This is a genomic window from Agrococcus sp. KRD186 (assembly GCF_017168255.1).
GTDB lineage: Bacteria > Actinomycetota > Actinomycetes > Actinomycetales > Microbacteriaceae > Agrococcus.
The window spans coordinates 2,598,449-2,797,755 of sequence record NZ_JABFAP010000001.1 but is presented as its reverse complement, the minus strand read 5'-3'; the positions used below and the strand labels follow the sequence as shown (position 1 = coordinate 2,797,755).

Annotated in this window: 144 protein-coding genes and 5 tRNA genes; 49 read left to right on the top strand and 100 right to left on the bottom strand. The window is 72.0% G+C overall.

Annotated features, from left to right (window positions below; genetic code table 11):
* The 7 genes from J1M46_RS13510 to J1M46_RS13480 all read right to left on the bottom strand — a co-directional run.
* Positions 1–501, bottom strand: a 501-nt coding sequence (locus J1M46_RS13510) for a hypothetical protein (RefSeq protein WP_206448270.1), incomplete at its 3' end; no start/stop codon positions are given.
* Positions 501–1,328 carry a PP2C family protein-serine/threonine phosphatase gene (locus J1M46_RS13505; RefSeq protein ID WP_206448269.1) on the bottom strand — a complete coding sequence of 276 codons (828 nt, stop codon included), beginning with the start codon at positions 1,326–1,328 and terminating at the stop codon, positions 501–503. The genes J1M46_RS13510 and J1M46_RS13505, both read right to left, overlap by 1 nt.
* Complete coding sequence (locus J1M46_RS13500) at positions 1,318–2,568, bottom strand: RDD family protein (protein WP_206448268.1); 1,251 nt, start codon at positions 2,566–2,568, stop codon at positions 1,318–1,320. Before J1M46_RS13500 ends, J1M46_RS13505 begins: the two co-directional genes overlap by 11 nt.
* The gene (locus tag J1M46_RS13495) at positions 2,565–4,859 is read right to left on the bottom strand and encodes a transglutaminase-like domain-containing protein (RefSeq protein ID WP_206448267.1); all 2,295 of its coding nucleotides are present in this window, start codon (positions 4,857–4,859) and stop codon (positions 2,565–2,567) included. Before J1M46_RS13495 ends, J1M46_RS13500 begins: the two co-directional genes overlap by 4 nt.
* Positions 4,856–6,211: a DUF58 domain-containing protein gene (locus J1M46_RS13490; protein WP_206448266.1), complete on the bottom strand. Its 1,356-nt coding sequence runs from the start codon at positions 6,209–6,211 to the stop codon at positions 4,856–4,858. The genes J1M46_RS13495 and J1M46_RS13490 overlap by 4 nt, the downstream gene beginning before the upstream one ends.
* Positions 6,208–7,182, bottom strand: coding sequence for an AAA family ATPase (locus J1M46_RS13485; protein ID WP_206448265.1), 975 nt, complete (start codon positions 7,180–7,182; stop codon positions 6,208–6,210). The genes J1M46_RS13490 and J1M46_RS13485 overlap by 4 nt, the downstream gene beginning before the upstream one ends.
* A 14-nt stretch (positions 7,183–7,196) precedes the next feature.
* On the bottom strand, positions 7,197–13,292 hold the full coding sequence (locus J1M46_RS13480) for an Ig-like domain-containing protein (RefSeq protein ID WP_206448264.1): 6,096 nt from the start codon (positions 13,290–13,292) through the stop codon (positions 7,197–7,199).
* A 151-nt stretch (positions 13,293–13,443) separates the two neighbouring features.
* Between J1M46_RS13480 and J1M46_RS13475 the strand changes: the two genes are divergently transcribed.
* Complete coding sequence (locus J1M46_RS13475) at positions 13,444–14,070, top strand: hypothetical protein (RefSeq protein WP_206448263.1); 627 nt, start codon at positions 13,444–13,446, stop codon at positions 14,068–14,070.
* A gap of 56 nt (positions 14,071–14,126) precedes the next feature.
* Positions 14,127–14,846, top strand: coding sequence for a hypothetical protein (locus J1M46_RS13470; protein WP_206448262.1), 720 nt, complete (start codon positions 14,127–14,129; stop codon positions 14,844–14,846).
* A 56-nt stretch (positions 14,847–14,902) separates the two neighbouring features.
* Here J1M46_RS13470 and J1M46_RS13465 read toward each other — a convergent pair whose 3' ends face one another.
* The 9 genes from J1M46_RS13465 to J1M46_RS13415 form a co-directional block, all read right to left on the bottom strand.
* On the bottom strand, positions 14,903–15,232 hold the full coding sequence (locus J1M46_RS13465; protein WP_206448261.1) for a hypothetical protein: 330 nt from the start codon (positions 15,230–15,232) through the stop codon (positions 14,903–14,905).
* A 43-nt stretch (positions 15,233–15,275) separates the two neighbouring features.
* Positions 15,276–15,956 (bottom strand): hypothetical protein, encoded by a 681-nt coding sequence (locus J1M46_RS13460; protein WP_206448260.1) that lies wholly within the window; start codon positions 15,954–15,956, stop codon positions 15,276–15,278.
* 17 nt (positions 15,957–15,973) lie between these two features.
* The gene (locus tag J1M46_RS15525; protein ID WP_241249127.1) at positions 15,974–20,635 is read right to left on the bottom strand and encodes a DNA/RNA non-specific endonuclease; all 4,662 of its coding nucleotides are present in this window, start codon (positions 20,633–20,635) and stop codon (positions 15,974–15,976) included.
* 13 nt (positions 20,636–20,648) lie between these two features.
* Complete coding sequence (locus tag J1M46_RS13440) at positions 20,649–20,957, bottom strand: hypothetical protein (RefSeq protein WP_206448259.1); 309 nt, start codon at positions 20,955–20,957, stop codon at positions 20,649–20,651.
* Positions 20,950–21,693 carry a WXG100 family type VII secretion target gene (locus J1M46_RS13435; protein WP_206448258.1) on the bottom strand — a complete coding sequence of 248 codons (744 nt, stop codon included), beginning with the start codon at positions 21,691–21,693 and terminating at the stop codon, positions 20,950–20,952. The genes J1M46_RS13440 and J1M46_RS13435 overlap by 8 nt, the downstream gene beginning before the upstream one ends.
* A gap of 79 nt (positions 21,694–21,772) precedes the next feature.
* Positions 21,773–22,066 carry a WXG100 family type VII secretion target gene (locus J1M46_RS13430; protein ID WP_206448257.1) on the bottom strand — a complete coding sequence of 98 codons (294 nt, stop codon included), beginning with the start codon at positions 22,064–22,066 and terminating at the stop codon, positions 21,773–21,775.
* A 157-nt stretch (positions 22,067–22,223) separates the two neighbouring features.
* A complete protein-coding gene (locus J1M46_RS13425) occupies positions 22,224–22,814 on the bottom strand; it encodes an FHA domain-containing protein (protein ID WP_206448256.1) in 591 nt (196 codons plus the stop codon).
* Between the two features lie 58 nt (positions 22,815–22,872).
* Positions 22,873–27,198, bottom strand: coding sequence for an FtsK/SpoIIIE domain-containing protein (locus tag J1M46_RS13420; protein WP_206448255.1), 4,326 nt, complete (start codon positions 27,196–27,198; stop codon positions 22,873–22,875).
* Between the two features lie 16 nt (positions 27,199–27,214).
* Positions 27,215–28,297 (bottom strand): Ig-like domain-containing protein, encoded by a 1,083-nt coding sequence (locus J1M46_RS13415; RefSeq protein ID WP_206448254.1) that lies wholly within the window; start codon positions 28,295–28,297, stop codon positions 27,215–27,217.
* A 107-nt stretch (positions 28,298–28,404) separates the two neighbouring features.
* Between J1M46_RS13415 and J1M46_RS13410 the strand changes: the two genes are divergently transcribed.
* Both J1M46_RS13410 and J1M46_RS13405 read left to right on the top strand, forming a co-directional pair.
* Complete coding sequence (locus tag J1M46_RS13410; protein WP_206448253.1) at positions 28,405–29,037, top strand: hypothetical protein; 633 nt, start codon at positions 28,405–28,407, stop codon at positions 29,035–29,037.
* The gene (locus J1M46_RS13405; RefSeq protein WP_206448252.1) at positions 29,013–29,768 is read left to right on the top strand and encodes a hypothetical protein; all 756 of its coding nucleotides are present in this window, start codon (positions 29,013–29,015) and stop codon (positions 29,766–29,768) included. The genes J1M46_RS13410 and J1M46_RS13405 overlap by 25 nt, the downstream gene beginning before the upstream one ends.
* A 57-nt stretch (positions 29,769–29,825) precedes the next feature.
* Here the strand turns inward: J1M46_RS13405 and J1M46_RS13400 are convergent, their stop codons facing one another.
* From J1M46_RS13400 to rpoB, 3 genes are all read right to left on the bottom strand, one after another.
* A complete protein-coding gene (locus tag J1M46_RS13400) occupies positions 29,826–31,307 on the bottom strand; it encodes a DMT family transporter (protein ID WP_206448251.1) in 1,482 nt (493 codons plus the stop codon).
* 156 nt (positions 31,308–31,463) lie between these two features.
* On the bottom strand, positions 31,464–35,348 hold the full coding sequence (rpoC, locus tag J1M46_RS13395) for a DNA-directed RNA polymerase subunit beta' (protein ID WP_206448250.1): 3,885 nt from the start codon (positions 35,346–35,348) through the stop codon (positions 31,464–31,466).
* A gap of 38 nt (positions 35,349–35,386) precedes the next feature.
* Positions 35,387–38,857 (bottom strand): DNA-directed RNA polymerase subunit beta, encoded by a 3,471-nt coding sequence (rpoB, locus tag J1M46_RS13390; protein WP_206448249.1) that lies wholly within the window; start codon positions 38,855–38,857, stop codon positions 35,387–35,389.
* Positions 38,858–39,155: 298 nt separating this feature from the next.
* Between rpoB and J1M46_RS13385 the strand changes: the two genes are divergently transcribed.
* The 3 genes from J1M46_RS13385 (at position 39,156) to J1M46_RS13375 (ending at position 41,138) form a co-directional block, all read left to right on the top strand.
* Positions 39,156–39,941 (top strand): spermidine synthase, encoded by a 786-nt coding sequence (locus J1M46_RS13385; protein WP_206448741.1) that lies wholly within the window; start codon positions 39,156–39,158, stop codon positions 39,939–39,941.
* 61 nt (positions 39,942–40,002) lie between these two features.
* A complete protein-coding gene (locus J1M46_RS13380; protein ID WP_206448248.1) occupies positions 40,003–40,575 on the top strand; it encodes a hypothetical protein in 573 nt (190 codons plus the stop codon).
* Positions 40,576–40,679: 104 nt separating this feature from the next.
* Complete coding sequence (locus tag J1M46_RS13375) at positions 40,680–41,138, top strand: SprT-like domain-containing protein (RefSeq protein WP_206448247.1); 459 nt, start codon at positions 40,680–40,682, stop codon at positions 41,136–41,138.
* 236 nt (positions 41,139–41,374) lie between these two features.
* Here the strand turns inward: J1M46_RS13375 and mgrA are convergent, their stop codons facing one another.
* From mgrA to J1M46_RS13350, 5 genes are read right to left on the bottom strand one after another with little or no spacing between them, the layout of a single operon-like run.
* Positions 41,375–42,412 carry an L-glyceraldehyde 3-phosphate reductase gene (mgrA, locus tag J1M46_RS13370; RefSeq protein WP_206448246.1) on the bottom strand — a complete coding sequence of 346 codons (1,038 nt, stop codon included), beginning with the start codon at positions 42,410–42,412 and terminating at the stop codon, positions 41,375–41,377.
* Positions 42,409–42,930, bottom strand: a complete 522-nt coding sequence (locus J1M46_RS13365; protein ID WP_206448245.1) for a hypothetical protein — start codon at positions 42,928–42,930, stop codon at positions 42,409–42,411. The genes mgrA and J1M46_RS13365 overlap by 4 nt, the downstream gene beginning before the upstream one ends.
* A gap of 35 nt (positions 42,931–42,965) precedes the next feature.
* Positions 42,966–43,550 (bottom strand): DUF7010 family protein, encoded by a 585-nt coding sequence (locus J1M46_RS13360; protein ID WP_206448244.1) that lies wholly within the window; start codon positions 43,548–43,550, stop codon positions 42,966–42,968.
* A gap of 4 nt (positions 43,551–43,554) precedes the next feature.
* The gene (locus J1M46_RS13355; protein ID WP_206448243.1) at positions 43,555–44,094 is read right to left on the bottom strand and encodes an NUDIX hydrolase family protein; all 540 of its coding nucleotides are present in this window, start codon (positions 44,092–44,094) and stop codon (positions 43,555–43,557) included.
* Between the two features lie 35 nt (positions 44,095–44,129).
* Positions 44,130–45,374 carry a hypothetical protein gene (locus J1M46_RS13350; protein WP_206448242.1) on the bottom strand — a complete coding sequence of 415 codons (1,245 nt, stop codon included), beginning with the start codon at positions 45,372–45,374 and terminating at the stop codon, positions 44,130–44,132.
* Between the two features lie 66 nt (positions 45,375–45,440).
* Here J1M46_RS13350 and J1M46_RS13345 point away from each other — a divergent pair, with 66 nt between their 5' ends.
* Both J1M46_RS13345 and J1M46_RS13340 read left to right on the top strand, forming a co-directional pair.
* Complete coding sequence (locus J1M46_RS13345) at positions 45,441–46,064, top strand: alpha/beta hydrolase (RefSeq protein ID WP_206448241.1); 624 nt, start codon at positions 45,441–45,443, stop codon at positions 46,062–46,064.
* Positions 46,065–46,092: 28 nt separating this feature from the next.
* Entirely contained in the window at positions 46,093–46,797 is a 705-nt protein-coding gene (locus J1M46_RS13340; protein ID WP_206448240.1) for a LysR family transcriptional regulator substrate-binding protein, read from the top strand.
* A gap of 37 nt (positions 46,798–46,834) precedes the next feature.
* On the opposite strand, the gene J1M46_RS13335 is transcribed toward J1M46_RS13340, so the two are convergent.
* The 5 genes from J1M46_RS13335 to J1M46_RS13315 form a co-directional block, all read right to left on the bottom strand.
* The gene (locus J1M46_RS13335; RefSeq protein WP_206448239.1) at positions 46,835–83,512 is read right to left on the bottom strand and encodes a hypothetical protein; all 36,678 of its coding nucleotides are present in this window, start codon (positions 83,510–83,512) and stop codon (positions 46,835–46,837) included.
* Positions 83,513–83,779: 267 nt separating this feature from the next.
* Positions 83,780–85,108, bottom strand: coding sequence for a right-handed parallel beta-helix repeat-containing protein (locus tag J1M46_RS13330; protein ID WP_206448238.1), 1,329 nt, complete (start codon positions 85,106–85,108; stop codon positions 83,780–83,782).
* 157 nt (positions 85,109–85,265) lie between these two features.
* A tRNA-Ser gene (locus J1M46_RS13325) sits at positions 85,266–85,356 on the bottom strand.
* 11 nt (positions 85,357–85,367) lie between these two features.
* Positions 85,368–85,907 (bottom strand): GNAT family N-acetyltransferase, encoded by a 540-nt coding sequence (locus tag J1M46_RS13320; RefSeq protein ID WP_206448237.1) that lies wholly within the window; start codon positions 85,905–85,907, stop codon positions 85,368–85,370.
* Positions 85,904–86,272 carry a VOC family protein gene (locus tag J1M46_RS13315; protein WP_206448236.1) on the bottom strand — a complete coding sequence of 123 codons (369 nt, stop codon included), beginning with the start codon at positions 86,270–86,272 and terminating at the stop codon, positions 85,904–85,906. The genes J1M46_RS13320 and J1M46_RS13315 overlap by 4 nt, the downstream gene beginning before the upstream one ends.
* Positions 86,273–86,390: 118 nt before the next feature.
* On the opposite strand from J1M46_RS13315, the gene radA reads away from it, so the two are divergent.
* Positions 86,391–87,752, top strand: coding sequence for a DNA repair protein RadA (gene radA, locus J1M46_RS13310; protein WP_206448235.1), 1,362 nt, complete (start codon positions 86,391–86,393; stop codon positions 87,750–87,752).
* Here the strand turns inward: radA and J1M46_RS13305 are convergent, their stop codons facing one another.
* The 4 genes from J1M46_RS13305 to J1M46_RS13290 all read right to left on the bottom strand — a co-directional run bounded on the left by J1M46_RS13305 (position 87,753) and on the right by J1M46_RS13290 (position 93,978).
* Positions 87,753–88,421 carry a hypothetical protein gene (locus tag J1M46_RS13305; protein WP_206448234.1) on the bottom strand — a complete coding sequence of 223 codons (669 nt, stop codon included), beginning with the start codon at positions 88,419–88,421 and terminating at the stop codon, positions 87,753–87,755.
* A 25-nt stretch (positions 88,422–88,446) separates the two neighbouring features.
* Positions 88,447–89,004, bottom strand: a complete 558-nt coding sequence (locus tag J1M46_RS13300) for an amino-acid N-acetyltransferase (protein WP_206448233.1) — start codon at positions 89,002–89,004, stop codon at positions 88,447–88,449.
* A gap of 54 nt (positions 89,005–89,058) precedes the next feature.
* Positions 89,059–91,236: a 5'-nucleotidase C-terminal domain-containing protein gene (locus J1M46_RS15865; RefSeq protein WP_206448232.1), complete on the bottom strand. Its 2,178-nt coding sequence runs from the start codon at positions 91,234–91,236 to the stop codon at positions 89,059–89,061.
* A gap of 261 nt (positions 91,237–91,497) precedes the next feature.
* A complete protein-coding gene (locus tag J1M46_RS13290) occupies positions 91,498–93,978 on the bottom strand; it encodes an ATP-dependent Clp protease ATP-binding subunit (protein ID WP_206448231.1) in 2,481 nt (826 codons plus the stop codon).
* A gap of 246 nt (positions 93,979–94,224) precedes the next feature.
* On the opposite strand from J1M46_RS13290, the gene J1M46_RS13285 reads away from it, so the two are divergent.
* From J1M46_RS13285 to J1M46_RS15860, 3 genes are read left to right on the top strand one after another with little or no spacing between them, the layout of a single operon-like run.
* The gene (locus J1M46_RS13285) at positions 94,225–94,968 is read left to right on the top strand and encodes a hypothetical protein (RefSeq protein ID WP_206448230.1); all 744 of its coding nucleotides are present in this window, start codon (positions 94,225–94,227) and stop codon (positions 94,966–94,968) included.
* On the top strand, positions 94,968–95,216 hold the full coding sequence (locus tag J1M46_RS13280; RefSeq protein WP_206448229.1) for a helix-turn-helix domain-containing protein: 249 nt from the start codon (positions 94,968–94,970) through the stop codon (positions 95,214–95,216). Before J1M46_RS13285 ends, J1M46_RS13280 begins: the two co-directional genes overlap by 1 nt.
* Positions 95,217–95,243: 27 nt before the next feature.
* Entirely contained in the window at positions 95,244–96,608 is a 1,365-nt protein-coding gene (locus J1M46_RS15860) for a CPBP family glutamic-type intramembrane protease (RefSeq protein WP_206448228.1), read from the top strand.
* Here the strand turns inward: J1M46_RS15860 and J1M46_RS13270 are convergent.
* Genes J1M46_RS13270 through J1M46_RS13250 form a run of 5 tightly spaced genes read right to left on the bottom strand, consistent with a single transcriptional unit; the run spans position 96,602 to position 101,415 of the window.
* The gene (locus tag J1M46_RS13270) at positions 96,602–96,856 is read right to left on the bottom strand and encodes a hypothetical protein (RefSeq protein WP_206448768.1); all 255 of its coding nucleotides are present in this window, start codon (positions 96,854–96,856) and stop codon (positions 96,602–96,604) included. The two genes, J1M46_RS15860 and J1M46_RS13270, sit on opposite strands and share 7 nt — an antisense overlap.
* A gap of 53 nt (positions 96,857–96,909) precedes the next feature.
* Complete coding sequence (locus J1M46_RS13265; RefSeq protein WP_206448227.1) at positions 96,910–98,652, bottom strand: lysine--tRNA ligase; 1,743 nt, start codon at positions 98,650–98,652, stop codon at positions 96,910–96,912.
* A gap of 9 nt (positions 98,653–98,661) precedes the next feature.
* Positions 98,662–99,207, bottom strand: a complete 546-nt coding sequence (locus J1M46_RS13260; protein ID WP_206448226.1) for a hypothetical protein — start codon at positions 99,205–99,207, stop codon at positions 98,662–98,664.
* A gap of 26 nt (positions 99,208–99,233) precedes the next feature.
* A complete protein-coding gene (locus J1M46_RS13255; RefSeq protein ID WP_206448225.1) occupies positions 99,234–99,935 on the bottom strand; it encodes an ATP-binding cassette domain-containing protein in 702 nt (233 codons plus the stop codon).
* Positions 99,936–99,975: 40 nt separating this feature from the next.
* Entirely contained in the window at positions 99,976–101,415 is a 1,440-nt protein-coding gene (locus J1M46_RS13250; RefSeq protein ID WP_206448224.1) for a hypothetical protein, read from the bottom strand.
* Between the two features lie 481 nt (positions 101,416–101,896).
* On the opposite strand from J1M46_RS13250, the gene J1M46_RS13245 reads away from it, so the two are divergent.
* Positions 101,897–103,117 (top strand): integrase catalytic domain-containing protein, encoded by a 1,221-nt coding sequence (locus J1M46_RS13245; protein WP_342384382.1) that lies wholly within the window; start codon positions 101,897–101,899, stop codon positions 103,115–103,117.
* 84 nt (positions 103,118–103,201) lie between these two features.
* Here J1M46_RS13245 and panC read toward each other — a convergent pair whose 3' ends face one another.
* Complete coding sequence (gene panC, locus J1M46_RS13240) at positions 103,202–104,056, bottom strand: pantoate--beta-alanine ligase (protein WP_206448223.1); 855 nt, start codon at positions 104,054–104,056, stop codon at positions 103,202–103,204.
* Between the two features lie 55 nt (positions 104,057–104,111).
* On the opposite strand from panC, the gene J1M46_RS13235 reads away from it, so the two are divergent.
* Both J1M46_RS13235 and J1M46_RS13230 read left to right on the top strand, forming a co-directional pair.
* Complete coding sequence (locus J1M46_RS13235; RefSeq protein ID WP_206448222.1) at positions 104,112–104,591, top strand: MogA/MoaB family molybdenum cofactor biosynthesis protein; 480 nt, start codon at positions 104,112–104,114, stop codon at positions 104,589–104,591.
* Positions 104,588–105,058, top strand: a complete 471-nt coding sequence (locus J1M46_RS13230; RefSeq protein WP_241249126.1) for a molybdenum cofactor biosynthesis protein MoaE — start codon at positions 104,588–104,590, stop codon at positions 105,056–105,058. Before J1M46_RS13235 ends, J1M46_RS13230 begins: the two co-directional genes overlap by 4 nt.
* A gap of 34 nt (positions 105,059–105,092) precedes the next feature.
* Here J1M46_RS13230 and J1M46_RS13225 read toward each other — a convergent pair whose 3' ends face one another.
* The 6 genes from J1M46_RS13225 to J1M46_RS13200 are packed head-to-tail and all read right to left on the bottom strand — an operon-like array spanning position 105,093 to position 109,076.
* Positions 105,093–105,326 (bottom strand): MoaD/ThiS family protein, encoded by a 234-nt coding sequence (locus tag J1M46_RS13225; protein WP_092915984.1) that lies wholly within the window; start codon positions 105,324–105,326, stop codon positions 105,093–105,095.
* On the bottom strand, positions 105,323–105,622 hold the full coding sequence (locus J1M46_RS13220; RefSeq protein WP_206448221.1) for a DUF6457 domain-containing protein: 300 nt from the start codon (positions 105,620–105,622) through the stop codon (positions 105,323–105,325). The genes J1M46_RS13225 and J1M46_RS13220 overlap by 4 nt, the downstream gene beginning before the upstream one ends.
* Positions 105,619–106,284, bottom strand: coding sequence for a molybdenum cofactor guanylyltransferase (mobA, locus tag J1M46_RS13215; RefSeq protein ID WP_206448220.1), 666 nt, complete (start codon positions 106,282–106,284; stop codon positions 105,619–105,621). The genes J1M46_RS13220 and mobA overlap by 4 nt, the downstream gene beginning before the upstream one ends.
* Positions 106,285–106,291: 7 nt before the next feature.
* Positions 106,292–106,768: a cyclic pyranopterin monophosphate synthase MoaC gene (gene moaC / locus J1M46_RS13210; protein ID WP_206448219.1), complete on the bottom strand. Its 477-nt coding sequence runs from the start codon at positions 106,766–106,768 to the stop codon at positions 106,292–106,294.
* A complete protein-coding gene (locus J1M46_RS13205; protein WP_206448218.1) occupies positions 106,765–107,994 on the bottom strand; it encodes a molybdopterin-binding protein in 1,230 nt (409 codons plus the stop codon). Before J1M46_RS13205 ends, moaC begins: the two co-directional genes overlap by 4 nt.
* Positions 107,991–109,076: a ThiF family adenylyltransferase gene (locus tag J1M46_RS13200; RefSeq protein WP_206448217.1), complete on the bottom strand. Its 1,086-nt coding sequence runs from the start codon at positions 109,074–109,076 to the stop codon at positions 107,991–107,993. Before J1M46_RS13200 ends, J1M46_RS13205 begins: the two co-directional genes overlap by 4 nt.
* Positions 109,077–109,185: 109 nt before the next feature.
* Here J1M46_RS13200 and J1M46_RS13195 point away from each other — a divergent pair, with 109 nt between their 5' ends.
* Genes J1M46_RS13195 through J1M46_RS13175 form a run of 5 tightly spaced genes read left to right on the top strand, consistent with a single transcriptional unit; the run spans position 109,186 to position 113,479 of the window.
* Positions 109,186–109,578 (top strand): TOBE domain-containing protein, encoded by a 393-nt coding sequence (locus tag J1M46_RS13195; RefSeq protein WP_206448216.1) that lies wholly within the window; start codon positions 109,186–109,188, stop codon positions 109,576–109,578.
* Positions 109,575–110,336: a molybdate ABC transporter substrate-binding protein gene (gene modA, locus J1M46_RS13190; RefSeq protein WP_342384381.1), complete on the top strand. Its 762-nt coding sequence runs from the start codon at positions 109,575–109,577 to the stop codon at positions 110,334–110,336. Before J1M46_RS13195 ends, modA begins: the two co-directional genes overlap by 4 nt.
* Positions 110,333–111,154, top strand: a complete 822-nt coding sequence (gene modB, locus J1M46_RS13185; RefSeq protein ID WP_342384380.1) for a molybdate ABC transporter permease subunit — start codon at positions 110,333–110,335, stop codon at positions 111,152–111,154. The genes modA and modB overlap by 4 nt, the downstream gene beginning before the upstream one ends.
* A gap of 46 nt (positions 111,155–111,200) precedes the next feature.
* A complete protein-coding gene (locus J1M46_RS13180) occupies positions 111,201–112,397 on the top strand; it encodes an ABC transporter ATP-binding protein (RefSeq protein WP_318255311.1) in 1,197 nt (398 codons plus the stop codon).
* Positions 112,394–113,479, top strand: coding sequence for a cytochrome P450 (locus J1M46_RS13175; protein WP_206448215.1), 1,086 nt, complete (start codon positions 112,394–112,396; stop codon positions 113,477–113,479). The genes J1M46_RS13180 and J1M46_RS13175 overlap by 4 nt, the downstream gene beginning before the upstream one ends.
* Before the next feature lie 51 nt (positions 113,480–113,530).
* Here J1M46_RS13175 and narI read toward each other — a convergent pair whose 3' ends face one another.
* The 4 genes from narI to J1M46_RS13155 are packed head-to-tail and all read right to left on the bottom strand — an operon-like array spanning position 113,531 to position 120,434.
* The gene (gene narI, locus J1M46_RS13170) at positions 113,531–114,289 is read right to left on the bottom strand and encodes a respiratory nitrate reductase subunit gamma (protein ID WP_206448214.1); all 759 of its coding nucleotides are present in this window, start codon (positions 114,287–114,289) and stop codon (positions 113,531–113,533) included.
* A 3-nt stretch (positions 114,290–114,292) separates the two neighbouring features.
* Complete coding sequence (gene narJ, locus J1M46_RS13165; RefSeq protein WP_342384379.1) at positions 114,293–114,988, bottom strand: nitrate reductase molybdenum cofactor assembly chaperone; 696 nt, start codon at positions 114,986–114,988, stop codon at positions 114,293–114,295.
* Entirely contained in the window at positions 114,985–116,685 is a 1,701-nt protein-coding gene (gene narH, locus J1M46_RS13160; RefSeq protein ID WP_206448213.1) for a nitrate reductase subunit beta, read from the bottom strand. Before narH ends, narJ begins: the two co-directional genes overlap by 4 nt.
* On the bottom strand, positions 116,685–120,434 hold the full coding sequence (locus J1M46_RS13155; RefSeq protein WP_206448212.1) for a nitrate reductase subunit alpha: 3,750 nt from the start codon (positions 120,432–120,434) through the stop codon (positions 116,685–116,687). Before J1M46_RS13155 ends, narH begins: the two co-directional genes overlap by 1 nt.
* 305 nt (positions 120,435–120,739) lie before the next feature.
* Between J1M46_RS13155 and moaA the strand changes: the two genes are divergently transcribed.
* Positions 120,740–121,834 (top strand): GTP 3',8-cyclase MoaA, encoded by a 1,095-nt coding sequence (gene moaA / locus J1M46_RS13150; RefSeq protein WP_206448211.1) that lies wholly within the window; start codon positions 120,740–120,742, stop codon positions 121,832–121,834.
* Positions 121,835–121,844: 10 nt separating this feature from the next.
* Here the strand turns inward: moaA and J1M46_RS13145 are convergent, their stop codons facing one another.
* From J1M46_RS13145 to J1M46_RS13135, 3 genes are read right to left on the bottom strand one after another with little or no spacing between them, the layout of a single operon-like run.
* A complete protein-coding gene (locus tag J1M46_RS13145; RefSeq protein WP_206448767.1) occupies positions 121,845–122,540 on the bottom strand; it encodes a DUF2520 domain-containing protein in 696 nt (231 codons plus the stop codon).
* The gene (locus J1M46_RS13140; RefSeq protein ID WP_206448210.1) at positions 122,537–124,465 is read right to left on the bottom strand and encodes a PH domain-containing protein; all 1,929 of its coding nucleotides are present in this window, start codon (positions 124,463–124,465) and stop codon (positions 122,537–122,539) included. The genes J1M46_RS13145 and J1M46_RS13140 overlap by 4 nt, the downstream gene beginning before the upstream one ends.
* The gene (locus J1M46_RS13135; RefSeq protein WP_206448209.1) at positions 124,462–124,956 is read right to left on the bottom strand and encodes a PH domain-containing protein; all 495 of its coding nucleotides are present in this window, start codon (positions 124,954–124,956) and stop codon (positions 124,462–124,464) included. Before J1M46_RS13135 ends, J1M46_RS13140 begins: the two co-directional genes overlap by 4 nt.
* Before the next feature lie 136 nt (positions 124,957–125,092).
* Between J1M46_RS13135 and J1M46_RS13130 the strand changes: the two genes are divergently transcribed.
* A complete protein-coding gene (locus J1M46_RS13130) occupies positions 125,093–126,082 on the top strand; it encodes an LCP family glycopolymer transferase (protein WP_206448208.1) in 990 nt (329 codons plus the stop codon).
* A 33-nt stretch (positions 126,083–126,115) separates the two neighbouring features.
* On the opposite strand, the gene J1M46_RS13125 is transcribed toward J1M46_RS13130, so the two are convergent.
* The 9 genes from J1M46_RS13125 to tilS all read right to left on the bottom strand — a co-directional run bounded on the left by J1M46_RS13125 (position 126,116) and on the right by tilS (position 134,255).
* Positions 126,116–126,583, bottom strand: a complete 468-nt coding sequence (locus J1M46_RS13125) for a DUF3180 family protein (protein WP_206448207.1) — start codon at positions 126,581–126,583, stop codon at positions 126,116–126,118.
* Complete coding sequence (gene folK / locus J1M46_RS13120) at positions 126,580–127,080, bottom strand: 2-amino-4-hydroxy-6-hydroxymethyldihydropteridine diphosphokinase (RefSeq protein WP_206448206.1); 501 nt, start codon at positions 127,078–127,080, stop codon at positions 126,580–126,582. The genes J1M46_RS13125 and folK overlap by 4 nt, the downstream gene beginning before the upstream one ends.
* A complete protein-coding gene (gene folP / locus J1M46_RS13115) occupies positions 127,077–128,324 on the bottom strand; it encodes a dihydropteroate synthase (protein WP_342384378.1) in 1,248 nt (415 codons plus the stop codon). The genes folK and folP overlap by 4 nt, the downstream gene beginning before the upstream one ends.
* 2 nt (positions 128,325–128,326) lie before the next feature.
* On the bottom strand, positions 128,327–128,893 hold the full coding sequence (folE, locus tag J1M46_RS13110) for a GTP cyclohydrolase I FolE (protein ID WP_206448205.1): 567 nt from the start codon (positions 128,891–128,893) through the stop codon (positions 128,327–128,329).
* Positions 128,893–130,848 (bottom strand): ATP-dependent zinc metalloprotease FtsH, encoded by a 1,956-nt coding sequence (gene ftsH, locus J1M46_RS13105; RefSeq protein WP_206448204.1) that lies wholly within the window; start codon positions 130,846–130,848, stop codon positions 128,893–128,895. The genes folE and ftsH overlap by 1 nt, the downstream gene beginning before the upstream one ends.
* A 94-nt stretch (positions 130,849–130,942) precedes the next feature.
* Complete coding sequence (locus J1M46_RS13100; protein WP_206448203.1) at positions 130,943–131,665, bottom strand: hypothetical protein; 723 nt, start codon at positions 131,663–131,665, stop codon at positions 130,943–130,945.
* Between the two features lie 83 nt (positions 131,666–131,748).
* Positions 131,749–132,300: a hypoxanthine phosphoribosyltransferase gene (gene hpt, locus J1M46_RS13095; RefSeq protein WP_206448202.1), complete on the bottom strand. Its 552-nt coding sequence runs from the start codon at positions 132,298–132,300 to the stop codon at positions 131,749–131,751.
* Between the two features lie 99 nt (positions 132,301–132,399).
* A complete protein-coding gene (locus J1M46_RS13090) occupies positions 132,400–133,146 on the bottom strand; it encodes a hypothetical protein (RefSeq protein ID WP_206448201.1) in 747 nt (248 codons plus the stop codon).
* Positions 133,147–133,262: 116 nt separating this feature from the next.
* Entirely contained in the window at positions 133,263–134,255 is a 993-nt protein-coding gene (tilS, locus tag J1M46_RS13085; RefSeq protein ID WP_206448200.1) for a tRNA lysidine(34) synthetase TilS, read from the bottom strand.
* Positions 134,256–134,302: 47 nt separating this feature from the next.
* On the opposite strand from tilS, the gene J1M46_RS13080 reads away from it, so the two are divergent.
* Positions 134,303–134,848 carry an inorganic diphosphatase gene (locus J1M46_RS13080; protein ID WP_274607056.1) on the top strand — a complete coding sequence of 182 codons (546 nt, stop codon included), beginning with the start codon at positions 134,303–134,305 and terminating at the stop codon, positions 134,846–134,848.
* A gap of 99 nt (positions 134,849–134,947) precedes the next feature.
* On the opposite strand, the gene J1M46_RS13075 is transcribed toward J1M46_RS13080, so the two are convergent.
* Positions 134,948–136,348: a M23 family metallopeptidase gene (locus J1M46_RS13075; RefSeq protein ID WP_206448198.1), complete on the bottom strand. Its 1,401-nt coding sequence runs from the start codon at positions 136,346–136,348 to the stop codon at positions 134,948–134,950.
* Between the two features lie 226 nt (positions 136,349–136,574).
* Between J1M46_RS13075 and J1M46_RS13070 the strand changes: the two genes are divergently transcribed.
* The 3 genes from J1M46_RS13070 to J1M46_RS13060 all read left to right on the top strand — a co-directional run bounded on the left by J1M46_RS13070 (position 136,575) and on the right by J1M46_RS13060 (position 136,912).
* A tRNA-Glu gene (locus J1M46_RS13070) sits at positions 136,575–136,647 on the top strand.
* 42 nt (positions 136,648–136,689) lie between these two features.
* Positions 136,690–136,767: transfer RNA gene (locus tag J1M46_RS13065), tRNA-Asp, on the top strand.
* A gap of 72 nt (positions 136,768–136,839) precedes the next feature.
* Positions 136,840–136,912: transfer RNA gene (locus J1M46_RS13060), tRNA-Phe, on the top strand.
* A 100-nt stretch (positions 136,913–137,012) separates the two neighbouring features.
* On the opposite strand, the gene J1M46_RS13055 is transcribed toward J1M46_RS13060, so the two are convergent.
* The 8 genes from J1M46_RS13055 to J1M46_RS13020 form a co-directional block, all read right to left on the bottom strand.
* Entirely contained in the window at positions 137,013–137,693 is a 681-nt protein-coding gene (locus tag J1M46_RS13055; protein ID WP_206448197.1) for an NADPH-dependent F420 reductase, read from the bottom strand.
* A gap of 98 nt (positions 137,694–137,791) precedes the next feature.
* A complete protein-coding gene (locus tag J1M46_RS13050) occupies positions 137,792–138,250 on the bottom strand; it encodes a pyridoxamine 5'-phosphate oxidase family protein (RefSeq protein ID WP_206448196.1) in 459 nt (152 codons plus the stop codon).
* 113 nt (positions 138,251–138,363) lie between these two features.
* Positions 138,364–138,984 (bottom strand): 1-acyl-sn-glycerol-3-phosphate acyltransferase, encoded by a 621-nt coding sequence (locus J1M46_RS13045; RefSeq protein ID WP_206448195.1) that lies wholly within the window; start codon positions 138,982–138,984, stop codon positions 138,364–138,366.
* Positions 138,985–139,019: 35 nt separating this feature from the next.
* Positions 139,020–140,123 (bottom strand): fatty acid desaturase family protein, encoded by a 1,104-nt coding sequence (locus J1M46_RS13040; protein WP_206448194.1) that lies wholly within the window; start codon positions 140,121–140,123, stop codon positions 139,020–139,022.
* 186 nt (positions 140,124–140,309) lie between these two features.
* Positions 140,310–142,499 (bottom strand): acyl-CoA dehydrogenase family protein, encoded by a 2,190-nt coding sequence (locus tag J1M46_RS13035; RefSeq protein WP_206448193.1) that lies wholly within the window; start codon positions 142,497–142,499, stop codon positions 140,310–140,312.
* Positions 142,500–142,736: 237 nt separating this feature from the next.
* The gene (locus tag J1M46_RS13030; protein ID WP_206448192.1) at positions 142,737–144,227 is read right to left on the bottom strand and encodes an amidohydrolase; all 1,491 of its coding nucleotides are present in this window, start codon (positions 144,225–144,227) and stop codon (positions 142,737–142,739) included.
* 27 nt (positions 144,228–144,254) lie between these two features.
* Positions 144,255–144,443, bottom strand: a complete 189-nt coding sequence (locus tag J1M46_RS13025) for a hypothetical protein (protein WP_206448191.1) — start codon at positions 144,441–144,443, stop codon at positions 144,255–144,257.
* Between the two features lie 101 nt (positions 144,444–144,544).
* Entirely contained in the window at positions 144,545–144,823 is a 279-nt protein-coding gene (locus tag J1M46_RS13020) for a hypothetical protein (RefSeq protein ID WP_206448190.1), read from the bottom strand.
* A gap of 117 nt (positions 144,824–144,940) precedes the next feature.
* On the opposite strand from J1M46_RS13020, the gene J1M46_RS13015 reads away from it, so the two are divergent.
* Positions 144,941–145,927: a helix-turn-helix domain-containing protein gene (locus J1M46_RS13015; RefSeq protein ID WP_206448189.1), complete on the top strand. Its 987-nt coding sequence runs from the start codon at positions 144,941–144,943 to the stop codon at positions 145,925–145,927.
* Between the two features lie 33 nt (positions 145,928–145,960).
* Here the strand turns inward: J1M46_RS13015 and J1M46_RS13010 are convergent, their stop codons facing one another.
* Both J1M46_RS13010 and J1M46_RS13005 read right to left on the bottom strand, forming a co-directional pair.
* Positions 145,961–147,700, bottom strand: a complete 1,740-nt coding sequence (locus J1M46_RS13010; RefSeq protein WP_206448188.1) for a DUF222 domain-containing protein — start codon at positions 147,698–147,700, stop codon at positions 145,961–145,963.
* Positions 147,701–147,874: 174 nt separating this feature from the next.
* Positions 147,875–148,894, bottom strand: coding sequence for a hypothetical protein (locus tag J1M46_RS13005; protein ID WP_206448187.1), 1,020 nt, complete (start codon positions 148,892–148,894; stop codon positions 147,875–147,877).
* 106 nt (positions 148,895–149,000) lie between these two features.
* On the opposite strand from J1M46_RS13005, the gene J1M46_RS13000 reads away from it, so the two are divergent.
* Positions 149,001–149,378, top strand: a complete 378-nt coding sequence (locus J1M46_RS13000) for a DUF2568 domain-containing protein (RefSeq protein WP_206448186.1) — start codon at positions 149,001–149,003, stop codon at positions 149,376–149,378.
* 44 nt (positions 149,379–149,422) lie between these two features.
* Positions 149,423–150,811, top strand: coding sequence for a PQQ-binding-like beta-propeller repeat protein (locus tag J1M46_RS12995; protein ID WP_206448185.1), 1,389 nt, complete (start codon positions 149,423–149,425; stop codon positions 150,809–150,811).
* Positions 150,812–150,863: 52 nt separating this feature from the next.
* On the opposite strand, the gene treZ is transcribed toward J1M46_RS12995, so the two are convergent.
* The 7 genes from treZ to J1M46_RS12960 all read right to left on the bottom strand — a co-directional run bounded on the left by treZ (position 150,864) and on the right by J1M46_RS12960 (position 160,759).
* Positions 150,864–152,627 (bottom strand): malto-oligosyltrehalose trehalohydrolase, encoded by a 1,764-nt coding sequence (treZ, locus tag J1M46_RS12990; RefSeq protein WP_206448184.1) that lies wholly within the window; start codon positions 152,625–152,627, stop codon positions 150,864–150,866.
* Between the two features lie 72 nt (positions 152,628–152,699).
* On the bottom strand, positions 152,700–153,149 hold the full coding sequence (locus J1M46_RS12985; protein WP_206448183.1) for a hypothetical protein: 450 nt from the start codon (positions 153,147–153,149) through the stop codon (positions 152,700–152,702).
* An 84-nt stretch (positions 153,150–153,233) separates the two neighbouring features.
* The gene (treY, locus tag J1M46_RS12980) at positions 153,234–155,588 is read right to left on the bottom strand and encodes a malto-oligosyltrehalose synthase (RefSeq protein WP_206448182.1); all 2,355 of its coding nucleotides are present in this window, start codon (positions 155,586–155,588) and stop codon (positions 153,234–153,236) included.
* A gap of 8 nt (positions 155,589–155,596) precedes the next feature.
* The gene (gene glgX, locus J1M46_RS12975) at positions 155,597–157,861 is read right to left on the bottom strand and encodes a glycogen debranching protein GlgX (RefSeq protein ID WP_206448734.1); all 2,265 of its coding nucleotides are present in this window, start codon (positions 157,859–157,861) and stop codon (positions 155,597–155,599) included.
* A 194-nt stretch (positions 157,862–158,055) separates the two neighbouring features.
* Positions 158,056–158,529: a YbaK/EbsC family protein gene (locus tag J1M46_RS12970; RefSeq protein WP_206448181.1), complete on the bottom strand. Its 474-nt coding sequence runs from the start codon at positions 158,527–158,529 to the stop codon at positions 158,056–158,058.
* A 149-nt stretch (positions 158,530–158,678) separates the two neighbouring features.
* Positions 158,679–159,782: an ABC transporter permease gene (locus tag J1M46_RS12965; RefSeq protein WP_206448180.1), complete on the bottom strand. Its 1,104-nt coding sequence runs from the start codon at positions 159,780–159,782 to the stop codon at positions 158,679–158,681.
* Positions 159,779–160,759, bottom strand: a complete 981-nt coding sequence (locus tag J1M46_RS12960; RefSeq protein ID WP_206448179.1) for an ABC transporter ATP-binding protein — start codon at positions 160,757–160,759, stop codon at positions 159,779–159,781. The genes J1M46_RS12965 and J1M46_RS12960 overlap by 4 nt, the downstream gene beginning before the upstream one ends.
* 131 nt (positions 160,760–160,890) lie before the next feature.
* On the opposite strand from J1M46_RS12960, the gene J1M46_RS12955 reads away from it, so the two are divergent.
* The 3 genes from J1M46_RS12955 (at position 160,891) to J1M46_RS12945 (ending at position 163,595) form a co-directional block, all read left to right on the top strand.
* A complete protein-coding gene (locus J1M46_RS12955) occupies positions 160,891–161,802 on the top strand; it encodes an EamA family transporter (protein ID WP_206448178.1) in 912 nt (303 codons plus the stop codon).
* 258 nt (positions 161,803–162,060) lie between these two features.
* Complete coding sequence (locus J1M46_RS12950) at positions 162,061–162,993, top strand: GNAT family N-acetyltransferase (RefSeq protein ID WP_206448177.1); 933 nt, start codon at positions 162,061–162,063, stop codon at positions 162,991–162,993.
* 80 nt (positions 162,994–163,073) lie between these two features.
* Positions 163,074–163,595, top strand: a complete 522-nt coding sequence (locus tag J1M46_RS12945) for a hypothetical protein (RefSeq protein ID WP_206448176.1) — start codon at positions 163,074–163,076, stop codon at positions 163,593–163,595.
* A gap of 72 nt (positions 163,596–163,667) precedes the next feature.
* On the opposite strand, the gene J1M46_RS12940 is transcribed toward J1M46_RS12945, so the two are convergent.
* Complete coding sequence (locus J1M46_RS12940) at positions 163,668–164,435, bottom strand: LmeA family phospholipid-binding protein (protein WP_206448175.1); 768 nt, start codon at positions 164,433–164,435, stop codon at positions 163,668–163,670.
* A 9-nt stretch (positions 164,436–164,444) separates the two neighbouring features.
* Positions 164,445–164,567 carry a hypothetical protein gene (locus tag J1M46_RS15690; protein WP_274606938.1) on the bottom strand — a complete coding sequence of 41 codons (123 nt, stop codon included), beginning with the start codon at positions 164,565–164,567 and terminating at the stop codon, positions 164,445–164,447.
* A 78-nt stretch (positions 164,568–164,645) separates the two neighbouring features.
* On the opposite strand from J1M46_RS15690, the gene J1M46_RS12935 reads away from it, so the two are divergent.
* The 3 genes from J1M46_RS12935 to J1M46_RS12925 all read left to right on the top strand — a co-directional run bounded on the left by J1M46_RS12935 (position 164,646) and on the right by J1M46_RS12925 (position 167,026).
* Positions 164,646–164,999, top strand: coding sequence for a VOC family protein (locus J1M46_RS12935; RefSeq protein ID WP_206448174.1), 354 nt, complete (start codon positions 164,646–164,648; stop codon positions 164,997–164,999).
* Between the two features lie 321 nt (positions 165,000–165,320).
* Entirely contained in the window at positions 165,321–166,763 is a 1,443-nt protein-coding gene (locus tag J1M46_RS12930) for a tyrosine-type recombinase/integrase (RefSeq protein ID WP_206448173.1), read from the top strand.
* Positions 166,760–167,026 carry a hypothetical protein gene (locus J1M46_RS12925; protein WP_206448172.1) on the top strand — a complete coding sequence of 89 codons (267 nt, stop codon included), beginning with the start codon at positions 166,760–166,762 and terminating at the stop codon, positions 167,024–167,026. The genes J1M46_RS12930 and J1M46_RS12925 overlap by 4 nt, the downstream gene beginning before the upstream one ends.
* A 647-nt stretch (positions 167,027–167,673) precedes the next feature.
* Here J1M46_RS12925 and J1M46_RS12920 read toward each other — a convergent pair.
* From J1M46_RS12920 to J1M46_RS12865, 12 genes are all read right to left on the bottom strand, one after another.
* Positions 167,674–169,182, bottom strand: coding sequence for a hypothetical protein (locus tag J1M46_RS12920; protein ID WP_206448171.1), 1,509 nt, complete (start codon positions 169,180–169,182; stop codon positions 167,674–167,676).
* A complete protein-coding gene (locus tag J1M46_RS12915; RefSeq protein ID WP_206448170.1) occupies positions 169,179–169,931 on the bottom strand; it encodes a bifunctional DNA primase/polymerase in 753 nt (250 codons plus the stop codon). The genes J1M46_RS12920 and J1M46_RS12915 overlap by 4 nt, the downstream gene beginning before the upstream one ends.
* Complete coding sequence (locus tag J1M46_RS12910; RefSeq protein ID WP_206448169.1) at positions 169,915–170,181, bottom strand: hypothetical protein; 267 nt, start codon at positions 170,179–170,181, stop codon at positions 169,915–169,917. The genes J1M46_RS12915 and J1M46_RS12910 overlap by 17 nt, the downstream gene beginning before the upstream one ends.
* Positions 170,178–170,417 (bottom strand): hypothetical protein, encoded by a 240-nt coding sequence (locus tag J1M46_RS12905; RefSeq protein ID WP_206448168.1) that lies wholly within the window; start codon positions 170,415–170,417, stop codon positions 170,178–170,180. The genes J1M46_RS12910 and J1M46_RS12905 overlap by 4 nt, the downstream gene beginning before the upstream one ends.
* Positions 170,414–170,626 (bottom strand): helix-turn-helix domain-containing protein, encoded by a 213-nt coding sequence (locus tag J1M46_RS12900; protein ID WP_206448167.1) that lies wholly within the window; start codon positions 170,624–170,626, stop codon positions 170,414–170,416. The genes J1M46_RS12905 and J1M46_RS12900 overlap by 4 nt, the downstream gene beginning before the upstream one ends.
* A 373-nt stretch (positions 170,627–170,999) precedes the next feature.
* On the bottom strand, positions 171,000–171,398 hold the full coding sequence (locus J1M46_RS12895; RefSeq protein WP_206448166.1) for a hypothetical protein: 399 nt from the start codon (positions 171,396–171,398) through the stop codon (positions 171,000–171,002).
* Between the two features lie 122 nt (positions 171,399–171,520).
* Positions 171,521–172,921 (bottom strand): tyrosine-type recombinase/integrase, encoded by a 1,401-nt coding sequence (locus J1M46_RS12890; protein ID WP_206448165.1) that lies wholly within the window; start codon positions 172,919–172,921, stop codon positions 171,521–171,523.
* A gap of 119 nt (positions 172,922–173,040) precedes the next feature.
* A tRNA-Gly gene (locus J1M46_RS12885) sits at positions 173,041–173,111 on the bottom strand.
* A gap of 59 nt (positions 173,112–173,170) precedes the next feature.
* Positions 173,171–173,488, bottom strand: a complete 318-nt coding sequence (locus J1M46_RS12880; RefSeq protein ID WP_206448164.1) for a GNAT family N-acetyltransferase — start codon at positions 173,486–173,488, stop codon at positions 173,171–173,173.
* A 44-nt stretch (positions 173,489–173,532) separates the two neighbouring features.
* Positions 173,533–174,432 (bottom strand): TerC family protein, encoded by a 900-nt coding sequence (locus J1M46_RS12875; RefSeq protein WP_206448163.1) that lies wholly within the window; start codon positions 174,430–174,432, stop codon positions 173,533–173,535.
* Positions 174,433–174,503: 71 nt separating this feature from the next.
* Positions 174,504–175,553 carry a lipoate--protein ligase family protein gene (locus J1M46_RS12870; RefSeq protein WP_206448162.1) on the bottom strand — a complete coding sequence of 350 codons (1,050 nt, stop codon included), beginning with the start codon at positions 175,551–175,553 and terminating at the stop codon, positions 174,504–174,506.
* 245 nt (positions 175,554–175,798) lie between these two features.
* Positions 175,799–176,242: a hypothetical protein gene (locus tag J1M46_RS12865; RefSeq protein ID WP_206448161.1), complete on the bottom strand. Its 444-nt coding sequence runs from the start codon at positions 176,240–176,242 to the stop codon at positions 175,799–175,801.
* Between the two features lie 141 nt (positions 176,243–176,383).
* On the opposite strand from J1M46_RS12865, the gene J1M46_RS12860 reads away from it, so the two are divergent.
* Positions 176,384–177,166 (top strand): helix-turn-helix transcriptional regulator, encoded by a 783-nt coding sequence (locus J1M46_RS12860; RefSeq protein WP_241249122.1) that lies wholly within the window; start codon positions 176,384–176,386, stop codon positions 177,164–177,166.
* A gap of 117 nt (positions 177,167–177,283) precedes the next feature.
* On the opposite strand, the gene J1M46_RS12855 is transcribed toward J1M46_RS12860, so the two are convergent.
* Both J1M46_RS12855 and J1M46_RS12850 read right to left on the bottom strand, forming a co-directional pair.
* Positions 177,284–178,174 carry an alpha/beta hydrolase gene (locus J1M46_RS12855; RefSeq protein ID WP_206448160.1) on the bottom strand — a complete coding sequence of 297 codons (891 nt, stop codon included), beginning with the start codon at positions 178,172–178,174 and terminating at the stop codon, positions 177,284–177,286.
* A 69-nt stretch (positions 178,175–178,243) separates the two neighbouring features.
* Positions 178,244–180,502, bottom strand: a complete 2,259-nt coding sequence (locus tag J1M46_RS12850; RefSeq protein WP_342384377.1) for an excinuclease ABC subunit UvrA — start codon at positions 180,500–180,502, stop codon at positions 178,244–178,246.
* A 273-nt stretch (positions 180,503–180,775) separates the two neighbouring features.
* Here J1M46_RS12850 and J1M46_RS12845 point away from each other — a divergent pair, with 273 nt between their 5' ends.
* The 8 genes from J1M46_RS12845 (at position 180,776) to J1M46_RS12810 (ending at position 190,556) form a co-directional block, all read left to right on the top strand.
* Entirely contained in the window at positions 180,776–182,467 is a 1,692-nt protein-coding gene (locus J1M46_RS12845) for a thiamine pyrophosphate-dependent enzyme (RefSeq protein ID WP_241249120.1), read from the top strand.
* 70 nt (positions 182,468–182,537) lie between these two features.
* Positions 182,538–183,845 carry a uracil-xanthine permease family protein gene (locus J1M46_RS12840; RefSeq protein ID WP_206448731.1) on the top strand — a complete coding sequence of 436 codons (1,308 nt, stop codon included), beginning with the start codon at positions 182,538–182,540 and terminating at the stop codon, positions 183,843–183,845.
* A gap of 84 nt (positions 183,846–183,929) precedes the next feature.
* On the top strand, positions 183,930–185,648 hold the full coding sequence (poxB, locus tag J1M46_RS12835) for a ubiquinone-dependent pyruvate dehydrogenase (protein WP_206448158.1): 1,719 nt from the start codon (positions 183,930–183,932) through the stop codon (positions 185,646–185,648).
* Positions 185,649–185,673: 25 nt separating this feature from the next.
* The gene (locus J1M46_RS12830; protein ID WP_206448157.1) at positions 185,674–186,951 is read left to right on the top strand and encodes an MFS transporter; all 1,278 of its coding nucleotides are present in this window, start codon (positions 185,674–185,676) and stop codon (positions 186,949–186,951) included.
* Between the two features lie 164 nt (positions 186,952–187,115).
* Positions 187,116–188,294: an LLM class flavin-dependent oxidoreductase gene (locus tag J1M46_RS12825; RefSeq protein WP_206448730.1), complete on the top strand. Its 1,179-nt coding sequence runs from the start codon at positions 187,116–187,118 to the stop codon at positions 188,292–188,294.
* Entirely contained in the window at positions 188,291–188,908 is a 618-nt protein-coding gene (locus J1M46_RS12820) for a CE1759 family FMN reductase (protein WP_206448156.1), read from the top strand. The genes J1M46_RS12825 and J1M46_RS12820 overlap by 4 nt, the downstream gene beginning before the upstream one ends.
* Complete coding sequence (locus J1M46_RS12815) at positions 188,905–189,393, top strand: MarR family transcriptional regulator (protein ID WP_206448155.1); 489 nt, start codon at positions 188,905–188,907, stop codon at positions 189,391–189,393. The genes J1M46_RS12820 and J1M46_RS12815 overlap by 4 nt, the downstream gene beginning before the upstream one ends.
* A gap of 41 nt (positions 189,394–189,434) precedes the next feature.
* Positions 189,435–190,556, top strand: coding sequence for a phosphotransferase (locus J1M46_RS12810; RefSeq protein ID WP_206448154.1), 1,122 nt, complete (start codon positions 189,435–189,437; stop codon positions 190,554–190,556).
* Positions 190,557–190,569: 13 nt separating this feature from the next.
* Here the strand turns inward: J1M46_RS12810 and J1M46_RS12805 are convergent, their stop codons facing one another.
* Positions 190,570–191,232 carry a response regulator transcription factor gene (locus J1M46_RS12805; protein WP_206448153.1) on the bottom strand — a complete coding sequence of 221 codons (663 nt, stop codon included), beginning with the start codon at positions 191,230–191,232 and terminating at the stop codon, positions 190,570–190,572.
* The gene (locus tag J1M46_RS12800) at positions 191,217–192,845 is read right to left on the bottom strand and encodes a sensor histidine kinase (protein WP_206448152.1); all 1,629 of its coding nucleotides are present in this window, start codon (positions 192,843–192,845) and stop codon (positions 191,217–191,219) included. Before J1M46_RS12800 ends, J1M46_RS12805 begins: the two co-directional genes overlap by 16 nt.
* A gap of 95 nt (positions 192,846–192,940) precedes the next feature.
* Here J1M46_RS12800 and J1M46_RS12795 point away from each other — a divergent pair, with 95 nt between their 5' ends.
* The 4 genes from J1M46_RS12795 (at position 192,941) to J1M46_RS12780 (ending at position 196,561) form a co-directional block, all read left to right on the top strand.
* Positions 192,941–194,176: a phosphotransferase gene (locus J1M46_RS12795; protein ID WP_206448151.1), complete on the top strand. Its 1,236-nt coding sequence runs from the start codon at positions 192,941–192,943 to the stop codon at positions 194,174–194,176.
* Positions 194,177–194,286: 110 nt separating this feature from the next.
* Entirely contained in the window at positions 194,287–194,682 is a 396-nt protein-coding gene (locus J1M46_RS12790) for a hypothetical protein (RefSeq protein WP_206448150.1), read from the top strand.
* A 197-nt stretch (positions 194,683–194,879) separates the two neighbouring features.
* Positions 194,880–195,299, top strand: coding sequence for a MarR family winged helix-turn-helix transcriptional regulator (locus J1M46_RS12785; protein ID WP_206448149.1), 420 nt, complete (start codon positions 194,880–194,882; stop codon positions 195,297–195,299).
* Positions 195,299–196,561 (top strand): MFS transporter, encoded by a 1,263-nt coding sequence (locus tag J1M46_RS12780; protein WP_206448148.1) that lies wholly within the window; start codon positions 195,299–195,301, stop codon positions 196,559–196,561. Before J1M46_RS12785 ends, J1M46_RS12780 begins: the two co-directional genes overlap by 1 nt.
* Before the next feature lie 281 nt (positions 196,562–196,842).
* Here J1M46_RS12780 and J1M46_RS12775 read toward each other — a convergent pair whose 3' ends face one another.
* The 3 genes from J1M46_RS12775 to J1M46_RS12765 all read right to left on the bottom strand — a co-directional run.
* On the bottom strand, positions 196,843–197,463 hold the full coding sequence (locus J1M46_RS12775) for a hypothetical protein (RefSeq protein ID WP_206448147.1): 621 nt from the start codon (positions 197,461–197,463) through the stop codon (positions 196,843–196,845).
* A 52-nt stretch (positions 197,464–197,515) separates the two neighbouring features.
* On the bottom strand, positions 197,516–198,298 hold the full coding sequence (locus J1M46_RS12770) for a sulfite exporter TauE/SafE family protein (protein ID WP_206448729.1): 783 nt from the start codon (positions 198,296–198,298) through the stop codon (positions 197,516–197,518).
* Positions 198,299–198,404: 106 nt separating this feature from the next.
* On the bottom strand, positions 198,405–199,307 hold a 903-nt coding region (locus tag J1M46_RS12765), incomplete at its 5' end, for a cytochrome b/b6 domain-containing protein (protein ID WP_241249118.1).

Sequence of the window (199,307 nt, the reverse complement as noted above, 5' to 3'; positions counted from 1 at the left end):
GGGGGCGGGAGCGGGAGCGGATGGGGGTGCCTCCAGCACCTCGTCCCGCGGATCCCGCTCCACGATCGTCTGGGAGCTCTGGGCGAGGTCGGCGACGGGATCGCCCTGCGCGAACGCCGCGAGATCGACCCTGATGACGATGGTGCGGACGACGCCGTGGCCGATGGGCAGCAGCGCCTCGTCGGTCGCGCCGCCGGCCTCGAGCACGCCCTCGTCGGGCAACCGGTCGCTCTCCCAGAAGGGGCTGATGCGATCGGGCAGGCGCATCGCGTCGATGACGGCCGGCGCGCCCCACCGCCGATCGAGCCGCCAGCCCTCCTCATCCCGCACGAGCACGAGCAGGCCGAGCGGGTGGTCGCGCACTGCGGCGCCGCCGTCGCTCGCGAGCGCCTCGAGCAGCAGCTCGGCCTCGCCTGCGGTCAAGCCGTTCTCGAGGACGCCGATCGCGTGCTCGTTCACCAGCATCCAGGCGTTGCCCGGTCCGTAGTGGGTGGCGCGCATCAGGGTCTCCTCGGCACGGTGTCGGCATCGATGACGCTCGCGGTGTCGTGCAGGCCCGTGTCGCTGTGCCGCACCTCGTCGACGTCGACGACCACCACCGAGACGTTGTCGCGAGCGCCGCGCTCGAGCGCGGCATCGACGAGCGCATCCGCCGCCGCCGCCGGTGAGGCGTGGAGCGAGAGGATCCACGCGATCTGCTCGTCGCGCAGCTCGTCGGGCAGCCCGTCGGAGCAGACGAGCAGCCGGTGGCCCCGCTCGGCGGGCAGCGCCCACAGGTCAGGATCCGAATCCTGCCCGCCGCCGAGCGCACGGGTGATGACGTGCCGTTCGGCGTGCCGCTCGCGGCCACGCGGGCTGAGCAGCCCCGAATCGATGAGCTCCTGCACCAGCGAGTGGTCGACGCTCAGCTGCCGCAGCGTGCCGTTCTCGACCAGGTAGACGCGGGAATCGCCCACATTCACCACCAGCCAGTGCGCGATGCCGTCCATCTCGACCAGTACGGCACCCGCGAGGGTCGTCCCGGCGCCCTCCTCGGCGACGGCTCCGACCGCGGCGAACGCGTCGTCCACGGCGCGCTCGACCCGTGCCGGGCTCGGCAGCTCCCTGCCCTTCATCGCCTGGAACGGCCGGATGGCGGCGGAACTCGCCACATCGCCGGCGTCATGCCCGCCCATGCCGTCGGCGACGATGAACGCGGGGAACGCCGCGACGACCGAATCCTCGTTGACGCGCCGACGCATCCCCTCGTGCGTGGTCGCGGACCATCGCACGGCGACGGCGGCATGCGCGAAGCGGAACTCCTGCGCTGCGGTGCGCTCAACCTGCATGCTCGACCACCTCCAGCCGGTGGTCGCCGAGCTCGATGACGTCGCCGGTGATCGCCAGCACCGCACGGTGCGGCTCGAGCTCGCTGCGGAGCCCCGCATGCAGCAGCGCCGAGCCGTTCGTCGAGCCGAGGTCGATGACGACCAGCCCGTCGCGCGTGGGCTGCAGCGAGAGGTGCGTCTTCGAGACGGTGCGCGAGTCGGCGCCGAGCGGCACGAGGTGGGCGACCGTCTCCCCCTCGGACGCGGCCGGATTGCGACCCAGCAGCGCAAGCCCGGCGATGCGGAAGGCATCGCCGTCGTCGATGCGCACCGTGGCCGACGGCCCTCGTCGCACGACATGGGTGCGCTCGAGGTCGTCATCCAGCTCGGCACCGACCGCCGGCGCGCGGCGCACGGTGGCCTCATCGAGCTCGTCGGCGAGCGCGGGGCCGGCCGTCGGCGCGCCCTGCGCGTGCTCGGGAGCGGCCAGCGGATGCGCGGGTGCGGCAGCGGGGGGCGGTTCCGGTGCCGATCGTGGCGGCTGCCATCGGGCGGCATCGGCCGGCGCGGCGTGCTCGGCCCGGAGCGGAGCTGGGGCGGATGCCGACGCGGGCGCGGACGGCGCTCGCCCGCCGAGCATGGGCGCTCCCCCGCCGGGCACCGCGTCGATCATCGGCTGCGGCGCGCCCGGCACGGCCGCGGCGAGCTGACCCGGCCGGTACGGCTCATCCGCGCCGACCGATGGCGCCATCGTGTGCGGGCGCGGGGCGGAGGCCGAGCGCTGCGCGTCGTGCGCGGGACGCCGACCGCGCGCATCGACCGCGAACGCTCCGGCTGCGAGGTCGTGCCACCCTCGGCCACGTCGCTGCGGGTCCATCAGGATCGACGCGAGCATGAGCGCAGTGCCGAGCACCGGCACGATGCCGGCAGCGCCCAGCACCAGCCAGCGCAGCAGCGTGCGGCCGATGCCGAGCGGCGCGCCCGTGCCGTCACGGCGCACACCGAGGCCGAGCATCCGGCTGCCGATGCTGCCGCCGCGGGCGGTCAGCAGCAGCTGCACGATCGCGAGGGCCAGCAGCAGCAGCGCGCCGACGCCCGCTCCGGCCAGCCCCGCAGCGCCCAGCGGATCGCCGACAGCGATGCCGATGAACGTCGGCAGCGACGCGACCGCGGCGAGAGCGCCGTCGATGATCGCCGCGACCGCACGACGTCCGTAGGGCGCCTGCGGCAGTGCCGCCCCTGTCTGCGCTGTCGTCATCATCGCCGTCTCCTCTCTCCGCGTCGCCGACGGAACGATCGCAGCGACAGCCGCGACCGGATCCGCTCGCCTCGGGTCGCTGTCGACCGCATCGCTCCGACGCCGGCGTCGACATCGTCCCAGAAGGCGTCGACGTCGCTGCGCTCGGGATCACCGGGGCCGAAGACCCCGGCGTCGACGAACGCGCCGATCGCCTGCGCCCTCGAGGCAGAGTAGCGGTCGCCGACGGTGGCAGCGACCTCCTGCCGCGTCACGCCCTTCGGCACCTCGAGCCCGAGGTCGACCGCGGCGTCGACCATCTCGTCCCAGCCGCCCGAGAGGCGATCCGCCTCACGCTCGGCGGCGAGCCGCTGCTTGCGGCGGCGCGCCTTCATCAGGCCGATGACCAGGAACGGCAGCGACAGCAGCAGGATGACCACCAGCGGCGGCACGACGAACCAGAGCACCCACGACCAGTCGGCGGCAGGTGGCTCCTCGTCCTCCTGCTCGCCCTCGTCGGGCTGCGTGTCAGGGGTCAGCTCGGCGGGCTCGTCGGGCGGCTGCGGCGGCTGCAGCACCTGAGGCTTGGGGTCTGGCTGCGGCTGCGGCTCGGGCTCCACCTGGGTCTGGTCCTCGGGCGGCGTCGGGTCGAACGCGACCCAGCCCTGACCCTCGAACGGCACCTCGACCCATGCGTGCAGCTCGGCACCGGTGATCTGCACGGGCTCGTCGCCGCCCGGGAAGCCCTCGTCCGGGTAGAAGCCCATCACGACGCGCGAGGGGATGCCGAGCTGCCGCAGCGCGAGCGCGAAGGCCGTGGCGTACTGCTCGTCGTCGCCGAGCAGCGTGCGGGCGCTCACGAATGCTTCGAGCCTGCTGGCGCTGTGCCCCGAGAGCGAGGTGGCCGCGTCGCCGAGGCCGTCGCTGTAGGCGCCCTGGTTCATCACGCCGATGAGCTGCTGGATGCGCGCGGAGGCCGTGCGCGCATCGCCGCCGCGCGCGCCCACCCACGACTCCAGCGCATCCGGCACGTTCGTGGCTTCCGGCACCGCGACCGAGGACACCGATGCGCCGTCGAGCGCCTCCGGCTCGGGGGCGACGGGCACGATCGCATCGATCCGGATGCTGTCGCCGGCAGCGAGCCCATCGAGCGCGATGGCCGTGCCGGTCTGCGCGTTGTAGCTCAGCGAGCCCTGCAGCTCGTCCTCGCGCGCGCCGCCGAAGTCGATCGCCTGCGCGTAGCCGACCGTCGGCACCCACACGCCGGTGTACGCGCCCATCTCGATCGTGATCGATGCGGGGTCGCCCTGCTGCTGCACCTGGATCTCATCGCCCACGCGGGTGAAGGCACCCGAGCCGGTCGCCTGCTCGCTGCCGGCGACGGCGAACACCGTGCCGTCGTAGGCGTCGAGGGCGGCGATGCGGATGCGCGAGCCCTCGGGCATGCCGCTGACGGTGAAGAGGTCGGCGTCCTCGTAGTTCTTGTGCCAGCCGCGGAACCCGGCGAGCGGGCTCGGGAAGTCGCGCAGCTCGACGGGCGGCTCGACCGTGTCGCGGAGCACGCGGCGATCGGTGGGCTGGATGGGCAGGCTCGCCGCACCGCCGACGAGCAGCGCCGTGCCGAGCATCGCCGCGGCGCCGAGCCAGCGGCTGCGACGTGCGGCCGCGCGGTGCTGCGTGTCGCGCGTCACCTCGACCTCCACGGCACGTCCGTGCCGCTCGGCCGAGGCGCGCCAGGCGCTCCAGCCGACGGCGACGCCCGCGAGCACGAGCCCGAGCAGCGCCGGCCACGTGGCGATCTTCGTGCCGAACATGATCGCGGTCGCGAGCGCGAGCGCCGGGGGCAGCATCGCGAACGCCGCGCCGCGGCGCAGCCGCAGCGCGAGCACGGTCGACAGCGCGGAGGAGACGAGCAGCACCAGGAACGGCACGACCAGCAGGCTGGGGAAGCCCTCGGCGGGCGGCTCGGCCGTCAGCAGGCCCTTCCACGAGTGGATGACGCCCAGCAGCAGCTCGCGGTACGCGTCGAGCGTGGGCAGCACGCCGCCGATCGTCGCCCGCGGCACCGCGAGCGCGGGGCCGACGGCGAGGAACGCGAGCACGATGCCGGCGAGCGTCAGCAGCCAGCCGCGCAGCGGCCGCAGCGAGGTGAGGACGCCGACGACGATGCCGGCGGCGAGCGCGCCCAGGCCGGTGACCAGGTACTGCGTGCCGCCGAACACGGGCCCGAAGGCGAGCACCGCGGGCAGGTGCGCGAGCGCGACCGCGGTCACGTCGATCGCGGCGAGCCCGGCGCGTCGCTCGAGCAGCCTCATGCGAAGGTCACCGCCCGCAGCGCTCGCGGCAGGTCGTGCACGGAGGAGACCTCGAGATGCGTCGCGTCACCGATCTGGCGCACCGCCGGGCGCCCCTCGCCCTTCGCCGTCACCAGCACGAAGCGCGCGTGCACCGGCAGCAGCGTGCGCAGGCGGCGCACCTGGTGCGCGTCGATCATCGAGCCGGTGTGGAGGATGACGATGGAGGCATCGGCGTGCTCGCGCCCGATGGTGCGCGCGAGCTCGGTGGTGTCGCGGTCGCGCACGCTGCCGAGCACGCCGGAGAGCGCGTCGAGCATGCGCTTGCCGCTCGTGACGGGCAGCTGGGCGCGCGAGGAGCGCACCACGAGATCCATCTCGTCGCGGATCGCCTGCAGCCCGAGCGAGCCGAGCACCGAGATCGCGGTCTCGAACTCCTCCGGGCTGGCGTAGTCCTCCGGGAACGTCGACAGCCCCAGCGCCAGCATCGATCGCCGGGTCTGCTCGAACTGCCGCACCATCAGCGTGCCGGTGCGGGCCGACGACTTCCAGTGGATGTACCTGCGGTCGTCGCCGGGCACGTAGTCGCGCAGCGCGTGGAAGGAGATGTCGGAGTCGGTGAGGTCGCGCGTCTCGATGCCCTCGAGGTCACGGATGATGCCGGGCGCCGTGTCTGCCAGCTGCACCGTGCGCGGGTGGACGAACAGCTCGACGGGGTCGGTCCAGCGCACCTGTCGCCGCAGCAGCCCGAGCGCATCGCCGCGCACCGAGCGCACCGGCCCGACCTGCAGCACGGCCCGCTTGCTCGTGGGGATCGCGAAGACGTCCTCGTGCACGTCGCCGGGCCGCATGCGCGGCAGGTGGAACGAGGCGACGGCGGCACCGACCGGCACCTCGATCGTGGCCGGCAGCAGCGGCCGCTGGGAGGCGGAGTGGATGCCGATGCGGCCGAGGGCGCGCTCGCCGACCACGACGCGAGTGAAGTTGAGGTCGAGCTCGATGCGGTAGCGATTGCGGCCGATGATGAACCCGATGGCGGCCAGCAGCAGCACCGCGAGCACGATCGCCAGCACCAGGGCCTCCTTCCACTGCAGCACCGCGCCTGCCCACAGCGTCACCAGGAGCGCCGCGATGACGGCCCACCCGAGCCCGGTGATGGGTGCGAGCGCGGCGCCGATGCGATCGCGGACGCTCCGTGCGGAGTCGAGCGCGCGGCCGAGCTTGGGGTCGCGCTCCCAGCGCTCGCGCACCGCGGCGAGCCGGGCGGATGCGTCGGCGCGCGTGCGCGCGACGGCGCTGCGCCGCGCAGCACGACGCATCCGCCGTTCGCTGCGCGGGCGCTCCCGCTCCCGCTCCGGTGCCGCCGTGCTCATGCCGCGACGGTGCGATCCTGCGGTGCCGAGATCTGCGCGAGCGCCTGCTCCACGACGGTCTCGCCGGTGACGCCCGAGAACTCCGACTCGGGATCCAGCACGATGCGGTGCGCCCACACCGGCACGAGGAGCGCCTTCACGTCGTCGGGCAGCACGTAGTTGCGGCCCTTCGAGGCAGCTCGCGCCTTGGCGGCGCGCGTCAGCGCCATCGCGCCGCGCACCGAGACGCCGATGCGGGTGTCGCGCGAGTCGCGCGTGTGGGCGGCGAGGTCGGCGATGAAGCGCAGCACGGCCTCATCGACGTGCACGGTGCCGACGAGGTCGATCATCTCTGTCAGCGCGCCGGTGGTGATGACCGGCTGCACGTCGGCCGAGGCGTTCCTGCGCGAGGCGCCCGCCAGGATCCGCACCGTCTCGTCCCTGCCCGGGTAGCCGATCGAGGTCTTCATCAGGAAGCGGTCGAGCTGCGCCTCCGGCAGCTTGTAGGTGCCCGCCTGCTCGATGGGGTTCTGCGTGGCGATGACCATGAACGGCCTGCCCACGTCGTGCGGCGTGCCGTCGACCGTGACCCGGCCCTCCTCCATCACCTCGAGCAGCGCCGACTGCGTCTTCGGGCTCGCGCGGTTGATCTCGTCCGCCAGCACGACCGAGGCGAAGATCGGTCCCTTGTGGAACTCGAAGGTCTGCGTCTTCTGGTCGTAGACCGTGACGCCGGTGACATCGGAGGGCAGCAGGTCGGGGGTGAACTGGATGCGGTGATTCGTGCCCTGCAGGGTCGCCGCCATCGACTTGGCGAGCTGCGTCTTCCCCGTGCCGGGAGCATCCTCGAGCAGCAGGTGCCCCTCGGCCAGCATCGTCGTGAAGGCGAGCCCGATCACGTCAGCCTTGCCGAGCACGACCGCGCCGACGTTGTCGACCATCCGCTGGAAGGTGCCGGCGAACCAGGTCGCCTGCTCTCGGGTCATCGTCATGGTGTGCTCCTTCATCAGTTCCACTTCACTCGGGTGGTCTCGTACCGCTCGCCGCCGCCGATGAGGACGAACCATGCGGTGGTGTCATAGCCCGACATGCAGAACGTGTACTGGTTGCGCGACGACGTGCCGCTCTCACGAGGCGGCGTCCAGGTGCCGGAGCGGAACATGCCGTCCGCCTGCGAGTGGCACTCATAGGTGTACGAGCGCACGGGCAGGTAGTCCCAGCTGACGACGAAGTTCGTGCCGTTCTGACCGTTGGGCGCCGTGACGTTGCCGCCCTCGCTGAGCGAGATGGACGGCGGCGGCGGGGGCGGCGGCTCCACGTTGCCACTGGCGCTGGCGGTCTCGGTCTGCGAGCCGTTGTCATCAGCGGGCGCGCCCGTGGTCGAGCGCACGCTGATCGTGATCTGCGCGTTGGAGGGGCCGGTCTCGGTGCGCGAGCCCTGGTTGTTGACGTTCTCCCATGGGCCGTTGTCGATGCGGATCTGCGTCGAGACCGGGCGGCCGTTGGGCGACGGGGCGTTCCAGGTGAACGTGACGCTGCCGACCGCCGTCTTGGCCGACACGATCGGCACCCCGATCGGCCCGTACGGGCGCACCGTCACGCCGTTCGAGGCCGGGCTCTGGTACGTGACGCCGTCGACGGTCGAGACAGCCTGCACCGTGATCGTGCCGGCGCTGCCGTTCGCGACCGGAACCTCGGCGCGTCCCAAGGGCACGGCACCGATGCGGGTGCCGTTCACGAAGGCGATGTACTGCACCTCGTCGGCCCTGGCGCCGTTGGTGGCGCCCGCCGTGACGGTGACGATCCCGATGCCGCGACCATCCGCATCCGCCGGGTTCGGCCCCGACCACGGGGCGACCGACGGCGCGCCCGGCGCGTTGACGCCGCGCACCGGTGCGCTCTCGTTCGGCGCACCGGGGCCGACGGTGTTCACCGGCGTGACGCGGAAGGAATAGGGGGTCGTGCTCGTCGGCAGCGAGCCCTCGAACACGAGGCTGCGGTCGGCACCGCCCGCGTTCAGGGTCGCGACCACACTGCCGCCCTGGATCGCGTCGACCCGGAAGGTGGTGATGGCGTCGCCGTTCGGGTCGGCCTCGCCCCAGCTGACCCGCATCTGCGCCGCGGTGCCGGTGCCCTCGAGCCGCTGCGCGGTGACCGAGGCGACCGCCCCGGGCGGCCCCGCAGGGATGGCTGGCGTCGACAGCGCCGAGAAGTCGCTCGGCTCGTCGGCGCGGTTCACCGCCTGCACCGAGAACTGGTAGGCCGTGCCGTTGGCCAGCCCCTCCCAGCGGTGGTTGAGGCCCTGCACCTCGACCTGCACCGCGCCGTTCGGCGCCGGCGGCGAGATGCGCAGCAGGTAGTGCGTGATCGCCGAGCCCTCATTGACCGGCTCGGTCCATGACACGTCGAGCGCGGTATCGCCGCGCACCGCGCTCGGCGGCGCGGGCTGCTCGGGCCGCACATCGGGTCGCACCTCGATCGTGGGCGGCGAGGGGTCGGATGCGCCGACGCCGTTCACCGCGGTGACCTGGAACCGGTAGATCGAGTCGTTCTGCAGCCCCTCGATCGTGCAGGAGGTCGACGTGCACTCCTGCGAGACGCGACCGTCGGTCGAGGTGACGACGTAGTGCGTGATGCGGTCGCCGCGATCGGCGGGCGCCGCCCACGACAGCCGCGCCTGACGATTGCCGACCTCTTCGACGTTGGCGCGCAGCGGCGCATCCGGTCGGCCCTTCACCGTCACGGTCAGCGTGCCGCTCACCTGGCGCGCGACGGTGCGGGTGCCGTCCTCGATGAGGTACTGCACCGTGAGGATTCCCGCGAAGTCGTCGTTCGGATCGACGGACACGCTCGTGCCGTCGGTGCTCACGGAGGCGCCCGGCGACGACGTCGCGGAGACGATGCGCAGCGGCACGTTGTCGCGCTCGAAGGGGTTGTGGTCGTTCGTGAGCACGTCGAACTGCTGTGTCTCGAGCTGCGTCATCTCCCCCGAGTCCGGCCGTGCCTGCGCGAACTCGCGCGTCGACGGCACGACCGTCACGATCACCGTGCCGGGGATGGAGTTGCCCGCCGGGTCGGTGATCGTGATCTGGAACGAGCCGGAGGTGCCGGGCGCGGCATCGCGGGCCGCCGAGGCGACGAAGGTGTTCTCGTCGACGATGCGCGGCTGCACGCCCGGGACGCTGCCGCCCGCGATCGTGTAGGTCGCAGCGTTGACGTCCTCTGGCCCATCCAGGTCGTCGGTCGAGAGCCGCAGGTCGTACGACGTCTCCGCACCGCCCGCTTCGACCGAGATCTGCACGCCCGAGAAGGTCGGCGGCACGGCCGAGGAATCGGTCACCTCGATGGGGATCTGCAGGTTCGCGACGTTGCCGCTCTCGGCGTCGGGGCCGTCGGTCACCTGCAGGCTGAGCACCGCCGGACCCCGATAGCCGAGGTCGGAGGTGTACTGCAGCGTCGACTCGTCGATGACCAGCTGGTCGCCGTTCGCGTTGGTGGCGCTGACGGTGTCGGCGCTGGTGATGCGCGGAGCGTTGGTGGTGGAGACCCAGACGTGGTCGGCGAGCTCGAACTCCGTGCGCACGCCCGAGGGCACGAGCACCGGTTCGGTCGAGATCAGGCGCGGCGCGGGGTCGACGACCGCCGGCACGAACACGAACGCCTCGGACGACAGCCCGTCCTGGTCGGTGACCCGGTAGGTGACGACCTGGAAGGTCTCTCCCGGGACGATCTGCACGGCGCCCTCGACGGCGACGCCGGGACCGGTGACCACCTCGACGCTCAGCTCGCTCGGATCGCCATCCTCGTCGACGTCGTTCTCGAGCACCGGCACGTCCAGCACCTCGTCGAGCACCGCATCGGCAGCCTCGACCGTGTCGTCCTTCGCGCGGGGGGCGACGAGCGCGGCCTCGGCGGAGACCTCGATCAGCAGCGTGCCGCGGGAGGGCAGGCCTCGCGCATCGCGCACGGTGTAGACGATGGAGTAGGTGCCGGGCTCGGCCGGTGAGCGGAAGTCGACGGTGTTCTGCTCGCCGACGGCGGCCTCATCGATGCCCTCGCCGAGCTCCAGCCCGTCGCTCACGAGCGTCAGCGCATCGCCGTCTGGGTCGGAGTCGTTGTCGAGCACCGGCACCGCCAGCAGGCGGTCGGGCCGGACGGTGATCTCGTCGGACTCGGCGAACGGCGGGTTGTTGATCTCGCCCGGCTGGGCGATGCCGATGATGACCGTCGAGAGCGCCTCCGCGCCCCAGCGGTCGCGCACGCGATAGCGGAAGCTCACGGTGCCCTGCGATGCGGGATCGGCTTCGAAGACGAATGCGTCCGGCAGCGTCTCGGTGATGCGGCCGGTCGACGGAGCGGTCTCCCAGCGCACGAGCTGCACGCCGTCGCCGTCCCGGTCGATGCCCTGCAGCGGGATGGGGATGCGCACCCGCTCGCCGGCGAGGACGCGTGCATGCACGACCTCCGGTGCCGGAGGCGAGTTCACCTCGGGGTCGCGCGGCACGATGGTGACGGCGAGCGTCGCCGTGGCCGCCTGGCCCGTCTCGTCGACGATCTCGTAGACGGCGGTCACGGTGCTGGGCCCGCCCTCGACCACGTGCACGCGGACGGTATCGCCCGAGACGAACACGACGCCCTCCTCGGGCCCGGCGAGGCTCGACTCGACGATGCGGGTGACCTCGAACGGCGTGTTGTCGCGGCTGAAGTCGTTCTCGGTGACGGCGACCGACGTGAAGTCGCCCTCGCGGAGGGTCGCCTGATCGTCGACGGCGCTCGGCGGCGCTGGGCTCTCGGGCGGCTCGACCAGCGTGACCACCACCGTGCCGGTGTCGACCTGCTCGCCGTTCGACACCTGGTAGGAGAGCGTCACCGATCCCTCGAGCCCGCGGTTGTCGACGATGCGCAGCAGCCGCCGCTCGAGCAGCTGCACGGTCACGCGTGCGTCGCTCTCGACCTGCACGCTCCGCACCACCAGCAGCCCGCCCGCAGGATCGACGTCGTTCTCGACGAGGTCGACGAGCGTCTCGCCGCCACGTGGCAGCAGCGCGATGTCCCGCACAGCCACGGGACGCGCATCCGCCACCGGCTCACGGATGTCGACGCGCACCAGGCCGAAGGCCGAGCCGGCGCCGGCCACGAGCGTGTACTGCACGTAGTGCGAGCCGACCGGACCGTCGACGACGCGGATCGTGCCGGTCGCGGTGTCGGTCTCGATCACGAGCGAAGAGCTGAGCGAGGTCGCCTGTGCGAGTGAGAGGGTCGCGCCGGAGGGGGCGTAGTCGTTCAGCAGCGGCTCGACCACCGCTTCCTGCCCGACCATCGTCGCGACGAAGTCGGCATTGGCGATCGGGCTGCCCTTGCCGCGCTCGACCACCGTCACCGCGACCTCTCCGGTCGCGGTCGCGGTCCCGTCGCCGACTTCGAGCCCGAGGCTCGTCTCGCCCGCCTCGCCGGTGGCGGTGTAGACGATGCGCCCGGAGGGCGAGACCTCCACGGTGTCACCGGATGCGGAGACCGCGCTCTGCAGCACGAGGTCGTCGCCGTCGGGATCGAACCAGTCCTGCAGGAGGTTGATCTCGAAGTCGGCGCGCTGCTCGACGGTGAACGACTGCGAGCGCAGCTGCTCGGGCGGCGCGTTCTCGCCATCGGCCCGCACGTCCACGCGCACCGTCGCGTCATCGTTGCCGCCACGGCCGTCGTGGACGCGGTACTCGATCGTGACCTCGGACGCCGAGAAGTCCGGTGGCAGCTGCAGCTGCAGCTGCGAGTCGTTGGCGATCGGCGCGACCACCACACCGTCGTCGTGCTCGCTGAGCACCTCGATCGTGAGGACGTCGCCATCCTGGTCGTAGTCGTTCCAGAGCACCGGCAGGATCGTCGAACGGCCCGTGCGGGCACCGAAGTCGTTGTCGTCGGTGGCGACCGGGTCGGTGTTCTCCTCGGTGAGCTGCGGCGGCTGATGCTGCCACTCGTCCTCGGACGACTCATCCTCCTCGTCGGTCTCCTCCTGCGACTCCGGGGGCACGAGGTCCTCCCAGTTGTCGATCAGGACGAGCTCGTCGGTCAGCAGCCAGGCCGTGCCCTCCTGCACCTGGTTGAGCACGACGATGCCGCGGTTCTCGCGGAACGCGAGCTGGCTGCCGTCGCTGCCCTCCACCACGGTCGTCAGGTCTCGGGCGTCGTCGTCGCAGTCGCGCACGAGCGTGCGCGTCGACGCCCAGGCCGCGTACTCGCATCCGCCGACCGCCACCGGGCGCACGGCCTCACCACCCTCGCCGTGGTCGGAGATGGTCGCCTCGCTCGCGTTCAGCGGCTGCCGGATCAGCTGCTCCGGCGTCGCGACGAGCACGCGGTCGGAGTCGTCGCCGGGCTGCTGCAGCACCGCCCCCTCCGGCACCTGCGTGACTCCGCCGGGCAGGTAGAGCGTGCCGCGCGCCGCGTCCAGCGCGACGACGTCCTCACCGACCGCCGTCAGCACCAGGCCGCTCGCATCGCGCAGCTCGCCGCGAGCATCCTGTGCCTCGAGGGCGAAGCCCTCCTCGCTGGAGCGCCACTGCTGCAGCTCGCCGAGCTCGATCGATGCGGCGTGCAGCGTGCCCTGACGATCGACCGTGATGGCGGCGCCCGTGCCGAGCTCCGCGACCGGATCCATGGACTCGGGGTTGAAATGCCCGAGATCCTGCGTCCGCATGACCCAGAGCAGGCCGTCGGCGCTGAGGATGCCGGCGGTGCCCGCATGCGCCGCCACGGTCGCGCCCGCTGGCAGCGTGATGGGCGCCTGCGAGACCATCCCCGCCACGTCGACGAGTGCCGCCGTGGACGCGCCACGGTCGACGACCACGACCTCGGTGTCGTCCTGCAGCAGATCGACGTCGGCGGTCGATGAGTAGAAGGCGCCGTCGAGCTCCTGGGCCTGCGCGTTGAGGTGTCCGACCTGCAGCTCGCTGCCGCGCGTCACCCAGACACCGCCGTCGTGCAGGTCGACGTCGGTGGTGCGGAAGCCGTCGTAGGTGAAGGCCATCACGCCGAGCGCGACCGCAGCGGCCGTCACGATGCCCGCAGCGGCGCTCGTGCGGCGACGCTGCTTGATCCAACGGAGCACGCGGTGACCTTCGGTTGCAGGGACGATGTGCGCGCAACTTTCACTCCGCGCAGTTCTGCGCATTATCGCATCCCTCAGTGAACGCCGTCTGAGGATACGCACGAAGGGATTCTGTAGCGTTGACGTCAGACCACGAGAGGACGAGCAGCCTATGGCGCAGCAGGATCTGGTGCTGGAGGCATCCGGCGCGTTCGAGCGACACCGAGACGGCAAGCGCCTGTGGGGCTGGCTGGCGGTCGCCGCCGCGCTCTTCATCGTCAGCGCGCTCGCCGTCGTGAACTTCGACGCGATCGTCGCCGACAGCACCGACTATGAGGGCCGTCGCGCTGGGCTGCGCGGCCTCGTCGGGCCGGCGGCGGTCGGCATCCCGCTGCTGCTGGGCCTCTCCTCGATCGCCACCGCGTTCCAGTCGTCGGCGCGCTGGCGCGACCGCAGCACCGGCGAGGTGCTGCAGCTGCGACTCCACGGCCCGATCTTCAAGGTCGCCGCCGAAGCGGGCGAGGTGCACCAGCGATTCTCCACCGGTGACCCGCGCGTCTATCTACCGATCGAGTTCGGCAAGCACGGCGAGGTCGGCTTCGCGCTGCATGTCACGCCCGGGGCCCGGCGAGCGTTCGTGAGCATCACCGCGGGCACCGGCAAGCGGTCGCGTCCGCTGCCCCTCATCGTGCTCGACGGCGGCGCCTTCGCCGCGATCGAGGGGCTGCAGAGCGAGGCTTGGCAGCGGGGCCCGAGCCCGCAGACCATCTCGTCGTTCCTCGATCCGCTGCTGCGCTGACCGCGCCGCCTGCAGAGCCCTTCCCTCATGTCCACGCACACGAACCGGCGGAGCCGATGACCACGACCCCTGTCACCTTCCCCATCGACCAGGCCCGCGTCGCCGATGCCGGTCGCGCGCACCGCGCCCTGCTTGCGTGGCAGATCGCGCTCGCGCTGGCGGCTGCGGTCGGTATCGTGCTGGCGCAGGTGTGGCAGCTGCACCTGCTCACGACGATCCTCGCGGGACTGCTGCTCGTGCTCGCCGTGGTGAGCGTCGTCCTGTCGGTGCGCCGCTGGCGCGCCGTCCAGTCGCTCGTGGGCGACGGGCGTGGCATCGCGCTCGCGATCGATGACCACGGGATCGTCCTGGCGGGCGTGCCCTCGGTGCCCTGGAGCGAGATCCTCGCGGTCGCGACGGTCGACGACCGGGCGCGGACGCAACGCGTGTCGCGCATCCCCCTCACCGGCATCTTCGTCCGCATGGCCGTGCGCGCTGGCAGCTCGGTGCTCGGCGCATGCGTCGTGGTGCGAGACGGCGAGGCGATGCGCGCGGCCTGCTCGAGCGATGCGGAGCGCGCACGCATCGAGGTGTGGAAGCCGCATCCGAGCGACGGGAAGCCGCACGGCGCGATCATCCTGCTACTGGATGCGGTGATGAGCGAGGGCGCCGCGCTCGAGGCAGGGCGCGCCCTCGTCGCCGCGGCCCGCGCGCGCGGCATCGACGCCGAGCCGTTCGTGAAGCAGCTCGAGTTCATGGAGTTCTACGGGTCGCGGGTCGACCCGAAGTGGCACTGAGCCCGCTCGACGGCCGAGGCGGCCGACTCAGTCGCGGAAACGCTGGAGCGCTTTGCTCACCAGCCGGCGTTGCCGCTGCACGCGATGCCGAGCCGGTTGAAGCCGACCTCAGGGTCGCGGAAGAGACGGAACGACTCGGCGGCGTCTCCTCTGGCTGCGGCGTCCTCCATCGCCTGAAGGGTGTCACCCGCGACGGGCACCCACGCGAGATACGGCGGGGAGTCGATGGCCGAGAGATCGTCCTCGATGATCGCGCGCACGGCGCGGATCTGCTCGACGAGCTTCGACAGGTCCTTCGGCTCCACGGTCGCGGTCATGCCGACGCCGAGGAGGTCGGTGACGGGTTGGCGCAGCCGCGCGCAGCGCTCGGCGATGGTGTCAGCCATGGGGAATCCTCTCCGCGCCGCAGCGCCGGGGGTCTCGGGGAGGTTACTCGCCTGCGGGCTGCCAGCGCTCGCCGGCACGGAAGCGCTCAAGGCCCTGCTCGACGCTCTCTGCCGACGGCGAGAACATCAGCGAGCGGTCGGGCGCGATGAACAGCTTGCCGCCGCCGCGCGACTGCCGTGCCATCAGGATGCCGAGGCCGTCCGGCAACATGCTGGTCTCCGTCGGCGCCGCATCGCCGGGCATCCGTGCGAAGAGCTCGTTGCCGACATCTTCGAGGTCAGGAATGATCGCCCACAGCTCGGGCGGGGTGTCCGCCTCGGAGACGCGCTGGCGCAGCCAGGCCGGGATGTGCTCATCATCGCGCGGGAACTGCTCGAGGTCGGCCGCGAACTGCGCAGGGTGCACCTCGATCTGCGGCTCCTCGTCGTACTCGAAGTGCGTCTGCACTGAGCCGTCGGCTGCCGTCACGTCGATCTTCGCGCTGTAGAACGTGCCCTTGCCAGGCTCGTACATTGCCGTGCGCAGCTGCCGCATGTACACCATCGTGTCGCGCTCGTGGATGCCCTTGCGGCCCTCCGGCAGGTCGACCCACAGCCGCGACCGCTGCTCACCGCGCACCATGTGCGCCGTGTAGTGCAGCGCGGTCCAGCCCTCGGGTGCAACCTCGACGAGGGATCGGGCCGCCTCGGTCACAAGACGCGCCTGCTCCTGCATATCGATCATTCTCGTCCTGCTCCTGCTCAGATGTTTTCGAAGTACTGCGAATCCGGTGTGCCGTCGATCGTCCACTCAACAAGGTAGCCGTGCGGCACGGTGTCGCGTGCGTAGTCGAGGTTGATCTGGAACGAGACCTGCTGGGGCGGAGTGCCACCGGCTGCTGCGGCGAGCGTGCGCTCGACACGGTAGAACGACGCACCGTAGTTCTGATTGACGGTCCGCAGCTGCGCAATCATGTTGATGCGCTCAGCACCGCCGCCGAACTCGTTGCCGATCAGGTGGCCACCGTCGTACTCCGGCACCTCGATGTCGTGCCTTGCGAGGAATGCGTCGGCGAACTCCGGCCCCGTGCCTCCGACCGTGCGCTGAATCGATGGCGAACGCGGAGCGTCACCCGCAACCAGGTTCTCGACGCGCACCTCGGACACGCGGCCGGCGTGGTCGGTGACGAACGTGTGCCGGAAGTCCAGGCCATCCGCTGTGTTCTGCGCGTTCGGTGTCACGACATAGGTGACGTTCGGCTGCGGGCTGTTCAGGTCGGGGTTCAGGTTGCCCTTCGTCCCGTACTGGGCCTCGACCTGCACGACCGACCCTGAGGCATCCGTCGTGAAGACGCCACGACCTTCCACCTCGTAGCGGGCGTTCGGCGTGAGGTCGGTGCGGCCGGCGAACGGGGTGCGCGCGCCGCCAGCATCCTCTGCGCTGACCTCGATCGTCGTCGTGCCGCCGGTGCGCATCGAGAGATTGCGACCGTCGACCTGGGGGGACGTCGCGTCGGGCGACGAGCTCTCCGGCGTCGTGCCAGCGGACGACGTGCCGTCAGGCGTGGCACCGTCAGGCGTGGCACCGTCAGGCGTGGCACCGTCAGGCGTGGCACCGTCAGGCGACGAGCCCTCCGGCGTCGTGCCAGCGGACGACGTGCCGTCAGGCGTGGCACCGTCAGGCGACGAGCCCTCCGGCGTCGTACCAGCGGACGACGTGCCGTCAGGCGTGGCACCGTCAGGCGTGGCACCGTCAGGCGACGCGCCGTCAGGCGTGGCACCGTCAGGCGACGCGCCAGCAGGCGTCGCACCTGCGGGCGTGTTCCCGTCGGGGGACGTAGCAGCCGGCGTCGGGCCTGCAGGCGACGTACCAGCAGCAGTCGTACCAGCGGGAGTCGTACCGTCGGGCGAGGTCGCATCCGGCGTGGTGGCGGTGCTGGTCGCGACGTTCCCGGGAGCGATCGACACGTCCCAGTGCACAGCCCCCATGTCCGGCGGCCACGGAGAGCGCGTGCCGGTCTGGGCATCGAGCGCCCAGACGTCGGTGCCATCGAAGAACGCGTTGAACCAGTGGCCGTCGCCGGAAGCGCGGTCGATGCCGACCACGACGTGCGACCCGGCGCCCATGTCACGCAGCGAATCGGCGATCTGGGTCGGTGTCAGTGCCGTCTGCGGCAATCCGGTGCGCGCTTCCATCTCGGGGATGGAGAGCGTTCCCGTGCCGGCCTCCGCCACCGGCTTGCCGTTGAGCGCGTCGAACAGGTTGGACGACGTGTTGCCGCAGTTGACCCCATAGGGCGACAGCGGGTCGTTCATGTCGTACTTCGGATTGATCTTCGCGAGCGCGTCGTCGATCTCGGCCAGCGTCAGCTCGGACTTCGGCGCACTGGTCGAGTCGTCGTCCTTCGTGCTGTTGTCCTGGCCGTCCTGGTTCTCGGGCTGCTGCGCGTCAGGCTGCTGGCCGTCGGGCTGCTGAGCGTCAGGCTGCTGAGCGTCAGGCTGCTGAGGCTGGGGCGACTGGCCATCGGCCGTCGACGCCTGGGCCGCGGAACCCGGTGTGCTGGGTGTCGCCACAGGCAGCGTCGGACGGATGAGCAGGCCTGCGGCAGCAGCGGTGCCGACAGCGGCGGCGGCGGCCTCGTCGGCCTCGATCCCCTCGTTGTCGCTGCTCTCGGACCCTTCGGCTTCTGCGGTCAGCTCGTTGTCAGCCTTGGCCGATTGCTCGGCCTCAGGCTTCTGCGGGTCGGCGTCACTCTCGGCCTCATTCGTCTTCGCTTCGCTTGCCTCAGCTTCGACGTCGGCCAGGGTGGCCTGCGCGTCGGCGTCCGGCGAGGCCTTCGTGCCTGCGGGGCCGCCCTCGGTCTTCGCACCGGCGGAAGCGCCAGCGGCTGCAGTAGGCGTGCCCTCGGTCTTGGCCTCCGGCGTCGAAGACTCGGCGGTCGATGCGTCGGGAGTACTGGCGTCGGGCGAGCCTGCGTCAGGAGTACCCGCATCCGGCGTGCCAGCATCGGGCGTGCCAGCATCCGGCGTGCCAGCATCCGGCGTGCCAGCATCCGGCGTGCCAGCATCCGGCGTGCCAGCATCCGGCGTGCCAGCGTCAGGCGTACCAACGTCAGGAGTACCCGCATCCGGCGTGCCAGCGTCGGGCGTGCCAGCGTCAGGAGTACCCGCATCCGGCGTGCCAGCGTCAGGCGTACCAACGTCAGGAGTACCCGCATCCGGCGTCCCAGCGTCGGGCGTGCCAGCGTCAGGAGTACCCGCATCCGGCGTGCCAGCGTCAGGAGTGCCAGCGTCAGGAGTACCCGCATCCGGCGTCCCAGCGTCGGGCGTGCCAGCGTCAGGAGTGCCAGCGTCGGGCGTCCCAGCGTCAGGCGTACCTGCATCCGGCGTACCTGCATCCGGCGTGCCAGCGTCGGGCGTCCCAGCGTCAGGCGTACCCGCATCCGGCGTGCCCGCATCCGGCGTACCCGCATCCGGCGTGCCCGCATCCGGCGTGCCCGCGTCGGGAGTGCCCGCGTCGGGCGTACCCGCATCCGGCGTACCCATGGCGGGAGTCCCGGCGTCGGAAGTGCCAGCGTCACCCGGAATGTCAACACTCGACCCGTCACCGGCACCACCAGCGCCGGCATCACCAGCACCCGGCTGCGGCGCACCATCACCCGGAATGTCAACACTCGACCCGTCACCGGCACCACCAGCGCCGGCATCACCAGCACCCGGCTGCGGCGCACCATCACCCGGAATGTCCACACCCGAACCGTCACCGGCACCACCAGCGCCGGCATCACCAGCACCCGGCTGCGGCGCACCATCACCCGGAATGTCCACACCCGAAGCGTCACCGGCGCCACCAGTGCCGGCGTCGCCAGCGCCCGGCTGCGGGGCGTTGTCGCCTGGCACGTCGGCGCCCTGGCCGTTGCCCGCGCCGGCTGCGGTGCCTGCACCGCCTGCACCGCCCACGCCGCCCGCGCCGGGAATGTCGGGGCTCGAAGGCCCGGAGCCCGGCGTCGGGGTGCGGCTCGGCATCGTCGGCTGCGTGCCGCCGCCTGCCACGCCGGGTGCTTCAGGTCGAGACGTCCCGGAGCCTGGCGTCGGCCGCCGGCTCGGCATCACGGCATTGATGCCGCGCCCGCCGGCAGCCATGCCGCCACCCATGATCGAGCCGAGCAGTGTGGAAGAGATGGGGTTGAAGTCCTGGCCGGTCATCTGCGACTCGACCAGACCGCTCGTGAAGCCGTCCGCAGCGCCAGCCGCGGTCTCCCCGGTGATCTGCCGCGCGGCCGACGGTCCGGTGGCGCTGCCCGTCTTGTTGCCGCCGACCGTGACCTTCGACACGGGTGCCGCGACCGCACCACCAGCGAATGCCGAGACGAACGCCGTGCCGACGTTCTGCTGCTGGTAGCGCGAGTCGTCACCCTCCGCGTGATTCATGACGGTCGTGGCGAAGGCGCTGGCGAGACCCGCCTGCAGGCCCTCCTTGGCAGCCCGCAGACCGGTGCGCGCCGCTGCGCCCTTGATGCCGCGGAGGCCCTTGAGCAGGTCGCGCAGCTTGTCGATGAGCGTCGCGATCTTGCGAGCCCACCGCATGATCGTGAGGCCGACCTTGCCGGCCATGAGCGCGGTGCCGATTCCGGCGGTGAGCGGGCCCAGGATGATCGCGAGGCCGATCTCGGCCGCGACCTCGATGGCCATCTGCTTGAGGAAGTTGCCGAGCTCGTAGCGCATCTGCTCGAGGTTGTCGGCGAAGTCGGTGAGCCACTGCTGCATCCCGGTGGCGGATGTCGCCAGCGTCGAGATGCTCGTCGCCAGACCCGTGCGGCACGCGAGCACGCTGTTCTTCTGCGGGAACGTGAGCGAGAGCACGTCGCTGCCGGCCGAGCTCGTCGTCGACGAGGCGGTGGTGAGGGTCGAGCCGAGCGTGCCCCAGGCGGTGGCCGCGTTGCGCAGCTGGCCGACATCGCCGGTCGGGATGACGACGCCGATCGTCGCGAGTGCGCCCTCGATGAGCTCCTGGAACTCGCCGAGCGGACCGGGCCAGCCCGGACCGAGGGCAGACGGCAGGCTCGCCTTCGACTGGTCGAGCGTCGCCGTCGCCTCGGCCGGCTGCGCGGACGCGGCGCTGAGGCCGGCACCGGGCTTCTCCGCGGCGTCGTACGCGCGGCCGGTGTTCGACAGGGCGGCGTCGAGGATGCGGAGGCCATTCGCGATGGAGGTGACCGCATCGAGCGTCGGGGCTGCGACCGCGTCGTAGCCCTCGGCGCCCTGGCAGAAGTCCTCGGCGGCGTTGTCATCGCCTGCCATGCCGCCGAGGCCGGAGAGCGTGCCGCTCGCCGACGACACAGCACCCTCGATGGTCTGCGCGACCGAGTAGAACTCCGCGCCGGCGGTCACAAGGCGTGCGGGATCGAGCTTGACGTCAGTCATCGTGCGTCCTTGATCAGGAGAGGTTCGTCTGGAGCGTGCTCCAGGATTCGTTCAGCTGGTTGATGGTCTGGTCGTACGCGTCGTGGGACGTCTTGGCCTGACCCTTGAGTGCCTCCGCAGCCATGCGCATGCCCTGCGCACCTGCGGCCCACGTCTCGAACTGCCCGAGGAAGGCATTCATCGCCGGCCCCTGCCACTCGTTGGGGAGCATGTAGGCGAAGCCACCGGCGCCCTGCTTGAGCGCGTCGCAGTAGCTGATCATCTGCTCCATCGTCTGGATAAGCGAGTTGAGCTCACTGACGGTGGCCTGCTGCTCAGCCATGTGCGACTCCCTGTCCCTGGTCGACGATCTGGATTGCCGGCGTCGCGACGTCGTCGGATGCGATGGGCACCCATTCGCCGCCGACCTGCTCGAGGCCGTACTCCTCGGCATCGGCGCGGGCATCGCCGATCGTGGCGCCGTCGGCGCCGGTCGTGGCCGCCCCGGCGTCGCCCGCGAGCGCTGCCCGGCTCTCGGCCGAGAGGAAGACGCCGGTGCCGATCGAGTCGTCGTCACCATCGCCGTCGGTGTCACCTGAGCCGCCGCCGGTGTACTGGCCGGTCGCGCGTCGGCCGAGCATGCCGCCGCCGAACTCCTCGACCTCACCGTCGCCCGCGTAGTCGCGGCCGAAGAACTCCGCCATGTCCTCCGCCCGATCCTCACCCCGTGCGACACGGGCACCGAGCGAGCCGCTGTTGCCCCTGATCGCGATGACGCTGTCCTGCCTGCCCGTGAAGCCCGAGCGGATGCCCGTCTCGGTCTGGGTATAGGAGCCGTCGGCTGCGATGAGGCCGGTCTGGAGCGCGGCGAGCGACGTGCGCACCTGCCCAGCCATGGCGACGAACGATGTCCAGTTCTCGCTGAACTTCGTGGCATCCTCACCCTGCCAGGTCGCGTTGGCGACGCTGTTGACGGTGCTGTTGACCGACGAGAGGTTGCTGTCGAAGGTGGCGATGACGCCGCCGATGAGCGCAGCGACCTCGCTGAGCGAGTCGGCGCGGACCTTGAAGTAGACCATGGCTGCTCCGTGGAAGGGCGATCGGGTGGATGCGGGGCTGAGGGCTGCCGACCGTGAGGCCGGCAGCCCTCAGGCGGGATCAGCCGTTGAAGGTGCCCGCGATCGCGTTCTCGCTGTCCTCGTAGGACAGCGCAGCCTGGTTCAGCAGATCGCTGATGCCCTGGAGCGACTCCTTGAGCTGGAGACCGGCCTGGTCCCACTGCGAGTAGAGCTCGTTGAACGACATCGATGCCGAGCCCTGCCAGTCACCCGAGATGAGGCCCTCGACGAGCGACTTCAGGTTCGAGAGCTGCGACTCGATCGACTGCGAGCCGGACGAGAGCTGGCCGGCGACGCCGGCGAGGGAATCGGATGTGACCTTGATCTCTGCCATGGTTTCCTCCTGATGCGAGGCGAGAATGTTGCGGATGCATCAGCAGGCAGGAGCACGAGGCCGCAAGACCGGCTGACCATTCAACGCTAGCGGCCCGCGCGGCTCCTGCACCTGGGAATTGTGCGCCAGCCATGGGGAGAAGTCCCCATGGCGTCGACTACGCGACCTGGATCCGCACGTCTCCGAGCACGAGCACGTCACCCGGCTGCGCCTCCTGCTGGGCGCCTCCGGGCTGCAGCGGGTGCAACCGTCCCTCGTGCTCGATCGAGGAGCCGTTGCTCGACCCCGTGTCGGCCACCATGATCCGTCCATCGACCAGCTCGACAGCCAGATGCACGCGCGAGACCGAACGCCCCGCATCCGTCACCTCGATCGCCTGCGCGCCGATCGCGAGCGCCTCCTGCCCCGGCTTGCGCCCGATCAGGGCTCGTCCGGTGAGCACCGCGCGATGCCCGTCCGGCAGCACGAGCTCGACGCGCTCGACAGCGACCGTGCGCGCGACGGCGGCGCTCGGCCGCGGCAGCCTCGGCGCCTGCCACGGCAGTGCGCCCGGCAGCGGCACATCCTCACCGCCGTCGCGCCTCGCCTCGGGGGCGGGGGCGGATGCCTTGGCGCGCGTCGGGCGCACCGGCGCGGGCGCCGCGGGTGCCGGCGGTGCGACGGAGGCCACCAGCTGCCCGCAGCTCGCGCAGTACATGCTGTTCGGCTGCAGGGTGGCATCGCAGTATGCGCAGCGCGCCGAGACCATGGCTTCCTCCTTGCGATCGACCGGACGATCCTATGCCGCGAGCGATCGCGGCGGCCCGCTACTGGCGCATGTCGGGCACGCGCACCGGCAGCCACCCGCCCGACGCCATGAAGACGCCGCCGCCCACCGACCTGCGGCCGAGCATCGGCTTCGGGATGGGCGAGCCGATGGCCTGCGTGCCGAGCATCGAGGCCTCCGGTGACAGCACGATCGCGCGCCGCGATCGTCGCGCCTCGGCGAACGGGCCGCCGAACAGCGTCGACATCGAGTCGGAGTCAGCGGCGGCGGCGAAGGTGGCGCGGTGCTTGATGCCGCCGAGCGCGTGCTCGATGGGGGCGTTCTTGTACTGCTCGGCGTCGTCCACCAGGATCGAGACCCGACCGTCGAACGCCGCGAGCGCCTGCTCGAGCTCGGCCGGGCTCGTGTCGGCGGCGCTGATCACCGCGATGCCCCGCGCCTCGGCCGCCTCGGTCAGGATCGAGGGCCGCGGCGCGACGACGAGCAGCGGCTCGCCGCGATGCGCGAGCTGGTGCAGCATCGCCGCGAGCACGCTCGAGCGGCCCGAACGGCGCGGGCCGGCGACTGCGAAGCCACCGTCCTCCGGCCAGTCGAGCGTGAAGCGCGAGAGCCTGTCGCCGCCGACCGCGACGACGATGCCGTCCGGGTCGGTGGTGTCGCCGGCAGGCAGCTCGTACGCCTGCGTGAGCGACATGTAGTTCGGCAGCGGATCGACGCGGAACGGCTGCGGCAGCTGCTCGAGCTCCGGGAAGCCGTCGTAGTGGTCGCGCACGTGCTCGACCACGCGGCGCAGCGCCGTCGTCTGCGCCTCGCCACTGGTGTCGCGCAGCAGCACCGCCAGCTGCGCCTCAACACCCTGCGCCCCGAACAGCACGCGCCCCGGGGGCAGGTTGAGCGGGATGTCCCGCGCCATGATGCCGGCGGTGCGGTAGTCGTTGATGTCGCGCATGGGCAGCACATACTGCGTGTCGATGAAGGCGGCGATCTTGTCGCCCGAGATGCCGCGATCGCCCGACATCACGACGCGCACACCCACGGCCGGGCCCTCGCGCAGCACCCGCATGACCTGATCACGGAACGCGATCAGCGCATCCGGGTTCATGGTCGAGAGCATGCGGTCCCACCCGTCGACGGCGAAGATCGCGAACGGCAGGCGATCCTCCGGCCGCGCCTGCTGGCGCTGCTCGCGGATGTGGCCGACGCCGGCGCTCGAGAGCACCCCCTGCCTGCGGCCGAGCTCTTCGAGCAGCCGCTGCATGAGCCGCGGCAGTCGGTCGCTGTCGAGCTGCGTCACCACGGCGCCCGCGTGCGGTGCATCGGCCAGCGGCATGAGCGCGCCGTTGCCGAAGTCGGCGATGTACAGGTGCAGGTCGGCGGGCGTCATGCGCTGCACTGCCTGCGCGAGCACCGTGCGCAGCGCCGTGGTGCGGCCCGACATCGAGCCGCCCATGAAGAGCAGGTGCGAGCCCCGCTCGAGATCCCAGGTGAGCACGCGCTGCGACTGCTCGGCCGGCACGTCTTCGAGGCCGAGCGCGATCTCGCTGGGCGCCAGCTCGTGCTCGGCGAGCCGCTCGAGCGGCAGCACCGCGGGCAGCGGCAGCAGCCACGGCGAGGGGTTCTTCTCGATGCCGAGCTCGGCGGTCGCGCGAGACACCATCTCGACGAGGGCCCGCAGATCGGTGTCGTCGAGGTCGCGGTTCTCGTCGTGGGTCGCCATCGAGCGCGGGTAGCGCGCGGGGAAGCCGAGGTCGTCCCACAGCAGCTCCGCCTTCGGCGGCAGCGCCTTCGCCGTGCGCTTGGCGCCCGGGCGCAGGCCGGCCACGCGCGCCGTCTGGAAGCCCTGCGGCGCCGACGAGGGGCCGAGCCTGACGTAGCCGCGGCCAGGCGTCGAGGGTGAGATGAGGGATGCCTCTGCCGAGCCGATGATGTCGGAGGAGTCCGCGCGGTCGGTGACGCGCAGCGCGACGCGCAGGTTGATGTTCGACTGCATCTCGGGCGTCACGATGCCGGAGGGCCGCTGCGTGGCGAGCACGAGGTTGACGCCCAGGGAGCGGCCGACGCGCGCGATGCGCACGAGACCGTCGATGAACTCCGGCAGCTCGGTCTTGAGCTCGGCGAACTCGTCGATCACGATCATGAGCCGCGCCAGGCCGCGGCTGGCGGCCGTCTCCGCGTCGCGCGCCCAGGCGTTGTCGATGTCCTTCGCGCCCATGTCGCGCAGCACGCGCTCACGGCGCTTGAGCTCTGCGTCGAGCGAGGCGAGCGCGCGCTCGGTCTCCCGCGCGTCGAGGTTCGTGACCATGCCGACGGTGTGCGGCAGCCGCTCGCAGTCGGCGAAGGCCGAGCCGCCCTTGTAGTCGACCAGCACGAAGTTGAGGGCGTCGGGCCGGTTCGCCATCGCGAGCCCGATCACGAGCGCCTGGAGGAACTCCGACTTGCCGGAGCCGGTGGTGCCGGCGACGAGCGCGTGCGGCCCGTCTCGCGAGATGTCCAGCGCGAACTCGCCGTCGGCGTTGGCGCCGACGACCACGTAGGTGTTGCGCGGCCGCTGCTCCCAGCGGTGCACGAGCGCCGAGTGGTCGTCGAGGTCGATGCCGAGCAGGTCGACCATCCGCACGCTCGTCGGCAGCATCGCCTCGTCGCCGACCCCGGAGACGTGCTGCAGCGAGCACAGCGAGCGGCCCAGCTGCTCGACGTGCGCGAGCGACATGCCGTCCAGCAGCACCACCGGGTAGTACGCCGCATCGGTCTCGAGCCGCCCGAGCGAGGCGTCGGCCGCGTCGACCACCAGCACGCTCTTCGCCTCCTCGGGCAGCCGCGCCCGATCGGTCTCGAGGGCGATGACGTGGATGCCGTGCTCGGCGCCGTGCTCGAGCAGCGGCACCATGCCCGGCAGCATGCGGAAGCGGCGCGCCCCGTCGACGAGCACGATGATGTCGGTGCCCGGGTCGAACCCGCGCTGGCCGGCCATGCGCATCCGCACGTCGAGCGCGACCGTCAGCTCGCGCAGCCGCTCGCGGCGCGAGTCGTCGGTGTTGCCGATCTGCGCCGGCACGTTGTCGACCAGCTGGATGTGCGGGAGCCACTTCGTCCATGCCCAGTCATCGGATGCGTCGTCGCCGCAGATGACGATGAGCTCGGTCTCGCGCGGCGAGCGGAGCGTCGCGATGGAGGCGAGCATCGACCGGGCGACGCTGCGCACGGCCTCGGTCTCCCCCGCGATGCCGGCGACGCCCGCGCGCAGGTCGATCGCCACCGGCGCCGGCGCGACGCCGACGCGCCGCTCGCCCGCGCGATCCCTGCCGCCGCCCTCGAAGCCCACGTCGAGCGCGACCTCGGTGACGCCGACGCGCACCTGCAGCGCGTCGTCGTCGCGCCGACGGCGCTCCCACAGCCGCGACAGCGGGCGCATCGCGATGTCGCGCAGCACCACCGGGTCCGGCAGCCGATACCAGGCGTCGAGCCGCTGGAGGCGCACCAGGTCGGTGATGCGGCGGCCGGCCGCGGCGACCTCGTCGCGCCACTGCAGCTCGGTCTTGACGCCCTTCTTCTTCGCCAGCTTGCGGTTCGTGAGGAAGGAGCCGATGACCATGATCGGGCTGGCCGCCGCCATCATCAGCATGATGGGGCGGTTGAAGACGACCGCCATGGTGACGCCCAGCACCACGGGGATGATCGCCGACAGCCACGGCATCGGCGACTGGTCGGGATCCTCGGGCTTGTCGCCGGGCAGGGGGACGACCGGCCGGGCCTTCTGCGGCGCGATGCGGGAGGGCCGGTTGAAGCCGCGCGCGCCCAGCACGGGCGTCAGGTCGGCGTCGGTGGCCGGCGCGATGCCGAGCCGGAGCATCGATGCGCCGAGCTGCAGCAGGTCGGAGGGCACGATCTCGGTCTCGCCCTCGAGCGGCTCGCCGTTGACGTAGGCGCGGGCGCCCTCGGCGGGCACGACTGTCGCCAGCAGGGGTGCGGGACGGCCGTCCTCGCGGGGCTCGCGACGGACCCGGATGGTCGCGTGCACGGGCTGGAGCGCGGGGTCGTTGACGCGCAGGTCGGCCGAGCCCGAGCCGACCGTGATGCTGCCCTCGGTGCCCACCGGGAAGGTCTGCCCCGCGAACGGGCCGCCGACCACCTCGAGGCGCAGCGTGCCCGCGGGCAGCAGCGACGAGGCCCGCGCCGGCACCACCGCGCCCGACAGCAGCTGCGACTGCACCAGCGGGGTGCCGGCCGGTCCATCCGCCAGCAGCTCGGGGTGCACGCCCAGGGACTCCGCGACCTCGGCGACCGTGGTCGCGTCGTCGACCTTCAGCATCCAGTCCGAAGTATCGCCCTCGGCACCGGATTCGCTCAGCGACAGCCGCACCGTCATCGTGCTCCTCCTGGGGTCATGCGTCCACGCGGGCGAAGAGCCCGAGCAGCGGGTCGAAGATGCCCGTCGAGCCGCCCGTCTCCTCGACGGGCGGCGGCGGGATGAACGAGGTCGCGACGCTGTGGTCGTCGTCGTCGGGGTCGGGATCGGCGGGGGCCGCGAGCGCGATCGGCCCCGAGGTCGGCAGCCCGCTCGAGGCGGTCGCGAGCGTCACCGAGCCGCTCGCCTGCTCGCCGCTCGGCGTCGCCACGTGGTAGCTGAACTGGTCGACAGCCGCGTCGTCCGCGGGGGCGTAGAGCACGTTGCCGTCCGGGCTGCACACCACGATGCCGTGCGCGGCGCTCCCGCAGCCGACCAGCACCGCGGCGTCGGCGCCGGCGCCCTGCACGAGCTCGCGGATGCTGAGCGGCGAGGAGCTGCCCGGCGTGCGCTCGTGCCAGACCGACATCGCCTGCAGCGTGCCGTCGCTGTCGGTGTAGACGTGCACTGGCAGCTGCACCGGCTGCGACCAGGAGCCGAAGCGGTCGCCGAAGCGCACCGCGATCTCGGCCGTGCCGGAGAACGAGGCGGAGGCCGTGAACCGCACGTGCATGGGCAGCGCCGAGGCGGTGCCCGCCTCCGCCGGCTCGACGGCGCCGACGTCGACGAAGCCGCCGTCGGTGCACACCGAGCACTCGATGCCGAGGTCGGTGAGCGGCACGAGCACGGTCGTGCCTGCGGCGATCGGATGCGCCGCGGCCGCTGGGCGCACGGCCGGCGCCTCGGGCGGCGCGAGGGTGACGCGGTAGTCGAACCCGATCGTGGTGCGGCCGTTCGTGAGCGGCACCGGCACGATCACCGTGCCGAGCGACGCATCCCAGGCATCGGTCGCGAACCGCAGCTCCTCCGCCGAGCACTCGACCAGCAGATCGGTGGCCGCGAGCGGCGCCGCGCAGTCGGCGACGGTCCAGCCGGGCGCCGGCTTCACGACGATCTCCCCCAGGTACGGGATCGCCACCGCATTGGGCCCGCTGTAGCCGGTGGCGGCGGCCGGGGTGGTGCCGAGCGAGGCGAGCGTCGCGGCAGTCAGTACGGCGAGCGCGAGCATTGCCCGTGGCATCCGCGCCCCTCCCGTCGCCAGAACCGTCCAGGGAAGCCAGCGAGCTTCCGCCTACGATGGAGCATCGTACCGAGCCGCCGGTGGCCCAACCTGAGCGAGGAGCATGCGTGACCGATCAGCAGCGTCGTCGAGACCTGCGCGGCGCCCCCGCGCTCGCTGAGCAGACGCAGACCGCGGAGGACACCTCGCGCGGCCTGCCCGCTGACGACGCGGTCGCGCCGGGCACCGGCATGGGCTGGGAGCGCGGCCAGGTGTCGCTGCGCGTCGCCGCCGAGCGGCCGCCGCTGAGCAGCTCCGGCGACGTGCTGCCCGAGCTCGAGGAGCTGCGCACCCCTCCCCGCCGCTGGTACAAGCATCCGGCCTTCATCGTCTCGCTGATCCTCACCGTGCTCGCGATCGGCGCCGGCGTCGCCTGGTTCGTCGTCTCGGTCGTGCTCGCGCCGGATGTGCGGGTCACCAACCTGCAGCTGACGATCGACGCGGGCAACGCGCACCTCGACTGGGACGGTCCCGATGCGCCGTACAGCGTGATAGCCGTCGACGGATCCGGTGCGCAGGTCGACCTCTCGCAGCTCGTGCGCGGCACCGAGAGCTGGATCTACTCGGCGGGCGGCTTCTACGGCGCCGACACCTGCTTCGTCGTGCGCCCGGCGAGCGCGACGGGAGAGGTGCGCATGGACGCCGCCGCTCTCGAGGCGGAGGGAGGCGCGAGCGCGTGCGTCGCAGACGCTCAGCAGTAGCGCTGCTCGCACTGGTCGCGCTGACGGGATGCTCCGCCGCCGCCGAGCCCGTGCCGGTGCCCGAGCACGTCGACCTGTCGACGCTCGACCCGCAGGGGCAGCCGGGCAACGGGCTGTGGCTGCTCTCGGGCGACGCGGCCGTCGCCGAGATCTCGCAGGCGATCCGGGCAGCCGGCGGCGTGCGCTACGAGGGCTCCTTCGTCGAGACGATCGAGAGCGAGGATCCGGAGGTGCCGCCCACCACCGGCCGCTCGCTCGATGTCGCGTTCCAGGGAGCGTCCGACCGCTTCAGCGCCACCGTCGACGCCGGCACGAGCCATGTCGAGATCGTCGTCGCCGACGGCCTGACGTACCTGCGGGGCAACCGCGCCTACGCCGATCGCACAGGGATCGCCGAGTTCGCCGAAGGCTTCGTGTGCACGGCGAGCGCGGAGGCGCTGCTCGCCGAGTGGCGACCGCTGCTCGACCCCGCGGCGCTCGTCGAGGAGCTCGCGCTCGGCGCCGACCCGCTCGCCGTGGAGCCGCGGATCGGCGACAGCGAGACGCTCACCGTCGTGCTCGGCTCGGGTGACGCCCCGGTGGGTCGGCTGCTGGTGGAGGCTGAGGGCGCGCCGCTGCCCCGGCTGCTCGAGGCCGCCGACACCTCGGGCGACGGCTCCTTCACATTCACCGGATGGGGCGAGCCGGTCGCCGTGGAGGCGCCGGGCGAGCTCGCCCGGCCGTGTCGCTGAGTCTGCGAACGAGGAACGGCCCGGGCGCGAGCCCGGGCCGTTCCTCGTCGTGCTGCGTCAGCCGCGAGCTCGCTCGTAGGCTGCGAGCCGCTCGGCGTTCTCGGCGTTGAACTCGTCCATCGACTGCCGGTTCCACTCGCGCGCCTTGCGGCCGCGGCGAGCGACGATGCCGCCGACCCAGACCGGCACCTCGCGGGCGATCACGAACGCCAGCACCGACAGCGGCGCGAGCAGCAGCTGGCCCAGCGCCTGCGGGTCGATGCCGGGCAGCGCCGTGTAGGCGGTCCATCCACCCTGCTCCTCCATGAAGGCGCCGCCGATGTGCGACGCGTAGACGAGCAGCGCGACGATGAAGGCGCCCAGCACGTGCGCCCACCAGCCGGCGCGGTTCACGATGAGCGTCACGATCCAGTAGGCGAGGAAGAAGACCACCACCGGCAGCAGGAACGAGGGTCGCAGCCACACCGACTCGAGCGTCTCCATCGCGTTGAACTCGCGGTCGAAGAGGTAGCCGACGGCGAAGTAGGCAGCGGCGAAGACGATCGCGAAGATGAGCGTCGCGAGCAGCGTGACCGCGAAGCCCACGCCCCGCGCGCCCTTGCGGCGCGGCGGCATCGGCTCCTCGACGAGCACGATGGGCGTGCCTCCACCGGCGGCGGCACGGGCGGTCTCGTCGTCGACCGGGATCGACGAGGCGGGCACCTCATCGCGGATGATGCCGAACCGCTCCGTGCGCTCGGGCTCCGGCTGCGCGTCGAGCACCCGCGTTGCGGCACCGGTGTCGGCCTGCTGGGCGTCCATCGCCTGTGTCGGCTGGTCGCCGGCGCGCTGGGTCTCCATCGCCTGCGTCGGAGCCGGCTCCGAGAACTCCGGGGCGCCTGCATCGCGGTCGCCGGAGCGCGACGCAGCGACCGCGCCACCGGCAGCCAGGCCGCCGGCGGCGACGCCCGCTGCCGTGCCGTCCGCGCCGTCGCCGCCGGCCGGTTCGCCGTCTGCGCGGCGGCGCAGGCCGAACGAGGGGCGGCGGGGCTCGACGAGCGCCGGCGGCTCGGCACCGTCGGCTGCGTTCGCGCCTGCCGCGTCGGCTTCAGGGTGCTGCTCGAGCGAACTCTCCGCGGCCTCGCCGTGCGCCGCGTCGGCGGAGCCGCGGGCGTCGTCCGGATGCGCGGCGGAGTGCGAGGGCCCCCGCAGCGTCGACGGAGCGATCACCGTCGGCTCGATGGAGGCGTCGTCGCTGGATCCGCTGTCGGAGGCGTTGCGGCCCTCCCGCTCTGCGGGTGCGCTCTCGTCGGCGTCGACCGGATCCCGGCCGGCCTGCGCGTCGTGCTCGACCAGCGGTTGGTGCTCGTCGTGATCCTGGACCGAGACCGCCGCGACCTCGGCCTCGTCGGGCGCGAGCTCCGCTGAGTCGTACGTGACCTCCGGCTCGGCCTCGGCCTGCTCATCCGTCGCAGAATCGGCACTGTCGGCTGCCGGCGTCTCGGCGGGCGTGCTGCCGAAGAACCGATCGCGCCACGAGGTGGGCTGCTCGTCGCTCATCGTCAAACCTCCTGAAGCGGCACGGTGCCGCGTCGTCGGCTGATTCTAGGCACGCAGCGGTGTGCGTCGGCTGCGGCGCACCGCTCGAGGTCCAATCACGGGGAACGGCGCAGGGGCCGCACCCGAATCGGATGCGGCCCCTGCACGTGCGATCGATCAGACGATCTGACCGGGCTCCTCCGTGAACTCGCCGCCGGTGAAGGCGTCGAAGTCGAGGTAGGAGAGGTCGGACTCGTCCACGCCGCCGGCATCGGCGAACAGGCGGTTCGGGTAGCGCTCCGCCTTCGCCTCCTCCGTGGCCTCGACCGAGACGTCGCGGTAGCGCGACAGGCCGGTGCCCGCGGGGATGAGCTTGCCGATGATGACGTTCTCCTTGAGGCCCAGCAGCGGGTCCCGCTTGCCGGCGAGCGCCGCCTCCGTGAGCACCTTGGTGGTCTCCTGGAACGACGCGGCCGACAGCCACGACTCCGTCGCGAGCGACGCCTTCGTGATGCCCATGACCTCCTGGCGGGCCGAGGCGGTCTTCTTGCCATCGGTCAGCGCGGCACGGTTGAGGTCGTTGTACCGCGAGCGGTCGACGAGCTCGCCGGGCAGCAGGCCCGTCTCACCGTGATCGACGACCGTGACCTTGCGGAGCATCTGCCGGACGATCACCTCGATGTGCTTGTCGTGGATCGGCACACCCTGCGAGCGGTACACGTCCTGCACACCCGAGACCAGGTGCTTCTGCACCTCGCGGACACCGCGCACGCGCAGCACCTCCTTCGGGTCGACCGCACCGATCTGGAGCTGCTGCCCCTGCTCGACGTGGTCGCCGTCGCCGACCAGGAGGGTCGCGCGGCGGAGCACCGGGTAGGCGAACTCCTCATCGCCGTTGTCGGGCGTGATGACGATGCGCTTGGACTTGTCGTCCTCCTCGATGCGCACCCGCCCGGCAGCCTCCGCGATGGGCGAGGCGTTCTTCGGGGTGCGAGCCTCGAAGAGCTCCGTCACACGGGGCAGACCCTGCGTGATGTCGCTCGCGCCGACCGAGCCACCGGTGTGGAACGTGCGCATGGTGAGCTGCGTGCCGGGCTCGCCGATCGACTGGGCGGCGATGATGCCGACCGCCTCGCCGATGTCGACGAGCAGACCGGTGGCCAGCGAGCGGCCGTAGCAGCGGGCGCAGACGCCGACCGCCGACTCGCACGTGAGCACCGAGCGCACCTTGACCGTCTCGATGCCCGCCGCGATGAACGCGCGGATCTCGCGGTCGCCGATGTCCTGACCGCCCGTCGCGAGGACCGTGCCGTCCGCAGCCACGACATCCGTCGCCAGGTTGCGGGCGTACACCGCCGACTCGACGTTCTCGTGCAGCACGAGGTTGCCGTCGATCGTCTCGGCGATCGGCACGTCCAGGCCGCGCTCGGTGCCGCAGTCGTCCTCACGGATGATGACGTCCTGCGACACGTCGACGAGACGACGCGTCAGGTAGCCCGAGTCGGCCGTGCGGAGCGCGGTGTCGGCCGAGCCCTTGCGCGCACCGTGCGTGGCGATGAAGTACTCCGCCACCGTCAGGCCCTCGCGGTACGAGGAGATGATCGGACGAGGGATGACCTCACCCTTCGGGTTGGTCACCAGACCGCGCATGCCGGTGATGTTTCGCACCTGGATCCAGTTGCCGTTGGCGCCTGCGGTGACCATGCGGTAGATCGAGTTGTCCTTGTCGAAGGCCTCCTGCGTGTCCTTCTGGACATCGTTGGTGGCCTTGGTCCAGAGCTCGGTCAGGTCGCTGCGACGCTCGGCGTCGGTGATGAGACCCTTCTCGAACTTCGACTGGATCTTGGCGGCCGCCTCTTCCGCGGCAGCGACGATCTCCTCCTTGTGCTCCGGCGTGATGACGTCGGAGAGCGCGACCGAGATGCCGGAGCGCGTTGCCCAGTAGAAGCCGGCGTCCTTGATCTTGTCGAGCGTCTGCGCGACGACCACCTTCGGGTAGCGCTCTGCGAGGGCGTTCACGATGAGCGAGATGACCGGCTTGGTCGCCGCCTCTGCCACGAACGGGAAGTCCGCCGGCAGCAGCTCGTTGAAGAGCGCGCGGCCGAGGGTCGTCTCGTGCAGGAAGGTCTCGCCGTCGACGAAGCCCTCAGGGCGGTCCTGGTCGCGGAAGACCAGGCCGTCCAGGCGCAGGCGCACGGTCGAGCCGATGTTCAGCGAGCCCTGGTCCATGGCCATGATCGCCTCGGCGACCGAGGAGAACGCACGGCCGGTGCCGATGCCGTCCTCCTTGACCGTGGTCAGGTGGTGCAGACCCGAGACCATCTCGTGCGAGGGCAGCGTCACCGGGCGGCCGTCGGACGGCTTCAGGATGTTGCTGGATGCGAGCATCAGCACGCGGGCCTCGGCCTGCGCCTCGACCGAGAGCGGCAGGTGCACAGCCATCTGGTCACCGTCGAAGTCGGCGTTGAACGCCGCGCAGACGAGCGGGTGCAGCTGGATGGCCTTGCCCTCGACGAGCAGCGGCTCGAAGGCCTGGATGCCCAGTCGGTGCAGCGTGGGCGCACGGTTCAGCAGCACGGGGCGCTCGCGGATGATCTCCTCGAGCACATCCCACACCTGCGGCTTCGAACGCTCCACCATGCGCTTGGCGTGCTTGATGTTCTGCGAGTGGCCCAGGTCGATCAGGCGCTTGATGACGAACGGCTTGAACAGCTCGAGCGCCATCTGCTTCGGCAGACCGCACTGGTGCAGCTGCAGCTGCGGGCCGACCACGATGACCGAGCGGCCGGAGTAGTCGACGCGCTTGCCGAGCAGGTTCTGGCGGAAGCGCCCCTGCTTGCCCTTGAGCATGTCGGAGAGCGACTTCAGCGCGCGGTTGCCGGTGCCCGTGACGGGACGGCCACGACGGCCGTTGTCGAACAGGGCGTCGACAGCCTCCTGCAGCATGCGCTTCTCGTTGTTCACGATGATCTCGGGAGCACCGAGGTCGAGCAGGCGACGCAGGCGGTTGTTGCGGTTGATGACGCGGCGGTAGAGGTCGTTCAGGTCGCTGGTGGCGAAGCGGCCACCGTCGAGCTGCACCATCGGGCGCAGCTCCGGCGGGATGACCGGGACGACGTCGAGCACCATCGCAGCCGGGCTGTTGCCCGTCTGCAGGAAGGAGTTGACGACCTTCAGGCGCTTGATCGCGCGGATCTTGCGCTGGCCCTTGCCCTCGGCGATCTGCTGGTGCAGGTCCTCGCCCTCGGCGACCAGGTCGAACGAGAGCAGGCGGAGCTTGATCGCCTCGGCGCCCATGTGGCCCTCGAAGAACTCGCCGTACAGGTCGACGAGGTCGTGGTACGTCGCGTCCTCGGCCTTCAGGTCGCCGACCTTGAGCGTGCGGAAGTCGTCGAAGACCTTCTCCATCTGTGCGATCTCGTCGTCGGCGAACTTGCGCAGCTGCGCCATCTCGCGCTCGCCGGCGTCCTTGACCTTGCGCTTCTGGTCGGCCTTCGCGCCCTCCTCCTCGAGCTGGGCGACATCGGTCTCCAGCTGCGACAGACGAGCGGCGATGTCCGCGTCGCGGCGCTTCTCGATCTCGCCGACCTTCAGGCGCAGCTCCTGCTCGAGCTGCGGCAGGCGCTCGTGACGAGCCTCCTGGTCGACAGAGATGATCATGTACGCGGCGAAGTAGATGACCTTCTCGAGGTCCTTCGGCGCCATGTCGAGCAGGTAGCCGAGACGACTGGGCACGCCCTTGAAGTACCAGATGTGCGTGACCGGGGCGGCGAGCTCGATGTGGCCCATGCGCTCACGGCGCACCGACGACTTCGTGACCTCGACACCGCAGCGCTCGCAGACGATGCCCTTGAAGCGCACGCGCTTGTACTTGCCGCAGGCGCACTCCCAGTCGCGGCTCGGGCCGAAGATCTGCTCGCCGAACAGGCCGTCCTTCTCCGGCTTCAGCGTGCGGTAGTTGATGGTCTCGGGCTTCTTCACTTCGCCGTGAGACCAGCCCCGGATGTCGTCGGCCGTAGCCAGGCCGATCCGCAGCTCATCGAACGTTGTTGCGTCGATCAATGCAATTCCCTCTTGTCGAATTCTGTTCAGCTGCCGGATCAGATGTCGTCGATCGACGACAGCTCAGGGCGGGAGATGTTGATGCCGAGCTCCTCGGCCGTGCGGAGCGCCTCGTCCTCGTCGTCGCGGAGGGTGACGACGTCACCGGCCGCGTTGAGCACCTCGACGTTCAGGCACAGCGACTGCATCTCCTTCATGAGCACCTTGAAGGACTCGGGGATGCCGGGCTCCTGGATGTTCTCGCCCTTGACGATGGCCTCGTACACCTTCACGCGGCCGACGATGTCGTCGGACTTGATGGTGAGCAGCTCCTGCAGGGTGTAGGCGGCGCCGTACGCCTCCAGCGCCCAGACCTCCATCTCGCCGAACCGCTGGCCGCCGAACTGCGCCTTGCCGCCCAGGGGCTGCTGCGTGATCATCGAGTACGGCCCGGTCGAGCGCGCGTGGATCTTGTCGTCGACCAGGTGGTGCAGCTTGAGGATGTACATGTAGCCGACCGAGACCGGGAACGGGTACGGCTCACCGGAGCGGCCGTCGAACAGGTTCGCCTTGCCCGAGCCGTCGACCAGTCGCACGCCGTCGCGGGTGGGGAGCGTGGCATCGAGCAGGCCGATGATCGCCTCCTCGGTGGCGCCGTCGAAGACCGGCGTCGCGACCTTCGTGTTCGCGGGCGCCTCGAGCGCAGCCGGGTCGAGACCCTTCGACCACTCGGGCTTGCCGTCGACCTTCCAGCCCGTCTTCGCGATCCAGCCGAGGTGCGTCTCGAGCACCTGGCCGAAGTTCATGCGCTTCGGGATGCCGAGCGGGTTCAGGACGATGTCGACCGGCGTGCCGTCCTCGAGGAAGGGCATGTCCTCCTCGGGGAGGATCTTCGCGATGACGCCCTTGTTGCCGTGACGGCCGGCGAGCTTGTCGCCCTCGGTGATCTTGCGCTTCTGCGCGATGTAGACCACGACCTTCTCGTGCACGCCCGAGCCCAGCTCGTCGTCGCCGTCCTCAGCGCGGAACTGCTTGACGGCGATGACGGTGCCCTGCTCGCCGTGGGGCACCTTGAGCGACGTGTCGCGCACCTCGCGGCTCTTCTCGTTGAAGATCGCGCGGAGCAGGCGCTCCTCGGCGCTCAGCTCGGTCTCGCCCTTCGGCGTGACCTTGCCGACCAGGATGTCGCCGGGGACGACCTCGGCGCCGATGCGGATGATGCCGCGCTCGTCGAGGTCGGCCAGCAGGTCGGGCCCGACGTTGGGGAGGTCACGCGTGACCTCCTCCTTGCCGAGCTTCGTGTCGCGGGCGTCGACCTCGTACTCCTCGATGTGGATCGACGAGAGCACGTCGTCCTTCACGAGGTTCTGGCTGAGGATGATGGCGTCCTCGTAGTTGTGGCCCTCCCACGGCATGAACGCCACGAGCAGGTTCTTGCCGAGCGCGAGCTCGCCGTTCTCGGTCGCGGGACCGTCAGCGATGACCTCGCCGGCCTCGATGCGGTCGCCCGCCGAGACGATCACGCGGTGGTTGTACGACGTGCCCTGGTTCGAGCGGGAGAACTTGCGCAGGAAGTACTGCTGCGTGCCGCCCTCGTCGAGCTGCACCGTGACCAGGTCGGCCGAGACCTCTGCGACGACACCCGACGCATCCGCCGTGATGACATCGCCGGAGTCGATGGCCGCGAAGCCCTCCATGCCGGTGCCGACCAGCGGCGAGTCCGAGCGCACGAGCGGCACGGCCTGGCGCTGCATGTTCGCACCCATGAGGGCGCGGTTGGCGTCGTCGTGCTCGAGGAACGGGATGAGGCTGGTGGCGACCGACGCCATCTGGCGCGGCGAGACGTCCATGTAGTTGACCGTCTTCGGGTCGACGAGCTCGACCTCCTCGCCCTTCTTCCTGGCGATGACGCGCTCCTCGACGAACCGGCTCTGCTTGTCGAGCGGGTTGTTCGCGTGGGCGACGATGAACTCGTCCTCCTCGGAGGCGGTCAGGTAGTCGATCTGCTCGCCGACGACGCCGTTCTCGACCCGGCGGTAGGGGGTCTCGATGAAGCCGAAGGAGTTGATGCGGCCGAAGGTCGCGAGGCGCCCGATCAGGCCGATATTCGGGCCTTCCGGCGTCTCGATCGGGCACATGCGGCCGTAGTGCGAGGGGTGCACGTCGCGCACCTCGACACCGGCGCGCTCGCGCGAGAGGCCGCCAGGGCCCAGCGCCGAGAGCGTGCGCTTGTGGGTCAGGCCCGCGAGCGGGTTGTTCTGATCCATGAACTGCGACAGCTGCGAGGTGCCGAAGAACTCCTTGATCGCGGCGCTCACGGGGCGCACGTTGATCAGGGTCTGCGGGGTGATCGCCTCGATGTCCTGCGTGGACATGCGCTCACGCACGACGCGCTCCATGCGAGCCAGGCCCGTGCGGACCTGGTTCTGGATGAGCTCGCCGACGGCGCGGATGCGGCGGTTGCCGAAGTGGTCGATGTCGTCGACGTCGAGACGGATGTCGACGGGCTCGCCCTTGCGGACGCCCTTGATCGTCGTCTCCTCGGCGTGCAGCGCGACGAGGTACTTGATGGTCGCGACGATGTCCTCGACCGACAGCACCGAGTCGCTCATGGGCACGTCGATGCCGAGCTTGCGGTTGATCTTGTAGCGACCCACCTTGGCGAGGTCGTAGCGCTTCGGGTTGAAGTAGAAGTTGTCCAGCAGCGCGCGGGCGGCCTCGGCGGCGACCTGCTCGCCCGGACGCAGCTTGCGGTAGATGTCGCGGAGGGCGTCCTCCTTCGACATCGGCACGTCCTTCTCGAGCGTCGCCATGATCGACTCGTAGCCGGCGAACTCGCGGGCGATGTCCTCGCTCGTGAGGCCGAGTGCCTTCAGGAAGACGGTGACCGACTGCTTGCGCTTGCGGTCGATGCGCACGCCGACGGCGTCGCGCTTGTCGATCTCGAACTCGAGCCACGCACCGCGGCTGGGGATGACGCGCGCCGAGTAGACGTCCTTGTCGGACATCTTCTCGGGGGTGCGGTCGAAGTAGACGCCGGGGCTGCGGACGAGCTGCGAGACGACGACGCGCTCGGTGCCGTTCACGATGAACGTGCCCTTCTCCGTCATCAGCGGGAAGTCGCCCATGAAGACCGTCTGCGACTTGATCTCGCCGGTCTCGTGGTTCATGAACTCGGCCGCGACGTACAGCGGGGCGGCGTAGGTCTTGCCGCGCTCCTTGCACTCGTCGATCGTGTACTTGGGCACGTCGAGGACGGGCTCGGAGAAGGAGAGCTGCATCTTCTCGCCGAGGTCCTCGATGGGCGAGATCTCCTCGAAGATCTCCTCGAGGCCGGAGTTCTCGTGGACTCCTTCACGGCCGGCGGTGCTCGGGTCGCCGGCACGCACCTTCCATGCCTCGTCGCCGATGAGCCATTCGAAGCTCTCGGTCTGGAGTGCGAGCAGGTCGGGGACAGTCAGTGTGTCCGTGATCCGCGCGAAGCTCAGGCGGCTCGCGTTTCGACCGGTCTTGGGGCTCAGTTCAGCCAAGGCAGATACCTCCGGGCCGGGAAGGGTTGCGGGTCTTCCCGGGATCGTGTCGTCGGTGAGAGACTCGTCAACACCCTGAAGCGCCCGAGATGGGCGCGTGCCGACCGCAATATGAAGGCAGAGGGGATGTCAGTGAGCGCAACCGGCAACGTTACGCCGCTGATCGGCGAAAGTCCAGTCGCTCCGGCGTGTCGGCTGGCGGCCCCGCGACGCCCGATGCTAACGGCGCCGGCGGGCGCGGGACAATGGTGGCGTGAGCACCCCCACCCGTCGCCTCTCGAGCGGCCTGCACGCCGAGATGCGCTTCTCCGGAGCGGGCGGCTGGCAGCTCGTCGTCGACGGCACGCCGCAGTCGCACGTCGACCCGGAGCGGCCGGAGCTGCTGGTCTACGAGTACGTGCAGCAGATGGGTCACGCGATCGACGCACTGCCGCCGGGGCCGATCACCGCCGTGCACCTGGGCGCCGGTGCGTTCACGCTCCCCCGCTACATCGATGCGACCCGGCGCGGCTCGCGGCAGCAGGTGATCGAGCTCGAGCCGCTGCTGGTCGAGCTGGTGCGCGAGGTCGCGCCGCTCCCCCGCGGCGCGAGCGTCCGGGTGCGCTACGGCGACGCGCGCGAGCAGCTCGGCCGGCTGCCGGCCGGGCTGCGCGGCGCCGTCGACCTGGTGGTGGTGGATGTGTTCTCGGGCTCGCAGACACCGGCGCACGTGACGACGGTGGAGTTCCATGCGCTCGCGCGCGAGCTGCTCGCGCCGGGCGGCATGGTGGTCGTGAACATCGCTGACGACCGCACGCTGGCGTTCGCGAAGCGGCAGCTCGCGGCGCTGCTCGAGGTGCACGCCGAAGTGGCCGCGCTCGCCGACCCCGGCATGCTCAAGGGTCGGCGGTTCGGCAACGTGGTGGCGATCGCCGGTGCCACGCTGCCGGATCTCGACGAGATCGGGCGCGGCCTGCGCCGCGACCCGCTGCCCGGCAAGGTCGTCGCGGGCGCCGAGCTGCGCCGCTTCCTCGGCGGTGCGCTGCCGGCCCGCGACGCCGACGCGACGCCGAGCCCGGCCCCGGATCGCGGCATCTTCGGCTGACCGCCGCCGAATGCGGCGCGTGCTCCCCGCGAATCGGCGCACGTGCGGGACGATTGCGGGCATGAGCGAGTCGATCGGCTACGACCAGACGGCGCTGCGCAACGCGGTCGACGTGGGCGCGGTCGCGCGCCGGCTGCGACAGCTCGGCAGGGAGCGATCGCTCGCCGCCGTCTCCGAACGCGCCTGGCTGCTCGAGTCGATCGGCCGCCTCGACGACGCGCTCACCGCCGCGAGCGAAGCGGTGACGCTCGCCCGGGCGTCGGGATCTCGCGACCGGGTGGCGGAGGCGCGACTGCTGCGCGCATCCGTCATCCAGACACGCGGTGATCTGCGCACCGCGCTGGGCGAATGCACCGCCATCATCGCCGAGTCGCGCTCGAACGACTGGGTCGAGCTGTGGGCGCACGCGCTGCAGCAGCGCGGCACCGTGCACTTCGCGCTGGGCCAGTGGCACGAGGCCTGCGTCGACTTCACCGTCGCGGTGGAGCTCTGCCGCGAGGCTGAGCTGCCGGCCGAGCAGCTCGAGGCCGCAGAGCTGGCGCTCATGGTCGCGACCGACCGCGACCAGACGGAGGCGCTGCGGGCCGAGCAGGATGTGCCGCGCGCGACCCATCCGATCTGGGGCGGGCGCTGAGCCGCAGCATCCCGTGCGCGGCGATCGTCATCCACAGGCGGATGCGTCCGGTTCGCGTCGCCTGCCCGACTGCTGGCATGCTCGCAGCCGTCGAAGGGTGAACGATGGCTGATCTCGAACGCGTGCGGGTGTGGGCGGAAGCGCTCATCCGGCTGCACCTCGACGACTCATGGGCGTTCGGCTTCGACCGGGCCGCGAAGCGCGCCGGGCTGACGAACTTCACGACGCGGCGCATCACCGTCTCGAAGCATCTCGCCGCGCTCTGGGACGACGACGAAGTGCACCAGACGCTGCTGCACGAGGTGGCGCACGCAATGGTCGGCCCGCGCGTCGGCCACGGACCGTTGTGGCGGCGCACCGCGCGCGAGATCGGCTATGTCGGCGGCCGCACGCACCAGGGCGAGATCGCTGCCGAGCGCGCGGGCTGGGTGGGCTCGTGCCCCGGTGGGCACGAGCACGTGCGCTTCCGGGCACCGCGCGGCCGCTACGCGTGCAAGCCCTGCACGCGCTCGGCTCGCAGCCTGGTCGAGGTGCGGTGGAGCAGGCGGCAGCAGGCCGCCTGAGCGTGCCGCGCGGGCTCGCGCGGCAGCAGGCCGCCTGAGCGCGCGGCGCGGGCTCGCGCAGCAGCAGGCCGCCTGAGCGCGCGGCGCGGGCTCGCTGCCGCACCCGGGCGTGCTCACTGCCCATGCACGCCAGGTGCGGGTCACCGCCTCGCCTCACAGGTATACGGCGGTTTGCCCTCTGTGGCGAGCCGAGAGAGCAAACCGCCCTATACCTGCGGAGGGACGGGGGATGAGGGCTACGCGCGGGAGTCGCGCGCGCCGGCCCAGAGGTCGACGCCGGGCTCGTCGCGCGCGAGCTCGTCGATCGCGGCGAGCTCGTCGGCGGTGAGCGGCGGTGCGCTCAGGGCGCCGAGGTTCTGCTCGAGCTGCTCGACGCGCGAGGCGCCGATCGTCAGCGAGGTCATGCGCTCGTCGCGCAGCGCCCACGCCAGCGCCAGCTGCGCCAGCGACTGCCCGCGCTGCTCGGCGATGTCGGCCAGGCCGCGGATGCGTCGGGTCGCCTCCGCAGACACCTCCGGGTCGATCGACGTGCCGCCGCGCCCCGCGCGCGAGTCGGCCGGCACGCCGTCGAGGTACTTGCCGGTCAGCAGGCCCTGCGCCAGCGCCGTGAACCCGATGACGCCGATGCCGAGCTCGCCCGCGGTCTCGAGCAGGCCATCCGTCTCGATCCACCGGTTGAGCATCGAGTAGGACGGCTGGTGGATGGTCAGCGGCGTGCCGAGCGACGCCAGGATCTCGTGCGCTCTGCGAGTGTCGGCCGCCGAGTAGCTCGAGACGCCCACGTAGAGGGCGCGGCCGGTGCGCACGATGTGGTCGAGCGCCGCCATGGTCTCCTCGAGCGGCGTCTCGGGGTCTGGCCGGTGGTGGTAGAAGATGTCGACGTGGTCGAGGCCCATGCGCGCGAGCGAGCGGTCGAGGCTCGCGATCAGGTACTTGCGGCTGCCGCCGGAGCCGTACGGCCCGGGCCACATGTCCCAGCCGGCCTTGGTGGTGACGAGGATCTCGTCGCGGTGCGCGGCGAGGTCGCTCGCCATGATGCGGCCGAAGTTGGCCTCGGCGGCGCCGTAGGGCGGGCCGTAGTTGTTGGCGAGGTCGAAGTGGGTGATGCCGCGATCGAACGCGGTCGTCACGATGCCGCGCTGCCGCTCGAGCGGCACGTCGTCGCCGAAGTTGTGCCACAGGCCGAGCGTGAGCGCTGGCAGCTGCAGCCCGGATCCGCCGGCGCGGCGGTACTGCATCGTGTCGTAGCGGGCGGGGTCGGCGGTCCAGGTCATCGGGCTGCTCCTGTTCGGGTGGCGGATGCGGTGCTCGGCTCTGGTGCGGAGGCTGCGGCGGCGGCCGGGTGGGCCGTGGCGTCGGCGGCGGCGACCGCCTCGGCGGCGACAAGGGTCCTGGTGGCGCCGCGGAGCGCGACGGCTGCCGCGCACGCCGCGGCGCAGGCGGGGCTGTGGAAGTCGATGCCGAGCGTCGCCAGCTCGTCGACGACGCGACCGGCGACCAGCAGGTCGGTCGCGGTGGGGCGCAGCGAGCCGTCCGCCCAGCGCTCTCCCGCCGCGACGATCGCGATCGAGACGCGGTCGCCGCGCCGCTCCTGCTCGTCGAGCGCGGCGCGGGCCACGGAAGCGGCGCCCTCGAGCGCCGCCTCCAGCACGAGTGCGGAGCCGGGCACGAGCGAGCGCAGCTCGGCCGTCTCGGCCCCACCGTCGGCATCCGCGATGACGATCACGTCGGCTGCCGCGGACCGCATGCCGGCCGCTCCCCACTCGAGGGTGACCTGGTAGTGCGCACTCATGCCGCCAGCCTACGGAGCGCGACGGAGCGCATCCGTCATCTGTCGTCGGCGGGTGCCGCCATGCGCATGCACGCGCGCCGGATGATGAAGCCGAAGACGATGAGCACCCCGGCACCCGCCCAGGCAGCGACGGGCCCGGGGTTCGGCACCGCGAGGGCGATGAGCACGCCGCCGGCGCAGAGGACTGCCGCGAGCGCCGCGTAGACGCGCATGCCGTAGAGGAACACGAACGGCAGGTAGTGGGCACCGACGATCACCATGGCGGCAGAGGTGAAGATGTGGGGCGACTGCGGCAGCAGCCAGAGCGCGACGATCAGCCCGATCGGCACCGTGATCGCGGTGAGCGCCGCGAGCGCGATCATCGGGTGCCCCTTCGGCAGGCCCGCGGGGCCTCCGAGCAGCGTGAGGGCGAGGGTCGTGAGCGGGAAGATCAGGATGCCGCCGAGGAACAGCGCCGCAGCACCGGCGACCTCGGAGCCCCAGGTCGTGACGGCTGCGGCGATCAGCCAGATCGCGCTCGAGACCCACGGGCCGACCGCCCCGCCCTGATAGATGCGGCGGACGTCGGCCTGCGCCTCGGCGATGGACATGGCGGCGGTGCTCGCCGCGGTGCTGGTCACCGGTTCAGCGTAGTGCGCCGAGCCTGGCGAGCGCCGCCCGCACGAGCGCGCCGCGGCCGCCCTCCATCTCGCTCGTGACGAGCTCTGAGGCGGCGGCCTCCGGCGAGAGCCAGGTGAGCTCGAGGGCGTCCTGCCGCGGATCGCACGAGCCGGTGACGGGCACGATGTAGCAGAGCGAGACGGCGTGCTGGCGGTCGTCGGCGTAGATGCCGTCGCCCGGCAGCGGGAAGTACTCGGCGATGTGGAACGGGGTCGGGTCGGCCGGCAGCTGCGGGAAGGCCATCGGCCCGAGATCCTTCTCGAGGTGGCGGTAGAGGGCGTCGCGCACGCGCTCGCCGCGCATCACGCGGCCGGAGACGACCGTGCGGGTGATCTCGCTCTGCGCATTCATGCGCAGCAGCAGCCCGATCTCCGTCACCTGGCCGAGCCCGTCGAGCCGCACGGGGATGGCCTCGACGTAGAGGATGGGCATGCGCTCGCGCGCCTGCTGCAGCTCGTCGTCGCTCAGCCAGCCTGGATTGGGGTCGGGGGTGCGCACAGCCATGGCCCCATGGTGCCAGGCGGATGCGTCGGCATGGCTCAGGGACGCAGGCGGCGGCCCGTGCGGTCGGCCCAGAGCGCGAGCGTCAGCCACAGCGCCACCACCACCAGCCCGAGCGCGATCGACGGGATGTCGCCCAGCCCGGCGAACCACGCGACCGGGCTCGGCGACACGGTCTCGAGCAGCGTGCGGGCGGCGAGCGTGGTGCCGACGGCCAGCAGGCTGATGCGGCCGACGGCGGCGAAGGGCTGGGCGAACATGCCCAGCGCCGAGGTGCCGCCGCGCAGGTCGGTGTCGATCGACGGATGCATCGCGGTCGCGAGCAGGCTGGCCAGCGTCGCGACGGCGAGGGTGAGCGGCGGCGTCCAGAGCGCGGTCGCCGGCTGCAGCGGCTGCTGCCCCCAGACGGTGGGCGTGAAGTAGGCGAGCACGCTGAGCACGGCGGTCAGCAGCGCCGCCAGCAGCCCGTAGCCGATCACGCGGCCGCGCTGGCCGCCGGTGACGCTGCGGGCGCGCAGCAGCGCGTGCACGAGGGCGGCGCCGGCGGCCGCCGGCAGCGCCAGGCCGAGCCCGGCGACGACCGTGGTGACCCCCGCCGTGATGAGCGGGTCTGCGGTGGCGCCCGCGGCATCCGCCACCCCGGTGACGATGAGGGTCGCAGGGCTGCAGCGGTCGCTGAGCTCGCCGCACAGGCCGGTGCTGAGCCAGAGCGTGCCCGCGCCGATCGCGGTGGAGACGGCGACGGCGAGCGACCAGCCCGACCAGCTGCGCGCGAGCATGCCGAGGAAGCCGAGAACCGCGACCGCGACGCCCAGCTGCACCAGCGGCCCCGCGATGCGCGTGCGCTCCAGGCCACCGAGCGTGCCGGCCTCGGCGTCGAAGGGGATGCCGGCCGCCGCGCCGGCGACGAGCGCGGCAGCGGCGGCGAGCACCAGGCCGAGCAGCAGCAGGATGAGGGTGCGGCGGATCATGCGGCCGCCGCTCATCCAGCTGCGGTGCTGCGCCATCGCGAACGAGCAGCCGAGCACCACGGCGAAGGCGGGCAGCGCGATCGCGTCGAGGCCGATCGCGCCCCACGGCTCGGAGGCCGGGAACGGGCGGCGCGGCGCGGCGAGCCAGAAGACGGTCGCGAGCACGAGCAGGCCGCGCGCGGCGTCGAGCGAGACGACCCGGCCGATGCGGCGGCTGCGGGGGGCGCGGTGGCTGCCGCCGCCCCGCCCGGAGCCGCCCGAGCGGGCCCCGACGGTGCCCAGCACCCGCGTGGTCGCCGAGGTGTTCGTCATGCTTCGAGGCTACGGTGTTCTGCAGGGCGCTCGCCGTTGTGGCGGCACCCGCGAAGGAGGCACGACATGCTGCAGATCGACGCGGACGTCGTCCGCTGGCGCGAGGGCGAGCCCGACGGCGAGCTGCTGCTCGTCATGCACGGCATCGGCTCGCACGAGGGCGACCTGTTCGGCCTCGCCCCGCACCTGCCGGCGCACCTCACGGTCGCCTCGCTGCGCGGCCCGATCCCCTACGGCGGCGGCTTCGCCTGGTTCGAGTTCTCGCCCGTCGACAGCGACGACCACGCGGTTATCGACGAGGCCGCGCAGGCGGTGCTCGCCTGGCTCGACGGCCTCGAGGGGCGCTTCTCGCGCGTGCACCTGCTGGGCTTCTCGCAGGGCGGCGCGATGGCCGTGCAGCTCGCGCGCCTCGCGCCCGATCGCTTCGCCTCCATCGCTCACCTGGCCTCGTTCGTGCACGCCGGTGAGCTGCCGGGCGATGCGGAGCTGGCGGCGATGCAGCCGCGCATCCCGCTGCTGACGACCATCGGCGACCTCGACGAGGTGATCAACCGCGACAAGATCGAGCGCTCGGCGCCGTGGCTCGATGCGCACTTCGACGTCGATCGGCGCACCTACCACCGCGCGCACTCGATCGTCGCCGAGGAGCTCGCCGACGTGGTCGCCTTCCTGCTGCGCGCTGGAGCTTGAGGCGCCGCGCGCACGGCAGACTGAGCGCATGGAGCGGTTCAGGCTGGGCGGTGTGCCGGGGGTGACCCCGGCCAAGTGGCTGCGCGTATGGCGCGAGCGCGTACCCGATGTGCGCGCCGAGCTGGTCGAGGTGGACGAGGCGGATGCGGTGGCCGCGCTCGTCGAGGGACGTGCCGATGCGGTGCTGGCCCGGCTCCCCATCGCTGAGGAGGGCATGCACATCGTGCGGCTCTACGACGAGCTGCCGGTGGTGGTGGCGGCGAAGGGCCACCCGATCGTCGCGTTCGAGACCGTCACGAGCGCCGACCTCGCCGGTGAGCCGATGCTCGACCGGGGCGGGATGAGCCTCGCGCAGCTGCTCGAGACCGTCGCCACGGGAGCCGGGCTCGCGATCGTGCCGATGTCGGTCGCGCGCGCGCTCGGCGGCACCGAGACCCGCCACCGCGTGGTGACCGACCTGCCGCCGACGACGATCGCGCTCGCCTGGCTCGAGGCGGCGGACTCGCCCCTGCACCAGGAGCTCATCGGCATCGCGCGCGGGCGCAAGGCTGGCTCCTCGCGCGGTGACGGCAAGCATCGTGACGACCGAGCGCACCGCGTCGAGCCGGGCAACGCGGCCACCGGCGCGAAGCCCCGCCCCTCGAAGCCGAAGCCCAAGCCCGGCTCCAACCGGCCGCGTCGACCGGGTGGCCCCGGCCGTTCGGGACGGCCGGGGCCGGGTCGGCGCCGCTAGCAGCGAGCCGCACCCGGCGAGCACGAGGCGAGCGGCGCTAGCGATTCTTGCGCTTGCCCGGCGGCACCCAGGGCTCGGGCTCCGGCTCCACGACCGGCGCGGGCTCGACCACGGGCTCAGGCTCGATGACCGGCTCGGGCACCGGCGCGGGCACCGGCGCGGGCACCGGCGCGGGTTCAGGCGCGGGCACAGGCGCGGGTTCCGGCGCGGGCGCAGGCTCCGGCGCCGGTTCGGGCTCGGGCGCGGGGGCGGGCGGAGGAGCCGCGAGCAGCGGCGTCGCCGGGTCGGTGCCGTCGGTGCGCACTCGCAGGGTGTCGAAGCTCGCACTGCCCGCAGTGACGAGCAGGCCGAACCGGCCGTCGGCGAGTGCCGCGTTGTAGGCGCGCGAGGCGACGAAGAAGCCGTTCAGCACGACGGAGACGGAGGCGCCCTTGAGCGTCACGAGGATCGTGTAGGCCGCTCCGGCGCTCAGCACCCGGCTCACGCGCTGGTCGATGACCAGCTGGCCGCCGCGCATGTGCCCGAACACCACCGCCTGCCCGACCAGGTCGAGCAGGATGAACTTGAAGGTGCCGGCGTCGTAGAGGTCGTAGACCACGCCGGCGATCGCGCCGGGGAGCAGCGTGAGCGTCGCGGTCAGCTCGAGGAATGCGTTGGGGTTGATCGCGCTGCCGACATCCGCAGTGGCGATAGCGGGGCCTGCGCCCGCTGCCTCGCCGCGCAGCGTTCCGGACTCCGTCGTCCAGGCGCCGCCTGACCCTCCGACGATGCCGGCCCCGGCATCGAACTCCTCGCTCACGTCGAGGGTGATGGTCGGCGGCAGCACGCGCACCGAGATGTTGTCGAACTGCCCGCGCGAGCGGTTCGAGCCCACGCCCACCATGCCCTTGTTCAAGCCATGGTCGACGCCGTCGATGACGCGGGGCGCGAAGGTGTGGATGAAGGCGAACCTGCCGTCGAGCTGCACGGTGACGGTCGTGCCGTTGACGGCGACGAGCATGTCGTACCACGTGCTGTGCCGCACGCTCCCCTGCACCTGGGTCTGCACATCCACCACCCATCCGGCGGCGGTGCGGCGGCCCATCACGAGCTTGTTGGTCGACTGGTCGACGCCGGCGAACTTGAAGTCGTCGGGGCCGAAGTAGTCGAAGATCACGTAGGCGTTCGCGCCCCAGCCGCCGGTCGGCTTCTCGAAGCGCAGGTTCGCCTGGATCTCGTAGTAGATCGGCAGGTAGGCGTCGACGTAGTAGACCGCGACCGCATCGCCAGCGAGCGATGCTGCCGAGACGGAGAGCTCGCCGTTCACGACCGAGAACACACCGGAGTCGGCGAAGAATGCGTCGGCGCTGCCGTTGCTGAACGACGCGGAGCGCAGCACGTCGCGCTTGCCGCCGGGCACGTTGCCCGGCTGCGGGTCGCGCGGACCGCCGGTCTGGTCCTGCCAGTAGTCGTCCTTCTGGGTGACCAGGCCGACCTCGCCGAACGGCTCGCCGTTGCGGTCGGCGTACATCGCGCCCGAGAGCTGGGCGATGGTGAAGTCAGCGCCCTGTGCGGCCGAGAGCTGGTACAGGAACTCGTACAGGCGCGGCGGCACCTGCCGGCTGACGGTGCCGAGGCCGAAGGGTGCGAAGGGCACCAGGTAGCTGTTGAACTCGCCGACCCAGTCGATCAGGCGGTCGCCGCCGGTGTTGGCGATGAGCACGTCGAGCCCGGCACCGCCCACCGCGCGATCCTCGTAGGAGGCGTGCGTGTCGGGCGCATCGTTCTCGCCACCATTCGTGGTGAGCACGTCGTCGGCGTTCATGAGGTCGTTGCCCCAGCCGCCCCAGAGCGTGTCGCGCCCGGTGCCGCCGACCAGCCAGTCGTTGCCGTGGTCCCCGAAGAGCACGTCGTCGCCGTCGCTGCGGATCGCACCCTCGACGAGCCTGCCCTCGGAGTGGTCGAAGTTCAGGAACCAGTCGCCGCCGCCGACCGTGATGCGGCGCATCGGCGCGTACTCGTCGTACAGCTCGAACATGCCGGTCACGGGGTCGAAGCCCAGCAGCGTGCCGTCGTTGAACGGCCGCGTGAAGTCGCTGCGCACGCCGCCGACGCCGTAGCCGACCACGAGCGCCTCGGCACCCGAGATGGCATCCTCGCCGGCACCGCCGTGGATGAAGTCGCCATCCCAGCCGCCGAAGAGCACGTCGCTCGCCCACTGCGCGGCGTAGAGGGTGTCGAACGGGTCGCCGTTGACAGCGAAGGGCGTCAGGTCGACGCGCTTGGTGAGCTGCCCGGTCGGGAACAGCAGCGCGATCTGCACGCGCCCGGGCGTGGTGATCTCGACCTGCACGTCGGGGGTGCGGATGCCGTTGAGCAGCTCGGTCTGCCCGTTGCGGCTGGTGAAGATGCGGCCGTCGTCGCCCAGGATGCCGTCGATGCCGGTGCCGCCGGAGATCCAGTCGTGGCCCCAGCCGCCGATGAGGTCGTCATCGCCCGCGTCGCCGAAGACCACGTCGTTGCCGGCACCCGCGTAGACGGTGTCGTCGCCGCTCTCGCCGTGGATCTCGTCGGCGCCGTAGATGTCGCCGCTGAGCGCGCCGGGATCGAAGTCGGGCCCGCCCGGGGTGTAGTCGAGCAGCTCGACCGCGCGCGGCACGAGGCGCGACGCGGGGGCGTTCTCGGTGTCGTAGGTGAAGCGCAGGTAGGCGCCGCCGGTGCCGCCACCGGTGCCGACGAGGCGGAAGATGCTGCCGTTGTCGCCGACGATCGTGTCGGCGTCGCGGCCGTGCCCGGCGGTGTCATCGTTGCGGTCGATGCGGGTGCCGGCGCCGCCGAAGAGCAGGTCGGCGCCGTCGGGCCGCTGCTGCGGGCTGGTGAGGGAGAACAGGTTGGAGCTGCCGCCGATGATGTCGTCGCGCCCGAGGCCGCCGAAGACCACATCGCTGCCGCCGCCGCCCTCGATGTAGTCGTCGCCGTCGTCGGCGCGCTCGGCCGAGGGGCGCACCACCAGGTTGCCCGCGGCATCGCGGAACGCGCTGGCGAGGCCCGTCGCGCCGTCGATCGAGCCGTCGCCCTGGATGGTGTCGTCGCCCAGCTGGCCGAAGATCGTGTCGTCGTGCGCGCCGCCGGCGATGACGTCGTCGCCGATGAGGCCCGCGGCGGTCGTCGCGGTGTGGTCGAGCAGCGTGATGCGGAAGTCGCTCCAGGCGGTCGGCCCGACGGGGTCGAGCTGCCAGGCTCGCGTCACGAGCGCCTGGCCGGCGCTCAGCAGCTCGACGCTGTAGATCTGCCCTCCGATGAGCACCTGGAACCGCGGGTTGCGGTGGTCGCCGAGCGAGGAGCGGCGGTCGAGCTGCACGCTGTCGCCGAAGAGCAGGTCGCGCTGCGCGCCGCCGTCGATGCGGTCGTCGCCGCGGCCGCCGATGAGCACGTCGTCGCCGCCGAGGCCGCGCACGATGTCGTCGCCGCCGACCTGCGTATCGACGCTGGTGACCAGGCGCGTCGGTCGCACGACGCCGTCGGTGAAGTCGTCGACGCCGCCGTTGCCGGCCTGGGCGACGACGGTGCCCGCCGCATCGAGCCACTGCACCAGGCCGCGGTCGCCGAAGATGACATCCGCCCCCGATCCGCCGTTCAGCTCGTCGTCGCCGATGCCGCCGAAGATGAGCAGCGGCAGCGTCGACGCCTCGCCGTGCACGGTGTCGTCGTCGCTGAAGCCGGCCGGCAGAATCGCGTCGTAGACCGGCACCGTGAAGCTGCGGGTGGCGGTGCGGGTGACCTCGACCAGCACGTGCGCGGCCGAGCCGTCGCGCTGCGCGGGAGCGTCGAAGGTGAGCAGCGAGCCGGTGCGCGTGATGTCGCTCGCGCCGAGCAGGCGGCCGTTCACCCACACGCGGTAGCCGACCAGGTCGCTGGTCGAGCCCAGGTCGAAGGCACCGCCGGACTGCACGCTCCAGTCGCTCAGCTCCATGGTCACGGTGATCATGTCGCCCACCCGCAGCGAGTCGAACAGGCTGACGATGTCGAGCGCGGTCGAGGCGGTCCACCGCACGGCCGGCAGGGTGAAGCTCGTGCCGCCGCGGGTGACGACGATGCTGACGACCGCGTCGGCGCGCACGGGCTCGTCGCCGTCATCCAGGTCGGCGCCGAGGCCCAGCACGTGATCGGCGGGGCCCTGCGTGTTGAGCACGAAGTGGCCGTCCTGGCCGGCGGTGAGCGCGACGGTCACGTCGTCGTCGCCGAGCCCGGTGTTCAGCCAGGTGGTGGTGCGCACCCCGGCGCGCTCATGCGTGCCGTCGATCATGATCGTGTCGGCGAAGGCGCTGGTCCAGATGCGGATGCCGTCGGCGAAGGTGCCGTCGGCGGCCGCACGCCACGAGATGCCGGCGGGCGCCAGGCCCAGCACGAAGATCTCGCCGTTCGCCGCCAGCGCCGCGTCGCGCGCCTGCGCCGCGCTCCTGACGTCGGTGATGAGCGCATCCGCATCACCCGCATCCGCCCCCTCGTCGCTGAGCAGCAGCGTGTGCCGGCCGCTGCCGAGATCGAGGTTGAGGGTGCCCTCGATCGCGTCGAGGTCGCCGGCCAGGAACTCGGGCTCACCGTCGACCGGCACGTCGGCGAGCGAGGCGATGGAGACGCGGTCGTCGCCGTCGCCGAAGGAGACGTTCGTGACCGGCAGCGTGCCGCGCACGTTGAGCACGTCGTCGCCGGAGCCGAGCGCCAGGTTGAGCGTCTCGAGGCCCTGGTAGCGGATGCCGGAGGTCGTCAGCGCATCGGTGGCCGGGGCGCCGACGGCCGCGCCGAGCGCCGCGAGCTGGATGGCGACGGGGTTGACGGGATCGGCGTTGACCTCGCCGCGGAAGCCGATCAGGTAGGTGCCGCCGACCTGCCAGACGTACACGCTGTCAGCGCAGCGGGTGCGGTCCTCGACGCCGCAGGTCATCGAGAAGCCCGCGTCGGCACCCGCAGAGGTCGCGAACAGCAGCTCCTGCAGCGCCAGGCGCACGGTCTCGGCAGAGGCCCCTGCGGCGAAGGTGATCGCGCCGATGCCGGTGGCGACGCCGCCCTGCAGCTGCGACAGCATGAGCGTGAAGGTCGCACCGCGGGGTGTGACCGAGAAGAGCCGGTCGAGCGGTCGGCCGAGCTCGTCGAGGCCGGTGCGCGGCAGCATGTCGAGACCGGTGAGGGTGTCTTGGGTGAGCACGCCGCGGTTGTCGTTCAGGTCGCCGAAGTCGTGCAGGTTCGCGGTGTCGTCGCCGATGCCGCCCTCGAGCACCAGCAGCGCGGCGAGGAGGTCGAGCAGGCCGGATGCGGTGCCGACGTGGAAGACGTCGTCGTCGGTGCGCCCATACAGGGCTGCGCTGCTGCTGGTCGGGCCACCGATGAGGCGCGTGTGGCCGTCGATCGTGCGGATGGTGAGGGTGTCGTCGCCGGGGCCGGCGTGCACGGTGGTGGTGCCGGCGTGGGTGCTCTCGACCGTGACCGTGTTGTCGCCGTAGCCCAGCAGCAGCGTGAGGTCCTCGAAGTCGGCGTAGCGGATGCCGCCGAGCACCGGGCGGCCCGCGATGGCGGTGTCGCCGGCCATGCCGAAGCCGGTGATGCGGTCGCGCGTCACGACGCCGCTGCTGTTGGCCGGGCTGTCCTCGTCGTGCACGACCAGCACGTCGACCTGCGCCGACTCGATCGCCTGCGCGGTGCTGGCGGTGACGGGCAGCGGGTGGCCGGAGGATTCGCCCGGCAGCACGATCGGCAGGAAGTCGTCGATCTCGAGGGCGACCGGCGGGTTGGGGTCGTCGCCGCCGGAGACGAACAGCGGGCCCTGGATCAGGTGCAGGCGGCGGGCGGCGTCGGCGAACTCCTGCACGTCGCCACCGTCGATGCGGCTGTCGTCGATGGCGCGCACGCGGATGGTGCGCGGGGTCATCCAGTTGGCAGCGGTGAACGCGAGCGTGAGCTGCTGCACCCAGGCGCTGCCGTTCCAGAGCTCGACCTGCGCCTCGTGGCAGCCGTTCGGCAGGCCGCAGTCGGGGCCGTTCATGTCGAGGGTGAAGGAGCGGATGGCGTCGATGCGCACCGTCACCGTCTCACCGGCCCCGGGTGCCATGGTCAGGCGCACCGTGTAGCTGCCCTCGGCGCCGAACTGGCCGTCGACCGCACCCTCGACCAGCCGGAAGTCGCCGCCGACCGGCGTGATGACGACGCCGGGGGTGTCGCCGTCGTGCACGAGCACGCTGACTCGCTCGACGACGATCCCGGGGATCTCGGCGACGTAGAGCTGCGTGACGCCGACGGTGATCGCGTCGGAGCCCCAGGCCTCGACGACGGTGATGGTGAAGGCGGTGTTCGAGGCGATCGTGCGGTATGCGGCGGTGCCGCGCGCGTCGACCACCCGCAGGAGCGCTCCGGCCAGCTGGTCGACGAGCATCGGTGCGATGCCGCTGAGCGTGACGGTGCGGCGGTCGGCGGAGATCGCGCTCACGATGCCGACGATCGCGTCCGCGACCGCGGGGGCCGCGTAGCCGCTGATGATGAAGGCATCGCCGGCCGCGGGCGCGACGTCCCAGTCGCCCTCGATCTCGATCTCCTCGCCGACGTTGTTCCAGATGCGGAACAGCTGACCGGCGCCGGCACCGCTGGTGATGCGGATCATCCGGCCCTTCAGGACGCCCGCGGGTGCGGCGAGGCCGGCGACGAGGAAGGAGTTCGCCAGGCCGCCGGCGCCGGTGATGACGCCGGCGAAGGCGTCGCTGGTGACGACGACCGCGGTGAGCAGCTGCACGTGCTGGCCCTCGACGACGCTGTCGTCGATCGCGCGCACCCGCACCAGCTTCGCGCCGACGGCGGTGAAGGTGAGCAGCAGCTCGGTCAGCCACGGGCCGGCGTCGGTCGAGATCTGCAGGCCGGACGGGGCGGTCACGAGCACCGTCACGGGTCCGGACGGCGCCGCCGCGATGCGCACCTCGTAGGTGGCGATCGTGCCGCCCGTGCCGCCCGCGGGCTCGATGACCTCGACGCCGCCGTCGGGCACGACCACCGGCAGCTCAGGTGCCTCGTCGTCGAGCACGCGCACGAAGGTGGTGGCGACGCGCGCACCCGCGTACTCGTCGGCAATGGCGTCTTCGGGGTCGCCCTGCGCGACGATGGCGTCGATGGGCGCGAACCAGGCGCCCTCGGCGGCGATGTCGTCGACGGCGCGCACGCGCACCTGCTGCTGGTCGGTGCTGCCGGCGGCGAAGACGAGGGTCACCGAGGTCTTCCAGAGCCCCGTCACCGCGTCGAAGAACTCGATCATGCGGGAGCGGCTGCCGGAGGTGGGGTCGACTGCGGGGCCGACGAGCGTGACGAGCACCTGCGTCGTGGGCGCGAGCGTGAGCCGCACCGTGACGGCACCCTCGTCGCCCTCGGTGAGCACGAGCGAGCCGCCCACCGGCGCGACCACGACGGTCGGCTCGTCGTTGTCCAAGATCTCGGTGGCGATGCCATCGACCGGCAGGAGCGCCCACGCGCTGTTGCCGATCGTGCTCTCGACCGAGTGCCGCACGAGGCCGGTGTGGCCGAGCAGGTCGTCGGCCTGCACCGCTGGCGCTGCGCTGCCGACCTCGACCCGGTCGGAGCCGAGACCGCCGTAGATCGACAGCTCGATCGCCGGGTTCGTCGAGAGCACGTGGAAGACATCGTCGCCGGCCATGCCGTAGATCGCGACCTGCTCGACGTTCGTGTAGCGGATGACGCGGCCGGCCCCGTAGACGCCGTTCGCGGTGATCACGAAGACGTCGCGCAGCTCGGTGCCGATGATCACGACCAGGTCGTAGCCTGAGCCGCCGTCGATGTTGACCGGGGCGTTCGACGCGTACTCGATGAAGTTGCGGCCCTCGCCCGCGTCGACGGCGGTGACCTCGGACTGGCCGACAAAGGAGCGGATCACGAAGGTGTCGTCGCCGGAGTCGCCGTAGAGGTTGAGGGTCGCGAAGTTGCGGAACACCTCGAACACGTCGTCGCCAGAGCCGCCGTAGACGTGCGCGGTCTCGGAGACGCCCTTGGTCAGCTGACCTCGGGAGGAGTTGAAGAAGTCGGCGGCGGGGAACTCGTCGTCAGCGTCGTAGGCGGTGTAGAGCTGACCGAAGCGGAAGTGATCGTTGCCGGAGCCTCCGGTCACGGTCAGCACCGAGGCGGTGTCGTCGAACGCGAACATGTCGTCGCCCGCGCCGCCGTTGACGACCACGCCGCCGGTCATCTCCTGGCCGTAGGTGACCTGCTCGACCGCGGCGAACTGCCCCTCGACGGCGCCCGCCTGCGAGAGCAGCGCGATCAGGGCGCGGCTCGGGTTGCTGCGGAAGAGGAAGGTGTCGTCGAGCGCCGAGCCGTTCACGACCAGCACGTTGGTGCCGCCGTCAGCCGTGTCGACGGTGTTGATGCGGCTGCTACCGGCGCCGAAGAGCTCGATCATGAAGGTGTCAGAGTCGGCGCCGCCGTCGAGCGTGAGCAACTGGCCGTCCATCGCGTTGACGCCCACCTGGCCCGGCACGGGGTTGACGAGCAGCCAGTCGTCGCCCGCCTCCCCCTCGACGGCGGTGGTGCCCGCGAGCGACTCGATCTGCACCCGGTCGTCACCGTCGGCGGCGTGCACCGTCGTCGTGCCGGTGTGGGTGCTGTCGATGTTCAGCACGTCGGAGCCGGAACCGAGCGTCAGGTCGAGCGCCTCGAACAGCAGGTAGTCGACGAGCCCGTTGGTCATCCGCAGCACCCCGACGGCGAGGCCAGCGCCGACGAGCGGGAAGGCTGCGACGCTGCTGACGGCGATGGTGTGCGAGGCGCCGAGGGCGCCTGCCAGCGCGCCCGCCCAGGCGATGGTCCAGCGGCCGCCCGCCTTTGTCACCACGACGTTGCCGATACCGACGAGCGCCTCGAGGGCTGCCTGCACGCGCGCCGCGGAGGCGTCGAAGGCGAGCTGCCCGGTGGCGCCGAAGCCTGCGACCGTCAGCACGAAGCGGCCGTCGACCGCGCCATGCACCGTGACGACCTGGACGAGGCTCGGCCGAGGGGAGCCTGCGGTCATGCCGAGGCCCGCGATCGTGGTGCCGGTGACGACGCCGATGCGGTCCAGCAGGGTCGCGGCGTCGTCGAGGAAGAGCCGGTCGACACCGCTGCCGCCGGTGAGCGTGAGGGGCGCGCGGATGCCCGTGAGCACGCCGCCGACGCCCGTGACGGTCGACGAGATCCGCACCGTGTCATCCTGCGCGCCGGTGTCGACGCGGGTGGCGCCGTCGATCGTGCGGATGATGACGAGGTCGGTGCCGTCGTTGGCCGTCAGTGCGGTCGTGCCCGAGTGGGTCGAGTGCACCGTGAAGGTGTCACCGCCGAAGCCGAGGTCGATCGTCAGCCGCTCGAAGGTCGTGTAGCGGATGCCGCCACCGACCATGTCGAGGCCGGTGATCGTCGTCACGGTCAGCTCGCCGGTGTTCGCGTCGGCGTCGCCGGTGTCGTCGACGGCGAGCAGGTCGTTGCCCGTGATGGCGCCCGGCCCGTTGCCGCCGTCGAGCACGAGCAGCGCCTGGATCGCGTCGACGGTGCCGCCGGTGTTCGTCCAGTCGGACTGCGAGGTGTCTGCCCCGGCGGCCTGCGAGCCCACCGCGATGCGGTCGGTGTGCTCGCCGGTGAGGATGCGGTGCTCGACGGCAATCGCGCGCACGGCGACCCGGTCGGCGCCGGTCAGCGTGCGGATCGTGACCAGTTCGGTGCCGTCGTGCGTGATCGTGCCCAGCAGTGCCATGGTGGCGCCGGTGAAGGCGACACGGCGGATGCGGTTGGCGTGGGTCGAGCTGTCGTCGTCGGTGAGGCGGTCCACGATCAGGTCGTCGGGGGCGGTCGTGCCCCACACCTCGAGCCGGTCGCTGCCGGCGGAGCCGCGCAGGTGCACCGCGAGGCCGGTGGAGCGGGTCAGCTCGATGCGCACGAGGTCGTCGCCGGCACCGGTGTCGAGGTGCGCGGTGCCCGTCCAGGGGTCCGCGTCCCAGCTGCTGCCCTCGAGCGTCGCCGTGCCGGCGATCGACACGCGGCCGTCGGCATCGCCCACCAGGATGGTGGTCGAGCCGGTGCCGGTCGAGGTGAGGTGCGCGATCGCGAACATGCCCTTGAGGTCCTCGGGCACGGAGCCGATGGCCCAGTCGGTCCCGATCGCCACGCCGACCACAAACAGGTTGCCGTAGAGGCCGAAGTCGCCGGTCTCGAACGACTCGATGAGCGTGTTGGTGCCGCCGTCGTCGTACCAGGTGTCGCGGCCGAGGCCGCCGGTGGCGGTGTCGTCGCCGGCGCCCAGGTCGAGCACGTCATCGAAGCGCGAGCCTGTGAGCCGGTCGTTCCCATCGCCGCCGACCAGCGTCAGAGTCAGTTGGTCGAGGGTGACGCCCGAGGCGTCGATCGTGTCGCCACCAGCCTCACCCGCGATCCTGAGCGCGTCGCCTTGGCCCCGCACGCCGCCGCGTATCCACACTGAGTAGGCGGCGCCCGAGCTGCGCGTCACCCGGGTGCGATCCGCGTCGGTGACGACCTGGAACGCATCCGCGCCGCTCGCACCGATGACGCCCACGCGATCGGCGCTGCCGGTGCCGAGCTCGATCTCGACCTGCGTCAGGCCCGAGGCCGCGCCGGTGATGTCGCTGAGGGTGAGCGTGTCGGCACCTGCCCCGGCGTCGATGATGAGGTGCTCGATGCTCGCGCTGGTCGCCAGGTCGCCGCCGAGCCGGTACTCGAGGATGCCGGTCGACGGGTTCGTCACCGCGAGGACGTCGTCGCCGCCGGTGAGCGCGATCGACAGCGTGTCGGTGCCGGTGCCGCCGTCGACGACGATGGCCTCCGTCGACGAGAACATCGAGATCGCGATGATGGTGTCGTCGTGCGCGCCGCCGTCGTACTTCGCGGCGATCCCCGAGAGCAGGTCGTCGCCGTCGTCGCCGAAGAGCCGGTCGCCGACGTGGCTGCCGAAGAGCTGATCGTTGTCGTCGCCGCCGTGCATGCTCAGCGCGCCGGTGCCGGTGTGGCGGAGGACGTCGTCGCCGGTGCCGCCGTGCACGGTGCCGGTCGCGGAGCCCGTGACGGTGATCGTGTCGCGCTCGCTGCCGCCGTCGAGCACGATGCCGGTGCCCGAGCCGTGCATCTCGATGGTGTCGTCGCCGGCCTCGCCGTAGATCTCGACCGGGATCTGCACGCTCGGGTCGATGACGATGCGGTCGGCGCCGCCGTCGAAGTAGGCCCGCAGCTTCTCGACGTGCGCGTAGGTGCGCGTGTGCCCGAAGCCGCTGATGCGGAGGGTCGCCCGGCCGTCATCGTCGAGCGCGCCGATCTGCTCGACGAAGATCGTCTCGTCGGTGGTCGACGTGCTGACGCCCCGTGCGGTGCGGTGCGCCGCGTCGCCGACGTTCAGCGTGAGCTCGGTGTTCTCGGGTCGCCACTCGCGCAGGCTGCGGCCCGGGTCGGGCAGCGTCACGTTGTTGCCGGCGAGGTACGGCACCTCGGGGAACGAGACGCTGCCGATGCGGAAGCTGCCGGAGATCGACTCCCACGAGCCGAAGATCTTGAAGCGCACGGTGATGCGGAAGATCAGCGGGGTCGAACCGTCGACCTGGTTGCGGGAGTCGGCGGAGACCGACATCTCGAGGCCCACGCCGAAACTGATCTCGAACAGCCCGAAGTCGAAGAACACCTCGACGCGGGCGGAGCCGCCGATGAACAGCGTGTAGTAGATGATGCCGTTGTCGTCGTGCGTCAGGAACGACACCTCGAGGCTGAAGCTGCCGCGCACCCCGATCGGTCCGGCCCGGAACTCCATGCCGCCCTTCAGCAGCAGCTGGAAGTTGCCGTCGGAGTTCAGGAAGATCGAGCCCGAGAGGTCGAAGCCGAAGAACGACAGATCGGCGTTGGCCTTGAGGTACCAGGCGCCGTCCTTGGGATCGTCGATCGTCGTGTTCGGGTTGCCGTCGTCGGGGTTCGCCCTGCCGAACTCGATGGTGAGACCGGCATCGAAGCTGAAGATGCCCAGCAGCGTGACCGTGCCCTCGATCTGCAGCTTGAAGCCGGTCTCGATGCCGTTCCTGACCTGGCCGGTGGTGTTGATGCGCAACAGGCCGCTCGCGCTCAGGCTGAAGATGAAGGCGTCGGCCGAGACGCTGACGGAGACCTCCATCGCGAAGCCGTCGCTGTAGACGCCCGCCCGCCCGGCGGCGCGGAACTTCAGGCCCGCGATATCGAAGTCGACGCCGAACGCCATCTCGAACCCGGCGGCCCCGATGCGGATCTCGGCGAAGCCGCTCCCGCTGATGAAGCCGAGGAAGTTGATCGTGCCCTCGAGCCGCAGCAGGAAGCCGGGCTGCACCGCGGTGCTGCCGAGCGTCTTCACGGTGCCGGTGGTGTTGAGCTCGAGCAGGGCGGAGACCGAGAAGCCGATGCCGATGTCGCCGCCGAAGCCGGCGTCGAGCTGCACGTCGAGCCTGGCCACCATGCCGGCGCTGGTGATCGAGAAGCCCGAGTCGACGATCCTGATGGAGCCGAACAGCGCGAGCTCCGCCGTGCCGTTGACGAGCAGCGTCAATTCGCTGGCACTGACCGTCAGGACGAGGTGTCCGTCGATGAGCAGCACGTCCATCACCTCGAGTGTGCCGTTCATCTCGAGCCGGAAGCCGGCGACGACGCCGAGCGTCTCCTCACCGACCAGTAGGTCGCCGCCGGCATCACGGGCGAAGCCGGCGAAGACCTGGCGCCCGTTGACCTGCTCCTTGGTGGTGACGAAGGTGCTGATCGAGCGGGTGGTGCTGAAGGTATTGATCTCGAGCAGGAAGCCGCCCTCGAGCCGCAGCCCAGGGATGCCCTGCACGCCCAGCTCGAGCTGCACGCGGCCCAGGATGCCGGTCTCGGCACCGGCGAGGATCGTCAGGTTGATCGCGCCGTACAGCGAGCCGAGGCCCTTGATGGTGGTGCTGACGAAGCCGTCGAGCTTGAAGAAGGCGATGTCGTCGGTGCCAACGCCCGCGGTGATGGCGATGAAGCCCGAGAGCGTGAAGACTCCGCCGATCGTCAATTGCGCGTCGATGCTCGCGACCACGTAGACCGCGGGCACGGCGCCCGGGATCGGCTGGCCGTTGAACGCTGGAGCGCCCGCCGGCACCACGAACTCCGCCGACTGACCCTCGAGCAGCAGCGGCAGGAAGGCGTTCGGGGCGACGAACCTCTGCTCGGCGAGCGTGGTGTTGAAGATCACGTTGACGGTGCCGCTGATCTGCAGCAGGTCGCCGACGTCGGGCAGGCCGAGATCGACGCCGCCCGAGACGCGGATCATGCCGGCGACGCCGGGGATCTCGCCGGTCTCATCGTCTCGGACGGTCGAGATCATCAGCAGGCCGGTGACCGAGGCGAACTCGAGCCGTGTGTCGCCCGAGCCGAACGAGAGGCGCCCGGTGAGGAAGATGTCCATCGACGGGTTCGGCGGGTTCATCGAGATGTTGAGATACAGGCCGCCCTGCACGCGCATGATCTCGGTGCCCGCGGGCGCGATGATCGCCTGGCCGACGATCTGGAAGCCGAGGCTGAACGGCTGCAGCTCGAAGGTCTCGGTGAGGTCGGTGCCCCCCGGGCCCACGCCCGGGAGCGTGATCATCTCGTGCTTGACCTCGTTGGTGAGGTTGATGCGCAACTGTGCGGAGCCGCTCAAGAAGATGCCGAACTCCTCGAGCTTCTCGAAGTTCATCTCGATCGACGCGACACCCCAGAACTGCGGCACCGGGTACATCGGGTTCGTCGCAGCATCGCCCACCTGCAGCACGAAGCGGCCGGCGGTGGCGCCGATCGTGCCGAGGCCGATCACCGAGAGCTGGCCGACGAACGTGAGAGTGAAGAGCTTGCGGGCGGCGTCGATCTCGAGCACCACCGAGGCACGTGCGTGCAGCAGCGGCTCCTCCGTGAAGCCCGCGGCCTGCAGCAGGATGCCGCCCGAGAGCTCGATGAAGAACGACGTGCCCAGCACGATGGTGCGGAAGGTCTGGCTGCCGCCGGCGGCGGTCGTGCCGGTCGAGTCGCTCCACGCGCCCTCGACGAAGGTGAGGGTGACCGTGCCGGCCTGCAGTGCGCCGCTGAGGGTGATCCCGTAGAACGCGACCCCACCGGCGTCCTCTGCCCTGAAGCCGACGCGGCCCTCCACCGTCCAGGTGACGCCGCCGCCGCTGAGCGTCACGTCGTCACCGCCGAGGGAGTCCGTGGCGACCGTCGCGTTCGCAGTCGGCGTCAGGCGCACCATGACCCAGGTGCGCTTGCCGATCGTTCCCCAGGAGCGGTCGGTCTCGGCGTCGGCCGCGGCAGGCGCCGACGCTGCGGTCCATGCCACGCCCGCCTCGTTCTGCCAGCTGCCGTCGGCGAACGCGATGCTGAGGCTGCCCGCGAGGTGCCCGGTGAAGAAGTAGCGGTAGGTGTCGCCGCCGATCCAGAGCCCGGCGACCACGACGAGCTCGACGCCGTCCGCAGTGATCGCGATCTCCGCATCCGCGTCGACGATCGAGGCCCGGTCGACGTCCTGGCCGCCGAACCCGCTGAAGGTGATGTCGACCCAGCCGCGCCCGTCGAGCGTGGGCACCTCGAGCACCGAGCCGGGCGTCGGGTCTGCGACGGATGCGCTGGGCGCGGTGAGCCTGAGGGTCTCGGTCTCGGTCGAGCTGAGTCGGCCGCCCAGGTCGGCGAAGCGGCCGGCGAGGATCGTGACCGTGTAGATGCCTGCGGTGAGCGCTGCGCTGAAGGAGTAGCGGTAGATGTCGCTCGTGCCGACTCGCACGGGGGCGCCGAGGGCGATGCGGTTGCCGGCTGCGTCACGCAGCTCGAGCTCGTCGCCGTCGATGGTGCTGTGGTCGATGCCGAAGCCGTCGGAGCCGCGGAAGCGGATCTCGAGGTAGCGCGGGCCGTTCACGACCTCGCGGCCGATGGTGGTGCCGCCGATCGTGGTGACGGTGCCGTCGCCCGCCGTGTGCACGACGTCGGCGTTCGCGCCCACGACCTGGAAGGACTGGATGAGCGTCGCGCCGGTCGGAGGTCCGCGCGCATCGCCGGAGTTGAGCACATCGAGCTTGAGCACGACGTCGACGCGGCCCGGTTGGAAGGTGCCGTCGAGCAGCAGGCGCCAGGTGAGGGCGCCGACCTTGGTGGCTCCGATGACCAGGACGCCCGCGGCGCCCGGGCCGGAGAGCGAGAACAGCGCTCGCACGGCCTCGTCGGAGAGGCCGCTGAGGTCGAGGCCCGACTGCGACAGGATCGTGACGTCGAGGGTCGACATCGTCCGGTCGGCCGGCGCGGACGGGAAGGCGACGTCGACGGGAGTGCCCGGCTGCGTGCCGGCGTCAGGCTGCGCACCGCTGTGGCCTGCGTAGTTCCAGCCGCCGGCTGCCGTCACCTCGACCACGTCGCCGACCAGGATCGGGGCGCTGAGCGTGAACCGCAGCCAGACGGTGTCGCCCTCCACCCGCAGCACCGCGGCGCCGTCGACCGTGATCGAGACCGTCTGCCCCCCGCGCGTGATCTCGAGCGTGATGACGCCGCTCGTGAAGGAGGAGGGGACGAACGAGAGCCCGGTCGGGGCGGTGAAGGCGAGGTCGAGGAAGGTGCGCGCCGGGGCGGTGAAGGCGTTGCCCCCGTCTGCGACCAGGCGGTCGACGCCCGCGACCTCGAGTAGCGGCATGAGGGCGCTCGCGAGCGTGATGGTGGCGGCGGTCGGCGTCGTCGCGAGGGCCTCCCGCAGGATGATGATCGGCACAACCCAGTCCCGGGCCGTAGCGCCCTGCGTGATCGCGCGGCTCGTGTCGACGAGCACGCGCCAGCCGGCGGCGCTGGCCGTGAACGTGAGGGACGCCAGGAACTCGGCCGATCGCATCCGCTCGACATCGATCGTGAAGCCCGTGGGCGCGGCCGGGAGTAGCATCGCGAAGGTCGCCGAGCGGAGGGTGTCGGTGACCCCGGAGATCGAGGCGGTCAGCGCCCCCGTCGCCTGCAGGGCGCGCCAGCTGCCCGCGATCGGGGTGAGCGTGACGTTGTAGCCGGCCTCGTACTGGCCGCTCAGCCAGTACCGGAAGCGCAGCTTGTCGGCGGGTGCACCCGAGAGTTGCAGCGGGGCGCGCGTGGCGTCGAGCACGATGCTGCCGATGCCGAGCCCCGAGAGCTCGAACTCGGCGGCGAGGTCGAGGATCGAGGCGAGGTCGAGCGTGACGCCTGCCGTGGTCGGGATGGTGAAGTCGACGTCGATGTACGCGGTGGGTGTCACGGTGAGTGTCTCGCCGGCCTGCGTGCCCCCGGTGACGGCGCCGCGGTAGCCGACCACGGTGCTGGCGAGGGTCGCGGTGAGTGGGTCGCTGCCGATCGTCGTGACGAGCACCGGGATGCGGAACTCGCCTGGGGTGCCGGTCGCCGAGACGCTCGCGGTCGCGTCGATCGCGATCACCCAGCCGGCGCCGCCGAACGTGAGGCCCGCGAGTCCGCCGAGGACCGAGGCGGGGTCGATCTCGAAGCCGGCCGGGATGGCGCCGCTGCCGCCGGAGGGGAGCTGGATGGCCACGTCGCCCAGGCCGGTCTGCTCGGGCGCGTCGGTGACGGTCACTGGACCGTTCAGGACGAACGCGTACGACCAGCTGCCCGGGATGAAGGAGAGCGTGACGTCGCTTGCGGGCGCGAAGCGCCCGGTCAGCCAGTAGCGGAAGGTGCTCGTGGTCGTGGTGCTGCCTACCTGCACCGGCGCGCGCGTGCCGTCGAGCTGCACGCTGCCGAGGCCCGGGCCGGCGAGCTGGAACTCGGGCGCCAGGTCGGTGATCGACGGCGCGTGGAGGGTGAAGCGCGTGGGCTTCGTGTAGATGACGTCGATCCAGCCGCGGCCGTTGATGACGTTGACGTCGACGGATGCGCCGGGGGTCGGATCGACGATGACCGCGGTGCTGCCGACCACGGTGAAGGAGAGGGTCGTCTGTGCGCTGTCCGCACCGGGCGTGGTGCCGGAGGCGGTCACCAGGTCGGCGTTGCGGATGGCGCCGGCGGCGAAGGTGACATCCCAGCGGCCCATGCCGAGGACGGCCGTGCCGATGTCGTAGCGGAAGCGCGTCACTCCCGCGATCCGGATCGCGGTCTCCCGCAGGTCGGCGCCGTCGGGCAGGTCGACGACCTTGACCACGTCGACACGCGTCGCTCCGACCATGTAGTACGCGCCCACGCCGTCGAACTCGAGCGCGTAGAAGTCGATGCCGATGGCACTCGTCACGCTCACCAGCGCGACCGCCGCACCGACGGTGCGGGTGCCGCCCCCGACCCGGACGACCGTCGGGCGCGTCGTGCCGTCGAGGATGGGGGCCAGGGCGAGGCTCGCGCCCGGCGCCGCGGTGAAGATCACGTCGACGTACTTGGTCGAGCCGACCGCGCCGTTCACGACCGCGACGTCGATCGTGCCGCCGTTCGAGCTCGGCCCGCCCAGCGCGATCGTGGGTGCGGTGCCCGTACCGACGGGGTTGAGGCCCTCCGGCACGTCGAACGCGACCTCCTGGCCGGTCGAGTTGCGGAAGCCCATCTTGAGCTTGCCGTAGATGGTGAGCAGCCTCACCTGGTCGGGGATGTCGGCGAGGAAGAGCACGACGACGTCACCGGTCGCGACCCTCGACAGGTCAGCGTAGAGGCGGCCGCTGATGGAGATGTTGTCGGCGGCGAAGTTGAGCTTGCCGGAGATGAGGATCTTGCCGTCGGTGGAGATCTTGATGATCACCTGGCCGTTGAAGACGGCCTGCGAGGTGTAGATCGAGTAGATCTTCGCCGAGCCGGTGATCACCATGGGCGCGGTGAAGGCGGCCTCGAAGCCGCTCATGCCGGGGTTCGCGGCGATCGCCGCGGCCTGCGCCGCCACCTGCTGCTGCAGCTGGGTGAGCCACTGGTCGGCGGGCAGCACGGTGGGCAGCTGGAAGGCGGAGCTGCGGAGCGCGAAGGGATCCTCGATCGAGGGCAGCGTCTTGAAGAACTCCACGCCGCCGACGAAGTCGTTGATGGTGAGGCCCGAGAAGGGCTCGAGCAGGATGCCGCCCGGCACGTTGACGCCCAGGGTGACCTGCAGCGGGCCGAGCTCGGAGAGTCCGAGCCTGATGCTGAAGCCCGCGAGGCCCGCGATCGAGATCTCACCGTAGAGCCCGGCGTAGAAGATGCGCTGGGCGACGGGCGTCGTGGTGTCGAAGGTGCCGATGATGGCGTTGGCGGCGTTCAGCTTCAGGATGCCGCCGACCAGGCCCGCGGCGACGGTGCCGCCGAACATCTGGCCGCGCACCGTGACGCCGATCGAGTCGATGGCGATGATGGGGAACTTGCCCTCGAGCAGCAGCGAGGGCTGGATGCGGATGCCCTGCACTGCGCCGCTGATCTCCAGGCCCGCGAGCCCCTTGATGCCAGTGACGCTCGCCGAGAGGATGAGCACGAAGTCCTCGGGGTGCTGCTCGATGTCGTCCCACTGGATGCCGATGGCGTCGATCCGCACGGGCAGGTACGAGGGCCACTTGAACGAGTCGCCGGTCGCGGAGCCGATCGAGAGGAAGACGCCGAAGCCGTCGAGCGCGTCGAACGATCCGTCGCCGAGGATCGCGAAGTTGCGCGCCTCGCCGGCGAGCACGAGCGAGCCGATCGTGACCTTCGCGCCGACGGCCTGGAACTGCACCATGGTTTGGGTGCCGGTCGCACCCGTGTCGAGCCGGAAGTCGCGCGCGGTGATGGTGACGAAGCTGCCGAGCCTGATCTCGAGGGTGTCCACGGTGAGCTGCAACGCCTTGACCCTGCCGAGGTCGAAGACGAGCGTGACGCGGAAGGCCTCGGTGTCGATCGTGCCGTCGGGCCGTCGGTCGTCGGCGGTGGTGCGGTCGCTGAGGGTCGCGCCGTAGGGCCTGCCGGGGAACAGCTTGGCCCCGCCGGTGGCGACGTAGATGGAGCCGGTGAAGGCGGCTTTCGCTGCTGCTCCCTCAGGGAAGCGCACCTCGAGCCCGGACACCCCGACGCGGATGTCGTCGAGCTCGAGGATGCCGCCGAAGGTGATCTTCTTGTCGGCCGCGGTCGCGGTGAGCGCGTTCGGGTCGGTCGGGGCCAGCCCGTAGGCCAACTCGGCGGTGCCGAGCCGGAAGCCGTCGCCGAAGATCGTCAAGCCCGGGATGACACCCGTCATCGGATCGTCGTTGTTCGCGGCGATGTTCGAGCCGAGCGAGGGGTTGTACGGCTGCAGCGAGCCGGTGATGCCGAAGCGGGGGAACTCGATCTTCGCGGAGTTGATCCGCATGAGTTCCTGGTCGGGCGTCGCAGCGGGGTCGACGGTGACGCGGATGCCGGTGGCGGTCAGGCGGACGACGTCGGGGATCTCCGCCACAAGCGACGCGATCTGGAGGCTCCACTTGCCGGTGAGGCGGATGTCGACGTCGCCGCCGAGGAGGCCGAACACGTCGACCGCGAGCTCGAAGGAGCCCTGGACGCCGATCAGGTCGACCGTGATGCCCGAGCTGGACTGCGACGCCGATGGGGTGCCGGCGGCCGTGCTGCCGAAGTCGAGCGAGGCCCGCTGCACGCCCACGATCACCGAGACGAGCACCTTGCCGTCCTTGAACCCGAAGCCGCCGAGGCCGACGTTGGGGCCCTGGAGCGTCAGCGGGCCGATCGACATCGGGCCGCCGCTGGTGCTCTCGCCGATCGTCCCGGCGGTGAGAGTGAGGGTGAGGGTCTGCGCCTCCATGGCCGCGTCCGGACCGCTGCGGACAGCGCCGTCCACCATGGCGATCGAGACGGTGCCGGGGCTGCTGAAGAGGCCGAGCGCGTTGGCCGGGTTCTTGTCCTTTAGGAAGAACCGGTACGTCGCGACGGTTCCGCCCGGGGCGCCCGAGATGCGCAACGGCGTGCCGCGCAGGCGCGGCGTGCTGCCGGAGGCCATCAGCACGTCGGCGATCGGCCCGCTGAGCGTGAAGGGAGCGACCTCGGCGGCCTCGAGGGCGGCGGTGTCGAGCGGCGCGATGACGCCGTCGAGGTTCGGCACCGAGGTGAAGGTGATGTCGATGTAGCCCTGCGCATTGAGCTGCGCCTGGCTCAGGCTCGGCGTCGTGAGCGACGCGACCGGGCCCGGCTGCACGTGCGTCGGCTGACCGATGACGGCCTTGAAGTAGTAGAACCGCTCCGTGTCGCCGAGCAGCAGCACGGTGCCGTCCAGCGTCCTGACCCCACCGGCGGTGAACTGGATCGAGACGATCGAGGTCGCCGTCAGGGTCCCCGTGAGCAGATACCGCCAGGTGTTGAGCTCGCCCGCGACGCGGGTCGGCGGGGAGGCCGCGAGCGCCAGGGTGCCGCCGCCCTGCACGGTGATCGTGAACTCGGCGCCTGGGTCGATGATCGAGGCGGTGTCGATCGCGCCGCCCGTCGAGCTGTAGACGACGTCGATCCACTGCGGCGACACGGTGACCGTCGCTCCGCGCAACGGCGAGGCGAGGTCTGCGGTGAGGATGGGCTCCGGCGCCGTGCCGCCCACGGCCACGGGAGCGTCCTCCGGTGCGAGCTGGAAGCCGGTGACCTTGAAGGTGCCGAGTTGGAAGCCGGTGGCCGGGGCGATCGAGAACGTCGCGAAGCCCGACAGACTGGCGATGTTGGTGTCGCCGCTGCGCACGAGCACCGTCGCGTTCCAGAGCGAGAGGTCGAGCACCCCGCCGGCGCTCTTGGAGACGCGCAGTGAGCCGGTCAGCCGCACGACCTCGCCCGCATCGATCACCACGTCGGTCGCGGTGAAGGAGAACTCCCCCGGTGCAGGGTCGATCCAGGGGGTCGTCTCGCCCGGCAGCTCCGGCAGGTTGAACGTGGTCGTCTCGGAGGTGTTGACCTGGAACGCGACATTGCCCGAGATGCCGAGCCCGTCGAGGCCCAGCAGTCCGATCGTGCCCTTGACGCGCATCGCCCAGCCGGTCGAGCCGGCCGGGGCGCTCATGAACTCGATGGATGCGTTGCGGATCAGCAGGCCCATGGCGTCGGGGTTGATCGCGCCGTTCAGCATCGACGGCCCGGAGCCGATGAAGATCTCGAGGCCACTGCCCGAGAAGCTGCCGTCGCTGCCGATCGTGAAGCTGCCCGCCCTGATCTCGAGCACGTCGCCGAAGCTGAAGTCGAGGTTCTGCACGACGACCGAGAACGACGCCGCGGTGAGGTCGAGCACGACGTCGTCACGGCCCTCGCCGACCTCGACCACCTGGTGCACGGCGACGCCGGTCGTGTTGAAGGCGAAGCCGACGCTCGCGCCGAGCTCGAAGCTGCCTGCTTCCGCATCGACGGTGCCGGTGAGCATGCCGGCGACGCCGCCCAGGGCCGTCGTCGTGGTGATCGTCGCCGAGGAATCGGTGTCCGCGCCCGCGGAGAAGATCACGAACACGCCGGATGCGTCGACGATGCCGGGGCTCCCGCTGCCGCCTTCGCCGACGGCCACCGACGCGCCGTCCACCACGATGCGGGTGATCTCCGCACCGAGCGGGCCGACGCGCTCGAAGACGATCGCCTCGACCACGATCTCGGTACTGCCAATGGTCAGCGTGACATCGGTCGCGGAGAACCGCAGGTAGGGGCCCTTCGGCAGCTGCAGGAGGCGCACGTTCGGCTGGATCGCCGCCCGGTTGCCGACGGTCGCCCATTCGACCACGAACGCACCGGCGCCACCCGTGACCGCCACGGCGCCGTCGCCCAGGATCCCGTTGAGGGCGTCTGCCACGTCGTCTGCCGTCGCGGTGGCGGCCAGCACCGCGCTGATCTCGCTCGCCTGCAGGATCCCGTCGAGGTTCGCGTCGATCGCGAGGCTGAATGCCGCGTCGGTGTCGCTGCGGGTGATGACCTGCTGCTCGGTGACGGTGGCCGTGCCCTGGCGCTGCGTCGTGACCGAGACGCCCGAGAACCGGAAGATCTCGGTGACCGCGACGCCCTGCCCGGCGACCTTCATGGTGTTGAGCTGCAGCGAGAGGGTGGCGGTGAACGTGAACGGTAGGCCGACCGGGCTGACCGTGCCCGTCACCGCGCCCGCGAAGCCCGTCGGCGAGATGATGAACGCACCGGAGCCGCCCACGAGCCGCAAACCGACGTCGTCGATGTGGGGGGCGCCGTGGGCCTCGACCACGTCGTTCGCCCCGTCGTCGCCGAGGAACATGCCGACATCGGCGAGCGCGATCCTGATGACCGATGCGCCGGTCGCCGTGCGCTGCTGCTCGATCAGCACGACGCCGCTGATGCGCTGCCCGACCAGGGTGAGCGTGGCCGGCACTCCCAGGCTGCCGAGCTGCACGCGCAGGGTCTGCTTCGGCACCGCGACCAGGGTGGGGATGCCGGCGAGCGTGACCGTGCGACTCACGTCGGTGGTCGTGGTGTTGAGCTCCAGGGTGATGGTGGCGTCGGTGAGCGAGAGCTTGTCGGCCGGAATGACGGCTTCGTTCAGCTCCAGGGTCACAGTCAGCTGCGCCACCAGCCCATCGCGCTGCACGATGATGTCGCCGGTGCCGACAGTGAGCCGCACGTACCACTGCGTGCCGTCGCCGAGCTCGAGCGTCACGTCGCGCAGCGAGATGGTGATGTCGCCGGTGGTCGCGTTCTTGGCGAAGCCGATGCTGCCCGTGAGCCGCTGGCCCATCACCTCGATGGTGACGTCGATGCCTGCCACGGCGAAGCCGGGCTCGATCGAGACGCCGTCGACCTCCCGTGCGGTTGGCATCGTGTTGAAGCGCACCTCGAGCGTGCCGGAGAGCGTCACGCCCGGCACCAGCAGCTCGACCGTGGCCGAGATGCGCCCGACGATGCCGCCGGGGCTGGCAGGGGTGGCGCCGACGGCCGGCACGGCAGCGACGATCTCGAAGGTGCCGGAGCCGTCGCTCACCACGACGACGTCGCGGTCAGGGGAGCCGATGCGCAGCGAGAGGTTGTCGAAGCGGATGCGCTGGGTGACGGAGTCGTCGCCGGTGCCGCGGGTCTGCACCCCTGCGGTCGTGATCCGCTCGTAGGAGAGGTCGGTGCTGAGCCGCTGCCCGCCGATCTCGATCGCGAAGTCGGTGACCGCGACGCGCAGGTATGGGCCGGCCGGCAGCGTGAGCGTGACCGTCTCGCCGCCGATGCGGAACTGCTCCGCGACGGCGACCGCGGTCAGGGCGCCCTCGGTGCCGCGGCGCAGGTCGCTGATCTCGACGGTCACGGTCGCCGAGGGGTTCGTGTCGAAGCCCAGCTTGATGGTGGCGGTGGCCGAGATCCGTGCAGCCATACCCTCGGCGGTGAGCACGATGAGCGCCGTGCCGTCCGTGATCGACAGGCCGATGTCGTCGGCGTCGGTCAGCGGATCGCCGGCCTCGCCGACGAACACTGTGACCCCGGTCGCGGCGATCTTGAGCACCCGCACGTCGTCGGTGGTGCCCATCCGCCCGTCTGCGCCGGCGGAGGTGGCCTGCTCGAACATGAAGGTGCCCGAGATCGACTGGCCCATCACCGTGGCACCGGCCGTCAGCTCCATCCTCACGAAGCTGCCCTCGGGCAGGTCGAGCACGAACGTGCCGGCACCGACCGTGAAGGTCTGCTCCGCCTTGGTCGGCATGGTGTTGATCTGCAGCGCGACGGTGAGGTCGTCGAAGACGATGATGTCCTCCGGCAAGCCTTCGAGCCTGATGGTGCCCTCGACGCTCACGGCCATGCCGGACGCGGTGAGCAGCAGCGCGCCGGAGCCTCCGGTCAGGCGCAGACCCACGTCGTCGCTGTCGCCCGCTCCCTTCGGGTCGCCGAGGAAGAGGCTGACGCCGGTCGCGGCGACCGTGACGACGCGCGCCGCGCCGATGCCCGACTGCTGGAAGACGAAGTTGCCGCTCAGCCGCTGCCCGGCGATGTCGAGCACGAGGTCGTCCGCGTCGATGGCGAGCAGCGATGCGGCGGTGTCGATCCGGATGCGCATGGTCGCCGAGGCGGTGACGCCCGGCACCGTCAGCGCGACCGTGCCGGAGAGGTCGCCCACCAGTCCTGCGTCGCCGATCTCGAGCGAGCCGGCGCCACCGGTGAGCGTGAGGATGTCGGTGCCGCCGCTGCCGATGCGCAGGCCGACGTTCGCCAGCACGATGGTGGTGGCCGTCGCCGACGACTCGATGGCGATGTCGCCTGTGAGCGACTGGCCGGCGATCGCGAGCGTGATCCCGGTGCCGCCGACGCGCACGTAGGTGCCGGCCTTCAGGTCGAGCGCGACCGTCGCACCGCCGACGGTGACCGACTCGAGCACGCGGCCGCCGGTCTGGTTCACCTGCAGCGAGAAGGAGCCGGCGAGGGTGACGCCGGTGGGCAGCAGCGAGGCCAGGTCGACGGTGCCCGCGAGCGACATGGCCATGCCGCCGGGCAGCAGCACGATCATGCCCTCGACGCCCTTGAGCAGCGCCGAGCCGTCGAGCGAGACCGTGCCGCCGGCGATGGCGATCACGGTGCGCGCGGCCCCGTCTGCGTTCGTGGCCTGCGTGAACGACACCGATGCGGTGAGGCCGAAGCCGCCGATGGCGAACTCCACGCCCTCGCCGGCGAGCCGCAGGTACGGGCCTGCCTCGAGGCGCGTGCCGTCGATGAGCTCGACGGCCTGGTCGGTGCGGTTGATCTCGAAGCGCAGCTCGGAGGCGCCGATCGTGACACCGCCGAAGCTGACGGAGCCGCCGAGGCCGAGCGAGCCGGCGAGGCCACTCGCGCCGATCTGCAGCGAGCCGCTGAGCGTGATCGGCCCGATCGGGGCGCCGAGGTCGAGGGTGGCGCCGACCGCGATGTCGACGATGCGCACGGTGCCGTCGACGTGCTGCCGGAGCTCGACGTGGCCGGCGGTGAGGAGGAGCCCGCCGATGTCGATGGTGATGCCGTCGCCGACGACGGCGATCGAGGGGCTGGCGACCGAGGTGTCGAAGTCCACCGTGAAGTCGCCGGTGATCGTGACGCCCGGCAGCGTGACGGCCACCCGGCCGCTGACCGCGCCCGTGATGCCGGCGGTGCCGAGCGTCAGGGAGCCGGTACCGCCGGTGAGCGCCACGTAGTCAGTGGTGCCGTCGCCGAACGCGGCCCGCGCGTTCGCGACCGTGATGGTCGTGACGTCGCCGGCCTGCGTGAAGGTGAAGTCGCCCGAGAGCCGCTGGCCCGCGATCTCGATCGCGACGGCGGTGCCCTCGACCTGCACGTAGCTGCCTGCCTCGAGCTGCAGCACCACCGTGGTGCCGTCGACCTCGATCGCGCGGTCGACGGCTGCGCCCGAGTTCATCGCCAGCGAGAAGGTGCCGCTGAAGCGCGCCTTATCGCCGGGTACGCGGATCTCGACGGTACCGCCGATGCGGCCGGCGATGCCGGTGTCGCTCAGCACCAGCACGGCACTGCCGTCGCGCAGGCGCACGCCGGCGGTCTCGCTGCCGAGCGTGAGGCTGAGCGCGCTGACGACGACGATCGCGGTGCTCGGCGCGACCGTGTCGGGCGGGGAGCCCGCGGGCAGCGCGGCCGCGACCTGCGCGAACACCACGACGCCGCTCAGCTGCTGGCCGTGCACCGTGAGCACGGCGGGCGCCGCGAGCGTGCCGACCTGCACCCGCACCGAGCTCGCGGGGATCGTGACGCCCTGCACGGTGCGCGTGGTGGTCGCGGAGTTCAGCTGCAGCTGGATGACGGCGGCGACGCCGCCGGGGCCGCCGATGCTGATGTCGGCGCCGGCGTTCAGCACGATGCTCGCGTCGAGCACCGCCGCGAGTCCCGTGGGCGTGAGCTGCAGCTCGCCGGAGGCGATCGTGGCGACCGCGACGCCGCCGCCGAGGCTGAGGGTGAGGGGTCTGCCCCCGTCGCGCGCCGCGCCGCCGAACCGCAGCACGAAGCCGCCGCTCACGACGGTCTCGAATGCCACGGTGCCGGTGAGCGACTGCCCGGCGACTCCGAGCGTGACATCGCCGATGACCAGGATGAACGGTGCGTCAGCAGTGCCCTCGGCGACCGTGACCGCGGCATCGCCCGAGCCGAGGGTGTGCTCGAGCAGCGACTCGTTGTAGAGGAAGGAGACGGCACCGCTGAGCGTCACGCCCGGGATGCCGACCAGCTCGACGCTGCCCGAGATCGCGATGACGCGGTCATGGTCGCCGAGGGAGCCCGAGATGCGGCCCGCGACGTCCGTCAGGTACAGGCCGACGGCGAAGGGGTTGCGCGCGCCTCCCGCGAGGAAGCCGGGGCCGCGGCCGACGAACACGGTCAGGTCGGCGACGGCGATGTCGCTGCCGGTGAAGGTGATGGAGCCGCTGGCCTCGACGAAGTCGCCGAACGTGAACGCACCGGCCGCCGTGACGGCGATGAACGCATCCGCCCCGACCCTCACCTCGGTGTCTGCGAACGTCAGCGGCACGTCGACCCCGCCGACCGTGATGGTCTCCGCGAGCGCGCCTGCCGTGCCGTTGTAGCGCACCGAGACGACCGCATCGGCGGTGAAGCCACCGCCGGGCGCGAAGGCGATCGAGCCCGAGAAGGCGCCGGCGATGCCGTCGGCGGTGACCAGGAAGGCGCCGACGCCGTCGGCGATGCCGATCGGGCTCGCCTCCCCCTGACGGGTGAGCGAGACGGAGACGCCGCTGAACGCGATCGTGGTGACCGAGTCGGTGGCGCCCTCGGGCGTCGTGCTGCTGAAGCGGAAGCTGCCGCTGAACGTCGGGCCGCCGGTGACGGCGAGCGTGCCGCCGGTGACGGTGACCTGCAGGTAGGGCCCGGCGGGCACGTCGATGCCCAGGTCGGTGCGGCGGACGGCTGCCCGCCCGGTGTTGACGGCGAGCTCGACGGTGCCGCCGACGATGATCCCGGGGACGGTGAAGACGCCGGCGGTGGAGCCGCGGAACGAGCCCGCGACGCCGGCTGCGGTGATGACGAGCGCGCCGCTCCAGGCGTGCTCGGTCGTGACCCGCACGAAGGTGCCGAGCTGCACGGTGAGGGCGGTGACGGCCAGCGCCACCTCGCCGTCGGGCGTGCTGGTGATGGCGAGCGAGCTCGCGCCCAGCGACTGACTGGAGATGGTGAGCGTCGCGTTCGCGACCGTGACCCGCATGCCGGGCTGCACGGTGACAGCCGGCGAGCCGACGGCGACCGTGGCTGCACCGGAGTTGACCTGCACGGTGACGTCGCCGCCGATCGCGATGCCGGGGACGGCGACCGCGAGCGACGCGGCGAGCGAGGCGGCGGCCCCCGCATCGGTGATGCGCAGCGCGCCGCTGACACCGGTGGCACGCACGAGCGGGGCGGTCGGCGACCCGAGCGCGAGCACGCCGTTCGCGATGGTCACGGTGAGCGCGGCCGCCTCGCGCACGACGGCGATGTCGGCCTGCAGGATCTGCCCGGCGACGGTCAGCCGCACGCCGGTGCCCGCGATGCGCAGGTAGCCGCCGACGCCGCCTGCCGGCAGGTCGATCTCGACGGTCTGGTCGCCGACGCGCAGCGCCTCCTGCACGTGCGCCGTCGTGGTGTTCAGCTCGACCTGCAGCGCGCCGGCGAGGCTGGCCCCCGGCACGCCGGTCAGGGCGACGGTGCCGCTGATGCGCCCGGCGAGGCCGGCCGCGGTGAGCACGAGCAGCGCCTCGCCGCCGGTGAGCGCGAGCCGCGCGCCGCGCGCGGTGAGGACGACGGATGCGTTCGCGAGCGCGATGCGGGTGACGGTCGTGTCGTCGATGCCCCCGGCGACGCCGTCCGCGCCGTAGGAGGTCGTGCGGTCGACGGCGACGTCGGCGCGCAGCTGCTGGCCGAGCACCGTGAGGGTGACTGCCGTGCCCGCGAGGCGCACGAACTGCCCCGCGGGCAGGTCGATGGCGACGGTGCCCCCGCCGAGCTGCAGCGACTGGGCGACCGCGGCGCCCGTGCTGTTGACCTCGAGCCGCAGGTCGCCGGTGAGCGCGAAGGGGGCGCCGCCTGCGACGGTGAAGCCGACGGCGAGCGTGCCGGCGACGCCGCCGGGGGTGAGGACGAGCAGCCCGGTGCCGCCGGTGGCGGTGAGCGGTCCGAGCTCCAGCGATGCGTCGGCGATGCCGATGCGGACGAGCGCGCCGGTGGGCGTCGGCACCCGCTCGAACGCGAGGTCTGCCTGGATCGACTGGCCGAGCACCGCGATGCTGAGGCCCTCGCCGCCGATGCGCAGCGCGCCCGGCGCCAGCGCGTCGCTCCAGCCGGTGACGACGACGGCGGCTGCCGTGGTGTTGACGCCGATCGAGAGTGCGCCGGTGACGGCGATGCCCGCGACCCCGAACGCGGCTGCGACCGCAATGGAGCCGGAGAGGCCGGTCGTGCCGACATTCAGGGTCGACACGGCACTGGCGCCCTCGACGGGCTGGGTGAAGGTGACGAGCGGGCCGGCGCCGCCGAGCGCGAGGCGGGCGTTGCGGAGCCTGATTGAGAGGCTGCCGGCGGTGTCGACCAGCTCGAGGTCGGTGGTGAGCGCCTGCCCGGCGATCGTGAGGGTGACGGCGGTGCCGGTGAGACGGAAGTACCCGTCGGCGCCGCCTGCCGGCAGCGCGAGCGCGATGGTCTCGCCGCCGGCGCGGAACGTGGTGTCGACGGTGCCGACCGCGGTCGAGAGCTCGACGACCAGGGTGCCCGCGAGGCTCGCGCCCGGCACGTCGAGCGCGACCGTGCCGGTGATGCGGCCGGCGACGGCGCTCGTCGTGCCGCTGGAGTCGAGCAGCAGCAGCGCCGTGCCGTCGGTGAGCGTCGCGCGCCCGCCCGCGAGGCTCAGGCGCACGTCGGTGGCGGCGATGCGCAGCAGCGTCTTCGTCGCGTCGACGGCGCCGGCAGCGGTCAGTGCGGTCACGCGCTCGATCGCGAGGTCGGCGCGCAGCGTCTGCCCGAGCACCTCGACGGTCGCATCGGCGGCGTCGAAGCGCAGGCGGGGACCTGCCTGCACGTCAAGCAGGTGCGTGACGGTGCCGACCAGCACGGAGGCCTGCACCCGTGCCGTCGTCGTGTTGATCGCGAGGCTGAGGTCGCCGGTGACCTCCACGTCGCCCAGCTGTGCGGAGATCGTGCCACTGATGCGACCGGCGACACCGCTGGCGGTGAGCACGAGGATGCCGGCGCCGCCGGTCAGCCGGACGCCGAGATCATCAGTGAGGTCGGCAGCGGTGCCCTGGTCGTCGCCGAGGAAGAGTGCCGCGCCGGCGATGCCGATCACCGTGGTGGCGACGCCCGCGGCGGTGGTGCGCTCGACGATGACGTCGGCGCCGAAGCTCTGGCCGAGCACAGTGACCGTCGCGCCGGAGATGGCGACCCGCAGGAACGGTCCGGCGGGCAGCGACACGGCGGCGACGGCGGAGGCCGACGAGTTGAGCTGCAGCGACGCGACTGCGCCCGTGATGCCGAGCGCGGCGACGGTGACGATGGCCGTGAGCTGCCCGGCGACGCCCTGGTCGCCCAGCACGAGCGTGCCGGCGACCGCCGTCACCTGCACGCCGGCGCCCAGGTCGACCGCGCCGTCGGCGACGGCGACCGCGAGGCCGGTGCTGCTGCGCGAGAAGGTCAGGTCGCCGTCGAGCGAGCGGCCGGCGAGCCCCAGCGTCGCGTCGCTGACGGCGATTTCCTTCACGGTGGCGGCATCAGCGAAGGAGACGAGCACGCCGGGCGCCGTGCTGCCCTCGATGGTGATCGTCTTCGTCAGCGCCATGCCGGTGGTGTTGACGCGCGCGCTCGCCGTGCCCTGCAGCGTCACGCCCGCGACGCCGATGATGCTGACGGTGCCGGTAGCGACGAGCGCGTGGCCGGTGCCGACGGCGATCAGGCCGATGGTGGCGTCGGTGAGCAGCACGCCCATGGCGAGCGGATTGCGCGCGCCGGATTCGAGGAAGGCCGGGCCGCGGCCGAGGAAGATCGTGAGGCCCGTGCCCGCGACCGAGCGCGCGGGAACGCCGCCGACGACGGTGTCGGTGAAGGCAAGATCGCCCTCAATCGTCAGGAAGTCGCCGATCGTGACGCTGAGCCCCGAGACGGAGAGCGCCAGCACCGGGCTCGCGGCCAGCAGTAGCGGGATGGTCGTACCGCCCAGGCTGACGCTCGTGTCGATCGCGACGCCGGTGGTGTTGACCTGCAGCAGCACGGTGCCCGAGGCGCTCGCGCCGCTGCCGTCCACCGTCGCCGACCCGCTGAAGACGCCCGCGAGGCCGCCGGCGCGCAGCAGCAGCACCCCCGTGCCGTCGTTGAGGTCGGCGTCGCCCGAGGCGGCGTCGAGCCTGCCCTCGACCCCGGTCATCGCGACCACGGTCTCGCTGCCCCAGCGCGAGATGGAGGCCGCGCCGCTGATGCTGCCGCCACCGGCGGCGATCTCGAGCGCAGCGACCTCGACCCGCAGGTACGGGCCGGCGGGCAGCACGGTGCCCGTGCCGAGGTCGAAGGCGGATGCGGTGGTGTTCACGGCCACGTCGGCGGTCGTCGTGAGTGAGATGCTGGGCACCGCGATGCTCGCCGAGATGCTGCCGGCGACCCCGGTCGGCGCGATGGCGAGCGAGCCGGTGATGCCGGTGACGGTCGCGACCCCGCCGAGCGCCAGGCTGGCGCCGGTGATGGCGATCCGGTGGCTCGCGACCCCGCCGACGACGGTGCGCGTCAGCCACACGCCGCCGGTGATCTCGACCCCGGCGACGGCCAGCGTCAGGCTGTCGGAGCCGACCCGCACGGTGCCGGGCTGGATGCCCGACTGCAGGGACGCATCCGTGTTGAGCTGCACCGAGACGGTGCCGCTCACGAGCGCGACGCCCGGCAGCGAGAGCGCGAGCGCGCCGACGGCGCTGCCCCAGATGCCGGTCGCGCCCGCGGTGAGCGTGAGGCTGAGGCCGGTGAGGCTCGCGATGCCGCCACCGAAGGCGAGCGCGCCGCCGGTGACGGCGACCATGACGACGGATCCGCTCTGCGTGAACCGCACGGAACCCGTGATCCGCTGGCCCGCGACCGTGAGCTGCACGTCGGTGCCCACGAGGCGCAGCACGGCGCTCGCGCTCAGCACGAGCGGCACGTCGACGCCGCCGACGCGGATGGTCGTGTCGACGGGGGCGCCGATGGTGTTGGCCTCGACCGCGAGCGTGCCGGTGAGGCTGACGCCCGGCAGGCCGATCGCGACCGTGCCGCTCAGCGAGGCGGCGACGCCTGTGGCGGTCACCAGCATGACGCCGGTCGCGCCGGTGACGGCGATCACCGGGGTGGTGCCGGCCAGCATCGTGAGGCTGCCGTTCGTGATGGCGGCCCGCAGGACGGTGGCGCCCGCCGCGTCGACGCCGCGCTCGAAGGCGGCGTCGAAGGCGACCGACCGACCGCCGATCGTGAGGGTGGCGCCGACCGCCTGGACGCGCAGGACAGGGCCGGCGGGCACGTCGCCGACGGCGGCGGCGCCGGTGTTGACGAGCAGGGTCGCCGAACTGATCGCGAGCCCGGGCAGCGCGGTCGAGACGGTGGCGGTGAGCCTGCCCGCGAGCCCGCCCGCGGTGAGCGTCAGCGTGCCGGCCAGGGCGCTCAGCGCGATCAGCTCGGTGGTGCCGCTCGTGATCGCGAGCGCGCCGCCGGTCACCGCGACGCTCGTGCGGGTCACGCCGTCGGCGGTGCTGCGCGCGAGGCTCAGCGTCGCGAACGCGATCGTCTGGCCGGCGAGCGACAGGTCGACGGCGGTGCCCTCGAACCGCAGGTGCTCGGCGGCGGATGCGGTGCTCAGCTCGAGCGAGAGGGTCTCGTCGAGTGCGAGGCCGGGCACCGCGATCACGAGCCTGCCGGTGATGCTCGCCGACAGCGCGCCGGTCGTGGCGTCGAGGTCGAAGGTGCCGGTGGCGGCCGTGAAGCGGGCGAGCGGCGCGGCCCCGCCCAGCGCGAGCACGAGGTTCGTGGCCGCGAGGTCGTAGCCGGCGGCGCCACGTGTGAGCACCAGGTCGGCGGTGAGCTGCTGGCCGAGCGCCGTCAGCGTCACGCCCAGGCCGGCGACCTCGAGGAACGCGCCGTCGGCGACGGCCACCTCGTCGGCGGCGAAGGCGATCGATGCCTGGCCCGAGCCGTCGGCGAGCGCCACCGACTCCGACAGCGGCCCCTCGAAGCCGTTGACGCGGGCGTGCACGATGCCGCCGAGGCTGACTCCGTGCCATCCCGCCAGGGTGACCGTGCCGGTCGCGTCGAGCGCGGCGCGGGTGCCGTGCTCGACGCTCGACTCGATGACGAGGGCGAGCACGGCATCCGTCACCCCGATCCCGTCGGCGAGCTCGAGGTCGAGGTCGCGGGCGGCGAGCGCGACGCGCACGGTGCCGGTAGCGGTGTCGAGCGCGAGCGTCCCGCCGAGGGTCGCGTCGACCAGCCCGGTGGCGACGACCGTCGCGGCGATCGTGCCGCTGATGCCGGCGGGGTCGATCACGAGCGAGCCGGCGCCCTCGGAGACCACGACCGTCTGGCCATCGCCGGAGAGCGTGGCGCGCAGCCCGGTGATCGCGATCGAGGTGACGCCGGCGGTGCGCGTGATCCTGGCGGTCGCGGTCACCTGCTGCCCGGCGACCGTGACGGCGAGGGTGCCGTGGAGCACGAGGCCGGTGGTGCCGTCGTAGGCGAGGCGCGCATCCGTCAGCGTCACGCCGCCGATGCCGGCGCTGAAAGCGGGCGTGGCGCCCGTGAGCGAGAGGTCGACGTCGCCGGTGTCGGCGCGCGAGGTGAGGGCGAGCGTGCCGCCGCCGAGGGTGATCTCGGAGCCGTCTGCGAGCACCGGGCCGATCATGGCGTTGACGCCGGTCGCCCGCAGCGTCACGTCGGCGCCGGCCTGCGTCAGGATCGCGGACGCGAAGCTGAGCGTGGCGACGCTGGTGCCGCCGATGGCGATCGCGACGGTGATGGGGGTGGCGGGCGCGACCCCTTCGAGGCTGATCGTGAGGGTGCCGCCGTCGAGGCCCGCGGCGCTCGAGAGCGTGTACTCGGCGGAGAGCCGCGCGCTCGCCGTGATCGAGAGGCTGCCGACGGTGAGCGCGATCGCGAGCGTGCCGGTGAGCGTCGCGGTGCCCGTGTAGGGCGCGGCGGCCGACAGCGAGCCGATCGTGAGCTGCAGGCCGGTGAGCCGCAACGCCTCGCCCAGGCTGTGGTCGCCGAGCGCCTGCGTGTACGAGAGGCCCTCGACGTAGGCCTGCAGCTGGGCGACGATCAGGCCGACGAGCCCGTCAAGCGGCGAGCCGGCGACGTACTCCGAGAAGTGCGGCAGCTGCGCCGTGAGTGCACCGCTCGCGTCGACCGCGGTGGCCATCGCCTGCAGCGAGCCGTCGGGTGCGACGTACCAGATGCGGTCGCCGCCGACGGTGCCCCGCACGGCGAGGGTGAGCTGCGGGTCGATCAGGAAGGTCGTGATCTCCTCGCCCGTGCGGGCGTCGAAGGCGCGCAGGTCGTAGACGGCCGAGCGGGTCGCGAGGCCTCGCACGACGGCGTCGCGGGCGGTGATGACGACCCAGGCATCGGCGGGCAGCGCGCCGGGCGCGAAGGCGAGGCTGGCGCCGCGGAGGGCGACGGCGCCACCGGCGGCTGCGACGATGAGCGCTGCGCCTGCAGGCGGCGTGATCGCCGGCGTCTGCGGGGGGCTCGTGATGGTCGTCGTGGCGGTGGGGTCGAGCAGGGTGATCGGTGCGGTCTGACGGACGAGGGCGGATGCGGATCCATCGCCGGCCGGAGGGCCTCTGCCCGCCTGGATGGTGACGTCGTCACCGGCGAAGACGGGGCTGTTGACCTCGACGACCGAGCTGTGGCCGCCGACCGTGATGCGCGTCGACTGGTCGGGGGCGAGGTCGACGCCGCCGGATCCGGTGGTGCTCGACCCGCTGGAGACGGCCGTCAGGTCGAGGATGCCGTCGACGCCCAGCCGGCCGGCGGCGACCGCGATCGACGCGGTGGCGGCGGCGAGCACGACGGCGGCGGCGACCGCGCGCATCGGCGCGACGCCGGCGAGCGCGACCTGGACGACGGCGGAGGGACCGGCGACGCCGCCGAGCGCGGCGAGCAGGGCGGTGGATGCCGCCGCGAGCACCGGAAGCGCGACCGCGACCGGTGCCACGGTCGAGGAGGAGACGGAGCGCGAGTCGGCGCGGATGGCTGCGGCGCCCGCGACGGTCGCCGCCCGCGCGATCGAGGCGGTCGCCTCGTGCGTGCCGAGCACCAGTGCCGCGCCGGTGCCGGTGGCGTGCGCCTCGGCGTCCTGCTCTGCGGTGATCTCGAGCCCGCCCGCGAGCTCGAGCGGCGCGCCCGGCTCGGCGGCGGCCGCGGTGGCGGCGGTCGACGACAGCAGCGCCCAGCCAGCCGCGCCGTCGGCCGTCGCCCGGTGCAGGGTCGTCGCGCGCAGCGTCAGGTCCGTCGCGCCGGCGAGGCCTGCGCCCGTCGCCAGGGTGCTCGCGGTGCTGTCGCGCACGATCAGCGCGGACACGCCGCGCTCCGCGCCCGTGGCGCTCGCGCCGGCGTCGAGCTCGGAGGAGGCCAGCACCGACACGGCTGCGTCGGCGACCGTGACGCGGGCGTCGCGCGCGATGCCCGCCAGTGTGTCGAGGTGCGCGCGGGCCACGGCGACCGAGGCGGCTGCCGGGTCGGTGCGCTGCGCCAGCCCGGCGAGTCCGCCGGTGGTCGCGACGGCCCCGGTGGCACCGGCTGCGATCGCTCGCAGCACGGTGCTGCCGTCGGCGACCAGCACGAGGCCGTCGGCGTCGATCGTCTGCTCGCCCTCGATGGTCGCGTGCGTCAGGCGGGCGAGATCGGCCTCGGCGACAGCAGCGCCGCGTGCCTCGGCGTTCGCGATGTTGTGCGCCTCGATGCTCACCGTGCCGGTGCTCCGGATCGTCGAGGTGCCGCCGACCAGCGAGACGGCGGTCGAGGAGCCGCGCACGACAGCGGTGGCCGCGTCGGCGCGCAGGGCGGCGGTCGAGCTGCTGCGGAGCGTCACATCGCCCGAGGCGACCATGATGGCGTCGACCACGACGACCGACGCCGACGACGTGCCCTGCGCGCTCGCAGTGCGCGACGCATCCGCCGTCAATGCGATCTCGGCGCCGGCGAGCGTCGCGCCCGAGACCGACACCGAGGCGACGGCGTCGCGGGCGGTCTGGTCGTCGCGGGCGGCGAGCACGATCGCCCCATCGCCGGTCTCGCCGCGGGTATCGACGACCGTGCCCTCGGCGACGGTGATGCGGTTCGCGAGCACCGCGAGCGAGGCACCGGGCAGCGCGAACGAGCCGTCGAGCGCGATATCGCCGGTCGACTCGATGAGCGCCGAGATGCGCGGGGCGAGGAACGACAGGCTGGCGAAGCTCCACACCAGGCGCAAGCGGTCGGACGTGCCGACGAGCTGTGCCGAGTCGGCGATGCCGGTCACGTGCAGCGTGCCGGCAGCACCCTCGATGTCGATCGCGACACCGCCGACGCCGGCGAGGTCGACGGTGAGGGATGCGGCTCCGACGGTGCCGCGGAGCACGACGGCGGAGATGCTCTCGACGGTGGTGGCCAGCTCGCCGCCGTCGGACGTCGTGAACACGATGCGGCCGCCCAGCAGCCGGAGGGTGCCGGTGGCCGCGTCAGCCGGGGTGAGCGTGAGGGTGGCGGTGGCGCCGTCGGTCGACCAGCCGCTCGCGCCGGGCTCGGCCGGGGCCACCAGCGCGGCAGCCGACTCGGCAGGCGCCCCGGTAGCAGGCTCGTCGGCCGCAGGCGCCGCGACGGCGACGTCGGCTGCGGGCGCCGCCGCCGCGAGCTCGTCCGCTGCAGGTTCCTCAGCCGGCGGCAGCTCGGCCGCGGGCTGCTCGGCGGCGGGCTCGACCGCGGGCGCCGGCAGCACGCCGGCGTCCACGCTCCAGGCCTGGCCGGCGGCGAGCGTCTCGCCCATCACGCCCGCGCCGTGCACGGCGCCGAGCGCATGGCCGACCTCGTGGCGCACGGCGGTGGCGAGATCCATGCGCGACCAGCCCCAGCCCGCGGCGTCGTCGTCGATGGCGATGCTGCGACCGCTGGCGCTGCCGAGGGTGGGGCCGTCGAACGCGGCGATCGACGCGGTGATACCGGCGACATCCGCACCGGCGGCGGCCCATTCGCCGAGCACCTGCGCGAGCACCGCCTGGAGCATGCCGTGCTCGAGCAGCGCGTCGACGGGGTCGGCGGGCAGGCTGGCCGCGGTCAGCAGCTCGTCGTCGTCCAGGTCATCCGGGACGACCACGTCGACGCCGTCGCCGGACACCTCCGCGCCCTCGCCCATGGGGCATGACACCGAGGCCGGCTGCCCGTTCTGGCCGCCGACGGTCGTGCACTGACTGGTCGAGAGCGCTTCGGCAAGCGCCCTGAGCGCCGCCTGCAGCTGTGCGTCCGCGTCCTCCTGCGCCTGCTGGGCCTGCTGCTGCGCCTGCCGCACCTCGACCGCGCGCTGCTGCTGGACGACCTGCTGGGACTGCGCCCGCTGCACGATTGCCTGCTGCTCGACGGCCGCCTGCGCCTGCTGCTGCTGGGCCGCGAAGAGCGCGTCGAGCTGCGCACGCGCCTCGTCACGCGGGAGCGTCTCGACGACGACCGTCTCTGCGTCCCGCAGCCGGATGGCGTCCGGCACCGACGGTTCCGGCGCGGCCTGCGCGGCGGCGAACTGCTTCGGTGCGGCCAGCTCGGGTGCGGCCTGCGCGGGTGCGGTGACCAGCGAAACGATCAGCGTCGTCGTCACCAGCAGCGATGTCGCACCGAGACGACGCATCCGGCCGACCCTGCGCCCGCCGCGACTCGACCCGAGACGCGCTGCGTCTGCAAGGGAGGAGTCCGAATACGACATGTCGCATCGCCTTCGAGTTGGATCGTCCGCGGCTGGGGACCCGGCTGCGGTCACAACGAGATGAAGCATCCCACCGAAGTGTCAAGCACCCCAACGGCGTGTCGCGCCACTCTTGCTCAACGTTGGCTCAGGTTCTGCTCAGAGCGCCGCACGTTCGTGTATCTAGACCCGGTCAGCAAAATGACGGGGCGGTCACTCTCCGCCGCGGGCGATCGCACACTCGTTCGCTCCCAGGGTAGGCGCAGCGGTGTCGGCGATCACGATCCCGTATGGCACGTCCGGGCAGTTCGTACCCTCGATCCGACCGCCGGACTCGCCCCCGAAGATGACCGCCGCCGAGCTCGTCCCGGTAATGGTCATACCGTCGATGACCGGCATGGCGGATGCGTCCAGCTGCAGTCCGACGGCGCCTCCCGACACGCTGCTCCCGAGCCATGTCGGTGTCGCGGAACCGGTCGCCGCGATGCCCACGCCGTTGTCGATGAAGGTGCTCGAGCGGACCGAGCCGGAGCTCTGGTCGAGAAAGAGCATGCCGGCGTCGCCGTTGCCGACGAACGCGGTCGAGACGATGCTGACGCGATGGCCGCCGGAGACCGCGATGCCTGCCCACCCGTTGCCCTCGAGCAGCGAATCCGTCACCTCGAGCGTCGTGCCGCCACCCGATGCCTCGTCGCCCGGCGCAGAGAGCAGGAGGCCGGCGCCGCCCTCGCCCGCCTCGCCCACGACCGCGCCCGCGAGACGCACCTCGGTGAGCGCGATCGAGGCGTTCGGGCCGCCGACGACGGCAGAGGCGGGCTGGTCGCCGACCACCTCGACCGTGAGCGACTCGATCCGCACGAGCGACGCGGTGGCGGCGACGACAGCCGCCTCGCCAGCACTCGAGCGCAGGGTCGTCGCGTCGCGGCCGGCGCCTCGCAGCAGCACCCCGTCGAGCAGCACGAGCGTCTCGTCGAGCTCCCAGGTGCCGGCCGGCAGCACGATCGTCGTGCCCTCGACGGCACGCGCGACGGCGTCGTGCAGGTCGGCGCCGGCGGCCAGCATCCACTCGCCCGGCTCGGTGCGGCCGGTGCCCAGGATCGAGGCCGTCACGCGCCGCTGCACCGCGGCCGCCAGCGGGCCGTCTGCTTCGATCTCGTCAAGCCCGGCGGCGATGTCGCTGCGGAAGACGCTGGGGTTGCAGCCCAGCAGATCGCGCTCCGCGATGGCGGTCTCGACGGCCTCGCCGAGCGGGTCGCCGTCGGGTTCCGCGGGCGTCGCACCCGCCGCCTCGACCGCCTCCGGCGCGTAGGCCGCGACCACCTCGCCGGCCGCCTGCACGACTGTCTCCGCTGCTGCCGCGCAGGCCTCCGGGAGTGAGTTCGAGGCCGACGGCGCGGGCTCCGTCGGCGATGCCGAGCACCCCGCGAGCACGACCACCGTCGCGAGGGCCGCAGCAGTCCGAATCGCCAGCACGCGCGAGCGCAGCGCCGAGGCGCAGAGCAGGGGGAGGGCGAGGGCAGGCGTGCTCGCGGTGCCGGCCATGGCTGCCCCTCCCCGGCGAGCGATGGCCCGCGTCAGGATCAACCTACGCACGCTCCCGCCGCAGCGGAAGAGCGTCGAGCAGGGCGGCTGCAGATAGGCAGGCATGACCGCGCACAACGAAAACCGCGCCCTTGCTGGCGAGAGCAAGGACGCGGTTTGGCGGTGACGGTGGGATTTGAACCCACGGTAGGGGGTTGCCCTACACGACTTTTCGAGAGTCGCACCTTCGGCCGCTCGGACACGTCACCAAGGGAATATCTTACACGAGCGCAGAACCCTGCGCCAACGCGCGGCCCAGCACCCGCACGTGCCGCAGCTCGCGCATGCCCTCCTCGACCTTCTCGCCGCCGTCGGCGCGCCAGCCGTGCGCCTCGTAGAAGTGGTCGGCGCGATCGTTGCCGACCAGCCGCCACAGATAGGCGTTCGCGTGCCCATCGGCGATCAGCCGCCGCTCGAGCTCCAGCAGCAGCGCGTTGCCGACGCCGCGCGACCACCGCGAGGCGTGCGCGTAGATCGCGTACACCTCGCCGGTCGCGGGCGCGTCCTCGTCGCGCGCCGGCCCGCACATGGCCCAGCCGACCACCTCGCCGTCGGCCACCGCCACCAGGTCGTGGCAGCGCGCATCCGCATGCATGTCATCCCAGTGCTCCATGCGGCGGGCGGTCTCGCGCTCGATGTCCATGCGGTCGAGGATCTCCTGGGGCACCAGGCCGTCGTAGGCCGCCCGCCAGGTCTCGACCCGCACCTTCGCGATGCCTGCGACGTCGTCGATGCGCGCGTCGCGGATGTTGGCGGTCATGCCGCCTCGCCCGGGGCGGCGTCGACCACGCAGAACCGGTTGCCCTCGGGATCCTCCATGATCACGTAGTCGGCACCCTCCGGGCGCTTCGGCCAGTGCACGCGCAGCGCCCCGAGCGACTCGAGCCGGTCGAGCTCAGCAGCCTGGTCGTCGGCGTACAGGTCGAGGTGGATGCGCGGGGGCAGGATGCGCTCGCTGGGCACGGCGTCGAGGGAGACGTTCGGCCCCTCGCCCGAGCGCGGGCGCAGCAGCGCGAACCCCTCGTCGAGCGGCACACGGGGCTCATAGTCGAGCGCGGCCGACCAGAACAGCAGCTGGCGATCGAGGTCGCTGCAGCGGATCACGATCGAGCCGACACTGAGCATGAGGACAAGGTACTGGGTCGCTCGCCGATGCCGCTCACAGCCCGCGCGCAGGGACACCGCTGACAGGTGCGCGCGGTGCCGGCCCGGGGAGTCAGCGGTCGCCGGTAGCCTCGCAGGCATGGCCAAGGCTCCCGCGTTCCGCTGCTCCGAGTGCGGTTGGGCGACCCTCAAGTGGGTCGGCCGCTGCGGCGAGTGCCAGCAGTGGGGCACCGTCGAGGAGGTCGGCGCATCGGTGACGCGCATCCGCCCCGCCACCGTGCCCGCCGGCCGCGGCGCACGGCCGATCACCGAGCTGCAGACGACGGATGCGCCCCGGTGGCCGACCGGGATCGGCGAGTTCGATCGCGTGCTCGGCGGCGGCATCGTGCCGGGCGCGGTGGTGCTGTGCTCGGGCGAGCCGGGGGTGGGCAAGTCGACGCTGCTGCTCGCGGTCGCCGCGAAGGCCGCCGCCGCCGGGAAGCGGGTGCTCTACGTCTCCGGCGAGGAGTCGCTCGCGCAGGTGCGGCTGCGCGCCGAGCGCACCGGCGCGCTCGAGCCGCAGCTCTACCTCGCGAGCGAGACCGACCTGGCGACCATCCTCGGCCAGCTGGTCGAGACGCAGCCCGAGCTCGTGATCGTCGACTCGGCGCAATCGGTCGCGAACGCCGACAACGACGGCCTCGCCGGCGGCCCCAGCCAGGTGCGCGACGTCGCGTCCGCCCTCACCCGAGCGGCGAAGGAGGCGGATGTGCCGCTGCTGCTGGTCGGGCACGTCACCAAGGACGGCTCGGTCGCCGGGCCGCGGCTGCTCGAGCACCTCGTCGATGTCGTCGCGCACTTCGACGGCGACCGGCAGACGGCGCTGCGCTTCGTGCGCACCTCGAAGAACCGCTTCGGCCCGACCGACGAGGTGGGCTGCTTCGAGATGACCGGCGACGGCATCCTCGAGGTGCCGGACCCCTCCGGCCTGTTCCTCTCGCGGTCTGCGACGCCGCTCGCGGGCACCTGCGTGACCGTGGCCCTCGAGGGGCGGCGGGCGATCCCCGTGGAGGTGCAGGCGCTCGTGGTCGCGGCGTCGACGCCGCAGCCGCGGCGGGTCGTGAACGGCGTCGACGCGTCGCGCGTCGCGATGGTGCTCGCGGTGCTCGAGCGGCACGCCGGCCTGCACCTGGGCGGCAGGGACGTCTACGTCTCGACCGTCGGCGGCATCAAGCTCACCGAGCCGGGCGCCGACCTGGCGATCGCGCTCGCCATCGCGAGCGCCGAGCACAACGTCGCGCTGCCGCGCCGGCTCGCGGCTGTCGGGGAGATCTCGCTGGCCGGCGAGATCCGGGCAGCCTCGGCGGCCGGCCGCCGCGTGCAGGAGGCCAGGCGGCTCGGCTACACGCGCGTCCTGGACGACGCCGTCGGCCTGGTGCGCAACGCCGTCCCAGAGGCGATCAGGCAGGGTCGCAACGAGTCCGCCCCGGTGCAGCGGCCGATCGCCGTGCCCGAGTTCTGATCACTCGAGGATGAACTGCCGGCTCTCCAGGCTGGCGAAGTCACCGACCTGCACGCTGAGGTTGTAGGCGGCGCCGCCCGCGGTGACCTGCGGCCGCTCCGAGGTGCAGGTGTCCGCAGACGACCGGCTGCGGTCCCACTCGATCGGCACGGTCGTCTGCGGTGCGCCCGGCTCGAGCGTCGCGACGCTGTCCTGCACGTCGGCCGCGCAGTCCGACCAGCGGTAGACGAGCTCGTCGCCGGTGCGGATCTCGTACTCCTGCACACTCGTACCGACGTTCAGCGAGCAGGCCGCCTCGCCGGTGTTCTCGAGGGTGAACGAGAGCTGCACGGGCTCGTCGGCGGCGTAGGTGGTGTGATCGGTCTGCGGGGTGACGCGCACCTGCTCGGGCGCGCAGGGCTCACCGGCATCCGCCGTCGGGTTGCCGCCGATCGGCGTGAACGGCTCCGTCTCGGTCGGCTGGGGCGTCTCGCTCGGCTCGGTCTCGCCCGCCTCGGGCGACGTCGGCGTGCTCTCGCTCGGCACCGGCGGCGGCGTCGGCTCGCCGGCCTCCCACGGGCGCCAGACGAACAGCGCGACGGCCGCCACGACCACCAGCACGAGCAGCGTCAGCAGCGTGCGGCGTCTGCGCACGGCCGCGCGGCGCTTCGCTGAAGATCCCTTGCTCACTGATCCAGGGTAGGCGAGAGCCGGCTCAGAGACGCTTGAGCATGCGCGTGTTGCCCAGCGTGTTGGGCTTGACGTGCGCGAGATCGAGGAACTCGGCGACGCCACCGTCGGCCGAGCGGAGCAGCTCGGCGAAGACCTCGGGCGGCACCACCTGCTCGTCGACCTCCTCGTAGCCGTGCCGGCCGAAGAAGTCGGTCTCGAAGGTCAGGCAGAACAGGCGGGTCAGGCCGAGCTCTCGCGCGCGGTGCTCGAGCGCATCGAGCATGGCGTGGCCGACACCCTTGCCGACCGCGCCCTGGGCTGCGGCGATGGTGCGCACCTCGCCCAGGTCCTCCCACAGCACGTGCAGTGCGCCGCAGCCGACCAGCTCGCCCTCGCGCTCGGCGACCACGAACTCCTGCACAGCCTCGAAGAGCGTGACGAGCTCCTTGCCGAGCAGGATGCGGCGCTGCACGTAGGGCTCGATGATGCGCTGCATCGCCCGCACGTCGCTCGTGCGGGCGGGGCGCACGGTGATGGCGGATGCGTCGGTGGTCACGGTCACCGAGCCTACGCGGGTGTGCCCCCGTCCTGCTCCACCCATCGGGCACGCCAGGGCGGGAGGCGGCGCTGCGCCTCCCGCCCCGTCAACTATGGATCAGTAGAAGAGGATCGCGTCGTGTCGGTGCTGCCCCTTGTCGTGGCCGTTGCCGTTGCCGTTGCCGTGCGAGCTGTGCCCCTGGCCATTGGCGTGGCCGTACGCGTTGCCGTTGCCGTTGCCGTTGCCCGGACCCTCCGCTTCCGCCTCTGCGGTCACCTCGAGTTGGAACGGGATCTCGGTTCCGTTCGAGGTCACGATGCGGTAGTCCTCGGCGGCCGTGGAGCCGTCCTCACGGTCGGTGGCGGCGGTGAAGGTCACCGTCGCCACGGTTCTCAGCGGTGCGCCGGCACCGTCGTTCTCGACCACGACCGCAGCGGTGCCGAGCACGGTCCCGTCGGCGGCACGCACCTCGAGCCACTCGCTCGCGCTCGCGCCTGTGGAACGGATGCGGTCGATCTGGCTCACGTCGATCGTGACCTCGGTGCCGTCCGTCACAGCCGCTGCGGGCAGCCCGGTCAGGTCGACGTGGCGCACCGAGTAGTCGGGCGCGAGGCCCGGGTTGTCGCCCAGGTAGCCCAGCAGCGCGTCCTGGTCGACCAGACCCGAGTCGCGCTCGTCGGTGCCACCGGCGAAAGCCCAGAAGTTGTCGCCCGGCGTGCCGCCGTTCACGCCCATCAGGAACGACGCGCTGGCGATGCGCACCTGCTGGTCCGGAGCGACGAACGCACCGTCGATCTGGATGTCGCTGACGCGATCGTCCAGCGGCCGCGATGGGTCGGAGACGTACGTGACGTTGTCGCTGAGGCCCAGCTGCAGATAGGTGCGCCCGGAAGTGAAGGGCACGCCCTCCGCGCTCCGCTGCCACTGCTCCTCGAGCAGTTGGTCGAGCTGTGCGCCCGTCAGCGTGATCGACCAGAGGTTGTTGATGAACGGCAGCATCGTGTTCGCCTCGGCGAGGCGCACGATGCCGGGTGCCGTCTCGGGCGCGGTGGGCTCGTACAGGAAGCTGTCGCGCACGCCGCCGGGGTTGACGATGCCGATCTCGGCACCGCCGCGGGTGTCGCTTGCGAGCTGGTCTCGGTACATGTTGGCGACCATCTGCGCTGCGGTCGACTCCTCGCCGCGGTTGCCGTTGGACTCCGCCGGCACGGTGATCGGACCGGTGATCGTGCCGACCTCCTGGTTGCCGACGATAGCCGCCTGCTCCTCAGCCGCCTCGACGATCGTCGAGACCGCTGCGACGCGCGGGTAGGTCTCCTCGAGGCCGGTCTGGAACGCCTCCGGGTCCTCGCCGGCGGGCACCGTGAGTCGCTGGTGGTTGGTCAGCACCTCCGCAGTCGCCTCACCGCTGGCACGGTCGACGGCCAGCACCACCTGGCCGACCACGTTCGAGTACTCGTTGGACTGCACCACCGGCCGCGTCGCGCCGGGAACACCGGGAACCGGCGCCATCCAGCTGTACGCGCGTTGGGTGTGACCGTTGAAGATCACGTCGACCTCGGCCGAGAGGTTGTTGACCATGTTGCCGAACACGCCGCCCGCGGCCGCGTCGGGCCCGAGCAGCGCCTGCTGCTCCGCCTGCGGGGCGTTCAGCGGAACGTTGACCTGCGAGCCCTCGTGGATCTCTGCGACGATGACCTCCGCCTCGCCGTTGGCGGCGTTGCCGTCGGTGAGTTCGGCCGCGATGCCGTTGATCGCGGTCACGGGGTCGGCGAACTCGACCCCCAGGAGGCCGCTGCCGTCGACAAGGCTCGGAGTCTGCTCTGTGACCGCACCGATCACGGCAACGGTGACGCCGTCGACCTCGAAGGTCTCGTAGGCGGGCCCGATGGGCGCCCCGTCGAGCGTCACGTTCGCGGAGAGGTACGGGAAGTCCGCCAGCAGGTCGACGCGGCCGCCGGCGACGATGTCGTCGACGCCCTTGTCGAACTCGTGGTTGCCGACCGCCGAGGCCGACACATCCAGCGCGTTCAGCACGTCGATCGCCGGCTCATCGTCCTGCGAGGCGGAGGTGAAGTTGGAGGCGCCGATGGAGTCGCCGCCCGAGAGCAGCAGTGTGTTCGACGCGTAGTCGGCGCGCAGCTGCTCGATGGTGCCGGCGAACAGCGTGGTCGTGCTGGGGATGAACGTTCCCTCATCGACCGAGCTGCCGACGATGCGGCCGTGGAAGTCGTTGAAGTGGAGGAGGTTCACGACGGCGGTCGTCGCTGGGTCGACCTCGATCGGCGCTGCCACAGCGGCCTGCGGGCGACCATCAGCCCGAGTCCGAGTGCGCAGGCGGCGCCAACCGCGGTATTGCGCTTGAAGTGCTTCATCACAGTGTCTCCGTTGCCATGGATGCGGAAGGCGCACAGGGCGCGCCAAGATCCACCCTAGGAAGTTCCGAGGGTGAGCGCGAGGCCCAAAAGTTGCCGGCAGGTGAACATCCGCGGTCTTCCATCGGAACCAGCGAGAAGGGGACCCCTCTCGGGATCCCCTTCTCGTGCAGGCAGCCGATCAGGCGCCAGCGGCCTCGAGCTCCGGCTCGTGCGGCTCCGGGCTCGTGTGCGAGAACACGAATGCGTTGTCGGCGAAGTCCACCGTCACGTGCTCGCCGGCACCCAGCTCGCCATGCAGGATCTTCTCGCTCAGCACGTCCTCGATCTCATGCTGCACCGCGCGACGGAGCGGCCGCGCGCCCAGTGCGGGGTCGTGGCCGATCGTGACGAGGTGCCGCTTGGCCGCCACGGTCAGCTCGATCGTCATATCGCGGTCGAGCAGTCGCTCGGAGAGCCGGCCGATGAACAGGTCGACGATCTGCAGCAGCTCCTCGGGGTCCAGCTGCGGGAAGACGATCATCTCGTCGACGCGGTTGAGGAACTCGGGCTTGAAGTTCTTCTTGAGCTCCTCGCGGACCTTGCCGCGCATCCGGTCGTAGTCGTTCTCCGAGTCGCCCTCCAGCACGAAGCCGACCGGGCCGCCCGAGATGTCCTTGGTGCCGAGGTTGGTCGTCATGATGATGACGGTGTTCTTGAAGTCGACCACGCGGCCCTGGCCGTCGGTGAGACGACCCTCCTCGAGGATCTGCAGCAGCGAGTTGAAGATGTCGACGTGCGCCTTCTCGATCTCGTCGAAGAGCACCACCGAGAACGGCTTGCGGCGCACCTTCTCGGTGAGCTGGCCGCCCTCCTCGAAGCCGACGAACCCGGGAGGAGCGCCGAAGAGCCGCGAGACGGTGTGCTTCTCGCTGTACTCCGACATGTCGAGCGCGATCAGGGCGTCCTCGTCGTCGAAGAGGAACTCCGCGAGCGCCTTGGCGAGCTCGGTCTTGCCGACGCCCGTGGGGCCGGCGAAGATGAACGAGCCAGAGGGGCGGCGGGGATCCTTGAGGCCGGCGCGCTGACGGCGGATGGTCTTCGCCAGCACGCTGACGGCCTCCTCCTGGCCGATGACGCGCTGGTGCAGCGCCTTCTCCATGAAGACCAGGCGTGCCGACTCCTCCTCGGTGAGCTTGAACACCGGGATGCCGGTCGCGTTCGCCAGCACCTCGGCGATCACGCCCTCGTCGAGCACGCCGGTGGGACCGCCGTCGCCCGAGCGCCACTTCTTCTCGAGGCGCAGGCGCTCGCCGAGCAGCTCCTTCTCCTCGTCGCGCAGGCGGGCCGCAGCCTCGAAGTCCTGGCCCTCGATGGCGCCCTCCTTGCGGCTGCGAACGTCGGCGATCTTCTCGTCGAACTCGCGCAGCTCCGGCGGCGCCGACAGGATCGACAGCCGCAGGCGGGCGCCGCCCTCATCGATCAGGTCGATCGCCTTGTCGGGCAGGAAGCGGTCCTGCACGTAGCGGTCGGCGAGGTTCGCCGCGGCGACCAGCGCGCCGTCGGTGATCGTCACCTTGTGGTGCGACTCGTAGCGGTCGCGGAGCCCCTTGAGGATGTTGATCGTGTGGGCGACCGACGGCTCGTTCACCTGGATGGGCTGGAAGCGGCGCTCGAGCGCGGCATCCTTCTCGAAGTGCTTGCGGTACTCGTCGAGGGTGGTCGCGCCGATCGTCTGCAGCTCGCCACGGGCGAGCAGCGGCTTCAGGATGTTCGCGGCATCGATCGCGCCCTCTGCGGCACCGGCGCCGACGAGCGTGTGGATCTCGTCGATGAAGGTGATGATGTCGCCGCGCGTGCGGATCTCCTTCGTCACCTTCTTCAGGCGCTCCTCGAAGTCACCGCGGTAGCGGCTGCCCGCGATCAGCGAGCCGAGGTCGAGCGTGTAGACCTGCTTGTCCTTCAGCGTCTCGGGCACCTCGCCCTTGATGATCGCCTGCGCGAGCCCTTCGACGACGGCGGTCTTGCCGACGCCCGGCTCGCCGATGAGCACCGGGTTGTTCTTGGAGCGGCGGGAGAGGATCTGCATGACCCGCTCGATCTCCTTCTCGCGCCCGATCACCGGGTCGAGCTTGCCGTCGCGCGCGGCCTGGGTGAGGTTGCGCCCGAACTGGTCGAGGATCTGCGAGCCCTTGGCGTCCGCCTGCACGGTCTGGTCGCCGCCGACCGTGGTCGACTCCTTGCCCTGGTACCCGGCGAGCAGCTGGTTGACGGTCTGCCGCACGCGGTTGAGGTCGGCGCCCAGCTTGACGAGCACCTGGGCCGCGACGCCCTCGCCCTCGCGGATGAGGCCGAGCAGCACGTGCTCGGTGCCGATGTAGTTGTGGCCGAGCTGCAGCGCCTCGCGCAGGCTCAGCTCGAGCACCTTCTTGGCGCGCGGCGTGAACGGGATGTGTCCCGATGTCTGCTGGCTGCCGGAGCCGATCATGTCCTGCACCTGCGAGCGCACCGCATCGAGGGAGATGCCCAGCTGCTCGAGCGCCTTCGCGGCGACGCCGTCGCCCTCGTGGATGAGGCCGAGCAGGATGTGCTCCGTGCCGATGTAGTTGTGGTTCAGCAGCTTCGCCTCTTCTTGGGCGAGCACCACGACGCGGCGAGCGCGATCGGTGAATCTCTCGAACATCGCTGCCTCCCTTCCTTGGTTCCCGAGCGTAGCCGCGGGTCGGGGGACGGCGTGCGGCTGTTCGCTGTGGGCGCGACACAGACCGACACGGACCGAGACAGACGGATGCGTCGTGGCCGCCGTGCGCGCATCCGCCCTTGCGCTCGTCACGGCCCGCCGTTACCGCATCGACAATCGATAACAACGATAATCGATAAGGTTCAGACGAGCATCGACAGGCACCTGTCGATGCGGATGGGAGTCGCGATGAGCACAATCGCCGGGATGACGGGGCTCGTCATGGCCACGCTGCTGCTGGGCGCCATCGCGCTGCTGGTGGTCGGCGTGCGCGCGCGGCGCGACGGCGGCTCGGGCGCCGTCGTCACCACGGCGCTCGTCGTCGCCGCAGGTGCCGCAGCGCTGTCGGCGATCGGTGCGATCATCGCGCTGCTCGCCGCCCTGCTGCAGAACCCCGTCGGCATCACCGTGCCGGTGCAGGAGTTCTGGCCGCAGCTTCCCGCAGGCGCCGAGGTCGAGGGGACGACCGCGAACCGCGTGGGCGGCGGCTTCACCTCGGCCGACCTGCTCGTCGCCGACCTGAGCTTCGTCGCGCGCCTGTGCTGGGCGATCGCGCTGGCGCTCGGCTGGCTCGTGCCGGGCACCGTCGCGGCGCTGATCGCCGTCGGCTGCCTGCGCCTGCGCGCCGGTCGGCCGTTCGCACCGCTGCTCGAGCGACTGACGATGGTCACCGCTGTGGTGGTGCTGGCCGGTGGCCTCCTCGCGGAGGTGCTCGGCGATGTCGCAGGCAGCATGGCTGCGCAGGAGGCGCTCGCCTGGACGGGCGCGGAGTGGACGGGCGAGCTGGCAGACCCGTCGGTGCTGCTGCCGCGGGCCGGCTTCCGCATCGACCTTCCGCTGTGGCCGATCGGCGCCGGGCTCGGGCTCGCCGCCCTGGCGACCCTCTTCCGGCACGGCCACCAGCTGCAGCGCGACACCGAGGGCCTCGTCTAGTGCCGGCCGATGAGGACCTCTCGCGCCTGCACTGCCGGCTCGACGAGCTGCTCGTCGAGCGCGGCATGACCCTGACGGCGCTCGCCGAGGACGTGGGCGTCAGCCTGGTCAACCTGTCGGTGCTGAAGAACGACCGGGCCAAGGCCATCCGCTTCTCCACCCTCATCGCGCTCTGCGATGCGCTCGGCTGCCAGCCCGGCGAGCTGTTCACGGTCGACGCTCACGGAACGCAAGGCTCCGCTCGATAGCCTCGACGCGACGACGCGAGGAGCACGGTGACCGATCAGCCCCAGCCCCAGCCCCAGCCGCGGGACCAGCCGCAGGGACAGCAGCCCCCGTACGGGCAGCAGCCGCAGTACGGGCAGTACTACGGGCAGCCCGCCTACGAGCAGCAGCCGCAGTACGGGCAGCCCGCCTACGAGCAGCAGCCGCAGTACGGGCAGCCCGCCTATGGCACCGCGCCCTACGGTCAGCCCGGCTACGCCGTGCAGCCGCCTGCCCCGAAGCGCCCGGCGCTGCTGCCTGCCGCGCTGCCGATGTCTGGCCTCTCATACACTCAGGCGTTCCGGCCGTTCGAGCGCCGCGTCGGCCGCTGGTTCATCGCCTGGGCGATCGCCATCGGCTTCTTCATGGCGGGCCAGATCATCTCGCTCACCTTGATGCTGCCCGGCCTGGTCGGCTTCTTCGCGACCCTCGACCCGACGAGCATGCCGACCGACGAGACGCAGATCGGCATGGACGTCATCGAATCCGTGGTCGCGACTCCCCTCGGCATGGTCGCCGTGAACATGGCATGGGCGACGATGATCCCCGGTGCGATCGTGGCGATGGCCGCGTTCGGCAAGGGCGCCGCCGGCTTCGCGATCAGCGTCGTCGGCCGCTGGCGCTGGAGCGCCGTGGCCCGCTCGGCGCTGGTGATCGTGCCGATCTTCGCCGTCTACATCGGCATCTCGCTCTGGATGGACCCGACGGTCGAATGGCAGTGGAACCCCAACTGGGGCCTCGTCATCGCCGTGCTGCTGACCACCCCGCTGCAGTCGACCGGCGAGGAGTTCACCTTCCGTGGGCTCCTGCCGCAGCTGATGGGCGGCTGGCGCGTGCACCGGTACGTGCCGGCGCTCGTGATGCTACTGCCGGTGCTGCTCGTGATGGTCCTGCAGCCGGCCACCTGGTGGCTGTCGCTGCTCGCCCTCGCAGCCGCGGCCATCGGACCCTGGGTGCTCACCGGTCGGCTCGGCAACGCCCTCTGGACCGGTGCCGCGACCGGACTGCTCTTCGGTGCCCTGCACACGCATCCGTCGATCGCGGCGACGCTGCAGCTGGCCCTGGTGGGCTTCACCTGCTCGATGCTCACCTACCGCACGGGCGGCCTCGAGGCCGCCTCCGTGCTGCACACCGCGAACAACGTGTTCATCATGGTGCCGCTCGCGCTCACCGGCACCTCAGCCTTCTCGGGCCAGCCGGTCGCGGGCGAGGACTGGCTCTCGACCGCCATCACCGCGGCGGCGCTCGGGCTCGCCTACCTCGCAGTGCACGTCACGATGGCGAAGACGCAGCGCTTCACCACCGGCAGCGCCGCGGCCGACCTGCTCGAGCCGCGACCGCCGATCGCACCACCCGCGGCAGCGGCCGCCTACTGAGGTTCGGGCGGGCCGGCCTTCGAGGTCGGCTCGACCGACGCATCCGTCGTCGTGGTGACCTCGACCGGCGCAGCAGCCTTGGGCGGCAGGCCCAGCTTGGCGCGCTCCTCGGCCTCGATGCGGTCGTACTCGCGGCGCGCGGTGCGGTCGCCGCGGATGATCATGCGCATGACCATCCAGAAGATGAGCCCGAGCACGATCGTCGGGACGAGCGAGAAGATCGCGTTCCCCCACCAGCTTTCAGGCATGGGCCCAGTCTACCCGCACCGCGCGGAGCGCCGGTCACCCGCAGCGGCTGCGCTCAGGTGAGCAGCTCGCGCACGCGCTCGCGTCCGATCGCGAGCAGCAGCGTCGGGATGCGGGGCCCGGCCTCGCGGCCGACGAGCAGCCGGTAGAGCAGCGCGAAGAAGGCACGCTGGGCGGCCGAGAGCTCCTTGTCGCCCTTCACCATGGCGCCGGGCTCGAGGCCGCGCTGCACCTTCGCGACACCGTAGACCTGGTGCGTCAGCCCATCCAGGGTCCACGCCTCTTCGATCGCCGGCAGTCCCTGGCCGCCGTCGAGCAGCAGCCGCACGCCGTCGCGCTCGGTCTCGGTGAGCGCGTCGAGCGCCTCCCGGTAGGGCGCGTCCCGCACGGCCGTGTGCTCCTCGTCGGGCATGTGGGTGGCGACCCACGCCTCGACCCTGTCGAGCCGCGGCCGCAGCGGGTCGAGCGAGGTGATCGGGTCTTCGGCGTCGAGCCCGCCCAGGATCCGCAGCACCTGCGCCTCGTCGCCGAAGGTGAGGTCCACGACGGATGCGAGGGTGCGGTAGGCGACGCGGCGCGGCGTCTGCGGCAGGGTCTCGTGGGCGGTCGAGGTGGCACGCTCGAGCGCGGCGAGCTCCGCCTCGCCCGCCGTGCCGGCCTCGGCCTTGCGCAGCAGCGCGTCCCACTCGTCGTAGGTGCGCTGCAGCTCCGAGCCGAAGGCGACGTCGAAGGACTGGTTCATGCGGCGGCGGGCGTAGAGCCAGCGCAGCACAGGCGCCTCCATCACCGCGAGCGCGTCGGCGGGCACCGGGGCGCCGCCGCGCGAGGACGACATCTTGGCGACGCCGGCGAAGCCGACGAAGGCGTACATGGGGCCCAGCGGCCGCTGCCAGCCGAACACCGGTGCCAGTTCGAGCCCCACCTGGAAGGACGAGCCGGGGCTCTGATGGTCGACACCGGAGGGCTCGAACACGACGCGCTCGTAGGCCCAGCGCATCGGCCAGTCGACCTTCCAGACCAGCTTGCCCGAGCGGAACTCGCGCAGCAGCACCGTCTCGCGGTGCCCGCACTGACAGGAGTAGGTCATCTCGGTCGACTCGTCGTCGTAGGCCTCGATGGTCGTGAGGTCCTTGCCGCAGCTCGTGCAGTACGGCTTGTAGGGGTAGTACTCGGCGCCGCCGGAGCCGTCATCCTCGGTCGCGGCGCCCGACGACGCGTCGAGGGCCGCCTGCAGCGCCTCGTCCTCATCCTTCGCCGCCGGCAGCGTGCGGTACTGCGCGAGGATCGCGTCGATCTCGCGGCGGTGCCGCATCGCGTGCAGGATCTGCTCGGTGTAGGCGCCGGCCGCGTACTGCTCGGTCTGGCTGATGCCGCGGTAGCGGATGCCCGCCTCCGCGAACGAGGCCTCCGCCTGCACGCGGAAGTGCGCCGCCCAGGACGACTCTGCGCTGCCGGGAGGGGCGGGCACGCTCGTGAGCGGCTTGCCGATGTGCTCGGCCCACGCCTCGTCGACGCCCTCGATGCCGGCGGGCACCTTGCGGAAGCGGTCGTAGTCATCCCAGCTGAAGATGTGCTCGGCCTCGAGGCCGCGGCGCTGGATCTCGTCGACCACCAGGTGCGGGCTCATCACCTCGCGGAAGTTGCCCAGGTGCACGGGGCCGGAGGGAGAGATGCCGGATGCGGCGACGGGCTTGGTCCCGCGGCGCTCGGCCTCGGCGATCACCTCGTCGGCCAGGCGCGAGACCCAGTCGGCGCGCTCGTGCGCGGTGGTGGGAGTGGTCTGCTCTGCGTCTGTCACGCATCCATTCTACGAACGCGGTCGGGGCCGTCTTCCGATGTCTGCGACGGCCGCGAACACGCAGGCGCACACAAAGACAAGCACGAGTGTCACGACGATCGGCCCCTCAGCGACCGTCGTGATCGGCAGCGCCCAAACTTGCGCACTGCCGTCAGGGCGATCGCCGAGCAGCAACGAGATCGCGATCCATGCGACGAGGAGGCCCGTCAGCGCTGGTGGCACACCGCGACTTCCCAGGACGAGCGCGGCCGCGCCGAGAGCAAGACTCGGCACCAGGGCATGCGCTGCGCTCGGGATACCGGCCGCGGCGAGCGCCGCCGCGCCAAGCGGCAGCGCTGCCACGAGCGCGGCGTCGAGCAGCGCGGGGGCGGCTCTCACCGGCCCCATCAGGCGTTCCGTCTCCAACTGCCGGCGATGCCAGACCGAGACGACGAGCGGCAGGATGACGGTGGACGCCCCGAGATCGAGCCACTGCATGCCAGCCCGAATGGTCGGGTACGGCACGACCAGCGGCAGCGCGGCGACGATGATCCACGCAGCGCTGGCCGCGGCCATCGACAGACGAGCCCGAAGGAGCCATCTCACTGCGGACTGCGCACTCGCTCGGTCACTGCGAGATACGCCGCCTCCGCCACCTGGTGCAGTGCCGTCCCGTCTGGCGCACGCGCGAAGAACTCGGCGGCGTTGCCCTCGAACACGATGCGCCCGCCGTCGATGATCGCGACGGCGTGGTCGCCGCCGGGGATGCTGACCAGCTCGTGCGTGGCTGAGATGACCGCTGTGCGCTCGGAGAGCCGCTCGACCGCTGCGCGCACCGCGATCCGCTGCGCGGCGTCGAGGCCTGCATCGATCTCGTCGAGCAGGAGCAGACGAGGGCTGTGAACGACCGCTTGGGCGAGAGCGAGGCGTCGAAGCTCGCCGCCCGAGAGCTGGCTCGAGGCACGGCTCGCGAGCGCAGCGAGTGCCGCCACGTCGATCGCCGTCTCGCTCGCCTGCCATGCGTCGGTGCGGGACATGCCCTTGAGCCAGCCTGCGTACGCGATGACCTCTCGCACTGTCAGGCCGCGAAGACCCCGGAAGTGCTGCGGCGCGAGGCCCACGTGCCGGGCCCACGCACGGGATTGCACGTCGAGGCCGCCGGCGACGTCGGTCGTGACCACGCCGCGACTCGGCAGCAGCGTGCCACCCAGCACGGCCAACAGCGTTGACTTGCCAGCGCCGTTGGGCCCTAGCAAGGTGAGGGGAAGGCGATCGACCTTCCAGTCGAGTGCGTCGAAGACCATGCGACGACGAATCCCGCGACGGATCGTAAGGCCTGCGATTTCAAGTTGCATTCGCGACTCCACAGTGTTCTTGGATGGTGTCCACCCAGTCAGCGAACGCAAACAAAGCGCTCTCCGGGTCGGCAGCTCCGAGATGCTGGAGCGGATCGGTGCCCGCTGCCGGTGTCCAACCTAGAGCGCTTGCGGCGTACCCCGGGTCACCGCCGAGCGCAGCCGAGAGTAAGCCGCTGGCGCGCAACATCGCCTCGGACTCTTCCTCAGACTGAGGTCCCACGGACGAGATCGGCATCGAACCAGTCGAGTCGAGGCATCCGATCGACCACGTGTATGACTCGCCGAACTGCACTGCTATCCAGTCCGCCGGGTCAGTCACGCGCGTCGACAGGAACAGATCGGCGGCGCCTTCTGGATGCGGCGTCACAGTGCTCGGAGTTGGCAAGGCCGCGCGCTCGAGGACCGCATTGAATGCAGCGATGTGAGTCGTGAGCTCATCTCGGTCGCGTTCGACCTCAGGCCATAGGCAGAGTTCCACGTCGACTCCGACGCAGTGCAGCGCAGATGCCGATCGCGCGACTGTGCCGGGTGCCCGCACGTCCATCAATGGCGAAGCCAACATGCCTCCCACGACTGCCACGACTCCGAGCAGTGCGGCGCCGCGTGCCAATATCCGCCGCCGGTCAGCGACGCGCAGCATCGCCGCCAAGGCGAGGAACGCGAGGGGCGGACCGATGAGTAGCGCGGGGCTGATCGACGCATCGAGCGACTGCGTGGCATGGGGAAGCCAGGTGCCGCCGAGCACGCCAAGCGAGATCAACGCGGGATCGACCAGCCCGAAGGCGGAGATTGCGTAGCCAACGATCAGCGTCAATGGGCCGGCGACGACGGCGGTCACACTGCAACCGACCATCGCGCCCGCGATCACCGGGATTGACACCGCGCTGGCGACAGCGACAACCACAGCCACGAGCTGGTCCCCGCCGGTGTCAGGCGAGGTCGCGGTCGCGACCGACACCAGGCAGATGCCGAAGCCGACGATCAGGGCGAGCCACGCGGGCCAGATGCGTTGCAACACCTGTTGCCACACCGGCCTCGTCGGTCGAGTGCCGGAGCCCGCACGCCATTGCCGTGCCGTTGCGACCGCGACTGCCGAGCCTGCAGCGGCAACCGGCCCGGCCAACGCGAACCCCATGCCCGAGGTTGCGACGACGCTTTCCCACGTCGGCAGGGGCGCGACGAAGCCTGGCACGTCGATCGCCACCGCCAACACCATGACCGGCACAGCGCCGCTCCCGGCCCAGAACGACGCGTTGGAGAAGACCGGAGCCGCGAGCCGCACGCGGCTCAGCGAGATCGCCGCTACCAACCGATGAAGACGGCCCCTGCGTTCAGCCGCCAGTCCGTGCCCGTGCCGAACCACTGACCGCTCGACGTCCACCCGCTCAGGCGGAATCGATACGTGCCCGATCCGGGGTTGGCCCATGTATGCAGGATGCCAGGGGCCGACGTCCGGCTGCCGCGGCCGACCCAACCGACGCCCCACTGGTCGTACTGCAACTCCAGCTGCACCGAGGACGGCGTCGCGGACAAGGGTGTGTAGGGGAGGTAGACGTTCACGCTCGACAGTCGCACGCGCGTCGACACGTTCGTCGCGTTGGAGTCAGCCCAAGAGGAACTCGCAGAGCCAGGCCTCCACCCGGACATGGAGGTGTTGCGGTCTGCTTGCGCCGCGACCGCCGTAGAGGCAACCATCAGCCCTGCAAGGAGCATCCCAAGCATTCCGATCTTGACTCGCTTCATTGCGGTCTCCCTGCGGATGGAGCCGCCGACCGGCTCGCGTGACTTGGACGCTACCCCCCCCTGGACGCGACATGCAAGGGCTCGCGTTGACTCATCAGAAACCTCCGCGTAGATCGATACGTTGCCTCATGTAGGAATCTCCGTTTCGCGCTACGCCTGTCTCTGTGGAGCTGACGATGGTGGAACGCAAGGCTGTGACGAAGAAGTTGGCGGCCTCGTATCGAGCGGGTGACCGGGCGCGGAAGTCGCGACTGCTGGATGAGCTGATCGAACTCACGGGCTGGCATCGCGATTACGCGCGGGCGGCGCTGCGGGCCGCGGCGGCACCCGTGCGCCCGGTCAGGGCGCGGGCGCCGCGGACGCCGACCTACGGGCCGGAGCTGCAGCCGGCGCTGGTGCGCTGCTGGGCGGTGCTGCGGGCACCCGCCGGCAAGCTGCTCGCACCGATGCTGCCGGTGCTGGTGCCGATGCTGCGCCGCGAGGGCGAACTGGAGCTGACCGACGCGCAAGCGGCCCTGCTGACCCGGATGAGCGCGGCCACGATCGACCGGAAGCTCGCGTCCGAGCGGGCGAAGATGTTGCCGCGCGGCCGCTCGCATACGAAGCCCGGCAGCCTCCTCAAGTCCCAGATCCCGATCCGCACCTGGGCGGAATGGGACGACGCGGTCCCGGGCTTCGTGGAGATCGATCTGGTCGCCCACGACGGCGGCAACGCGTCGGGCGAGTTCTGCTTCACGCTCACCGTGACCGACATCGCCACCGGTTGGACCGTGAACCGGTCCGTGCCGAACAAAGCAGCCAAGTGGGTGTTCGAAGCGCTCCAGCAGGTCACCGCCGTGTTCCCGTTCCCGATCATCGGCATCGACTCCGACAACGGGACCGAGTTCATCAATCACAACCTGTTCCGCTACTGCGAGCTGCACCAGATCACGTTCACCAGGTCGCGATCGGGCAACAAGAACGACGGCGCCCACGTCGAGCAGAAGAACTGGTCCCGCGTGCGCGAGCTCGTCGGCTACCTCCGCTACGACACCACTGCCGAGCTTGAGCTGCTGAACCAGATCTGGGACCTCGACCGCGTCTTCACCAACCACCTGCTGCCGCAGCAGAAGCTGCTCTCCAAGACCCGTCAGGGCGCAAAAGTGATCAAGAAGCACGACGCCGGAGCGACCCCGCACCAGCGCGCCCTCCGGCACCCCACGACCCGGCCCATGGCCGTCCGACGAATCAACGCCGAGTTCAAACGCATCCGCGTCGGCGCGCTCTCACGCGCCATCCTCAACCTCACCGGACGACTCGAAACTCTCGCGATCGCGAAGCGGCCAGCGCCCCTCAAACCACCCATCAACCACGCCTGGAACGACTACGGCATGCGGAGATCCTGACGTGAGGCAACGACTGCACCCAGGCGGAGGTATTGACATGAGGCAACAGGGGGATGCGAACTTGCTTCTTGCAAAACTATACGCTCACGGGATGCTGAAGATCGCGTTGTCGATGAGGCGGACAGAGCCGACGCGGGCTGCGACGAGCACCTGCACGGGGCCGTGGTGCTGCTCGCCGGCGAACGCGAAGGTGCACGGGTCGACGATCGCGAGGTAGTCGAGCTGCACGCCGGTGTCGGACTGGAAGACCGACTGGGCTGCCGCGAGCATCGACTCGACGCCGCGGTCGGCCGCGGAGCCGGCGGCCTCGAGGGCGCGCGAGAGGGCGAGGGCGTCGCGCCGCTCCCCCGCCGAGAGCATCGCGTTGCGGCTCGAGAGGGCGAGGCCGTCGGGCTCCCGCACGGTCGGCACGCCGATGATCTCGACCGGCAGGTTGAGGTCGCGCACCAGGCGGCGCACGAGGAAGAGCTGCTGGGCGTCCTTCTCGCCGAAGACGGCGACGTCGGGCTGCACGATCGAGAACAGCTTCGCGACCACCGTCAGCACCCCGTCGTAGTGGCCAGGGCGGCTGCGGCCCTCGAGCACCGTGCCCAGGTGCCCGGCGGTGACGAGCGTGGCGCTGCGGCCGCCGTCGGGGTACATGTCTTCCACCGAGGGCATGAACACCGCCTCGACGCCGAGCACGATGAGCTGCTCGGTGTCGGCCTCCGGCATGCGCGGGTACCTGGCGAGATCCTCGTGCGGCCCGAACTGCAGCGGGTTGACGAACACCGACGCGATCACGACGTCGGCGTGCTCGCGTGCGACGCGCACGAGCTCGAGATGGCCGGCGTGCAGCGCGCCCATGGTCGGCACGAGCGCGACGCGCTTGCCCTCGGCTCGGGCGCTCGCGACGAACGCGCGGGCGTCGTCGATGGTGGTCAGGGTCTGGATGGGCATGCGCTCTCCACGGTGCGGGGCCTCGTAGAAGCCTAGAGGTGCCTAGGCTGGGCTCATGCCGCACCGCGCAGTCGTCATCACGGTCTCCGACCGCGCCGCCGCGGGCACGAGGGCGGATGCGTCGGGTCCCGTCGCGGTCGAGGCGCTGCGGCGGGCGGGATTCGCGTGCGACGACGCGGTCGTCGTGCCCGACGGCGCGGACTCGGTCGAGGCGGCGCTGCGCGATGCCCTCGCGGCACGGCCGCTGCTCGTGCTCACCAGCGGAGGCACCGGCATCGCGCCGAGCGACCAGACGCCGGAGGGCACCGACCGCGTGCTCGAGCGCCCGGTGCCGGGCATCGCCGAGGAGCTGCGCCGCATCGGTGCGGCCGCGGCCCCCGGCGGCCTCCTCTCCCGCGGTCTCGCGGGCATCGCGGGCGGCGCGCTGATCGTGAACCTCCCCGGCTCCCCCGGCGGGGTCGCCGACGGGGTCGAGGCGGTGCTGCGGGTCGCCGACCACGTCGCGAGCCAGCTGGGCGGCGGTGATCACCGATGAGCGAGGCGATGCACGCCGGCGCCGCTGCCGGCCCCGGGGCCGGTGCCGTGCGCCTCGCGCGCGTCGAGACCGTGCCGCTCGACCTGGCGGCGCACCTGGCCGCGGTGGAGGACGACACCGCCGGCGCGATCTCCACCTTCATCGGCCGCGTGCGCGATCACGACCCGCACGCGAGCGCGCCGGTCGTCGCGCTCGAGTACTCGGCGCACCCGGATGCGTCGGCGGCGCTGCGCGGCATCGCCGAGCGCGCCGCCGCGGGCACGCGGGCGGTGGTGGCGGTGAGCCACCGCGTCGGCACGCTGCAGGTGGGCGATCTGGCGGTCGTGATCGCGGTCGCCGCGCCGCACCGCGATGAGGCCTTCACCGTCTGCCGCGCCGTGATCGAGACGATCAAGCTGGAGCTGCCGGTGTGGAAGCGGCAGCACGCCGCCGACGGGTCCGCGCAGTGGCAGGGGCTCGGCGGCTGACCGCTCGCCCGGGTGGAGCCTTGGCGGCCGCGGCTCAGCCACCCGCGAACGGCGGCAGCACGTCGACGAGCTCGGCGTCGGCGAGCGAGGCGGCGTCGTCGACGCGAGAGCCGTCGACGAGCACCGCGCACTGCGACAGGATGCCGGCGAGCCCCGGATGGTCGGCGACCAGGCCGGCGCGCAGCGCGCCGACGGTCTGCTCGCCGCGCCGCTCCTCGTCGAGGCCGGTGGCCTCGAGCGCGGCCGCGAAGTAGCGCACGCGGGTCACGCCGAGCCCTCCACGCTGTCGGTGGCGGCGCGGGTCTGCCACCGGTCGGCGAGCTTCGTGATGGCGGCGACGGCGGCCTCGATCTGCTCCGGATCGCCGCCGCGGGAGCCCGCGACCAGGCCGGCGACGAACGCGCTCAGCGGTGCCGCCGGGCGGGCGACGCCGACCGCGACGTCGCGCGCGAGATCGAGCACGAGCGCGATCGGCACCGCATCGGCGGGCAGGTCGAAGTGCGTGCGCAGGGCTGCCGACCACTCGTCGAGCGCCTCCGGCGGCAGGGTGTGTGCGGTGCTCATAGCGCCTCCTCCTGGCTGTCCTCGGTCGCTCGCGCCGCGTCGGCCCGAGCACGTGCCTGCTCCAGATCGTCCCAGGTGTCGACGTCCGCCGCCAGCGCTGCTGGCGCGTCGGCGAGCTCGAGCGCGAGCCGCGCCAGCAGCATCCGCATCGAGGCGCCAGCGCCCGACTCCGGCAGCGCTGCCGCCGCAGAGCGCAGCGCGCTCGTGCGGTAGAGCCCGCACAGCCACTGCGCGCGTCCGCCGACCGCGAGGCAGCGGCCGTCGAGCCCCGCCGGCAGCGCCTCGATGCCGTCGCGCAGCCGCAGCGCGGCGGCGGGTGCCGCCGGCTGATCGCACGCGAGCACGAGGGTCCACGCGGGCTCAGGCGCCGACGCCGGCTCCGCGAGCGCCGCCACGATGCCGGCTGCCGGCCCGCCGAGCGGCGGCTGCTCCCGCACCCAGCGCACGTGCGCGCCCACCGCATCCGCCACCGGGCCCGCGACGGTCACCGGACTGCAGCCGAGCGCCTCGGCGGCGTCGATCGCGAGCTGCAGCAGGCTGCGCCCGCCGACCTCGAGCAGCGGCTTGTGCACGCCGCCCATGCGCGAGCCGCGCCCGCCCGCGAGCAGCACCGCCGCGCAGCCGCCCGCCGGGGCTGCGGCATCGGTCGCCGGCTCGCTCATCGGTCGCTCAGTCCGCCTGCGGCCGCACCCAGGTGCCGGAGCGGCCGCCCTCCTTCGCCACGATGCGCACGTGCTCGATCGAGGCGAGCCGATCCATGCCCTTCACCATGTCGATCACCGCGAGCGCGGCGACCGAGACGGCGGTGATCGCCTCCATCTCGACCCCCGTGCGGTCGGCGGTGCGCACGGTGGCCTCGATCTCGACGCCGTCGTCGACGACGGCCAGGTCGACGGCGGCCCCGTGGACGCCGATCACGTGCGCGAGCGGCAGCAGCTCTGCGGTGCGCTTGGCCGCCTGGATGCCGGCGATGCGGGCGAGCGCGAGCACGTCGCCCTTGGGCACGGTGCCGTCGCGCAGCGCGGCGATCACCTCGGCGCTGCAGCGCACCGAGCCGCGCGCGGTCGCGGCGCGGACGGTGGGCGTCTTGCCGGTGACATCGACCATGCGGGCGTGCCCGGCGGCATCCAGATGCGTGAAGCTCATGCGACCACCATGACATCGACGAGGTCGCCCTCGGTCACCTGCTCGGTCTGCGCCGGCACCACCGCGTACGCCTCGGCGTGCGCGAGCCCGCCCGCGAGGTGCGATCCGGAGCCGCCGGCCGTCGCTGGGGCGACGCGCCAGCGCGCCGGGTCGGATCGGTCGATCGCGGCGGGCAGATACTGCCGCCGCCCGGGCGGGCATCGCCAGCCGACCGCGGCCGGCAGCCGCAGCGCCGGTCGCGCGAGCTCGCCCGCACCCTGCATCGCCTGCAGCGCCGGGCGCACGAAGACCTCGAACGAGACGGCCGCGCTCACCGGGTTGCCGGGCAGGCCGAACAGCAGCATGCCGCCGGCGGTCTCGCCGAAGCCCTGCGGCTTGCCCGGCTGCATCGCGACCTTCGTGAAGGTCATCGTGCCGCTGAGCGCCGCGCGCACCGGCTCGTAGGCGCCGGCGCTCACGCCACCGCTGCTCACCAGGGCGTCGGCGCCGGCGGCCTCGGCCTCGGCGACCGCCGCGACCAGGTCGTCGCCGCCGTCGCCCACCGTGCGCACCAGCACGACCTCGGCCCCCGCGTCGGCCGCGAGCGCCGCGAGCAGCACGCTGTTCGACTCGGGGATCTGGCCGCGCCGCAGCGCAGCGCCCGCGGTCACGAGCTCGGCGCCCGTGGAGACCACCGCCACGCGCGGCCGGCGCGACACGATCGCCTGCGGCACCCCTGCCGCGGCGATCGCCTGCAGCGCGAGCGGGCTGAGCCGCACGCCGGGTGCCAGCAGGGGGTCGCCGGCGCGCAGATCCTCGCCGCGGCGGCGCACGTGGCGGCCGCGCGCGGCCGGTGCGCGCAGCACCTCGACGACGCCGAGCGAGTCGGCGAGGCCGCCCGCGGTGTCCTCGAACGGCACGACCGTGTCGGCGGCCGTCGGCATCGGTGCGCCGGTCATGATGCGCGCGGCCTGCCCCGCCTCGAGCGCGGGGTCGAGGCCCGAGCCGGCCGGCACATCGGCGACCACCGCGAGCCGCGCCGGCAGCGCGGCGAGGTCGTCGAAGCACACCGCGAAGCCGTCCATCGCCGAGTTGTCGAACACCGGGATGTCGACCAGGGCGCGCACCGGCTCGCGCAGCACGCGGCCGAGCGCGAGCGCGACCGGCAGCGTCTCCGTCGGCAGCGCGCGCACGCGTGCGAGCACGGTCGCGAGCTGCGCCTCGACCTCGATCGGCGCGCCGGTCACGCCCGGGCGCCCTGCCGCCGGGCGTCCCACGCGAGCATCCCGCCCGCGAGCACCGCGGCGTCGACGCCCACCGCCTGCAGCGCCGCGGCGGCGGCGTGCGCGCGCGGGCCCGTGCGGCACACGACGACCGTCTGCTCGCCGTCGCCGGCGGCCGCGCGCGGGTCGGCGAGCAGCGCGGCGAGCGGCAGGTGCTGCGCGCCGGGGATCATGCCCGCTGCCACCTCGTCATGCTCGCGCACGTCGAGCACGCGCGCCCCGGCCAGGGCGGCTTCCCCCACCTCGCGCACGCGCGGCGCGGCGCCCGGCAGTGCGGCGGCCCGTGCGGGGCGCACGCGCAGCTCGCGCTGCGTCGCGCGCAGCCCATCGATGACGAGCACCCGACCGAGCAGGCTCTCCCCCACGCCGGTGATGAGCTTGATCGCCTCGAGCGCCATCAGCGAGCCCACCTGCAGGCACAGCGCGCCCATCACCCCGACCTGCGCGCATGAGGGCAGCTCGCCGACCGACTCCGGCGGATGCAGGTCGGCGAGCACCACCGGGGCGACGCCCACGGGCGGCGCGCTCCAGAAGACGGTCACCTGCGCGTCGAAGGCCTGGATCGTCCCCCACACGAGCGGCACGCCGAGCTGCTCGCAGGCGCTCGCGACCATCGCCCGAGTGTCGAAGCTGTCGGAACCGTCGATCACCAGGTGCGCGCCGCGCAGGGCGTCGGCGGTGTTCGCCGGCGTGAGCCGCAGCTCGAGCGGCACCACTCGCGTCTCGGAGAGCTCCGGCGCCACGCGGGCGGCGGAGTCGACCTTGGGCGAGCCGACATCGCTGAGCCGATGGATGACCTGCCGGTGCAGGTTCGAGATCTCGACCACGTCGTCGTCGATCACGGTGAGGGTGCCGACGCCCGCGGAGGCGAGGGCGAGCACGAGCGGCGAGCCGAGCCCGCCGGCGCCGATGATCGCGACGTGCGCGGCTGCCAGCCGGCGCTGGCCGAGCTCGCCCAGCTGGGGCAGGCGCGCGTGGCGCGCGGTGCGCAGGCGCTCGCGCTCCGACAGCGCGGCGATCGGCTCGACCAGCGGGGCCATTCCCATGCCGCCAGGCTACGCGGAACGCTGCCGTACGGCTACGATCGGGCCACGCAGTCGCAGATCACCCGAAATCAGGCTGGATTCTCCGCATCTGCGGCGATACGGTCGGCGCATGCAGTCGTTCAAGGTGGCGCAGGCGGCGCAGCTGCTCGGGGTCAGCGACGACACCGTGCGCCGATGGATCGAGCAGGGCGAGCTGCCGGTGGGCGAGGGCCGGCCGATCGAGGTGCCCGGCGACGCGCTCGCCGCCAAGGCGCTCGAGCTGGCCGCGGCGCCCGCCGACCCCGACGGCACGCGCTCGAGCGCCCGCAACCGTTTCGTGGGGCTGGTCGTGCGCGTGCAGCGCGACGGCGTCATGGCGCAGGTCGACATCCAGGCGGGCCCGCACCGGGTCGTCTCGCTGCTCTCGGCCGAGGCGGTCGACGAGCTGGGGCTCGAGATCGGCTCGCTGGCGGCGGCGGTCGTGAAGGCGACCCACGTCGTGGTCGAGACGCCGAGGGCATGATGCGGCGCCGGGTGGCGGCGGCGGTCGCGGCGGCGCTGCTGCTCGCGGGGTGCAGCCCCGCGGACGGCGGCGGCCCGGCAGCTCCCGGCGACGAGCCGACCGCCGCCCTCACGATCGCCTCGGCCGCATCGCTCGCCGAGGCGATGGCCACGATCGCCGAGGCCTTCGAGCGCACCCGCCCGGGCATCGACGTGCGGCCGATCGTGAGCGACGGCTCCGCCACCCTCGCCACCCAGATCCGCGCCGGCGCGCCCTACGACGTCTTCGTCTCGGCCGACGAGCCCAGCATGGCGGGCGTGGCCGAGCTGGTCGGCGAGCCGGTGCCGCTGGCGACCAACCGGCTCGTGATCGTCGTGCCGTCGGGCAACCCGGGTGGCGTGCGCGGGCTCGCCGACCTGGCCGACGTCTCCACCGTGCTCTGCGCCCCCGAGGTGCCGTGCGGCGCCGCCTCCGCGCGCCTGCTGGCGCTGCACGGGCTCGACGTGCGGCCGGTGAGCCTCGAGCAGAGCGTGCGCGGGGTGCTCGCGAAGGTCGAGGCGGACGCGGTCGACGCCGGACTCGTCTACTCGACCGACGCAGCCGCATCCGCTTCGGTCGAGACCATCGCGGTCGCCGGCGCCGAGCAGGTCGTCAACCGCGCGATGGCCGCCGTGGTGCTCGACTCGCCCGAGCCGCAGCTGGCGGCCGAGCTCGTGCGCTTCATCGCCGGCGATGAGGGCCGCGCCGTGCTCGACGGCCTCGGGTTCGGGGCGCCGTGACCGGGCGAACGGATGCGTCGTGGCCGTGGCCGCCGGTGCTCGCAGTGCCGATCGTGGTCGGGCTGCTGCTGCTGGTGGTGCCGATGGCCGCGCTGGTGGGGCAGGTCGAATGGGCGAGCCTGGGCGCCGACATCGCCTCGCCGGAGGCGCTCAGCGCGCTCGGCCTCTCGCTCGGCACCGCGCTGCTGGCCACCGCGATCTGCCTGCTGCTCGGGGCGCCGCTGGCGATCGCGATCGCCAGGGCGGGCGACCGCACTGCCGCGTGGCTGCGCGCGATCGTGACGATTCCGCTGGTGCTGCCGCCGCTGGTCGACGGGGTGGCGCTGCTGGCGCTGCTGGGGCGCGACGGCCCGCTCGGCCGCGTGCTGGCGGTCTGGGGCGTGGAGGTGCCGTTCACGACCTCCGCGGTGGTGCTCGCGCAGACCTTCGTGTCGCTGCCGTTCCTGGTGCTGGCGATCGAGGGCACGGTGCGCGCCCGCGGCATCGCGCTCGAGCGCACGGCGGCGTCGCTCGGTGCGCCCCCGTGGACGGTGCTGCTGCGCGTCACCCTGCCGCTGGCGGCACCCGGGCTGCTGGCCGGCACCACGCTGTGCTTCGCGCGCGCCCTGGGCGAGTTCGGCGCCACCGCGATCTTCGCCGGCAACGCGCCGGGGGTGACCCGCACGATGCCGCTGGCGATCTACACCGCCTTCCACGGCACCGGCGCCACCCAGGCGACGGCGATCGCCCTGTCGCTGCTGCTGCTCGTGAGTGCCATCGCGGTGCTGCTGCTCGCGCGCGCCTGGCGGCCTGGTGCGATGACGGGGAGCGTGCGATGAGCGGGAGCGTGCGATGCCGGGAGCGTGCGATGCCGGGGAGCGTGCGGTGAGCGGCGCGGCGCTCGACGCCCGCATCGTCGTCCACCGCGCGCACGGCATGACCGTGCGCGCGCACGTGCGCGCCGCCGCGGGCGAGGCGGTGGCACTCATCGGGCCGAGCGGGGCGGGCAAGTCGACGATCCTGCAGGCGATCGCGGGCGAGGCGCCGCTGGCCGACGGAGAGGTCGTGATCGGCGAGCGGTCGGTCGCCACGGCCCGGCGGAGCCTGCCCGCGCACCGCAGGGGCGTCGTGCTGCTCGACCAGCACCCGCGGCTGTTCCCGCACCTGACGGCGGGCGAGAACGTCGCCTTCGGGCTGCGGGCGAGCGGCGTCGCGAAGGCGGCAGCGGCCGAGCGGGCAGACGCGTGGCTCGACCGGGTCGGGCTGCGCGGGCTCGGCGATCGCGCGCCCGAGCGGCTCTCGGGCGGCCAGCAGCAGCGCGTCGCCCTCGCCCGCGCGCTCGCGGTGGAGCCGGCGCTCGTGCTGCTCGACGAGCCCTTCACCTCGCTCGACGTCGAGACCGCGGCCGACGTGCGCGCCCTCGTGCACGAGCAGCTCGCCTCGAGCGGAGCGACCGCGCTCGTGGTCACGCATGCGGCAGCGGATGCGGCGGCGCTCGCCGCTCGGATCGTCGTCATCGAGCACGGCCGGGTCGCGCAGCATGGTGCGCTGCGCGCGGTGCTGGAGCGGCCCGCGACCCGCTTCGCTGCCGCCTTCGCCGACGTGAACCGCATCGAGGGCGTCGTGCGGGACGGCGTGTGGACAGCCGGCGGCGGCCTCCGGCTCGACGCGCGGGCGCAGGCCTCGGCGAGCACGGACGGCGCGACTGCGGCCGACGGCGACGCGGCCGCAGTCGTGCGACCAGCGGACGTGCGCCTGACAGCCGCAGGCGCCGCGGCCGCCCGTGGCACGGAGCTCGGCACCCACGCAGATGCCGGGCGCGCCGGTGGCGCGGAGTTCGGCGGCGAGGCCACGGTGCTGCGCGTGCTGCGGCTGCCGGCCGGCCTGCGGGTGGTGGTGGCCCTCGACGGCGCTGCACCGGACGCGCCGGGGATCGCGGCCGACCTCGACGAGCGCACCGCGGCCGAGCCGGCACTGCGCCCGGGCGCGCGCGTGCGCGTGTCGATCGATCCGCAGCGGCTGCGGCTGGTGCCACACCAGGGCTCGCCGAACGCGGCGCCCGCGCCTACCGTGGAGGCATGACCGCTCACGAGCCCCGCCCGTCGCGCACTGTCAGCCGCCGCTTCGGCGACCACGCGGCGGTGGTCGCGGTCGCGACCGACCCCGAGACCTTCTCGAGCGCCGTCTCCCGCCACCTGCAGGTGCCGAACGGGCTGGACGGCGAGGCGCACCGGCGGGCGCGCGCCATGCTCGACCCGTTCCTCGACGCGCAGCGCGTCGCCGCGTACACGCCCGCGTTCGTGCGAGTCGCGCAGCAGCTACTCGAGCAGCTGGCCGGCAGGGCCGCGTTCGATGCGGTCAGCGAGCTCGGCGCGCGGTACGCGGTGCGGGCGCAGTCAGCCTGGCTGGGCTGGCCGGCGTCGATCGAGGACGATCTGCTGCAGTGGGTCGCCGACAACCGGGCTGCCACGCGATCGGGCGACCGCACCCGCCTGGCCGGTGTCGCCGTGCGGTTCGACGCGATCGTGCGCGCCCGGGTGGAGGAGCGCATGGGTGCCGACGCGCCCGACGACCTCACCACCGAGCTCGTGCGCACGCGCGACGCCGAGGGCATGCCGCTGTCGCAGGAGGTGCTGGTGTCGGTGCTGCGGAACTGGACCGGCGGCGACCTCGCCTCCCTGGCGCTCTGCGTCGGGGTGGTGGTGGCCTGGCTCACCGAGCACCCCGAGCACGCCGAGCGGCTGGCCGCGGCGGACGACGCCGAGCTGGATGCGGTGCTGGACGAGATCCTGCGCCTCGACGACCCCTTCCTCGCCAACCGGCGCATCGCCACCCGCGCGACCGAGGTCGCGGGCTGTCCGGTCGCGCACGAGGAGGTCGTCGCCCTCGACTGGCGCGAGGCGAACGTCGACCCGGCCCGCTTCGCGCAGCCGCGTGCCTTCGACCCGCACGGCAACGCATCCGCCAACCTCGTCTGGGGGATCGGCCCGCACGTGTGCCCGGGGCGGCCGCTCGCGACGCTGCAGCTGCGCGTGATCACGCGCGAGCTGCTGCGCACCGGCAGCGTGCGCGCCGCCGAGGAGCACGGTGGCATCGAGCGGGAGACGCCGCCCGCCGGCGGCTACCGCCGCTTCATGGCGGCGCTCGAGCGGCACGATGCGTGACGGATGCGCGCGGCGCGCGGGCGTGACGGATGCGCGATGCGCGTGGGCGCGTCAGGGCCGCCGGAGGCGCTGCGGGTCGGGCGTGCTGATCGGATCCCAGCCGCGCTTGGGCGCCCGGGTGCCCTGCACGTCGTCGCGCGATCGGTAGACGACGTAGGGCCGGAACAGGTAGCCGACCGGTGCCGAGAACACGTGCACGAGTCGCGTGAACGGCCAGAGCGCGAAGAGCGCGAGCGCCGAGAGCACGTGCAGCTCGAACAGGATCGGCACGTTCGCCATCAGCTCCGGCTGCGGCTGGAAGCCGAAGATCGAGCGCAGCCAGGGCGAGATCGTCTCGCGGTACTGGAACCCGGAGCCGAAGACCTGGTGCACGACCGTCGCGAGGGTGCCGAAGCCGAGCGTGAGGGCGAGGAAGACGTACATCACCTTGTCCATCACGGTGGTCGCCAGGAAGACGGGGCCGACGGTGCGGCGGCGGTAGATGAGGATGGCGAGGCCCGCGAGCGTCAGCACGGCGGCGAAGCTCCCCATCACGGTCGCGCCCCAGTGGTACATCTCCTCGGTGATGCCGATCGCGTAGAGCCACTCGCGCGGGATGAACAGGCCGACGACGTGGCCGGCGAGCACCATCAGGATGCCGAGGTGGAACATCGGCGAGCCCCAGCGCAGCAGCGTGTTCTCGTAGGTCTGGCTCGAGCGGGTCGTCCACCCGAACTTGTCGTAGCGGTATCGCCAGATGTGACCGGCGATGAAGGCGATGATGCTCACGTACGGCACCGCCACCCACAGGACGATCTCGATCGCGCTCATCCGTCAGTCTCCGTTCTGGGAGTTCGCGACGAAGGGCTCCAGCCCGATGCTGAGCCCGACGGTCTCGGTCGGCGGCCCGTCGCTGACCAGCTGCCGGAAGCGCTCGCGCGTGCGCTCGTCCACCGGCGGCAGCGAGAGTGTGACGGTGCGGATGACCTGCGCCCAGGGGCTGTCCATGTCCTCGAGCGCCGCGCGCAGCAGCTCGATGCCCTCGCGGTGGGAGGTGATGACCGCGGCGGCGACGTCGGAGCCGCTGAGCGCCGAGAACTCGAGCACAGCCGGCAGGTAGTCGGGCAGCTCCTGCGCGTCGAACTGCCAGCCGGCGGCGCGGTAGGCCTCGAGGAAGGTGAGCAGCGCCATCCCGCGCCGGCGGGTGTCGCCGGTGGCGAAGTAGCTCAGATAGAGGCTGCACTTGCGCTTGAGGTCGAAGGTGAGCACGTACTGCTCCTCCCACGGCGCCTGCCCGGCCAGCTCGGCGGCATCCATGAAGCCATCGAGCGGCTCGGCGATCGGCGCCGGCAGGCCCTCGAGGTGCACGCGCAGCGACGGGAGCCGGTCGAACCACGCCGCATCCGGGTAGTCGAGCAGCAGCGAGGCCAGCATGTGCGTGCGCGCACGCTGGTCGGCCTTCAGTCGCAGCGGCGGCAGCTCACCCGGCAGTCGCGGCCGCCGGGTGGGCATCGGGAGGATGGTCCTCACACGTCCTTCCCCTTGTTCCGCTTGCCGGTGCTCTGCACGGGGCCCATGTCGCCCTGCGGCACGTCCTTGTCCTTCGGCGGGAAGAGCCCGCGCGGGGTGCCGTTGCCATCCCAGTTGAGCAGGTTGACCCGTCCGGGGCTCGATGGCCGGTCGGCGGTCTGCCGCGCCTCGAGCGACTGGAAGTTCTCGACCGCGACCGGCACGCTCTGACCGCTGGACGACCCGAACGGCCCGGCCCCGCCCATCCCCGGTCCGTCCTCGAAGTCGAGCGAGCAGCCCATCTCCTCGAGGTCGTGCGCCTGCTCGGCGTGCGCGCTCGGGATGACGTAGCGCTCCTCGTACTTCGCGATGGCGAGCAGCCGGTACATCTCCTGCAGGTCCTCCCCGGGCATGCCGACCGCGCGTGCGATGCGCTCGTCGCCCTCCCCGTCGAGGTTGACCCCGCGCATGTACGAGCGCATCGCCGCCATGCGGCGCAGCGCCAGGTCGACGGGATCGGGGTCACCGGCCGAGAACATCTCCGCCAGGTAGGCGATCGGGATGCGCAGCTTCTCGATCGCCGCGAACAGCGTGCGGGCGTCCTCGCCGTCGGCGCCGGAGCCGGAGATCACGTCGACGACCGGCGAGAGCGGCGGGATGTACCAGACCATCGGCATGGTGCGGTACTCGGGGTGCAGCGGCAGCGCCACCTCGTACTGCTGGATGAGCTTCCAGATCGGGCTGCGCTGGGCGGCGTCGATCCAGTCCTCCTGGATGCCGTCCTTGCGCGCCTGCTCGATCACGGCCGGGTCGTTCGGGTCGAGCAGGATGCTGCGCTGCGCGGCCAGCAGGGCGTGCTCGTCCTCGACGCTGGCGGCCTCGGCGACCAGGTCGGCATCGTAGAGCACCAGCCCGATGTAGCGCAGCCGCCCGACGCAGGTCTCGGCGCACACGGTCGGCAGCCCCACCTCGATGCGCGGGTAGCACATCGTGCACTTCTCGGCCTTGCCGGTGCGGTGATTGAAGTAGACCTTCTTGTACGGGCAGCCGGAGACGCACATGCGCCAGCCGCGGCACTGGTCCTGGTCGACCAGCACGATGCCGTCCTCGGCCCGCTTGTACATCGCGCCAGAGGGGCATGACGCGACGCACGAGGGGTTGAGGCAGTGCTCGCAGATGCGCGGCAGGTAGAACATGAACGCCTTCGAGAACTCCGCCTCGACGCTCTCGCTCATCTTCTGCAGGATCGGGTCGTCCTGCATCGTCTCGAGGGAGCCGCCCAGGTTGTCGTCCCAGTTCGCCGACCAGGAGATCTTGGTGTCCTCGCCGGTGAGCAGGCTGCGCGGCTTCGCCACCGGGATCTGGTCGCCGGCGGGCGCGTTGAGCAGCATGTCGTAGTCGTAGGTCCACGGCTCGTAGTAGTCGTGGATCTCGGGCAGCTTCGGGTTCGAGAAGATGTGCGCGAGCTTCCAGAGCCGGCCGCCGTCCTTGAGCTTCAGGTTGCCGCGCTTGGTGCGCTTCCAGCCGCCGCGCCACTTCTCCTGATCCTCGTAGGTGCGGGGATAGCCGACGCCGGGCCGCGTCTCGACGTTGTTGAACCAGACGTACTCGACACCGGTGCGGTTCGTCCATGCCTGCTTGCACGTGACGGAGCAGGTGTGGCATCCGATGCACTTGTCGAGGTTCATCACCATCGATATCTGTGCCATGACCTTCATCAGTACTCGACCTCCTGGCTTCGGCGTCGGATCGTCGTGACCTCATCGCGCTGGTTCCCGGTGGGTCCCAGGTAGTTGAACGCCCACGCGAGCTGCGCGTAGCCGCCGATGAGGTGGCTGGGCTTGAGCAGGATGCGGGTGAGCGAATTGTGGATGCCGCCGCGCTTGCCGCTCGTCTCGGCGATCGGCACATCGATCGTGCGGTCCTTCGCGTGGTACATGAACACCGTGCCCTCCGGCATGCGGTGGGAGACGATCGCGCGCGCGACGACCACGCCGTTGCGGTTGTACGACTCGATCCAGTCGTTGTCGCGCACCCCGACCTTGCCGGCATCCTGCGGGCTCATCCAGATCGTCGGGCCGCCGCGCGAGAGCGACAGCATGAACAGGTTGTCCTGGTACTCGGAGTGGATCGACCACTTGGAGTGCGGCGTCAGGTAGCGCACCGCCACCTCGGCCTGCCCGGCGCCGGGCCCGGTCGCCTCGCCGACGTGACCGATCTTGGCATCGCCGAAGAGCCGGTGCATGTCGAGCGGCGGGCGGTAGATGGGCAGGTTCTCGCCCAGCTCCTCCATCCAGTCGTGGTCGAGGTAGAAGTGCTGGCGGCCGGTGAGCGTGTGCCAGGGCTTCAGGTGCTCGACGTTGATCGCGAAGGCCGTGTAGCGGCGGCCGCCGTGCTCCGAGCCGGACCACTCGGGGCTCGTGATGACGCTGCGCGGCTGCTGCTGCACGTCGGCGAAGGTGATGCGGGAGCCCTCGTGATCCTCAGCGAGGTGCGCGATGCGCTGCCCGGTGCGCTGCTCGAGCTGCCGGAAGCCCTGCACCGCGAGCCTGCCGTTGCTGGTGCCCGAGAAGGCCAGGATCATCTCGCACGCGCGCTTGTCGCTGTCGAGCCGCACACGACCGGCCACCCGTCCGGACGGGTGGACGCCGTTGCTGTGGCCCAGCGCCTCGATCTCCTCATCCGGCCGGTAGGTGATCGCCTTGGTCGTCATGCCGAGCTGCTCGGTGAGCGGGCCGAGGCTGCGCCATCGGTCGTACAGCGCCGGGTAGTCGCGCTCGACCACGATGAGCTTCGGCATCGTCACCCCCGGCACGAGCGGGGCGCCCTCGGGCACCCGGCCGTGCGGGGTGGCCATGACGTCGGGAGTGTCGTGCTGCAGCGGGGCGGCGACCACGTCGCGCCGCACGCCCAGGTGCCCCTCGCAGAGCTCGCTGAAGCGCTTGGCGAGCTCGCCGAAGAGGTCGAAGTCGGTCTTCGTCTGCCACGGCGGGTTGATGGCCGGGTTGAACGAGTGGATGAACGGATGCATGTCGGTCGACGACAGGTCGTACTTCTCGTACCAGGTCGCCGCGGGGAAGACGAGGTCGCTGAACAGCGTCGTCGAGGTCATGCGGAAGTCGGCCGTCATGAGCAGGTCGAGCTTGCCGCTGGCGGCCTCCTCGCGCCAGACCATGTCGCGCGGCCGCTCCCCCGGCCCCGACTCCTCTGCGCGCACCGCCGCGTCGGTGCCGAGCAGGTGCTTGAGGAAGTACTCGTTGCCCTTGCCGGAGGAGCCCAGCACATTGGCGCGCCACATGGAGATCACGCGCGGGAAGTTCTCGGGTGCGCCGGGATCCTCCACCGCGTAGTGCAGCGAGCCGTCGGTGAGCGAGTCGACGATGTGCTGCGCGGGCTCCTTGCCGGCCGCCTCCGCCTCGTCGCACAGGTCGAGCGGGTTGCGCGAGAAGGTCGGGAAGCTCGGCATCCAGCCCCGCTTGGTCGACTCCACCAGGCAGTCGGCGGTGGTGCGGCCCGCGAAGGTGCCGCGCGCCAGCGGCGAGGCGAGCTGGTCGGCCGGCAGCCCGTCGTAGCGCCACTGCTCCGAGGCGAGGTACCAGAAGGCGGTGCCGATCGCCAGCCGCGCGGGCCGGTTCCAGTCGGCGGCGGTGGCGTACTGCGAGTAGCCGGTGAGCGGGCGCACCTTCTCCTGCCCGACGTAGTGCGCCCATCCGCCCCCGTTGACGCCCTGGCAGCCGGTCATCGTCGTCAGCGCCAGGAACGTGCGGTAGATCGTGTCGGAGTGGAACCAGTGGTTCGTGCCGGCGCCCATCAGGATCATGGAGCGGCCGCCGGACTGCTCGGCGTTGTCGGCGAACTCGCGGCCGATGCGGATGACCTGCTCGGCCGGCACCGAGGTGAGCTCCTGCTGCCACGCGGGCGTGCCGGGCGCCTCGGCGTCGTCGTAGCCGCTCGGCCAGCTGCCCGGCAGCCCCGCGCGGGCCACCCCGTACTGCGCCAGCATCAGGTCGAACACGGTGGTGACGGTGCGCCCGGCGACCTCCATCGTCGGCACGCCGCGCAGCAGCACGCCGGAGCCGCCCGCGTGCTCCTGCCCGGGCTCGGGGGCCAGGTCGAAGCGGGGCAGTGCGATCTCAGCGGATGCGCCGTCCCAGTCGGGCACGTCGGCGACCGACAGGGGCGGCACGGTCGTACCCAGGTCGAGGTTCCACCTGCCCTCGTCCTCGGGCGTGAATCGGTGCCCGAGCGAGCCGTTCGGCACCACCGGCGAGCCCTGCTGGTCGAGCAGCACGGTCTTGAAGTCGGCTCGTGGTGCCGCTGCCGCCTCGCCGCCGAGGTCGCTCGCGGTGACGAACTTGCCGGGCACCAGCTGCTCGCCGCGCTGCTCGAGCGCGACCAGGTACGGCGCGTCAGAGTAGCGCCGCAGGTAGTCGACGAAGCGCTCGGTCTGCCGATCGACCAGGAACTCCTTCAGGATCACGTGCCCCATCGCGAACGCCAGCGCGCCGTCCGTGCCGGGGTGCGGCGCCACCCACTCGTCGGCGAACTTCGTGTTGTCGGTGTAGTCGGGCGAGACGGTGATGACCTTCTGGCCGCGGTAGCGCGCCTCGGTCATGAAGTGCGCATCCGGCGTGCGCGTCACCGGCACGTTCGAGCCCCACATCATCAGGTAGCTGGAGTTCCACCAGTCGGCCGACTCGGGCACGTCGGTCTGGTCGCCGAACACCTGCGGGCTGGCCACCGGCAGGTCGGCGTACCAGTCGTAGAAGGAGAGCATCGAGCCGCCGATCAGGCTCATGAAGCGCGAGCCTGCCCCGTGCGAGACCATCGACATCGCCGGGATGGGCGAGAAGCCCGCGATGCGATCGGGGCCGTAGCGCTTGATGGTGTGCACGTGCGCGGCCGCCGCGATCTCGAGCGCCTCGTCCCACGTGGTGCGCACCAGGCCGCCCTTGCCGCGGGCGCGCTTGTACGCCCGCGAGATCTCCGGGTCGTCGACGACGGATGCCCAGGCCTCGACCGGGTCGCCGTGCTGGGCCTTGGCCGCGCGGTAGTGGCGGGCGAGCGTCTCGCGGATGTACGGGTAGCGCACCCGGGTCGGCGAGTAGGTGTACCAGCTGAAGGCGGCGCCGCGGGGGCACCCGCGGGGCTCGTACTCGGGCGAGTCGGGGCCGACGCTCGGGTAGTCGGTCTGCTGGGCCTCCCAGGTGATGATGCCGTCCTTGACGTACACTTTCCACGAGCACGAGCCGGTGCAGTTGACGCCGTGCGTGGAGCGCACCACCTTGTCGTGCGACCAGCGGTCGCGGTAGAAGACGTCGCCCTCGCGACCGCCCTTCAGGAACAGCGCCCGCAGATCCTCCGACACATCGCCGCGGCGCACGAAGCGCGACATGCCCACCAGTGCCTCGGCGAGCGGCCCGTCGGTGGCCGGCGCGGTGCGGCGGCGTGGCTCGGTCTGTGTCATGACGTCGCTCCTGTGCAGTGCAGCGCTGCGCGCCGCCGTCGCGAGCAGATGGCGATCCGCAGCCTCGAGAGGGCGAGGCGCGTGTCCCGCGTCGCATCGCGCTCTGAGTCCCAATCAGACATGGTCGCCGTGAACCGAGATTCCGTCGCTGCCCGCATCGCTGCCCTTCCGCTCCATCGCCGAATTGGCTCCAGCCTGGCCGAACCGAGCAGGGCTTGCAAGGGTCGGGCAGAGAACGAGGAAGACTTCCGGTCACGGATGCGGTGGCCGGGCTACGCTCGGAGCATGGATGCGAGGGGCACGGTGTGACCGGAGTGCCGGTGACGATCAGCAGCCGCACGGCGGTGGCGCTGGCGAGCCCGCCCGCCCCCGCGGAGTCGAGCCGGATCGCATCCGGACCGCTCGTCGACCGCTTCGGCCGCGTGCATCGCGACCTGCGCATCTCGCTCACCGACCGCTGCTCGCTGCGCTGCACCTACTGCATGCCGGAGCAGGGCAACGAGTGGCTCGCGCGCACCAGCATCCTCACGGTCGACGAGATCGTGCGCATCGCCGGCGTCGCCGCAGCGGCCGGCATCTCGACCTTCCGGCTCACGGGCGGCGAGCCGCTGCTGCGGCGGGACATCGTCGACGTCGTGCGCCGCCTGGCGGCGCTGCGCGGCCCCGACGGCACGCCGGTCGAGCTCGCGATGACGACCAACGGCATCCGTCTGCCGGAGCTGCTGCCAGAGCTCGTCGACGCGGGGCTCGCGCGGCTGAACATCTCGATCGACACGCTGCGCCGCGACCGCTTCGCCGAGCTCACCCGCCGTGATCGGCTCGACGACGTGCTCGCCGGCATCCGCGCGGCGCAGGCGGCCGGGCTGCGGCCGCTGAAGCTCAACGCGGTGGCGATGCGCGGGGTGAACGACGACGAGCTGGTCGAGCTGGTCGAGTTCGCGATGGCGCACGACGCGCAGATGCGCTTCATCGAGCAGATGCCGCTCGACGCCGGGCACACCTGGGATCGCGCGCAGATGGTCACGCGCGACGAGATGCTCGACACGCTCGGCCGGCGCTTCGCCCTCACGCCGGTGCCGGGCCGCGGCGGGGCGCCGGCGGAGCGCTGGGAGATCGATGGCGGCCCGCACACGGTCGGCGTGATCGCCTCGGTGACCGCACCGTTCTGCGGCGCATGCGACCGCATGCGGCTGACCGCCGACGGCCAGTTCCGCAACTGCCTGTTCTCGAACCAGGAGTACGACCTGCTGCCGGTGCTGCGCGAGGGTGCCGGCGGCGGCACGGACGGCGCGGTCGACGACGTGCTGCGCTCGTGCATCGCCGGCAAGCTGCCCGGCCACGCGATCAATGACCCGTCGTTCCTGCAGCCCGCGCGCGGCATGAACGCGATCGGCGGCTGAGCGCGCCGCTTCAGGGCTCGATCGGCGGATCCGGGTAGCGCGCGAGCGCCATCTCCACGGCGGAGCGCACGACGCCGCCGAGCACGCGAGCGGGGCGCTCCACGCCGATCTCATGCAGCTGCCGCATGGCCTGCGCGACGATCCCGTCTGCGAAGTCGCGCGCCGTCGCGACCGCCTCCGCGTAGGCCGGGCGGTCGGCCTCGTCGACCACCATCGGCTCAGCGCCCATCTCGACGGCGAGCGCCTGGCCGATCGGCAGCACCGGGCCGGGCGCGGTGACCGCGACCACCGTCTCGAGCAGCCGGCTCAGGTCGAGCGTGGTGCCGGTGAAGGTCATCGCCGGGTGCAGGGCGATGGGGATGGCGCCGCGCTCGTACGCCGGCCGCAGCACCTCGATCCCGTGCTCGGCGGCCGTGTGCACGACCAGCTGGCCGGGCTGCCAGGCGCCCGTGGCCGCGAGGCCGGCGACCAGCTCGGCCAGCTCCTCCGTGGGCACGGTGAGCAGCACGAGCTCGCTGCGCTCGACGAGCGTGGGCACGTCGAGGATCTGCACGCCCGGCAGCACGGCCTCCGCGCGCTCGACCGCGTCGGCGCCGGTCGCGTTGATGCCGACGATCGCATGGCCGGCGCCCGCGAGCGCGGCGCCGAGCACCGGTCCGACCCTGCCGGCGCCGATGATGCCGACGCCGAGCCTGCCGGGCTTCACTGCTCGTCGCGCGGCCGCTGCCAGCGCTCGTCCGCTGCTGGCGGCTGCCACGATGCGTCGGTCGCGGGTCGCTGCCACTGCTGCGGCGGCTGTGCTGGCGGCTGCCACTGCTGCGGCGGCTGTGCTGGCGGCTGCCATTGCTGCGGCGGCTGCGGGGCGGGCCGGTGCAATTGCGGCGCGTGCTGCGGCGCGTGCTGCCACTGCGGCGGCTCCTGCTGCCACTGCGGCCGCCCGGGGTGCGGTGCCGGCATCAGCCCGTCCTGCACCGCGGGCGCGGTCTCGAGCACCGCGTTGCGCGACAGTGACGCTGCCCACGACTCCGACGCATCCGTGTCGATGGCGACCTTCACGGTGCGCATCGCGTGCTCGAAGAGCGTCGCGGCATCCTGCTGGTCGAGCGCGCCGATCGAGGGCGAGAGCACCGACCCCGGCACGTGGAACTGCACGCGGGCGAGCCGGGCCAGCCCGTAGATCGGGCCCTGCTGCATCGCGACGGACTGCACGCGGGCGCCCGGCACCAGCTGCAGCGATCGCCAGATGCGGCCGTGCCGCAGCAGGAAGGCCGCGGGGTGCACGTGGAAGCCATTGCGGCGCACGCTGAACCAGCGGAAGGCGCGAGCACGCGGCGGGCTGACGACGTAGGCGTCGGGCGCCTGCCCGAACAGGCCCTGGTCGACCAGCGGCGAGTGCGCGAGCTCGGGCAGCAGGAGCCCGATCACCGTGCGCACATCGCGCAGGTCGCCGACCGGCAGCAGGAAGTTCGCCATCTGCTGGCTCTGGCCGCTCGAGCCTGATCCGTCGCTCGACGTCTTGCCGGCGCGCGTGAACGTCACCTGCCACCAGCCGAACGGCCGCCAGAGCAGCGGCTGCTTGACCTGCAGCGCGAAGATGCGGCCCGGCGGCAGGATCTCGGTGGTGGTGGATGCGAGGCCGTAGGCGAGCCGGATGCCATCGGGTGTGGCCGCGATCGAGTAGCGCAGCTTCGCGCCCAGCGAGCGCATGCCGGCGGCGAAGAACGCGATCGCTGCGGGCACCATCGAGAACAGCACCCACCACTGCTGGAAGACGAACGTCACCACCAGCGTGCCGACCAGGTAGAGCACCGCCCAGACGATCCAGCCGTCGAGCACGGAGGAGGCGATGATGCGGCCGACGGGGATGCGCACCAGGGAGCCGGGCGCGACCCGCGAGAGCTCGGCGTCGGGGTGCAGGAACTCGTTGACGACGCCACCTGCGGCCGTCTGCCGCTCGGCGGCGAGGCGCTGCGCATCGGCCGTTGAGCGCCCCGACGCGCGGTTGAGGATCTCGTACCGCAGCGCATCCGCGACCGAGGAGCTCAGGTAGTTCAGGTCGACGTTGGAGTCGTTGCCGGCCTGCTGGATCTCGAACTTGCAGGCGCCCAGCAGGCGCGCGAACCACGGCTTCTGGATGTTGATGCCCTGGATGCGTGCGAGCGGCGCGCGGCGGTGCTTCTTGACGAAGATGCCCTGCTGCACCTCGACCGCGTCGCCGGTGATGCGGAAGCGGTGCACGCGCCAGCCGATCCAGAACAGCAGCATCAGCAGCAGGACGAGGCCGATCATGCCGAGGATGACCCACAGCAGCTGGGTGACGATGAAGTCGCTGAACGGGTCCTCGTCGAAGTCGCTGCCGAACTCATCCGGCACGAACAGCACGATCAGGCGGTCGCGGAACACCGAGAACAGGATGCCGACGAAGATGATCAGCGCCAGCCCGCCGCGCAGCAGCGGCGAGGCGGGGTGGAGCTGGTGCCACTCGCCGTCGACGAGCTCGGCCGCCTTCGCACGGGCATCCTGCGGCTGGCTCGGCTGCGGCGGCGTGCCCTGCGGCGACATGCCCTGCGGCGGCATGCCCTGCCAGGGCCCGCCCGGGGGCGGCCCCTGGGGATGGCGCGGGTCGGTCACAGGCCGGCTCGTCGCGATTCGGAGACGGCGACCAGGTGATCGCGCAGCTGCTCGGCCGTGTCGCCGGGCATCCCGGGGATGGTGATCGCGCTGGTCGCGGCCGCCGTGACGAACTTGAGCGACTTGAGCCCGAACATCCGCTCGACCGGCCCCTGAGTGATGTCGACCACCTGCATGCGGCCGTACGGCACCGCGACGAAGCGGCGGAACAGCATGCCGCGCCGCACGAGCAGGTCGTCGTCGCGCTGCAGGTAGCCGATCGTGCGGGTGCGCAGGACGGAGAAGACCACGCCGATCACGATCAGCAGGATCGCCGCTGCCAGCGGCAGCCAGCCCCACCAGGGCATGTCGCCATCGTTGACGATCCAGATCGGCACGGTCGCGGCGACGCCGACGATCAGCCACCAGATCACGGTGCTCACCGCTTCGACGCTCGCGTACCGCATGCTGATGCGCTGCCATGCGCCGGTGACGTCGATGCGCTCTGCCACGGTTCCTCCTCGTGCGGTCGGGCTGGTGCGGTCGGGGCATGCTCGGTCGCTCGCCGAGTCGAACTCCGCTGCCCGACCGCGGTCGCATCCAGGCTAGTGCGAGGCGACTGAATGCCGGTTCTGCGATACTGCCTCGGTGACGGCAGAGACCAAGAAGCAGAAGCACGTCGGCCGCTGGGTCGCCGTGAGCATCGTCGGCGTGATCGTGCTGGCGCTGCTGGCCGTGATCGGCTGGTACTTCCTGCGCATCAATCCCTCGGTGCAGCAGGTCGAGACCATCGAGACCGCCTTCCCCGAGGAGTCGCTGCGGCCGGAGGCCGACGAGGGGCCGTCGCAGCCGGTGAACGTGCTGCTGCTGGGCAGCGACTCGCGCGCGGAGGACGGCTCGCTGCTGACCGGCCTCGGCGACCGCGCCGACACCATCCTGGTCGCGCACATCCCGCCGGATCGCGAGACGGTGCAGATCATGTCGATCATGCGCGACTCGTGGGTCGAGATCCCCGGGCAGGGTGTCTCCAAGGTGAACTCGGCGCTCGCCTACGGCGGCGTGCCGCTGATGGTGCAGACGGTCGAGGAGCTCATCGACCAGCGCATCGACCACGTCGCGATCATCGACTTCGACGGCTTCGAGGGGCTCACCGAGGCGCTCGGCGGCGTGACCGTCGACAACGAGATGGCCTTCTCGACCGGCGGCTACGACTTCCCGCAGGGCGAGATCACGCTGCAGGGCGAGGAGGCGCTCATCTACGTGCGCGCCCGCTATCCCTTCAGCGACGGCGACTACCAGCGCGTCACCAACCAGCGCGCGTTCCTGCGCGGCATGATGTCGCAGCTGATGACGCGCGAGAACCTGACGAACCCGAATCGGGCGGCCGACATCTTCGCGACCGTATCGCCCTACATGGCGACCACCGACACCTTCGACCTGGGCACCGTGGTCTCGCTCGCACCGCAGCTGGCCGGCATCGACAACTCCCGGATCCAGACCTTCACGATGCCGACGCTCGGCACCGGGATGGAGGGCTCGGAGTCGGTCGTCTACGTCAACGAGGAGGGGCTCGCGCAGGTGCAGGAGGCCTTCGACCAGGAGTCGATGACCGATTTCACGCCACCGGCCGAGCAGTAGCCCGCCGGGCAGGGGGGCGGATGCGCGGCGCGGCTACGCGGCGCTGCCTGCGGCCGCGGTCGCCTCGTCATCGTCGTCGGGCGGCAGCACGCACCAGTGCTCGGCCAGCAGGCCGGCCCCGAGCTGCACGAGCCCGCCAGCGGCGACCACGGCGACCGTGACCACCGCGTCGCCGACCACGACGGCGCGCGTGGTGAAGAACACGAGCGCGCCGAGCGCAGCACCGCCCAGCATCGCGCCGACGAGCGACGAGGCCTTCGCGAAGCCGAGCACCGAGGTCGCGTGGCGGTAGCCGATGCGCCGCTTGCCCTGCGCCGCCTGCCGCACCGGCCACGCCGCCAGCAGCAGGATCGCGCCCATCAGCGCCAGCGCGACGCCGAGCGTGAAGGGCAGCACGAGCGCGGGCCTGCCGCTCATCACCAGCATGGTCTCGAACAGCCAGGTGAGCACGGCCGCGATCACCACGGTGAGCACGATCGGCGCGGGCCGGGTGCGGTTCACTCCAGCCTCCACGCGTCGCCGTCGGCATAGTCGGCGAGCTCGGCGATCGGGCCGTGCCCTGGCAGCTCGGCGTGCGGCTCGATCTCCAGCCACGGCTGCAGCACGAACTGCCGCTGGTGCGCGCGCGGGTGCGGCAGCACCAGCCGGTCCTCGGCGTGCTCGATGCCGCCGACGGTGACGATGTCGATGTCGATCGTGCGCGGTCCCCAGCGCTCGGTGCGCTCGCGTCCCAGCGCATCCTCGACCGCCTGCATCGCGTCGAGCAGGTCGATCGGCTCCATCGTCGTGCCGACCAGCACGGCGATGTTGACGTAGTCGGGCGTGAGCCCCTCGCCGTCGGGGTGCCAGGAGGGCGACTCCCAGGCGCTCGAGCGCTGCAGCACGCGGATGCCGTCGATCGTGTCGATGGCGCGCACGGCGGCGTCGATGGTGGCGACGCGATCGCCCAGGTTGGCGCCGAGCGAGAGCACGGCGCGGCGCTCGGCGGTGAGCCTCACGGGCGCTCCCGCCCGCGGTGCACCGTGACGGCGACGTCGCCGAAGGGCACGGCGATGGGTGCCGAGGGCTTGTGCACGGTGACGGATGCGTGCTCGACGCGAGGGTGCGCGAGACACACGCCCGCAAGGCGGTCGGCGAGCGTCTCGATCAGGTCGACGGGGTCGCGCTCGATCGCCGCGACCAGCTGCTCGGCGAGCTCGCCGTAGTGCACGGTGTCGGCGACGTCGTCGCTCGTGACCGCGTCGTGCAGGTCGACCGAGAGGTGCGCGTCGACCACGAACTCCTGGCCGTCGCGGCGCTCCTCGGGCAGCACGCCGTGGTGGCCGAAGCCGCGCACGCCGCGCAGCTCGATGCTGCCGTGCAGCTGCGGCGGCTCGAGCATCGCGCCGGTGGCGAGGTCGATCGACCAGCCGTCGGCTCCGTGCGCCGCAGCGGCAGGCAGCCGCTCGGCGTGGTGCATCGCGCCCAGCGCGCGCAGCGAGGCGACGGTCGAGGCGACGTCGTGCACCCGCACGGCGGTCGCGCCGCGCTGGGCGGCGAGCAGCGAGGTCGCGGCGGTCGCGGCGTCGCGCTCCTCCGAGGGCGCCCCGTCGGGCACCAGCTCGCCCAGGAAGCGCTTGCGGCTGGTGCCGACCAGCAGCGGCGGGCCGATGCGGGTGAAGCGGGGCAGCTCGGCCAGCAAGCGCCAGTTGTCGCCCGGCTGCTTCGAGAAGCCGAAACCCGGGTCGAGGATGACGCGCGAGCGCGGGATGCCGGCCGCCTCCGCCGCCGCCAGCCGCTCCTGCAGGTGGGCCTCCACCTCGGCGACGACATCGTCGTAGTCGGTGTCGACCGTCACGTCGATGCCGCGCGAGTGCATCAGCACGATGCGCGCGCCGCCGGCCGCGACCGTGCGCAGCATCGCCTCGTCGTGCAGGCCGGCGGTGACGTCGTTGACGATCTCGGCGCCCGCGGCCATCACCGCCTCGGCGGTGGAGGCGTGGATGGTGTCGACCGAGACGCGGATCCCCTCGCGCACGAGCTCGGTCACCACCGGCAGGATGCGCGCGCGCTCCTCTGCGGGGTCGATCGGGTCGGCACCGGGGCGCGTCGACTCGCCGCCCACGTCGATCACGCCGGCGCCCTGCGCGCGCAGGCGCCGCGCGTGCGCGATCGCGGCGCCCGCGTCCACGTAGCGGCCGCCGTCGCTGAACGAGTCGGGCGTGACGTTGAGGATGCCCCACACCTCTGGCAGCTGCTGCACCGCTACCTCCGCTCCCCGATCAGCGCCATGATCTCGGCACGCTCGATCGGCTCCGCCAGCTTGCCGCGGCTCGCCACCGTCACCGTCGTGGAACCGGCCTGGCGCGCACCGCGTGCCTGCACGCATCCGTGTGCCGCCTCGATCACGACGAGCACGCCGCGCGGCTCGAGGCCCGCGTCGAGGGCGTCGGCGATCTCGTCGGTGAGGCGCTCCTGGATCTGCGGGCGGGAGGCGATGACGTCGACCACGGCGGGGATGCGGCCCAGGCCCGTGATGCGATCGCCGGGCAGGTAGGCGATGTGCGCGACACCCGTGAAGGGCAGCAGGTGGTGCTCGCACATCGAGCGGAACTCGATGTCGCGCAGCAGCACCATCTCGCCCGTCTCGCCCTCGAGGCCGAGGGTGTCGAGCTGCTCGGTGGGGTCGGCGCCGACGCCGGCGAAGTACTCGGTGTAGGCGGTGGCGACGCGGCGAGGCGTGTCGAGCAGGCCGGCACGCCCTGGGTCGTCCCCGATCGCCACGAGCAGCTCGCGCACGGCGGCCTCGACACGCGCCCGGTCGACAGCCATCAGGCCGGGGCTTCGCTCTCGACGTCAGGCTCGACGGCCTCATCGACGTGCTGGGAGACGGGCAGCTCGATCGGCGGGCGGTCGCTCACCGGCCGGTCGGGGTGCGAGAGCCACTGGGGCCGCTCCGGCAGCTTCTGCACGTCGTGGAAGAGCTCCTCGAGCGCCAGGTGGTCGAGCGTCTCGCGCTCCAGCAGCTCGCCCGCCAGCCGGTCGAGCACGTCGCGGTTGGTGTTGAGCACCTGCCACGCCTCGGTGTGCGCCTGCTCGATGATCGCCCGCACCTCGCGGTCGACGGTCTCTGAGAGGGTGTCGGAGTAGTCGCGGCTCGAGCCGGTGTCGCGGCCGAAGAACTGCTCGCCCTGCGCGCTGCCGAGCTTGACCGCGCCGATCGCGCTCGTCATGCCGTACTCGGTCACCATCTTGCGGGCGATGCCGGTGGCCTTCTCGATGTCGTTGCCGGCGCCGGTGGTGGGGTCGTGGAAGACGATCTCCTCGGCGACCCGGCCGCCCATCGCGTAGGTGAGCTGGTCGAGCAGCTCGTTGCGGGTCACCGAGTAGCGGTCGTTGACCGGCAGCACCATCGTGTAGCCCAGCGCCCGGCCGCGCGGCAGGATCGTCACCTTCGTGACCGGGTCGGAGTGCCGCATGGCCGCCGCCGCGAGCGCGTGGCCGCCCTCGTGGTAGGCGGTGATCAGCCGCTCCTTGTCGTTCATGATGCGCGTGCGCCGCTGCGGCCCGGCCATCACGCGGTCGACGGCCTCGTCGAGCGACTCGTCGGTGATCTGCGTCTCGTTGTTGCGCGCGGTGAGCAGCGCGGCCTCGTTCAGCACGTTCGCGAGGTCGGCGCCGGTGAAGCCGGGCGTCTTGCGCGCGAGCACCGCCAGGTCGACGCCGGGAGCGATGGGCTTGCCCTTCGCGTGCACACCCAGGATGGTCTCGCGCCCCTTCATGTCGGGGGCGTCGACGCCGATCTGCCGGTCGAACCGGCCCGGGCGCAGCAGCGCCGGGTCGAGGATGTCGGGACGGTTGGTGGCGGCGATCAGGATCACGTTGGTCTTGACGTCGAAGCCGTCCATCTCGACCAGCAGCTGGTTGAGGGTCTGCTCGCGCTCGTCGTGGCCGCCGCCCAGGCCCGCGCCGCGGTGCCGGCCGACGGCGTCGATCTCGTCGACGAAGATGATCGCGGGGGCGTTCTCCTTCGCCTGCTCGAACAGGTCGCGCACGCGGCTGGCGCCGACGCCCACGAACATCTCGACGAAGTCGGAGCCGGAGATCGAGTAGAAGGGCACGCCCGCCTCGCCCGCGACGGCCCGTGCGAGCAGAGTCTTGCCGGTGCCCGGGGCGCCGTACAGCAGCACGCCCTTGGGGATGCGCGCGCCGACAGCCTGGAACTTCGTCGGGTCCTGCAGGAACTCCTTGATCTCGCCGAGCTCCTCGACGGCCTCGTCGGCACCGGCGACATCCGCGAACTTCACCTGCGGCATGTCCTTGGTGATCAGCTTGGCCTTCGACTTGCCGAACTGCATGACGCCCTTGTTGCCGCCGGCCATGCGCGTCATGAAGAAGTAGAAGAGCCCGCCCAGCAGCAGCACGGGCAGCAGGATGCCGAACATCGACAGCAGCCAGTTGGCCTGCGGCACCTGGTCGATGTAGCCGCCGGAGGGGTCGGCCGCGGTGATCGCCTCGACCACCTCGTCGCCGCGTGGAGCCACGTAGTAGAACTGCACGCGCTGGCCGAACTCGGCGTCCGCCTGGCTGAGGACGAGGTCGACGCGCTGCTCGCCGTCGACGATGGTCGCCTGCTCGACGCGGCCGTCCTGGATCATGTCCATGCCGACATCGGTCTGCACCGGCCGGAACTGCGGCGTCAGGAAGAAGCTGAACGCCACGCCGACGATGAGGAGTGCGACGACGATCCAGGGGATCGGCCCGCGCAGGAACTTCTTGAAGCTCATGACGCCCTTCTGAGTCTCGATCGGCCCAGGCTATCCCGCGGGCGAGCGGGGGAATCCGCCTGTTCGCTCACGGCCTGTGCCGAATTCGGCTGCGCTACGACCGCAGCTCGAGGGACATGAGGATGGCGCGGATGATCGGGAACTCCTCGCCGCCCAGGTAGGCCTCGCCGTCGGCGAGCGACGCCACCTGCCAGGGGGCCGCCTCGCCGGCTCCCTGGACGACCACCTCGGAGCCGAAGCCGATGGTGCCGGCGGGCGAGTCGAAGGCGTTGACGATCGGGCACCTCGGCGACTGCGCGTCGGCGGCAGGTCGCAGCCCGACGCTCACGATCCACTGGTCCCCCAGCTGCAGCGCGGCGGCGCCGAAGGCCATCCCGGGTGCGCCCGCCAGCTCGACATCCTGGCGGTCGAGGATCGCGGTGCGCCACGCGACCGCCACGCCGTCGGCGTTCACGCAGCGCCCGTCGCCGGTGTCAGGGCTCTCCCGGTACAGCAGCTGGCGCTGGCCGTCGGCGCGCAGCACATCGACGCCGCCCTCGGCTTCGCTCACCGACCAGTCGGCCGGGATGCGGAAGGTCGCCGCGCCGCTCGGCACCCCGATCTGCTGCCAGCCGCTCGTGTCGACGCCGGCGATCTCGGCGGGCAGCGATGACTCGACCACTGGAGCCGTCGTCGCGGGGGTGGTGGGCGGCGGTGCCGTGATGCCGGGCGGGATGCTCGGCTCCGGCGAGGGGTCTGGCGTCGACGAGCAGGCGACGAGCGCGCTCGCGGTGAGGATGAGCGCGACGACTGCGCTCGTACGGGCACGGGACTGCATCCATCCATCATGCCCCGAGTTGCTCAGGCGCCGCTGAAGAGCCGGCGGGATCGCGACCTCCGCCGCCCGCCGCGACGGCTCGATCACTCGTAGACGTGCGGGGCGAGCACGCCGATGCCGCGCATGTTGCGGTATTGCTCGGCGTAGTCGAGGCCGTAGCCGATGACGAACTCGTTCGGGATGTCGAAGCCGCAGTACTTCACGTCGACCTCGACCTTGAGCGCGTCGGGCTTGCGCAGCATCGTGCAGATCTCGACGGATGCCGCGCCGCGGGATTGCAGGTTGCCGCGCAGCCACGAGAGCGTGAGGCCTGAGTCGATGATGTCCTCGACGATGAGCACGTTGCGGCCCGAGAGGTCGCTGTCGAGGTCCTTGAGGATGCGCACGACGCCCGAGGAGACCGTGCCGGAGCCGTAGGACGAGACCGCCATCCAGTCCATCTCGATGTGGCGGTTGAGCGCCCGCGCGAGATCGGCCATCACCATCACCGCGCCCCGCAGCACGCCCACGAGCAGCAGGTCCTTGCCCTGGTAGTCGGTCTCGATCTGGCGCGCGAGCTCCTGGAGCTTGGCGTGCAGCTCGTCCTCGGTGATCAGGGTCTTGGCGAGGTCGGCCTCGACGTGCTGGAAGTCCATGGGCGCTCCTGGATCGCGTGGCGGGTGCGACCAACCTACCTGGGCGCGCGGCGCCGCGCCGCGCGCCCAGGTGGGCGGATGCGCGGCGCCGCCGAGGCGTCAGCGGTACTCGAAGGAGGCGAGCACCCCGCGGATGGCCGCGTATTCCTCGGTGTCGAGATACGCCCGGGCCTCGTCGAAGCCCACGAAGGTCGGGGGGTTCATCCCGTCGTCGGCGACGATCTGCAGGAGCAGGAAGTCGTACTGCTCCGGGTAGAGCGCCAGGATGCCGGGCTCGCAGGACGCCTCGGGGTCGTTCGTGGAGACGCCGGCGGAGAGCGTGACGCGCCCATCGCCGCCGACGTGCGCGAGCGTCACCGCATGTGCCGTTCCACCGGCGACCTGCTCGCCGAGCGGCAGGCTCTCGAAGACCTCGGTCTGCGGTCGCTCGCAGGGCGAGAAGTCGGTGCCGTACTGGCCGCCGCTGGCGATCGCGATGAACTGCAGCATCGGGGTGCCGGCGGCGTCGCGGACGAGACCCTCGTAGTCGGTCCACTCCGCGTTGCCCTCGACGACCTGCCGCTCGATCTCGGCCGTCCATCCCGGCGGCAGCGACCAGCTCGTGTGGCCGTCGCCGACCTCGAACCGCGCCCAGTCGACCCACTCGGACGCCTGCTCCGCAGGAGCGGATGCCGCCGGCGAGTCGGGCGGCGACGCGGCGCCGGCCTCGCCCGCGCTCGGCTGCGGCGCAGCCGCGGCCGGGGCCGGGGGCACAGAGTCGGCGGGCGCAGCGGTCGCGCAGCCGGCCAGCAGGGTCACGAGCAGCAGTGCCGCTGCTGCAGGGAGCAGTGCGCGTCGGATGGTCATGGTGTTCCTCCCGCTACCGAGATGCGAAGGTTCCCGCACGCCCTGACATGTCCAGCTTCCGGCACAGGTCACCGAGCCGATGTCACGGTTCGGTGACGATCACCGACCGCTGCCGATCAGGCGGCGACGAAGACGAGCCTGCGGCCCTCGCGGGTGACGCGGATGCCGGGCAGGTGGATCGGGCCCTGCCCGTGCCAGTCGGTGACGAGCCGCGAGACCTCGAGGGTCTGCTGCCGCGAGAGCGCGGTGTGGAACTCGCTCTGCACGGCGAGGCGGATGATGCGCTGTCGCAGGGCGGGCGGGTTCGCCGCGAGCGCGCCGGCGTCGAGCGAGAGCCCTCCCTCGGCGTGCTCGACCAGGTCGAGGATCTGCTCCTGCGCGAAGTGGGCGAGCGCCTCGGCATCCTCCCGCAGCGTGTCGGCGGTTCGGGTGAGGGCGAGCGCGACGCCGCCGCCCAGCACGTCGTCGAGCATCGGCAGCACCCTGTGGCGCACGCGCACGCGCAGGAAGCGGTCGTCGTCGTTGTGCGGGTCGTGCCACGGCGCGATGCCGGCATCGGCGCACGCCTGGTGGGTGGTCGCCCGGCGCACCTGCAACAGCGGCCGTCGCAGGAAGCCGATGCGCTGGTGCATGCCCCACAGGCTCTCGGCGCCCGAGCCGCGGGCGAGGCCGATCAGCACGGTCTCCGCCTGGTCGTCGAGGGTGTGGCCGAGCAGCACGGCGACGGCACCCTCCTCCTTGCGCGCGTGCAGCAGCGCCGCATAGCGGGCCTGGCGCGCGGCTGCCTCCGGGCTGCCGTCGGGCGCGACCTGCACGGGGATGATGCGCACGGGGTCGAGGCCCAGCTCCCGCGCCTGCGCCGCGGCGCGCTCGGCGATCTCCGCGCTGCCGGCCTGCAGGCCGTGGTCGACGACCACGGCGCCGGCCCGCAGACCGGCGCGCTCCGCCTCGAACGCGGTGGCGGCCGCCAGCGCGAGCGAGTCGGCGCCGCCCGAGAGCGCAACCAGCACCAGCGAGCCCGGCGGCACGTCGTCGGTCGCCTCGCGCACGGCCCGACGCACGTCGGCGACGGCGGGGGTGAGCCGCGGTCGGCGCTCGTTTTCGGGCATGAAGTAACCTTATGCCGATTCCCCACCCCCACGAGAAGGAGCCGCCGTTGGCCGCCTACGACGTCGTCATCGAGATCCCCAAGGGGAGCCGCAACAAGTACGAGCTCGATCACGAGACCGGTCGCGTGTACCTCGACCGCGTGCTCTTCACGACCTTCGTCTACCCCACCGACTACGGCTTCTTCGAAGGCACGCTCGGCCTCGACGGCGACCCGGTCGACGCGCTGGTGCTGCTCGAGTACCCGGTGCCGCCGGGCGTCTTCGTCACGGTGCGTCCGGTCGGCCAGCTCAACATGGAGGACGACGGCGGCATCGACACCAAGGTCATCTGCGTGCTCGAGAAGGATCCGCGCTGGTCGCACATCCAGGACATCGAGGATGTGCCGCAGCAGGTGCGCAACGAGATCGAGCACTTCTTCATGCACTACAAGGACCTCGAGCCCGGCAAGTGGGCCACGCTCGGCGGCTGGGAGGGCGTCGACGCCGCCGAGGCGACCGTGCAGGCAGGCTTCGCCGCCTTCGACGCGGCGCACGGCGACGAGACCGACGAGCCGGTCGAGAAGCCCGAGGGCGGCCGCGACGTCACGGACTGACCGGAGACACGAGAAGGGGCGGGGCGCACATGGTGCGCTCCGCCCCTTCTCGTCATCGGCGGCGGATGCGTCCGGTTGCGCGCGCGGGGCGCAGCGCGTTCAGCGCAGGCGCACGCCGCGCGCGTTGAGGAACGACTCCGGGTTCACGAGCCCGCCGCCAACGCGGAGTTGGAAGTGCAGGTGGCAGCCGGTCACGTAGCCGGTCCTGCCCTCGTATGCGATGACCTGACCGGCTTGCACTCGCTGGCCGGGCGCCACGCTGGCGGGCTGCATCATATGGTAGTACTCGGTCCTGACGCCGCCGCCATGATCGATGTAGAGCATGTTCGCGCCGTAGACGTCCCGCGAGCGCAGCGTCACGGTGCCGTCGGCGACCGCGTAGATCGGGGTGCCGCAGCCGGCCGCGATGTCGACGCCGGCATGCAGCTTTCGACCGAGGTTGCCGACTGGGTCGTTGCGCCAGCCGTAGCTGGACGTGACGCGGCCGTAGTGCGGGGTCACCCAGCCGCTGCTCGCGGGGGGCGTGACGGGCACCGTGGAGCCGCCGCCGCTGCTCCCGGCGCCGCCGCTGCCGGCGTTGTTGCGCGCGGCCTCCTCGGCGAGCCGCTGCTGCTCAGCGATCGCGCGCTGACGGTCCGCCTCTCGCTCCTGCGCCTCGCGGATGCGGCGCTTCCGCTCCTCCTCGGCCAGCCAGGCCCGGTGCCGCTGCCCGGCCTGGTAGTCGTCCTCGGTCGCGGCACGGTTCTCGACCAGCACCGTGAGCTGCGCCTCGAGCTCGACGCGGTGCTCCTGCTGCGCCTCGACGGCGGCCTGCGCGGCCGCAGCGGCTTCCTGCGCGGCCACGAGCGCGGCGTCAGCGGCCTCCTTGAGCTCCTGCAGCGCGTCGCGGGCGACGGCGGCCTGGTCCTGCAGCGACTGGGCCGTGTTCGCGTCCTGCTGCGCCTGCTCGTAGAGCGTGTCCGCCGTGCCGGCGACCCGGTCGATCATGTCGAGCCGGTACAGCCAGGTGTCGGCCGAGCCGGGATTGGCGAAGAGCTCGGCACTCATGTCGCCGGTGCCGCCGGAGCGCGCGAGCTGCGCCGCGAGCTGCCCCGCCGCACGCTGCGACTGCTCGGCACGCTCCGTCGCCTCGTCGGCCTGCTCCTGCAGCCGCTCGGCGACGGCGACCGCCTCGTCGTAGACGCGCTGCGCCTCGATCGCCTCGGCCGCGCGCTGATCGGCGAGCGCCTGCGCGTCGGCGGCATCCGTCTCCAGCTGGGAGATGAGGGCGCGGATGTCGCTGATCTGCTGATTCTTGGCGGCGACGTTGCCGCGCGCGGCCTCCACCTCGGCCCAGGTCGGGAAGCCGTACTCGTCGACGGCCTCCGCAGCCGGCACGCCCGGCGTGACCAGCGTGGCGAGCATGGCGCCGACCGCGAGGCTCGCGGCAATGCCCAGGCGCAGCCTGCGACCGCGCGAAGGAGCTCGCTCGGCACGTGTCTGCCGGTCGGGCAAAGCCATGGTCGTCCCGTCTCGCGGCGTCGTACCGCCGCTTCGTCCACCATCGTGCACCCGGCTCACCGCGTTCGTCACGACACAATCGGGCCCACGCTACCAAGTTTCATGTTCCACCTGAAGGTTTGTTCAGCAGAACTTCAGGTGGGCGTGTCGCGATTTCGCGTCGGTTTGCACGGAGCTGCAACCGTCCTGTAGCGTTGCTCCTCGGTAGTCGCATGCTTCGGCATACGGCCCCATCGTTTAGAGGCCTAGGACACCGCCCTTTCACGGCGGCAGCACGGGTTCGAATCCCGTTGGGGTCACTCAGTACGGATTTTGGTCTGTACGATGGGTTCTACCAGTTAGGCCCTGTAGCGCAGTCTGGTTAGCGCGCCGCCCTGTCACGGCGGAGGTCGCGGGTTCAAGTCCCGTCAGGGTCGCCATGCCTGAGGCCCTCTCGAAAGAGAGGGTCTCGCGCACGGGCGGGCGCGAGCCCGTCAGGCTCGCAGGAGTCCGGCTCTGTAGCTCAGTTGGTAGAGCGCACGACTGAAAATCGTGAGGTCACGGGATCGACGCCCGTCGGAGCCACAGAGAAGCCCCCGTTCAGCGGGGGCTTCGGTGTTCCCGCGACACTCCTGAGCCTCAAGACACGCCGATGCGACCCTCGATGTCGGGGTCGACGGATGCGTCAGGCCGTCGCGATGAGACCGCGCAGCGTCTCGGCGTCCTCGTTCGCCCCGAACGCGGCCCAGCCCGGCTGCAGGTGCAGGCCGGCGGCCAGCGACTCGAGCACGACGGGGTCGAAGCCGAAGTCGTCGACGAGGCCCGCGACCAGCTCGACGTCGCGCGTGTCGTCGCCCGCGACCGCGATCGCTCGGCGCTGCGGATGCCCGGCGGGCCGAGGCCAGTCGGCGAGGTCGTGGTAGCCCATGTGGTTGAAGGCCTTGACGACGCGCGAAGCGGGCAGGAACTCCTGCACGATCGTGCTCGTCGACCGCTCGGGGTCGGTGAACTCGTCGCGGATGCCATCGGTCTCCCACCAGTAGTTCATGGCGTCGATGACGAGCTTCCCCTCGAGCTGCTCCGCCGGCAGTCGGTCGTACTGCCCGAGCGGCAGGGCGAGGATGACGACGTCGGCCGCGGCAGCGGCATCCGCCGACACCATCGCCTCGGCGCCCGGCGCCAGGTACTCGACGATCAGTCGGATGCGCGCGGCGCTGCCCGAGCCGGCGATGAGCGTGCGGTGGCCGGCGGCGAGCGCGAGCTTGGCCAGCACCGTGCCGATCTTGCCGGCGCCCAGGATGGCGACCGTGATCGTCTCTGACGACGGCTGGCTGCGCTCGGCGATGGACTCGACCTGCTGCGACATGCGTGACTCCCCGGGGTTGCTCTGGTGTCTGACAACAGCGGGCTCGCCGGGCGCATTCCCCGCGCTGGCGTCGCCCATCTCGAGCAGGGTGAGCAGCCTCAGTCGGTCGAGTCGACCAGCGGCTCGTCGTCGGGGTGGGGCTCGGCCCAGCGGTGGAAGCGGCGGCCGGAGAGCCGGGTGAGGTCGATGCGCACGAACTCGCGCTTCACCGTCGGGATGAGCGGGTGGATCGGCAGCGCAGAGGCGGCCTCGATCTCGTCCTGAGCCTCCAGCCGGCGCGCCCGCCCGTGCCCGATGACGCTCCAGGCCTCCTTGACGCCGATGTTGTCGATCTCGAAGACCACGTCGTGGGCCATCAGCGCACCGGCGAGCTTCGTGCCGGGGGCGGTGCGGAAGGTGATCTCACGGCCTGCCGAGTGGTAGTTGACCGGGAACACCTCGAGCAGGTCGCCGACGCGGAAGGCGATGCGGCCGAACTCGAACAGGGCGAGGAGCTTGAGGCACTCGTCCTCGCTGATCTCGTGGACCGGGTTCTCGCGCCCCGCATGCTGGCTCATGGCCTCATGCTCGCACTGCTGCGGCGCTCGCGCCAGGGGGGCCGGGCTCCGGGTCGGCTCCGGGTCGGCTCCGGGTCGGCTCCGGGTCGGCTCCGGGTCGGCTCCGGCTCGGCTCAGGGTCGCCCCTCGGCTGCGAGCCGCTCGGCCAGGCCCGCCTCGTCGGCGAGCCGCGGCTCGGTGGTGCGCTCGGGGATGATGCCGCGCTTGCCGGCGTAGAAGGCGCGGATGCGATCCATGTCGGCCGGCACGTCGCCCGTGAGCCAGACGGTCGGCCCGAGGCCCGTGGTGCCGGTGACCGAGTCGACGAAGCCGAGCGTGACCGGCACATCCGCTTCGTAGGCGATGCGGTAGAAGCCGCTGCGCCACTGACTCGAGCTGCGCGTGCCGTCGGGGGTGACGACGATCGCCGCGCGCGGGTCGGTGCGAGCCAGCTCGACCACGCGCTCGGCGAGCCCCGCGGGGTCGTCGCGGTCGACGGGGATGCCGCCGAGCCAGTGCATGACGCGACCGAAGGGGCCCTGGAAGAGCTCGCGCTTGCCGAGCCAGCGCACCGCCAGGCCCGCATCCCACGAGATGGCGAGCATCAGCACGAAGTCGCGGTTCGAGGTGTGGGGGGCGCCGATCAGCAGCCGTGGCCCCTCGTGCAGCGTGCCGTCCGGCCGTGGCTGCTCACGCAGCAGCGTCCACGGGCTGACCGCCCAGTGCAGCCGCGCGAGCGCGCGGCGGATCGGCATCCTGCGCATCTGCTTCGTCGCCGAGACGGCCGCCGTCAGCGGCGCATGTCGAGCATCGGGCAGTCGAACGGGTCGCGGGCGGCGAGGCCGACGCGGTTCAGGTAGCGGATGACGGCAGCGTAGGCACCGATCAGGCCGGTCTCGACGTAGGGGATGTTGTGCGTCGCGCAGTGCGCGCGCACGATGTCGCTCGCCTTCCGCAGGTGCGGGCGCGCCATGTTCGGGAACAGGTGGTGCTCCACCTGGTAGTTCAGGCCGCCCAGCAGCATCGTCATGCCCCAGCCGCGCACGTTGCGGGAGGTGCGCACCTGCTTGGTGAAGAAGTCGAGCTTCGCGTCGCGGCTCACCGTCGGCATGCCCTTGTGGTTCGGGGCGAAGGATGCGCCCATGCCGATGCCGAAGACGGCCATCTGCACCGCGAAGAAGGCGAGCGCCATGAGCGGCGGCATCGCGAAGAGGAGGAGGCCGATGTACACCGCGAAGTGGGTCGCGATGAGGCCGAGCTCGATCCAGCGGCCGGTGACCGGGCGGCGCTCGAGCAGCGTGCGGATCGAGTGCTGGTGGAGGTTCAGCCCCTCGAGCGTCAGCAGCGGGAAGAACAGCCAGCCCTGCTGGCGCGTGATCGCGCGCTGCAGGCCGCGGGCCTTCTTGGCATCGCTCGGCAGGAACGAGATCGTGTCGATCTCGATGTCGGGGTCGCGCCCGATCTGGTTGGGGTTGGCGTGGTGGCGCGAGTGCTTCGTCATCCACCACTGGTGGCTGATGCCGACGACGCCGGCGGCGAGGATGCGGCCGAGGCGGTCGTTCGCGGGGCCCGACTGCAGCACCTGGCGGTGCGAGGCCTCGTGGGCGATGAAGGCGATCTGCGTGAGCACGACGCCGAGCCCGGCGGCGATGAGCAGCTGGAACCAGCTGTCGCCCAGCAGCACGGAGCCGACCAGCAGGCCGACGAGGGCGACGCCGAGGCCGACCATCAGCCACGCGTAGAAGCCGACGGCGCGCTCGAGCAGGCCGGCGTCGCGGACGGCCTTGGCGACGACCCGGAAGTCGGCGCGGCGGTCCTCGTCGGAGCGCTCGGATGCCTTGATCGTGGTGCGCAGCGCTCCGTGCGTCACCGCTGGTGCGGTCGTCGTGGTCATTCGGCCCCCTCGGGGTCATCGGCGACTTCCCAGCCGGTGGAGGACCCGTCGATCTGCATGATCGGGACCCCGGATGCATTCAGCGTATGCCGTACGCAATGCGGCCAGCCGCATACGCCCTAGGGATCGCACATGAAGCGAGCCCGGCCCCGCACGGGGACCGGGCCCGCCCGCGGCATGCCGGGATCAGCGGGTCGGGACCTCTGCACCCCGGCCGGCGGCAGCCGCATCCGCCCCTGCATCGACCGACTCGTCTGCCTCGTCGTCGAACTCGGACGGCGCGACCGGGGCAGCGCCGGCGGTGGCGATCGGCTGCGCATCAGGGTTGCTGGCCTTCGCGCGCTTCTCGGGCACCGGCAGCTCGCCAGCGGCCCGCAGCGCGTCGTAGTGCGCCTGCGCCTCTGCCTGCCGCACGCCCTCTGCGCCGGTGGCGATGTGCGAGCGGAGGTGCTCGTCGCCGAGCCCGAAGGCCGCGACCAGGTCGAGCGCGTGCGGGCGCAGCTTGGCGAGCAGCCGCTCGATCGTCGAGGTGACCGCCTGCGAGCGGGCACCCGAGAGGCGGCCGTTCTCGAGGTGCCAGGCGGCGTGCTCCTCGACGATGGTGAGGGCGAAGAGGTCGCGCAGGTGGGTGAGCACCTTCTTCGTCGCCTCGGGCGCGCGCTCGACCGCTGCCGAGAGCGCGTCGTACTGCTGCAGCTCGACCCAGGCGCGGGCGGCCTCGATGAGCTGGTGCTGCTCGGCGTTGAACGCGGCAGCCGCCTTGGCCTGGTCCTTCGGGGCGTGGCGCAGGCGGCCGGCGATGTCGGCGACCATCGTCTCGACGCGGTCCTCGAGCAGGTCGCGCTGCACCTCCTGGTCGCGCAGGGCGAGCGACGACTTCTTCACGTTGCGCAGGTCGCGCACGTCCTGGCTGAGCGTGCGCAGGCCGACGAGCGTGGTGGCGCGCTCGAAGAACTGGTCGGCGGCGAAGCGGGCGATGTCGCCCTTCGAGGCGCCCTTGAACTGCTTGGCGAAGTCGCCCAGCAGGCGCTTGCCGACCAGCTGCAGCAGCACCGTGTTGTCGCCCTCGAAGGTGACGTACACGTCGAGGTCGGCGCGCAGCTGCACCAGGCGGTTCTCGCCCATGAAGCCGGCACCGCCGCAGGCCTCGCGGGCCTCCTGCAGCGTGTCGAGCGCCTGCCAGGTGGAGAGCGACTTGAGGCCGGCGGCGAGGGTCTCGAGATCCTCGCGCTCCTCCGGCGTGTCGGTGCGGCCCGAGAAGACGCCGTCGAACTGCGCGAGCAGCCGCTCGTGCGCGTACGCCTGGGCGTAGGCCTTCGCGAGGCGCGTGAAGAGGCGGCGCTGGTGACGGCGGTAGTCGAGCAGCACCTCCTCCTGCGTCTCGCTGGAGGCGTTGAACTGCCGGCGCTCGGCGCCGTAGCGGATGGCGATGGCGAGCGCGGCCTCCTGCGCGACGACCGCGGCGCCGTCGAGCGAGACGCGCCCCTGCACGAGGGTGCCGATCATGGTGAAGAAGCGGCGCCCGGGGCTGTCGATCGGGCTCGAGTACGTGCCGTCGGACGCGACGTCGCCGTAGCGGTTCAGCAGGTTGGTGCGCGGCACCCGCACGTTCGTGAAGTGGAGCCGGCCGTTGTCGATGCCGTTCAGGCCGCCCTTGTAGCCGTCGTCCTCGCCGCCGCGGCCGGGCAGGAACGCGCCGGTCTCGTCGCGCAGCGGCACGTAGAAGGCGTGCACGCCGTGGTCGACGCCGCGGGTGATGAGCTTCGCGAAGACCACCGCGTCCTTGCCGTGCAGGGCGGCGTTGCCGATGTAGTCCTTCCACGCGCCGCGGAAGGGCGTGTGGATGACGAACTCCTCGGTGGCCTCGTCATAGGTCGCGGTCGTGCCGATCGAGGCGACGTCCGAGCCGTGGCCGGTCTCGGTCATGGCGAAGGCGCCCGGCACCTCGAAGCGCATGATCGGCGGCAGGAAGGTGTCGTGGTGGTGCTCGGTGCCCAGGTGCAGCACTGCCGCCCCGAACAGGCCGAACTGCACGCCCGCCTTGATCTGCAGGCTCGGGTCTGCGAGCACGAGCAGCCCGAACGCGGCGACGTTGCCGCCGTGGTCGTCGGAGCCGCCGAGCCGCTTCGGGAAGGCGGCGAGCACGGCACCGTCGTCGACGAGCAGCCGGATCTGCTCGAGCGTGCGCTGCCGATGGTCGGCCATGGTCAGGTCGTCGATGCGCTGGTAGCGCGGGTCGGCGACCTTCTTGAGGGCTCGCAGCCGCTGCTCGCTCCAGTCGCCTCGCAGGTCGCGGCCGAGCCAGTCGACGTCGACGCTGCCGTGCATGCGAGGCTCCTCGCTGCGCTGGCGTCGGGTGCGGTTCGTGTCGGACATTGGTCCCCCTCGGACAGACGTGCGGATGCGGCACCTGCGACAGGTGCATCTCCACGGTAGGCAGGTGGCCGGCCGGGCGCACGGGTGCGTGACCCACCGCACAGTCGAGCGCGCACCGTCGGCGATGCCGGTTGTGCGATCGACACAACCCGACTGCCGATCCGCTGTCGGATGCGCACGGCAGTGCCGTCGAGCCGATGGCGCGCGCGGCCCGCAGGTTCGGGGCCGCGGCGGGCCCTACAGGGAGCCGTGCACGACCTCGCCGGCGATCAGGGTGGCCGTGATCGCCGCCGCCCGGAGGCGCCCGGCCGCCGCGTTCGGGTCGTGGGCGATGTCATCGGCGCTCGGCAGCGCATCCGCCAGCACGACCAGGTCGGCCGGCTCCCCCGCGGCGATGCGGGTGCGCGCCGAGGCGCCGATCGCCTGCTCGAGCGCGATCGCCTCCTCCGGCTGCCAGGGCTGCTCGTCGCCGCGCGTGCGGGTGACGGCGGTCGCGATCGCACGCCACGGGTCGAGCGGGGTGACCGGCGCATCGGAGCCGAGCACGGCGCGCACGCCGCCGTCGAGCAGCGAGCGGATGCGGTAGGCGTCGCCGGCGCGGTCGCCCCAGAGCGAGTCGGTCAGCTCGCGGTCGTCGAGCGCGTGCTCGGGCTGCAGCGAGGCGGTGAGGCCGAGCCGGGCCATGCGCGGGATGTCGGCCGCGGCGACCAGCTGCGCGTGCTCGATGCGGTCGTCGGCGGTCGCGCGGCCCGCGACAGCCGCGCGCTCGAAGGCGTCGATGGCCGCGGTGACGGCGGCGTCGCCGATGGCGTGGACCGCCGCGCTGAGCCCGAGCCGGCTCGCGCGGGCCAGCAGCCGGTCGAGGTCGCGGTCGTCCTCGTTGCGCACGCCCCTGCCCGTCGCCCCCAGGCCGTCGTCGTACGGATGCGCGGTCCACGCCGTGCGGGTGCCGAGCGAGCCGTCGGTGATCACCTTGAAGCGGCCGACGCGCGCGGTGCCCGCGATCAGGTCGCCCGTGCGCAGGCCGCGCTGCTCCGCCAGGTCCAGGTCGTGCTGGTAGATGCCCGCCTCGACGTGCACCGCGGTCGCCCTGCCGGGCCGCTGCCAGGCGCCGACGGCGTCACTGAACTCGAGGTCGACGACCCCGACGACGCCTCGCGCGGCCGCGGCGGCCAGGGCGTCGACGACGTGACGGTCGAGCGTGTCGGCGTCGAGCATCCGCTCGATCACCTGCAGGGTCTCGAAGGCGGCCTCCTCACGCAGCAGCGGGCCGTCGAGTTCGAGGCCGAGGCGCGCGAGCATCGCGGAGTTGGGCCAGGAGCAGTGCACGTCGCTCGAGACGATGAGCGTGGGGACGGCGCCGGTCGCGTCATCGAGCTGTGTGAGCGTGGGCGCCGCGGGCCACAGCCCGTCGCGCATGCCGACCAGCACCAGCGGATCGTCGCCGGAGTGCGCGCGGGCGGCGTCGCGGACGATGGCCGCGGCCTCGGCGGCGCTGCCGGCCTCGAGCACGCTGGGGCGCGTGCGGTGGCGAGCCCACTGGCCCATGTGGGTGTGCTCGTCCCAGAGGCCGGGGATGACCGTCGCGCCCTCGAGGTCGTGCCGCTCGCCCGCGGACGGCGTGGAGCCGGCGGGGCTGACGCGATCGATGACGCCGTCGACGATGTCGAGGTCGGTCAGTGACTGATCGGCCGTGCTCGCGAGCAGGCGGACGTTCGCAAGGCGCATGCTCCGAACGCTACCGGCGGGCGGCGGTCACTGCGCGATCGCCCGACCCGGCTCGCGGCGGCGGGCGACGCGGTCGGGGATGATGCTCGCCCTCGGGGCGTGCTGGCGCAGCAGCACGACCAGGCTGCCGATCGCGCCGAGCACGCCGATGATGGCGATGATGGCGAGCCACGTGGGGTCCATGGCAGTCAGCTGACTGCCCCATGCAGGTTCCATGCCGCCATGATGCGCCTGCGTCGATCGCCGCGCCAGACGCGAGTTGCCTCGCTCAACAGCACGCGCGCCGCCGGTCGGGTGGCCGGCGGCGCGCGTGCGGATCAGAAGGCTCCGGCCCAGATGCGCTCGGGGTTCGGGTCGCGCGGGTCGCGGCGCTGCGGGGCGATCGAGACGTCGCGCGCGTCGCTCTCGGCGGCGATGCGTGCGACGAGCTCGTCGTGGTGCCGCTGCTCCTCCTGCTCGGCGATGCGGTCGCGCAGGCGCGCGAGCCGCGCGGGATCCATGACCACTCGTGGCGCCCGCTGACGGACGAGTGCCACGAGGGTGGCGGTGACTGCTGCCCCGCCGACGACGATCAGTGCGATGAGTGCGATGTCCATGGCAGAAAGTCTGCGCTTGCCAAGTTCCTGCCACCAGTGGCAGGATGGACAATGCTCGCCAAGATTCCGCCAAAGCGGTCGCAGACGCGGATGGCGGGACGGATCGAGGAGGACTCCATGCTCAAGGTCGCCTGCATCGTCGACGACGACGTCAACATCTTCGAGCTCGGCGTCGCCGCCGAGGTCTTCGGCTATGACCGCAGCGAGCGCGGCGTGCCCCGCAACGACTTCCGCGTCGTGACGCCCACGCCCGGCCCGGTGCGCGTCGCCGGCGGCCTCGGACTGCCGGTGATGGTCGAGGAGGGCCTCGACTTCGCCGACGAGGCAGACATCGTCATCGTCACCCCGTACGACGAGTGCAGCGCCGACGTCGGGTGCAGCGTGCCGGTGGCCAGGGTGCTGCAGCGGGCGGTGGCGCGCGGCGCGCGGGTGCTGACCATGTGCACTGGCGCGTTCGTCGCCGCCCGGGCCGGCGTGCTCGACGGCCACCGGGTCGCGACCCACTGGGCGCACGCCGACGAGCTCGCCGCCGAGTTCCCGCAACTGGTCGTCGAGCGCGACGCGCTCTGGGTCGACGACGGCCCGATCACCTCGAGCGCGGGCACCGCGGCCGCCATCGATGCGGCACTGCACCTGGTGCGCGAGCTGCAGGGCGCGCAGGTCGCGGCGACGATCGCTCGCTCGATGGTGGTGCCGCCGCTGCGCGACGGCGGCCAGAGCCAGTTCGCGATCGGCCCGGTCGCCGAGCAGCGCGCCGAGACGCTCGCGCCGCTCATCGACTGGATGGTCGAGCACCTCGACGAGGAGCACTCGGTCGCGGCGCTCGCCCGGCGCGCGAACCTCTCGGAGCGCACCTTCGCGCGCCGCTTCCGGGACGAGCTGGGCGCCACGCCTGCCGCCTGGCTCACCTCGCAGCGCGTGCAGCGCGCGCAGCAGCTGCTCGAGGCGACGGACCTGGGCCTGGATGTGGTGGCGCAGCGGTCGGGCTTCGGGCAGGCCGCGCTGCTGCGGCATCACTTCACTCGCCAGCTGGGCGTCTCGCCCTCGGCGTACCGTCGGCGCTTCGCCTGCCCGGAGCCCGAGACCGTGGCCGCCCGGCACTGATCGCCGCCTCGGGGTCGTGGCTCAGAGCCGTGCTCAGGGCCGCAGCACCACCGGGATCGACGGTAGGTAGTCGACGGCGGGCCTCGGGGGTGCCGATCGCCGGCAGTCGCTGAGCCGCCGTCGCAGCCGCTGCTCGATCGCACCGGCCGACGTACGCGGCTGGCGAGCACGGGCCGGTGTCCCGCGGGTGCGGGTCGGCTTCCCGGCGCGGGTGCGGGCCGGCGCCCCATCCCAGATGCGGACGGCCAGGCTCGGCGCGGCGTCGGCCGCGAGGACCGCGGCCCCACCCGCCGGCGACTCCGGCCCGTCCGCATCCGCGAGGATCGGCTCCGGGCCGCGCATGGCGGACGCGAGCGCGCCCCGCTGCACGGCGATCCGTGCCAGCGCGCCGATGCCGGGTGCCGATGCGATCCCACGCCGCTGGTCACCTCGAACACTGCGGGCGTAGCGATCCGGCGGCCGCAGCTGCGCGACGACGCGCCAGTTGCCGGGCTCGCCCACCACGACCAGCCGGCCGGCGTGCACCTCGTGATGGCAGTGGCTGCAGAGCAGAAGGCCGTTCTTCAGATCGGTCGGGCCTCCTCGGACCCACCAGAGCACGTGGTGCGCCTCGCACCAGGAGGCGGGTGCGCCGCAGTTGGCGCAGCCACCGTACTGCTTGGCCAGCGCACGGCGCTGAGCGCGGTTGAAGTCGCGCTTCGTGCGCCCCAGGTCGAGCACCTCGCCGCTCGCACTGACGACTGCGCGCTGCACGACGGCATCGCACAGGAGCCGGTCGACGGTCTCGATCGGCACGAGCGCACCCGTGTGCTCGATCTGGAGCGTGCGGTCGGGATGCTCGAGACCCCGACGGTAGGCCTCGAAGGCCTCTTCGGTGACGTTGAAGACCAGCCGCGGCACCTCGCCGCCAACGGTGGGCGCCTTGCCGGAAGCAGCCTGGGCTCGCACGATGCCGAGGAGCGCGTCGTGGCGTCGCTGCTCGATCGAGCGGTCGTCGACCGGCTCCTGCTGCTCGGCACTGTCGGCGTCATCGCGGAACCGCACGCGCACCCTGGGCCCGGTCAGCGCGTCGAGCATCGCTTTCAGCTCCGAGCCCGCCTCTGGCGTGAAGAGCGCCTCGAGCGGCCACATGCCGTCGGCGCGCTGCCACAGCTTGAGCGAGCGCATCGCCCGCTGCCGCTCGCCGTTCGGCTGCACGCCGTCTGGGTCGATGACCGCGGCGAAGAGTCGTGCCTGGTCGACCAGCAGCTCCGGCGCGAGCGGTCGCTCGGGGTCGAGGGCGGCATCCACGAGGCAGCGCTCGGCCCAGGCGAGCTGCTCGAGGTCGGCGCGCGACGCCGCCGGCTCCAGCGTGCGCACGATCGCTCGCGCCTGCGACAGCGACAGCTCGCCCGCGTCGAGCGCGGTCGCCACGCTCGGGTACTTGATCTCGATGTCGCCGCCGGTCATGCTCATGCCGCGAGCGGTCGAGCGAGCCATCGACAGGAGGTCCTGCGCCTCGCGCACGCGGATGCCGAAGGCTGCAGCGACGGCCTCCTTCGCGCTGTCCTTGCCCAGCTTGCGGCACAGGTCGGTCTCGGGCGAGCCGAGGGAGCGGGAATCGATCGCGCCCGCCAGCCGCACCTGCTGCGCCTGGACGAGCCGAGCGAGCGCCGCGATCTGCGTCAGCAGCCCAGCGATCTCGGCCTCGGGAGCGGACTCGAGCGCAGCGGCATCGGCGAACGCAGCCTGCGCGGCTGCGACCGCGGCTGCTGCCTGCTCGATCCTCGTCACCATCGACTCCTCCGATCCCGCCGTCACCGCCGGGTGCGCATCCTCTTCGAACGTCTGTACGGAGAGTATGCGGTGCCACTGACACGGCGCGGCGGGCACTGGACGGCTGTGGAGAACGCGCGACGCCGCGCTGCCCACCGACCCGACCCGACGCATCCGGGCACGCAGCCGACCTCAGCCCAGCGCGCTCCACCCCTCGGGCATGTAGCCCTCGGCCTCGAGCACGAAGCGGCCGACCGGCGTCGCGGGCCGCTTCTGGATCTTCGCGACCGACGAGCGCAGCTCCTTGAACGGCTTGCCGTAGACCGTCACCTCGCGGCTCGCCTCGTACTCCTGATCGGGCCGCTCGCGCGGGATCGTCAGCACGCGCCCGGTCGCCCATGCCGGCTCCTGCGGCATCACCGGCTGCAGCTCGATCACGCGCTTCTCGGGCTCGAGGAACCCGCTGAACGCGACCGGGTCGCCGCCGCCCACCGGGGTGAGCCACCGCATCCATGCACCGGGGTCGAAGGCGGGCAGCGGATGCGTCGCCGCGGCCTCGAGGGCGCGGCGCGTGCCGACCTGCCAGCGCTGATACTCGACGTCGTCGCTGCCGTCGAAGACGAACAGCTGCAGTTCGAGCAGCGCGTCGTCGGCGGCGAGCGCGTGCTGCTCGATCACGAGCGTGTCGGCGCGCACGGCGCCGTAGGTCCACGGGTGTCGCGCCTTGCCGAAGCGCGTCGCCGCCTCGATGATGAGGCCGCCCGACTCCTCGTCGAGCTCGGCCTCGACGCGGAACGGCACGCCCCGCTCGTCGATCGCCCAGAGCCCGTAGGGGTTCACCGGCGCGTCGCCCTCGCGCTCGGCCGGCGGCTCCTGCAGGAAGCGGTCGGGCATGGAGGCGATCAACAGGTCGCGCTCGTCCGACTCCCACTCGTCGTCGAGCGTCGTGTCGGTGCGCACCTCGGCATCCTTGGCCTCGGGCTCCAGCTCGAGCTCGACCACCCAGCCGAAGTCCTCATCGAGGTCGACCACCTGCTTGACGGCGGTGCTGTAGACGCCGGGCGGGATCTCGCCGGCGCCCTCGGGCACCAGCACGTAGGTGCGCGCCAGCCCGGTGGGCGTGCCGGAGAGCGCGATCTCGACGATCGGCCCGCGCCGCGTCTCGAGGAAGCCGAGCAGGGGGAAATCGAGCTCGGCTACGGTCTGGGTCACGGGGCAACGGTAGCCGAGCCGCGTCCCGATCCGCCGCCATGCGGGCGAATGCTCGAGCAGCGTGGACAAGCAACCTCTCGACACCTGGGCATGCCAGGCTGACGCCATGCGCGGACCAGCAGTGCTCCTCATCCTCGCGGCACTCGTCGTCGTCGAGTTCGTCGCGTGGCTGATCCTGTCGATGTGGGGCTGGATCATCGGCTCACAATGGGGAGATGCGGCCGGCGCGATCGGCGCAGTGGCTGCCTTCGTGCTCGTGACCACCGCCTGGGCGCTGCTCGCCGCACGCAAGGCGAAGACACCGCGGCCGGTGAAGTGGGTGGCGAAGGCGGTCATCCTCGGCGGCGCGGTCGCCACGCTCGCCGGCACCGGCCAGGTCACGGCTGCGATCGCGCTCGGCATCGTCACGCTCGTGCTCGTGGTGGTGTGCGAGACGGAGCCGGTGCGCGAGACGCTCGACGTGCTCGCTGAGCCGCGGCGCTGACGACGCTCAGGAAGCACCTGGGGCGCGTGAGGCATCCTCGAATCATGAGAGCCCGCACCGCCACCGTCACCGCCGCAGCCGCGATGGGCGCCTGCGCCATCGCCCTCACCGCCTGCGCGTCGCAGCCCACCGTCACCGAAGTCTGGCGCGTCGACGCCCCGGTGATGCGTCCACCGGTCGAGATCGACGGCGTCCTCATCGCGCCCGTGAGTGACGGTGACGACGACTACAGCATGCAGGCGTGGGATGGCGAGACCGGTGAGCAGTTATGGGCCCAGGAGGCGACCACCTGGGCTGACGGCAGCCTTTCCTCCGCGTGGGCGCTGAGCGCTGAGGGCAACGAGGTGGCGATGTTCATGGTGCCCGGCGAACACGGCATGACCTGGCGCATGGTCGACCCACGCAGCGGCGACGAGATCGCATGGCAGGCAGCTGGCGACGATCTCGAGACCTCGTGGGAAGAGATCAGGAACATCGGAGCGTGCGAGCCCACGAGCGAGCCCCGCGCGCTCTGCTTCTCGGTGCCCGACGGCGAGTACAGCCAGTTCCTGCGGCTGGGCCCGGAGGTCGCTCTTGGCGAGATTCCGCTCGTCGAGCGTGATGAGGGCCTGTATTCCTTGAACGTAGGCCTCTATCAGGATGGCGGGACAGCAGAGATCTCGCTGCAGTCGGCTGGCCAGCGGGTCTGGTCGCAGCCCTTCTCGGCGCTGTTCGACCGAGAGCCGTCCGGGGACGAGGTCGTCGAGGTCATCACCGGCGACGAGGAGATCATCCTGCTGGAATCCAACGGCACCTACGCTGACGACGACGATGCATGGGACGAGGCTGCGATCAGGACGGTTGCGATCGATCCGGCATCGGGCGAGACGTCGTGGTCACGTGATGGCTTGCGACTGCTGCAGGTTGATCTGCGCAGCGGTGTCGCGACGGGCCTCGCCTACAGGAGCGGCGCCTATGCACCCGACGCCGACGGCGACGGCAGCAGTGAAGCTGTCGACGTCGATTACGACATCGTTCGAGCCGATCTGACGACCGGAGAGAACCTCTGGTCGGTTCCCTGGAGCCAGGCGCTGTTCGACGAGTCGAACCGGCATGACACGTATTCCATGACCTCCCCTCGCGGCCTGCTGCTGCAGAGCGATGACGGCCCCGTCGTGATCGACATCGACTCCGGTGCGGCCACGCCGGTCCCTGACGGCGTCGCGCTGCCCTGCGTGTCGCTCGACCCGCTGGAGCGTGCTTGGAATCGCGGTGGAGAAGACGCGACGCTCGTGCGTTTCAGCGAGAGCACCTGGTGCTCGCCCGAGCACGAGCCCATCGCAGAGCCAGTGCTCGACCCCATGATCGTCTCGCTGCTCGGCATCGAGACGGGCGACGGCGTCAACGTGCTGCTGGAGGCGACCGGGCTGGTCGCCTACCGGACGAGCGAGTGACGGCGGAAGCCACCACGAGTCTCGTGGCGTACGCCCCTGCCGGCTGAGCAGCTCAGGTCAGCAGCGCGCCGCTGCCGGGCGGCAGCGAGAGCTCGCCCGAGACGGCGACGTCCGGATGCGTCTGGAAGCGGATGCGTCGACGCGTCACGGGCACGGACTGCGGCTTGTCGCCGACGTTGAGCACGATCTCGACCGGGGCCCCGACCCCCGAGCCGCGGCGCACGAGCCGCAGCACGCCGGCCTCCTCGAACACCTCGACGCGGCCGTGGCTCCAGTGCGGATCGGTGAGCGCCGGCAGCTCGCGTCGCAGCGACGCCAGCTGCCGGTAGCCGTCGAGCACCCGCGCATGCCGCTCGCGGCGCACCTCGCTCCAGTCGAGCTTCGAGCGCTCGAAGGTCGCCGGATCCTGCGGGTCGGGCACGACCGACTCGTCCCAACCCATCCGCTCGAACTCCGCCAGTCGCCCCTCGCCGGTGAGCCGGCCGAGCTCGGGCTCGGGGTGCGAGGTGAAGAACTGGAACGGCGTCGAGGCCGCCCACTCCTCCCCCATGAACAGCATCGGCGTCGACGGGCCGGCGTAGAGCAGCAGCGCCGCGCACAGCAGTTGCGACTCGGTGAGCGCCTCGGTGATGCGGTCGCCGCGGGCGCGGTTGCCGATCTGGTCGTGGTTCTGCGCGCTCACGACCAGCCGCCACGAGAGCGAGCGCTCCGTGTCGATCGGATGCCCGTGGTCGCGCCCGCGGAAGGAGGAGTGGGTGCCGTCGTGGAAGAAGCCGCGCTCGAGCGTCTTCGCGAGCGCGCCCAGCGGCACGAAGTCCGCGTAGTAGCCGTGCGTCTCGCCGGTCAGCGCCACGTGCAGGCCGTGGTGGAAGTCGTCCGACCACTGCGCGTCGAGCCCCCAGCCGCCGGCCTCGCGCGGGGTGATGAGCACCGGGTCGTTCATGTCGCTCTCGGCGATCAGCTCGAGCGGGCGGCCCAGGTGCGCCGCGAGCGCTGTGGTCTCGATCGCCATCTGCTCGAGGATGTGCGTCTCGCCGTGCTCGGTCGACGCCGTGTCCACCAGGGCGTGCACGGCGTCGAGCCGCAGCGCGTCCACGTGCATGTCCTCGAACCAGAAGCGCAGGTTGTCGAGGATGTACCGGCGCACCTCCGGCTCGGCGAGGTTCACGTGCTCGCCCCAGGTCGAGCGGCCCTCGGTAGAGAGGTACGGTCCGAAGCGCGGCAGGTAGTTGCCGCTCGGGCCGAGGTGGTTGTAGACCACGTCCTGCACGACGGCGAGCCCCGCGTCGTGCGCGGCGTCGACGAAGCGCTGGTAGGCGGCCGGGCCGCCGTAGCCCTCGTGCACCGCGTACCAGGCGACCCCGTCGTAGCCCCAGTTGTGCGTGCCGTTGAAGCCGTTCACCGGCAGCAGCTCGACGTGCGTCACGCCGATCTCGAGCAGGTGGCTGAGCCGCTCGGCGGCCGCGTCGAGCGTGCCCTCGCGCGTGAACGTGCCGATATGCAGCTCGTACAGCACGCCGCCGGCGATCGGCCGCCCCGTCCAGTCGGCGTCGTCCCAATCGTGGGCGGATGCGTCCCACACGCGGGAGCGCTCGTGCACCCCGTGGGGCTGGCGTCGCGACCGCGGGTCGGGCAGCACGTCGTCCTCGTCGCCGATCTGGAAGCCGTAGTCGCCGGCGGGCGCGACGGCGTGCCACCAGCCGCCGTCCTCGCGCGCCATCTCGACGCTGGACGGCTCACCCCTGGGGTCGCCCGCGACGACGCGCATGCGCTCGGCATCGGGCGCCCACACCCGGTAGTCGTGCTGCTCGCTCATGCTTCCGATGGTCGCAGGTGCGGCTCCGTGAGCGGTGGGAGTTCGCCGGATGCGCGCGAGGCTTGAGCGCGGTCAGGGGCGGGCGTCGCGGTGCGACCGGGCGTCGCGGAACCACTCGGTGGAGCTCGGCAGGAACAGCAGACCCGAGAGCAGCAGCCAGGCGGCGCTGATGGCGGCGGCGACCAGCAGCTCGCCCGAGGCGGCGCCGGAGACCACGCGGCTCACGGCCGTGACGGCGGCGATCGCGAGCAGCGCCCAGCGGCCGGCCTCGCGGGCTCGTGTCGCGGCGAGGACCGCGAGCGCCAGGGCGACCAGGATGGCGGCTGCGAGCGAGAGCGGCAGCGGGCCGGGCACGGCTGCGTCACCCGCCGTCCCGCTGGCGATCGTGCCGTGCGGCACCCCGAGGGCGAGCAGCCCGAGGCCCGGCTCGGTGGTGCCCAGCACGCCGAGCACCACGAGCGCGGCGCAGCCCAGCACGAGCACGACGTGGGCGCGCAGGCTCGCCTGCAGCCAGCCCGTCACCGCGCAGCCCTCACCGGACGGTCCTCACCGGTCGGTCCTCACCGGTCGGTCCTCACCAGTCGGTCCGCCCTGCCTCGCGGCGCATCACGCGTCGGCACGGGTCAGCAGCGCCACCGGCAGGGCGCTCAGCAGCACGCCCACCGGCACCTCGCCGCTCGCGATCGCGCGGCCGGTGAGCAGCTCGTGCCAGCCGCCCGACCCCTCCGGCGGCTCGGGCAGCCGGATGCTCGTCTCGCCCCAGCCGCCGCGCGCCGCCAGCGCGATCGGCAGCCGGGTGGCGATCGCGATCGCGCCGCCGCGGTCGTAGGCGATCGCGTGCTCGGCGGCGTCGCCGCGCGCCAGCAGCGGCCGGTAGTCCTCGAAGCGCTCGGGGTGGGCGCGGCGCAGGCGCAGCGCCTCGCGCACGAGCCGGGTCTTGGCGACCTCCACGTCCCACTCGCCCGACAGCGGCTCGCGCGCCTGCTCGCGCAGCGCATCCATTCGTCCCCAATCGACCGGTCGGCGGTTGTCGGGGTCGACGAGCGATTGCTCCAGCGCCTCGGAGCCCTGGTAGACGTCGGGGAAGCCCGGGATCGTCAGGTTGAGCAGCTTCGCCGCGAGCACGTTCGAGCGGAAGCCCGCCTCGGTCTCGGCGAGGAACGCCTCCACCGCCCTGCTCGCCGGGCCGGCCACGACGTTGCGCACCAGCTCGGCCAGCTGCGACTCGAAGCCCGCGTCCGGATCGGTCCAGTGCGTGTCGACATCGGCCTCGCGGGCGGCCTTGCGCATGTAGGCGACCAGGCGGTCCTCGCTCGCCGGCCACGCACCGACCATCGCCTGCAGCAGCAGGTTGACGAACGCGCGGCCCTGCATCGGCGCGAAGATCAGCAGCTTGTCGAGCAGCTCCTCCCAGGTGCTCGGCAGCTCGGCGATCGTCGTGATGCGCGCGCGCACGTCCTCGCCGCGCTTCGTGTCGTGGGTGGAGAGCGCGTTCATCGCGTGCGGCCACTCGGCCTGCCGCCTGCCCATCAGCGCGTGGAAGTCGGCCGGCTCGATCGAGAACACCTCGGGGTCGCCGCCCACCTCGTTGAGGCTCGTCAGCCGCGAGTAGCGGTAGAAGGCCGTGTCCTCGACGCCCTTCGCCATCACCATGCCGCTGGTCTGCTGGAAGCGCAGCGCCACGGGCTGACGGGGGTTGCCGAGCACCGGCAGCAGTTCGTCGATCGTGCCGGCGAGATCCGGTCGGGCCGCCTTCGCCCGCTCAGCGGCGGTGCCGAGGTGCTCGAGCCCCTCCGGCAGGTAGGAGCGGTAGACGGGGAACGAGGCGAGCAGCTCGGCGAGCGCATCGGCGGTGTCGGCCGGCGCACCCCCGGACTCCTCGTATCGGTCTCCCCACGCATCCGCCGCCCGCACCTCGCGCTCGAGCCGCAGCACCTCCGCGCGCAGGATCGTGTCGGCGACGCGACGCTTCGTGCCGTGCGTCATGGCCGCCCAGTCGACGCGCTCGCCGCCCCGCAGCCGCGCATCGAGCGCGTCGAGGGTCGCCGCGGCCGAGCCGTCGGTGAGCACCCGGTCGATGGCGCCGAGCGTGTCGTAGCCGGTGGTGCCCGCCGTCGCCCAGCGCGGCAACTGCTCGCCCGGCTCGAGGATCTTCTCGACCAGCACGAAGGCGCCGCCGGTGAGCCGGTCGAGGTCGTCGAGGTAGCCGGCCGGGTCGCGCAGGCCGTCGGGGTGGTCGACCCGCAGCCCCTGCACGAGCCGCTCGTCGAACCAGCGCTCGATCTCGACGTGCGAGGCCTCGAACACCTCCGGCAGCTCGACCCGCACGGCCGCGAGCGACGAGACGGCGAAGAAGCGCCGGTAGTTCAGCTGGTCGTCGCCCAGCTTCCAGTGCGCGAGCCGGTAGTGCTGCCGCTCGAGCACCTCCTGCGGCGTGCCCTCGCCGGTGCCGGGCGCGACCGGCAGCCGGGTGTCCCAGTAGCTGAGGGACTCGCGGTCGTTCGCGAGGCTCAGGTGCGCGACCGTGCCGTCCTCAGACCAGTCGTTGTCGCCCACGATCGGCAGCAGCAGCTTGCCGCCGCCCGCCTCCCAGTCGATGTCGAACGCATCCGCGAGTGGGCTCTCCGGCCCATCGCGCAGCACCTCCCACCACCAGTGGTTGTGCTCGGGGGTCGCGACGCCCATGTGGTTCGGCACGATGTCGACCAGCACGCCCATGCCGAGCCTGCGCGCCTCGGCGGCCACCGCATCCAGCCCCTCAGCACCGCCGCGTGCGGGGTCGACCTGCGTGTGCGAGACGACGTCGTAGCCGTGGTCGCTGCCCGACTCGGCCTGCAGGATGGGCGAGAGGTAGACCCAGTCGACGCCGAGGTCGGCGAGCGCCTCGAGCCGCGCCGCCGCATCGAAGAGGGTGAACGCTTCGTTGATCTGCAGTCGGTAGGTGCTCTGCGGCGTGCGCACGGCTCTCCTCAGGATTCGGTGGCGGATGCGTCAGTGGCGGATGCGTCAGTGGCGGATGCGTCAGTGGCGGATGCGTGAGTGGCGGATGCGTCGTCGGGCTCGGGCGCGGACGACGCGCGGTTGGCGGCGATGGAGGCGGCGACCGAGAAGTCGGCCTCCGCCGGCAGGGCGTGCTGGCGCAGCAGCGCGAACGAGCGGGGCGCGAGGCGGCCGGTCTCGCCGGCCCGGATGGCGCCGCCGCGCTCCTGCTCGGCGCCGGTGTCGATCAGCACATCCCACGCCTCTGCGTACTCGTCGGGCGGGATGGTGATCTCGCGCTCCTCCTCGCTCGCGTTGCAGTAGATGAGGAAGTGGCTGTCGGTGATGCGCTCGCCGCGCGGCCCGCGGCCTGGGATGCCGTTGCCGTTCAGGTACATGCCGAGCGTCTTCTCGGCCTCCATCGTCTGCCAGTCGTCGCCCGTCATCGGGGTGGCGTCGGGGCGCAGCCAGACGATGTCGTTGAGCCGCTCGCCGTCGCCCGTGCGCACGTCGCTGCCGGTGAAGAAGCGCTTGCGGCGGAAGGCGGGATGCTCCTTGCGCAGCCTGGCGACCGCGGCCGTGAACTCGATGAGCGGCTGGTCGATGCTCGACCAGTCGATCCAGCTGAGCTCGGAGTCCTGCGCGTAGGTGTTGTTGTTGCCGCGCTGCGTGCGGCCGAGCTCGTCGCCGTGCAGCAGCATCGGCACGCCCTGGCTCAGCAGCAGCGTCGCCAGGAAGTTGCGCTGCTGGCGGGCGCGCACCTGCAGGATCTCGGCGTCGTCGGTGGGGCCTTCGGCGCCGTAGTTGTACGAGCGGTTGTGGCTCTCGCCGTCGTTGCCGTCCTCGCCGTTCGCGTCGTTGTGCTTCTCGTTGTAGCTCACGAGGTCGCGCAGCGTGAAGCCGTCGTGGGCGGTGACGAAGTTGATGGATGCGACGGGTCGCCGCCCCGAGTGCTCATAGAGATCCGCCGACCCAGACAGGCGGGTGGCGAACTCACCCAGCGCCGTCGGCTCGCCGCGCCAGAAGTCGCGCACCTCGTCGCGGTACTTGCCGTTCCACTCGGCCCAGACGGGCGGGAAGTTGCCCACCTGGTAGCCGCCGGGGCCGATGTCCCAGGGCTCGGCGATGAGCTTGACCTGACTGACCACCGGATCCTGCTGCACCATCTCGAAGAAGGTCGAGAGCTTGTCGACGTCGTAGAACTCGCGCGCCAGCGTCGCGGCGAGGTCGAAGCGGAAGCCGTCGACGCGCATCTCGGTCACCCAGTAGCGCAGGCTGTCCATGATCATCTGCAGCGGGTGCGGGCGGCTCACGTTGAGGCTGTTGCCGGTGCCGGTGTAGTCCATGTAGTGCTGCTCGTCGCCCTCGACCAGGCGGTAGTAGGCCTGGTTGTCGATGCCGCGCCAGCTGAGCGTCGGGCCCATGTGGTTGCCCTCGGCGGTGTGGTTGTAGACCACGTCGAGGATCACCTCGATGCCGGCCTCGTGCAGGGCCTTCACCATGGCCTTGAACTCCTGCACCTGCTGGCCGCGCTCGCCGGTGCCGGCGTACTCGGCGTGCGGGGCGAAGAAGCTGAGCGTGTTGTAGCCCCAGTAGTTGCGCAGGCCCTTCTCGACCAGCACCGCGTCGTGCACGAACTGGTGCACGGGCATGAGCTCGATGGCGGTGACGCCGATCTTCTGCAGGTGCGCGATGATCGCCGGATGCGCGAGGCCCGCGTAGGTGCCGCGCAGCGACTCGGGCACATCCGGGTGGGTCTGCGTGAGGCCCTTGACGTGCGCCTCGTAGATGATCGTCTCGCTCAGGGGCGTGTTGGGATGGCGGTCGCCGGACCAGTCGAAGAACGGGTTGATGACGACGCCCTTGATCATGTGGGGCGCGGAATCCTCGTCGTTGAAACTGAGCGGGTCGCCGAAGGTATAGCTGTGCAGCGGCTGGCCCCAGTCGATCGTGCCGGTGGTGGCCTTCGCGTAGGGGTCGAGCAGCAGCTTCGAGGGGTTGTGGCGCAGGCCCTTCGTCGGCTCGTAGGCACCGTGCACGCGGTAGCCGTAGCGCTGGCCGGGCTGCACCGTCGGGAGGTAGCCGTGCCAGACGTAGGCGTCGACCTCGCGCAGCTCGACCCGCGTCTCGGTGTCGTCCTCGTCGAACAGGCACAGCTCGACCTTCTCCGCCGACTCGGTGTAGAGCGCGAAGTTGGTGCCGGTGCCGTCGAACGTGGCGCCGAGCGGATACGGCTCGCCCGGCCAGAGCTGCAGGTCGGATGCGGTGTCAGTCACTCTGCCGAGTGTAGGTCGCGATCGTCTGCGGGGGCTGAGGGAGGTGGGATGCGCGGGAGCGCGGGACAACATGTGCACGCGGCTTCGGTCGAACCGCAGCACATCCCGCCGAACTCCGCTCGCGACGCCCAGCGCGCGTGCACATCTCAGCCGCGCGACCGCATCCGGCGCGGTCAAGCGCCGACGACGCGCTCCTCGCCGTCAGTGATGCGCAGCAGCTCGTCATAGCTGAGCATGAAGACCGCCTCGGGCACGCCCGCCGCCGCGGAGAGCTGCGGGTAGTCGCGCAGCGCCACGTCGACGATCGTGCGGATGGGCGCCGGGTGCCCCAAGGGAGCCACGCCGCCGATCACCTGACCGGTCGCGGCGCGCACCTGCGCCGGCGTCGCGCGCTCGATCGGGCCGGCGCCGAGCTGCTCGGCGAGCGCAGCCGTGTCGACGCGGTGGCGACCCGACGTCATCACCAGCAGCGGCGCATCCGCCATCCAGAAGATGAGCGAGTTCGCGATCGCGCCGACCTCGATGCCGAGCGCGGCCGCTGCGGCCTTCGCCGTGTGCACGCCCTCGGGGAAGTGGATGATCTCGCGCTCGATGCCGAGCTCGGCGAGCTGCTGCTGAATGGTCGCGGCCTTCGTCGGAAGCGTCATGGCTCCCATCCTGCCCGCCGCGACGAGCGGGCGCCGACGGCGCGCTCTCGACAAGTCGGATGCGCTGGGTCCCGGTCGCCGAGACGGCCACCGGCGCTGGCGTCGCGGCCCCGGCCCGAAAGGGCCGAGGCTCTGAGCTCCAGCGCGCATCAGGCGATGCGGCTGCCGGGGGCGAGCGTGCGGGCCGGCGCCCGCACTGCGGCGATCGCGCCCCACACGGCGAGCGACGCGAGCAGCACGTGGATGCCCATGCCGACGAACCAGCTCGGCGCGGTGCGCTCGTAGATGCCCTCGTACGGGTCCCGCCAGCTGCCGTCGGGGCCGTAGTCGGCGCACGACTCGACGTGCGGCGGCTCCTGCACGCTGCGCACGGCGATGCCGATCTGGCCGAAGACGTCGTCGGGGTAGCCGCTCGCATCGAAGTGCGGGGGGATGGCGTCGGCCAGGATCACGTAGGGGTTGGCGGCCAGCATCCACCAGACCCGATCGGGCCGCGGCACGACGGTCTCGTAGGTGCGGTCGGTGTCGCGGCAGATGGAGTCGCCCGTCTGCTCGTCGAAGTCCCACGCGAGCTCGGTGCGGGTCTCCTCGCTCTGGAAGGCGATCGTGCCGACGCCGAAGCCGATCAGCGTGCCCACCGAGAAGAACGCGACCACCAGATACGTCACGACCGTCGACAGCACGGGCTTGCGGATCAGCCCCGACAGCCCCACGCCGATCGCCGAGATCACGCCGATCTCGAGCACCACCAGCGGGATGGAGATGAGCACCGCCTCGATGCGCAGGCCGCCCAGCAGCGCACCGGCGACCATGAAGGGCACGCAGACGGCGAGGAAGCCGAGCGAGGCGATCCACGAGCCGAGCACCTTGCCGAGCACGAGCTGCGTGCCCGACACCTGCGTCACCTGCGTCGAGGCCAGCGTGCCGCCGTCGCGGTCGCCGTTGATGGCGTTGCCCGACAGCGCCGGCGTCACGAGCGAGGTGACCAGCATCACCAGGAAGATGGTGGTGGCGAAGATCGCGCCGCCGATGTCGCGCTGGTAGCCCTGCAGCGACAGCCACAGCACCACGATGACGCCGCCGACGACCAGCGCGACGATGCCCAGCAGCACGTACCAGGCGACCGAGCGCACCCGCTGCCGCAGCTCGAGCCCGACGACGACGCCGAGCATGCGCAGCCAGGCGGCGACGGATGCGCGGGGCGCGGCCGCCGGGGTCGGTGGCGGCGGCGATGCGGTCGTGGTCGCGCTCATCGAGCACCTCCCGAGGGGTCGGCGCCGTTCGCGAGGCCGAGGTAGGTGCGCTCGATGTCGCCGACCGCCGGCGCGAAGTGCGTGATGGCGACGCCGGCGCGCACGAGGCGACCCAGGACATCCGCCGCGTCCTCGTCGCGATCGAGCGCCACGTAGGCGATCTCGCCCTCGATGCGCACGCGGTCGAAGGCGACGCCGATGTTCGCCAGCTGGTAGTTGAGCGCCGAGGTGCCGGACGCGCCCTGGTCGAGCGCCCGGATGCGCCACTCGCGCGCCGCCTGCCTGGCGAGCACGAGCCGCTCGCCGCCGACCACCTCGCCGCGGTCGACGAAGACGGCGTCCTCGGCCATCTCGTCGAGCTCCGAGAGGTCGTGGCTCGAGATGAGCACCGTGCCGCCGCCGGCGGCGAAGCCGCGCAGCAGGCCGCGCAGCTCGACGCGGCTGGTGGGGTCGAGGCCGGCGGCCGGCTCGTCCAGCAGCAGCACGCGCGGGCGGTGCACGAGCGCGCGGGCGAGGCCGAGCCGCTGCTGCTGGCCGCGCGAGAGCACCCGGCTGGGGCGGTCCGCGAGCTCCTCCAGCCGGGCCTCGACGAGCAGCTCGTCGGCGCGAGCGCGGGCGGCCGCCCTGGGGATGCCGTGCAGCCGGCCGACGGTCGTGAGGATCACGCGGGGCGAGAGGGTGCGCCAGGTGCCCAGCACATCCGGCATCCAGCCCATCGCGCGCCGCACCGCTCGCGGGTCGTGCACCGGATCGGCGCCCTCGATGCGGATCGAGCCGGCTTCCGGCGCCAGCAGCGATGCGAGCATCAGCAGCAGCGTGGTCTTGCCGGCGCCGTTCGGGCCGATCAGGCCGGTGACGCGGCCGGGCAGCGCGTGGAAGCTCATCTCGCGCACCGCCTGCACCGAGCCGAAGCTGCGCGCGACGCCCTCGACGACGATGCCGCCGGCGTCGGGCGCGTGCGCGTCGTGATCCGTCATGCGCTCATCCTGCACGGGGAAGCGATGGATTCTGCACGGCTCGCCTGCAAGATCAGCCGAGCGGATGATGCCGCTCGCGCGGCCCGGCGGATGATGCCGCTCGCGCGGCCGGGCGCGCCTACGCTGGAGCGGTGCCCCGCATCCGTCGTCTCTCCTCCGGCGGTCTGCTCGCGGGCGTGCTGCTGGTGCTGTGCTCGATCGCCTCGGTGCAGTTCGGCGCGTCGATCGCGAAGACGCTCTTCGACCGCATCGACCCGGCGGCGCTGACCCTGCTGCGACTCGGGATCGCGGCCGTGGTGATGCTGCTGATCGCGCGCCCGCGCATGCGCTCGTGGAACCGGGCGGCCTGGCGCTCGATCGTGTTCCTCGGGCTCTCGCTCGCGGCCATGAACCTGCTGTTCTACCTGGCGCTGCCGCGCATCCCGATCGCGGTCGCGGTGACGCTCGAGCTCATCGGGCCGCTCGTGCTGGCGCTCGTGCAGTCGCGGCGCGCCGTCGACTTCGCCTGGGTGGGGCTCGCCGCGATCGGCGTCGGCGTGCTCGGCGCGCAGTCGATCGGCGGAGCGCTCGATCCGCTCGGGGTGGTCTTCGCGCTCGCTGCGGGCGTCTGCTGGGCGCTGTACATCCTCGCCTCTGCCTCGGTGGGCCGGCACGTGGCCGGCGTCGGCGGCCTCGCGGGCGCGCTCGTGATCGCGACGATCGCGGTGCTGCCGTTCGGGCTGCTCGGCGCCATCGACGCGCTCGCGGCCGACGTGAGCGTGCTGCTGCCGGCGTTCGCGGTGGCCATGCTCTCGAGCGCGATCGCCTACGGCCTCGAGATGCTCGCGCTGCGCCGCGTGCCGACCCGCGTGTTCGGCATCTTGATGGCGCTCGAGCCCGCGGCGGCCGCGATCTTCGGCTTCCTGGTGATCGGCGAGCTGCTGGGCACGCTCGACCTGCTGGCGCTGGCGCTCGTGGTGGCAGCCTCGGCGGGGGTCGCGCTCACCGCCGCACGGGTGCGGCCGATGCCACCGACGACGGGGCAGATGCCGCTCGTGCCGTGAGAGACGGCCGCTGCGATGGCGTGGGTGCCGTGCGCGGCGGGGCCGCGCGACCGCGTGCCTCGACCGCGCCCGATCCGCCCTGCTACGCTCGCCGCACCCCGGTTCGCCGTCCACTGGCACGCCCGGGCCGTCGAGAGGAGGCCGCGATGTTCACCCGCACCGCCGCCCTCGACGACCGCTCCTCCCTGTAGGCCCGCGCCCTCGAGGCCGGCTCACCCTTCCGCGACGTGCGCTGCGCGTCGCCGACTGGAGGACCACATGGAGCTCCGCTCCCCCGCCTCGACCGACGAGGCACTCCGCTGGCTGCGCGCCAGCACCTTCACCATCGACACCCCCGCCAACCGATCCCGGCTGGCGGCCGCCTCCCTCGAGCGCACCTTCGAGAAGGGCCACCGGCGGCCCGACCTCGTGTGGGCGGCAACCGAGGGCGAGCACGTGCGCGGGCTGGTCGCCGCGCGCGACTTCGGTGAGGCGCGCCTCATCGACGTGCTGTGCCTGCCCGACGATCAGGAGGCATCCGCCGGGCTGCTGCGACGGGCCACCGAGTGGGCGCTGCCGAGCGACGAGGCCGAGGTCTCGTTCGGCGGACCGGCCGAGCAGCCGCTCGGCGACCCCGCGGTGCTGTCGGTGCTCGCGCCGCTCGATGCGCTCGGCTGGCGGGTGCTCGTCACCCGGCGGCACTACGAGCTGCCCGTTGACGCGCTCAGCGCTCGGCCGACGCCCGGGCTGCGGCTCGAGCGAGCCGGTGAGGGCGACGAGGATCGCCTGGTCTCGCTGCTCGAGCGGGTGCTGCCCGGCTCGCTCGACGTGCGCGACCGGCTCGCGGTCGCCGAGCACGGGCTCGAGATCGCGGCGCAGCGCTGGGCGCGCGAGCTGCTGCACGCCGACCCCATCGACTCCATCAGGTTCGCGGTCGCGGAGGGACCTGACGGCAGCTGGGACGCGGGACTGGTCTCGTGGATCACGCTGCCGAGCGGCATCGGGCTGGTGCCGCAGGTGGGCGTCGCCGAGCCTGCTCGCGGCCGCGGGCTGGGGCGCGAGCTCGTCGCGGCTGCGACGGCCGAGCTGCTGGCGAGCGGCGCGCACACGCTGATCGCCGACACCGACGACGCGAACGTGCCGATGCAGCGGGCGTTCGCGGCCGAGGGCTGGCACGCGACCGAGTCGCGCATCGACCTGCACCTGCCCTAGCAGGCGTCGGCGCCGGCACGGCGAGCCCGGCGCCGGCCCCGGCGCGGTCGTCCCCGAGCCGGGGGCGGGATGATGGATACGTGGACGGGCGCGACGAGGAGGCACGGCGGTGGGCGCCGCCGGGCCATCCGGCCGCGCGCGAGCGCCGCGGCGAGCCGCAGCCCGAGCAGCAGCCGCCCTCGGCGGCCGCGCCGTGGACCCGCGGTCTGCGGCCGACCCGGGGGCCGCAGGACGCATCCGTCACCCCGCCCTCGGAGATCGAGGCGCCCGAGCCGCCGTGGGTCGCGCCGCCGGAGCCCGAGGGCGACGGGAAGCGGGAGAAGTCGATGCTGCCGCTCGCCATCGGCATCGCGCTGCTGGCCGTGCTGGCGTGCGTGCCGCACTGGGTGGCACCGACGATCGCGCTGATGGTGGCCCTCGTGGGCGTGCCGATCGCGTGGGGGTTCCGCCGCATCTCGCACGGCCGGCGGCGCGTGCAGTACATCGTGGTGGTGCTGACGCTGCTGCTGATCGCCGCGCTGTCGGTCATCGCGCCGCTGACGTGGCTGGAGCTGGGCGTGCTGCAGCCGCTGACGGTGCCGGACGTGCCCGCGCCGGAGTAGCGGCGCCGACACGACCCGGCCCGAGTGAGCGGTGCAGGCGGTCGCGTCAGCCGACCGCCGCGGCTGGCCGTGTCAGCAGCTGCCCGGCTCGCGCAGCGCCGGGTCGGCGAGGATGCCGCCGTCGATGTCGAAGTCGGCGACGATCTCCTCGCCGGTCACCTCGATCGACTGCAGCGCGAGCGCGGCCGGGAGGTGCTCGGCGATGCACAGGCGGCGATCCTCCAGGAGCGGGTCGAGCAGGCCGAAGAGCTGGCCGCGCAGCTGGTCGGCGGTGACCGAGGCGTCGCCGATGGTGCCCTCGGCGGGCGTGAGCACGATGTCGCCCTCAGCGACGGAGGGCTCGAACGCCACCCCCACCGGGATGGTCACGCCGAGCAGCTCGACCTCGCCCGACGCCGTGACGTTCGGCGCCGCGAGGCCCACCGTCTCAGCGGGGAAGCCGTCGATCGTCGCGAGCAGCGTGCGCAGCTGCTCGGGCATCATCCGCACCTCGGCGGCGCCTCCCTCCGCAGGCGCGTCACCGCGGATCGGCACGCCCTGCGCCTCCACGCGCACGTCACCGCCGACCGGGCCGACCGCGACGTCCTGCGAGGCGATGCGCACCTGGTCGAGCGTGCCGGTGAGCAGCTGCGGGAGGAGGATGCCGTCCACCTCCACGTCGATCGGGTGCTCGGCGGGCAGCGCGAGCTGCTCGGCGACGGCCGAGCGGATCATGCCCGGCACCACCTGCCGGGCGACGAGCTCGGCGACCACGACGAGCACGGCGACGACGACCAGCAGGATCACCAGCACGAGCACGCCGCGTCCGCGTCGGCGCCGCGGTGCGCCGGCGGCGGTCACGGGTGCGCCTCAGCGGTCGAGCGGCGTGCGGGTGCTGCGGTCATCCGGCGAGCGTACGGGTGCGTGCTCGGGGTTCGCCGAGAGCCGGTGACCCGTTGACGTCTCCGGCCCGGCGCGCGAGGGTCGTGCCATGGCCACAATCATCGCAACCGAGGCGGTCGCGCTCGACGACGTCACGCAGGCACCCGGCAGGCCCGGGCGGAGATGCGCGTGAGTGAGCGCTTCGTCGAGCTGCTGTCGATCGCGTGCGTGAGCGATCGCGCGGCGGGGATGCGGTGGTACGCGACGTTCTTCGGCCGCCCCGCCGACCAGATGATCGGCGAGGAGGCGCTCTGGCAGGTCGGCGCCGACGCCTGGCTGGTCGTCGACGAGCGGGCCGAGCGCGCCGGCGCCTGCACGATCACCTTCGCGGTGCGGGGCGTGCAGGAGATCGTCGAGCGGCTGGCCGCGAGCGGGATCGTGCCCGACGAGCACGAGACCTACGGCAACGGCGTGCAGCACGCGACCTTCGTCGATCCGGACGGCAACGCGATGTCGATCGCCGGGGTGCCGGAGGGCACCTGAGCCGGCAGCGAGACTCGCTGCCCCGACGTGCACGGTCCGTGCCCGGACAGCACGAAGGCCCGGTCTGCGACCGGGCCGAGTGGAGCGGATGACGGGAATCGAACCCGCGCTATCAGCTTGGGAAACGCGCCAGGGCTCCTGCCCTAACAGTGCGTGATGCCCCGGAATTCCGCGGAATCATGCGGGAGTCAGGCTATCAGACGTTGACCGCTGGCGACCGCGATTGACCGCGTTTTACCGGTCACGAGTCCACGCGAGTCCACGCGCTGGACAGATGTGGGCGGGGGTGCTTAGTCTGCGGCCACATTCGAGGGGGAGCAGATGACCAGTACCCAGAGGCGCGCATCGGGCGCGTGGGCCGAGGCGCTCGAGGCATTCGAGCAGGCGCAGCTCGAGGCGCTGCTGTCGCCGGTGACGGCGGCGCAGCGCGTCGGCTACCTGCGCACGTTCGCGCGCGAGGTGCAGCGGCCACCGTTCGCCGTGGCGCGCGAGCATGTCGCGGCCTGGCTCGAGCAGCACCCGGCGTCGCCGGATGCGCGCAAGCACCACGGCATCGCGCTGCGGGCGTTCTACGGCTGGGCGGTCGAGGCCGGCCACGTCATCGCCAGCCCGGCACCGGCACGGCCGGCGGTGACGCGCTACACGCTCGCCGCGCGCTGGCAGGATGCGCTGACGGCATTCGAGGCGGCCGAGGCGCAGGCCAAGCGGCAACCGGCGACGGTCGCGCTGCGCCTCAAGCACGTGACGCGCTTCGCAGCTGCGGCCGACTGCTCGCCGTGGGAGGTGACCGGCGAGCAGCTCGCGGCCTGGCTCGAGAGCCTGCCCGGTGCCCCGAGCAACCGGCAGGCACACCGCACGTCGCTGCGGGCGTTCTACCGGTGGGCGGCGAGCACCCGGCGGGTGCCGGTCGACCCGAGCGCCGAGCCGAGCCGGCGCGCGGTCGCCAAGCCGGTGCCCGAGGCGTGGCGCGAGCCGCTGCGCAGCTTCGCCGCCTCGGCCCGCGCTGCCGGCCGGCTCGAGTCCACCGTGCGGTCGCGGCACGAGATCCTCGCCCGCTTCGCGCGCGAGCACGCATCGCTCGAGCCATGGGCGGTGACTCTCGATGACGTGCTGGCCTGGATGGGCGGCAAGCGCTGGAAGCCGGAGACTCGGCGCATGGCGCGCTCGGCGCTCATTGGCTTCTACCGCTGGGCCGAGGACACCGGCAGGGTGCTCGAGTCGCCGCTGCGGCGCTTCCCCATCGTCAAGGCCGGCCAGCCTCGGCCGAGGCCGGCGCTCGAGCACGAGTACCGGGGCGCGCTCGCCCGAGCCAACGATGCCGACGCGCTCGCGCTGCGACTCGCGGCCGAGCTGGGCCTGCGGCGCGGCGAGGTCGCCGTGCTGCACCGGTGCGATGTGCTGCCGGCCGAGGGCGGGCACGAGCTGCTCGTGCACGGCAAGGGCGACAAACAGCGCACCGTGCCGCTGCCGGCGAGCATCGCCCGCGAGCTGCTCGCACTGCCGGACGGCTACGCATTCCCCGGCCGGCTCGATGGCCACCTGAGCGCCCGCTACCTCGGCAAGCGCATCTCAGCGCTGCTGCCCGACGGCGTGACCATGCACGCGCTGCGGCACCGCTTCGCGACGCTCGCCTACACCGCCTCGAGCGACCTGCTGACCGTGCAGCAGCTGCTCGGCCACTCGAGCCCGGCCACCACGCAGCGCTACGTGCAGCTATCGCCCTCGCGCCTGCGCTCGGCGGTCGAAGCGGTGGCAGCAGCATGACCTCCGAGCCACGCGCCTACGTGGTCGTCACGCGCGTCGGGGAGGATTGGCGCGACTTGCCGGTGCCACACGTGGGCGTGCAGCTCGCGCACCCGTCCGAGCCGATTGCGCTCGGCTGGCTCGCACCGCTCGAGCCGGTCAAGGCCGGCGCTGAGCTCGTCGCAGCGGCCGAGGCTACAGCGGAGCAACTCGGGCTCGAGGTCAGCAGCCGGTGGCAGCTGACCGACATCGGCGCACGCGCCTGGCTGCGCCGCACCGCCTAGCGCACAACGCGCGGCGCAAGGATCGTTGCGCCGCGCGGGCGTGGCTACGCGAGGCGGCGAGCAGCGGCTTGGCAGCTCACCGCCGCCGGTGCCGTCGTCCGGCTGGCGAGCAGCACGAGCGGGCATGAGCGGGCATGACACGCCGCCGAGCTTCGTACCGCGCGGCCACGGCCGCTAGCGTGCACTCGCAAACGGGCCACCGGCCCGCGCATTCGTCGTGCCCTGGGAAAACGTAGAGATAGGGCCGCATCGCGATTGCTTCGGCAGCTCTGGGCTGCGCCCGCTTCGGCGGCGGTTTTTCTGGGCGGATCGGGGGGAACAAGACGGGGCGGCGCGGGATGTCCTGAGGGGCCGACCTGAAAAAATCGGCCCCCACCAATGAGAGATGGCCGGTATTCGACGCCTGCAACGCCTGCAACGCCTGCACCTCGAGGGCAAGCGGCGAGAGCGGGCCTGCATCCGACGCCTGCAACGCCTGCAACGCCTGCACTCATGCCGAGAGCGGGCCTGCATCCGACGCCTGCAACGCCTGCAATGCCTGCACCCGGTGCAGGCGTCAGCCAGCCGCGACGCCTGCATGACGCCGGCGCGACGCCGGCACAGGTCGCCCCCGGTCACGAGCGGGCGTGACCGGGGGCGCGTCACCCTCAGGCGTCGTGCTTGCAGGTTGCTTCGGGGCTGCACACGTGCCACTGCTTCACACCGGTGCGGTCGTCGCCCTCGTCGTCCACCGTCCACCCGTTCTTACGCAGCGCGGGCGCGTCGCGGCGCAGCGTCGAGGTGACGGCGCGGGCGTTCTTCGGCCAGTCGCGAGGCTCGCGCCATTCGCCGTCGTGCGGTCGCACCACCTCGAGCAGCTCGGCTGCCGTGCCCAGCACGTCGAGCCGCAGCCCGAGCAGTAGCGCCGTGAACGGTGACGACGTGAGCGTGTCGGCCGCGACCTCGGCGGACTGGGCGCGGTAGTGCGCCAGGCCGGCGGTGCCGTGCAGGCGGTCGACGGCGGCCAGCACGCGGGCGTAGTCGGCCATGCGCGGCAACTGCGCGAGCTTGATCGTCGGCAGCAGCTGCTGCACCTGCGCCACCAGCTCGAGCAGTGCGCCGAGGATACGCGGGCGGGCCTCATCCCAGCGGGCTTGCAGCGACTCCTCATCGCGGCGCGCGTCGTCGGGGATGCGGTGCAGCTCGATCATCAGCAGCCGCTCGGCGAGGTCGCCGCGCAGGCCGGCGAAGTCGATGCCGGTCAGCACCACCTGCCGCCGGAACCGGAACACCGCCAGCCCGCTATCGGTGTAGAGCTGCCGGCGCACGTCGCCGTCGCCGGTGACCGCTCGACACAGCGAGTCGCTGAGCCAATCGGGCATCGTCGAGATGTTGTCGAGCGCGGCCACCCATGAGCCCGAGAGCGCCGTCACGAGCGAGTCGGAGTCGCGCGGCGGCTTGCGCAGCGGCACGGTCGTCGGGTCGAGCAGCTGCACGAGCATCGCGGCGGCGGTGCTCTTGCCGGTGCCCTGCTCGCCGGCCAGCGTCGGGATGGGGTGCGGGATATCGGGCCGGAACGCGGCGACCATCGCGGCGATGAGCAGCGGGCGGTCGCCGGGCGCGACGTTCAGGAAGTCCCACAGCTCGGCGAGCGAGCCGCCGGGCTCGGGCAGCGGCATGGCGTCGGTCAGCTCGGTGCGCCGGAACATGACCGGTGCCGAGTCGAGCAGCTCGACCGCCTGCGGCGTGACGTGGAACACCTTGCCGTCAGGCCGGCCCGAGTCGATCCACAGCGCGCCGTCGACCTCGGCGACCCGCATCGCCAGGTCGACCGGCTCGAGCCGGCGCGCCTTGCCCTCGAGCACGCTCAGCGCATCCGTCAGCGCCGCCTGCGGCGCTGCCTTGCCCTCGAGGTCGTAGTAGTCGCTGGCGAGCGCAAAGCGCAGGCCGAGGCGACCACCGCGCAGCGGCAGCGCGATGTGCTGCTGGCTGCCCACGCGCTCGCTGGCGAACGGCTCGCCATTCGGCGTGACACCGAGCCGGTAGCGGCCCTCAGCCAGCCGCACCAGCCGCGTCGCCGCGCTTGGCCGCTCGTCAGCCTTGCCAGCCTCGGCCTGCGGCTCGGGCTCGGGCGGTTCAGGGAAGCCAGACACGTCGGGCACGTCGGTGGGCGTCATGCGGCACCGCCTCGGCGCGCCGATGCGATGGTGGCGCGAGCCTCGGCGGCGGGCAAGCCGATGCTCAGCGCGGCTCGCTCGAGCGCGTCGAACGTGCCAGCCGGCTGCCCCTCGTCATGCGCTCGGCAGGCGGCCCAGTAGAGCCCGGCGTTGCGCTTGCCCTCGGGCAGCCGGCCGACGTACTCGACCAGATGCGCGGCCTTGGCGTCGAGCCCGGCATCGGCGCGCAGCGGTGCCGCCGGCCGAGGCAGCGACGGCACGCGCAGCAGCTGCGCGAGCGTGTGCGGCAGCCGAGCCGGGCCGGCGTCGCCGAGCCAGCGGTAGGGCTGCCCGGTCGCCGGGTGCAGGCTCGGCGGCATGACGCAGTACCCCGTCGAGGTCTTCACGTCGATGCCCTCGGGCAGGCGGGTGGAGGTGAGCCGGCCGCCGGGGTGCTGGAAGTACAGGTGCCGACCACCGTCGCCACGTCCCGACAGCACCGTGAGCGTGGCCGGCAGCTCGTCACCAGCTGCGCCGGCGAGCGTGTCGAGTGTGCCCCCGTTGCGCGGGTCAAGGTCGAGCACTACGAGCCCGCCGGGCACCCGCGCGCCGAGGTTGTGCAGCGCGCCGGCGGGCCACCAGGCGCGCACCTGCTCGGGGTCGGCGGATGCGTCGCGCACGCCGTGCGCCGTGAGCGGCACCTTGCCGCGCAGCGGCAGCAGCTGCCAGCCGGCGGCGGCGAGGGCGAGGGCGTCATGCGTCGTCGGCATTGTCGGCCTCCCATCGCTGCCGGTGCTGCTCGCGGCGCAGGTCGTCGCGGGCCTGCGGCGAGCTGCTCGAGTGGCCGAGCATCCGCCGGTACACCTCGTGCAGGTCGTGCGCGAGCTCGGCATAGGCGGGGGTGTCGGGCTCGCACCGCGCGAGCTGCTCGCGCAACTCGGCCACGAGGGCACGCTGCTGCGCACGCACGCGGTTGAGGGATGGGCCGGGCATGTGGCTGGCGCGCTCGAGGTGCATCATGCGTGCACCGCCTCGGCGCCGGGCCAGCAGCCGGCTCGGCGCAGCCAGGCGACGCCGGCGGCCAGCTCGCGCCGGCTTAGCGTCAGCCCGCCGGCGTGCTCGAGCGCTGCCCGGCGCACGGCTGCTCGGAATGCGCGCGAGCCGGGGTGCTCAAGCACGGCGGGCGACAGGTGAGGCAGCACGGTCAGCAGCAGCTGCGCGTGCAGGGGGGCGCGCGCAGGCAGCGGCGCGCTCATCGCTTGGCCGCGCGGGTTGCGGGCTCGGTGTTGGACTCGAGGTAGGCGTCGAGGTCGTCTGACCACACGCGCACGTGACGGCCGACCTTGACGACGGGCACGCGGCGCTCGCTGACGATGCGGCGGGCCATGCGCTCGCCGGTGCCGAGCACCTCGGCGACCTCGAGCAGGGTGAGCAGGCGGCGCTGCTCTTGGTTGGGGGTGTGCATTGCGTTGCCTTTCGAACAACGCGCCCTAATTCTGGGGTGGGGTCAGCCCCAATGCCGTTCGGTTAGCCGTCGGGGCCGGGGGTCAAGATTCTGGTGTGGAGTGTCGCGGGATAGGTGCGTCGGTCGATCTCGCGGCCCTTGGCCCGGTACTTGGAGATGGCGCGTTTGATCACGCGCGCAGCCCTTGTGAAGAGATCGGTCTTGGCGGACAGATCCACTTCTACAAGGGCTGCGGCTCTCCAACGGGAGCCACGCGGACGCGCTGCTTGACATCACCGCCCGACGGCTAACCGAACGGCATTGGGGTCAGCCCTGGATCGTCAGCTGCGACTGCGCGCGCGATGGGCGCGGGGGTCGAGCGGCTGCGCGGTGCTTAGATCGCTGCCGGGTCGGCGGCGACTGCACCTGGCGCGCGCGGCGCGGCCGTGAGCACGCGCGGTGCTCGCGGCGGGGGCGGCGCGTCATCCGTGGCGCGTCGCCGCTGCACCGGGTGCGGCTCGGCCTCGAGCAGTTCGAGCGCTGCTCGAGCCTCGGTGAGCACCAGCAGCAGCTGCGCCCAGCCGCGCACGCGCAGCCAGTGGCGGCCCCAGCGACCCGAGCCGGTGTAGACGCCGAGCGCGGCCCACGATTCGGCCACCTCGCGCGAGACCGACTCGGCCCAGCGCACAAGCTCGTGCATCTTGTGCGGCAGCAGCTGCCCGGTGATCGACACCAGGCCGGTGGGCATGGGAGGTGTCCCCCGGTGCCCGTTCGTCGCCACTGTCGTCTGCATGAGTCCACCATGCACCCGCGCACCCACATGGGCCAGCCGAGGTGTAGCACTCGGTTGACACTCGGCCGACAGGTGCAGGCGTGCAGGCGTTGCAGGCGTGCGATGCGGGGCTTCTCTCATGGTCAGCCCACCGCGCGCAGTCTCGGCGCGGTCGACTCGGCGGCGTAGAGCGCGTCCAGGCGCTCGGCGAGAATCCGGTCGGAGTCGTCGGCGGCGTGCGCGTAGATCAGCGCGGCGCGCATGGTCGTGTGGCCGAGCCGGGCCTGCACCTCGGGCACCGATGCGCCGGCGCGGTAGGCGAGCGTCGCGCCGGTGTGGCGCAGGTCGTGCCAGGTGAGGTCGAGCCGGCCGACCGTGAGCCGGGCGGCCTTGAACCACTGCGACAGCCGCGACACGCTCACCGGTGCGCCGTTGGTCGAAAACAGCAGCGCGTCGGGCGCAGCTGCGACGTGCTCGCGCATGTGCGCCTCGAGGATCGCCACCGCGAACGGCGGCAGGTGCACCAGCCGGCGGCTCTTGCGCGTCTTGGTCTCGCCGAACGTGATGCCCTGGCCGCGCAGCTCGAGCAGTGCTCGCTCGACGCGCAGCGTGCCGGCGTCGAGGTCGACGTGCCGGCGGGCGAGGGCGAACAGTTCGCCGCGTCGCAGCCCCGACCAGGCGGCGAGCGTGACGGCGGCCGAGAGGTGCACCGGCATCGCGGCGGCGAGCGCGGCGACCTCGGCGGGGTTGGCGGTCGAGCGCTCGGCGGCGGTGTGCTGGCCGGCACCGCGCACCCGGCAGGGGTTGTCGCCGGTCAGCAGCTCGTCGGCCTTGGCGGCGTTGCAGATGTTGCGCAGCAGCGCGTAGGCGCGGGCGGCGGTCGAGCGGCCGGCCGAGGCCAGGTCGTGCTCGGGCTTGGCGCGCAGCACCGGCAGTACCGGCTCGCCGGCGGCCCGCCAGGCGCGCAGCACCTCGTCGGAGAGCTTGCCGGTGGCGGGCACGCTCATGCCCTTGTGCGCGGCCCAGCGGCGGGCCGGGTGCGGGTCGCGGGCGGTCGAGGCCGAGGCCTGGCGGGCGAGGCCGGCGGCGCGGGCGGCGTCGAACATGGCCGAGTGCCAGGCGCGCACCACCGCCGGCGACAGCTCGCGCAGCTCGATGCTGCCCAGCTCGATGCCGCCGCGCCGGCCGGGCAGCTGGAAGCGCGGCAGCACCCAGCGCTCGAGCGTGTCGGCGTACAGCTCGGCCGTGCGCGGGGTGAGGTCGACGCGGCCGGCGAGCCACTCGCGGGCGTAGTCGGCGAGCGTCTGCGAGCCGGTCTCGGGGTCGACCCAGACGCCGCGCGAGCGGTCGGCGTGCTCGCCGGCGAGCCAGGCGGCGGCCTGCTCGCGGGTGTCGAACGTGCGGCCGGCGGCGATGCTGCGGCCGGCGAGCCGATAGCGGGCTCGCCAGCGGCCCGAGGGCAGCTGCTCGGTCGTGCCCCAGGTGCTGGGGGTGCGGCGTGTTGCGCTCTTGCGGGTGCCGGTGCGGGCGGTTTTCGCGGTCATCGTTCAGTCCCGTTTTCACCACGTGAGTCCACGTGAGTCCACGGCAGGGTCTGAACGCGCTGCCCTCGTGAGTGTCTCGACCCTCAGAATTCCGCGGAATCCTGCGGGTGTTGACCTCGAGCGGATGACGGGAATCGAACCCGCGCTATCAGCTTGGGAAGCTGAAGTTCTACCATTGAACTACATCCGCGTGGCCGCGCCCGGTGTGCACCGTGCGGCTGCCACCAGTGTACGCGACGCCGCCGGGCGTCAGCCCTCGTAGGCGTGCGCCACCAGCGACTGGTGCTCGGGGTGCTTGCCCAACCAGCCCTGCACGAACGTGCACTGGGGCACGATCTTGCGCGCCGCATCCGTCGCATCCTGCATCGCGAAGCGCGCCAGCGCGCTGCCGACGCCGTGCCCGCCGTACTCGTCGCCGACGACCGTGTGCTGCAGCACGCGGTTGCCGTCGGCATCGTCGACGTAGGAGAGCACGCCGGCGAGGTGGTCGCCGATGTGCGCCTCATAGCGGCCGCGGTCGGAGTCGTCGCCCACGACGACCTGGGTCTGGCTTGCCTGATCGCTCATGGCCCCATCCAACCTGGCGGCGCGCGGAACGACAAGCCCGTCGGTCAGTCGGTTCGGTCGCTCGGCGCTTCCTCGACGGGCGCTTCCTCGACGGGCGCTGCGGCGACCGGCGCTGCGGCGACCGGCGCTGCGGCGACCGCCGGTGCCTGCACGTCGCCGGCCTCGCCGCGCACCGGCCCGGCGTAGGTGCGCAGGTGCAGGCGCACCGAGTCGTCGGCCTTGCCGAGGCGCTTGCGGCGGCGCGCTGCGGCCCACAGGTTGAGCCCCTCGACGAGCACCGCGAACACCATCGGGCCGTAGATGAAGGCCTTGTCGATTTCGAAGCCGAAGCCCTCGGCGATGAGGAAGACGCCGATCAGCAGCAGGAACGACAGTGCCAGCATCTTCACCGTCGGGTGGCGGTTGACGAAGTCGAAGATGTACTTCGCCGAGAACAGCAGGATGCCGAACGAGATCACCACCGCCGCGATGATGACGATCATGTTGCTCGTCATGCCGACCGCGGTGATGACCGAGTCGAGCGAGAAGACCAGGTCCATCGCGAGGATCTGCGCGAGCACGGCGCCGAAGGTGGCCTTGCCGACGGATGCCTCTGGACCCTCCTCGCCCTCGAGCTTCAGGTGGATCTCGTGGATGGCCTTGTAGAGCAGGAAGCCGCCGCCGAGGATGAGGATGAGCTCGCGGCCGGAGAAGCCCATGCCGAACACCGTGAACAGGTCGGTGTTGAGCGTGATGATCCAGCCGGCCAGCAGCACCAGGCCGACGCGCATCACCATCGCGAGCGTGAGGCCGAGGTTGCGCGCCTTCGCCTGCTGCGACTCCGGCAGCTTCGCGGCGAGGATCGAGATGAAGATGACGTTGTCGACGCCGAGCACGATCTCGAGCACGAACAGCGTCAGGAAGATGGCGAGCAGGTCGGGCGTGAATGCAAACGAGAAGTCCATGAGGCGTCACATCCTACGGAGCCGGACTGTCGCAAACCTGGGCCGCACCCGTGACTCTGGCCGACTGCCGGCTACGGAACCCGGTGCAGCCACTCCTCGGTGCCGAATTTGGTGCGGATGCGCTCGGTCGCCTCCGCGAGCTCGGCGTCCGTGAGCGCGCCATCGGTGCCGCCGAACAGCTTCCGGAAGGTGCCCTTGAGCGCCTCCTGCACCGCCGACTTCTCCATGCCGGTCTGCGACTTCAGCGGGTCGACGCGCTTCTTCGCGCTCGTGGTGCCCTTGTCGCTCAGCTTCTCCTTGCCGATGCGCAGCACCTCGGTCATCTTGTCGGCGTCGATGTCGTACGACATGGTCGCGTGGTGCAGCACCGCGCCCGACGCGAGCCGCTTCTGCGCGGCGCCGCCGATCTTGCCCTTGGCGCTGGTGATGTCGTTGAGCGGCGCGTAGAACGCATCGATGCCGAGCCCCTTGAGCGCTTCGATGACCCACGCATCCAGGAACGCGTAGGAGTCCTGGAAGCTCATGCCCTGCACCAGGTCGCCCGGCACGTAGAGCGAGTAGGTGATGGCGTTGTCGGGCTCGGAGAACATCGCGCCGCCGCCGGTGATGCGGCGCAGCACCGGGATGCCGTGGCGCTCGGCCGCCTCGGGCTCGACCTCGTTCTTGAACGACTGGAACGAGCCGAGGTAGACGGCGGGGCCGGCGAGGTTCCAGAAGCGCAGCGTCGGGCCGCGGCGGCCGGCGCCGACCTCCTCGGTGAGCACCTCGTCGAGCGCGACGTGCAGCAGCGGCAGCCGCGGCTCGTCGTCGATGATCGTCCAGTCGTAGTCGGCGAACGAGCTGGCGTGCTGCAGCGCGCGGCGGATGGCGACGCCGACCGATTCGGGCGTGAAGCCCAGCAGCGTCGCATCGGCGGGCAGGCCCGCCTTGATGGCCTCGCCGATCTCGGTGGCGGATGCGGTGGCCGGCAGGCCGTTTACGGCTGCGTCGATCTCGCCCAGCGCCTCGTCGGGCTCGAGGAAGAAGTCGCCCGCGAGGCGGAAGTCTTCGATGCGGCCGTCTCGCTCCTCGAGGTCGACGACCACGAGCTTGCCACCGGGGACCTTGTACTCGCCGTGCATGGCACCAGCCTACGGCGCGGCTGCGCGCCAGGGGCGGCTGCCGGCGGGACGGGCGGCTGCGCGCGCCAGGGTTGGCGGAGCACGGACCTCTTCGGGATCCGGGGACCCGATAGAACAGGTCCTGCGATCCCGAAGGGGTCCGCGCTCGCGCGCGCTCGTGGCCGAACGGGTCCCTCGATCCCGAACGGGTCCGCGCGCGAGGGGTCCACGCTCGCGAGGGGTCCGCCGCGCGCGAGCTCGCCGCCTCAGGCGCGGCGGGCGCTCCCGTCGTGCTCGCGGGCCAGCAGCGCCAGCGCCAGCGCGCCGGCGAGCAGGCCGACATCGCGCAGCGCGACGTCGAAGTAACCCGGCAGCGTCAACAGGTTGACGATGATGCCGAGCAGCCAGGCCGCCACCACGAGCCCGCCCCAGCGAGGCGCGATGGCAACCAGCAGTCCGGCCGCGATCTCGATGATGCCGATCCCCCACATCGCGAACTGCGCATCGCCGGGGACGATCGCGTCGACCCAGGGCGCGAGGTACTGCGTCCAGTCGGTGAGCAGGTTGCTGAACTTGTCGATCCCGAACAGGATCGGCGCGACCGTGAACGCCGTCCGCAGCAGCATGAACGCCCACTGGCTGGGGCTGCGCCTGCTGGCGGCGGTGTGCGCGGTCGTGGTGCTGCCGGTTGACGACACTGTCGTGGCCATGGCACCGCTCCTCTCTTGCAGGATCCGCCGCCGGTGCGACCCGTCCGCGGATCAATTTCTAACTGTCATTGATCTGCACGATAGACCCGGAGTACTCTAGCGTCAAGATCCCCTGCCGATAGAGGATCGGGTCGCGCAGACGTGACCACCGCCCACGAACAGGAGCAGCCGATGCCGCTCGACGACGACGTCACCGCGGTCGGCGCGATCGCCGACGACGCGCGCCACGAGCTCTACCGCTACGTCGTCGCGCAGCCGCAACCGGTCGGGCGCGAAGAGGCCGCCGCAGCGGTCGAGATGCCCGTGCACCGCGCGCGCTTCCACCTCGAGAAGCTCGAGCAGGCGGGGCTGCTGGAGACCGACTACGCGCGCCCCGCCGGCCGCGGCGGCCCCGGCGCCGGCCGTCCCGCGAAGCGCTACCGGCGCGCCGACCGCACGGTCGCCGTCTCGCTGCCGCCGCGCGAGTACGACCTCGCGGGCTCGCTGCTGGCGACCGCGATCGACGCCGCCGCCGAGACGTGCGAGCCGGTGACGGATGCGGTGGCTCGCGTCGCCACCGCACGCGGCCGTGCGCTGGGCACTGAGTCGGCCGCCCGACGGGAGCGCGGCGCTGCCGCGCCGGCCGGGGTGAGCGGCAGCGGTGCCGCGACGGCGGACCGGCGGGTCGACGACGACGATGCGCTGCACGCGGCCGCCGAGGTGCTCGCCGAGCACGGCTACGAGCCGCGCCGCACCGAGCGCGGCATCGAACTCACGAACTGCCCGTTCCACGAGCTCTCCCGCGCGCACACGACGCTCGTCTGCGGCATGAACCGGGCGCTGCTGGACGGCGTCACCGAGACCGTCGCGCCCGGAACGCTGCGTGCCAGGCTCGATCCGGCACCCGGGCGCTGCTGCGTCGTGATCGAGTCAGCGGATCCCTGAGCCAGTGGACCCTGAGCCAGCGGACCCTGAGCCAGCCGATCGGCGCGGAGGGCCTCAGCCAGGCGTGCAGGGCAGGGCGAAGCGGCCCAGCCAGCCTGCGGGGCAGTGCGGAGCGGCTCAGCCAGTCTGCCGGGCCGGCGCGGGGAAGAGCCGCGCGTCGAGCCATTCGACGATGTCGTCGAGCACCTTCGCGCGGTTGATCTCGTTGAGGATCTCGTGCCGGGCACCCGGGTAGACCACGACGGTCACGTCGCTGAGGCCCGCGCGCCGGCGGTAGGCCTCGCCGAGCTTCTGCAGCGACTTGGTGCCGCCGAGCGAGTCGTCGGAGCCGCCCGCGATGAGCACCGGGAGCCCTGGCCGAATGCGTCGGCTCGGCACGCCGTACTGGCGCACGCCCTCGATGGGGCCGAACACCCGCAGCGGCTCGGCGGGGAACGTGAGCGGATCCTCGACGAAGGCGTCGATGACCGCCTGATCGCGCGAGAGCCACTCGTACCCGGTGTCGCCCAGGTGCGTGTGACGGGCGTTGTAGTCGCCCGGCTTGATCCAGCCCGGCACGCGGTAGGCGGTGCCGCTGAGCACGGCCGCATCGACGAGCCCGTCGTGCGCGTTGAGCAGCATCTGGGTCAGGACCGAGCCCCACGAGTGGCCGAGGATCGCCAGCGGCAGGCTCGGGTGCTCGCCGCGGATGCGCTTGAGCGCGCTCACGAGATCGCCCACCGCCGCGCGCATGCCGCCCGGGCCCAGCTTGCCGAGCTTCGAGAGGTCGCCGCCGTGCTGCTCGACGCCGGTCGCGCCGTGGCCGCGCTGGTCGATCGCCCAGACGGCGTAGCCGGCCGCCACGAAGCGCTGGGCGACGTGCTCGTAGCGCAGCGCGTGCTCGCCCAGCCCGTGCACCAGCAGGATCGCGGCCTTCGGCTTGCCCGGCTGCCAGCGGTAGTAGTGCACAGTGACGCCCTGCAGGTCGACGAAGGTCGACTCGGTGCGCAGCGCGGTGAACTTTGGCATGCCCGGATTGTAGGACGGGACGGGCGCAGTCCCCGCATCGAGCGCCGCGCCTGAGTGGAACCTCGGGGCTCAGGCGGCGGCGAGCCGCTTCGCCAGGTGCCGACCGGTGAGCGAGTCGCCGGGCTCGGCCGCGAGCGCCGCCGGTGTGCCCTCGGAGACGATCCGGCCGCCCTGCGCTCCGGCGCCGGGGCCGAGGTCGATGACCCAGTCGGCGCGCGAGACGACGTCGAGGTTGTGCTCGATGACGATCACCGTGCGGCCGTCGTCGACGATGCGCTCGAGGAGCCCGATCAGGTTGTCGACGTCGGCCATGTGCAGGCCGGTGGTGGGCTCGTCGAGCACGATGGTCGCCGAGTCGCTGCCCAGCTCGATCGCCAGCTTCAGCCGCTGCCGCTGACCGCCGGAGAGCGTCGAGAGCGTCTGCCCCAGCCGCACGTAGCCGAGGCCCACGTCGAGCAGCCGGGTGAGCATCGGCTGCACGGCCTTCTCGGTCAGGAAGGCCTGCGCCTGCTCCACCGACATCTCGAGCACGTCGGCGATCGAGGCGCCCCGCAGCTCGTAGTCGAGCACCTCCGAGGTGAAGCGGCGCCCGCCGCACAGCTCGCACTCGGTCGCGACGCTCGCCATGAAGGAGAGGTCGAAGTAGAGCACGCCCAGGCCCTTGCACTCGGGGCAGGCGCCCTCGGAGTTGGCGCTGAACAGCGCCGGCTTCACGCCGTTGGCCTTCGCGAAGGCCTTGCGGATGGGCTCGAGGATGCCGGTGTAGGTCGCCGGGTTCGATCGCCGCGATCCCCTGATGGCGCTCTGGTCGACGAAGGTGACGCCGCCGCGCGGCAGCGAGCCGTGGATGAGCGAGGACTTGCCGGAGCCCGCCACCCCGGTGACGGCCACGAGCACGCCCGCGGGGACATCCACATCCACCCCCGTCAGGTTGTGGGAGCGCGCGTCGCGGATCTCGAGGTGCCCGGTGGCCTCGCGCACCGACTGCTTGATCTGCTGCCGATGCTCGAGGTGCTCGCCCGTGCGGGTGCCGGAGGCGCGCAGCTCGTCGAAGGTGCCCTGGAAGACGACGGTGCCGCCGTGCGTGCCGGCACCCGGCCCCATGTCGACGATGTGATCGGCGATCGCCATCACCTCGGGCTTGTGCTCGACGACCAGCACCGTGTTGCCCTTGTCGCGCAGCCGCTGCAGCAGGCCGTTCATGCGCTCGACGTCGTGCGCGTGCAGTCCGGCGGTGGGCTCGTCGAAGACGTAGGTGATGTCGGTGAGCGCCGAGCCCATGTGGCGCACCATCTTGGTGCGCTGCGACTCGCCGCCCGACAGCGAGCCGGCCGGGCGATCGAGCGAGAGGTAGCCGAGCCCGATGGCGTCGAAGGTCTCGAGCAGGTCGACGAGCTTCGCGCGCAGCGGGGCGGTGCCGGCCCCGCCGGACTCGGCCGGGATCGAGGCGATGAACGGCGCGAGCTCGGTGAGCTGCATCGCGGTCGCCTCGGCGATCGTCCTGCCCTGCACCCGCACGTCGCGGGCGCGCTCGTTCAGGCGCGTGCCGCCGCACTCCTCGCACGGGCCGAAGGTGGCCGCGGCCTCGACCGCCGCGCGCAGCGTGGGCTTCATCTTATCGCGCTCCTTCGAGAACACCGACTTGCGCAGCTTCGGGATGAGGCCCTCGTAGGTGAGGTTGAAGCCCGCGAAGGCGACCTTGCGCTCCTCGCCGTGCAGGAAGGTGTGCAGCTCGTCGTCGCTGTAGTCGGCGACGGGCTTGTCGGGATCGAGCAGGCCCGACTCGGCGTACTGCTTCCAGTACCAGGTGCCGTGCGTGTAGCCGGGGAAGCCGATCGCACCCTCGTTCAGGCTCTTCGAGCGGTCGACGATGGCGTCGACATCGATCGCCGAGACCTGCCCGATGCCCTCGCAGGCCGGGCAGAAGCCCGCCGGGTCGTTGAACGAGAAGTACGCCGAGGATCCCAGCTGCGGCGTGCCCACCCGCGACCACAGCACGCGCAGCATCGTGTACGCATCCGTCGCCGTGCCGACCGTGGAGCGGTTGCTGGCCCCCATCGGATCCTGCCCGACGAGGATGGCGGCGGTGAGCCCCTCAAGACCGTCGGCCTCCGGCTGCGGCGCGGGCGGCATGAAGCCCTGCACGAAGGCCTCGTAGGTCTCGTCGATGAGCCGCCGGGACTCGGCGGCGATGGTGCCGAAGACCAGGCCCGACTTGCCGGAGCCGGAGACGCCCGTGAAGACGCTCAGCTGCCGCTTCGGGATGTCGAGGTCGACGGACTGCAGGTTGTTCTCGCGCGCCCCGCGGACGCTGATGTGCTCGCTCACGCGTCGACGGTACCCGGCGCCACCCACGCCGTCGCCGGGCGACAGGAATACGAGGTGCTTGCACCTCGGGCAAGAGTCGACGATCTTTCGCAGCCTGCCGTCGGGGCGCGCAGCGCCCGCTTCTCTACGCTCGAGAGCAGCACGGCACCACCGTCTCCCCCGCGATCGTCCGCGAACCCTGGACGCACGGAACCGCACCGCCCCGCCCGCGACGACGCGACGCATCCGGAGCACCGCCCTCTCTCTTCCGCACGGTCGAAACTTGGAGTCGTCTTGACACAGCTCATCTCCGCGCCCGCACCAGCGCCCGCATCCGCGGCCGACGCTGCCCCCACCACCGCCACCGCCGGGCACGAGATCGTCCGCGTGCTCGAGGAGCACGGCATCCGCCGCACCTTCGTGGTGCCGGGCGAGAGCTACCTGGAGGTGCTCGACGGGCTGCACGAGTCGTCGATCGAGACCGTCATCTGCCGCCACGAGGGCGGCGCGGCCTACATGGCGGAGGCGGAGGGCAAGCTCGGCCCGCTGCCGGGCATCGCGATGGTGACGCGCGGACCGGGCGCCGCCAACGCGCTCGTCGGCGTGCACACCGCGTGGCAGGACTCGACCCCGATGGTGCTCTTCATCGGCCTCATCCCGCTGGCGCACCGCCACAAGGAGGCGTTCCAGGAGTTCGACGTGGACGGCTGGTTCGCGGCCGGAGCGAAGAGCGTCGTCATCCTCGACGTCGCCGAGCGCGCGCAGGAGGTGGTCGCCGACGCGCTCTTCCTCGCCCGCGCTGGCCGGCCCGGCCCGGTCGTCATCGGCCTGCCCGAGGACGTCATCCGCGAGACGATCCCGCAGCACCAGCAGCCTGAGCTGCCGGTCGCCGAGGGCGGCATGACCGCGAACGACCTCGAGGCGCTGCGCGACGCGCTCGAGACGGCCGAGAAGCCGCTGTTCGTCACCGGCGGCAGCGACTGGGACGCCGATGCCTCCGCGCGCCTGACCGGCTGGCTCGAGCAGCACCGGCTGCCGGCGGTCGCCGAGTGGCGCACCGAGGGCATCGTGCCCTTCGACTCGCCCAGCTACGCGGGCCCGATCGGCTACGGCCGCCCGAAGCCCACCCTCGACGTACTCGAGGAATGCGACCTGCTGGTCTTCGTCGGCACGCTGCCCGGCGACGTCGTCACCAACGGCTTCCTGGTGCGGCAGGGCTGGGAGCGCCGCAACTTCCTGGTCTCGATCGACCCGACGCTGCGTGGCCGCTCCGGTGCCGTCAGCCATCACATCCTCGCCCGGCCGGGTGCCTTCGCCCGCGACCTCGAGCGCATCGACCTCACCCCCGACGACGCCCGGGCGGACTGGACGGCGCGCCTGCGCGAGCAGCAGCGGGCCTTCAGCACCCTGTCGCCGCGCGCGCCGAAGCCTGGTCCCGCATCCATGGACACCGTGATGGCGCACCTGGTGCCGCAGCTCGACCACGACGCGCTCGTCACCTTTGGCGCCGGCGAGCACACGAACTGGGCGCACCGCTACTTCCCGACCCGCGTCTACCCCTCGATGGTGAGCTGCGGCAACGGCTCGATGGGCTATTCGATCCCCTCTGCGGTCGCCGCCTCGCTGCACTTCCCGGAGCGGCAGGTCGTCTCGATCGCGGGCGACGGCGAGTTCCTGATGAACGGGCAGGAGCTGGCGACGGCGAAGCAGCTGGGCGCGACGCCGCTGGTCATCGTGGTCGACAACCAGGAGTACGGCACCATCCGCACCCACCAGGAGCGCCGCCACCCCGGCCGCGTCTCTGGCACACAGCTCGAGAACCCCGACTTCGCGATGCTCGCGAACGCCTACGGCGGCTTCGGCATCCGGGTCGAGACCGACGCCGAGGTGCCCGCAGCCGTCGAGCAGGCGCTCTCGCGCTGGCGCGCCGGCGAGCGCTTCGTGCTGCTGCACGTCATCACGGAGCAGCGCTCGCAGGCGTACTGACGCGGATACGATCCGTGAGGCGGTGACTGCCGCCGCCGGACGCACCCGGCTTCCCGCACCGAAGGGCAGCATGTTCTCCTGGACCAAGCGCGACGAGACGAACCTGACCGCGACCGACATCGTCTACCCGGAGGAGCGCCTCGGCTGGGCCCGCACCATCGGCCTCGGCATGCAGCACGTGGTCGCCATGTTCGGCGCCACCTTCCTGGTTCCGATCATCACCGGCTTCCCACCGTCGACGACGCTGCTGTTCTCGGGCATCGGCACGATCCTCTTCTTGGCTGTCACGAAGAACCAGCTGCCCAGCTACCTCGGCTCGTCGTTCGCGTTCATCGCGCCGGTCGGCGCCGCGACCGCGATGGGCGGCCACGGCTTCGCGCTCGCCGGCATCGTACTGGTCGGGCTGCTGCTGGCGATCGTGGGCGTCATCGTGCACTTCTCGGGCACCCGCTGGCTCGGCGCCGTCATGCCGCCGGTGGTCTCCGGCACGATCGTGGCGCTCATCGGCTTCAACCTGGCGCCGGCCGCACGCGACAACTTCGCCAAGGACCCGCTGCTGTCCGTCATCACGCTCGGCGCCGTCATCCTCACCGCGGTGCTCTTCCGCGGGCTGATCGGCCGCCTCGCCATCCTGGTCGGCGTCGTCGTCGGCTACGCCGTCGCGGCGGCGACCGGCAAGATCGACTGGCAGCCGGTCGCCGACGCCGCATGGATCGGCCTGCCCGAGTTCGCGATGCCCGCGCTCGACCCTGCGCTGCTGCCCGCGCTGCTGATGTTCGTGCCCGTCGTGCTGCCGCTGATCGCCGAGAACCTCGGCCACGTGAAGGGCGTCGGCGCGCTGCTGCGCCGCGACCTCGACCCGCTCGCCGGCCGCACCCTCTTCTCCGACGGCATCGCCACCACGATCGCCGGCCTCTTCGGCGGCTCGGCCACGACCACCTACGGCGAGAACATCGGCGTGATGAGCGCGACGCGCGTCTTCTCGACCGCCGCCTACTGGGTGGCGGCGTTCACGGCGATCCTGCTGGGCCTGAGCCCGAAGATCGGCGCGATCATCTTCGCCGTGCCCGCCGGCGTGCTCGGCGGCGTCACCACCGCGCTCTACGGGCTCATCGGCATCATCGGCGTGCGCATCTGGATCGAGAACCAGGTCGACTTCTCGAAGCCGCGCAACCAGTTCGCCGCCGGCGTCGGCCTCATCGTCGCGATCGCCAACTTCACGCTCTCGGCCGGCACCCTGCTGTTCGAGGGCATCGTGCTCGGTACGGTCGCGACGCTCGTGATCTACCACCTGATGGCGGGGCTCGAGCGGCTGCGCGGCGGCGACCGGCAGGTGCGGGCGGACCACGCCCCGCCCGCCACCGACCCCGCCGACTGAGCACACCGCATCCGCTCGCATCGGCACATGCGGCCGCGGCGCGCAGCCATTGTCGCGCCGACCGCCGCGTGCCAGGGTGGCGGCATGGGATCGGTTGCGGAGAACATCGTCCAGACGCTCGTGGCCAACGGCGTGCAGCGCGTGTACGGGCTGCCCGGTGACTCGCTGAACGCCTTCACCGAGGCGATCCGCACCGAAGATCGCATGGAGTGGGTGCACGTGCGGCACGAGGAGACCGCCGCCTTCGCCGCCGGCGCCGAGGCCGAGATGACGGGCGAGCTGGCGGTCTGCGCCGGCAGCTGCGGCCCGGGCAACCTGCACCTGATCAACGGCCTCTACGACGCCAACCGCAGCCGCGTGCCGGTGCTGGCGATCGCCGCGCACATCCCCACCGTCGAGATCGGCACCAACTACTTCCAGGAGACGCACCCGCAGGAGCTCTTCCGCGAATGCTCCGTCTACGTCGAGTACGTCGCCGACCCGAAGCAGATGCCGCGGCTGCTCGAGATCGCGATGCGCGCGGCGATCGAGCAGCGCGGCGTCGCGGTGCTGGTCATCCCTGGCGACGTGGCGATGGCCGAGATCGCCGACGACCGGCGCCGCCTGATCCGCCGCTCCCACTCGACCACGGTGCCGCTGCCGATGCACCTGCTCGAGGCCGCCGACGTGCTGAACCAGGCGCGCACGGTGACGATCCTCGGCGGTGCGGGCACCGCGGGCGCGCACGCCGAAGTGCTGGCGGTCGCCGAGCGGCTGGGCGCCCCGATCGTGCACGCGATGCGCGGCAAGGAGCACCTCGAGCACGACAACCCCTACGACGTCGGCATGACGGGGCTGCTGGGCTTCGCGAGCGGCTTCCGGGCGATGAGCGACGCGGATGCGGTGCTGCTGCTGGGCACCGATTTCCCGTACCCGCAGTTCTACCCCGACGCGCAGTACGTGCAGGTCGACATCCGCGGCGCGCAGATCGGCAGGCGGCACCCGGTCGACGTCGCCCTGGTCGGCGGCGTCGCCGAGACGCTGCAGGCGCTGCTGCCGCACCTCGAGCAGAAGGGCGACCGGCACCTGAAGGACGCGCAGAAGCACTACGCGAAGACCCGCGAGAAGCTCGACGACCTGGCGTCCCCGGCGCGCAGGGGCCAGCCGGTGCACCCGCAGTACCTCGCCCGGCGCATCAGTGAACTGGCCGCGGACGACGCCGTCTTCATCCCGGACGTCGGCTCTCCCGTGGTCTACGCATCCCGGTACCTCACCATGAACGGCAGACGACGGATGCTGGGCTCGTTCAACCACGGATCGATGGCGAACGCCGTCCCCCAGGCCATCGGCGTGCTCGGGCAGGATCGCACCAGGCAGACGGTCACGCTCTCGGGCGACGGCGGTGTGACGATGCTGCTGGGCGACCTGCTGGCGCTGACGCAGAACAAGCTGCCGGCGAAGATCGTGGTGTTCAACAACTCGTCGCTGAACTTCGTCGACCTGGAGATGAAGGCCGCGGGGCTCGTGCCCTTCGCGACCGATCTCGAGAACCCGAGCCTCGCCGGCGTCGCGGAGGCGATGGGCATCAAGGGGATCAGGGTGGAGGACTCCGCCGGCGTCGACGCGGCGCTCACCGAGGCGTTCGCGCACGACGGGCCGGCGCTCGTCGACGTGGTGTGCGACCCGCAGGAGCTCACCATCCCGCCGTCGATCGCCTTCGAGCAGGCGAAGGGCTTCGCGCTCTACGCCATCCGCACGGTACTGTCAGGCCGCGGCGACGAGCTGCTCGATCTGGCCCGGACCAACTGGCGCCAGCTCTTCTGAGCCGGCCGCATCGGAGGGGGTGCGCATGCTGCCGACCCCTCGCCGCGTGCAGGGCACATACTACGTGCTGGTGCTGGGCAACACGCTCGCGGCCTCGTTCATCTGGGGCATCAACACGCTGTTCCTGCTCGATGCCGGGCTGACGAACCTCGAGGCGTTCACCGCGAATGCGTTCTACACGATCGGCGTGCTGATCTTCGAGATCCCCACCGGGGTGGTCGCCGACACGATGGGGCGGCGCTGGTCGTACGTGCTGGGCTCGGCGACGCTCGCGGTCACCACCGGCCTGTACTGGCTGATGTGGCTGTGGGAGGCGCCGTTCTGGGGCTGGGCGCTGGCGTCGATGCTGCTGGGGCTCGGCTTCACCTTCTTCACCGGCGCCGTCGACGCCTGGCTCGTGGATGCGCTGCAGGCGACGGGCTACAAGGGCAGTCTCGAGCACGTCTTCGGCCGCTCGGTGGTCGTGTCGGGCGGCGCGATGCTGGTGGGATCGGTGCTCGGCGGCGTGGTGGCGCAGCTGACCGATCTGGGGGTGCCGTTCCTGATGCGGGCGGGCGTGCTCGTGCTGATGGTGGTGCTCGCGGGGCTGCTCATGCGCGATCTGGGCTTCACGCCCGACCGCAACGAGGGGCCGATCGAGGCGACCCGCACGGTGCTGCGCGCCTCGCTCACGCACGGCCTCGGCAACCCGCCGGTGCGCTGGCTGATGCTCGCGAGCCCGTTCACCGCGGGAGTCGGCTTCTATGCCTTCTATGCGCTGCAGCCCTACCTGCTCGAGCTCTGGGGCGATCCGGAGGCGTACTCGATCGCCGGCCTGGCGGCGGCGCTGCTGTCGGGCTCGGCGATGGCCGGCGGCTTCCTGGCGCCAGTGGTGCGACGGTGGTTCCGGAAGCGCACGTCGACGATCCTGCTCTCTGCCGTGACGAGCGTCGTCGTGCTGGTGGGCATCGGCCTGGTGCAGAACTTCTGGGTGGCGATCGCGCTGGTCGCCGTCTGGGGCGTGATGACGTCGATCGACGACCCCGTGCACCGGGCCTACCTGAACGACATGATCCCCTCGAAGCAGCGCGCGACGGTGCTCTCGTTCGACTCGCTGATGGGCTCGGGCGGCAGCGCCATCGCGCAGCCGATCCTCGGCCGCTCGGCCGACATCGGCGGCTACGGCTTCTCGCTCCTGCTCAGCGGCATCATCTCGGCCGGAGCGATCCCGTTCGTGCTGCTCAGCCGCGCGCAGCGCGCGCCCGCCGACACCGCGACCGCCACGCTCGAGGGCCCCTCGATCGACCCGGCAACCAGCGTCTGAGCAAATCTCAACGTGTCAGGTGCGCTCATGCCGCACTCCCTGCGCCGAACGAGCACCTGACACGTTGAGATCACCGGGAATAGGGTGCCCACAGCACCCGTTGCACTAATTGTTCAACTTTGAAAGACTTGCCTCGCGACGGAAGGACCACCCCCATGAGCAGCATGCAGTTCGGCATCTTCTCGGTGAGCGACATCACCCAGGACCCGACGACCGGCAAGACCCCCACCGAGCACGAGCGCATCAAGGGCTGGGTCGCGATGGCCAAGAAGGCCGAGGAGGTCGGCCTCGACGTCTTCGCCACCGGCGAGCACCACAACCCGCCGTTCTTCTCGTCGAGCCCGACGACCACCCTCGGCTACATCGCCGCGCAGACCGAGAAGCTCATCCTCTCGACCGCGACCACCCTCATCACGACGAACGACCCGGTGAAGATCGCCGAGGACTTCGCGATGCTGCAGCACCTCAGCGACGGCCGCGCCGACCTCACGCTCGGCCGCGGCAACACCGGCCCGGTCTACCCGTGGTTCGGCAAGGACATCCGCGACGGCATCGAGCTCGCGATCGAGAACTACGCACTGCTGCACAAGCTCTGGCACGAGAGCGTCGTCAACTGGTCGGGCAAGCACCGCACGCCGCTCACCGGCTTCACCTCGACCCCTGCACCGCTCGACGGTGTCGCACCGTTCGTGTGGCACGGCTCGATCCGCTCCCCGCAGATCGCCGAGCAGGCCGCGTACTACGGCGACGGCTTCTTCCACAACAACATCTTCTGGAACAAGGAGCACACCGAGCGCATGGTGCAGCTTTACCGCTCGCGCTTCGCGCACTACGGCCACGGCGAGCCCGAGCAGGCCTTCGTCGGCCTCGGCGGCCAGGTCTTCATGAAGCAGACCGAGCAGCAGGCCAAGGACGCCTTCCGCCCCTACTTCGACGTCGCGCCCGTCTACGGCCACGGGCCGAGCCTCGAGGAGTTCACCGAGGCGACACCGCTCACCGTCGGCACCCCAGAGCAGGTCATCGAGCGCACCCTGTCGTTCCGCGACTACGCGGGCGACTACCAGCGCCAGCTCTTCCTCGTCGACCACGCCGGGCTGCCCCTCGAGGAGGTGCTCGAGCAGATCGAGATCCTCGGCACCGAGGTCGTGCCGGTGCTGCGCCGTGAGTTCGACCTGCTGCGCGCCGACGGGGTTCCGGATGCGCCTACGCACGCCGCGCGCGTCGCGGCGGCCCGTGAGGCGGGCACGCAGATGGGCGAGCAGGGCAACGCCTGGCAGGAGCAGGGCGCCCGCGCCGACCTCGACACCGGTGCCGCGATCGCACGCCAGGGCGGCGAGGCATGAGCAGCCCCCGCATCGTCGTCGTCTCGGCCGGCCTCGGCGAGCCCAGCAGCACGAAGCTGCTCGCCGATCGGCTGCGCGACGCCACGCTCACGGCGCTCACCGCGCACGGCCAGCACGCCGAGGTCGTCGACGTCACGCTGCGCCCGCTGGCGCAGGACATCGCGAGCCACATGCTCACCCACAACGCCACCGACGCGCTCGATGGCGCCATGAAGGAGGTCATCGACGCGGAGGCCATCATCGCCGTCACGCCGGTGTTCAACATGAGCTACTCGGGGCTGTTCAAGTCGTTCTTCGACGTCATCGAAGAGGGCCAGCTCGCCTCCATCCCGACGGCGCTCGGCGCCACCGGCGGCACCGCCCGCCACTCGATGGTGATGGACACCGCGATGCGGCCGATGTTCGCCTACCTCAAGGCGCAGGTGGTGCCCACGGGCGTCTTCGCCGCCGCCGAGGACTGGGGCAGCGCATCCGGGCTCGAGCGCCGCATCGCCCGCGAGGGGCAGGAGCTGGCCGACCTCATGGTCGCGATGCCCCGCCGCCGTGAGGCCGACCCCTTCGACATCGAGGGCGACGCCTTCGTCTCCTTCGAGCAGATGCTGGGGCACGCGTGAGCTCCCGACCGCTCGCCCTGCGCGCCTGGCGCGGCTACATCGAGGGCTCGCAGCTGCTGATGAACGAGCTCGAGCACCGCATGAAGGCCTCGTGCGACCTCGACCTGGGCGACTTCAACGTGCTGCTGGTGCTGTCGGAGGCGGACGGCGAGCGGATGCGCATGGGCGATCTGGCGCGTGCGCTCGCGTTCGCGCCGGGTCGGCTCACGTACCGCGTCACCGCCCTCGAGCGCGAGGGGCTGGTCGCCCGTGAGCCGAGCGAGGCAGACCGGCGGGGCACGGATGCGGTGCTCACCGACGCGGGTCGCATGCGGCTGCGACGGACACGGCCGGTGCACGCTCGCCACGTCGACGAGCTCTTCCTCGACGGGCTCGACGCGGAGGCGATCGCGGTGCTCGATCGCGTCTTCGGGCCGCTGCGCACGCGGCTGCTGGAGCGCGCCGCCGACGACCTGCACGGCGACGACACGCCCGCCGCCGGCTGACCTGCGGGCGAGTCCCAGCCGAACCCTGGAACGATGGGGACATGCTGGAAGCGCGGCTGCTGGAGCAGGCGATCGGGACACCCGGTCGCCACATCGCCGGCGAGCCCTTCGGCGAGGGTCGCATCGTGCGCTTCACCGTCGACGACGGGCCCGAGCAGGGCGAGTGGTTCGTCGACACCTCGCGCCAGCCGGTCGCCAGGGAGACCGGCTTCGTGATCCGCGACGGCGGCGACAAGCCCGTCGCCCGCATCTGGAAGCACCCCTTCGACCCGCGCCTGCCGGCGCTGCGCACCGCCCTCGATCCCGAGCGGCTGCTGCGCATCGCGCTCGCGGGCGGCAGCACGCCGGGCCCCATCGACGCGCGCGTGCTCTCCTACCGCCCGGGGCGGCGGGCCGTGGTGCGGCTCACGCAGCACGAGCGCCACCTGTTCGTGAAGGTGGTGCGGCCGGGCGAGGCCGAGGATCTGGCGATGATCCACCAGGCGTGCCGCGACGCCGGCGTGCCTGCGCCGAAGGTGGTGCACTGGGCCCCCTCCGGCGTGCTCGTGGTGCGCGACGCACCCGGCATCCGCGGCCCCGTCGCCGCGGCCGCGACCAGCGCATCCGACCTGCTCGACGCGGTCGACGATCTGCGGGAGCGGCTGGCCGGCGTGCGCACCCGGCGCATCGCCCGGGCGTCGGTGGGCTCGAGGATCGAGTGGCACATCGACCGGCTGGCGGCGCTGCTGCCCGAGCGCGAGCGCGAGGTGCACGCGCTGGCCGCGGCGGTGCAGCCCGACATCCGGCGCGTCGGCGCTCCGCGCGTCATCCACGGCGACCTGCACATCGGCCAGCTCTTCTTCGCCGACGGCGCCGTCGCATCCATCATCGACGTCGACACCGCCGGGCTCGGCGATCGCTGCGACGACACCGCCGCGTTCATCGGGCACGCGACCGCGAGCGCCGTCCGCAACGAGGTCGCCGGCCGGGCGAGCGACGCGCTGCTGCTCCACACGCTTGCCGAGACCGCCGCCGACCGCTGGATGCTGACGCCGCACACGACGGCGCTCACCTCGCTCCACCTGGTGGGCCACGCCATCCGCGCCGCCGAGCGCAGCGCCGAAGCCGCGAACCTGCTGCTCGACGAGGCGCTCGACCTGCAGGGCATCCGCCGCTCGCGCTGAGCGGCCCGGCCGCTCACACCAGCCGGTAGCCCATCCCCCGCACGGTCTCGATGCGCTCGGCGCCCAGCTTGTTGCGCAGGTAGCGGATGTAGACGTCGACGACGTTCGAGCCCGGGTCGAAGTCGTAGCCCCACACGCGCGAGAGCAGCTGCTCGCGCGAGAGCACCTGCCCGGCGTGGCGCACGAGCTCCTCGGCGAGCGCGAACTCGCGCCCCGAGAGGTCGACCGCGCGACCGTCGACGGTCGCGCGCCGGGTGCGGATGTCGAGCTCGAGCCCCTGGTGCGCGAGCTCCGACGCCGACGCCGGGCTCGCCGCGTGCGTCGCCATGCGCAGCCGCACGCGGGCGAGCAGCTCGTCGAAGCGGAAGGGCTTCGCCATGTAGTCGTCGGCGCCCCCCTCGAGCCCGGCGACGGTGTCGGCGCCGCCGGCCCGCGCGGTGAGGATGATCACGGGCATCGTCGAGCCCGAGCCGCGCAGCTGCGCGAGCACCTCGAAGCCGTCTATGCCCGGCAGGCCGATGTCGAGCACCAGCAGGTCGAACTCGTCGGTGAGCGCCAGATCGAGCGCTTCGGGGCCGGTGGGCGCCACGCGGGTCGTGTAGCCCGACGACTTCAGCCCCTTCTCGACGAACGAGGCGATGCGCGCCTCGTCCTCTGCGATCAGGATCGATGCCATGGCTGCTCCTCGTCGTTGCTGGCGGGGTCGGTATTGGCCGGGTCGTTGCCGTCGCGTGCTGGTGCCGGCGGGGCCGGCGGGGCCGGCGGATGCGTCGCCGCACCCCCGGGGTCAGTCTGGCCCACGCCGGTGGCCGGGTCCGGCACCTCGTCGATGACGACCGCTCCCGGCAGCGACACGATGAACTCCGAGCCCCGCGTCGGTTGCTCCTGACCCGCCTGCTTGACCCACGCATCCGTCACCCACGCGCGGCCGCCGTGCCTCTCGGCGATGAGCTGCACGATCGACAGGCCCAGGCCCGAGCCGCCGTCGCCGCGGCCCTCGGCGATGCCGCGGCGGAAGCGCTCGAAGATGACGGTCTTCAGCTCGTCCGGCACACCGGGCCCGCGGTCGCGCACGAACAGCTCGACGTCTCGCCCCCGCGCCCGCGCGCCGATCGCGATCGGGCCGTGCGCGTGCCGCAGGGCGTTGGCGACCAGCTGCAGCATCGCCTGGGTGATGCGGTCGGGGTCGAGCGCAGCGGTCACCGGCGGGCTCGAGACCTCGTCGGCGATGTCGGCGCCCGCGATGGCACGCGCCTTGGCGGCGATGTGCTCGGTGAGCACGGCCAGGTCGGTGGGCCGGATCGAGAACGCGCCCGGGTCGCGCAGGCGTGCGGCCGAGCGCAGGTCGTCGACCAGCCGCGCCATCCGGTCGAGCTCGTCGATGGCCAGGTCGCGCGTCTCGTCGACGTCGGCGGGGTCGGCGCTGTCGACCAGCTCGAGGTGGCCGCGCACGATGGTGATCGGCGTCTTCAGCTCGTGCCCGACATCGCGCAGCAGCTCGCGCTGGCTGTCGAGCGCGCCGCCCAGCCGGTCGAGCATGCGGTTGACGGTGACGGCCAGCTGCGACACGTCGTCGCGCCCGTCGCCGGTGGGGATCCGCTCGTCGAGGTTCGCGGCGGAGGAGCGCTCGGCGACCTCGCGCATCCGCCGGATCGGCCGCAGCAGCCGGCCGGAGACCCACAGCGCGATCAGGAACGTCACGAGCGTCGCGACGAGCGCCGTGATGGTGAACACCTGGGCGGCCTCGTTGATCTCGGCCAGCTCCTGCTGCACGGCGTAGCCGGTGACGAACACCGCCTGCGGCGGCCGGCTCTCATCGACCTCGCCCAGCGAGACGGGCGCCGCGACGTAGCGCACGGCTTCGCCGTCCTCGCTGACGTAGGTGCCCATCACGGTGGCGTGCCCTGCGGTCTCGGCCACGATGCGATCCACGAAGCCGGGCAGCTTCTCGAGCTGCACGTCGGCGGGCACACCGGGCACGAGCGCGGCGCGGCCGTCGAGGATGCCGAGCGTGCCGGTGTTGCCGTCCGGCGCCACCCGCTGCACGACCGCGGTGAGCGCCAGCTCGACCGACCCCCATGGCACCGTCGCGCTCGAGACCGTGAAGCTGCCCGACTCGAGCGCCGACTCCAGGTTGACGTCGATCTGCTCGATCACGCGCGAGCGCTCGACGAAGTAGGCGACCGTACCCGCGGCGAACACCGACAGCAGGGTCAGCACCGTCAGCAGCCCCACGATCCGCGAGCGCACGGTCCACGTGCGCAGGCGCGGCATGACGGAATCGGGCATGGCACCCATTCAACCCTGCACGCGGGCGCGACGCCCGAAGGTGAGAGAACCTTCATCTGCAGGCGGAGCGCAGGCGGACATGGTGAGATCGGTGTGTGGATCACCTGACCAGCCCCGGCACCCGCAGCGCCGAGGAGCAGATGCTGCGCGACGCGCTCGGCGACGACCTGGCCGGCGAGCTGCGCGTGCTGAGCCGCGAGCCCTACGGCTCCGGGGCACTGACCGGCTTCGAGGAGGCGCCGCAGCCGGGGCAGGATGCGCCGATCCGCTACTGGTACGTCGACACCTCCGGCAAGCAGGTCGAGAGCGAGACCGGCTTCGTGCTCGGCGACCCCGAGCGGCCGGAGGCGCGCATCTGGCTGCACCCGGCCGATCCGCGGCTGCCGGCGCTCGCCCCGGCGAGCTTCCCCGACGCCGCCGCCACCCTGATGGGCCGACTCGGCATCAGCATCGACCGCAGGCCAGAGCTGCTCGTCTACCGACCCGGCAAGCGCGCGATGTTCCGGATGCGTGCAGGCCAGCGGGAGACGTACCTCAAGATCGTGCGTCCAGACGCCTCCGCCTCGATCGTGCAGCTGCAGGAGTCGCTGCGCGCCGGCGGTGTGCCGGTGCCGCTCATCACCGGCTGGTCGGAGCTCGGCATCGTGCTCACCGAGACCGCCGCGGGCACGGCCCTCACCTCGCGGCTGCACGAGCTCGACCCCGAGCGGCTGCTCGACTCGATCGAGTCGCTGCGCGAGCACATGGGCGGCGTCGACACCGGCCGCGACGCCCGCGCCTCGCTCGCCGACCGCAGCGACTGGTACCTCACCCGCAGCGCCGCCGCAGTCGATCGCGCCATCGCGCTCGGTGCTGACGCCGCGGCCCTGGCGGGCCCGCTCCGCGCCGTCACCGCCATGATCACGTCGACCGACGCATCCGCCCTCGTCGTCGACCAGGATGTGCGCCGCACCGTGCACGGCGACCTGCACGTGGGGCAGCTGTTCGTGGCGGAGGACGACGCGAGCGCGATCTCGGGCGTGATCGACATCGACACCTGCGGGCTGGGCGATCCGGCCGACGACGAGGCGGCCTTCATGGGGCACCTCGTCGCCTCGCTCGTGCTCTCGCGCGCCGACGCGGAGCGCTCGGCCGGCTTCCGGCGGCTGCTCGATGCGGCGGCCGGGCGCTGGCTGGCGGCCGACCGACCGGGCAGCGTGCGCGTGGCGCACCGCACGGCCGTCCACGTGCTCGCGCACGCGCTCGCGCCGATCGAGCGCGGCGACCTCGAGATGGCGACCGCCGAGCTGACCATCGCCGTCGCGCTGCTCGAGGGGATGCTCAGCGGCTGAGGCCCCCCGTGCCGCCACGATCGGCCGCGCGGGGCCGCCCGCGGCGAAGATGAGAGGGCTCTCATCTGGCGCTCCTGCACGCCTCACGCGCGGCCACGATGCTGGTGACCATGAAGCGCAACCAGTGGATCCTTGTCGGCACGGCCGGCGTGCTCAGCGTCGGCGTCATCTCGCTCGGCGCGATGAGCGTCGCCAGCGCACTGGACGTGCGCGACGTCTCCGGCGCGGAGATCGCCGGCGCCGAGATCCAGGGGACGACTGCCGGCTCGCCGGGCAGCACGGCCCCGGTCGATCTCGAGAAGCTGGGCAGCGCGCTCGTCGCACCGTCGCCCACCGCGACGCCGAGCGCGAGCGAGCCACCGGCAGCCCCTTCGGCAGCGGCGTCGGCCCCGGCTCCGGCGGAGGTGGCGCCCGCCCCCGCGCCGCAGCCCGTGCCCGTGGCACCGGTGGGCTCGGCCTCGGCGGCCTCCGCAGATTCCGCAGCTTCGGCAGCCTCGAACGACTGACGCGCGGCACCCCAGCGCGCGGCACCGCAGCGCGCGGCACCCCAGCGCGCGGCACCCCAGCGCGCGGCACCGGTCGCACCGGCGGGAAGTCAGCAGCCGGGCCGCGGCGGGCGGCGCCGGGCGGCAACGACTGCCGACGGCGCCGGGCCGCAGCGACTGCCGACGGCGCCTGACAGATCGTGAGGTAGGCTAACGACATGCCGTCCACCGCACTCGCCGCCTCCCTCCGCGTGGCGCTGGTGCGCATGGGCCGCAGGATGCGCCGCGAGCAGGGCGACGACGCGCTCTCGCTCCACCACATGTCGGCGCTCGGCGCGATCCAGCAGCTCGAGGAGCCGACGCTCGCGCGCATCGCCGCCTGCGAGGGCGTGAAGCCGCCCAGCATGGTGAAGACGCTGCAGCACCTCGAGTCGCTCGGCTACATCGAGCGTGACGCGCACCCCACCGACGGCCGCATGATGGTGCTGCGCATCAGCGACAAGGGCGACGAGATGATCGACGGCCTGCGCAGGCGCCGCAACCGGGCGCTCGCCGACGCGCTCGACCGGCTCTCCCCCGAGGAGCGCGAGATCATCGAGCGCGCCGTGCCCATTCTGGAACGGCTCGCAGAGCGGTGATGTTCCGCAGCCTCAAGCGCTTCAACTACCGCACCTGGTTCACGGGCGCCCTGATCTCGAACGTCGGCGCCTGGATGCAGTCGACCGCCCTGGCGTGGACCGTCCTGACGGTGCTGACCGACAACGACGCCACCGCCCTCGGCCTCAACATGGCCCTGCAGTTCGCCCCGCAGCTGCTGCTCGTGCCGATCTCCGGGCTCATCGCCGACAAGTACGACCGGCGCAAGGTGCTGCTGGTGACGCAGTCGGCGATGGGGGTGCTCGCGCTCGTGCTGGGCGTGACGGTCACCGCCGGCATCGTCGAGCTGTGGCACGTGCAGGTCTTCTCGCTCATGTTCGGCGTCGTGCAGGCCTTCGACATGCCCGCCCGGCAGGCGTTCGTCTCCGAGCTCGTTGGCCAGGACGACATCGCCAACGCGGTGGCGCTGAACTCCGCCTCCTTCCACGGCGCCCGGCTGATCGGCCCGGCAGTCGCCGGCGTGCTGATCGCGCTGGTCTCCCCCGGCCCGGTCTTCCTCATCAACGCGCTCACCTTCATCGCCATGCTCGTCGCGCTCGTGCGCATCCGCGCGGCAGAGCTGCAGCCGAGCCCGCGCGGCGCGAAGGGCCTGGGCGACATCGTGCAGGGCTTCAAGTACGTGCGGAAGCGCCACGACCTGCTGATCATCTTCCTGATGGCGTTCATCCTCGGCACCTTCGGCCTGAACTTCCCCATCTACATCTCGACCATGACGGCCACCGAGTTCCAGGCGGATGCCGACGTGTTCGGCCTGCTCTCGAGCGCGATGGCCATCGGATCGGTCACCGGCGCCCTGATGTCGGCCCGCTCGTCGCGCCCGCGCTGGACCTTCCTGGTCGGCGGCATCGGCATGTTCGTGTTCGCCTGCAGCCTCGCCGCCTGGGTGCCCAACATCTGGCTGTTCGGCGCAGCGCTCGCGCTCGCCGGCTTCACGGCGCAGCTGTTCATGACGAACGCCAACTCGATGGTGCAGCTCACCTCCGCCCCCGAGGTGCGCGGCCGCGTGATGGCGCTCTACGGCGCGGTCTTCATGGGCGGCACCCCCATCGGCGCACCGATCGTCGGGTGGGTGGCGGATGCCTTCGGTCCCCGTTGGGGCATCATGGTCGCCGCGGTCACGTGCCTCGTCGCGTTCATCGTCGGAGCGATCTACTGGGTGCGCGTGCGCCGCGACGACCGCATGAGCCGCACCGGCACGCTGACGCTGCCGCCGCCCACGGAGTCGACGAACATCGTCAAGTAGCCGCCCGCCGGCCAGCAACGCGAACCCGTTCGGGATCTGCGGACCCGTTCCGGCTCGAGCCGCGCCGCAGCCGGACCCCTTCGGGATCTGCGAACCCGTTCCGGCTCGAGCCCCGCCGCAGCCGGACCCCTTCGGGATCTGCGGACCCGTTCCGGCTCGAGCCCCGCCGCAGCCGGACCCCTTCGGGATCTGCGGTCCCGATCTGCGGGGTCCCCAGATCTCGCAGAGGTCCATGCCGCGTCGGCGGCAGCGGCGCGAGCGCTCGCGGGGGTCCGTCGCGGTCAGCCCTCGCGGCGCCAGCCGGCGAGCGCGAGCGTCTCGTCGAGCGCGGTGTGCACCGCTCGCCGGTCGACGGTGTCGAACGCACCGCCAGAGCCGTGCACCAGGCTGCGCCGCGACGCGCGGCTGCGCGATGGCCCGGCGCGGAACGTCACCCCCTTGTGCAGCCGCAGCACCTCGAGCGCCGACTCGATCACGTCCGAGTGCGAGAGCACCCCCTCGCCGGCGTCGCGCAGCTCGCAGCGATGCTGCGCCACCTCGCCCGCCCAGCGGATCTCGATGCGCTCGCCCGCGTGGTGCACCGCGCACGGGCTGCCGACCAGCCGCCTGGCGATGCCGCTGGCGACGTCGTCGAGATCCCAGCGGCCCGAGCGGGCCCCCGGAGGCTCGGCGCGCACGACCGCGAGCGGCATCGCGCGCCGTTCCCGGTGCCGCAGCATGCCGCGGATCGCCATCACCACGAGCACGATGCCGAGCACCGCGAACACCGCGGGGATGAGCACCATCGGGCTCAGCTCCCCCAGGCCACCGGCGGTGAGCACGCGCAGGAACACCGCCAGCACGGTGCTGCCGATCACGGTGAAGATCGCGCCGATCAGCAGGAAGACGATGTGCCGCGTCATGCCGTCACTCCCCTGCGCTCGGCATCTGTGTGCTCATCATTCGCCGCGCCCATCACTCCTTGTGCCCCTGCTTGATCGCCTCGAACACCAGCCGCACGATCAGCACCAGCAGGAAGGCGCCGAAGATGACGGATGCGGTGCGCGGGTCGAGCGCGATGGCGGCGGCCGCGCCGAGCGCGGTCGTCACGCAGGCCGAGAGCCCGACGATGAGCGAGGCGACGATGTCGACGTTCTTGCGCCGCAGGTTGCCGATCGTGCCGGAGATCGCGGTGGGGATCATCATCGCGAGCGAGGTGCCCTTGGCGACCAGGTCGCTCTGCCCGAACAGCAGGATGAGCATCGGCACGATGATGATGCCGCCGCCGACGCCGAGGATGCCCGAGAGCACGCCTGTGGCGAAGCCGAGCGCGACGAGCCCGATGATCGGCAGCACGTCGAGCTGCAGCTGCGCGTCGCGCGAGGGCACCACCAGGAAGAGGCTGACGGCCACGGCCGCCAGGAAGACGATGAACGCCCAGCGGATCGCCAGCACCGGCAGCTTGTGCAGCAAGTGCGCGCCGACCTGCGCGCCGATGACCGAGCCGACCACGAGGATGAGCGCCACCAGCCAGTCGACGTTGCCGACCGCCGCGTAGCTCGCGACGCCGACGAGCGCGGCGGGCACGATCGCCCCGAGCGACGTGCCGGCGGCGAGCTTGCGCGGGAACTTCGCCAGCAGCACCAGCAGCGGCACGATGACGATGCCGCCGCCGATGCCGAACATGCCCGACAGGAAGCCCGAGAGCAGCCCGATCCCGATGAGCGCGAAGATCGGCCTGCGGTGCTCGGTCTCCATCTCGTTACTCACCCGTCTATCCTGTCGTGCGCCAGCGCATCCGCTCGACACATCGGCACACGGCGCATGCAGCGACCGGTGCCGCTATCGGGCAGACACCGTGCCGCTATCGGGCGGTCACCTTGCCGAAGCGGCTCGCGATCGGCGAGAGCAGGGTGGGGCGGGCGGCGACGACGGCCGCCGCGGTGACGAGCATGGCGCCGACGAAGAGCAGGAAGCCGATCCAGTCGTCGTCGGCCTTCGCGGCGAACATGTGGTTGAGGTTGCGGAGCGCTCCGGTCGTGAGCACCAGCAGCACGTGCACGGCGATGAAGGCGACGAAGTAGAGCATCGTCGGGAAGTGGATCGCGCGCGCCCAGGCCACCGGGTACGCGCGATTGAGCCGCTCGTTCTCGGGCCACCAGCCGCTCATGCGCACACCGGTGGCGATCGCGAGCGGGGCGGCGACGAAGACGGTGACGAAGTAGGCGAGCTGCTGCAGCGCGTTGTAGTTGACCCAGCCGTCCTCGAGCGGCCACTCGAGCGTCGCGTACTGGAGGCCGGCCGAGATGGCGTGCGGGAAGACCTCCCAGCTGGTGGGCACGATGCGCATCCACTGGCCGGTCGCGAACAGCAGCACGACGAAGATCAGCCCATTCACCACCCAGAGGATGTCGACGCTCGTGTGCAGCCAGACGGTGATGGATGCCTTGTGGCCGGTGCGCTTCGAGGTGAAGTACGCGGGTGGCTTGCGCTCGCTCCGCACCTGGAGCCCGCTGCGGATGATCAGCGCGATGAAGAACAGGTTGAAGAAGTGCGACCAGTTGAGCCAGACCGGCAGGCCCACCGGCGCGCCCTCGGGGAGCTCATAGGTGCCGGGGTACTGCGCGATGAACGCGGCGACCGGCTCGAGCCCAGCGAACCAGCGGGCGATGGCGACGACGATCGTGGCCAGGCCGACGATCGCGAGCGCGACGAGCACGCCGGCGCCGATCCACTGCTTGGGGGTGGTGGGGAGCGGGACGGGCTG

Bases quoted from the DNA above. Each gene is read 5' to 3' on its own strand.
- J1M46_RS13505 (WP_206448269.1), bottom strand. From the start codon at position 1,328: ATGCAGGTTGAGCGCACCGCAGCGCAGGAGTTCCGCTTCGCGCATGCC.
- J1M46_RS13500 (WP_206448268.1), bottom strand. From the start codon at position 2,568: ATGATGACGACAGCGCAGACAGGGGCGGCACTGCCGCAGGCGCCCTAC.
- J1M46_RS13495 (WP_206448267.1), bottom strand. From the start codon at position 4,859: ATGAGGCTGCTCGAGCGACGCGCCGGGCTCGCCGCGATCGACGTGACC.
- J1M46_RS13490 (WP_206448266.1), bottom strand. From the start codon at position 6,211: ATGAGCACGGCGGCACCGGAGCGGGAGCGGGAGCGCCCGCGCAGCGAA.
- J1M46_RS13485 (WP_206448265.1), bottom strand. From the start codon at position 7,182: ATGACGATGACCCGAGAGCAGGCGACCTGGTTCGCCGGCACCTTCCAG.
- J1M46_RS13475 (WP_206448263.1), top strand. From the start codon at position 13,444: ATGGCGCAGCAGGATCTGGTGCTGGAGGCATCCGGCGCGTTCGAGCGA.
- J1M46_RS13470 (WP_206448262.1), top strand. From the start codon at position 14,127: ATGACCACGACCCCTGTCACCTTCCCCATCGACCAGGCCCGCGTCGCC.
- J1M46_RS13465 (WP_206448261.1), bottom strand. From the start codon at position 15,232: ATGGCTGACACCATCGCCGAGCGCTGCGCGCGGCTGCGCCAACCCGTC.
- J1M46_RS13460 (WP_206448260.1), bottom strand. From the start codon at position 15,956: ATGATCGATATGCAGGAGCAGGCGCGTCTTGTGACCGAGGCGGCCCGA.
- J1M46_RS15525 (WP_241249127.1), bottom strand. From the start codon at position 20,635: ATGACTGACGTCAAGCTCGATCCCGCACGCCTTGTGACCGCCGGCGCG.
- J1M46_RS13440 (WP_206448259.1), bottom strand. From the start codon at position 20,957: ATGGCTGAGCAGCAGGCCACCGTCAGTGAGCTCAACTCGCTTATCCAG.
- J1M46_RS13435 (WP_206448258.1), bottom strand. From the start codon at position 21,693: ATGGTCTACTTCAAGGTCCGCGCCGACTCGCTCAGCGAGGTCGCTGCG.
- J1M46_RS13430 (WP_206448257.1), bottom strand. From the start codon at position 22,066: ATGGCAGAGATCAAGGTCACATCCGATTCCCTCGCCGGCGTCGCCGGC.
- J1M46_RS13425 (WP_206448256.1), bottom strand. From the start codon at position 22,814: ATGGTCTCGGCGCGCTGCGCATACTGCGATGCCACCCTGCAGCCGAAC.
- J1M46_RS13420 (WP_206448255.1), bottom strand. From the start codon at position 27,198: ATGACGGTGCGGCTGTCGCTGAGCGAATCCGGTGCCGAGGGCGATACT.
- J1M46_RS13415 (WP_206448254.1), bottom strand. From the start codon at position 28,297: ATGCCACGGGCAATGCTCGCGCTCGCCGTACTGACTGCCGCGACGCTC.
- J1M46_RS13400 (WP_206448251.1), bottom strand. From the start codon at position 31,307: ATGAGCGACGAGCAGCCCACCTCGTGGCGCGATCGGTTCTTCGGCAGC.
- J1M46_RS13385 (WP_206448741.1), top strand. From the start codon at position 39,156: ATGCGCTTCTCCGGAGCGGGCGGCTGGCAGCTCGTCGTCGACGGCACG.
- J1M46_RS13380 (WP_206448248.1), top strand. From the start codon at position 40,003: ATGAGCGAGTCGATCGGCTACGACCAGACGGCGCTGCGCAACGCGGTC.
- J1M46_RS13375 (WP_206448247.1), top strand. From the start codon at position 40,680: ATGGCTGATCTCGAACGCGTGCGGGTGTGGGCGGAAGCGCTCATCCGG.
- mgrA (WP_206448246.1), bottom strand. From the start codon at position 42,412: ATGACCTGGACCGCCGACCCCGCCCGCTACGACACGATGCAGTACCGC.
- J1M46_RS13365 (WP_206448245.1), bottom strand. From the start codon at position 42,930: ATGAGTGCGCACTACCAGGTCACCCTCGAGTGGGGAGCGGCCGGCATG.
- J1M46_RS13355 (WP_206448243.1), bottom strand. From the start codon at position 44,094: ATGGCTGTGCGCACCCCCGACCCCAATCCAGGCTGGCTGAGCGACGAC.
- J1M46_RS13350 (WP_206448242.1), bottom strand. From the start codon at position 45,374: ATGACGAACACCTCGGCGACCACGCGGGTGCTGGGCACCGTCGGGGCC.
- J1M46_RS13345 (WP_206448241.1), top strand. From the start codon at position 45,441: ATGCTGCAGATCGACGCGGACGTCGTCCGCTGGCGCGAGGGCGAGCCC.
- J1M46_RS13340 (WP_206448240.1), top strand. From the start codon at position 46,093: ATGGAGCGGTTCAGGCTGGGCGGTGTGCCGGGGGTGACCCCGGCCAAG.
- J1M46_RS13335 (WP_206448239.1), bottom strand. From the start codon at position 83,512: ATGCGTCGTCTCGGTGCGACATCGCTGCTGGTGACGACGACGCTGATC.
- J1M46_RS13330 (WP_206448238.1), bottom strand. From the start codon at position 85,108: ATGGCCGGCACCGCGAGCACGCCTGCCCTCGCCCTCCCCCTGCTCTGC.
- J1M46_RS13320 (WP_206448237.1), bottom strand. From the start codon at position 85,907: ATGACCGCCAACATCCGCGACGCGCGCATCGACGACGTCGCAGGCATC.
- J1M46_RS13315 (WP_206448236.1), bottom strand. From the start codon at position 86,272: ATGCTCAGTGTCGGCTCGATCGTGATCCGCTGCAGCGACCTCGATCGC.
- radA (WP_206448235.1), top strand. From the start codon at position 86,391: ATGGCCAAGGCTCCCGCGTTCCGCTGCTCCGAGTGCGGTTGGGCGACC.
- J1M46_RS13300 (WP_206448233.1), bottom strand. From the start codon at position 89,004: ATGGGTGGAGCAGGACGGGGGCACACCCGCGTAGGCTCGGTGACCGTG.
- J1M46_RS13290 (WP_206448231.1), bottom strand. From the start codon at position 93,978: ATGTTCGAGAGATTCACCGATCGCGCTCGCCGCGTCGTGGTGCTCGCC.
- J1M46_RS13285 (WP_206448230.1), top strand. From the start codon at position 94,225: ATGAGCACAATCGCCGGGATGACGGGGCTCGTCATGGCCACGCTGCTG.
- J1M46_RS13270 (WP_206448768.1), bottom strand. From the start codon at position 96,856: ATGCCTGAAAGCTGGTGGGGGAACGCGATCTTCTCGCTCGTCCCGACG.
- J1M46_RS13260 (WP_206448226.1), bottom strand. From the start codon at position 99,207: ATGGCCGCGGCCAGCGCTGCGTGGATCATCGTCGCCGCGCTGCCGCTG.
- J1M46_RS13255 (WP_206448225.1), bottom strand. From the start codon at position 99,935: ATGGTCTTCGACGCACTCGACTGGAAGGTCGATCGCCTTCCCCTCACC.
- J1M46_RS13250 (WP_206448224.1), bottom strand. From the start codon at position 101,415: ATGGGCCAACCCCGGATCGGGCACGTATCGATTCCGCCTGAGCGGGTG.
- panC (WP_206448223.1), bottom strand. From the start codon at position 104,056: ATGCCCATCCAGACCCTGACCACCATCGACGACGCCCGCGCGTTCGTC.
- J1M46_RS13235 (WP_206448222.1), top strand. From the start codon at position 104,112: ATGCCGCACCGCGCAGTCGTCATCACGGTCTCCGACCGCGCCGCCGCG.
- J1M46_RS13230 (WP_241249126.1), top strand. From the start codon at position 104,588: ATGAGCGAGGCGATGCACGCCGGCGCCGCTGCCGGCCCCGGGGCCGGT.
- J1M46_RS13220 (WP_206448221.1), bottom strand. From the start codon at position 105,622: ATGAGCACCGCACACACCCTGCCGCCGGAGGCGCTCGACGAGTGGTCG.
- mobA (WP_206448220.1), bottom strand. From the start codon at position 106,284: ATGAGCGAGCCGGCGACCGATGCCGCAGCCCCGGCGGGCGGCTGCGCG.
- moaC (WP_206448219.1), bottom strand. From the start codon at position 106,768: ATGAGCTTCACGCATCTGGATGCCGCCGGGCACGCCCGCATGGTCGAT.
- J1M46_RS13200 (WP_206448217.1), bottom strand. From the start codon at position 109,076: ATGGGAATGGCCCCGCTGGTCGAGCCGATCGCCGCGCTGTCGGAGCGC.
- J1M46_RS13195 (WP_206448216.1), top strand. From the start codon at position 109,186: ATGCAGTCGTTCAAGGTGGCGCAGGCGGCGCAGCTGCTCGGGGTCAGC.
- modA (WP_342384381.1), top strand. From the start codon at position 109,575: ATGATGCGGCGCCGGGTGGCGGCGGCGGTCGCGGCGGCGCTGCTGCTC.
- J1M46_RS13175 (WP_206448215.1), top strand. From the start codon at position 112,394: ATGACCGCTCACGAGCCCCGCCCGTCGCGCACTGTCAGCCGCCGCTTC.
- narI (WP_206448214.1), bottom strand. From the start codon at position 114,289: ATGAGCGCGATCGAGATCGTCCTGTGGGTGGCGGTGCCGTACGTGAGC.
- narH (WP_206448213.1), bottom strand. From the start codon at position 116,685: ATGAAGGTCATGGCACAGATATCGATGGTGATGAACCTCGACAAGTGC.
- J1M46_RS13155 (WP_206448212.1), bottom strand. From the start codon at position 120,434: ATGACACAGACCGAGCCACGCCGCCGCACCGCGCCGGCCACCGACGGG.
- folE (WP_206448205.1), bottom strand. From the start codon at position 128,893: ATGGCTGTCGACCGGGCGCGTGTCGAGGCCGCCGTGCGCGAGCTGCTC.
- ftsH (WP_206448204.1), bottom strand. From the start codon at position 130,848: ATGAGCTTCAAGAAGTTCCTGCGCGGGCCGATCCCCTGGATCGTCGTC.
- J1M46_RS13100 (WP_206448203.1), bottom strand. From the start codon at position 131,665: ATGCAGTCCCGTGCCCGTACGAGCGCAGTCGTCGCGCTCATCCTCACC.
- hpt (WP_206448202.1), bottom strand. From the start codon at position 132,300: ATGGACTTCCAGCACGTCGAGGCCGACCTCGCCAAGACCCTGATCACC.
- J1M46_RS13090 (WP_206448201.1), bottom strand. From the start codon at position 133,146: ATGACCATCCGACGCGCACTGCTCCCTGCAGCAGCGGCACTGCTGCTC.
- tilS (WP_206448200.1), bottom strand. From the start codon at position 134,255: ATGCCCGAAAACGAGCGCCGACCGCGGCTCACCCCCGCCGTCGCCGAC.
- J1M46_RS13075 (WP_206448198.1), bottom strand. From the start codon at position 136,348: ATGGCTTTGCCCGACCGGCAGACACGTGCCGAGCGAGCTCCTTCGCGC.
- J1M46_RS13055 (WP_206448197.1), bottom strand. From the start codon at position 137,693: ATGTCGCAGCAGGTCGAGTCCATCGCCGAGCGCAGCCAGCCGTCGTCA.
- J1M46_RS13050 (WP_206448196.1), bottom strand. From the start codon at position 138,250: ATGAGCCAGCATGCGGGGCGCGAGAACCCGGTCCACGAGATCAGCGAG.
- J1M46_RS13045 (WP_206448195.1), bottom strand. From the start codon at position 138,984: ATGCCGATCCGCCGCGCGCTCGCGCGGCTGCACTGGGCGGTCAGCCCG.
- J1M46_RS13040 (WP_206448194.1), bottom strand. From the start codon at position 140,123: ATGACCACGACGACCGCACCAGCGGTGACGCACGGAGCGCTGCGCACC.
- J1M46_RS13035 (WP_206448193.1), bottom strand. From the start codon at position 142,499: ATGTCCGACACGAACCGCACCCGACGCCAGCGCAGCGAGGAGCCTCGC.
- J1M46_RS13030 (WP_206448192.1), bottom strand. From the start codon at position 144,227: ATGCGCCTTGCGAACGTCCGCCTGCTCGCGAGCACGGCCGATCAGTCA.
- J1M46_RS13025 (WP_206448191.1), bottom strand. From the start codon at position 144,443: ATGGAACCTGCATGGGGCAGTCAGCTGACTGCCATGGACCCCACGTGG.
- J1M46_RS13020 (WP_206448190.1), bottom strand. From the start codon at position 144,823: ATGGACATCGCACTCATCGCACTGATCGTCGTCGGCGGGGCAGCAGTC.
- J1M46_RS13015 (WP_206448189.1), top strand. From the start codon at position 144,941: ATGCTCAAGGTCGCCTGCATCGTCGACGACGACGTCAACATCTTCGAG.
- J1M46_RS13000 (WP_206448186.1), top strand. From the start codon at position 149,001: ATGCGCGGACCAGCAGTGCTCCTCATCCTCGCGGCACTCGTCGTCGTC.
- J1M46_RS12995 (WP_206448185.1), top strand. From the start codon at position 149,423: ATGAGAGCCCGCACCGCCACCGTCACCGCCGCAGCCGCGATGGGCGCC.
- treZ (WP_206448184.1), bottom strand. From the start codon at position 152,627: ATGAGCGAGCAGCACGACTACCGGGTGTGGGCGCCCGATGCCGAGCGC.
- J1M46_RS12970 (WP_206448181.1), bottom strand. From the start codon at position 158,529: ATGACGCTTCCGACGAAGGCCGCGACCATTCAGCAGCAGCTCGCCGAG.
- J1M46_RS12965 (WP_206448180.1), bottom strand. From the start codon at position 159,782: ATGAGCGCGACCACGACCGCATCGCCGCCGCCACCGACCCCGGCGGCC.
- J1M46_RS12960 (WP_206448179.1), bottom strand. From the start codon at position 160,759: ATGACGGATCACGACGCGCACGCGCCCGACGCCGGCGGCATCGTCGTC.
- J1M46_RS12950 (WP_206448177.1), top strand. From the start codon at position 162,061: ATGGAGCTCCGCTCCCCCGCCTCGACCGACGAGGCACTCCGCTGGCTG.
- J1M46_RS15690 (WP_274606938.1), bottom strand. From the start codon at position 164,567: ATGGCACGACCCTCGCGCGCCGGGCCGGAGACGTCAACGGGTCACCGG.
- J1M46_RS12930 (WP_206448173.1), top strand. From the start codon at position 165,321: ATGACCAGTACCCAGAGGCGCGCATCGGGCGCGTGGGCCGAGGCGCTC.
- J1M46_RS12925 (WP_206448172.1), top strand. From the start codon at position 166,760: ATGACCTCCGAGCCACGCGCCTACGTGGTCGTCACGCGCGTCGGGGAG.
- J1M46_RS12920 (WP_206448171.1), bottom strand. From the start codon at position 169,182: ATGACGCCCACCGACGTGCCCGACGTGTCTGGCTTCCCTGAACCGCCC.
- J1M46_RS12915 (WP_206448170.1), bottom strand. From the start codon at position 169,931: ATGCCGACGACGCATGACGCCCTCGCCCTCGCCGCCGCCGGCTGGCAG.
- J1M46_RS12910 (WP_206448169.1), bottom strand. From the start codon at position 170,181: ATGATGCACCTCGAGCGCGCCAGCCACATGCCCGGCCCATCCCTCAAC.
- J1M46_RS12905 (WP_206448168.1), bottom strand. From the start codon at position 170,417: ATGAGCGCGCCGCTGCCTGCGCGCGCCCCCCTGCACGCGCAGCTGCTG.
- J1M46_RS12900 (WP_206448167.1), bottom strand. From the start codon at position 170,626: ATGCACACCCCCAACCAAGAGCAGCGCCGCCTGCTCACCCTGCTCGAG.
- J1M46_RS12895 (WP_206448166.1), bottom strand. From the start codon at position 171,398: ATGCAGACGACAGTGGCGACGAACGGGCACCGGGGGACACCTCCCATG.
- J1M46_RS12890 (WP_206448165.1), bottom strand. From the start codon at position 172,921: ATGACCGCGAAAACCGCCCGCACCGGCACCCGCAAGAGCGCAACACGC.
- J1M46_RS12880 (WP_206448164.1), bottom strand. From the start codon at position 173,488: ATGAGCGATCAGGCAAGCCAGACCCAGGTCGTCGTGGGCGACGACTCC.
- J1M46_RS12875 (WP_206448163.1), bottom strand. From the start codon at position 174,432: ATGGACTTCTCGTTTGCATTCACGCCCGACCTGCTCGCCATCTTCCTG.
- J1M46_RS12870 (WP_206448162.1), bottom strand. From the start codon at position 175,553: ATGCACGGCGAGTACAAGGTCCCCGGTGGCAAGCTCGTGGTCGTCGAC.
- J1M46_RS12865 (WP_206448161.1), bottom strand. From the start codon at position 176,242: ATGGCCACGACAGTGTCGTCAACCGGCAGCACCACGACCGCGCACACC.
- J1M46_RS12855 (WP_206448160.1), bottom strand. From the start codon at position 178,174: ATGCCAAAGTTCACCGCGCTGCGCACCGAGTCGACCTTCGTCGACCTG.
- J1M46_RS12840 (WP_206448731.1), top strand. From the start codon at position 182,538: ATGTTCTCCTGGACCAAGCGCGACGAGACGAACCTGACCGCGACCGAC.
- poxB (WP_206448158.1), top strand. From the start codon at position 183,930: ATGGGATCGGTTGCGGAGAACATCGTCCAGACGCTCGTGGCCAACGGC.
- J1M46_RS12830 (WP_206448157.1), top strand. From the start codon at position 185,674: ATGCTGCCGACCCCTCGCCGCGTGCAGGGCACATACTACGTGCTGGTG.
- J1M46_RS12825 (WP_206448730.1), top strand. From the start codon at position 187,116: ATGCAGTTCGGCATCTTCTCGGTGAGCGACATCACCCAGGACCCGACG.
- J1M46_RS12820 (WP_206448156.1), top strand. From the start codon at position 188,291: ATGAGCAGCCCCCGCATCGTCGTCGTCTCGGCCGGCCTCGGCGAGCCC.
- J1M46_RS12810 (WP_206448154.1), top strand. From the start codon at position 189,435: ATGCTGGAAGCGCGGCTGCTGGAGCAGGCGATCGGGACACCCGGTCGC.
- J1M46_RS12805 (WP_206448153.1), bottom strand. From the start codon at position 191,232: ATGGCATCGATCCTGATCGCAGAGGACGAGGCGCGCATCGCCTCGTTC.
- J1M46_RS12800 (WP_206448152.1), bottom strand. From the start codon at position 192,845: ATGCCCGATTCCGTCATGCCGCGCCTGCGCACGTGGACCGTGCGCTCG.
- J1M46_RS12790 (WP_206448150.1), top strand. From the start codon at position 194,287: ATGAAGCGCAACCAGTGGATCCTTGTCGGCACGGCCGGCGTGCTCAGC.
- J1M46_RS12785 (WP_206448149.1), top strand. From the start codon at position 194,880: ATGCCGTCCACCGCACTCGCCGCCTCCCTCCGCGTGGCGCTGGTGCGC.
- J1M46_RS12780 (WP_206448148.1), top strand. From the start codon at position 195,299: ATGTTCCGCAGCCTCAAGCGCTTCAACTACCGCACCTGGTTCACGGGC.
- J1M46_RS12775 (WP_206448147.1), bottom strand. From the start codon at position 197,463: ATGACGCGGCACATCGTCTTCCTGCTGATCGGCGCGATCTTCACCGTG.
- J1M46_RS12770 (WP_206448729.1), bottom strand. From the start codon at position 198,298: ATGGAGACCGAGCACCGCAGGCCGATCTTCGCGCTCATCGGGATCGGG.